212 protein-coding genes, 3 tRNA genes, 4 pseudogenes and 1 riboswitch (2 of these 220 only partly in view) are annotated in these 230,189 nt (G+C 53.5%); of the genes and pseudogenes, 109 read left to right on the forward strand and 110 right to left on the reverse strand.

From position 1 onward, the window contains the following. Positions 1-93, forward strand: the 3' portion of a protein-coding gene (gene cbiT / locus NBE99_RS03580; protein WP_250683130.1) for a precorrin-6Y C5,15-methyltransferase subunit CbiT. The gene continues 510 nt to the left of window position 1, outside the view; the window shows 93 of its 603 coding nt (coding positions 511-603); its start codon lies off the left edge, out of view; it ends in the stop codon at positions 91-93. Further along, positions 93-938, forward strand: coding sequence for a 16S rRNA (cytidine(1402)-2'-O)-methyltransferase (gene rsmI, locus NBE99_RS03585; protein WP_250683131.1), 846 nt, complete (start codon positions 93-95; stop codon positions 936-938). The genes cbiT and rsmI overlap by 1 nt, the downstream gene beginning before the upstream one ends. Here rsmI and cofG read toward each other — a convergent pair. From cofG to NBE99_RS03615, 6 genes are all read right to left on the reverse strand, one after another. Then, a complete protein-coding gene (gene cofG / locus NBE99_RS03590) occupies positions 919-1,866 on the reverse strand; it encodes a 7,8-didemethyl-8-hydroxy-5-deazariboflavin synthase subunit CofG (protein WP_250683132.1) in 948 nt (315 codons plus the stop codon). The two genes, rsmI and cofG, sit on opposite strands and share 20 nt — an antisense overlap. Positions 1,867-1,872: 6 nt before the next feature. Then, positions 1,873-2,451, reverse strand: coding sequence for a hypothetical protein (locus NBE99_RS03595; RefSeq protein WP_250683133.1), 579 nt, complete (start codon positions 2,449-2,451; stop codon positions 1,873-1,875). Positions 2,452-2,620: 169 nt separating this feature from the next. Continuing rightward, positions 2,621-2,860, reverse strand: a complete 240-nt coding sequence (locus tag NBE99_RS03600) for a hypothetical protein (RefSeq protein WP_250683134.1) — start codon at positions 2,858-2,860, stop codon at positions 2,621-2,623. A gap of 11 nt (positions 2,861-2,871) precedes the next feature. Then, the gene (locus NBE99_RS03605; protein ID WP_250683135.1) at positions 2,872-3,117 is read right to left on the reverse strand and encodes a ferredoxin-thioredoxin reductase variable chain; all 246 of its coding nucleotides are present in this window, start codon (positions 3,115-3,117) and stop codon (positions 2,872-2,874) included. Between the two features lie 423 nt (positions 3,118-3,540). Then, positions 3,541-4,533, reverse strand: coding sequence for a CHAD domain-containing protein (locus NBE99_RS03610; RefSeq protein WP_250683136.1), 993 nt, complete (start codon positions 4,531-4,533; stop codon positions 3,541-3,543). Positions 4,534-4,736: 203 nt separating this feature from the next. Next, positions 4,737-5,339 carry a superoxide dismutase gene (locus tag NBE99_RS03615; RefSeq protein WP_250683137.1) on the reverse strand — a complete coding sequence of 201 codons (603 nt, stop codon included), beginning with the start codon at positions 5,337-5,339 and terminating at the stop codon, positions 4,737-4,739. A gap of 195 nt (positions 5,340-5,534) precedes the next feature. Between NBE99_RS03615 and NBE99_RS03620 the strand changes: the two genes are divergently transcribed. Genes NBE99_RS03620 through folP form a run of 3 tightly spaced genes read left to right on the forward strand, consistent with a single transcriptional unit; the run spans position 5,535 to position 9,322 of the window. Further along, positions 5,535-7,013 carry a phosphoglucomutase/phosphomannomutase family protein gene (locus NBE99_RS03620; protein ID WP_250683138.1) on the forward strand — a complete coding sequence of 493 codons (1,479 nt, stop codon included), beginning with the start codon at positions 5,535-5,537 and terminating at the stop codon, positions 7,011-7,013. 36 nt (positions 7,014-7,049) lie between these two features. Then, complete coding sequence (locus NBE99_RS03625) at positions 7,050-8,483, forward strand: MFS transporter (RefSeq protein WP_250683139.1); 1,434 nt, start codon at positions 7,050-7,052, stop codon at positions 8,481-8,483. Next, positions 8,480-9,322, forward strand: a complete 843-nt coding sequence (gene folP / locus NBE99_RS03630) for a dihydropteroate synthase (protein WP_250683140.1) — start codon at positions 8,480-8,482, stop codon at positions 9,320-9,322. Before NBE99_RS03625 ends, folP begins: the two co-directional genes overlap by 4 nt. On the opposite strand, the gene NBE99_RS03635 is transcribed toward folP, so the two are convergent. Further along, complete coding sequence (locus NBE99_RS03635; RefSeq protein WP_250683141.1) at positions 9,319-9,918, reverse strand: hypothetical protein; 600 nt, start codon at positions 9,916-9,918, stop codon at positions 9,319-9,321. The genes folP and NBE99_RS03635 overlap by 4 nt on opposite strands. A gap of 232 nt (positions 9,919-10,150) precedes the next feature. Here NBE99_RS03635 and NBE99_RS13305 point away from each other — a divergent pair. Next, positions 10,151-11,047 (forward strand): annotated as a pseudogene (locus NBE99_RS13305) (ARPP-1 family domain-containing protein). Between the two features lie 8 nt (positions 11,048-11,055). Here NBE99_RS13305 and NBE99_RS03650 read toward each other — a convergent pair. The 3 genes from NBE99_RS03650 to NBE99_RS03660 are packed head-to-tail and all read right to left on the reverse strand — an operon-like array spanning position 11,056 to position 12,363. Next, positions 11,056-11,526 (reverse strand): hypothetical protein, encoded by a 471-nt coding sequence (locus NBE99_RS03650; RefSeq protein ID WP_250683144.1) that lies wholly within the window; start codon positions 11,524-11,526, stop codon positions 11,056-11,058. An 11-nt stretch (positions 11,527-11,537) separates the two neighbouring features. After that, on the reverse strand, positions 11,538-11,831 hold the full coding sequence (gene gatC, locus NBE99_RS03655) for an Asp-tRNA(Asn)/Glu-tRNA(Gln) amidotransferase subunit GatC (protein ID WP_250683145.1): 294 nt from the start codon (positions 11,829-11,831) through the stop codon (positions 11,538-11,540). A gap of 10 nt (positions 11,832-11,841) precedes the next feature. After that, complete coding sequence (locus NBE99_RS03660; protein WP_250683146.1) at positions 11,842-12,363, reverse strand: photosystem I assembly protein Ycf3; 522 nt, start codon at positions 12,361-12,363, stop codon at positions 11,842-11,844. Positions 12,364-12,642: 279 nt separating this feature from the next. On the opposite strand from NBE99_RS03660, the gene NBE99_RS03665 reads away from it, so the two are divergent. The 3 genes from NBE99_RS03665 to NBE99_RS03675 are packed head-to-tail and all read left to right on the forward strand — an operon-like array spanning position 12,643 to position 15,260. Continuing rightward, positions 12,643-13,497 (forward strand): universal stress protein, encoded by an 855-nt coding sequence (locus NBE99_RS03665; RefSeq protein WP_250683147.1) that lies wholly within the window; start codon positions 12,643-12,645, stop codon positions 13,495-13,497. Between the two features lie 15 nt (positions 13,498-13,512). Beyond that, positions 13,513-14,136, forward strand: a complete 624-nt coding sequence (locus NBE99_RS03670) for a DUF4129 domain-containing protein (RefSeq protein WP_250683148.1) — start codon at positions 13,513-13,515, stop codon at positions 14,134-14,136. Continuing rightward, a complete protein-coding gene (locus NBE99_RS03675) occupies positions 14,133-15,260 on the forward strand; it encodes a DUF4350 domain-containing protein (RefSeq protein WP_250683149.1) in 1,128 nt (375 codons plus the stop codon). Before NBE99_RS03670 ends, NBE99_RS03675 begins: the two co-directional genes overlap by 4 nt. Before the next feature lie 4 nt (positions 15,261-15,264). Here NBE99_RS03675 and NBE99_RS03680 read toward each other — a convergent pair whose 3' ends face one another. Continuing rightward, positions 15,265-15,591 carry a 2Fe-2S iron-sulfur cluster-binding protein gene (locus tag NBE99_RS03680; protein ID WP_250683150.1) on the reverse strand — a complete coding sequence of 109 codons (327 nt, stop codon included), beginning with the start codon at positions 15,589-15,591 and terminating at the stop codon, positions 15,265-15,267. A 189-nt stretch (positions 15,592-15,780) separates the two neighbouring features. On the opposite strand from NBE99_RS03680, the gene psbB reads away from it, so the two are divergent. The 4 genes from psbB (at position 15,781) to NBE99_RS03700 (ending at position 20,260) form a co-directional block, all read left to right on the forward strand. Then, on the forward strand, positions 15,781-17,313 hold the full coding sequence (psbB, locus tag NBE99_RS03685; RefSeq protein ID WP_250683151.1) for a photosystem II chlorophyll-binding protein CP47: 1,533 nt from the start codon (positions 15,781-15,783) through the stop codon (positions 17,311-17,313). 19 nt (positions 17,314-17,332) lie between these two features. After that, the gene (locus tag NBE99_RS03690; protein WP_011057371.1) at positions 17,333-17,431 is read left to right on the forward strand and encodes a photosystem II reaction center protein T; all 99 of its coding nucleotides are present in this window, start codon (positions 17,333-17,335) and stop codon (positions 17,429-17,431) included. 153 nt (positions 17,432-17,584) lie between these two features. Next, a complete protein-coding gene (locus NBE99_RS03695; protein ID WP_250683152.1) occupies positions 17,585-18,991 on the forward strand; it encodes a histidine phosphatase family protein in 1,407 nt (468 codons plus the stop codon). A 3-nt stretch (positions 18,992-18,994) separates the two neighbouring features. After that, positions 18,995-20,260 carry a dihydroorotase gene (locus NBE99_RS03700; protein WP_250683153.1) on the forward strand — a complete coding sequence of 422 codons (1,266 nt, stop codon included), beginning with the start codon at positions 18,995-18,997 and terminating at the stop codon, positions 20,258-20,260. Here NBE99_RS03700 and fumC read toward each other — a convergent pair. The 8 genes and pseudogenes from fumC to NBE99_RS03745 all read right to left on the reverse strand — a co-directional run bounded on the left by fumC (position 20,212) and on the right by NBE99_RS03745 (position 34,366). After that, the gene (fumC, locus tag NBE99_RS03705) at positions 20,212-21,615 is read right to left on the reverse strand and encodes a class II fumarate hydratase (protein WP_250683154.1); all 1,404 of its coding nucleotides are present in this window, start codon (positions 21,613-21,615) and stop codon (positions 20,212-20,214) included. The two genes, NBE99_RS03700 and fumC, sit on opposite strands and share 49 nt — an antisense overlap. 130 nt (positions 21,616-21,745) lie before the next feature. Then, a pseudogene (locus tag NBE99_RS03710) lies at positions 21,746-25,081 on the reverse strand (Swt1 family HEPN domain-containing protein). A gap of 150 nt (positions 25,082-25,231) precedes the next feature. Further along, positions 25,232-25,804, reverse strand: a complete 573-nt coding sequence (locus NBE99_RS03720) for a Uma2 family endonuclease (protein ID WP_250683157.1) — start codon at positions 25,802-25,804, stop codon at positions 25,232-25,234. A 200-nt stretch (positions 25,805-26,004) separates the two neighbouring features. Next, positions 26,005-29,604, reverse strand: coding sequence for a DUF1156 domain-containing protein (locus NBE99_RS03725; RefSeq protein ID WP_250683158.1), 3,600 nt, complete (start codon positions 29,602-29,604; stop codon positions 26,005-26,007). Positions 29,605-29,612: 8 nt separating this feature from the next. Beyond that, positions 29,613-29,963: a type II toxin-antitoxin system PemK/MazF family toxin gene (locus tag NBE99_RS03730; protein WP_250683159.1), complete on the reverse strand. Its 351-nt coding sequence runs from the start codon at positions 29,961-29,963 to the stop codon at positions 29,613-29,615. After that, positions 29,960-30,244: a hypothetical protein gene (locus tag NBE99_RS03735; RefSeq protein ID WP_250683160.1), complete on the reverse strand. Its 285-nt coding sequence runs from the start codon at positions 30,242-30,244 to the stop codon at positions 29,960-29,962. The genes NBE99_RS03730 and NBE99_RS03735 overlap by 4 nt, the downstream gene beginning before the upstream one ends. Then, complete coding sequence (locus tag NBE99_RS03740; RefSeq protein WP_250683161.1) at positions 30,231-30,497, reverse strand: nucleotidyltransferase domain-containing protein; 267 nt, start codon at positions 30,495-30,497, stop codon at positions 30,231-30,233. The genes NBE99_RS03735 and NBE99_RS03740 overlap by 14 nt, the downstream gene beginning before the upstream one ends. 158 nt (positions 30,498-30,655) lie before the next feature. Continuing rightward, positions 30,656-34,366, reverse strand: a complete 3,711-nt coding sequence (locus NBE99_RS03745; RefSeq protein ID WP_250683162.1) for a helicase-related protein — start codon at positions 34,364-34,366, stop codon at positions 30,656-30,658. A gap of 254 nt (positions 34,367-34,620) precedes the next feature. Here NBE99_RS03745 and NBE99_RS03750 point away from each other — a divergent pair, with 254 nt between their 5' ends. Continuing rightward, entirely contained in the window at positions 34,621-35,232 is a 612-nt protein-coding gene (locus NBE99_RS03750) for a cation diffusion facilitator family transporter (RefSeq protein ID WP_250683163.1), read from the forward strand. 65 nt (positions 35,233-35,297) lie between these two features. Next, positions 35,298-35,894: an imidazole glycerol phosphate synthase subunit HisH gene (gene hisH, locus NBE99_RS03755; RefSeq protein WP_399371037.1), complete on the forward strand. Its 597-nt coding sequence runs from the start codon at positions 35,298-35,300 to the stop codon at positions 35,892-35,894. 30 nt (positions 35,895-35,924) lie between these two features. Here hisH and NBE99_RS03760 read toward each other — a convergent pair whose 3' ends face one another. Further along, a complete protein-coding gene (locus NBE99_RS03760) occupies positions 35,925-37,214 on the reverse strand; it encodes a PrsW family glutamic-type intramembrane protease (protein WP_250683165.1) in 1,290 nt (429 codons plus the stop codon). A gap of 229 nt (positions 37,215-37,443) precedes the next feature. On the opposite strand from NBE99_RS03760, the gene NBE99_RS03765 reads away from it, so the two are divergent. Beyond that, positions 37,444-37,516, forward strand: a tRNA-Ala gene (locus NBE99_RS03765). A gap of 29 nt (positions 37,517-37,545) precedes the next feature. Here NBE99_RS03765 and NBE99_RS03770 read toward each other — a convergent pair. Together NBE99_RS03770 and chlG are read right to left on the reverse strand one after the other, a co-directional pair. Beyond that, positions 37,546-38,463 carry an RluA family pseudouridine synthase gene (locus tag NBE99_RS03770; protein WP_250683166.1) on the reverse strand — a complete coding sequence of 306 codons (918 nt, stop codon included), beginning with the start codon at positions 38,461-38,463 and terminating at the stop codon, positions 37,546-37,548. A 9-nt stretch (positions 38,464-38,472) separates the two neighbouring features. Further along, on the reverse strand, positions 38,473-39,468 hold the full coding sequence (gene chlG, locus NBE99_RS03775; protein ID WP_250683167.1) for a chlorophyll synthase ChlG: 996 nt from the start codon (positions 39,466-39,468) through the stop codon (positions 38,473-38,475). 233 nt (positions 39,469-39,701) lie between these two features. On the opposite strand from chlG, the gene NBE99_RS03780 reads away from it, so the two are divergent. The 5 genes from NBE99_RS03780 to NBE99_RS03800 all read left to right on the forward strand — a co-directional run bounded on the left by NBE99_RS03780 (position 39,702) and on the right by NBE99_RS03800 (position 43,651). Continuing rightward, positions 39,702-42,824 (forward strand): CHASE2 domain-containing protein, encoded by a 3,123-nt coding sequence (locus NBE99_RS03780; RefSeq protein WP_250683168.1) that lies wholly within the window; start codon positions 39,702-39,704, stop codon positions 42,822-42,824. A 136-nt stretch (positions 42,825-42,960) separates the two neighbouring features. Further along, a complete protein-coding gene (gene psbE, locus NBE99_RS03785) occupies positions 42,961-43,215 on the forward strand; it encodes a cytochrome b559 subunit alpha (RefSeq protein ID WP_149820457.1) in 255 nt (84 codons plus the stop codon). A 7-nt stretch (positions 43,216-43,222) separates the two neighbouring features. Continuing rightward, a complete protein-coding gene (psbF, locus tag NBE99_RS03790) occupies positions 43,223-43,360 on the forward strand; it encodes a cytochrome b559 subunit beta (RefSeq protein WP_099798824.1) in 138 nt (45 codons plus the stop codon). Positions 43,361-43,372: 12 nt separating this feature from the next. Further along, a complete protein-coding gene (locus NBE99_RS03795; protein ID WP_149820459.1) occupies positions 43,373-43,486 on the forward strand; it encodes a photosystem II reaction center protein L in 114 nt (37 codons plus the stop codon). Positions 43,487-43,531: 45 nt separating this feature from the next. Further along, complete coding sequence (locus NBE99_RS03800) at positions 43,532-43,651, forward strand: photosystem II reaction center protein J (RefSeq protein ID WP_099798822.1); 120 nt, start codon at positions 43,532-43,534, stop codon at positions 43,649-43,651. Here the strand turns inward: NBE99_RS03800 and NBE99_RS03805 are convergent. Next, the gene (locus NBE99_RS03805) at positions 43,648-44,544 is read right to left on the reverse strand and encodes a sugar ABC transporter permease (protein ID WP_315897309.1); all 897 of its coding nucleotides are present in this window, start codon (positions 44,542-44,544) and stop codon (positions 43,648-43,650) included. The genes NBE99_RS03800 and NBE99_RS03805 overlap by 4 nt on opposite strands. 73 nt (positions 44,545-44,617) lie before the next feature. Between NBE99_RS03805 and NBE99_RS03810 the strand changes: the two genes are divergently transcribed. The 4 genes from NBE99_RS03810 (at position 44,618) to NBE99_RS03825 (ending at position 49,567) form a co-directional block, all read left to right on the forward strand. Next, on the forward strand, positions 44,618-45,652 hold the full coding sequence (locus NBE99_RS03810) for a ribose-phosphate pyrophosphokinase (protein WP_315897287.1): 1,035 nt from the start codon (positions 44,618-44,620) through the stop codon (positions 45,650-45,652). A gap of 36 nt (positions 45,653-45,688) precedes the next feature. Beyond that, positions 45,689-47,245, forward strand: coding sequence for a bifunctional phosphoribosylaminoimidazolecarboxamide formyltransferase/IMP cyclohydrolase (purH, locus tag NBE99_RS03815; protein WP_250683171.1), 1,557 nt, complete (start codon positions 45,689-45,691; stop codon positions 47,243-47,245). A gap of 9 nt (positions 47,246-47,254) precedes the next feature. Continuing rightward, complete coding sequence (locus NBE99_RS03820) at positions 47,255-48,349, forward strand: metallophosphoesterase (RefSeq protein ID WP_250683172.1); 1,095 nt, start codon at positions 47,255-47,257, stop codon at positions 48,347-48,349. Between the two features lie 78 nt (positions 48,350-48,427). Next, positions 48,428-49,567: an AI-2E family transporter gene (locus NBE99_RS03825; RefSeq protein ID WP_250683173.1), complete on the forward strand. Its 1,140-nt coding sequence runs from the start codon at positions 48,428-48,430 to the stop codon at positions 49,565-49,567. Positions 49,568-50,819: 1,252 nt separating this feature from the next. Here the strand turns inward: NBE99_RS03825 and NBE99_RS03830 are convergent. After that, positions 50,820-51,305: an allophycocyanin subunit alpha-B gene (locus tag NBE99_RS03830; RefSeq protein WP_250683174.1), complete on the reverse strand. Its 486-nt coding sequence runs from the start codon at positions 51,303-51,305 to the stop codon at positions 50,820-50,822. 286 nt (positions 51,306-51,591) lie between these two features. Between NBE99_RS03830 and serS the strand changes: the two genes are divergently transcribed. From serS to NBE99_RS03845, 3 genes are all read left to right on the forward strand, one after another. Beyond that, positions 51,592-52,884 (forward strand): serine--tRNA ligase, encoded by a 1,293-nt coding sequence (gene serS, locus NBE99_RS03835; protein ID WP_250683175.1) that lies wholly within the window; start codon positions 51,592-51,594, stop codon positions 52,882-52,884. Further along, on the forward strand, positions 52,881-54,221 hold the full coding sequence (murF, locus tag NBE99_RS03840) for a UDP-N-acetylmuramoyl-tripeptide--D-alanyl-D-alanine ligase (protein ID WP_250683176.1): 1,341 nt from the start codon (positions 52,881-52,883) through the stop codon (positions 54,219-54,221). Before serS ends, murF begins: the two co-directional genes overlap by 4 nt. A gap of 58 nt (positions 54,222-54,279) precedes the next feature. Then, positions 54,280-54,351, forward strand: a tRNA-Asn gene (locus NBE99_RS03845). Position 54,352: 1 nt separating this feature from the next. On the opposite strand, the gene NBE99_RS03850 is transcribed toward NBE99_RS03845, so the two are convergent. The 3 genes from NBE99_RS03850 to NBE99_RS03860 all read right to left on the reverse strand — a co-directional run bounded on the left by NBE99_RS03850 (position 54,353) and on the right by NBE99_RS03860 (position 56,907). Then, complete coding sequence (locus tag NBE99_RS03850; protein WP_250683177.1) at positions 54,353-54,982, reverse strand: hypothetical protein; 630 nt, start codon at positions 54,980-54,982, stop codon at positions 54,353-54,355. A gap of 118 nt (positions 54,983-55,100) precedes the next feature. Then, on the reverse strand, positions 55,101-56,009 hold the full coding sequence (locus NBE99_RS03855; RefSeq protein WP_250683178.1) for a MoxR family ATPase: 909 nt from the start codon (positions 56,007-56,009) through the stop codon (positions 55,101-55,103). Beyond that, positions 56,002-56,907: a bifunctional riboflavin kinase/FAD synthetase gene (locus NBE99_RS03860; protein WP_250683179.1), complete on the reverse strand. Its 906-nt coding sequence runs from the start codon at positions 56,905-56,907 to the stop codon at positions 56,002-56,004. The genes NBE99_RS03855 and NBE99_RS03860 overlap by 8 nt, the downstream gene beginning before the upstream one ends. 155 nt (positions 56,908-57,062) lie before the next feature. Continuing rightward, a riboswitch (cyclic di-AMP (ydaO/yuaA leader) is annotated at positions 57,063-57,200 on the forward strand. A gap of 88 nt (positions 57,201-57,288) precedes the next feature. Here NBE99_RS03860 and NBE99_RS03865 point away from each other — a divergent pair. Then, entirely contained in the window at positions 57,289-58,638 is a 1,350-nt protein-coding gene (locus NBE99_RS03865; RefSeq protein ID WP_250683180.1) for an SLC13 family permease, read from the forward strand. A gap of 41 nt (positions 58,639-58,679) precedes the next feature. Here NBE99_RS03865 and NBE99_RS03870 read toward each other — a convergent pair whose 3' ends face one another. The 6 genes from NBE99_RS03870 to NBE99_RS03895 form a co-directional block, all read right to left on the reverse strand. Then, on the reverse strand, positions 58,680-58,925 hold the full coding sequence (locus tag NBE99_RS03870; protein ID WP_250683181.1) for a 2Fe-2S iron-sulfur cluster-binding protein: 246 nt from the start codon (positions 58,923-58,925) through the stop codon (positions 58,680-58,682). Continuing rightward, entirely contained in the window at positions 58,922-59,917 is a 996-nt protein-coding gene (locus NBE99_RS03875) for an aspartate carbamoyltransferase catalytic subunit (protein WP_250683182.1), read from the reverse strand. Before NBE99_RS03875 ends, NBE99_RS03870 begins: the two co-directional genes overlap by 4 nt. Continuing rightward, a complete protein-coding gene (locus NBE99_RS03880) occupies positions 59,914-60,432 on the reverse strand; it encodes a phosphoribosyltransferase (RefSeq protein ID WP_250683183.1) in 519 nt (172 codons plus the stop codon). Before NBE99_RS03880 ends, NBE99_RS03875 begins: the two co-directional genes overlap by 4 nt. 5 nt (positions 60,433-60,437) lie before the next feature. Beyond that, on the reverse strand, positions 60,438-61,373 hold the full coding sequence (locus NBE99_RS03885) for a phytoene synthase (RefSeq protein ID WP_250683184.1): 936 nt from the start codon (positions 61,371-61,373) through the stop codon (positions 60,438-60,440). Then, complete coding sequence (gene pds / locus NBE99_RS03890) at positions 61,357-62,790, reverse strand: 15-cis-phytoene desaturase (protein ID WP_250683185.1); 1,434 nt, start codon at positions 62,788-62,790, stop codon at positions 61,357-61,359. The genes NBE99_RS03885 and pds overlap by 17 nt, the downstream gene beginning before the upstream one ends. 124 nt (positions 62,791-62,914) lie before the next feature. Next, on the reverse strand, positions 62,915-63,523 hold the full coding sequence (locus NBE99_RS03895; RefSeq protein WP_250683186.1) for a chorismate lyase: 609 nt from the start codon (positions 63,521-63,523) through the stop codon (positions 62,915-62,917). A gap of 127 nt (positions 63,524-63,650) precedes the next feature. On the opposite strand from NBE99_RS03895, the gene NBE99_RS03900 reads away from it, so the two are divergent. The 3 genes from NBE99_RS03900 (at position 63,651) to NBE99_RS03910 (ending at position 67,009) form a co-directional block, all read left to right on the forward strand. Then, a complete protein-coding gene (locus tag NBE99_RS03900) occupies positions 63,651-64,307 on the forward strand; it encodes a Mo-dependent nitrogenase C-terminal domain-containing protein (RefSeq protein ID WP_250683187.1) in 657 nt (218 codons plus the stop codon). Between the two features lie 19 nt (positions 64,308-64,326). Further along, complete coding sequence (gene rimO / locus NBE99_RS03905; protein ID WP_250683188.1) at positions 64,327-65,649, forward strand: 30S ribosomal protein S12 methylthiotransferase RimO; 1,323 nt, start codon at positions 64,327-64,329, stop codon at positions 65,647-65,649. Between the two features lie 76 nt (positions 65,650-65,725). Then, entirely contained in the window at positions 65,726-67,009 is a 1,284-nt protein-coding gene (locus NBE99_RS03910) for a sensor histidine kinase KdpD (protein WP_250683189.1), read from the forward strand. Here the strand turns inward: NBE99_RS03910 and NBE99_RS03915 are convergent. Both NBE99_RS03915 and NBE99_RS03920 read right to left on the reverse strand, forming a co-directional pair. Continuing rightward, positions 66,979-67,833: a DNA-formamidopyrimidine glycosylase gene (locus tag NBE99_RS03915; protein WP_250683190.1), complete on the reverse strand. Its 855-nt coding sequence runs from the start codon at positions 67,831-67,833 to the stop codon at positions 66,979-66,981. The genes NBE99_RS03910 and NBE99_RS03915 overlap by 31 nt on opposite strands. 11 nt (positions 67,834-67,844) lie before the next feature. Beyond that, a complete protein-coding gene (locus NBE99_RS03920) occupies positions 67,845-68,075 on the reverse strand; it encodes a photosystem I reaction center subunit IV (RefSeq protein WP_011057407.1) in 231 nt (76 codons plus the stop codon). Positions 68,076-68,276: 201 nt separating this feature from the next. Between NBE99_RS03920 and NBE99_RS03925 the strand changes: the two genes are divergently transcribed. Further along, entirely contained in the window at positions 68,277-68,615 is a 339-nt protein-coding gene (locus NBE99_RS03925) for an STAS domain-containing protein (RefSeq protein WP_250683191.1), read from the forward strand. A 27-nt stretch (positions 68,616-68,642) separates the two neighbouring features. Here NBE99_RS03925 and NBE99_RS03930 read toward each other — a convergent pair whose 3' ends face one another. The 4 genes from NBE99_RS03930 to NBE99_RS03945 are packed head-to-tail and all read right to left on the reverse strand — an operon-like array spanning position 68,643 to position 72,073. After that, entirely contained in the window at positions 68,643-69,704 is a 1,062-nt protein-coding gene (locus tag NBE99_RS03930; protein ID WP_250683192.1) for a 3-deoxy-7-phosphoheptulonate synthase, read from the reverse strand. 35 nt (positions 69,705-69,739) lie between these two features. Continuing rightward, the gene (locus NBE99_RS03935; protein ID WP_250683193.1) at positions 69,740-70,876 is read right to left on the reverse strand and encodes an LptF/LptG family permease; all 1,137 of its coding nucleotides are present in this window, start codon (positions 70,874-70,876) and stop codon (positions 69,740-69,742) included. Between the two features lie 2 nt (positions 70,877-70,878). After that, on the reverse strand, positions 70,879-71,667 hold the full coding sequence (lptB, locus tag NBE99_RS03940) for an LPS export ABC transporter ATP-binding protein (protein WP_250683194.1): 789 nt from the start codon (positions 71,665-71,667) through the stop codon (positions 70,879-70,881). Then, positions 71,627-72,073 carry an LptA/OstA family protein gene (locus NBE99_RS03945; protein ID WP_250683195.1) on the reverse strand — a complete coding sequence of 149 codons (447 nt, stop codon included), beginning with the start codon at positions 72,071-72,073 and terminating at the stop codon, positions 71,627-71,629. The genes lptB and NBE99_RS03945 overlap by 41 nt, the downstream gene beginning before the upstream one ends. Before the next feature lie 60 nt (positions 72,074-72,133). Between NBE99_RS03945 and holA the strand changes: the two genes are divergently transcribed. Further along, on the forward strand, positions 72,134-73,141 hold the full coding sequence (gene holA, locus NBE99_RS03950) for a DNA polymerase III subunit delta (protein ID WP_250683196.1): 1,008 nt from the start codon (positions 72,134-72,136) through the stop codon (positions 73,139-73,141). On the opposite strand, the gene NBE99_RS03955 is transcribed toward holA, so the two are convergent. Then, positions 73,078-73,533, reverse strand: coding sequence for a hypothetical protein (locus NBE99_RS03955; protein ID WP_250683197.1), 456 nt, complete (start codon positions 73,531-73,533; stop codon positions 73,078-73,080). The two genes, holA and NBE99_RS03955, sit on opposite strands and share 64 nt — an antisense overlap. Before the next feature lie 213 nt (positions 73,534-73,746). Between NBE99_RS03955 and NBE99_RS03960 the strand changes: the two genes are divergently transcribed. The 4 genes from NBE99_RS03960 (at position 73,747) to NBE99_RS03975 (ending at position 75,744) form a co-directional block, all read left to right on the forward strand. After that, complete coding sequence (locus tag NBE99_RS03960) at positions 73,747-74,175, forward strand: Spy/CpxP family protein refolding chaperone (protein ID WP_250683198.1); 429 nt, start codon at positions 73,747-73,749, stop codon at positions 74,173-74,175. A 67-nt stretch (positions 74,176-74,242) separates the two neighbouring features. Next, positions 74,243-74,566: a metal-sensing transcriptional repressor gene (locus tag NBE99_RS03965; protein ID WP_250683199.1), complete on the forward strand. Its 324-nt coding sequence runs from the start codon at positions 74,243-74,245 to the stop codon at positions 74,564-74,566. Positions 74,567-74,593: 27 nt separating this feature from the next. Further along, a complete protein-coding gene (locus NBE99_RS03970; RefSeq protein WP_315897288.1) occupies positions 74,594-74,887 on the forward strand; it encodes a YggT family protein in 294 nt (97 codons plus the stop codon). 74 nt (positions 74,888-74,961) lie between these two features. After that, positions 74,962-75,744 carry a DNA adenine methylase gene (locus NBE99_RS03975; protein WP_250683201.1) on the forward strand — a complete coding sequence of 261 codons (783 nt, stop codon included), beginning with the start codon at positions 74,962-74,964 and terminating at the stop codon, positions 75,742-75,744. 21 nt (positions 75,745-75,765) lie between these two features. On the opposite strand, the gene NBE99_RS03980 is transcribed toward NBE99_RS03975, so the two are convergent. Further along, positions 75,766-76,170 carry a hypothetical protein gene (locus tag NBE99_RS03980; protein WP_250683202.1) on the reverse strand — a complete coding sequence of 135 codons (405 nt, stop codon included), beginning with the start codon at positions 76,168-76,170 and terminating at the stop codon, positions 75,766-75,768. A gap of 30 nt (positions 76,171-76,200) precedes the next feature. Continuing rightward, on the reverse strand, positions 76,201-76,449 hold the full coding sequence (locus NBE99_RS03985) for a hypothetical protein (RefSeq protein WP_250683203.1): 249 nt from the start codon (positions 76,447-76,449) through the stop codon (positions 76,201-76,203). 232 nt (positions 76,450-76,681) lie between these two features. Here NBE99_RS03985 and NBE99_RS03990 point away from each other — a divergent pair, with 232 nt between their 5' ends. From NBE99_RS03990 to NBE99_RS04000, 3 genes are read left to right on the forward strand one after another with little or no spacing between them, the layout of a single operon-like run. Further along, on the forward strand, positions 76,682-78,442 hold the full coding sequence (locus tag NBE99_RS03990) for a M48 family metalloprotease (RefSeq protein ID WP_250683204.1): 1,761 nt from the start codon (positions 76,682-76,684) through the stop codon (positions 78,440-78,442). Positions 78,443-78,453: 11 nt separating this feature from the next. Next, positions 78,454-79,881: a YdiU family protein gene (locus tag NBE99_RS03995; RefSeq protein ID WP_250683205.1), complete on the forward strand. Its 1,428-nt coding sequence runs from the start codon at positions 78,454-78,456 to the stop codon at positions 79,879-79,881. Next, positions 79,878-81,068: a lipid-A-disaccharide synthase-related protein gene (locus tag NBE99_RS04000; protein WP_250683206.1), complete on the forward strand. Its 1,191-nt coding sequence runs from the start codon at positions 79,878-79,880 to the stop codon at positions 81,066-81,068. The genes NBE99_RS03995 and NBE99_RS04000 overlap by 4 nt, the downstream gene beginning before the upstream one ends. A gap of 78 nt (positions 81,069-81,146) precedes the next feature. Here the strand turns inward: NBE99_RS04000 and psbC are convergent, their stop codons facing one another. Then, positions 81,147-82,532 (reverse strand): photosystem II reaction center protein CP43, encoded by a 1,386-nt coding sequence (psbC, locus tag NBE99_RS04005; protein ID WP_190278038.1) that lies wholly within the window; start codon positions 82,530-82,532, stop codon positions 81,147-81,149. Continuing rightward, positions 82,516-83,574: a photosystem II D2 protein (photosystem q(a) protein) gene (gene psbD / locus NBE99_RS04010; RefSeq protein ID WP_250681593.1), complete on the reverse strand. Its 1,059-nt coding sequence runs from the start codon at positions 83,572-83,574 to the stop codon at positions 82,516-82,518. Before psbD ends, psbC begins: the two co-directional genes overlap by 17 nt. 534 nt (positions 83,575-84,108) lie before the next feature. On the opposite strand from psbD, the gene rbfA reads away from it, so the two are divergent. Next, positions 84,109-84,495 (forward strand): 30S ribosome-binding factor RbfA, encoded by a 387-nt coding sequence (rbfA, locus tag NBE99_RS04015; RefSeq protein ID WP_250683207.1) that lies wholly within the window; start codon positions 84,109-84,111, stop codon positions 84,493-84,495. Here rbfA and NBE99_RS04020 read toward each other — a convergent pair. The 3 genes from NBE99_RS04020 to NBE99_RS04030 all read right to left on the reverse strand — a co-directional run bounded on the left by NBE99_RS04020 (position 84,492) and on the right by NBE99_RS04030 (position 86,792). Then, positions 84,492-85,379 carry a sulfite exporter TauE/SafE family protein gene (locus NBE99_RS04020; protein WP_250683208.1) on the reverse strand — a complete coding sequence of 296 codons (888 nt, stop codon included), beginning with the start codon at positions 85,377-85,379 and terminating at the stop codon, positions 84,492-84,494. The two genes, rbfA and NBE99_RS04020, sit on opposite strands and share 4 nt — an antisense overlap. A 104-nt stretch (positions 85,380-85,483) precedes the next feature. Further along, positions 85,484-86,026 (reverse strand): rhodanese-like domain-containing protein, encoded by a 543-nt coding sequence (locus NBE99_RS04025; protein WP_250683209.1) that lies wholly within the window; start codon positions 86,024-86,026, stop codon positions 85,484-85,486. Between the two features lie 67 nt (positions 86,027-86,093). Then, positions 86,094-86,792 carry an MBL fold metallo-hydrolase gene (locus NBE99_RS04030; protein WP_250683210.1) on the reverse strand — a complete coding sequence of 233 codons (699 nt, stop codon included), beginning with the start codon at positions 86,790-86,792 and terminating at the stop codon, positions 86,094-86,096. Between the two features lie 190 nt (positions 86,793-86,982). On the opposite strand from NBE99_RS04030, the gene NBE99_RS04035 reads away from it, so the two are divergent. The 6 genes from NBE99_RS04035 to NBE99_RS04060 all read left to right on the forward strand — a co-directional run bounded on the left by NBE99_RS04035 (position 86,983) and on the right by NBE99_RS04060 (position 95,499). Continuing rightward, positions 86,983-88,446 (forward strand): FAD-linked oxidase C-terminal domain-containing protein, encoded by a 1,464-nt coding sequence (locus NBE99_RS04035; protein ID WP_250683211.1) that lies wholly within the window; start codon positions 86,983-86,985, stop codon positions 88,444-88,446. Further along, a complete protein-coding gene (gene cobW / locus NBE99_RS04040) occupies positions 88,446-89,462 on the forward strand; it encodes a cobalamin biosynthesis protein CobW (protein ID WP_250683212.1) in 1,017 nt (338 codons plus the stop codon). The genes NBE99_RS04035 and cobW overlap by 1 nt, the downstream gene beginning before the upstream one ends. Before the next feature lie 6 nt (positions 89,463-89,468). After that, on the forward strand, positions 89,469-91,802 hold the full coding sequence (locus NBE99_RS04045) for an NAD-binding protein (protein ID WP_250683213.1): 2,334 nt from the start codon (positions 89,469-89,471) through the stop codon (positions 91,800-91,802). A gap of 395 nt (positions 91,803-92,197) precedes the next feature. Then, positions 92,198-93,814, forward strand: coding sequence for an iron uptake porin (locus NBE99_RS04050; protein WP_250683214.1), 1,617 nt, complete (start codon positions 92,198-92,200; stop codon positions 93,812-93,814). A 129-nt stretch (positions 93,815-93,943) separates the two neighbouring features. Then, a complete protein-coding gene (locus tag NBE99_RS04055; protein ID WP_250683215.1) occupies positions 93,944-94,597 on the forward strand; it encodes an FHA domain-containing protein in 654 nt (217 codons plus the stop codon). After that, entirely contained in the window at positions 94,597-95,499 is a 903-nt protein-coding gene (locus NBE99_RS04060; RefSeq protein ID WP_250683216.1) for a tRNA (5-methylaminomethyl-2-thiouridine)(34)-methyltransferase MnmD, read from the forward strand. Before NBE99_RS04055 ends, NBE99_RS04060 begins: the two co-directional genes overlap by 1 nt. Here NBE99_RS04060 and NBE99_RS04065 read toward each other — a convergent pair. Beyond that, on the reverse strand, positions 95,492-96,235 hold the full coding sequence (locus NBE99_RS04065; RefSeq protein WP_250683217.1) for a M50 family metallopeptidase: 744 nt from the start codon (positions 96,233-96,235) through the stop codon (positions 95,492-95,494). The genes NBE99_RS04060 and NBE99_RS04065 overlap by 8 nt on opposite strands. 24 nt (positions 96,236-96,259) lie before the next feature. Beyond that, positions 96,260-96,754, reverse strand: a complete 495-nt coding sequence (infC, locus tag NBE99_RS04070) for a translation initiation factor IF-3 (protein ID WP_250683218.1) — start codon at positions 96,752-96,754, stop codon at positions 96,260-96,262. Between the two features lie 274 nt (positions 96,755-97,028). On the opposite strand from infC, the gene NBE99_RS04075 reads away from it, so the two are divergent. The 3 genes from NBE99_RS04075 (at position 97,029) to NBE99_RS04085 (ending at position 103,870) form a co-directional block, all read left to right on the forward strand. Further along, entirely contained in the window at positions 97,029-98,237 is a 1,209-nt protein-coding gene (locus NBE99_RS04075) for an efflux RND transporter periplasmic adaptor subunit (protein WP_250683219.1), read from the forward strand. 5 nt (positions 98,238-98,242) lie between these two features. Beyond that, entirely contained in the window at positions 98,243-101,377 is a 3,135-nt protein-coding gene (locus NBE99_RS04080; RefSeq protein ID WP_250683220.1) for an efflux RND transporter permease subunit, read from the forward strand. Positions 101,378-101,440: 63 nt separating this feature from the next. Beyond that, positions 101,441-103,870 carry a DNA topoisomerase (ATP-hydrolyzing) subunit A gene (locus NBE99_RS04085; protein WP_250683221.1) on the forward strand — a complete coding sequence of 810 codons (2,430 nt, stop codon included), beginning with the start codon at positions 101,441-101,443 and terminating at the stop codon, positions 103,868-103,870. On the opposite strand, the gene tilS is transcribed toward NBE99_RS04085, so the two are convergent. Both tilS and ccsB read right to left on the reverse strand, forming a co-directional pair. Next, a complete protein-coding gene (gene tilS, locus NBE99_RS04090) occupies positions 103,791-104,825 on the reverse strand; it encodes a tRNA lysidine(34) synthetase TilS (RefSeq protein ID WP_250683222.1) in 1,035 nt (344 codons plus the stop codon). The genes NBE99_RS04085 and tilS overlap by 80 nt on opposite strands. A gap of 13 nt (positions 104,826-104,838) precedes the next feature. Further along, complete coding sequence (gene ccsB, locus NBE99_RS04095) at positions 104,839-105,798, reverse strand: c-type cytochrome biogenesis protein CcsB (RefSeq protein WP_250683223.1); 960 nt, start codon at positions 105,796-105,798, stop codon at positions 104,839-104,841. A 183-nt stretch (positions 105,799-105,981) separates the two neighbouring features. Here ccsB and NBE99_RS04100 point away from each other — a divergent pair, with 183 nt between their 5' ends. Continuing rightward, on the forward strand, positions 105,982-106,764 hold the full coding sequence (locus tag NBE99_RS04100) for a YaaW family protein (protein WP_250683224.1): 783 nt from the start codon (positions 105,982-105,984) through the stop codon (positions 106,762-106,764). On the opposite strand, the gene NBE99_RS04105 is transcribed toward NBE99_RS04100, so the two are convergent. From NBE99_RS04105 to NBE99_RS04120, 4 genes are all read right to left on the reverse strand, one after another. After that, entirely contained in the window at positions 106,761-109,760 is a 3,000-nt protein-coding gene (locus NBE99_RS04105) for a DEAD/DEAH box helicase (protein WP_250683225.1), read from the reverse strand. The genes NBE99_RS04100 and NBE99_RS04105 overlap by 4 nt on opposite strands. Positions 109,761-109,769: 9 nt before the next feature. Beyond that, positions 109,770-113,642, reverse strand: coding sequence for an EAL domain-containing protein (locus NBE99_RS04110; protein WP_250683226.1), 3,873 nt, complete (start codon positions 113,640-113,642; stop codon positions 109,770-109,772). Positions 113,643-113,722: 80 nt separating this feature from the next. Then, positions 113,723-114,454 carry a tRNA (guanosine(37)-N1)-methyltransferase TrmD gene (trmD, locus tag NBE99_RS04115; protein ID WP_250683686.1) on the reverse strand — a complete coding sequence of 244 codons (732 nt, stop codon included), beginning with the start codon at positions 114,452-114,454 and terminating at the stop codon, positions 113,723-113,725. Beyond that, positions 114,454-114,813 carry a hypothetical protein gene (locus NBE99_RS04120; RefSeq protein ID WP_250683227.1) on the reverse strand — a complete coding sequence of 120 codons (360 nt, stop codon included), beginning with the start codon at positions 114,811-114,813 and terminating at the stop codon, positions 114,454-114,456. The genes trmD and NBE99_RS04120 overlap by 1 nt, the downstream gene beginning before the upstream one ends. A gap of 151 nt (positions 114,814-114,964) precedes the next feature. On the opposite strand from NBE99_RS04120, the gene NBE99_RS04125 reads away from it, so the two are divergent. Then, positions 114,965-116,167 (forward strand): transposase, encoded by a 1,203-nt coding sequence (locus NBE99_RS04125; protein WP_250683228.1) that lies wholly within the window; start codon positions 114,965-114,967, stop codon positions 116,165-116,167. On the opposite strand, the gene NBE99_RS04130 is transcribed toward NBE99_RS04125, so the two are convergent. Continuing rightward, entirely contained in the window at positions 116,115-116,945 is an 831-nt protein-coding gene (locus tag NBE99_RS04130; RefSeq protein ID WP_250683229.1) for a S49 family peptidase, read from the reverse strand. The two genes, NBE99_RS04125 and NBE99_RS04130, sit on opposite strands and share 53 nt — an antisense overlap. 165 nt (positions 116,946-117,110) lie before the next feature. On the opposite strand from NBE99_RS04130, the gene pipX reads away from it, so the two are divergent. After that, the gene (pipX, locus tag NBE99_RS04135) at positions 117,111-117,392 is read left to right on the forward strand and encodes a transcriptional coactivator PipX (protein WP_250683230.1); all 282 of its coding nucleotides are present in this window, start codon (positions 117,111-117,113) and stop codon (positions 117,390-117,392) included. Between the two features lie 54 nt (positions 117,393-117,446). Continuing rightward, a complete protein-coding gene (gene gor / locus NBE99_RS04140) occupies positions 117,447-118,832 on the forward strand; it encodes a glutathione-disulfide reductase (protein ID WP_250683231.1) in 1,386 nt (461 codons plus the stop codon). Here gor and ctpA read toward each other — a convergent pair. The 3 genes from ctpA to NBE99_RS04155 form a co-directional block, all read right to left on the reverse strand. After that, positions 118,819-120,057, reverse strand: coding sequence for a carboxyl-terminal processing protease CtpA (ctpA, locus tag NBE99_RS04145; RefSeq protein ID WP_250683232.1), 1,239 nt, complete (start codon positions 120,055-120,057; stop codon positions 118,819-118,821). The two genes, gor and ctpA, sit on opposite strands and share 14 nt — an antisense overlap. 65 nt (positions 120,058-120,122) lie before the next feature. Then, a complete protein-coding gene (gene truB, locus NBE99_RS04150; RefSeq protein ID WP_250683233.1) occupies positions 120,123-120,986 on the reverse strand; it encodes a tRNA pseudouridine(55) synthase TruB in 864 nt (287 codons plus the stop codon). Next, positions 120,986-122,449: a TolC family protein gene (locus NBE99_RS04155; protein ID WP_250683234.1), complete on the reverse strand. Its 1,464-nt coding sequence runs from the start codon at positions 122,447-122,449 to the stop codon at positions 120,986-120,988. Before NBE99_RS04155 ends, truB begins: the two co-directional genes overlap by 1 nt. Positions 122,450-122,571: 122 nt before the next feature. Between NBE99_RS04155 and NBE99_RS04160 the strand changes: the two genes are divergently transcribed. The 5 genes from NBE99_RS04160 to NBE99_RS04180 all read left to right on the forward strand — a co-directional run bounded on the left by NBE99_RS04160 (position 122,572) and on the right by NBE99_RS04180 (position 129,716). Next, positions 122,572-123,210 (forward strand): class I SAM-dependent methyltransferase, encoded by a 639-nt coding sequence (locus NBE99_RS04160; RefSeq protein WP_250683235.1) that lies wholly within the window; start codon positions 122,572-122,574, stop codon positions 123,208-123,210. Between the two features lie 36 nt (positions 123,211-123,246). Next, on the forward strand, positions 123,247-126,117 hold the full coding sequence (gcvP, locus tag NBE99_RS04165; RefSeq protein WP_250683236.1) for an aminomethyl-transferring glycine dehydrogenase: 2,871 nt from the start codon (positions 123,247-123,249) through the stop codon (positions 126,115-126,117). Positions 126,118-126,219: 102 nt separating this feature from the next. Beyond that, entirely contained in the window at positions 126,220-127,665 is a 1,446-nt protein-coding gene (locus NBE99_RS04170) for a cytochrome ubiquinol oxidase subunit I (RefSeq protein ID WP_315897310.1), read from the forward strand. Positions 127,666-127,676: 11 nt separating this feature from the next. Next, positions 127,677-128,690, forward strand: coding sequence for a cytochrome d ubiquinol oxidase subunit II (gene cydB, locus NBE99_RS04175; RefSeq protein ID WP_250683238.1), 1,014 nt, complete (start codon positions 127,677-127,679; stop codon positions 128,688-128,690). 195 nt (positions 128,691-128,885) lie between these two features. Continuing rightward, positions 128,886-129,716 (forward strand): Tab2/Atab2 family RNA-binding protein, encoded by an 831-nt coding sequence (locus NBE99_RS04180; protein ID WP_250683239.1) that lies wholly within the window; start codon positions 128,886-128,888, stop codon positions 129,714-129,716. 1 nt (position 129,717) lies between these two features. Here the strand turns inward: NBE99_RS04180 and NBE99_RS04185 are convergent, their stop codons facing one another. From NBE99_RS04185 to NBE99_RS04200, 4 genes are all read right to left on the reverse strand, one after another. After that, positions 129,718-131,208 (reverse strand): hypothetical protein, encoded by a 1,491-nt coding sequence (locus NBE99_RS04185; RefSeq protein ID WP_250683240.1) that lies wholly within the window; start codon positions 131,206-131,208, stop codon positions 129,718-129,720. A 9-nt stretch (positions 131,209-131,217) separates the two neighbouring features. Further along, positions 131,218-132,276, reverse strand: a complete 1,059-nt coding sequence (locus tag NBE99_RS04190; RefSeq protein ID WP_315897311.1) for a PstS family phosphate ABC transporter substrate-binding protein — start codon at positions 132,274-132,276, stop codon at positions 131,218-131,220. An 89-nt stretch (positions 132,277-132,365) separates the two neighbouring features. Then, a complete protein-coding gene (locus NBE99_RS04195) occupies positions 132,366-133,736 on the reverse strand; it encodes a glycosyltransferase family 2 protein (RefSeq protein ID WP_250683242.1) in 1,371 nt (456 codons plus the stop codon). Continuing rightward, a complete protein-coding gene (locus tag NBE99_RS04200; RefSeq protein WP_250683243.1) occupies positions 133,657-134,664 on the reverse strand; it encodes a radical SAM protein in 1,008 nt (335 codons plus the stop codon). The genes NBE99_RS04195 and NBE99_RS04200 overlap by 80 nt, the downstream gene beginning before the upstream one ends. Positions 134,665-134,950: 286 nt before the next feature. Between NBE99_RS04200 and NBE99_RS04205 the strand changes: the two genes are divergently transcribed. From NBE99_RS04205 to NBE99_RS04215, 3 genes are all read left to right on the forward strand, one after another. Beyond that, complete coding sequence (locus NBE99_RS04205; protein ID WP_250683244.1) at positions 134,951-135,238, forward strand: Mo-dependent nitrogenase C-terminal domain-containing protein; 288 nt, start codon at positions 134,951-134,953, stop codon at positions 135,236-135,238. 66 nt (positions 135,239-135,304) lie between these two features. Further along, a complete protein-coding gene (secA, locus tag NBE99_RS04210; protein WP_250683245.1) occupies positions 135,305-138,094 on the forward strand; it encodes a preprotein translocase subunit SecA in 2,790 nt (929 codons plus the stop codon). 99 nt (positions 138,095-138,193) lie between these two features. After that, entirely contained in the window at positions 138,194-139,921 is a 1,728-nt protein-coding gene (locus NBE99_RS04215; RefSeq protein ID WP_250683246.1) for a phosphodiester glycosidase family protein, read from the forward strand. Here NBE99_RS04215 and NBE99_RS04220 read toward each other — a convergent pair. Together NBE99_RS04220 and NBE99_RS04225 are read right to left on the reverse strand one after the other, a co-directional pair. Then, positions 139,918-141,072, reverse strand: coding sequence for a M23 family metallopeptidase (locus tag NBE99_RS04220; protein WP_250683247.1), 1,155 nt, complete (start codon positions 141,070-141,072; stop codon positions 139,918-139,920). The genes NBE99_RS04215 and NBE99_RS04220 overlap by 4 nt on opposite strands. Before the next feature lie 47 nt (positions 141,073-141,119). Next, the gene (locus tag NBE99_RS04225; RefSeq protein WP_250683248.1) at positions 141,120-142,445 is read right to left on the reverse strand and encodes a cobyrinate a,c-diamide synthase; all 1,326 of its coding nucleotides are present in this window, start codon (positions 142,443-142,445) and stop codon (positions 141,120-141,122) included. Positions 142,446-142,602: 157 nt separating this feature from the next. On the opposite strand from NBE99_RS04225, the gene NBE99_RS04230 reads away from it, so the two are divergent. Both NBE99_RS04230 and NBE99_RS04235 read left to right on the forward strand, forming a co-directional pair. Beyond that, on the forward strand, positions 142,603-144,801 hold the full coding sequence (locus NBE99_RS04230; protein ID WP_250683249.1) for a phosphoketolase: 2,199 nt from the start codon (positions 142,603-142,605) through the stop codon (positions 144,799-144,801). Positions 144,802-144,807: 6 nt separating this feature from the next. Then, positions 144,808-145,998, forward strand: a complete 1,191-nt coding sequence (locus NBE99_RS04235; RefSeq protein WP_250683250.1) for a Coenzyme F420 hydrogenase/dehydrogenase, beta subunit C-terminal domain — start codon at positions 144,808-144,810, stop codon at positions 145,996-145,998. A gap of 57 nt (positions 145,999-146,055) precedes the next feature. Here NBE99_RS04235 and psbA read toward each other — a convergent pair whose 3' ends face one another. After that, on the reverse strand, positions 146,056-147,138 hold the full coding sequence (gene psbA / locus NBE99_RS04240) for a photosystem II q(b) protein (RefSeq protein ID WP_250683251.1): 1,083 nt from the start codon (positions 147,136-147,138) through the stop codon (positions 146,056-146,058). Between the two features lie 259 nt (positions 147,139-147,397). Between psbA and NBE99_RS04245 the strand changes: the two genes are divergently transcribed. Both NBE99_RS04245 and NBE99_RS04250 read left to right on the forward strand, forming a co-directional pair. After that, positions 147,398-148,585, forward strand: a complete 1,188-nt coding sequence (locus NBE99_RS04245) for a TRC40/GET3/ArsA family transport-energizing ATPase (RefSeq protein ID WP_250683252.1) — start codon at positions 147,398-147,400, stop codon at positions 148,583-148,585. Between the two features lie 10 nt (positions 148,586-148,595). Then, positions 148,596-149,297 (forward strand): ABC transporter ATP-binding protein, encoded by a 702-nt coding sequence (locus NBE99_RS04250; protein WP_315897291.1) that lies wholly within the window; start codon positions 148,596-148,598, stop codon positions 149,295-149,297. Here NBE99_RS04250 and NBE99_RS04255 read toward each other — a convergent pair. Beyond that, positions 149,294-149,587 (reverse strand): DUF3082 domain-containing protein, encoded by a 294-nt coding sequence (locus tag NBE99_RS04255; RefSeq protein ID WP_250683254.1) that lies wholly within the window; start codon positions 149,585-149,587, stop codon positions 149,294-149,296. The two genes, NBE99_RS04250 and NBE99_RS04255, sit on opposite strands and share 4 nt — an antisense overlap. Before the next feature lie 8 nt (positions 149,588-149,595). Beyond that, on the reverse strand, positions 149,596-150,888 hold the full coding sequence (gene purD / locus NBE99_RS04260; protein WP_250683255.1) for a phosphoribosylamine--glycine ligase: 1,293 nt from the start codon (positions 150,886-150,888) through the stop codon (positions 149,596-149,598). Positions 150,889-151,037: 149 nt separating this feature from the next. On the opposite strand from purD, the gene NBE99_RS04265 reads away from it, so the two are divergent. After that, positions 151,038-151,111 (forward strand) — tRNA-Asp (locus tag NBE99_RS04265). Between the two features lie 19 nt (positions 151,112-151,130). Here NBE99_RS04265 and NBE99_RS04270 read toward each other — a convergent pair. Beyond that, a complete protein-coding gene (locus tag NBE99_RS04270) occupies positions 151,131-151,709 on the reverse strand; it encodes a M23 family metallopeptidase (protein ID WP_250683256.1) in 579 nt (192 codons plus the stop codon). 106 nt (positions 151,710-151,815) lie between these two features. Between NBE99_RS04270 and NBE99_RS04275 the strand changes: the two genes are divergently transcribed. Continuing rightward, positions 151,816-152,079, forward strand: a complete 264-nt coding sequence (locus NBE99_RS04275; RefSeq protein WP_250683257.1) for a DUF3493 domain-containing protein — start codon at positions 151,816-151,818, stop codon at positions 152,077-152,079. Here NBE99_RS04275 and prmC read toward each other — a convergent pair. Then, positions 152,076-152,951 carry a peptide chain release factor N(5)-glutamine methyltransferase gene (gene prmC / locus NBE99_RS04280; RefSeq protein WP_250683258.1) on the reverse strand — a complete coding sequence of 292 codons (876 nt, stop codon included), beginning with the start codon at positions 152,949-152,951 and terminating at the stop codon, positions 152,076-152,078. The genes NBE99_RS04275 and prmC overlap by 4 nt on opposite strands. A gap of 78 nt (positions 152,952-153,029) precedes the next feature. Here prmC and NBE99_RS04285 point away from each other — a divergent pair, with 78 nt between their 5' ends. Continuing rightward, positions 153,030-153,383 (forward strand): hypothetical protein, encoded by a 354-nt coding sequence (locus NBE99_RS04285; protein ID WP_250683259.1) that lies wholly within the window; start codon positions 153,030-153,032, stop codon positions 153,381-153,383. Here the strand turns inward: NBE99_RS04285 and NBE99_RS04290 are convergent. Both NBE99_RS04290 and NBE99_RS04295 read right to left on the reverse strand, forming a co-directional pair. Further along, the gene (locus NBE99_RS04290; protein ID WP_250683260.1) at positions 153,380-154,294 is read right to left on the reverse strand and encodes a DMT family transporter; all 915 of its coding nucleotides are present in this window, start codon (positions 154,292-154,294) and stop codon (positions 153,380-153,382) included. The genes NBE99_RS04285 and NBE99_RS04290 overlap by 4 nt on opposite strands. Next, positions 154,281-156,080, reverse strand: coding sequence for an aspartate kinase (locus NBE99_RS04295; protein WP_250683261.1), 1,800 nt, complete (start codon positions 156,078-156,080; stop codon positions 154,281-154,283). Before NBE99_RS04295 ends, NBE99_RS04290 begins: the two co-directional genes overlap by 14 nt. A gap of 140 nt (positions 156,081-156,220) precedes the next feature. On the opposite strand from NBE99_RS04295, the gene ftsH reads away from it, so the two are divergent. Beyond that, positions 156,221-158,149: an ATP-dependent zinc metalloprotease FtsH gene (gene ftsH / locus NBE99_RS04300; RefSeq protein ID WP_250683262.1), complete on the forward strand. Its 1,929-nt coding sequence runs from the start codon at positions 156,221-156,223 to the stop codon at positions 158,147-158,149. Positions 158,150-158,163: 14 nt separating this feature from the next. Then, positions 158,164-159,696, forward strand: a pseudogene (locus NBE99_RS04305) (FHA domain-containing protein); the annotation flags it as partial. Between the two features lie 35 nt (positions 159,697-159,731). On the opposite strand, the gene NBE99_RS04310 reads toward NBE99_RS04305, so the two are convergent. Then, the gene (locus tag NBE99_RS04310) at positions 159,732-160,694 is read right to left on the reverse strand and encodes a transposase (RefSeq protein ID WP_399371026.1); all 963 of its coding nucleotides are present in this window, start codon (positions 160,692-160,694) and stop codon (positions 159,732-159,734) included. A gap of 101 nt (positions 160,695-160,795) precedes the next feature. Here NBE99_RS04310 and NBE99_RS04315 point away from each other — a divergent pair, with 101 nt between their 5' ends. Genes NBE99_RS04315 through purB form a run of 3 tightly spaced genes read left to right on the forward strand, consistent with a single transcriptional unit; the run spans position 160,796 to position 163,875 of the window. Further along, the gene (locus tag NBE99_RS04315; RefSeq protein WP_250683264.1) at positions 160,796-161,407 is read left to right on the forward strand and encodes a sensor histidine kinase KdpD; all 612 of its coding nucleotides are present in this window, start codon (positions 160,796-160,798) and stop codon (positions 161,405-161,407) included. A gap of 31 nt (positions 161,408-161,438) precedes the next feature. Beyond that, positions 161,439-162,527 carry an LOG family protein gene (locus NBE99_RS04320; RefSeq protein WP_250683265.1) on the forward strand — a complete coding sequence of 363 codons (1,089 nt, stop codon included), beginning with the start codon at positions 161,439-161,441 and terminating at the stop codon, positions 162,525-162,527. Positions 162,528-162,579: 52 nt separating this feature from the next. Beyond that, positions 162,580-163,875: an adenylosuccinate lyase gene (purB, locus tag NBE99_RS04325; RefSeq protein WP_250683266.1), complete on the forward strand. Its 1,296-nt coding sequence runs from the start codon at positions 162,580-162,582 to the stop codon at positions 163,873-163,875. Between the two features lie 91 nt (positions 163,876-163,966). On the opposite strand, the gene pyrE is transcribed toward purB, so the two are convergent. Beyond that, positions 163,967-164,536, reverse strand: coding sequence for an orotate phosphoribosyltransferase (pyrE, locus tag NBE99_RS04330; RefSeq protein ID WP_250683267.1), 570 nt, complete (start codon positions 164,534-164,536; stop codon positions 163,967-163,969). A 14-nt stretch (positions 164,537-164,550) separates the two neighbouring features. Next, the gene (gene cysS, locus NBE99_RS04335) at positions 164,551-166,017 is read right to left on the reverse strand and encodes a cysteine--tRNA ligase (protein WP_250683268.1); all 1,467 of its coding nucleotides are present in this window, start codon (positions 166,015-166,017) and stop codon (positions 164,551-164,553) included. A 98-nt stretch (positions 166,018-166,115) separates the two neighbouring features. Between cysS and rpsN the strand changes: the two genes are divergently transcribed. The 3 genes from rpsN (at position 166,116) to NBE99_RS04350 (ending at position 168,472) form a co-directional block, all read left to right on the forward strand. Further along, the gene (gene rpsN, locus NBE99_RS04340) at positions 166,116-166,418 is read left to right on the forward strand and encodes a 30S ribosomal protein S14 (RefSeq protein ID WP_250683269.1); all 303 of its coding nucleotides are present in this window, start codon (positions 166,116-166,118) and stop codon (positions 166,416-166,418) included. Positions 166,419-166,461: 43 nt separating this feature from the next. After that, entirely contained in the window at positions 166,462-166,749 is a 288-nt protein-coding gene (locus NBE99_RS04345) for a 4a-hydroxytetrahydrobiopterin dehydratase (protein ID WP_250683270.1), read from the forward strand. Positions 166,750-166,834: 85 nt separating this feature from the next. Continuing rightward, a complete protein-coding gene (locus NBE99_RS04350) occupies positions 166,835-168,472 on the forward strand; it encodes an acetolactate synthase large subunit (protein WP_250683271.1) in 1,638 nt (545 codons plus the stop codon). Here the strand turns inward: NBE99_RS04350 and NBE99_RS04355 are convergent. From NBE99_RS04355 to NBE99_RS04375, 5 genes are all read right to left on the reverse strand, one after another. Beyond that, on the reverse strand, positions 168,469-170,208 hold the full coding sequence (locus NBE99_RS04355; RefSeq protein ID WP_250683272.1) for an FAD-dependent oxidoreductase: 1,740 nt from the start codon (positions 170,206-170,208) through the stop codon (positions 168,469-168,471). The genes NBE99_RS04350 and NBE99_RS04355 overlap by 4 nt on opposite strands. Then, entirely contained in the window at positions 170,205-170,852 is a 648-nt protein-coding gene (gene lepB / locus NBE99_RS04360) for a signal peptidase I (protein WP_250683273.1), read from the reverse strand. Before lepB ends, NBE99_RS04355 begins: the two co-directional genes overlap by 4 nt. A gap of 145 nt (positions 170,853-170,997) precedes the next feature. Beyond that, the gene (locus NBE99_RS04365) at positions 170,998-171,855 is read right to left on the reverse strand and encodes a fructosamine kinase family protein (RefSeq protein ID WP_250683274.1); all 858 of its coding nucleotides are present in this window, start codon (positions 171,853-171,855) and stop codon (positions 170,998-171,000) included. An 11-nt stretch (positions 171,856-171,866) separates the two neighbouring features. Beyond that, positions 171,867-172,094 carry a Calvin cycle protein CP12 gene (locus tag NBE99_RS04370; protein ID WP_011057657.1) on the reverse strand — a complete coding sequence of 76 codons (228 nt, stop codon included), beginning with the start codon at positions 172,092-172,094 and terminating at the stop codon, positions 171,867-171,869. A 127-nt stretch (positions 172,095-172,221) separates the two neighbouring features. Further along, positions 172,222-173,823: an NAD(P)H-quinone oxidoreductase subunit 4 gene (locus NBE99_RS04375; protein WP_250683275.1), complete on the reverse strand. Its 1,602-nt coding sequence runs from the start codon at positions 173,821-173,823 to the stop codon at positions 172,222-172,224. A 339-nt stretch (positions 173,824-174,162) separates the two neighbouring features. On the opposite strand from NBE99_RS04375, the gene NBE99_RS04380 reads away from it, so the two are divergent. From NBE99_RS04380 to NBE99_RS04410, 7 genes are read left to right on the forward strand one after another with little or no spacing between them, the layout of a single operon-like run. After that, complete coding sequence (locus tag NBE99_RS04380) at positions 174,163-174,504, forward strand: NADH-quinone oxidoreductase subunit K (RefSeq protein ID WP_250683276.1); 342 nt, start codon at positions 174,163-174,165, stop codon at positions 174,502-174,504. 8 nt (positions 174,505-174,512) lie between these two features. After that, the gene (locus NBE99_RS04385; RefSeq protein WP_250683277.1) at positions 174,513-175,943 is read left to right on the forward strand and encodes a cation:proton antiporter; all 1,431 of its coding nucleotides are present in this window, start codon (positions 174,513-174,515) and stop codon (positions 175,941-175,943) included. Then, positions 175,940-176,335: a Na+/H+ antiporter subunit E gene (locus NBE99_RS04390; RefSeq protein WP_250683278.1), complete on the forward strand. Its 396-nt coding sequence runs from the start codon at positions 175,940-175,942 to the stop codon at positions 176,333-176,335. Before NBE99_RS04385 ends, NBE99_RS04390 begins: the two co-directional genes overlap by 4 nt. Beyond that, positions 176,332-176,592 carry a hypothetical protein gene (locus NBE99_RS04395; protein WP_181495024.1) on the forward strand — a complete coding sequence of 87 codons (261 nt, stop codon included), beginning with the start codon at positions 176,332-176,334 and terminating at the stop codon, positions 176,590-176,592. The genes NBE99_RS04390 and NBE99_RS04395 overlap by 4 nt, the downstream gene beginning before the upstream one ends. A gap of 14 nt (positions 176,593-176,606) precedes the next feature. Then, positions 176,607-176,885 (forward strand): monovalent cation/H(+) antiporter subunit G, encoded by a 279-nt coding sequence (locus NBE99_RS04400; protein WP_250683687.1) that lies wholly within the window; start codon positions 176,607-176,609, stop codon positions 176,883-176,885. Beyond that, positions 176,878-177,408, forward strand: coding sequence for a DUF4040 domain-containing protein (locus NBE99_RS04405; protein ID WP_250683279.1), 531 nt, complete (start codon positions 176,878-176,880; stop codon positions 177,406-177,408). The genes NBE99_RS04400 and NBE99_RS04405 overlap by 8 nt, the downstream gene beginning before the upstream one ends. Beyond that, positions 177,405-178,064, forward strand: a complete 660-nt coding sequence (locus tag NBE99_RS04410; protein WP_250683280.1) for a Na(+)/H(+) antiporter subunit B — start codon at positions 177,405-177,407, stop codon at positions 178,062-178,064. The genes NBE99_RS04405 and NBE99_RS04410 overlap by 4 nt, the downstream gene beginning before the upstream one ends. A 124-nt stretch (positions 178,065-178,188) precedes the next feature. Here the strand turns inward: NBE99_RS04410 and NBE99_RS04415 are convergent, their stop codons facing one another. The 7 genes from NBE99_RS04415 to accC form a co-directional block, all read right to left on the reverse strand. Further along, a complete protein-coding gene (locus NBE99_RS04415; RefSeq protein ID WP_250683281.1) occupies positions 178,189-178,647 on the reverse strand; it encodes a type VII toxin-antitoxin system MntA family adenylyltransferase antitoxin in 459 nt (152 codons plus the stop codon). 3 nt (positions 178,648-178,650) lie between these two features. After that, a complete protein-coding gene (locus NBE99_RS04420; protein ID WP_250683282.1) occupies positions 178,651-179,301 on the reverse strand; it encodes a Uma2 family endonuclease in 651 nt (216 codons plus the stop codon). Positions 179,302-179,329: 28 nt separating this feature from the next. Continuing rightward, on the reverse strand, positions 179,330-180,004 hold the full coding sequence (locus NBE99_RS04425; RefSeq protein ID WP_250683283.1) for a Uma2 family endonuclease: 675 nt from the start codon (positions 180,002-180,004) through the stop codon (positions 179,330-179,332). A gap of 65 nt (positions 180,005-180,069) precedes the next feature. Then, positions 180,070-181,095, reverse strand: a complete 1,026-nt coding sequence (gene purM / locus NBE99_RS04430) for a phosphoribosylformylglycinamidine cyclo-ligase (RefSeq protein WP_250683284.1) — start codon at positions 181,093-181,095, stop codon at positions 180,070-180,072. Next, positions 181,095-181,589 (reverse strand): low molecular weight protein-tyrosine-phosphatase, encoded by a 495-nt coding sequence (locus NBE99_RS04435; RefSeq protein WP_250683285.1) that lies wholly within the window; start codon positions 181,587-181,589, stop codon positions 181,095-181,097. The genes purM and NBE99_RS04435 overlap by 1 nt, the downstream gene beginning before the upstream one ends. A 10-nt stretch (positions 181,590-181,599) precedes the next feature. After that, positions 181,600-182,670, reverse strand: coding sequence for an undecaprenyldiphospho-muramoylpentapeptide beta-N-acetylglucosaminyltransferase (murG, locus tag NBE99_RS04440; protein ID WP_250683286.1), 1,071 nt, complete (start codon positions 182,668-182,670; stop codon positions 181,600-181,602). Then, entirely contained in the window at positions 182,670-184,031 is a 1,362-nt protein-coding gene (gene accC, locus NBE99_RS04445) for an acetyl-CoA carboxylase biotin carboxylase subunit (protein WP_250683287.1), read from the reverse strand. The genes murG and accC overlap by 1 nt, the downstream gene beginning before the upstream one ends. Before the next feature lie 157 nt (positions 184,032-184,188). Here accC and speA point away from each other — a divergent pair, with 157 nt between their 5' ends. From speA to NBE99_RS04480, 7 genes are all read left to right on the forward strand, one after another. Next, positions 184,189-186,102 carry a biosynthetic arginine decarboxylase gene (gene speA / locus NBE99_RS04450; protein ID WP_250683688.1) on the forward strand — a complete coding sequence of 638 codons (1,914 nt, stop codon included), beginning with the start codon at positions 184,189-184,191 and terminating at the stop codon, positions 186,100-186,102. 8 nt (positions 186,103-186,110) lie between these two features. After that, positions 186,111-186,497, forward strand: a complete 387-nt coding sequence (locus tag NBE99_RS04455) for a hypothetical protein (RefSeq protein WP_250683288.1) — start codon at positions 186,111-186,113, stop codon at positions 186,495-186,497. A 49-nt stretch (positions 186,498-186,546) separates the two neighbouring features. Next, entirely contained in the window at positions 186,547-187,677 is a 1,131-nt protein-coding gene (locus NBE99_RS04460; protein WP_250683289.1) for an S-layer homology domain-containing protein, read from the forward strand. A 59-nt stretch (positions 187,678-187,736) separates the two neighbouring features. Then, positions 187,737-188,561, forward strand: coding sequence for a signal peptide peptidase SppA (sppA, locus tag NBE99_RS04465; RefSeq protein ID WP_250683290.1), 825 nt, complete (start codon positions 187,737-187,739; stop codon positions 188,559-188,561). A 30-nt stretch (positions 188,562-188,591) separates the two neighbouring features. Further along, positions 188,592-189,023 carry a chorismate mutase gene (gene aroH, locus NBE99_RS04470; RefSeq protein WP_305879888.1) on the forward strand — a complete coding sequence of 144 codons (432 nt, stop codon included), beginning with the start codon at positions 188,592-188,594 and terminating at the stop codon, positions 189,021-189,023. Between the two features lie 2 nt (positions 189,024-189,025). After that, positions 189,026-189,496, forward strand: coding sequence for a CBS domain-containing protein (locus tag NBE99_RS04475; protein ID WP_250683292.1), 471 nt, complete (start codon positions 189,026-189,028; stop codon positions 189,494-189,496). A gap of 97 nt (positions 189,497-189,593) precedes the next feature. Beyond that, complete coding sequence (locus tag NBE99_RS04480) at positions 189,594-191,111, forward strand: CapA family protein (protein ID WP_250683293.1); 1,518 nt, start codon at positions 189,594-189,596, stop codon at positions 191,109-191,111. A gap of 132 nt (positions 191,112-191,243) precedes the next feature. On the opposite strand, the gene NBE99_RS04485 is transcribed toward NBE99_RS04480, so the two are convergent. Together NBE99_RS04485 and NBE99_RS04490 are read right to left on the reverse strand one after the other, a co-directional pair. After that, positions 191,244-192,206 carry a transposase gene (locus NBE99_RS04485; protein WP_399371026.1) on the reverse strand — a complete coding sequence of 321 codons (963 nt, stop codon included), beginning with the start codon at positions 192,204-192,206 and terminating at the stop codon, positions 191,244-191,246. A 1,286-nt stretch (positions 192,207-193,492) separates the two neighbouring features. Beyond that, a pseudogene (locus NBE99_RS04490) lies at positions 193,493-193,678 on the reverse strand (IS4 family transposase); the annotation flags it as partial. Positions 193,679-193,849: 171 nt separating this feature from the next. Here NBE99_RS04490 and NBE99_RS04495 point away from each other — a divergent pair. Continuing rightward, positions 193,850-194,254 (forward strand): NIL domain-containing protein, encoded by a 405-nt coding sequence (locus tag NBE99_RS04495; protein WP_011057637.1) that lies wholly within the window; start codon positions 193,850-193,852, stop codon positions 194,252-194,254. 13 nt (positions 194,255-194,267) lie between these two features. Here NBE99_RS04495 and NBE99_RS04500 read toward each other — a convergent pair whose 3' ends face one another. Then, positions 194,268-194,837, reverse strand: coding sequence for a Uma2 family endonuclease (locus NBE99_RS04500; protein ID WP_250683294.1), 570 nt, complete (start codon positions 194,835-194,837; stop codon positions 194,268-194,270). A 62-nt stretch (positions 194,838-194,899) separates the two neighbouring features. Between NBE99_RS04500 and NBE99_RS04505 the strand changes: the two genes are divergently transcribed. The 3 genes from NBE99_RS04505 (at position 194,900) to NBE99_RS04515 (ending at position 197,605) form a co-directional block, all read left to right on the forward strand. Further along, positions 194,900-195,553, forward strand: a complete 654-nt coding sequence (locus NBE99_RS04505) for a TIGR02281 family clan AA aspartic protease (protein ID WP_250683295.1) — start codon at positions 194,900-194,902, stop codon at positions 195,551-195,553. A gap of 3 nt (positions 195,554-195,556) precedes the next feature. Beyond that, positions 195,557-196,141, forward strand: a complete 585-nt coding sequence (gene rdgB, locus NBE99_RS04510) for an RdgB/HAM1 family non-canonical purine NTP pyrophosphatase (RefSeq protein ID WP_250683296.1) — start codon at positions 195,557-195,559, stop codon at positions 196,139-196,141. A gap of 210 nt (positions 196,142-196,351) precedes the next feature. Further along, on the forward strand, positions 196,352-197,605 hold the full coding sequence (locus tag NBE99_RS04515; protein ID WP_250683297.1) for a hypothetical protein: 1,254 nt from the start codon (positions 196,352-196,354) through the stop codon (positions 197,603-197,605). Here NBE99_RS04515 and NBE99_RS04520 read toward each other — a convergent pair. From NBE99_RS04520 to NBE99_RS04570, 12 genes are all read right to left on the reverse strand, one after another. Beyond that, complete coding sequence (locus NBE99_RS04520; RefSeq protein WP_250683298.1) at positions 197,602-199,821, reverse strand: glycosyltransferase family 2 protein; 2,220 nt, start codon at positions 199,819-199,821, stop codon at positions 197,602-197,604. The genes NBE99_RS04515 and NBE99_RS04520 overlap by 4 nt on opposite strands. A gap of 546 nt (positions 199,822-200,367) precedes the next feature. After that, positions 200,368-202,575: a glycosyltransferase family 2 protein gene (locus NBE99_RS04525; protein ID WP_250683299.1), complete on the reverse strand. Its 2,208-nt coding sequence runs from the start codon at positions 202,573-202,575 to the stop codon at positions 200,368-200,370. Between the two features lie 4 nt (positions 202,576-202,579). Then, positions 202,580-203,830 carry an HlyD family secretion protein gene (locus NBE99_RS04530; RefSeq protein ID WP_250683300.1) on the reverse strand — a complete coding sequence of 417 codons (1,251 nt, stop codon included), beginning with the start codon at positions 203,828-203,830 and terminating at the stop codon, positions 202,580-202,582. Then, positions 203,827-203,982: a gamma-glutamylcyclotransferase gene (locus NBE99_RS04535; RefSeq protein ID WP_250683301.1), complete on the reverse strand. Its 156-nt coding sequence runs from the start codon at positions 203,980-203,982 to the stop codon at positions 203,827-203,829. The genes NBE99_RS04530 and NBE99_RS04535 overlap by 4 nt, the downstream gene beginning before the upstream one ends. Continuing rightward, the gene (locus NBE99_RS13420) at positions 203,979-204,293 is read right to left on the reverse strand and encodes a gamma-glutamylcyclotransferase family protein (RefSeq protein WP_399370902.1); all 315 of its coding nucleotides are present in this window, start codon (positions 204,291-204,293) and stop codon (positions 203,979-203,981) included. The genes NBE99_RS04535 and NBE99_RS13420 overlap by 4 nt, the downstream gene beginning before the upstream one ends. 24 nt (positions 204,294-204,317) lie before the next feature. After that, positions 204,318-204,818 (reverse strand): tRNA (cytidine(34)-2'-O)-methyltransferase, encoded by a 501-nt coding sequence (locus tag NBE99_RS04540; RefSeq protein ID WP_250683689.1) that lies wholly within the window; start codon positions 204,816-204,818, stop codon positions 204,318-204,320. Between the two features lie 31 nt (positions 204,819-204,849). After that, positions 204,850-205,656, reverse strand: coding sequence for an acyl-ACP--UDP-N-acetylglucosamine O-acyltransferase (gene lpxA, locus NBE99_RS04545; RefSeq protein WP_315897313.1), 807 nt, complete (start codon positions 205,654-205,656; stop codon positions 204,850-204,852). A 12-nt stretch (positions 205,657-205,668) separates the two neighbouring features. Then, positions 205,669-206,130 (reverse strand): 3-hydroxyacyl-ACP dehydratase FabZ, encoded by a 462-nt coding sequence (gene fabZ, locus NBE99_RS04550; RefSeq protein ID WP_250683303.1) that lies wholly within the window; start codon positions 206,128-206,130, stop codon positions 205,669-205,671. Between the two features lie 63 nt (positions 206,131-206,193). After that, positions 206,194-207,051: a UDP-3-O-acyl-N-acetylglucosamine deacetylase gene (gene lpxC / locus NBE99_RS04555; protein WP_250683304.1), complete on the reverse strand. Its 858-nt coding sequence runs from the start codon at positions 207,049-207,051 to the stop codon at positions 206,194-206,196. 11 nt (positions 207,052-207,062) lie between these two features. Continuing rightward, positions 207,063-209,090, reverse strand: coding sequence for a BamA/TamA family outer membrane protein (locus tag NBE99_RS04560; RefSeq protein ID WP_250683305.1), 2,028 nt, complete (start codon positions 209,088-209,090; stop codon positions 207,063-207,065). 118 nt (positions 209,091-209,208) lie between these two features. Continuing rightward, the gene (locus NBE99_RS04565) at positions 209,209-209,790 is read right to left on the reverse strand and encodes a thioredoxin family protein (protein WP_250683306.1); all 582 of its coding nucleotides are present in this window, start codon (positions 209,788-209,790) and stop codon (positions 209,209-209,211) included. Positions 209,791-209,977: 187 nt separating this feature from the next. After that, on the reverse strand, positions 209,978-210,214 hold the full coding sequence (locus tag NBE99_RS04570) for a hypothetical protein (protein ID WP_250683307.1): 237 nt from the start codon (positions 210,212-210,214) through the stop codon (positions 209,978-209,980). Positions 210,215-210,394: 180 nt separating this feature from the next. Here NBE99_RS04570 and surE point away from each other — a divergent pair, with 180 nt between their 5' ends. Further along, positions 210,395-211,198 carry a 5'/3'-nucleotidase SurE gene (surE, locus tag NBE99_RS04575; RefSeq protein WP_250683308.1) on the forward strand — a complete coding sequence of 268 codons (804 nt, stop codon included), beginning with the start codon at positions 210,395-210,397 and terminating at the stop codon, positions 211,196-211,198. On the opposite strand, the gene xth is transcribed toward surE, so the two are convergent. Then, complete coding sequence (gene xth / locus NBE99_RS04580; protein WP_250683309.1) at positions 211,184-211,969, reverse strand: exodeoxyribonuclease III; 786 nt, start codon at positions 211,967-211,969, stop codon at positions 211,184-211,186. The two genes, surE and xth, sit on opposite strands and share 15 nt — an antisense overlap. A gap of 102 nt (positions 211,970-212,071) precedes the next feature. On the opposite strand from xth, the gene NBE99_RS04585 reads away from it, so the two are divergent. Beyond that, positions 212,072-213,511: a DUF3084 domain-containing protein gene (locus NBE99_RS04585; protein WP_250683310.1), complete on the forward strand. Its 1,440-nt coding sequence runs from the start codon at positions 212,072-212,074 to the stop codon at positions 213,509-213,511. A gap of 97 nt (positions 213,512-213,608) precedes the next feature. After that, entirely contained in the window at positions 213,609-214,676 is a 1,068-nt protein-coding gene (gene cax, locus NBE99_RS04590; protein ID WP_250683311.1) for a calcium/proton exchanger, read from the forward strand. On the opposite strand, the gene NBE99_RS04595 is transcribed toward cax, so the two are convergent. Next, positions 214,673-215,518 carry a transglutaminase family protein gene (locus tag NBE99_RS04595; protein WP_250683312.1) on the reverse strand — a complete coding sequence of 282 codons (846 nt, stop codon included), beginning with the start codon at positions 215,516-215,518 and terminating at the stop codon, positions 214,673-214,675. The two genes, cax and NBE99_RS04595, sit on opposite strands and share 4 nt — an antisense overlap. A gap of 105 nt (positions 215,519-215,623) precedes the next feature. Here NBE99_RS04595 and NBE99_RS04600 point away from each other — a divergent pair, with 105 nt between their 5' ends. From NBE99_RS04600 to NBE99_RS04610, 3 genes are all read left to right on the forward strand, one after another. Continuing rightward, positions 215,624-215,779 carry a hypothetical protein gene (locus tag NBE99_RS04600; RefSeq protein ID WP_250683313.1) on the forward strand — a complete coding sequence of 52 codons (156 nt, stop codon included), beginning with the start codon at positions 215,624-215,626 and terminating at the stop codon, positions 215,777-215,779. Between the two features lie 96 nt (positions 215,780-215,875). Beyond that, a complete protein-coding gene (locus NBE99_RS04605) occupies positions 215,876-216,661 on the forward strand; it encodes a hypothetical protein (protein WP_250683314.1) in 786 nt (261 codons plus the stop codon). Continuing rightward, entirely contained in the window at positions 216,589-217,041 is a 453-nt protein-coding gene (locus NBE99_RS04610) for a hypothetical protein (protein ID WP_250683315.1), read from the forward strand. Before NBE99_RS04605 ends, NBE99_RS04610 begins: the two co-directional genes overlap by 73 nt. Positions 217,042-217,281: 240 nt before the next feature. Here NBE99_RS04610 and NBE99_RS04615 read toward each other — a convergent pair whose 3' ends face one another. After that, positions 217,282-217,587 carry a DUF3155 domain-containing protein gene (locus NBE99_RS04615; RefSeq protein WP_149819587.1) on the reverse strand — a complete coding sequence of 102 codons (306 nt, stop codon included), beginning with the start codon at positions 217,585-217,587 and terminating at the stop codon, positions 217,282-217,284. A gap of 282 nt (positions 217,588-217,869) precedes the next feature. Here NBE99_RS04615 and NBE99_RS04620 point away from each other — a divergent pair, with 282 nt between their 5' ends. Next, positions 217,870-218,043 carry a hypothetical protein gene (locus NBE99_RS04620; protein ID WP_250683316.1) on the forward strand — a complete coding sequence of 58 codons (174 nt, stop codon included), beginning with the start codon at positions 217,870-217,872 and terminating at the stop codon, positions 218,041-218,043. Then, complete coding sequence (locus NBE99_RS04625) at positions 218,044-219,246, forward strand: anion transporter (RefSeq protein ID WP_250683317.1); 1,203 nt, start codon at positions 218,044-218,046, stop codon at positions 219,244-219,246. Here the strand turns inward: NBE99_RS04625 and NBE99_RS04630 are convergent. Both NBE99_RS04630 and NBE99_RS04635 read right to left on the reverse strand, forming a co-directional pair. Next, on the reverse strand, positions 219,243-219,521 hold the full coding sequence (locus NBE99_RS04630) for a hypothetical protein (RefSeq protein WP_250683318.1): 279 nt from the start codon (positions 219,519-219,521) through the stop codon (positions 219,243-219,245). The two genes, NBE99_RS04625 and NBE99_RS04630, sit on opposite strands and share 4 nt — an antisense overlap. Before the next feature lie 68 nt (positions 219,522-219,589). Next, a complete protein-coding gene (locus NBE99_RS04635; RefSeq protein ID WP_149819579.1) occupies positions 219,590-219,814 on the reverse strand; it encodes a replication restart DNA helicase PriA in 225 nt (74 codons plus the stop codon). A gap of 549 nt (positions 219,815-220,363) precedes the next feature. Here NBE99_RS04635 and NBE99_RS04640 point away from each other — a divergent pair. Next, positions 220,364-222,049: an N-acetylmuramoyl-L-alanine amidase gene (locus NBE99_RS04640; protein ID WP_250683319.1), complete on the forward strand. Its 1,686-nt coding sequence runs from the start codon at positions 220,364-220,366 to the stop codon at positions 222,047-222,049. Here NBE99_RS04640 and rfaE1 read toward each other — a convergent pair. Next, on the reverse strand, positions 222,046-223,068 hold the full coding sequence (rfaE1, locus tag NBE99_RS04645; RefSeq protein ID WP_250683320.1) for a D-glycero-beta-D-manno-heptose-7-phosphate kinase: 1,023 nt from the start codon (positions 223,066-223,068) through the stop codon (positions 222,046-222,048). The genes NBE99_RS04640 and rfaE1 overlap by 4 nt on opposite strands. A 183-nt stretch (positions 223,069-223,251) precedes the next feature. Here rfaE1 and glmM point away from each other — a divergent pair, with 183 nt between their 5' ends. Together glmM and NBE99_RS04655 are read left to right on the forward strand one after the other, a co-directional pair. Further along, on the forward strand, positions 223,252-224,622 hold the full coding sequence (gene glmM / locus NBE99_RS04650; protein ID WP_250683321.1) for a phosphoglucosamine mutase: 1,371 nt from the start codon (positions 223,252-223,254) through the stop codon (positions 224,620-224,622). 340 nt (positions 224,623-224,962) lie between these two features. Next, complete coding sequence (locus NBE99_RS04655) at positions 224,963-225,922, forward strand: methylenetetrahydrofolate reductase (RefSeq protein WP_305879889.1); 960 nt, start codon at positions 224,963-224,965, stop codon at positions 225,920-225,922. Here NBE99_RS04655 and NBE99_RS04660 read toward each other — a convergent pair. After that, on the reverse strand, positions 225,876-226,160 hold the full coding sequence (locus NBE99_RS04660; protein WP_250683322.1) for a DUF427 domain-containing protein: 285 nt from the start codon (positions 226,158-226,160) through the stop codon (positions 225,876-225,878). The two genes, NBE99_RS04655 and NBE99_RS04660, sit on opposite strands and share 47 nt — an antisense overlap. Positions 226,161-226,186: 26 nt before the next feature. Next, complete coding sequence (locus NBE99_RS04665) at positions 226,187-226,909, reverse strand: ABC transporter ATP-binding protein (protein WP_250683323.1); 723 nt, start codon at positions 226,907-226,909, stop codon at positions 226,187-226,189. A gap of 126 nt (positions 226,910-227,035) precedes the next feature. Between NBE99_RS04665 and NBE99_RS04670 the strand changes: the two genes are divergently transcribed. Continuing rightward, positions 227,036-228,142, forward strand: coding sequence for a polysaccharide biosynthesis/export family protein (locus tag NBE99_RS04670; RefSeq protein WP_250683324.1), 1,107 nt, complete (start codon positions 227,036-227,038; stop codon positions 228,140-228,142). Positions 228,143-228,166: 24 nt separating this feature from the next. Continuing rightward, on the forward strand, positions 228,167-230,189 hold the 5' portion of the coding sequence (locus tag NBE99_RS04675) for a polysaccharide biosynthesis tyrosine autokinase (RefSeq protein WP_250683325.1). It continues 203 nt past the right edge of the window; the window shows 2,023 of its 2,226 coding nt (coding positions 1-2,023); its start codon is at positions 228,167-228,169; the stop codon falls past the right edge of the window.

Here is a 230,189-nt window from a genome sequence, read left to right on the forward strand (position 1 = left end):
TCAGTGATCAATCGCCTAGAAACGCGGGGCGGCCACCAAATTTTTGCAGCAGTGGAACCAATCTTTATTCTCAGTGGCGAAAAAATTTCCTGATGGGCATCGGGCAACTGTGGGTGGTGGGTACCCCCATTGGCAATCTTGAGGACATGAGCGCTCGCGCCCTGCGCATTCTCAAGGCGGTGGATCTCATTGCTGCCGAGGATACACGCCACACCGGCCGCCTGTTACAGCACTTTGGCATTACCACTCCTCAAATTAGTCTCCATGAGCACAATACCCAACAGCGACTCCCCCAACTTTTGCAACGATTAGAGGCGGGTCAACAGATTGCCCTGGTTAGCGATGCAGGCTTACCGGGGGTGTCCGATCCCGGCTATGAATTGATCACGGCCTGTATTGCCGCCGCGATTCCCGTGACACCGATTCCGGGGGCAAATGCTGCCTTGACAGCGCTGATGGCTGCTGGCTTGCCCATGGATCGCTTTTGTTTTGAAGGGTTTTTGCCGACTAAGGGGCGCGATCGCCAGCAACGATTGCAGGCATTGCAGCAGGAAACTCGTACGATTATTCTTTATGAAGCCCCCCATCGGCTAGTGCAAACGGTAACAGAGTTATGTCAGATCTTGGGGAGCGATCGCTCCCTCGTACTCGCCCGCGAACTGACAAAGCGCCACGAAGAATTTTGGCGGGGAACTCTCGGTACTGCCTGCACTTATCTACAGGAGCATCCCCCCCGTGGCGAATACACACTGGTTTTAGCCGCTGCCCCTGAACACTCTGTGGCCGTGAATCCCAATCATCTTGCTGACGAATTAGCGACACTTCTCAGCCAAGGTCTCTCCCTTACCCAAGCGAGCCGTCAATTGGCAGATCTGACGGGTCTTTCGCGGCGCGACATCTACCAACTGGGACTCCAGCTTAAACAGGCATCCCCCTAACCTTCTCCCTCAAGGGTGGCGGTAGCCAATCCACAAACTGGGGATAGACGGGGAGTCGTGGCACTAATTCCCATCCCCAAGCCTGTAATTGTTCCCTTAGGGCTGCCACATCGGTATGGGGATAGTTTGGATTGACATGATCCAAGGGCACGATGCCCCCCAAGTCGCGAGCGCCCGCTTCTAGGCACGCCCGAAAAACCCCTGGATCTGTGACGAGATTTGCAGGAATTTGAATCGTGATGTCTTCAGGCAAGAGCGATCGCCCCCACCGTACCACGTTCGGTAATTGCCTCAGATCAAAGGGGGGCAACGCTGCTTCCTGCTGCTGGCCGGGACTGTGGGGCTGCAAAATCACTTCCTGAATATGTCCCCACCGCCCATGACACTTAGCAATGGCCGTGAGCGTTTCTACCCAATCCTGCAGCTCTTCACCAATCCCCAAGAGCAAGCCCGTGGTGAAGGGAATGCTCAGTTCCCCGGCCTGTTCCAGTTGGTGTAAACGTAGTTGCGGATCCTTGCTGGGGGCATGGCGATGGACAGTTTCCAACAACTTCGGTGTCAATTGCTCCAGCATCAGCCCCATCGAGACATTCACCGCCTTGAGAGCGGCCATTTCCGCTCGACTCAGAGGCCCAGCATTGGTGTGGGGCAAAAATCCCTGAGCCAAGGCTAAGACTGCCAGATCGTAGAGACGGGCTAACCAGTGGGAACGCTGGGGGCTGTTGGGGGCAACTTCGCCACTGAGAATGAGAATTTCTCGTACCTGTTGTGGATTCAGTGCTGCTAACTGCTTTGCCGCTGCTTCTAGACTCAGCCACCCGCTCGTACCGATGTCACGCCGGAAATTGCAGTAGGTACAGCGATTAAAGCACTCATACGTGGGCACTAGGGTAAAGGCGGGACTGTAGGTTACTATTCGATCTAGCATGTCAGGTTAACGAAATAGCGCCCTGATCTCAGCGCCACTGCGTTGGAGGCGATTATTTCCTAAGCGACAGTCATCATTATGGGGGTTGCCATCTATGCGAATATCTGGATCATAACCAATCTCCAATACATAGTTAGGCGGAAACTCTCCCTCTGCTGGGGATGAGATGTTCCAAGGGCGTTCAAACATGACGGTGACCTCTTGACCTACCCCTAGATTTTGGAATGGCTGCTGGGCAACCAATCGTGCTCTGCCACCAAGCATTTGTTCGTACAAATAGACCATTTGTTGATTGACACCTGATTGATAGGTGGATGTCCCACGATTGCGAACAATCCCTGTAATCCGCACTCGGCCTTCAAATGGGGTTGTGCGATTCATCAAGCTGAAATTCACTGCCTGCACCGCTGGGTCGGGGCAAAGAACTTGGGGAGGCCGTAAGTTAGGGATAATCGGGTGCCGGGGAGTTAACTCTATATTTCTGGGGGTAATCGTGGGTTGAGCCTCAAGGGGACGCACACTCATAACGAAGGGAGTTAACATTGCCCCAGTGAACAGAATGAGGGATAAACGTTGACGCATCATGTTCAGGACTCCAAATTCATAAGGTGGCGTGGGTTGATAGAGCAGTACGCTCTCTTAAATCCCTATCTTGTTGACAATCCTTAGGGGAGCCTGTACACCAAGCACGTTTTATCAGTGATCTTGATCACCAAACAACTGGTAGAGAAGCGTTGATAGGTTTTGAGAGTTTTTAGTCGGCATAACGGGCGATCGCGAAAACATAGAGGCCGTGGCCTGCCAACAGGGCTAACCACACAAGAGTCAACGTCGGCATAAAGGGCACCGCCATGGGTTGCAGCTGATGCCAAAACCAGCCACCAGAGTTAAAAGCAGCAAAGAGGGCAACATGAACCGCAAAATTCATGCGATCGTCCAAGCGGCGATAGCGCGGATCACGGCGATCGGGCTTACGAGGCCAACGGGGAGGCATATACAGCGTACCTAAATCACTTCCAGTTCGTCGGGGTGCAAATGGGCAATGAACTTGGGACTAAACCGCACCTGAATTGGGTAGTTGGGACTAATGGGACGGCCTTGCCAGTCGTTGAGAATAGCGCAGATTTCCCCTTCCATCCCTTGAATGTCAAAGGGTTCGTTACGGTGATCGGGATGGTGATAGATGATAGTAGGGGTCTTGACGCGCACCCGCAGACCGACACTTAGGGCTTGTTGCTCCATAACACTCATTCGCCTATGGTTCTCCTCGACTGGCAGGAATTTTATTTTTATCGTCGCATACGGATTGGCAAGGGCGATCGCTCTCGCAAAATTGAAAATGAATGGTTACCATTACCGCTCTATTTGCATGATGAATTGAGAGCGAAATGCTAGACAGGTTCTTGATTGTGGGAATGCAATGTGCTAAGGAAATCCACTAAAGAGGATATTAAGGTTTGCAACGTTGAGACAATTCAGACACTGTTGAAGAAATCGTGACCTCGCCTATACTGAGTGACCTACAGTTAGTCAAAAGCAGCAGTCAAGAAACGCCCCTGCCTTATGAGTGTTCAGCAGCATTCAGCAGAGACGTGAAGCGTTGATTCGAGAGAGATTGAGCAAGGCATTTGAAAAGCGCTGTGTTGCTAGAGGACAAAACAACTTCCCTGCCCCTTAGTTGGAAGCAGGAATCATCTTTTGACTGAAGGATTTCCCGTTGGCATTTGTCGTCATGGGGGGCATCAGGAGGAGGGAGCGCACTTGATGGCGTTTTTCGGGACTGAGATATTCCTGTTGTACGCAGCGCCAAGTTTGCCATTGTCGTGTTTGCTCTAGGGCAATCATTTCTGCGAGACAGGGAGAGGCTTGGCGCAGGTTCAGACCCAGTTGGGTACGGAAGAAGTCATGGAGAACAACACCGTCATGAAGGGTGCCGAGAAGTTCCTGTAACCGGGCAAAAGCACTCACCTGTTCGCTAAAGGCATCCCCATAGACACTGCTAAACAGTTCCATTTGGTAGCGTACCCGCTTGGTTTGCTTGCGTAGATCGTGGAGATCTTCACCCGCTGTTTGCAGCCACTGGGGCGGGTTACTGACCGCAAGGAAGAGGGGGCGATCGCCCTGCCACTCAATGGCCACTTGCCACCCCGGATGCAGCAACAGTTGACACACCAAGGGCAGTAAAATATCTGGCGCAATCAGTTCCGTCGGTAAGTTAGCAATCTCACGATATTGAGGGGCAGCTAGCCATTCTTCAAGCCCCTGTTGCAATTTGCGATAGCGATCGCTGCGCAGCAATTGAAGCGCTTTTTGCAGCAGTTCTGTCCGTTGCTTTTCGAGTTTCTTGATCAGTTTTGCCAGTTGTTGTTGCTCAGAACGGGGCAGGTGAGGGTAATACTGCTCCTTGAGCGCCAGCATCATCACATCCAAATCCCGTACGGGGCTGAGACTGCCGGCGATCGCCCGTACCCGCTGAATGGAGACTCCCTTGGGCAAACGAACCGTGTCACAAAATACCTCCAGAGCGGTTCGCAGGCGACGCAGACCCACCCGCATCTGGTGAATTGCCTCAACGTCGCGATCGCGAATCACCCCCGGCTCATGTTTGCTAATTTTGCGGTAGTACTTCTCAAAAGCGGCGTATGCGACATGCCCTAGGGTTTCCATCAGACCCCCTCCCTGCTCAACGGCCAAAGGAATACCACTATCAAATTAACGTTTATTAACCAAGCTTACTTTTATCTTAATTTTAACTTAACCACACTCTAACATTTGTCCTATGGCTGAATCACGGCTCGGCAACAAAAAGCCCCGCTCAACTAGAACGGGGATGACTAAAAATAGATTTTTACGAAATAAAATTAGGAATCTTAGGCAGCCGCTAGATTTTTAGCGACAAAGTCCCAGTTCACCAGTTGGTTGAGGAAGTTATCAATGAAATCCGGACGACGGTTTTGGTAGTCGAGATAATAGGCATGCTCCCAAACATCAATCGTCAGCAGGGGCACTTGACCATGAACCAAGGGGTTTTCGGCATTGGGGGTTTTGGTCACTTTCAGCGTACCGGCTTCGAGCACCAGCCATGCCCAACCACTGCCAAATTGGGTCGCCGCCGCATTTTTGAACTGGGACTTGAACTCGTCGTAGCTACCAAAGGCGCTGTTGATCCGGGCTGCCACATCCCCCGTGGGAGCACCACCGCCACCGGGTTTCAGGCTGTTCCAGAAAAAGGTGTGGTTCCAAACTTGAGCTGCATTGTTGAAAATGCCGACCTTGGCCGGATCGCCATAGGTGATCCGAATCACATCTTCAAGGGATTTGTCAGCGAGTTCCGTATCTTGGGTCAGTTTATTGAGATTGTCCACATAGGCTTTATGGTGCTTGCCATAGTGAAATTCAAAGGTTTTCGCAGACATCCCGTAGGGTTCAAGGGCACCCGGATCATAGGGAAGGGGTTCCTGTACAAATGCCATAGTGTTCGATCCCTCTCTAAAGGTGACGCAGGTTTAGGCGACCAGAGGTCAGTCATTCCAAAAGGGCACTCAGCAGCAGTGCCCATGGCCTAATTAACAATTCGCAATAATTATACCATTCTCGTCTCCCCTAAGGGATTTTTGACGCGTGTTCCCCCATGATATGTTCAAAGGGTTTCTGGGGGTTTGCGCGCTATGGTGGGTTCTGCCCTTCGTCTCGATCAAGTCTTACTGCCTGAGGATGCCCCCATTCGCTTTGGTACCGATGGTTGGCGTGGCATCATTGGGGCTGAGTTTACCTTTAACCGTTTGCTGCGGGCAGCCAAGGCAGCGGCGGCAGTGCTCTATCAAACCTATGGCCGTGGCGCAAGGCCGCGAATCATTGTCGGCTACGATCGCCGATTTTTAGCGGAACAGTTTGCCACAGCCGTTGCCGAATTACTGGCCAGCCAAGGCTATGAGGTATGGCTTTCTCATTGTGCGGCACCCACACCGGCTTTTAGTTGGGCCGTCAAAGCGGAGAAGGCGATCGGTGGACTGGTGATCACGGCAAGCCACAATCCCGGTATCTATGCAGGACTCAAGGTGAAGGGCGCCTTTGGCGGCTCCGTACCCACAACCGTCACCCAAGCCATTGAAGCGCAGTTAACTCAGGGAGACCCGCCACCTGTGGGTGAGGTCAAAACAGACTATCAAGCCTTTGATCCGTGGCCCAGCTATTGTGCTGCTTTACGGCATCATGTTGATCCAAAACCCATTCGTGAGGCGATCGCCAGCGGTAAACTGCAAGTCTGTGCCGATGTTATGCATGGGGTAGCCGCCGGGGGGCTAGAGCGATTATTAGAGATTCCCATATCGGAGTTTCGGCGCGATCGCGATCCCCTCTTTGGTGGGGGTGCCCCTGAACCCATTGGCTGTTATTTAGCCGCCACCCAAGAGCAACTGCGGCAACAACACAGTGCTACCCCGACAGTGTGCTTAGTCTTTGATGGCGATGCCGATCGCTTGGCGGTCATTGATGGCCAAGGGGTGCTGTACACGGCCCAAGAAATTATTCCCATCTTGATTGATCATCTGGCACAGCACAGCACTTACCGGGGAGCCGTGATCAAATCCATTAGCAGTTCTGATCTGGTGGCGCGCGTGGCCGCCCACCATGGTTTAGTGGTGATTGAAACGCCCATTGGCTTCAAATACATTGGCGATCGCATGCTGGCAGGGGAAGTTGTCCTCTTAGGTGGTGAAGAATCAGGGGGAATCGGCTATGGCCACCATCTTCCTGAGCGAGATGCCTTACTCTCAGCACTGTACCTACTACAAGCCCTAGTGACATCTGGCTTGAGCGTAGGGGAATACTATCAGCAGTTGCAGAGAACCACGAACTTTTACAGTGCCTACGATCGCGTTGATCTCACCCTCGCGTCCTTGACGCAGCGACAAAAACTGGAGGCAACGCTGGCCGAGCGCCCCTTCAAAGAGATTTTGAATCTCCCCGTCAGTCACTGCGAGACGATTGATGGCTACAAGTTTCATCTAGCCGACGGCGGTTGGTTATTAGTTCGCTTTAGTGGCACCGAACCCCTGCTCCGACTTTACTGCCAAGGGAAGACGCCTGAACAGGTGCAGCGCATTCTACAATGGGCAAGTCAATGGGCAGTTGCAGTTGCTGGCTAATCGTTAAAAAAAAACAATCGCAATGGACAAAGCATCATGCCACTAGACCCATCCAGCCCAAATTCCGCTGCCACCAGTGCCCGTCCACCCCTTTCCCTATTGACAAAACTTGCCTTTGGCGCCGGTGATCTCGGAACTGCTATCACTGCCAATTTGCAGGTGTTTTTCCTGATGGTGTTCTTGACCAATGTGGCTGGACTCAATGCTGGATTGGCAGGCAGTGTGCTGATGATTGGCAAAATCTGGGATGCCATCAATGACCCGATCATCGGTTACCTGAGCGATCGCACCCCTGTGGGCAAGTGGGGACGCCGCCACATCTGGATGATCTCAGCAGCCCTTCCCTTTGGTATCTCCTTCTTTTTGAACTGGTGGGTGCCGACTAGAGATCAATGGCTGCTTTTTGGTTACTACGTCTTCATTGGTATTCTGTTCAACACGTTTTATACTGCCGTCAACCTTCCCTACACTGCCTTAACACCAGAACTGACAGAGGATTACCATGAGCGCACTAGCCTTAACAGCTTTCGCTTTGCCTTTTCTATTGGCGGGAGTATCGGTTCTCTACTGCTTGCCCAAGTTCTCTTTCAACTGATCAAAGAGCCGCAGGCTCAGTATCTTCTTCTTGGGGGCATTGCCACTGTCCTCTCCGTCCTGCCCATCTATTGGTGTGTCTGGGGCACACGGCAACGGGTACGCGAGTTTGAACGGCATACCCCCAGCAGTGGCCAAAGCCCTTTACCCCTGAAAACGCAACTGCGCTTGGTCTTTAGCAATCGTCCTTTCCTGTTCGTGATGGGGATTTACCTCTGTTCTTGGCTGGCGGTGCAAATTACTGCCTCGCTGATTCCCTTTTTTATTGGCGATTGGTTGCAAATGTCCCCCGCTGAATATACGCAAGTGGCGCTGGCAGTGCAATCGACGGCGATGATCATGCTCTTTGTCTGGAGTACGGTGAGTCGGCGTATTGGCAAGAAGGCGGTTTATTACATGGGCATGGCACTGTGGATTATTGCCCAAGCTGGCTTGTTTTTATTGCAGCCGGGACAAACAACGTTGGTTTATGCCTGTGCGATTCTGGCGGGGTTTGGGGTTTCGACGGCCTACCTTGTCCCTTGGTCAATGATTCCCGATGTGATTGATCTGGATGAACTCAACAGTGGCCAGCGGCGGGAGGGGGTCTTCTATGCCTTTATGGTGCTACTGCAAAAAATCGGTCTTGCCTTGGGGCTGTTTCTCGTAGGTCAGGCCTTGCAGTGGGCGGGTTACATTTCCACAGTTGCTGGCGAACCGCCGCCTGTTCAACCCCCCTCGGCACTGTTGGCAATTCGCATTGCCATTGGACCTTTGCCGACGTTCTTTCTCATTGTCGGCATGATTTTGGCCTACCTCTATCCCATTACCCAACCCGTCCACCAAGAGATTCTCTTGAAGTTGCACGCCAAACGCCAAGGGGAGACTACGGCATGAAGGGCTGGTACGTGGGCGATCGCGCCCTTGTTTGGGGAGAGCGCACCTATACCATGGGGATCTTAAATATCACCCCCGACAGTTTTAGTGATGGCGGTGACTTTTTTAATCCCGCTAGTGCCGTTGCCCATGCCCTCGAAATGGTTGCCGCTGGGGTGGATGTCATTGATGTGGGGGGTGAGTCCACTCGTCCGGGAGCCAGTGAAGTGCCCATTAGTGCCGAGTTGGCGCGCGTGTTGCCCGTGATTGAGGGCATCCGTCAGCAGTCGCAGATTCCCATTTCCATTGATACCACCCATGCCGTGGTTGCCCGCGCTGCCGTGGAAGCTGGTGCCAATATTGTTAACGATGTCTCAGGGGGGCAGGCGGATCCTGAAATGTTTGCCACGGTAGCGGCATTGGGGGTGCCCTATATCCTCATGCATCGGCGAGGAACCCCCGCCACGATGCAGCAATTAACGGACTACGACGATTTGATTGGCGATTTGCTTCGCTATTTTCAAGAACAAACGCAGCGGGCGATCGCCAGTGGCATTCCCCCGGAACACCTAATGATTGATCCCGGTATCGGGTTTGCCAAGACCACGCCCCAGAACCTCACCCTTTTACGAGAGTTGCGGCAATTTCAAACCCTTGGATACCCGATCCTCCTTGGCCCTTCGCGCAAACGCTTTATTGGTGATGTCCTGAACCTGCCCCATCCCAAAGACCGAGTTTGGGGGACAGCGGCAGTTTGCTGCCACGCCATTGCTCAAGGGGTGGCAATGCTTCGTGTCCATGATGTGGCAGCCATGGTGCAGGTATGTCGGATGGCTGATGTGCTCTGGCGATCGCCCTAGGGGGACTCAAACCACTTGAGGACACCAACGGCTATGAGAAAAAGACTCGCCAAGCCCTCTAAATAAGGGCCAAAGCGCAAGGGGGTTTGTTCGCGGAGTTGCTGCCCCAACCAAAAGCCACTGCCAATGCAAATCCAACTGGTCACTGTACTCGCTATCACTGCATCAACAATTGGTAGGCGCGCCAAGCCCGCAGCCACCCCTGTGGCAAAGTTCGTCAGGGTCAATGCTAAACCCAACAGCAGCGACTGGTAGAGCGTGAAGTCGTAGGCATAGTCAAGAATTGGTAATAAGTTCGGCTTTGTTGTTTTAGAGGGATGATTCAAGTTGAGCAACACTCCCCCTAGTGCTGATGCCCCCATCGCCATGAGTAAGCCACTGCCAAACTGCTGTGCCCAAATCAATGGCACATACTGCTGCACCCACCCACCCAAACCCATGGCCAAAAAGGTACTACTACCAGAAAGAGCTGCAATCAAGGCATTGCCCAGCCAACCTATGCGATACCGGCGCAGACCATAGCTAACGGCCACGCTAAAGTTATCCATATTGGTGGCAAAGCCAAAGAGTAGGGAGGTAATCGAGACTGGGAGCATTATTTTAAGAAAGCCCTCAAGAATTCACCCTAAGCATAAGCTATTTCTAAGGGCAAAGATACGTCTCAACTCAGATATTCTTGGGGAGCGATCGCAAATTTTCTGGGCGGGTGCATATCCCTAACAACAGCAATGGATAACAAGATGTACACCCTTATGAGGTCGGAGTATGCATCTGCTCCAAGAACTCCTGCAAAATCTTGAACTGGGTACCCCCCAAACCTTTGGTGCCATGACACTCTTTCCCCTGCTGCACTCGATCGCAACCGAACCGGACTATTGGACACTGACAGAGGCAATGAGTCAAAACCTGCTGAAGATTACCGAGGTGTCCGCAGGGGGGCATGTGCCTGAACTCCTGTGTCGTAATTTGGGCGATCGCTCGGTGCTGCTTGTGGATGGGGAAGAACTCATCGGTGCCAAGCAAAACCGTATTCTCAACCTCACAGTACTAGTGCCTGCCCACACCGATCCGAAAATTCCGGTCTCCTGTGTTGAACGGGGTCGCTGGCACTACCGCTCCCATGAGTTCACTGCTGCCGATCGCGCCTACCATGCCACAGGGCGTGCCAAGAAACTCCGCTATGTTACAGAATCGTTGAAATTCAGGTGAAACCGCCTTGCGAACCAAGGGGAAATTTGGGCGGATGTGGATGACCATCTGCTCTTCTTTGCTTGCGAGTCCTTCACCGATGCCCTCGCTGATGTTTATGAAAAAGAAGCCCACTCCCTCGATGAGTACGTCCAAGGGTTTCGGGCGATCGCCCAGCAGATCGGCGCTCTGTTTGTGGTTCACAGTCAAATTTTGGGCTTGGAACTGTTTGACTTTCCTGCCACCTTTGCCAAACTGCTGCCGAAATTCAGCCGTAGCTACGGTCTTGAGGCCCTTAAACCCTCTCCTTCTCCTCGTTCAGCAGTTACGACTGCCGATGCTAAGGCTTTTTTGAATACAGTGGCGGCTGCCACAACTGAAACCTTTGATACCCTTGCCGAGGGCACCGATGTGCGGCTCACCCATCCTGAAGTCATTGGTAGTGCCCTTGTGGCCAAGGGGCGGGTAGTGCACTTGAGCGCTTTTCCCACCGAAATTGCTCAATCTAAGCCCTGCCAGTATGCTTGGAGGGACTAGATATAGTCTTAGGGGCAATTGCTGCGCCCCGGTGCCGGCACACACAAGTCCCATTCAGCATTGAAGGGTTCGTAGCCGAGAGCCACCCCCGCGCGTTCTGCTTGGTAGCGCACCTCCTCAAAGCAGTCAAAGCCATCGGGGCGCACCGCAATAATAATGTACTCGCGATCGCTCTGACGGCGGAGGTTGGCCAATAAAATCGCCAGTGGGGAGGTGGGTTTGGCCAGATCGGCTGCACGCACCAGCACCTTTCGGGGATGAATGATGACCCCCTCGCGACGGCACTCTAGATAGCGGGGGGTGCGCCCGTCATTTTGGGCATTTTCCCGTGCCAAAATTTGCACATTGGTGCGTTCGCGCCCAAGACTACTGGCACTGATGACCACCACTAGTAGGATCAGCGTGCCAATGGTGCAGGCCAAGATCGAGAGAAAGGGAAATAAGTCCAGTTGCAAATGGTGGGATTGACGCCGCCGCACAGCCTGATGCCTTACATAATTTTGGGCACACGGAAAAAGTCATCCTCGCGATCCGGGGCGATCGCCAGTAAGTCCTCAGGATTCGGCCAAGGTTCCAACACATCGGGACGGGTCACATTACTGACTTCAATCGCACGGGTTGTCGGCGGAATATCTGTGACATCCAGTTCACTCAGTTGATTCACATAGTCAAGGATGCTATCTAGTTGCTGGGTCAGGGCTTCAATCTCACTTTCATCAACGGCGAGGCGAGCCAAATGAGCGACCTTGCGCACATCCTCTGCGGTAATGACTTTTGTTGCCATTTGTGATCCTTTAGAAATAGACATCTATATTGGAGCGGCCAGTGGTTTTCAGCCAGTTTTGCGCCTCGATGTAGTTATTGGGTGCCAGTTGAATCGCCCGTTTCCAGTAGTCTGCGGCGCGATCGAAGAGTTGTTCAGCCTCCTCTGAGCGCTGCTGCTCTTCTGCCTGTGTCCCCAAGTAGTGGTAGATCACTGCGATATTATTAAGGGCTTGGGGCATGCGGGGATTGAGTTCAAGGGCTTGGTGATAATATTCCAGTGCCTTCTCATGATCGCCATTGCTGGCGTGGATCAGGCCAATGTTGTAGAGAATGTAGCTGCGATCGTTGGGGTCTTCCTCTAGTTCTAGGGCTGCTTGGTAGTTCTCCAGTGCCTCAGCATATTCCCCGTCCGCTTGGGCAGACATGCCATCGCGATAATAGGCAAAGGCGGTTTTTGACTGCGAACTGGTGGGCAAGACCTTGAGAATGAGGTCAGCCATGACCGTAAAGGTTTTGTCAATAAAATTGTCGTTCCGTTGCGATCGCGGCATAGGGCTTCCTTGAACGGTCTCTTGCTTAGTGTATCAAAAGCACCCCTAGCGATCGCACCCCTAGCCAATGCCTAAGATTTGTAGCGTTCCACCAAGAAGCCCCTAACCCAGACCTAAGATCGTCATACAGCCTTTTTCTAAGATGTGGCGTGTACGAATGAGGAAAGCATCCTATCCTCCAGCAGTTTCGACTGTTTTCAGCGCGTGCCATCCTTGGGAAAAGGGCTGTAGTGGCCATCCATGCCGTGATGCTCACCAGATGTTGGGAGTTTAAGATTTATGATTGAAAATATTCTATTGGCAGACTCAGGAACTGGACAATCCGAACAAATGCTCAAGTCGCTGATGGAGTTGCCAGCGATTCAACGGGCTGCCGTTACAGTATTGCACGTGATTCCCCCGAAAATTACTGCCGAGGAGATGGCCGAACAACGTCAAGCAGGTGCCAAACTCCTAGCGGAAGCCGTTGCCCGACTGCACCTTGACCCGGTGATTAGTGTCAATACCATGCTGCGGGAGGGGGATCCCAAAGATACAGTGTTGCATGTGGCCGATGAAATCAATGCTGACTTGATCATCATGGGATCGCGGGGACTCAAGCGACTGCAATCCATTCTCGAAAACTCCGTCAGCCAGTATGTGTTTCAACTGTCTTCCCGACCGATGTTGCTGGTACGCGATGACCTCTTTGTGAAGAAAATCAACCGCATCATGGTAGCGCTCAATAATTCTGCCGCAGCCAAAGCCTCCTTGGACTTAGCAGTGCGCCTGATGGAGGGGGTCAAGGGCGGTAAACTCATTCTTGCCCATGTCAACCCTGACCTCAAGGGACATGCTGATACCCCCAGCACGGCTGCTGAAAAGGATCCAATTCTTGCGGAAGCGGCAACGGTGGCCAAGCAGCGGGGTGTGGAATACCAGTGTGTCCTGACTACCGGCAAGCCCGGTGAAGAAATCTGCCGCATTGCTGCTGATACCAATGCCGATCTCCTCGTTCTGGGTTCCCCGGATCGGCGTCCGTCGATCGCCCGCAGTTTACCCGACTTGGATCGCCTCTTGGGCACTTCCCTTTCTGACTATGTGCGGGTCTATGCCGAGTGCCCCGTGCTCTTTGTGCGACAGTCGGAAGCGTAGTCTCGTCTAGCGGCGGTGAACTTTTTCGATGATCTGCGCTGGCAGGGCGATCGCCAGTGGCGACAATTGGGTGAAGCCCTTGAGTACACCTTTCTCCAACTCTTTCGCCAGCAAACGGAGCCGTTTTGGGAGGACTCCCCCTCCTTAGAGGCATGGCTACGCTGGTTCTTTCAAGGGGTCTTGCTCGTTGGCCTTGGGTTCGCCCTGTATTTCCTAGGGCGCAGCCTGTGGCGATGGTGGCAGCGGCGATCGCCTTCCTCCTCAGCGACACCCCTTTCTACCCTTGAGGAGCGCCCCAGACCCGTGGAGGAATGGTTGGAACTCGCCCAAAACCTACAATTGGCGGGAGACTACCGAGGAGCCTGCCGTGCCCTTTATATGGCTTTGCTCTATCGGTTGCAGGAGGCGGGCTGGCTGCGGCTTGAGACCCATTGGACGAATGGCGACTACCTGCGGGAATTGGAGCGGCTCTTTCAACTGGGGGAGCGATCGCCAGCCGTGCGGCGGTGTATTCAGCACCTCTTTCAAGTTCACAGTCGCAGTTACTATGGCGGCGAAGCCGTGGATGCCCAAACCCTAGCCACCTGTCAAGCGGCCTACTTTGAGGCAGAACCCTTTCTGCGGGAGACCCAACAATGATCTCAATTAACCGCCGGCAGGGGGTGTTCCTCGCCTTGGCTGTCCTTGTGTTGCTGGTGGTCGGTCTCCTGATGCTGGCGGTGGCTCCCAGTAGCCGCGCTGGCTCCTCCTTTGATACCTCCCCTTGGGGCACCCAGCAATTCTATGCCTACCTAGAGCAGCAGGGGTTTCGGGTGGAGCGCTGGCAGCGGAACTATAACAACCTCAGGGGCAAAGGGCACGTTCTCCTTCAAATCAGTAGTCGTCCCATCGGTTGGCCACCGTCCCTTGTGGACTGGTTGGCACAGGGCAATACGCTGGTGCGTTTTTACTGGCATGGCGAACCCACGGCAGCCCCCTTTGCGGCACGGCTCTCAATGCCCCAAGGCAATGTGTTAGTTGAAACGCGCCGCCGCGTTCCTTTCCAGCAGGGCGATCGCCCCCTCCTCAAGGATGATCAGGGTTTGATTGTCTATCTCAAATACGCCAACAATCTCCATAATCATGAACAGCGCGTTCTTGGGGTCTATCCTTGGTTGGTCGCCAATGCCTATGGCAGCGAAACGGGTCTTGCCAACTTTGCGGTTGTGGCTCAGCTTTTGCAGGAGGTGGCCGAACCGGGGGAAACGATATACTTTGATGAATGGCTGCACGGCTACCGCCAACGCACTCCAGAGGATGTGGTCAGTGAGACGGTGCCTGCAACCCTCTTCGACTACTTCAGTCGTACCCCTTGGTTGGCTGTGGGCTTGCAATTGGCCCTCTTGTTCCTCTTTTTACTATGGCAACAAAGTCAACGTTTTGGCCCGCCCCTATTGGAAAAAGAACCTATCGCCAGTAATAGTGCTGCCTACATTGAAGCCCTCGCAGGTGTTCTTGAGCGGGCACAGCAGCGGCAGTTTGTCTTAGAACAGCTTCAAGATCGCTTTCGATACGATTTAGCCAACCAACTCGGTCTTGCCGCCAATCCTCACCATCCGCCTGGGGATTCAGAACTCATTCAAGCATGGCAGACCGCAACGGGGCGATCGCCCAACTCCCTGCAAGACCTCCTCAGTATGTACCACAGCATTGATGATGCTCAGTTACTTAAATGGCTAGAGCAGGCCGGCAGTGCCCTACAGGCTCTGAAAAGGGCTGTCTAATGCTCTAGCCCTTCGGCTTTGTCCTCACACACACGGGTCCATTGACAAGGGTTTGGCAAGCCAAGCGATAATTCTCTGGCTTACGGCGGAGCCTGCGTTCTTCCACTGGTGTGCGGGGTGAGAGATTTTCCATGCCCTCGACGATCTCAACAATACAGGTGCCACACTGGCCATAGCCCCCACAATTCAAGAGCTTGCCCTTGAGGGTGTAGAGGTCAACCCCCGCTTCCATTGCTTTTAAGCGCAGATTCGCGCCATTGGCAGCAATAATTTCTTTGTTTTCGTTAACAAACTTAATATTTGTGGCCACAAATTCAGCCTTGCTTGCCATAGGAACCTACGCTAGTTACCATTCTTAATACATTCTCATTTTGGCAGAAAAACTGCCCAACCGTAGCTGAAGTTACGGGTAAATTGGCCGTTAAACTCTTAGTAGGGAAGCGGTTGTTACCGTGATCCGGCTGCTTAATAAAATTTGTTCATGCAAACGCTAAATTTTTGTATAGGAGGAGCGTAGTCAATGGGACTACCCTGGTACCGAGTCCACACTGTCCTGATCAATGATCCAGGGCGGTTGATTGCGGCCCACCTGATGCACACGGCATTGGTCGCCGGTTGGGCAGGGTCGATGGCTCTTTATGAGCTAGCTATTTTTGATCCCAGTGATCCCGTTCTCAACCCAATGTGGCGGCAGGGAATGTTTGTGTTGCCCTTCATGGCACGGTTGGGGGTCACGGGTTCTTGGAGCGGTTGGAGTATTACTGGCGAAACGGGGATTGACCCCGGTTTCTGGAGCTTTGAGGGGGTTGCCCTAGCTCACATCGTGCTCTCAGGTCTGTTGTTCTTGGCGGCCTGCTGGCACTGGGTCTATTGGGATCTCGAACTCTTCCGCGATCCTCGCACCGGTGAGCCGGCCCTCGACTTGCCGAAAATGTTTGGCATTCACCTGTTCCTTGCCGGTTTACTCTGCTTTAGCTTTGGTGCTTTTCACCTGACGGGTCTCTTTGGCCCTGGGATGTGGGTCTCTGACCCCTATGGCTTGACGGGCAGTGTTCAGCCTGTCGCACCCGAATGGGGACCCGATGGCTTTAACCCCTACAACCCCGGTGGTGTGGTTGCTCACCATATCGCCGCAGGCATTGTCGGTATTATTGCTGGTTTATTCCACCTGCTGGTGCGTCCACCCCAACGGCTTTACAAAGCTCTGCGCATGGGGAACATCGAAACGGTACTCTCCAGCAGTATTGCCGCTGTCTTCTTTGCTGCCTTTGTTGTTGCCGGCACGATGTGGTATGGTAGTGCCACCACGCCCATTGAACTCTTTGGTCCAACTCGCTATCAGTGGGACAGTGGCTACTTCCAACAGGAAATTAACCGCCGCGTGCAGGCCTCCCTCGCCAGTGGCGCCACCCTTGAAGAGGCTTGGTCGGCCATTCCAGAGAAACTAGCTTTCTATGATTACATTGGCAATAACCCCGCTAAAGGAGGTCTCTTCCGCACTGGCCCGATGAACAAAGGGGATGGGATTGCCCAAGCTTGGAAAGGCCATGCTGTCTTCCGCAACAAAGAGGGTGAAGAACTCTTTGTCCGTCGCATGCCCAACTTCTTTGAAAGCTTCCCCGTCATCCTCACCGATAAGAATGGCGTTGTCAAAGCCGACATTCCCTTCCGTCGTGCCGAGTCGAAGTATAGCTTTGAGCAACAAGGCGTTACCGTTAGCTTCTACGGTGGTGAATTGAATGGCCAAACCTTCACTGATCCACCCACCGTCAAGAGCTATGCCCGTAAAGCTATCTTCGGTGAGATCTTTGAATTCGATAAGGAAACCCTCAACTCCGACGGGATTTTCCGCACCAGTCCCCGTGGCTGGTTTACCTTCGGCCATGCAGTGTTTGCCTTGCTCTTCTTCTTTGGTCACATTTGGCATGGTGCCCGCACGCTGTTCCGCGATGTCTTCTCTGGGATTGATCCCGAACTGTCGCCGGAGCAAGTGGAATGGGGCTTCTACCAAAAAGTGGGCGATGTTACCACTCGCCGCAAAGAAGCTGTCTAGTCATTCCTAGGGGACTACTATGGAAACCATCACCTACGTTTTCATTTTTGCCTGCATTATCGCGCTGTTCTTCTTTGCCATCTTCTTCCGTGAGCCTCCTCGGATCACCAAGAAGTAGCCTCTGACCCATCAGCAAATAGGTCTTTAATACTTGACTTGCCGATCGCCCCTGCGGTCGGTTTTTTTGATTTTTATTTAATGTTCAGGAGGATGATGCCCGCCGCTTCCTGAATCTTTTGCTCCCGAAGTCACGGTTTCTGGTACAGTCTTTATGGCACGGTGGGATGGCCAAGCTTGTTGTCTGTCAATCGCTAAGGAGAAACCTCTGAGTACCCGAGTCATTATTGTCCGCCACGGTGAAAGCACGTTTAATGTCCAAGAACGGGTGCAAGGTCACAGTGATGCTTCTTCACTGACGGAGCGCGGTCACTGGATGGCAGCGCAAGTGGGTCTGGCTCTACGGGGCATTCCCATCCGCAAGATTTACACCAGTCCCCTAAAACGGGCACGGGAAACGGCAGAGGGCATCCATACCCAACTCCAAGATCCTGAACTCCAGCCACCCCATGCCCTTGAGCTGCTGAAAGAGATTGCCCTGCCAGCTTGGGAGGATCTGCCCTTTGCAGAGGTGAAGGCACGTTTTCCCGAAGACTATCGCCGTTGGCAGGAAGCGCCAGAGACCTTGATGATGAAAATCACGACAGAGAGTGGCGAAACGAAGGAGTTTTTCCCGCTCTTAGATCTCTACGATCGCGCGGGTCTGGTTCTGGAAGCACTGTTGGCAGCTCACGAGAATGAAGCAATTGTCATTGTTGGCCACAGTGGCATGAACCGTGCCCTCATTTGCACTGCGCTAGGGTTGGGGGTAAAAGGCTACTTGCGGCTGCAGCAGGCCAATGGCGGTATTAGCGTCTTAAATTTCAGCAATGGCTTGCGACAACCCGCGCAACTGGAAGCCCTTAACCTCACCAGTCATCTCAATGATCCCTTCCCACAGCCGCGTTTCAAGGAGCAAACGCTGCGCATCTTTCTAGTGCGCCACGGTGAAACGGACTGGAATCGCGAGGGACGCTTCCAAGGGCAAATTGATGTGCCTCTGAATGAAAATGGCCGTGCCCAAGCGGCGGCGGTGGCAGAATTTCTCAAGGAGGTGCCCTTTCACCATGCCCTCAGTAGTCCCCTGCTGCGTCCCAAGGATACCGCCTTAGCGATTTTGCAGCATCACCCCGATGTTGAACTAGAACTGGAGCCGGCGCTTGCGGAAATTAGCCACGGCGATTGGGAGGGCAAGTTTGAACCAGAGGTGGAGGCGGCCTATCCCGGTGAACTGGAACGCTGGCGCACTACCCCAGCCCTTGTGCAAATGCCCAATGGGGAAAACCTCCACCAAGTACGCGATCGCGTGGTTAAGGCCTGGGAACTATGGCTGAAGCGCTGGAAAGCCCATGCCCTCACCCCCCATAATGTCTTGGTCGTAGCCCACGATGCCACCAATAAGGTCTTGCTCTGCCACATTGTTGGTCTGGACATTGAAAACTTCTGGCTCTTTAAGCAGGGGAATGGTAGCGTCACGGTGATTGACTATCCTCTGAAGGGGGGACTGCCGCGATTGCAGGCGGTAAATATCACCACCCATTTGGGGGGCGTGCTGGATCGGACAGCGGCGGGAGCCTTGTAGGGCATGGTGTGGCGACTGTTGCAACAGGTGCGGCTGCTGGATCCGGTCAACCGCCAAGATGAGCGCGCCAATGTGCTGCTCGCAGAGGATCAACTGGTGGCGATCGCTCCCCAAGAGATCCCCACGGATACAGAAGTCATTGATGCCTCAGATTGGGTGCTGGCGCCCCCCTTGGTGGATCTCTACAGCCACAGTGGTCAACCGGGCTATGAGGCGCGAGAAACCCTTGAGACACTGTTGGCCGCTGCCGCTGCCGGGGGGGTGCAGCATTTAACCCTCTTACCGACGACAGAGCCTGTGATTGACACCCCTGCTGTGTGGCAAGCGCTGCAACAGGCGATACCGACCACTGCTTGGTCACAGGTGCGGGTTTGGGGGGCACTCACCCAAGGGGGCAAGGGGGCAGCTCTAACTGATTTAGCGGAACTAGCCGCCAGTGGGGTAGTTGGCTTTTGTGATGATCGGGGGTTGACCCATTGGCCGTTGGTACAGCGGGCGCTGACCTATGTCCAGCCCTTGGGAAAACCGGTGGCTCTTTGGCCCTTTGATCCGGCCTTGGCTGCCAATGGCGTGGCGCGGCAAAGTGGGGTGGCCATTCGCTTGGGGTTGGTGGAGCAACTCGTCTGCTGTGAAACGATTCCCCTATTGGCGATTTTGGAACTGGCGCGCAGCGTCTCAACGCCGATTCACTTGATGCGTCTATCCACAGCTCGCAGTGTGGAGATTCTGGCCAAGGAAAAGCCCGCACATGTCAGTGCCAGTGTGTCTTGGCTGCATCTCCTGTTTGAGGTTGAGGATTTGGCCAGCTACGATCCGAATCTCCGCCTTGACCCTCCCTTGGGCACAGCGAGCGATCGCCAGGCGCTCATTGAAGGACTGAAAACGGGCGTCATTGAGGCGATCGCCATTGACCACACCCCCTTGCTCTACGAAGAAAAAATGGTTTCTTTTGCCGAGGCACTCCCCGGCGCCATTGGTTTGGAATTAGCCCTACCCGCCCTCTGGCAGGAACTCGTTGCCAAGGAATACCTGAGTGCCTTGGTTCTTTGGCACGCCCTGAGTACAGCACCCGCGCGCATTTTGGACATTGAGCCACCCCGCCTCGAACTGAACAGTCGTAACTTTGTGCTCTTTGATCCGACCGTGACGTGGACAGTGACGCACCAAAGCCTGCGATCGCGCGCTAGGAATACGCCCTTTTGGCAGCAATCTCTGCGGGGTCAACTGGTGCCCTTTTCGCCAAGCATGAACTCTGGCCGCACCCACTGATCAAACTCCTCAGCCGTGAGGTAGCCCAATTCCACCGCCGCTTCCTTGAGGGTTTTACCCTCGCTATAGGCTTTTTTGGCGACGGCTGCGGCCTTGTCATAGCCAATGTGGGGGTTCAAGGCCGTCACTAACATGAGCGATCGCTCCAAGTGGCGCTGAATTTGCTCCCGATTGGGTTCAATGCCTACGAGGCAAAACTCTGTAAAGGCTTGACCAGCATCACTCAGCAGTTTGATCGATCGCAGGACATTGTGAATGATGAGGGGCTTATAAACATTCAGTTCAAAATTCCCTTGACTGCCGGCGATTCCCACTGCGGCATCATTCCCCATCACCTGAACACAGACCATCGTTAGGGCTTCACATTGGGTGGGATTCACCTTACCGGGCATAATAGATGACCCCGGCTCATTGGCGGGTAGAATCAACTCCCCTAGACCACAACGCGGCCCCGATCCCAGCCAGCGAATATCATTGGCCATTTTCATCATCGCCGCTGCTAAGGTTTTCAGGGCACCACTGAGCATCACCAAGGGGTCGTGAGCCGCTAAGGCAGCAAAGGGGTTCTCGACTTTGCAGAAGGGATAGCCGGTCATTTGGGCTAATTCCGCGGCCACGCGATCGCCAAAACCCGCCGGCGCATTCAAACCGGTTCCCACAGCCGTACCGCCAATGGCTAAGGGATACAGATGCTGCAAGGCGTACTCAATATGGGCTTGACAGGCGGCAATTTGACTGGCGTAACCCGAGAATTCTTGGCCAAGGGTTAGAGGTACTGCATCCATCAAGTGGGTGCGCCCAATTTTAATAATGTCGGCAAAGGCGATAACTTTTTCCTGCAATACCGTCAGTAGGTGCCGCAGCATTGGCAGCAGGTGTTCGTGCAGGGCAATGACCGTGGCAATATGCATCGCCGTGGGAAAGGTGTCATTGGAGGATTGGCTACAGTTCACATGATCATTGGGGTGAATTGGTGTTTTGCTCCCTTTAACCCCCCCCGCCAGTTCAATAGCACGGTTGGCAATCACCTCATTGACATTCATGTTGGTTTGGGTACCACTGCCCGTCTGCCAAATCGAGAGGGGAAATTGATCATCCCAGCGTCCTTCAATGACCTCATCGGCAGCTTGAATAATCCATGCTGCTTTGTCAGCGGCTAACACCCCTAAATCGCGGTTGGCGATCGCGGCTGCCTTCTTTAGCCGTGCCATGGCATGAATGACCTCTAGGGGCATCCGCTCATGACCCATCGGAAAATACTTCAGGGAGCGCGCCGTCTGGGCACCCCAGTAGCAGTCCGCTGGTACCTCAATGGCACCGAGGGAATCGTATTCTATCCGAGTTGCAGTTGTCATGATTCAGTCATACCGAGGGGAAGAACCCATCTCTCATCATTGCAGAAGGAGCAGCAGTTGCAGCCCTTAAACCCTACTTTGACTACAGCGGGGATGCTGGGGAAAACGAGTTTAGCCGATCGCTCCCCTGTTAGCTCTGCTCAAAGGATTGACTCTTAAACTTGAGTGTTTTGCAATTCTCCATGACAGTACGCACGACGTTTTCTGGAACCCCTCTAGGAACCTCAGCTTCGATTTCTAGGGTAACTTTAACGGTTGCCCCATCCAAGGCAATCAGGTGTTGAATGACTTCGCTAGCGATCGTGGCCACATCTCGGTTTACCCGCAGTGGATCAAGCGCCACGTTCCCATAAAATCTGCGGAGGATAGGGGGAGAGGATTGAGGAGTGAGCGGTGAGGAGTGAGCAGTGGGGGAAACTGAGCTACTCTCTGCATTCTCTTTTCTCTCTTCTCGATTCTCTCTCCTCTCTTTATTGAGCTGTTCTTGAGCAACCTCTGGCTTTACCAGCAGGCTTTGGGGGCTAATGCTAGGGTTAATGCCCGTTCCCACTTGCAGATGGAGATATTTTCCTGTCTTCTCATCAAAGCCTTCGGCATAGGCAAAGTGATCTGCCCACACCGTTGAAGCCACGCCACTGCGCACTGCCTCTAGAAGAACAGATTGATTTTTCAACCGCGGTAGATAGAGATACTGCGTCAAACATTCCCACATGCGTTTGAGATCAATGTGGGGGGTGTCACGCCAGAGATATTTATCCAGTGCTTCAAGTCGCAGATTAGTGGCGGAGTAATTTGGTAATAAATCCCCTTCATGCACAGCTTTGTGGCTGGCTTGCCCAATGGGGGAGTCCTGCCCTTGTAATCGGGTTTCTTTCCACTCAATTTCTCCTTGGGCATCAGGTTGTTGGGGAACTAGAAGCCACTGATAGGTATCAACGAGAATAGAATCCACATCGCGATCGAACTGGCTCAACTTGGTCTCTGCTTGTTTGGTCTGGAAGGTATCCAAGTTAAGAATGTCTTTTTCAGCAACGATCGCTCTCCAAGCTAGGTATTGAGCGGTATTGCGTTCTAGGTTTTCCAGCTTGGCTTTATCGGCTGCTAGAAAAAGCAGGGTATTTCTGTAATAGCGGGGGCTGCTACCCCTGTAGTTGAGGGGATCTTCGAGCCATTGGCGGGCAGGGCTGTCAGGATGACCTCTGCTGTGAGCCTGTTGGGGATGCAGAACCACCAGCCGAACCCCTTGAGTACAGTCGTCGGGAATATCCGCCGTGGATTCGGGAGCAACATGGACAGCACCGAATTCGCCCCGATTTTTATCAGCTTTGAGTCGTCTGATGATCTCTGCCCAAACAAGCTCGCGATCGCTGAGGATTTGCTCTGCTCGTTCTTGGGCAGTGCGGTTAACGTTGGGTTGTGTGGAAATCCAGTAGCGTTTGCTTTCGTCCACATAGAGGTAAGTCGCGCGATCCGTCAAATAGCGCAGGGCATCGCCAAAGGTGGCAGGGGCTTCACCGGGTTGTACACAGCCCAGCTTGATGCGGCGATCGTCGATGCCTCGGTTGGCAGCACGCAGCGTGGGGGCAGATCCCATGTAAATGGTGCGAGCAACACGGCGGCAGGCAGAGTAGCGCCCTAGGTTGGGGTTTTGGCGATCGAGGGTCAGAGGTAGGGAATTGGCGCCATCCACATCCTTGTCGATGACAGGCAACCAATGATCTTCCAGGTAGCGGGTCAGTTCCGACTGTACCTGCTGGTCATCCATCGGCACATGGGCAGGCATAATCATCAAACTGCGGTCTTCCCGCTCCCACAGGCAATGAATTACTTTAGCCATCAGACGCAGCACGCCGCGGGTGCGTTGAAATTTGTCAAGAGTGGACCAATCAGAATACAAGCGATCGAACAGTTCCGGATGAATGGGATAGGCCGCTTCTAGGCGACGTTTGTAGTCGGCTTCTTTACACTCGCCGGGAAACTCTTGGCTTTGGTTGCGGTACATCTCCATAAAAGCTTTGACAACCGCATCTCGCTGCACAAACAAATTGGGGTCGGTAATGGGCTGAAACAGACGGCGGCGGACAATTTCAAAGCTTTCTTCCGCACTCGCCGGACGCCAAGGGGATTCCACCCGACCGATGGCATTTTTGAGTCGATCCAAGGCTTCTTTACCCCGATCGCCCCCAATCTCAATATCGGAAGAGGGGATACTTACCACCAGTAGGGTATCTTTAGCATTTTTAGCCGATTCACTCAAAGTTTGGGCAAAGGTGAACTGGGTATCAAAGCTACCCCCGGCCAGATCGCTGTGCTCATGCAGTTGCCGCGCATAGGATACCCATTCATCAATCAGAATCAAACAAGGGGAAAAGCGATTGAACAGCACCTTGAGGGCATCACCGGGGTTGGTGGAGGTCTCATCCGCTTGCCGCACCAGTTCATAGCCCTCGGCTCCACCCAATTGCCAGGCCAGCTCCCCCCAAAGGGTTTTAATCAAAGGGCGATTTTGGCGCTAGTGTTCCGGTCTGTAGAGAGGGATGCCGCTGGGCTGGAGTTTGTTGCCTACTAAAACTGCGATATTGACATTCTCAGGGGGCTGACGGATGCCAGTCGCCTGAAAAATAGACTCTGTTCCCGGCAACAGACCCTCACCCCCAGAGGGAGAGAGGGGGGAAGAGAAAAGATGGTACAGGGAAAGCATGGCATGGGTTTTGCCGCCACCAAAGTTGGTTTGCAGCTCAATGACAGGATCACCGCCCTGACCGCTGAGCCGTCGCAGGGCATTGGCAAGCAGTTGTTTTAGTCCTTCGGTGAGGTAGGTACGGCGATAGAATTCGGCGGGGTTGCGGTACTCGTCAGAGCCTTCGTCTAGATAGACCTGCCAGAGATCGGCGGCAAATTCGGCTTGTTGAAAGCGACCGGAGGCCACATCAGGGTGGAGGGTGGCAATTTCCCGCCAAGGCTTGAGTCCAGCCATAGGCTGCCCTTCCGTGGGTGTGGTCGTGGTGCGGCGGGTAATATTGCGCGCTTGCTCTTCAAACCGAATGCGCAATAATTCTTGCTTTTGTTTATCAACTTCGGCAGCTTGGGGGGCAGAAATGGCGCTGAGCAGGCGAGTGATACTGTCGAGGGCGCGGTAAGCATCATCGGTAGAAAACGTATTGGTATGTGCCCATGCGTTTCGGGTTTCTCGTAACTCACTAACGAGTGCCCGTTCTGCTCTTCCTAATGTTTTCTTAAAAACATCGTGCCATTTTTCCCAAATCACAATTAAAACAGCGGATACATCCCTTTGAAGCACTTCTTCAGAGCTTTTGTTTTGGTTATATTCAGGCAGGCATTGAGCAACCTCTTGCAACCAGCGATCGCCATAGCTTGCTTTCATTTCCCGTTCAACAAAGAGATAAAGCCCTTCAAGGAGTAAATTCAGGGCGCGTCCGACTCGTTCATAGTTACTAATGCTCATGGGTGGGTTTGGAGAGTAAAGCCTGATAAAGCTATGATAACCTCGGTTCAGGATAAGAGAAATGCTAAATTTTACCTTCACCCCAGCTTTCTCCCATTCAGGGAGAGGGAGCTAGACTTTAGGTTTTGTTAAACTCACAGGTTATGATAACTAATCCCAAATCAGGGTTAAATCCATCACGAAGTTGGGTAATACGGGTTCTCCAGGAAGGCAAGATGGATGTTCTAAAAGTTGAACGGCTTGTCCGGGTTGATAGCAATAAACTGTTTGGGTTTCGGGAGCAATTAACCAACCCAACTGAGCACCATTACTTATATACTCCTGCATTTTGGCTTGGAGAAAAGCAAGGTCGTCGGTGGGGGATTGGAGTTCTAGGACAAAATCGGGACAAATGGGAGCAAATTTGCGACGTTGTTCTGGGGTTAGCTGTTCCCAGCGGCTTTTTGCAATCCAAGCGGCATCGGGAGAGCGAATGGCTCCATTGGGTAAGGCAAAGCCAGTAGAAGAATCGAAAACTACACCCAGGCGCATCTGACGATTCCACTGCCAGAGTTGCCCCAGCAAGTCAGCATTTTGGTATCCGGTTTCACTGCCGGCAGGTGCCATAGCGATCAATTCTCCTTGAGCGGTGCGTTCCAACCGTAGGTCGGGATTGCTACGACACAGTTGCTCGAAGACTTCATCGGTGAGTTGAAGGGTGGGGCGTAGGTTCAGGGCAATCATGGGTTTACTCTGATTATCTTTGGTTTGCAGTTTTTTTAGCCCTAGAATATGCCTACAATTGTAGGCTAATCTGCGCAGATGTTTGCATACTTGCGGCTAGGCGGGTAATTTCTGCCCAAGAACTCACAAGAGTGTTGTAAGCTAGAGCCTCTTGGCTCCACCCTTTGCGATCGCACAAACTATACAGCCGATAAGCCAAGTCACGGGCAATCATGGCCCGATCGCCCAATTGAGCAAAAAGTTCGGCGGCGCCGGTTTCCCCTTGTTTGTCCAAAAGTATGGATGAGCAGTTGGGTGATCAGCCAGTTGTTTCCCTCACCCCCGACCCCTCTCCCACGTGGGGAGAGGGAAGAAGATATGCCCTGCTCCTCCCTCGCCCTTGGGGAGAGGGCTTCCCGTTTGATCAACCGCACTTTGCCGCCCTTGGCTTCCACGATGCCGGCTTCGACCATGCCCTGAACAGTGGTGTTTTTGGCTTTGCTGAGGGTTTCGGCATCGCCATAGGCGCCTGCGTTGAATTGGTGTTGCTCAAACCAGGTGAGTGCCCAGCGGGTGTCGCTGTCGAATTCGCCTTCTTGTTCGGTGAGGTATTCGTCGAGGGTTTGGTTGATCAGTTGCAGGGCGGTGCGGACACGCAGGGGGGTGCCATTGTTTTCCAGGACGGCGGCATAGCGAGAATAGACTGCCATCCCCGGCCCAATGCTGGCTTGGGCAAGGTCAACGGGGGCAATGTTGCCCTGCTGGAGGGTACGCAGCGCTTTGGGCAGTTCGCGTTTGAGTTCGGTGAGGAATTGGCGACGGGTGATTTTGGGGGCATCCGCAGGGCGGGGACGGCAGACAAGGACAATGGAGGAGGAGAGGGCGTTGGTGCCAGATGCGACCATGCGATTACTCATTTCACTGCGCATGGGCCAGGTGCCGTCAATGGTAAAGCCAGATTGGATCAACCCTTCCAGCATCGTTTCCCAACCGGTGGAGGCTCTGCCCTCACCCCTAGCCCCTCTCCCAGAGCGGGAGAGAGGAACTAGAGGGTCGTCTATGTCTGCTTCTCCTCCTTGCTGATCGGGGGATGAGGAGTCTTCTTCTGTTTGTTTGAAAGCGTAGTAGATGGTGGTGGGGTAGTCGGCACGAGTAATTTGGTTGATGCGTTGAAACGCTTTGCCCAGACCCGTTTCAAAAAATTCCCTCGCTTTTTCTCTGCTGCCACCAAAACGATAGGGCGTGGCGACCAATTCTTGAGCTTTGGGAACGAGCAAAGTGCTGAAGAGATCGGGATAAATAGAACTGAGAGAACGCCGCAGCCAGACATAGAAAAAATCTGCTAAGTCTGCGTAACCGATGTTGTCGTAATAGGGCGGGTCGGTGGAGATGAGTTTGGGGGTGGTGTCGTGGGGATGGGGGGCGGTTGCGTCATGTTGGGTAGCTTTTGCATAATTGTTTGGATATGCTCTATCCAAAACTTTAATAATCCATTCAATGGCACTATTAAAGTTACCAGTCGAATCACTGAATGGATTTGCTTCTGCAAAATCCCATACCATCGGTATTGCTTGACGACCAAAAACATGTTCAACTGCTTCTCTGGTGCTATCCCAAACAACAAGAGCCGCCCATTTATCAGCACTTCGATCGACAGCAAACGCCAGATAAGTCGCGATCGCCTCTCCATAGGCTCTTGCCCCGGTGCCGCCCTCATGCAGAGGCACATTGTCATCGGGTAGGCCAGCGGCAATGGCATCCTGAGTCGCCTTTTCCCGTGCTTCCCCCACCAAATCGCTGAAGGTGGTAAGGGCAACCAATTGACGCGGGGTGAAGAGATCGGCGTGTTTGGTCATGCCGTAAAGTGGTGCATTGATAACCCCAGATTTACAAATAAGCTCTGTATCCGGTTTCCAAGTGGGTTGTGCTGAATTAGCAATGGCTTCTTGTTCCTCTGTGGGTGCCAGATACACCCGGCCATTTTGACCCTCGGCGACAATGGCCATCAATTGCTGTCCCATGCGTCCGGCGCGGCCTTCTTGGCGTATATATTCCAACGGCACAGGTGTTTCGCAGGCGATGCAGCGTGCCCCTTTGCGACCTGCCGTTCCTTCAGGGGCTTTGCCTTGGCCTGATTTGACGACGAATCGAACCTTTACCCCCTCACCCCCAGCCCCTCTCCCACCAGGGGAGAGGGGAGTCAGGGTTTCTTCTTGTCCCTCTTCTCTGTTGATGGGATGGGGGTGGCGATCGATAACTGGCTCGACCCAAGCTTCTTTCCCCTTCTTCGTCGAAAGCTGAAAACTCCGTACCAAGGGCATCTGGCAGCCACAGGCGGGGTTGGGGCATTTGACCGTTCTTGCCCATAGCCAAGCGATGACGGTGAGGGATTCGGCCCCCTCACCCCCGGCCCCTCTGCCACGAGGGGAGAGGGGAGTTGAACTGGAAGTAAGGAAATGGGATTTAATGAGGTGGAGGCAAGCCGCAAGATCGGTTTCCACTGCCTCAGCCCTCAGACGCACGAAACGCAAACCCAGAGACTCTAATAAGCGCTGACGCTGCCGATCGAGGGCTTGCTGTTCCTCGGAGTCATGAATGGAGCCATCTACCTCAACAATCAAGCGTTCTGCGGCACAGAAAAAATCCACAACAAACGCCCCAATGGGCTGTTGCCGTCTAAACTTGCGTCCCTCCAGTTGTCCATTACGAAGAGCTTGCCAGAGAATCTCCTCACTGCGAGTTTGCCGTTTACGCAGTTGGCGAGCGATCGCTGTCATTTGTTTACGCAACGCCTCAGAAATCTCCCAACGCTCTTGCTCCCCTTCTCCCCTAGTGGGAGAAGGGGTTGGGGGATGAGGGGGAGTATGCGGGAACGGCAATTCCCCGCCAGTGGGAGCAGGGGTTGGCGGATGAGGGGGAGTATGCAGCAATTCCCCGCCAGTGGGAGAAGGAACCAGGGGATGAAGCGAACCATCGGCCGATCGGATCACCCTCACCTGCGGGTACAGATGCCCAATCCCCTTAAATGCCTCATCGCGCATCCACTGCCCGTAGTAGCGCACATCCGCCGCCAGTCCCTGTGCCCCATACCAGCGATTCAAGCTAGTCTCAACTCCCCCTCGCCCCTTGTGGGCGAGGGGGCTGGGGGGTGAGGGATTCTCTCGACCTTGGGGAGAGGGGTTTAGGGAGTGAGGGCGATCTTCCGGATTCACCGGAGCCTGATCCTTAAACCTTGGCGGAATCTCAATCAATGCCTTATTAATTAACACCGCCACCGGATTCAAATCACTGGCATGGGCTTCTAGCCCCAAGCGCTGCGCCTCCAACGGGATCGACCCACCCCCCGCAAACGGGTCATACACTGGCGGGGCATACTGGGCAATGTAGTCCCGCACGGCATCTGGCTTTGTGGGTGGTTCCTCGCCCCGTTCCCACGCTAGACACCGCGCAATCTCCCGTTGGGCTGCCTCTAACACGCCCGATTTCGGATCATTGATGTCATCCCACGACACCAGCCCTCGGACGACCTGCTTCTGATTCCCTTTCTTATCCGTTTCCGTCTCAATCCGTCCCAAAATATCAAATAGCCGCTGCCGTTCCCGCGTTTGGTCTGCCTCGGTGGGGAACTTATCGGGCCAGCTACTCGGATCATCGACGAGCGAAGCCCATAGGACGGCACGACAGGCGGCTAGGGGGCGGCGTGCCCACCAGAGATGGAGGGTGCTGGGGTGCCCATGGCGGATGGATTTTTCGCGGGCAGATTCCATGTTGATGGCTTCTAGGGGCAGGGCGACTTCAATGAGCTTTTTGCGGTAGGGCATAGGAGGAACTATAGAGACAATTTGAATAGCTGCTGCAAGACCGTTTTCACAGCGGTGGCATCGCGATCGCTTAGCTGGCCAATGCTTTTGAGAATCATCGAATGATCTAACGTAAATAGCTTCATTCTAATTATTGAGGGTACTTGTAACCCAGTCGAACTCAGATCTTGAATGAGCACATCCAAAGGCCAGGGGGAATGGGTAGCTGTGGTAATCATCGCCATAACACTGTGGCCGATGGGCGTATTGAAGCCCTTCTGATCTGACAAAACCAAGGCTGGTCTACGCTTCGTTGCCGTTCTATCTGTAAAGGGAAACGGTACCACGACCACATCAAACTGTTCTAACTGGTTACTCATAGATGGCTGTAGGCTAAGTCATCCGCTTCCGAATTCCACTCGATCAAGGTTGCTGCTACCGCATCGAGATAGTCGTTACCTGCGGCTGTTTCCAAGGGTTCGTTGTAGCGCAGCACAGTTCCTTGTGGGGGGGGGCTGACTTGCTCTGGCCGAGTTAATGGGTTCTCCTTCGGCTGCTCCAGAATAATGACTTCTACGGTATCACCAGTGTGAAAGGGTAATCCTTTCAGCACCAAGGTGCCATCCTCGATTAGAGTTGCTGTTAGCTTATGGGCATGCATAGGGTTCTCCAGGTGTCATAACAACAATATCCTTAGCCACGGGCAGATCTGCCAATACCCTATGAATAGCTATCGTTATCTCCCGCTTACTGGATAATTCTGGAAATACCACCAGCAGGTCAATATCACTGTCAGCTGTGGCTTCACCCCTAGCGTAGGAACCAAATAAGATGATTTTGAGTGGATGAAACTGCTCAATAATGCGATCGCACATCACATTTATCCAAGGGTTGAGATTTGCAATCAAAGCCATTGAGCCATATCCTTACGAGTGAACGGTTAATCTAAGGCAACATGCGATCGCCTCATAAATAGATTATCTCGACTGTATCTCCAGCGCGGAATGGGAGGCCTTCTAGTAGAAGGGTGCCATCTTGCTTTAGAGTTACCGCTAGTTTGTGAGCATTCATGCTAACCCTCCTTGAGATTATTTTTGTATTCTTGATGTGGGTCATAGCCATTGTCCCAAAGGTCTTGCCAGTTATAGTTGATGCTACTGGCGGCAAAATCTGGCTCCCGTTGAAAGGGCTGACGAATATAGCGCACCACACAGCCCTTGCCCTGCACCTGATAATCTCCACTCGCCTCACGCACGGCAAAGGCATCTCGTTCGGGGAAATTCTCATCCACAGGCACCTGTACCAGGGCCAAAATATAGCAATCGGGTTTATTCAGGGCGGTCAAAATCTCGTTTTTAGTGACGGTAACTGTTTCTGCCCCTTCGACCCGACCTTTCACCTCAATAAATCGGAGCCCCTCACCCCCAGCCCCTCTCCCACTAGGAGAGAGGGGAGCAGAGGATTCAATGTCATAGCCGCACTTCTGATCACTCACATCCCGCGGTTCATATCCCAGCGATCGCTCCATCGCCATAACGGCTGCGATTGCCGCTCGTTCTACCCGCGTAGTTTCCTTGGCAAAGATAGGGGGGGGTGATTCTCGTTTTCCCTGTAGCCGCTGCAATAGCCCCATCGGCACCACTAGCACCGCACCCACAACCACGGGTGGCAAGGGGGATAATCGGCGTTCCTGTTCCAATTCTGCTAGACACTTTTGCAGACGTGCAGCCAACTCGTCAGCTCGTTGTTGGGCTTTGGCAGAATTGAGCTTGGCATTGGCTTTGCCGGCTTGCTCTTGTAAACGCAACTCCGCCGCCCGATGATCCCAGTAGTTAATCTCTTTGGTCAGCCGATCTTTGACGGCTCTGATCGTCTTGTCAATGAGTTCTTCCTTTTGTTGGTGGATCTCTTGAAGATGCTCAGGCACAAGACGGCAAGCCGCATAACTCATCGCGGTCTTCTCAATCTCATCTCCAGAGGGCAATTGATCCAGCAGCGGCGCCAATAGAGGTTTTTCAGTTTCCGCCAAGGGGCGATAGTCAAGGTAAGGTGCATAACCGGCGTTTCGAGGCGAGAGAAAAGAGGCAAGAGAAGAGGAAGATAAATGGAGGCTTTGTTGCTCACTTCTCTCTTCTCTGTCCTCACTTCTTCTTACCCGCATCTCCACATACTGCATCCGCCGCGAGACGACTCGCCGTTGCCCATCTCGCTCAACGCGGCCATCTTGGATAGCATGTTCCAAATAGACTAAAACTCTTATCTCTTCGCTGGGATCATTTTCGTCCACCAAAATTGCCCCTCGGCGCAAAACTTCCCGATACCGTTGCAGAATCAAGTCAATGGTAACACTCAGCAAAGGGTGACCGGGGCAAATAAATTCTGCCAAGGGCTTACCAGCAACACTCATCAAGCTTTTTTCAAAGCAAACCCTCTCATACCGTTTTGGAATTGCGGCACCCATGCCAATGAGACGGTCGCGATCGCGAATTTGCGTTGGGACATGGGTAATCTCATAGCGATTTGGTTCGCGGTGGCGAATGCTACCCCCTAGACGCTGAAATGCCTCTAGGAAAAAAGCAGCAATATAGTGAGGTTGCAGTTTGCGAGCTTCAGCCCGTTCCATTTCTTGGCGAATCTGTTGGACTTGACTGATGTCCATGGAATCACGAGCTAGTGCGCGTTCCTCTAGCAGTCTTCGTAGCCGGTTGATATCCAAGCGATTATCAATAATGGTTTCTAATTTTGCCCGCACCCGTGGCTTCTCACCATAGCGAATGGCCTCGATCATTAACTCCCGCAACTCCTTGCCAGCGATCGCCTTCCCCAAAACATCAAAAACTTTGCCCCCTAGGGCTTGGTGCTGAATTTCTAGCTTTTTCAGTAGGGCTAAATACACATCCCCTTCACGAGTTTCCTCAGCAACCAAATTCCACAAATGACACACTTCTGTTTGACCAATGCGATGGATTCGCCCGAACCGTTGCTCCAAGCGATTAGGGTTCCAAGGCAAGTCATAGTTGATCATCAAATGTGCCCGCTGTAGGTTAATTCCTTCTCCGGCAGCATCGGTCGCAACCAAAATCTGCACTGCTACATCTTGCTTAAAAGCTTCCTCAGCTTTTTTACGTTCTTCTCGCCCCATTCCGCCGTGAATGGCAACGACGGCTTCCTTAGAACCCAACAAATTGGTGATTTTATCAACTAGGTAGTTCAATGTGTCGCGATGCTCAGTAAAAATGACTAACTTACGCCGATGACCACCCGCATCAAACATTTCCTTCTGGTTTTGTAGGAGTTTGGATAATTCCTCCCACTTGCGATCTTGACCACTGCGCCACACCTTTTTTGCCAGTGCTTCTAGTTGACGCAGTTGCTGAATTTCCGCTTCCAGTTCAGCAATTGTTTGAGCAGCGGTTGCTTGATCAACGAGTTCTTCTTCCCATTGTTCCTGTTCTTGAGCAGATAAATCCTCCAGTGCCTCATCTGAATCATTTGAGCACATCAGAGAAGCAGGAAAAAAGAGCTGAGAAGCGTCCCTTGTTCTGTCTGCTCGCCGCGCAATTTTTTCTTCCCGCAGTCGTTTTTCTAGCCGTTCCCGCCGGCGGCGCAGGGATTCGTAAATTGCTTGGGTGGAGGAGGCAAGGCGGCGTTGCAAAATCGTCAAGGCAAAGCCCACAGTGCCTTTGCGACGATCACTCTCTAAGGCTTCTGCACGATTAAATTCTTCCCTGACGTAATCAGTCACTCGCTTGTAAAGAGCTGCTTCCAAATCCGACAGAAGATACTTTACGGTGTGTGCTAAGCGTTCTGGAAATAAAGGTCTGCCATCAAATTTGACTAAATCTTCTTTGACGACTCGCCGCATTAAATCCGAAGCATCGCAAGTGTGTACACCGTCTCGAAAGCATCCTTCAAAGCGATCGCCATCTAAAAGTGCCAGAAATAACTGAAAATCTTCTTCTCTGCCATTGTGGGGTGTTGCCGTCATCAGCAAAAAATGACGAGCGAGGGTAGATAGTAACTTACCTAACTTATAACGCTTGGTTTCTTTAATCTCGCCGCCAAAGAATGAGGCAGAAAGTTTGTGGGCTTCATCAACAACAATTAAGTCCCAATCGGTTTGTTTGAGCTTGGCTTGCAGGTCTTCATCGCGGCTGAGCTTGTCCAAGCGAGCAATCAGCAGGGGGATTTCTGTAAAGACATTGCCGCTACGAGCTGCTTCGATTCGGTCATTCGTGAGTATCTCAAAGGGCAGGTGAAACTTTTGCGATAACTCCTCCTGCCACTGCATTGTCAAACTACCCGGGCAAACAATCAGACATCGCTGTAAATCCCCCCGCATCAGCAATTCTCGAATCAGCAACCCCGCCATAATCGTTTTGCCTGCCCCCGGATCATCTGCCAAGAGAAACCGCAACGGTTGACGCGGTAGCATCTGGCCATACACCGCTGTAATTTGATGGGGTAAAGGCTCCACCAATGAGGTATGCACTGCTAGCAACGGATCAAATAGGTGCGCCAGTCGAATGCGGTGAGCTTCAGACACCAACCGCAATAATGCCCCGTCTCCGTCAAAACTCCAGCGGTGAGCTGCACTAACAATCTCCAAGGCGGGTTCACGATCGCGAAACAGCAGTTCTGTGTGAGGCTGTCCATTGACATCCTTATAGGTCAACTCAACAACGTCACTTCCATACCACGTTGCGTCAATCACCGTGACAGGTTGATTTGGGAGAATGCCTTTGACCGTTGTACCGCGGGTCAGGTCTTCAAGCTTTGCCATGGGTGCTGCGGTGGACTAAGAGGTTCCAGAGATAGCATCCCTTGCTTCCCACCCTGCTATGGGAAAAGGGAGGTCTTCAGAGACAGTCTAGAAAAGTTGGGGAAGAGTGGAGTCCTCACACCGTGGTTATGGTCATAGTAACTATATTATTGGCTAACTTACAACATTAATTAACTAAACAATGCGGTTAAGGGGGGCATGGCTACCTTATGGCTATTTTAGGCATGATATTTAGATACGTTTGAGACTAGCCCATGTCAGACTGTGATTGCCACATCGAAGCAAGAAACGCGGCGGAGCGCAAAACGCTGCGAACTGTGCTGCTCATCAACTTGGTGATGTTTTTTGTAGAGGTGACCACGGGCGTTCTTGCCCAGTCCACTGCCTTGATTGCTGATTCTCTCGATATGCTGGCTGACGCTCTCGTCTATGGCCTCTCCCTTTCTGCGGTGGGGCGATCGCTCAAACAGAAAACCCGTGCCGCAAGTCTGAGTGGCCTGTTTCAAATAACGTTAGCCGCCTTGATTTTGCTGGATGTTCTTCGTCGGTTTGTCAGCGGTAGTGCCCCAGAGGCGGATTGGATGATGGCGATCGCCCTCCTTGGGCTAGTAGCCAATACTTGCTGTCTGTATCTGATTGCCAAACATCGGCAGGGGGAGGTGCATATGCGGGCGAGCTGGATTTTTACCCAAAACGATGTCATTGCCAATATCAGCGTGATTGTTGCTGGGGGTCTGGTCGCCCTCTTTCAGTCTCCTTACCCCGATTTGATTGTTGGCTTTGGCATTGCTAGCCTCGTGCTTTGGGGCGGGATTCGCATTGTGCGGGATGCAAGGCAGGCAGTGATGAACACCCCTGTAGAATAGGTAGGGTTACCCTTTGGGAGAGGCTTTCTGTGAGCGCACCCGCGATCGCCATTATTGACTACGATATGGGCAACCTACATTCCGTTAGTAAAGCCCTTGATGTGGTGGGGGCAAGACCCTTAGTGAGCGATCGCCCCAGTGACATTTGTGCTGCGGATGCTGTGGTACTCCCCGGTGTGGGTGCCTTTGACCCCGCTATGACCCATCTCCATGAGCGGGAACTGGTGCCGGTCATTCAGCAGGTGATTCAGCAAGGCATGCCCTTCTTGGGAATTTGCCTTGGCCTCCAAGTCCTCTTTGAATGTAGTGAAGAGGGAACAGAACCCGGCCTTGGCATTTTTGCAGGTAAAGTCAAACGCTTTCAATCTGAACCCGGCCTGACAATCCCCCACATGGGCTGGAACCAACTGACCCTAACGCAATCAACCTGTCCCCTTTGGCAACATTTGCCGCCAACCCCTTGGGTGTATTTCGTTCACTCCTACTTTGTCGCCCCTGATGAGCCAGAGTTAGTGGCCGCAACGGTGCGCCATGGCCAGCAAACAGTCACGGCAGCGATCGCTCGCAACCATGTCTTTGCCTGTCAATTTCATCCCGAAAAGTCCGGCAAGATCGGCCTGCAACTACTCCGCAACTTTGTCACTTTGGTCAAACATCAGTAAGCATCCCGTTAGCAGCAGTAAAGATTCGCGCTAGCGATAACCATAAAAACGGGTGGCAAAGTTTTGCGATCGCGTCGGAGACAATTGACGCGCTTTCAAAATCGCGGCGGTGAGAAACACATAGGCCAAAATCCCCACCATTGCCAAGCCCATGGGACCAAAGCGGGCGGCAGCCGTATTCCAGAGGGCATGGAGAAAGGCCGCAAGACCGAGGCCAACCATTAAAATCAAGGGTGCTCGACGGGGTCGCAACACACTCAGTCCCACACAATAGCCTAAATATCCCGTGTAGGCCATGTGCCCTGTCAATGACCCCAATACCCGTGGGATCAGCACTTGCAGACCCGCTAAGTTACCAAATTGACCCGCGATATTAGGAACATATTGCCCAAGGGTTTCTGTCCACGTAAAACCGAGGCCAGCGGCTGCTCCCAAAAGAATGCCATCGAGGGGTTCCCACACACCTACCTGATGTTTCCACCGACTAGGAAGCCACCGCCCCAACCCATAGGCAACGATCATTGGCAAGGCCTTGAGTAGCTCTTCCATTAATCCGGCGCCAATGAAGTTGCGGCTGAATAACACCCAAAATGAAGGATGGGGCGGGTGCAGTTGGCCGGGTAAAACTGTGCGAAAGAGATAGATCATGGCTGGCAAAATCGGGCTTTGCAGAATCAAAATTTCCAGCGTCAGAGTGCCCAGCAGAACCCACAGAGGTTTGCGTTTGCCACAGAGTTGATAGATAAAGTAATAGGCAGCACTCCCCAAATACAGCGCCAAGATGACTTTGAAGGCATCGGGGGAGCCAGCCGTGGCAAACAGTAGGATGACGGCAACAACCGTAACAATCCCCGGTACCAGATAGGCTTTGCGCACCCAGTCGGGATGAATGGCAAAAATAGGCAGCAGTTGGGTGAGGGTAAGAGGTTGATCGGGCTGGGTGCTCACGACTTCGGTGAGGGGAAGATATTCCAAGACAAATTCAGGCCCTTGGCGCCCCAATTGAATGCGATCGCCCGCATTGAGCACAGTTAATGTTTCCACTCGCTGTTGGTTGACATAGGTGCCATTAACACTCCCGAGGTCTGCGATCGCCCACACGGGAATACTCCCCCGTTTTTGACAGGTGAGTTGGGCATGGTGGCGGGAAACAGAAGTATAAATGTGGGCGTCAAGGACAATATGGCAGGTATCTGGGTCGCGGCCAATAATCGTCACCTCCTCTTGGGAGAGCCAAAACTGCGCCACTTCCGGGGAGACTTGCCGCAGCACACCCGCATACTTCAGGGTTGGATTCAGGGGGGAGCGATCGCGATTCATTCGTACCCATATCAACTGCAAGGGGGACAATAAGAATCTCAAAGTCCTACCTGCTCAGCACTCACACCCACTATACACTGGGTACTTGATACTTCCTTTGATCGAGAGGGCGATCGCGCCAGCACCAAGCACGAGAACACTTGGGTAGCGCTCCTGAGTAGAGGTTTGCTTTGTAACGGGGAGTTGACAAAGGGTAGTCCTTTGGGCGAAGATAGGATTCTGCTGATTCGGGGCTATAGCTCAGTTGGTAGAGCACTTCAATGGCATTGAAGGGGTCAGCGGTTCGAATCCGCTTAGCTCCATCGAAACGAGGATAATCTCAATTAAGAACTTACTGGCGCAATAGTCGCAATAGTTTCTCTACATGTTCTGGTAGAGGAGCGATCGCCACGATCTCTTCACCAGTACGAGGATGTTGTAAGCGCAAGCGATAGGCATGGAGAGCTTGGCCGGGAAGCTTCACTTTTAGTGGCGTGCCTCGGCCATAGAGGGGATCCCCCAACAGCGGCCAACCCAAGTGGGCGGCATGAACGCGGATTTGATGGGTGCGACCCGTTTCAAGGTGAAACTCCACAAGGGCACAGTGGCGAAAGCGCTCCTTTACAAACCAATGGGTAATTGCTGTGCGGCCTTTTGCAGGGGGCACCACCGCCATCTTTTTACGATCTACCGGGTGACGACCAATGGGCGCAATTACAGTTCCAGTGTCTTCGGCGGGTTGACCATAGACGACACCAAGGTAGTGGCGCTGCATTTGCCGTGCTTTCAATTGTTGTTGCAGATGGTGTAGGGCAAACTCCGTTTTAGCGACAACCATGACCCCAGAGGTGTCTTTGTCTAGGCGATGCACAATCCCCGGCCGCTGCACACCGCCAATACCCGCCAATTCAGGACAGTGGGCTAACAGACCATGAACTAGCGTACCTTGGCAATGACCGGGGGCAGGGTGCACCACTAAATCCACCGGTTTATTGAGAATCAGTAACTCATCATCCTCATAAAGAATACTCAGGGGCAGGGGTTCAGGCACTAAATCCAACGGCTCCGGCTCAGGCAGCACCACCTCCAGCACTTCACCACCACCAAGGGGATAATTCTTGCGATCGCACACTTGGCCATTGAGGCGTACGTGCCCCTGTTGGATCAATTGCTGCCAGCGCGATCGCGAGAGGTCAGGATACTGCTGCGCCAAGAAACTATCGAGGCGATCGCCCCCCTTTTCTACCTTGAAGATCAGCGATGTTGTCATTCCCCCCAACTACACCAGCGTATGCCCAAGGGCTAAACCCACCACTAGCATCCCCAGAACCAGAAAGGGTTGAGCACTGGCTTGGTACTTCACATCGTTTTTCAAGGGATCCCGCAGGAAGTACATGTCCTGGAACATAATCTGGGGAATAATCAGCAAAATCAACAGCACTGCATAAAGATTGGCATGAATCGCCATCAGGTAGCCGGCAATTCCCAACTGGAAAATATCAATCATCAGGACGCAAATCCATGCGGCGGTCGTGATGCCAAACATCACCGGTAGGGAGGCTAAGCCCAGCTGGCGATCGCCCTCAACGCTTTTGAAGTCATTGACAATGGCAATGCCCAAGCCCGCCAGACTGTAAATCAGTGTCAGAATCACAATTGTTGGCGTCAACTCCCCAAAGAGCGCATGACCGGCCCACCATGGTAAAGCAATGTAGCTCGCCCCTAGAGCATAATTTCCCAGCCAACCATTCTTTTTCAGTTTCAGGGGCGGTGCAGAGTAGATATAGGCCAAAAAGCCCCCCAGTAGGGCAATTTTTGTGATTGGTAACGTGGGATGGTTTGCCCAGAGATCCAACAGGACTGCCAGCGCCAAACCCGCCACCACGAGGAAGATAATTTGTGCTCGCACTTGATTGAGGGAAATCGCCCCCGACGGAATGGGACGATAGGGTTCATTAATCGCATCAATCTCGCGATCGTAGTAATCGTTGAGCGTTTGCGTATAGCCGGCCATCAAAGGTCCCGACAGCAGCATACAGGTCGCTGCCTTGAGAACATCCTCCAGACTCCACGTGAAGCCTCCCGACGATGCGGCACCACAGATCACACCCCAGATCAGGGGAATCCACGTAATCGGCTTCATTAATTGCAGGCGAATCTTCCAGATATTGGTCTCGCCACTTTTAGCACCCTTCATGCCCAGCAGTTGACGTGCTGCCGCTGTGGTGGTTTCTGTGGAGGTTGAAGTCGTGGTTGAATCGGGGGTTTCCGTCATAGCGCTTGTTGTGCTCAGCAATCACCTCACTGATTATAGTCGTTTCCCATGCTTGCACCTAGAGGGGAGAGAGCGGCCAAGACTGAGCTTGAGGGGGCTGTGTTATTGGGGATAGAGAGAATGTTAAAACTTGTCCCTCTAAATTTGCCGATCGCTAGGGCCGTAGGTCAGTATAGAAGCGAGGCAGCTTTGAGAACGTTTGAGCTTCAGCGCAACAGTTTGCGAATTCAGCCATGACACCCTTGTCCATCTCTGACCGTCTTAAACGCTCTTTACGGGCTGTGATTGCGACAGCGATCGCCACAGTGGGTGTTTTTGCCCTGCGGCTGGGGGGACTATTGGAACCCTTGGAATTGAGGGTCTATGACCAATGGCTGCGCTGGCGATCGACACTGGCCACGTCTCAGCGACTGCTGATTGTTGAAATTACCGAGGCTGATATTCAAACCCTCAAGCAGTACCCGATTCCTGACGAGGTGCTGATTCAAGCCGTCAATGAATTGCAGGAGCACCAGCCCAAGGTCATTGGCATTGACATTTTTCGCGATTTTCCCGTACCGGATCGTTTCCAGCCGCCGACCGATGTGCTCCCCTCCCTCGGACGGGTGATGATGACCCAGCCCAACACCGTCATTGTCTGTAAAGTAGGCAGCGAAACGGATCCCGGAATTGCCCCACCCGCTGGACTGCTGAATGAACAGGTGGGATTTGCGGACATTCCCATTGATGATGATGGCGTTGTGCGCCGTGCTATTTTGGCAACTCAACCAGAAGCTAGTGATCGCTGCGCTACTCCTCAATCCTTTGCCCTTGCTTTGGCGCGTGTTTTTCTGGGGATTAATCCCCAAGCTGTGACTCAGAACCGCCTTGAATTGGGAACGGCTCGCTTTCAGGCCTTGACCAGCAACTGGGGGGGCTACAACAACCTAGATGCCGCGGGGTTTCAAATCCTGATCAACTATGCCCACCCAACCCAGCCCTATGAAACCGTGACCCTGAGCGAAGTCTTGAGTGGTAAAGTACTACCCTCTAAAGTGCGCGATCGCGCCGTCCTCATTGGCCTTACGGGCAGCAGCAGTAATGACAAGTTTTTGATTCCGATTACACTGCCGGGACAAACCAACCGCCTTACCCCCGGTGTTGTGGTTCAAGCCGTCATTCTTGAGGATCTACTGGCGGCGGCACTCGATAACCGTTCTCCCATGGGCACATGGTCGCAGGAGGCGATCGCCCTTTGGATGCTTGCTTGGTCTGCACTGGGTGCTCTGATTATTGCCAAGGGACACCGCTGGGTGATTGTGCCGCTGTTGGTTGCGGGGGGGCTGGGTCTCAGTGGCCTCACTTTTCTTCTCTTTTTACAGGGAAGTTGGATTCCACTCGTGGCTCCTCTGGTTGGCTTTGGCAGTGCTGCGGTGGTGATGCTGGGCTATCGAGCCTTGAGTCCTACAGAATCTACCCCTACCCCCTCTGCACCGACGGCTGTTCCCAGTGGCCTCTCAGCGACTCCCTTAGAGTTGGTTAGTGAGGGGATCAGTCAATCGACCGCACCTGAATTCAACCCGCTTCTAGAGACGCCAGAAACCGCTTCACCAACGGAAGTATCTGCCTTAGAAACTGATGCCAATCCCACGGTATTGCAACCGGAAAGCGCCATTTCCTTTACCCCCATTGAGCCAACGGTATTACCGCCAACCCCCGGCAAGCCCAACACAGCACCAACACTGCTGACATCTGTGGTGGATCAAATTCCGCCGACAGAAATCCGCGAGACACCAGCCGCCTCGATCGCAGAGAGGGAAACCTTTTTAGTGGCTCAACCGGATGAAGCGGCAACTCCCGTCACAGAATTGCCCCCCTCCACTGCTGCTGAATCCACGACTGTCGATCTGCCTGAAACCCAGATGGCGGTTCCTGAACCCCAAACCTCTCCCCCACCAACCGCTGCTGCAGACATGCCCACGCAGATGCCGCCAGAGCTATCGGAAACGCAACTGACGGTTCCTGAACCCTTAACCATCGTTCCGGAGACGCCGAGCATCCCCAGTGCTACTTTGCCTGAAACCCAATTGACGGTTCCTGAACCCCTGACCACGCCAGAACTCAGCTCAACACCCGCGACCCAGTTCATCACCAGTGTGGACTTGCCCGAAACGCAACTCTCTATCCCTGCAAGCTCGCCAGAATTCACCTCAACACCTGTGACGGGGAGAGAAATTCCTGAAACGCAACCATCCATTCCAGAGACCTCACCGAACCTCACCTCAACCCCGCCCACCCAATTTGTGACCAGTGTAGACCTACCAGCAACCCAATTGTCACTCTCAGAACCCGCTGCCACCAGTGATGACTTGCCTGCAACCCAGCCAGCCAATCCTGACCCTGTGATGCCGCCACTCCCAGAGACTGTGCCCACGCAGCTTTCAGAGGTGACCCCTGCCACAACAGTTCCTTCGCCGGCACCCCCCACCACCCAAACACCCAGCAGTAGCCAACCGCAGACTACTGTCATTTCCGAGATCACTACAGAACCCGCTGAACCGCTGCCCCAAACAGTCGGCGGACGGTACCGCGTCCTCAGTCAACTGGGGGAAGGGGGATTTGGCCGCACTTTCTTGGCTGCGGATTTACACCTGCCGGATCATCCCATTTGCGTGGTCAAGCAGTTGGTCCCCTCCCGTAAGGATGAACGTTTTTTGGCCATTGCCCGTCGCCTCTTTCAGCGGGAAGCGGAAACCTTAGCCCAATTGGGGCAACATGAGCGGATCCCGCGATTACTGGCTTACTTTGAGGAGGGGGGATATTTCTATCTCACCCAAGAGTATGTGGATGGGGAATCCCTCAAGGAGGAGTTTGAAAAGAAAATTACCCTCTCCCAAGCTGAAGCCCTCGCCATTCTCAAGAGTATTCTAGAAATTTTGCAGTATGTACATCAGTTTGGGGTGGTGCATCGGGATATTAAACCTGCCAATATCATGCGCCGCCGCAGTGATCAGCAACTGTTTTTGATTGACTTTGGAGCGGTACGCCATGTCCAGCCCGAGGATTTGCTCCAACACGGCAAATATACGATCTCAATTGGTACCCGTGGCTATGCCCCTAGCGAGCAAATGGCAGGACGACCCGTGATTGCCAGTGATATTTACTCTCTGGGCATGGTTATTGTTGAAGGTCTGACGGGACTCGCCCCGATGGATTTGCCCTCTGACCCCCACACGGGGGATATTGTCTGGCAGCCGGGACGGCATCTTTCACCGCAGTTTGTTGCCATTATCAATAAAATGATTAAGTACAACTTTCGCGATCGCTACCAGAGTGCTGAAGACGTGCTCACTGACTTGGTCAAATCTGGACTTTAAGCTCTAGAGACCTAACACCGCTGTAGAGGGAGCTTGCAGTTCTTGTTTATGCGGCTAAATCGTTGTGAAAAAAGGCTGTATGATGGATAGTACCGTTTCCTTTTTTTAACATTAGACACTTTGGAGGCATCGCAACGTGGCTGGAACGACAGGAGAACGACCATTTTCCGACATTATTACCAGTGTCCGTTATTGGGTGATTCATAGTATCACCATTCCGGCGTTGTTCATTGCTGGCTGGCTCTTTGTCAGCACCGGTTTGGCCTATGATGTGTTTGGCACACCACGCCCCGATAGCTACTATGCTCAGGAACAGCGGTCGATTCCTCTTGTGACCGATCGCTTTCAAGCTAAACAACAAGTCGAAACCTTCTTAGAACAGGTGAAGTAGGATTGCCATGACCAGTAACACACCCAATCAAGAACCCGTCTCTTACCCAATTTTTACGGTCCGCTGGTTGGCCGTTCATACGCTTGCTGTGCCCACGATTTTCTTCCTCGGGGCGATCGCGGCCATGCAGTTTATCCAACGTTAGGAAGGTGCAGCCATGGAACCGAATCCCAATCGTCAGCCGGTCGAACTGAATCGCACGTCCCTGTACCTAGGGTTGCTGCTGATCTTCGTTCTTGCGTTGCTCTTTTCAAGCTACTTCTTTAACTAAATCCCTTCATCTATAACTGAATCTGCTTAGGAGGAATTGATCATGTTGTCTGAAGGCGGACGTATTCCCCTTTGGGTTGTGGCCACTGTGGCCGGCATGGGGGTAATTGTCATTGTTGGGCTGTTCTTCTACGGTGCTTACGCTGGTCTTGGCTCCTCTCTCTAGAGATTGGGGTCTTGGCGCGTACGCAATTGTAGCCAGATGAGTCCAAGGGTGACTCCCAAAAGAACCGTTGCTGCCGCAGCGGCATAGCCAAAGTCAAATAACGCGAACGCCTGTTGGTAAATATAAAATACCAGCAGGTTTGTTGTATCTAGGGGGCCACCACCAGTCACCACATAGACTTGCTCAAAACTGCGCAATGTGAAAATCGTTGTTGTGACAAACACTAGAATTAAGGTGGGTTGCAGCCCCGGTAGCGTAATGTAGCAAAACTGTTGCCAAGCATTGGCACCATCGAGGAGTGCCGCTTCATAGCGATCGCGGGGAATCGTTTGCAACCCTGCCAAAAAAACAACTAAATTAAACCCCAACTGCTTCCAGCTACTGAGCAAAATGAGCACTGGCATTGCCCAAGTGGGATCACTCAGCCAAGCAATGGGTTCTCCCCCTAAGGTTTGTACCAGTTGATTCACCGGGCCATCGGTTTGAAACAGCCAACGGAACCCTAAACCCGCCGCCACAATGGAAGTAATACTGGGTAGAAAGTAAGCTGTCCGCAGCAAATCGCGGCCTATCAATGCTTGATTCAGAGCCACTGCCAAGAGTAAGGGCAGCACAATCGTGGGTAGCACCGTTGCCACTGTGAAATAGAGCGTATTGCCAACCACCTGCCAAAAGTCTGGACTCAGGAGCAATTGCTGATAATTTTGCAGGCCAACCCAACGCACCCCTTCTTGACTAAAACTACCCGTCGTAAAACTGAGATACACAAGGTACAAAATCGGCAAAAAAACAAAAATTGTCAGAAACAAAAGTGCAGGTAAAAGGAATAACCAAGCTACTCCTATCGGTGACAAAAAAACATCCCCCAACCGTAGGAATTGCGATCGCACCATTGGCAAAGATGATGACCTCAAAATTCGTCTTTCTATAAATTCAATCCTAGGGTAGTGGCTCCCGAAATTGGAAATGATAAGATCAAAATCAAAATGCACGCCATCTTGGGGAGATGCTGTGATTCACACTGCGCCATTGCCCACGACTACCCCCTCTCACATTTCTGATCATAGTCGTCTAAAGCTGTTTTCGGGTTCTGCCAACACTGTCCTTGCTCAGGAAATTGCCCGCTACCTCGGTATTGATCTCGGCCCAATGGTGCGTAAGCGATTTGCCGATGGCGAGCTGTATGTGCAGATTCAAGAATCCATTCGCGGTTGTGATGTTTACCTGATTCAGCCCTGTTGCCGCCCCGTCAATGATCACTTAATGGAATTGCTGATCATGGTCGATGCCTGCCGCCGTGCTTCAGCTCGCCAGGTGACTGCGGTGATTCCCTACTATGGCTACGCCCGTGCTGATCGCAAGACGGCAGGCCGCGAGTCCATTACCGCCAAACTGGTGGCCAACCTGATTACCCAAGCGGGAGCAAGTCGGGTTCTGGCGATGGATCTGCACTCAGCACAAATTCAGGGCTACTTTGACATTCCCGTGGATCATGTCTATGGTTCGCCGGTACTCCTAGATTACCTGCGCAGTAAAAATCTCGAAGATATTGTTGTCGTCTCCCCAGATGTGGGTGGCGTTGCCCGTGCCCGGGCTTTTGCCAACAAGCTCAATGATGCTCCCCTTGCCATTATTGATAAACGCCGCCAAGCCCACAATGTGGCTGAAGTGATGAATGTTATTGGCGATGTCAAGGGGAAAACGGCGGTGCTGGTGGATGACATGATTGATACCGCCGGCACCATTTTAGAAGGGGCGCGACTCCTACGGCGGGAAGGTGCTAAGGAAGTCTATGCCTGTGCCACCCATGCAGTCTTTTCACCGCCGGCAATCGAGCGACTCCAAGGGGGCGATTTTGAAGAGGTCATTGTCACAAACACGATTCCAGTACCAGAAACCCACCGCTTTCCCCAACTCACGGTGCTGTCAGTGGCCAGTATTCTCGGCGAAACCATTTGGCGCATCCATGAGGATAGCTCTGTGAGCAGCATGTTCCGCTAGTATAGTTTTTTTGGGTTTCTTGGGAGGATTACAGGCATGGGGCGGATTGCCTTACTCAGCACCAGTAATAAGCAGGGACTGGTGGAGTTGGCTACGGCCTTAGTGCAGGAGTTTGGCTTTACGCTCCTGAGTAGCGGGGGAACCGCAAAAACATTGCAGGCGGCAGGGATTCCTGTCACGCCAGTTTCCGAGTACACAGGGGCATCGGAAATCCTAGGTGGCCGGGTCAAGACACTCCACCCGAAAATCCATGGCGGCATTTTGGCACGGCGCGATCGCCCCGAAGATAGAGCCGATCTGCAAGCTCAAGGGATTGATCCGATTGATCTGGTTGTTGTCAATCTCTACCCCTTTGCCGAAACCATTGCCCAGCCCAATGTCACCCTTGCCCAGGCGATCGAGCAAATTGATATTGGCGGGCCGACGCTGATTCGCGCTGCGGCAAAAAACCATGCCCATGTGACGGTCTTGGTGGATCCGGGTCAATATGAGACCTATCTTCAGGAACTGCGCCTGCATGGGGAACCCCAACCGGACTTTCGCCTAGCCTGTGCCCAGCGTGCTTTTGCCCTCACTGCCAGTTACGATCAGGCGATCGCCCAATACCTCCAGCAAATCAGTACCCCTACCACTGAAACAGAGATTTTGCCGCCAGTGTTTCACCTCAGCGGCCAGCAAAAACAGGTGCTACGCTATGGCGAAAATCCCCATCAGAAAGCTGCTTGGTATATGACGGGTGCCCATCCGAGTGGTTGGGCTGCGGCTAATTTGCTTCAGGGCAAAGAACTCAGTTACAACAACCTGCTGGATCTGGAAGCGGCACGGGCGGTGATCAGTGAATTTTTAGGGGAGGGTGCCCCTGCTGCCGTCATTATTAAACACACCAATCCCTGTGGCGTGGCTGAGGGCAAGACCCTTGTGGAGGCCTACGAGCGCGCCTTTGCAGCCGATAGTGTCTCCGCCTTTGGCGGTATTGTTGCTCTCAATCGCCCCTTGGATGTGGCCACTGCTGAAGCCTTGACCCGTACCTTTTTAGAGTGTGTGGTCGCTCCCGCCTGTGAGGAAGCGGTACTGCCGATCCTGAAAACCAAGCCCAAGATGCGGGTTCTCACCTTGCCGGAGTTGCACACTGCTCCCACCACGGCGATTCAAACTATTGCCGGCGGCTTTCTGGTTCAGGACATTCACCCCGTCCCCATTGATCCAGAGGCGTGGCAGGTGGTTACAGCCACTGAACCGAGTCCAGAGTTGATGGCGGAACTGATCTTTGCTTGGAAAGTAGTGAAGCACGTTAAGTCCAATGCCATTGTTGTCAGTCGCGATCGCCAAACCCAAGGGATTGGGGCAGGTCAAATGAATCGTGTCGGTGCGGTGCAAATTGCCCTCAGTGATGCTGGTGAGGCGGCGCGGGGGGGTGTGCTGGCCAGTGATGGCTTTTTCCCCTTTGCCGATTCTGTGCAAGCCGCTGCCTTGGCCGGTATTGCCGCCATTATTCAACCGGGGGGCAGTCTGCGGGATAATGAATCTATCCAAGCAGCCAATCAAGCGGGAATTGCCATGGTCTTTACCAATCGGCGACACTTCCGCCACTAGGAAATAGCGATGGCGGTGCGGCTCGGCATTATCAGTGATCCCCATATTGCTCTGCCGGAGACGATTCCGACGGATCATCCCCCTATTTTTCTCTACGAAGTTAGTATCCCTGCCTTTGAAGCGGCCGTTGCTCATCTCCTCGACTTGGGGATTGACGCCCTGTTGATTCCCGGTGACCTGACACGGGATGGCGAAGTCGTTAACCATTGCTGGCTCAGTCGCTATCTGCAAACCCTGCCCATTCCCTGTTATGTGATTCCGGGCAACCATGATGTCCCTTTGCCCCTCGCAGATGAGAGCCGCATTGGCTGGGCTGACTTTCCCCAGTGGTATGCCCATGCGGGCTATGGCAATGGTGCAAAGCATTACTATCAAACCTTGCTCGCACACAACCTGCAACTGATTGCGCTAAATTCCAATCAATTTAGTCCAACGGGTCAACAGCTAGGAGTTGTCGATTCGGGACAGCTGGCATGGTTGGCATCCTTATTGGCACAACCCTTTGCCGGGCTGCGCCTTGTAATGATTCACCACAATGTCCTTGAGCATTGGCCGCAACAAAGTCACAGCCCCATGGGGCAGCGCTACCTCTTGGAGAATCGAGTGGAGTTATTGAAACTCCTGCGATCGGCGGGGGTTGCTTTGGTTTTGACAGGACATCTCCATGTCCAAGATATTGCCTATGAGCAGGGGCTGTTTGATCTAACGACCGGTTCCCTCGTGAGCTATCCCCATCCCTATCGTCGCCTGATTTTGCAGGAACACCCCTGCGGCGGCTGGCAAGTGGATGTGGAATCTTACCGCATTGAATCCTTAGCGGCTTACCCGAAATTGAGTGACCTTTCACGGCAATGGATGCTGCAGCGGGGTGCGGGATTTATGGTACGCTTTCTTACCTTACCTCCCTTCAATTTGCCAGAGGCTGAGGCCCAGCCCCTCGCCCACGCCCTATCTGCTCTCTGGCCAGAGATCGCCCAAGGGGATACCCAAGTGACCCTACCAACCCTACCCGAACCCTTGGCAAGTTACTTTGCCCAGTTTAACCACACCCCACCAGCGGAGTATCCCCAGTTGCGAGATAACAATACGGTCTTTGTCATTTAGCTCCTGGTAGGCCGCTGAGGCGATCGAGTGCCAAACCTGCTCTAATAGGGAGTTGAGGCGCGGAGTGGATGCGAAGCCGTGACGTTTGGGCAGTGGATTGGGTTGCTAGTACTGGGGGTGTGTCTCTACATCCTCTGGGAAATTCGCCAAGTGTTACTCTTGGTGTTTTTGGCCGTAGTTTTGGCAACGGCGCTCAACTGGTTACAACTGCGCCTACAAAGCTGGGGACTGCAACGGGGGCGGGCGATCGCCATCAGTCTCAGCTTGAGCTTTCTCATTGTCTTTGGCTTCTTTTGGATGATCATTCCCCCTTTTTTGCAGGAGGCGCAGCAGCTGGGTGTCTTGATTCCCAAGGGTCTAGGGCGGGTGGAAGCATGGCTTGATGAGATTGCTTACCTTTTGCCAAGTAGCGGCTTTGATGACACCCCAGTAATTAATCGGCTGATTACCCAACTAGAGCCATTCCTTGAGCAAATCTTTAATAACTTCTTTGCCCTCTTTTCCAATACACTGGCGGTCCTACTGAATACGCTGTTGGTGCTGGTGCTGACGGTGATGCTAGTGATTGACCCTCAGCCCTACCGCCAAGGGTTTATCCGCCTGTTTCCAGCTTTTTATCGGTCTCGCATTGACACGATTCTCACCGAAAGTGAACAGGCACTCTTGGCATGGCTGGCAGGAACAGGGCTGAATATGCTGGTGATTGGCGTTGTTAGTGGTCTAGTGCTGGCAGTCTTGGGAGTGCGGTTGGTCTTAGCCAATGCCTTCCTCGCAGGCCTTTTAGAGGCCATTCCCAATATCGGCCCAGCACTGAGTGTCATTCCGCCGATGATTATTGCCTTTATTGATGATCCGTGGCGGGCGGTGGCTGTGCTCATTGCCTACATCATTATTCAACAGTTGGAGCAATACCTCCTAGTACCCGTTGTCATGGCCAAACAGGTGGATCTCTTGCCCGCTGTGACGCTTGTGTCCCAAATTGTCTTCGCAATTTTCTTTGGCTTTTTGGGCTTACTGCTGGCTCTGCCTCTGGTGATTGTGGGTCAGATTTGGTTTACAGAAATTGTGCTCAAGGACATTTTGGATTGTTGGCAGCCCAGCCCGCCACCTCAAGCGTCAACTGCACCAGTTTTGCCGCTGCCCCCACCGGCCCCACCTGCTCCCGTAAGGCCTGCCGCATCTGACTCAATTCCTGAGGATGAGTCAAAAGGTGAGTAATGTGATCGGCAACCACCCTAGGCTCAATGGGACCGACCAGCTCTGGCACAATTTCTCTATCGGCCCAGATATTGGGCCATGCCTTGTAACCGAGACCCTGTTTGACTAAGTCCCAATCCATCTCTGGCGATCGCCACAACTGCCAAAACCGTCGCCACCCCAATCCCTTGGCCACGAGTGCCCAAAATACCAATGCGGTCCAGTGGCGCCCGATCGCCGGCAAGCCCACCAGCAACCCGGCCAACCCATCCCAAGGATGTGCTCGCTGTACCCGCAGTTGTTGAGCCGGCAAGAGAACAATCATCGGCACATTCAAAGCAGCTAGTTCAGCGGTATTCGCGCCAACGGTTGTCACACAGAGGGCAACCTGCCGCAACAGGGGATAGTTGGGTAACTGCTGCCAGAGATAGACCTTCGTACCCCTCGGCGTCTCTAGATAGGGTAGCCCTTCACCGGGTGGGATAAGTGTGGCGGTCGTGCCCTCAACATGCTTGAGTTCAGGATTAAAGTGGGGATCGGCATAGCGGCTGAGGCTGCTGAGGGTGAGGGTGGGTGCTACTGGAATCACACAGTGAATTGGTGGATCGGCCGCTGCTAAATGGTCGGCGATCGCCAGCGAAAGGGGCACTCCTAGCTTGAGTTTATTGGGCTTGGAACCCACCATCAGCCCCACAAGAGGAGCATCTGAGGCAACGCCTAACTGCTGGCGCACATCAGGGAGAGCATCGAGGGCAAGGCTTTGGACATCGGTCATCAGATCGCCGACCACCGCCACCTTGGCTCTTGTTTTGCCCACGGGTAGAGAACGCCGTAGCCCAATGCCATCCACCCACCCTTGCCAGCGGGCTTGCCACTCACAGTAGAGCACACAGCGATAGCCTAACCGCTTGGCCAGCAGTACCGCAAAGAGTTGATCCCCTCCCAAGAAGACCACGACCCCTTGGGGAAACCAATCCCAATGACTACGGGTAGTTTTTGTGCGCACGAGGTGCCAAAACTCTGTGGCCGGCAGCACCCGATCCACCCCCGGATAGCGGCGAGCAATCTCCGCTTCCAGACCACTGGCATGGGGACAGGGGACAATGACCACTGAAAGCCGCAGCCCCTCTTTGACCTGTTGCCGCAGTGTTGTTACAAAGGGATAAACCCAAGTGGCCAGTTCACCGGGGCCATTGCTGACAACGAGGATCTCAAGGGGAGCTGTCATGGGTTGTGTTCCCCTTGAATGCAGAATTGACTGCCGTCAGTCTCCCTAGGACATTTCCTGAATGATGTAGTCAAAGTAGGGAGCCGCCACTTCAGCATCTTCAGTGCTCAGCAGTGCCAAGGAAGCCTCCTTGAGGCAACGAATCGCTTCTGCCATCCCCGCCATCGGCACACCAAGGGAGTTGTACATTTCGCGGACACCAATAATGCCTGTGCGCTCAATCGGGTCTTTGTCACCGGCAAGGATGCCATAGGTAATTAGGCGCATATACCAGCCATAGTCCCGCAGACACAGGGCGCGCTGTTTCTGGCCGTAGGCGTTGCCCCCTGGAGAGATAAAGTCAGGCCGCTTCTGCCACAGTTGCTTGCTGGCTTGATCCACAATGCGTTTCTCATTTTCAGCCAGTGTCGTGGCAATGCGGAGGCGTTGCTCACCCGTTTGGAAAAAGTCACTAATCGTCTGGAGTTCGCCCGTGGTGGGGTAGCGCAATTCATCGTCCGCTTTAAGAAGAACCTGACTAATGACACTCATATTGCTAACACCGCTTAATACATCCCTCATTTTAGAGGACGGCGACCCCTTGTTGACGCTAAGGATATGAAAATCTCGATAGATAGCAGAGGATCCCCGATGGGATGTTCTACAGTGGAGCGCAAGGCCGCCTATTGGAACTGTTGAGATGCTCCTCTGACCGCAAGGGTTGGGCTTTAGACGCAGTTTTTTGGTCATGCTGCCCCCTAGAGTCAATCTCCCCCCTTGGTGTAGGATCAATGCGGTTTGCACTGGTTTCCGTCCATCTGATAATTGATCGAAAACTGTGATTGATCTGAAGCAACTGCGAGAAAATCCCCAAGCCTTTGGCGATCGCCTGCGACGGCGCGGTGGTGACTTTGACCTTGAGCGCATTTTAGAGTTAGATGCGCAGCAGCGTCAGTTGGAACAACAGCGATCGCACCTCCAAGCCCGCAGTAACGAAATTGGTGCCCTCGTTGGCAAAAAGATCAAGTCCGGCGTTGCCCCGACGGATCCAGAAATTCAAGCCCTCAAGGCCGAGGCCAACGATCTCAAGCAAAAACTGAGTGATCTCGAACCCCAAGAACGGCAGATCAAAGAGGAACTGGAACGCCTGCTGCTAACGATTCCCAACCCTCCTAGTGAGACCACCCCGATTGGCCGCGATGAAACGGAAAACGTTGAGGTACGCCGCTGGGGCGACGAGTATAAGCCAACCCACCCTTGTCAGCCCCACTGGGAAATTGCCAGCCAATTGGGACTCTGGGATGTGGAGCGTTCAGTCAAGGTGGCTCAGAGTCGGTTTGTCACGCTACTGGGAATGGGGGCTGCCCTTGAGCGTGCCTTAATCCAATTCATGCTCGATACCCACCGTGAGCGGGGATATGTCGAAGTCTTGCCGCCCTTGCTGGTCAATAGTGCCTCGCTAACCGGCACGGGTCAGTTACCCAAATTTGCTGAGGAAAGTTTTCGCTGTGCCGATGATGATCTTTGGCTGATTCCGACAGCAGAAGTACCCGTCACCAATCTCTATCGCGATGAAATTTTAGCCGCCGATCAACTGCCCATTTACCACTGTGCCTACACCCCCTGTTTTCGCCGTGAAGCGGGGAGTTATGGCAAAGATACACGCGGCCTGATTCGCCTGCATCAATTCAACAAGGTGGAGTTAGTGAAATTTGTTCACCCGGACACCTCTGCCGCTGAGCATGAAGCCCTTGTGGCCGATGCCGAGTTCATTCTCCAAGCCCTGAAGCTGCCCTATCGCGTGATTGAACTGTGTACGGGGGATTTGGGGTTTGGTGCCATGAAGTGCTACGACCTAGAGGTGTGGCTTCCCGCTGCGGGTTGTTACCGCGAAATTTCCAGTTGCTCGAACTTTGGCGATTTTCAAGCGCGGCGTGCCAAGATTCGCTTCAAAGGAGCTAAGCAAAAGGGAACCCAGTTTGTCCACACCCTCAATGGCTCTGGCCTAGCCGTTGGACGAACCATGGCGGCTATTCTCGAAAACTACCAACAACCCGATGGCACGGTGCGGGTACCAGAGGTGTTGCAACCCTACCTCAAGTGTAGCCATATTGGCGGAGCTAGATCGTGAACACCACCCTAGGGGCGATCGCCCGTGCCTTGGGGGTAGAAGTCTCGGCGTCTCATCTGCCAGTGACGGGCATTTGCACTGACTCTCGCCAAATTACCCCCGGCAATGTCTTTCTGGCGCTGCGAGGAGAAACGTTTGATGGTCATCAATTTGTGGATCAAGCGGCAGCAGCGGGGGCGATCGCCCTCATTGTCGAGGCACCTGTCCCTTCCCCCCTTCCCCAACTTCAGGTGCCCAATACGCTAACTGCCTATCAACGCTTGGGGCAGTGGTGGCGGCAGCAATGTCCAGCCAACGTCATTGCCGTTACTGGCTCGGTGGGCAAAACCACCACCAAGGAAATGATTGCCGCTGTCCTTAGTCACTATGGCGCCGTCCTCAAAACCGAGGCCAACTTTAACAACGAGATTGGTGTGCCCAAAACGCTGCTGCAACTGGAACCGCACCACCAATTTGCCGTGATTGAAATGGGAATGCGTGCTCGCGGTGAAATTGCTCTTTTGAGCCAGATCGCTCAACCGGATGTTGCTGTGATTACCAATGTTGGTACCGCCCATATTGGTCGCCTTGGTTCGCGCGAAGCCATTGCCCAAGCCAAGTGTGAACTTCTTGCTGAAATGCCCTCAGGGGGAGCCGCAGTGCTCAATGCCGATAGCCCCCTCCTCTTGTCCACCGCAGCGCAGGTCTGGTCAGGGCACACGATCACCTATGGCCTTGAGGGGGGCACCCTACGGGGAATCTATCAACCGCCCCAAACCCTCCACGTGGATGAACGCACCTACACCGTTCCCCTTGCGGGGGCACACCATGCCCTCAACTTTTTGGCAGCCCTTGGGGTGCTGCAAGCCCTTGGCCTAGAGAGCGATCGCCTGCCCTCCCAGTTGACGCTAGAACTGCCCAGTGGTCGTGGTGGTCGCTATCGCCTCGAGCCGGATATTCTGCTGCTGGATGAAACGTACAATGCGGGATTGGAATCGATGGTGGCCGCCTTGCACCTGTTGCGATCGCTCCCCGGTCGGCGGCATTTAGCGGTTCTAGGTCCGATGCGGGAACTGGGAGACTTTTCGATTGCTTTCCATGAGCAGGTGGGGGCAACGGTTGCTCAGTTGGAGCTTGATGCTCTATTGATTCTTGATCGGGGGGTGGAAGGGGCAGCCCTTGCGCGGGGAGCGGGGCGCGTTCCCACTCAGCAATTTGCCTCCCATGAAGAATTGGTGGACTATTTGTTGAGGGAGTTAAAAGCGGGCGATCGCCTCCTCTTTAAGGCCTCCCATGCCGTCGCCCTTGATCGGGTCGTGACTGACCTGCGGCAGCGCTGGGAAAAAATTTGCCCTTAGAGGCTGGCAAGGCTTGTCAAGGATAGTCAACTACGCTACGATGAAAAATCGTCAATGTTCCTCAGTAGCTCAGTGGTAGAGCGGTCGGCTGTTAACCGATTGGTCGCTGGTTCGAATCCGGCCTGAGGAGTTCAATAACTGGAGCCACGATAGCGACGACGACGCTGTCCTTCCTCATCCCCTTTGGGCGCTGGCGCAGTGTCGGCAACGGTGCTAATCCCACGGTATTGGGTAGGGGGTGCAGGTGTAGATGGTGGAGCAGATGGAGGGGCTGGGGGGGGTGTTGGTGTGGCTGCGGCTGGTGTGGGTGCTGTTAAGCGACTGAGGCTCTCCATCAGGGCATCCTGCTGAATTGGTAGGGCATCGAGAATCTCCAGCACCCGAGTCAAATGGGAAACGGCGGTAGCAATCAAACTCGACTCTTGAATCCCCGGTAAGAGATCTACAGCCCCCATCCGCAAAGCCCAACGCCGTTCCGCTGCACTAATTTGGCGATCCTGACCAGCAGTAATCACCACAGGTATCCCCGGAAAGCGGGACTGAGCCACCTGACAAAAGCGGTAGGGATTGGTTACCGTCATGCCCATATCCAACAGGAGCAATTGGGGCAAGGCTAAACCAGCCGTTTCCATGCCCTCTAGCACAGCAAGAATGTCAGCATCAAGGTTTTCCCAAATCACAGTGATGTTTTGACTGCTGAGGATGTGATGCCAAATTTCCCCCTGCCGTTGGAGGGCTTGTGTCATGAGTATCGTTGTCATAAATGCCTAAATCCTTCGACGGTTGCGAGGGCGATCGCGATGTTAAAAAGACTTAACACTACAATGACAGGTTGGCGATCGCAGAGATGTTCACAGAGAACAGTCGCGCCAACTCCCCCTAGGGAACTGCTACCATTTCCAATAATTCTGCCACACAGGCACGCCCTGAACGGCCAGCCGTTGTAATCAACCGATGAGCCAACACGTGGGGAGCTAACTGCTTGACATCATCGGGCAGAACATAGTCACGCCCTTGGAGAAAGGCTAGAGCCTGAGCCGTGCGCTGGAGCATGACGGTACCGCGAGGACTCACTCCCAAGGTAATGCGATCGCTCTCACGGCTGGCGCGCACCAAAGCAAGCATATATTTTTGCAGGACTGAATCTACCCGCACCTGTAGCACCTGTTGCCGCAACTGTTGGATCTCCGCCAAGCTCAGGCAGGGTTCCAGTTGATTGACATCTAGCCCCCCCTGTACCCGTTGCAGCATTTGCAGCTCTTCTTCCTCCGTGGGGTAGCCCAAACTAAAACAGAGGGCAAAGCGATCCAACTGGGCTTCTGGCAGCGGAAACGTGCCTTGGTATTCTACGGGGTTCTGGGTGGCAATGACAAAAAAGGGCTGAGGGAGAGGATACGTGACACCATCAATCGTGACTTGGTACTCCTCCATTACTTCTAGCAGTGCTGATTGGGTACGCGGTGTGGCGCGGTTAATCTCATCCGCCAGCAGGATATTGCAGAAGACAGGACCGGGGCGAAACTCAAATTCTGCCGTTTTGGGATTCCAGATATTGGTGCCCGATAAATCCGTTGGCAGTAGATCGGGTGTGGCTTGGATACGCTGAAAGGTGCCCGCCAGCGATCGCGCCAAGGCCTTGGCCAAGAGCGTTTTCCCCACCCCCGGCACATCCTCTAGCAAGACGTGTCCCCCGGCTAACAAGCCCACCAACATCAACTCAATGGCGGCGTCTTTGCCCACCATCACCTGTCCTAGGTTATCAACCAGTCGCTGTAGGGGTTCACGCATAGGAGACCACTCGTTTTAGAAGATCAGCCGCTACTTGACAATCAGCGCCAATTTGCGCTTGGAGGGCAGCCAAGCTGGGAAACCGTACCTCTGGGCGAATAAAGGCCTCTAAATGAAGCGTGATCTCTTGATTGTAGAGGTTCCCCTGCCAGTTCAACAGATGCACTTCTGTCCTGACCTGCCGACCCGTCACTGTCGGTCGCACGCCGATATTCACTACCCCCAACTGCTCGCTGGTGAAGGCTGCCCCCGTAACGCGGCAGGCATAGACGCCGTAGCGAGGCAATAATTTGTCCGGAGGGAGAGCTAAATTGGCGGTGGGAAATCCCAACTGACGCCCCAACCGTTCCCCTTGAGTGACAGTGCCTGTCAAGCTATAGGAGCGTCCCAACAGCTCCCGTGCCAAGGCGACATCTCCCTCGGCGAGGGCTGCACGTATTGCTGAGCTACTCACGCGATCGCTCCCCCGACAATAGGGGGGCACAATATGCACCGGAATGCCAAAGGCCGCACAAAGGGTGCGCAAGTCCTCCGCTGTCCCCGATCGCCCCCGACCAAAACCAAAATTAAAGCCAACACTCAATACCTTGGCCTGCAACTGCTGTACCAAAATCTGCTCCACAAACTCTAAAGGCGAGAGTTGGGCAAAGGCATGGGTAAAGGGCAGCACAATCACCTGCTCTATCCCATACTGGTTCAAAAGGACACGTTTTTCAGCCTCTGGGGTGAGGAGGAGGCGCTCTTCGCCCGTAAAAAATGCCTGCGGATGCGGCGAAAACGTAATCACTGAACGGTAACAGTCGGGAGGGGCTGCCGCAACGAGGGTACGGATAACCTCTTGATGCCCTCGATGGACACCGTCAAAATTGCCAAGGGCGATCGCCGTAGGAGTTTGCAAGGGTAGGCCGCTGTTAAATTGACACAGGAAACATTTTGACACATCTCACCCAAGCACAACACTCCGGAAAACATTGTATTGATATTTTCTATCAGACCCATAGAAGAAATTCTCTTGAATCCCCTCAGAAGCCTGTGCTACGTTGAGTAGCAATTTATCTGTTTTTGCCTAATCTGAGCGTTTGCAGCTTAGAGCGGAGGAACCAACGAAGAGGGGCGCGTTCTCAACCGAGAAGGGATACCACTGAATCCTAGCCCGGCAGCTAACTTCGTCGGCATTCAGTTGGAGACTGACTGTTTTTTACAACTGCTCAGTGTTCCAGTTGTTCGGTGTTGTAGGGTTGACCGAATCTCATCCTCTTAGCCATTTTTAGGAAGCTCAATGCTGATTGAACACTGGCACGCATTTGCTGCTGGCACCATTTTCCTAGGCGTGATCCTGCTGATCATGACCGAGTGGATCAACATCACGATTGCGGCCTTTTTGGGCGCGATTCTCCTTGTTTTTCTCAACATCATGACCCTTGGGGAGGCCATTAGCTACATCGGCCGCAGTCATGGCACCCTCGCGCTCTTTTTCGGTGTCATGGTCTTGGTGCGTGCCTTTGAACCGACAAAGATATTCGAGTATCTAGCGACCCAAATGGTGATCCTCGCCCGCGGTCAGGGAAAACGCTTACTGTTGGGGATCGTTGCACTGACAACCCCTATCTGTGCCGTTCTCCCCAATGCCACGACCGTGATGCTCCTTGCACCTCTCTTACCGCCTATGGCAGCGGAAGTCGGCGTGGATTTTGTGCCCCTAATTATCTTGATGGTGATTGTCTCCAATAGCGCCGGGTTACTCACCCTCGTGGGCGATCCGGCAACCTACATTGTCGGGGATGCTATCAATATCAGTTTTACGGATTATCTGCTGCGTTTAAGTTTAGCGGGGGTGCTGGCGATCGCCGTCATTGTCTTTTGTCTGCCGGTTCTTTTTCGTCGCATTTGGCGCAAAGAACTCAACTCCCTCGATCACTTACCTCACCCGCAAATCAATCATCCCCGCACCCTAGCGGTGGGCTGTGTGATCATCGTTTTTGTTTTAACGTTTTTTGTGATTGGCGATGGCATGGTCGTCAAAGTGGCCCCCCCTGCTGTTGCTCTCATGGGCGCTGCCCTTGCACTCCTTTTGTCCCATCAGAGCAAAATTGATACGGTCACCCATATTCTGCGGGATGTGGACTGGGCCACCCTGATCTTTTTTATGAGCATTTTTGTGCTTATTGGCGGGCTTGAGAAAACCGGCATCATTGGTGAACTCTCTCACCTCCTCGCCATTCTCATTGGCCAAAATATCTTCTTTGGCTCACTCCTGCTCCTGTTTACGATTGGGATTCTCTCTAGCGTCATTCCCAATATCCCCCTCGTGGTGGCAATGGTACCCTTGCTGAAGAAATACCTCGTAGATGTGGGACTAGCGGGTTCAGAAATTCTGCACATTGGCTATGGGGGTGACTTACCAGCACAGGTGCTGCCTCTGTTCTATGCCATGATGCTAGGAGCAACATTGGGGGGCAATGCCACGCTCGTCGGTGCCTCTGCCAACATTGTCGGTGCGGGAATTGCCGAGCTCCATGGCCGCCGTATTAGCTTCAAAACCTTCCTGCGTTATGGGGTGCCCATTACGGCGTTGCAGTTGGGGGTTTCAGCACTGTTTTTGACTGTGCGCTTTCTCATTTGGCGCTAACCGCCGGCTTTTAGGGCTTTGAGCGTGTTTGATCTCTGCGACTACCAAGTGGGGTCACGAAACACATAGGCAGTAATGTCGGTTCCATCCTCGCGATCGCTCCCAATCGCAGAGATACAGGCGCGAATTTCCGCGCCATCTTCCAATTCCACAGTACAGGCGCCACAACTGCCCATGCGACATCCGGTGGGAATTTCAACCCCGGCACGCTCAGCGACGCTCAACCAACTTTCACCCTCTTCGGCCTCGACGCAGATCTGATCCGGTAGAAACGTCACCCTAATCATGCCTTGACCTCATGGTACGTTCCCATTAGATACAGTAACGCCATCCGCACGGCCACACCACTGGTTACCTGCTGATTCACTAAACTGAACTGGGGATCATCCAGCAAGGCTGAACTCAATTCCACACCGCGATTCACAGGTCCCGGATGCAACACCCGCACACTCGGTCGGCAGAGGTGCAGCCGCTCATGGGTAATCCCAAACTGTTGATGGTATTCCCGCAGACTGGGAATGAGGTGCTGATCCATGCGTTCCCGTTGCAGGCGCAGGGTCATGACAATATCGGCATCGGCAAGCGCCGGTTCCAACGTCCAGTGGAGGGTTGCCCCATACTCCGCAAATTCTAGTGGCAAGAGGGTGGGAGGACCGGCTAAATGGACATCAGCACCAGCTGTTTTCAAGCTATAGAGATTCGATCGCGCCACGCGAGAATGACGAATATCGCCGACAATGGCGATTTTTTTCCCCTGCAACAGGGCACAGCGGGGCTGACGCGGATCGTAGATCTGGCAGAGGGTAAAGAGATCCAAGAGGGCTTGGGAGGGATGCTCGTGCAAGCCATCACCGGCATTGAGAACGGCCACCTGACCGCCAAGGCGATCCATTTCCGCTGCAATCGTATGGGGCACGCCGGACTGCTGATGGCGAATGACCATGAATTCTGCCCCCATCGCCCAGAGGGTTTTGGCCGTATCGAGGATCGTTTCTCCTTTACTCAGTGCCGAGGTACCGGGGGAAAAGTTGAGAATATCCGCAGAAAGACGTTTGGCCGCCAGTTCAAAGCTATTGCGGGTACGAGTGGAGCTTTCAAAGAAAAGATTGGCGACAACCCGCGCTTGCAGGGTGGGGACTTTTTTGGTGCGACGATTCAGGACTTCCTGAAAGCTCAGCGCTGTTTGCAGGACAATATCTAGCTCTGCCTCTGTAAAGTCCTGGAGAGAGAGAACGTGGCGACGCTGCCATTGGCGCGGTGGAGTGAGCGGAGGGGTCATGGACAGGGCGTTAGGGTGCGAGCAAGATCAGCGGCGGTAAGTTGTTCGTAGCGTTCAAAGGGTTGATGGATCCATGGATTTTCGGGCAAGTAGTGGACGTAGTAGTCCGGACGAATACAGGAGGCGGCTTTGTACCAGAGGACAGCCGTGCGCACTTCCTCCACGGCAAAACCATATTTGACCTCCAACCAGCGCAGGGTTTTCTGCAATGACAGGCCAGAGTCCACTAAATCATCTACCAAAAGGACATGGCTACCGAGGGTGGCAGTGGTCATGGTTAAGTCCCGCGCAAAGGTGATCTGCCCCCGCTGTTGGTTATTCACCCCGCCATAGGAGGACACCGCCAGAATCGCTAGGGGTTGATTAAACAGGCGGCTCAGAATATCACCCACTCGCAGGCCGCCCTTGGCCAAGCAGAGGATTTGATTGAACTGCCATCCTGATTCATAGATAGCGATCGCCAACTGTTCAATGGTGCGATGGTACTCGTCCCAATCCACGTAGAGATCTGCCATGGTGCCTAGAAGCTGGCCTTGAACCAAGAAATGGGAATAAACAGCAGCTTGCGCCAGTCAGAGACAAAGGCGCGCCGATTAAAGACATCGTAATCGTTGGCTTCGATGACATCAAGAATCTGGCGATAGAGCATCAGCGCCGACCACACCGGCCACCGCGCATCCCGCTCGAGGTAGGCAACCCCCACTTCCGCCTCACGGTAAAATTGCCGTGCCCGCTGAATTTGAAAGCGCATCAGTGCCCGCCAGCGATCGTCAATGACCCCGCGTTGTAAGTCTTCTTCGGTGTAGTCAAAGGCAGCTAAGTCCTCTAAGGGCAGGTAAATCCGTCCCCGCCGCATATCTTCCCCCACATCCCGCAGGATATTGGTGAGTTGATTGGCAATGCCAAGGGCGATCGCTTGATCCTTGAGGGTGCCTTTGGCCTGATAGGGATCCACCCAAGGGGAACACAGGCGATCGCTATAGGGGTTTCCCCCCATCACCTCAAGGGACATTAAGCCAACGGTACCCGCAACGCGGTAGCAATAGAGTTCCAATTCAGCAAAGGTCTCGTAGCGACTGCGGTGCAAATCCATGCGCTGGCCGGCAATCATGTCCCGAAAGGGCTGGATGTCGAGGGGGTACTGTTCCAGCGTTGCCGTTAGAGCCAAATCCATACCATCGTGGGGACGCCCAGCAAAAATATCCTCAAGGCGTGCTTCCCACTCATCAAGGGTGGCCATGGTTGTCGTTGCTGCTTGGGGGCCATCCACCAGTTCATCCGTGCGCCGACACCAGACGTAAATGGCCCAAATGGCGCGGCGCTTGGCGGGGGGCATCAACAGCGTGCCGAGGTAAAACGTTTTGGCATAGGCGGCAGTGACCTGACGACACAACTCGTAGGCCTCGTCGAGGGAAATCAAGGGAGGGACGTACTCGGCTCTAGGCAGTTGCAGCATTGGCGACGGTCTGAGTAGAGGGTTTAGGGGGCTGCGGGGCGTTGCTCTCTGCGAGCCGCTTCGCGATCGCCTGCGCTGTCAGCTTACCAGAAAGTACCGCACCTTCCATACTCCCTAGGTAGGGCTGCATCGTATAGCTCCCCGAAAGGAAGAAGTTGGGAATAGGCGTGGTTTGATCTGGACGAAAGGCTTGGCGACCGGGGGTGGCTTTATAGACTGAGCGGGGGGTTTTCACCACCGCTGTTTTCAGCACTTTAGCAGGTTGCGGCAAATGATTGGGGAAGAGCTTGGCCAGTTCCGCAAGGGTCGCCTCGATAATCTCCTCATCGCTGTGGCCAATCCACTCAGCAGCAGGCGCCAATACCAGCTCTAGCATTGACTTGTCGGGATCGGCATAGCCCTTGCAGGTTTCGCTCATATCGGCATAAACACTCAGCAGGGGCGATCGCGAGAAGAGGAGATGATCCACCGTTGGCAACTTGCGATCAAACCAGATTTGGACGTTGATCACAGGGACGCCTTCGAGGCCATTGAGTTTCTGGAAAAAGGGCAAGTCTTGCCATGGCTTCGGCACCAGTAGTTTAATCGCATCCACCGACATCGCTGAGACATAGGCATCCGCTGTGACTTCAAAGCGCTCTTGTCCCTCGCGATCGGCCATGACAAAGGACTGCACCGAGAGGTCTTCATTGAGGACAATTTCCCGCAGAGCCACATTGGTGTGCACTTCACCGCCCCGCGCCGTCACATAATCCACAATCGGCTGACACAACCGTTCCGGCGGTGCCCCATCCAAGAAGGCAATTTTTGAGCCATAGCGTTCCCGCAGAAAGCGGTTCATTGCCGTCAGGGGAATCGTGGCCGAGACTTCATCGGGGTTTAGGAAGGTGAGTGCCTTCGAGGCCGCAATAAAAATATCGGAGTTGACTCGCTCATCAATGCCTTGGCGTCGCAGCCATTCGAGGAGGGTATACTTGTCCATCGCTTCAACGTATTTTTGCCCCCGCACGATCGCCGGCCACAGCCCCAAGGCAAAACGGAATTTCTGCTCCCACGTCAGCATATCGTTGTTGCGCAAAATCGAGAGCAGCACATTAAAGGGAGAGGGAATATCCGGCACGTCAAACCACGAGAGCACCCCCGGCTTTTCCGGTTGGTTAAAAATCAAGGCATGGCGTTTCCATTGCAGGCGATCGCTAATTCCCAATTCCTCTAGGAGTTGCAGCATATTGGGGTAGGCACCAAAGAAGGCGTGCAAGCCCGTTTCCACCCAATCCCCATCGGCATCCTGCCATGCCGCCACCAAGCCCCCAAGGACATTGGCACGCTCAAACACAATGGGGGTATGTCCTGCATCCACTAGATACTTGGCACAGGCTAAGCCCGCTAAGCCACCACCGGCAATTGCAACTCGCATGAATGACGCTACCCTAACTGACGAAGATGAACCTGCTCCCCTCAGGGAACAAAAAGCTGTTCATATTATATTTACAAAACGTTACGGAGGCACCCGCTCTAGGCAAACGTGGGGGCTGAATTCGTCAAATGGACTTACGGCTCATGGGCCCAAGGTAACGACAGAGATAGGGGGAAAAGACTTCATAGATCAGCGTAATTGGCCGGCGATCGTGCCAAAAGAGGTAATGGCGTCCCCAAAAAGGCCCCGCTTCACCAAAGGCCGCTGCCAAGGTTTCAGAGTGCCCTAGGTACACCGCCTGAATGTCACGATAGAGTTCCACTTTGCGCTGCGCCAGGTTCGTCCAAATGGGCATAGCGCGATTTTGCAAATACTCATCCACATGGGCGGCTTCCCACCAAGAGGTGGCATAGGCCAAACGTTGACCCGAAGCTGTTCGTAGCCACACTTGACGCCGCAGCCGTGGGCTAGGAATCAGTTGCAGTTGCGCTGGGGCGCGATCGCTAGCGTGACCAATCGCTGACATATCAATCACATCCACTTCCGTGGTTTCGCCGGTGAGCAGTTGCAAGTGGCGGGTGGGGGAGCCATCCCCGAGAATCAGGATTTGCCACGCAGGCGCTAAAAGATCATGGGGCAATCCTTGGGCGATCGCCGCCGCATCCCCCTGCCAAATCGGATCAAGGGCGTGCCAAGGGGTCGAGCAAGTGGAGGGCAGCAGCGAAACAGTCAAGGATGTGACACAGCGCTTAACAAAACTTCGTCAATTGTAGCAAGGATTTTACCTGTGGTTCAGGATGGCACGAAAGGCCAAGACCTAGAGTACAGTCGTAGTGAGCAACAACCTTGGGACGACCGGTATGGCAACGACAGCGGCATCTACCCTTGAACTGACACCGGAACAAACAGCGATTTGGATCAAAGGCCTCTTAAGTGTCGCCTGTGCCGATGGCCACTTTGATCCCGAAGAGCAGCAATTGATTGCCAGCCTGATTCGCGAAGAAATTGCCCCAGAAATTGATCTTGAGCATTTTTCCCCCGCCAGCGATGCAGAACTCGTGGCTACCTTTGGGGGCGATCGCGCCCTTGCCGAGAATTTCCTGCGCACAGCCGTGATGGTGGCGCTTGCTAATGGCATTTACTCCCAATCGGAGGATGCTGAACTGCAACGCTTCTGCAACGCCTTGGGACTGGAAATTGATGCCCTAGAGTCCCTGAAGCACACCCTTGATGGTCAGCACGAGAGCAATGAACAAACGCTGCACCTCTTGGGTCCCGTGCGCCACTGGCTGGATGGTTTAGAGGTCAAAGATGCCAAGGTGGCTCGCTTTCTCTGCCGCCTGATTCCCCCCCAATGCCCCTTTGAGCGCGACATTACCCTCTTTGGTCGCAAGATTGTCCATATTCCCCCCCTCTGTAAACTCAATCCCCTTTATGATCAATTAGTGGGGTTGCGCTTCCGCTCGCTCACCTATTTGGCTGACGAGTGTGGTGAAGATATTACCCCCTACTGTTAGATGCTGCTGACCCCTTTAGATGCCAAACCCAACAAAACCCAAAATTGCCTTTGCCCACCTTGGCTGTGATAAGAACCGCGTGGATACGGAGCACATGATTGGTCTCCTTGCGGCAGCAGGCTATGGGGTGGGTACGGATGAAACCGAAGCCGACTACGTCATTGTTAATACCTGTAGCTTTATCCAAGCCGCCCGCGAAGAGTCGGTGCGCACACTGGTGGAACTGGCAGAAGCCAATAAGAAGATTGTGATTACAGGCTGTTTGGCGCAGCACTTTCAAGGAGAACTCTTGGCGGAGCTTCCCGAAGCGGTAGCCGTCGTTGGCAGCGGTGATTACCAGCACATTGTGGAGGTGATTGAGCGGGTCGAAAGTGGTGAGCGAGTGCAGCAAATTAGTGCCGTGCCTACCTATATTGCCGATGAAACTGTGCCGCGCTACCGTACCACGCCAGAACCCGTTGCCTATCTGCGCATTGCGGAAGGCTGTGACTATCGCTGTGCCTTTTGTATCATTCCCCATCTGCGGGGCAACCAGCGATCGCGCTCCATTGAATCCATTGTTAAGGAAGCCCATCAACTGGCCAGCGAGGGCGTCCAAGAAATCATTATTGTTTCGCAAATTACCACCAACTATGGAATTGATCTCTATGGTCAGCCCCAACTCGCTGCTCTGATCCGTGCCCTTGGCGAAGTGGACGTGCCGTGGATTCGACTACATTATGCCTATCCCACTGGGTTGACGGCGGATGTGATGGCAGCGATGCGAGAAACCCCCAATATCTTGCCCTATCTTGATTTGCCGTTGCAACATTCCCATCCAGAGGTCCTGCGCGCCATGAATCGGCCTTGGCAAGCGGGGGTGAATGATCGCCTGATCGAACGGCTGCGGCAGGAATTACCCGAAGCAGTGATGCGCACGACGTTTATTGTTGGCTTCCCCGGTGAGACTGAGCGCCACTTTGAGCATCTCTGCCAGTTTGTGCAGCGGCATGAGTTTGACCACGTAGGGGTCTTTACCTACTCGGCTGAGGAAGGGACGGCTGCCTACGACCTACCCCATCAGATTCCAGAGGCGATCAAGACGGCGCGGCGCGATCGCCTGATGCAACTGCAACAGCCTATTGCCCAACGTAAAAATGCTGCTGAAGTGGGTAAAACTGTACCCGTGTTGATTGAGCAGGAAAACCCACAAACAGGGGAGTTTATTGGGCGATCGCCCCGATTTGCCCCCGATGTCGATGGCGTGGTCTATGTGAAGGGAAGAGCCACCTTAGGCACCATCGTCCCTGTGGAGATTACTGCTGCCGATATTTACGACCTGTACGGCATCATCCCTGCCTAAGTACGGTTTTACCCCTAGGCAGATCGGAAGCATTGGGGCTATGGTCGAGGCAGTTGGGGACGTTGCATCGGCTGCTATGGGAGGCTCGCACTTAGCCATTGATCATATTCATACTGATCATATTGATCATATTCATACTGATCATTATGACATCCGTGCCAGCGATCGCTTTTGGCAGTGGCAGGCAGGGGTGGCTGCCCTTGAGAAATTGCTGGCAGTCATCAATCCAATTGAGGGCTTTTTGGTTTCCTTTCCAAGTTTAATGGTTCACAATTGCCACCTCAAAACCTATGTATTGCTTCCCCAAGGGCGATCGCGCTCCTATTTACCGGCGGCAGCTGCCAATCCTGCCCTACCCCCTCTGAAAACCCTGCCCCTTGGCAGCGAGAGTACCAGTCCCTTCTGTTTGCTCCTCAGCCCTGAAGTCAACCTGCTACTGAACTATCAAGGGGAGCGGGGGCTGCACTTTTCCTTTGCTCCAGAGGACATTCACAGCTTTTGGCAGCAGTTGCGGCAGCAACTTCCCCTTGCCGATCTCCACCCCATCGATCAGTGGCTGGCTACCGTGGAGATGGTTCCACCTAGCTATCGTCTTGTGAATCAGTTTGGCCAGTGGCTATTGGAGCTCAGTCAACCTCAACCGTTACCGACTGCTGCACCGAAACTCCCCACTGCCATGGCTGCTGATATTAGTATTCTGCAAGCCCTCTCCCACGAAGTGCGCACCCCCCTAACAACCATCAATACCTTTATTCAATTACTGCAACGGCAGGAGAACTTGCCCCAGCGCACCTACCAATACTTGCAAAAAATCGGCCAAGAAATTCAGGATCAAATCACGCGCTTCAATCTCTGGGATCAAGCAGCAGAAATCTTGAGCCATCCTAGCCCGAAACCCCCTTTAGCCTGTGGTCAGACCTCTCTCGATGAACTGTTTACGGCCAACCTCTGCCGCTGGCAAAAACAGGCTTCCCGCCGCCAAGTGAAGCTGGTGTTGGACTATCCAACTCATCTGCCCGTGGTTCTCATAGATGCGGCTTCCTTGGATCAGGTTCTCACTGGGTTAGTTGAGTACTACAGCCAAACCCTCGCCCCCGATAGTGAACTGCAACTGGTGGTGCAACAGGCAGGACAGCACCTGAAACTAGAATTGCGATCGCCTCAGTACAAACATCGCAGTGATCTGGCCGCCTTGGGGCACCTCCTCCTGTGGCATCCCGCGACTGGGCAACTGAGTCTCAACTTTCAGGCGGCAAAACTGCTCATTGAGGCGGTTGGTGCCAAGGTGATTCAACGGCGCGATCGCCAAGCAGGTGAAATTCTCACCCTTTATTTGCCCATTGCCGAAGAAAGGGGCTGACACTGAGGGCAATAGTGACTGGAGCGTCCTGCCAAGCGCAGCCGTTCAATCGTTGTGCCACAGACGCGGCAGGCTTCGCCCTTGCGACCATAGACCCATGCCTGTCCCCCATAGTGACCATTCACTCCTTCTGGACTCACAAAGGTTCGGATTGTGGTGCCCCCCGCCGCAATGCCCTCCCTCAGCACTTGGCGAATCACCTCATGAAGGCGAGTGATCTGATCGAGCGTTAGGGTATGGGCGGGGAGGGTGGGGTGGAGGCCGCTCAAGAAGAGACTTTCATCGGCATAGATATTGCCCATGCCAGCAACAATTGTTTGATCGAGGAGAGCGGTTTTTAGGGGGCGACGACACTGAGCCAGCCGATTCGCCAAGAATCTCACTGTAAAGGCCTCACTCAGCGGTTCCGGCGCCAATGTTGCCAGTGTCGGAATTGCCGCTTCCACAACGCAATTCGCAGGAATCCACCAACAGCGGCCAAAGGTACGTTGATCCACAAAGCGTAGTTCGGCTCCCGTTTGGAAAAACCAGCGCACGCGCGTATGGGAACAAGGGGGTGAGGGATCAGTGAGCCACAGTAACTGACCACTCATGCGCAGATGAATGACAAGGTGGTTGCCGTCATCTAGGGTTGCTAAAAGATATTTACCGCGGCGTTGCCATTGTTGCAGGGTGCGATCGCGCAGCTGATCAATAAACGCTTGAGGCTCTTCAGGAAGCGCAATAGAACGGGCTAGAAGCACCTCGACCCCAACAATGGGTTGCCCAAGGGTGACGACCTCTAGCCCACGGCGTACGGTTTCAACTTCGGGTAATTCTGGCACCGTCCCAGAGACTATTTGCCTTTTTTGGGCGGAGCGACTTCTTGTACTTCGTGAAGCGCAAAGTTGTTGGTATTCACACCGCTGGCACTGCCGCTGTAGCCGGTGTAATTGACTTTGTCGAAGCGCACAATTACAGGATATTTGACGCCGGGGGTTTGATCCACAGAGGCGACGGTGCCCACTTCGTTGTACCAGTAGGATTCAGGGCGGAGAATCTTGACTTTAGAACCACGTTGCACCATGAGTTATCGTCCTAAAAATTTCTCAACGGCTAGAGTTAAGCCTACTATGACTACTACGGCTTGTTACACTCGCTCCACAAAATTTCACAGAGCACCCCATCCCTAGAACTCAGCAAAGGGCGGTTATGGGTTTATCCCATGACGAATCTCAGTGAAAAAAAGGCTGTATACTAGCGGGGAAATCCTTTCCATCATCCTGTTATGGCCAACACTGTCGAAGTCATTAAGCTGTCTGGGGTCTTTGGTGGCCCCCAAGCTCAGGAATTTCGTCAAACCATTAGTGAGTTGGTTCAAGGGGGGACTCAAGCCCTATTGCTGGATTGTGGTGATGTCACCTTCATTGACAGTTCTGGATTGGGTGCTCTTGTTGTTGCTCTGAAAACAGTCCGTGCAGGTGGAGGACAGCTTTACCTCTGCAACATCCCCAAGCAGATGATGATGCTTTTTGAACTCACAAGCATGGATAAAGTGTTTCAAATCCTCAAAGATGAGGAAGAGTTTTTTTCATTAAATCTCCCTCCCCAAAAGGCAAGGGACTAGCTTCTCCTGCTGCAATCGGCGAGCCACTTATCTGGCGACCAGTTGTGACCCGACAGCACTAGCCAATTGTTCGAGCATCGTTACTGTTGTCACAAAGTCCACGCAGGGATCGGTAATGCTCTGGCCATAGACCAATTGGGAAAGATCCTTGGGAATCGGTTGATTGCCGGCTTTGAGATGGCTCTCGATCATGACACCCGCTAGATAACGGGAGCCTTGCTGTACCTGCTGGGCAAGATTTTCACACACTAGCACTTGGCGTTGGGCATCTTTGGCAGCGTTGGCATGGCTACAATCCACCATCAGCCGCGGGGTGAGTCCCTTACGCTCTAGGAGTGCAGCGGCCATTTCGATGTGGGCAGCAGAATAGTTGGGGCCCTCTTTGCCGCCGCGCAGTACAAGATGGGTATCGGGATTTCCAGTGGTGGCAACAATACTGGCACGGCCTTCAGCATTAATTCCCAGAAAATGGTGCGATTGCTGTGCCGCGATCATGGCATTAATCGCCGAATCTAAGTGACCGTCGGTACCATTTTTGAAGCCTACGGGCATCGAGAGACCCGACGCCATTTGACGGTGGGTTTGGCTTTCCGTCGTACGAGCACCAATGGCGGTCCAACTCACAACATCAGCAATGTACTGGGGAATGATCGGATCGAGCAATTCTGTAGCGGCGGGCATCCCCAAGTTGGCCAAATCCAGCAGCAGCTTGCGTGCGAGGCGTAGCCCGGTGTTGATATCATAGCTGCCATCGAGGTGCGGATCGTTGATCAGTCCTTTCCAGCCTACAGAGGTTCGTGGTTTTTCAAAATAAACCCGCATGACGATCTCAAGACTATCCCGCAGGCGATCGCGCACCCGCGCCAACTTTTCCCCATATTCCAAGGCCGCCTTGACATCGTGAATTGAACAAGGCCCCACAATGACCAGCAGTCGGCGATCGCACCCCTTGAAAATGTCACGAATGCGATCGCGGGTTGTGGCCACAAGGGTGGCTTGGGATTCGGTCAGCGGTAAATCCGCCAGCAGGGTAGCAGGCGTCAACAAGGGTCGCGTCTCAACAACGTGAAGATCAAACGTTTGCGGCATGGATCAGCAATCAGCACTTCTTTCATCATAACTCTCTAGCTGCGATCCGCGCGCCACAGTAGGGCGATCGCCACCACCAAGCCAATGCCGTGGGGCAACCACGCCGCCGCAAGGGGGGAGAGTGTGCCAATCGTCCCCAGCGCACCAAGAAAAAACGTGAGCACGTACTGACCAAACACCACCGCCACACTAATGCCAAATCCCTGTCGCCCTCGCCGTTGGGAGGCACTGAGGCCAAACCCCACCCCTAAAAGGGCAAAGACCACGGCCAAAAAGGGCTGAGCATGGGACTGAGCCAAGTGAACCTTTAGGGCACGCACCAGTTCTGGCTCTTGATCGGGATCGAGACGTTGCAGCGCCCGGCGTGCTTGAGTGATCGAGAGTTCATCCACATCTGTTGGCCGCAGTTGTTGAGATTGGGCAGGTCGAGGCAAGCGGATCTCCTGTTGGTCAAATTGCAAGAGATTGCGGCTGACCCCCGTGTGGCTAATCAAATAGGCTACCCCCCGAGAGAGTAACCAGCGACTCTCCCGCACATTCCACTCAGCGGATTCAGCACTAATGACCTGCGTCACCTGCGGTTGCGAAAAATCCAAAACTGTGATCCCTTGAATGCGGCTGCCGTCAAAGCGATGCCCATAGTAGAGTCGCCGTACCTCACCGTGGCGATCGTACTCAGGGTAAAAAATATCGGTACCTGAGCCGAGGGTGCGCTCCTGTTGCAGCAACTCCCGCATTAGTTTTTGCGATTCAAACTTGGCGATCGGTACGGCGATTTCATTGAGGGCTAGGGTCATCCCACTCACTAACAGGGCAAAGGCAACCACCGGCACGAGCAGACGCCGCAGACAAATGCCAACACTGCGCAGCGCAATCCACTCCCCCTCCTCCGAGAGCCGACTCATCGCCCCCACAACCGCTAGTAGCACGGCCATCGGAAAGACCAAGACCAACACGCCGGGCAGTTGATAACCAATCAATTGCAGCAAAATCGTCAGGGGCAGTTGCGCATCGGCAATTTGCCGCACTAGATCAAAAATTGTCCCCACAGTTAGCGCCAAGGTGGTAAAGATCGTGACGCCAAAGAGGAAGCCCGGCAGCAGCAGCGCCAGAAGATACTGATCCAACTTGGGGAGGAAAGGAAACCGACCCCTTCGAAGTGCCCTGATCATGCCTAAAAACGAAAGTCCTCACCGAGGTAGTATTGCCGCACCTTGGCATCCTGTGCCAGTTCCCAACTATTTCCTGCGGCCAAAATTTGCCCTTCGCGGAGAATGTAGGCACGGTCAATAATTTCCAGCGTTTCCCGCACGTTGTGATCGGTAATGAGAATGCCCATTTGGCGATCGCGCAGCTTGGCAATCATGTCCTGTAGGTCATGAACAGCAATGGGATCCACGCCCGCAAAGGGTTCATCGAGCAGTAAAAAACTGGGGCCTTGGGTTCCGGCTGCCAAGGCACGGGCTAATTCGGTGCGCCGCCGTTCTCCCCCTGAGACTCGCCGACCGAGGGTGTGGGCAATGTGGGTCAAGCGAAATTCCGTCAGCAGTTGATCCAAGCGATCGCGCCACTGCCGCCGAGGCACGCCCGTCTCCTCCAAAACCAAGAGAATATTTTCAGCAACCGTCAACTGGCGAAAGATACTCGGTTCTTGGGGCAGATAGCCAATGCCCCGTCGTGCCCGCTGATGCAAGGGAGCTTGGGTAATATCCTCATCATCCAGCCATACTCGGCCATAATCCGGTCGTTCAATCCCCGTGGCCATGTAAAAGGTTGTCGTTTTCCCTGCACCATTGGGTCCCAGCAAACCCACCACTTCTCCCCGTGCCACCGAGAGACTGACGTGATCCACCACCCAACGACTGCCATACCGTTTACATACCCCCTCTAGGCGAAGCGTGGTCGGTAGTGCAAACCGCCCGTTAGGGTTGCACAGGTGTAAGAATTTGTTGGTTAGGGTCATCGGGGATCATTAAAATAGATTCGACTTGGCGGCTAGGGGCGGGCAGAGCGACAAATTTGGCTTCCTCAATAAGATACGTGATGGTGTCAGCCCGGAGACTGTTCCCCTGTTGCAAAACATACACATTCCCACTGAGGACAATGCGCCCCTCACGGCTAAAGTATTGTGCCTGTGCCGCTGTGGCCTGAATTTGGCGGGCAGGATAACGCAGTTGCACATTGCCCCGTGCCGTGATCACTCCTGTGACGGCATTCGCCTGCTGCACATCAGCCAAGATGGTGAGGGCTTGGGAAGGCGTTTCTTGGGAGTCTGCGGGCTGCCAGAAGAGGGGAGCGATTGCTAACCCTACCCCCAGTGTACCCAGCGCCAAAAGGCGGGATGGCCATCGGGAACAAGATTGCAACATTTCCTTAAATTCTCCGCCACAATGTCTTTATCCTAGTGGATAAGGGAAAATTTCCGCATCATGCCCGTTTACTTCTACTGGGGGGAGGATCAATTCCGACTCGAGCAGGCCGTGAAAGACCTACGGCAACAGGTCGTCGATCCCCTGTGGGAAAGTTTTAACTTCGAAAAATTTGCTGGGGAGGCTGCTGAGGCCGTTCAAGCTGCGTTAGCACAGGTGATGACGCCGCCCTTGGGAGGGGGCGATCGCTTGGTGTGGCTGGTGAATACGACACTGGGTCAACGCTGTAGTCCGGAACTACTCGCAGATTTAGAACTCACCCTGCCGCAAATTCCCCCGAACTGTCATTTACTCCTTACCAGTGGCCAAAAGCCCGACAGCCGCAGTAAAGCCGTCAAGCTGCTGCAACAGCATGGCAACATTCAGGAATTTAGTCCGATTGCCGCTTGGAAAACCGCTGAGATTGAACAGCAGATCCGTAAGGCGGCTCAACGCTATCAAGTCCGCCTGCCCCCAGAAGGAATACAACTTCTTGCCGAAGCCGTGGGCAATGACAGCCGCCAACTCCACAATGAATTAGAAAAATTGGCCTTGTTTGCGGGCGATCGCCCCCTTACCGCTGAAGACATCACAACCCTTGTTCATGCCACCCAACAAAGTAGCCTCACCCTTGCCAGTACCCTGCTGCGGGGAGACACAGCCACTGCCCTGAGCCAACTGGAGGACTTGCTACTACAAAATGAACCCCCCTTGCGCCTTTTGGCGACCCTGACGAAACAATTTCGCACCTGGTTGTGGGTCAAGTTGCTCAACCATGAGCCCGACAATCAATGCATTGCCAAGCTAGCCGAAGTGGGAAATCCGAAACGGGTCTATTTCCTGCAAAAAGAAGTGAACGCTGTTGCTCTGCCTGCCCTTCAGGCCTGTTTGCAGATTCTCTTAGCCACAGAGTATCAACTCAAGCTAGGGGCTGAGCCAGTGGCGACCCTACGCCAAGGGGTGATTCAGCTTTCCTTGGCCTGCTCACGGCGCTCTTGGGGCGATCGCTCTGGCGGCGGTGACAATTGACTCGGGGGCAACCGCGAGGGTTTGCGACTGGGACGATTCCACGTTTGCCATGCGGCTTTTACCCCGGCAAAGACACTACGGGTGGTCACTTTCGCCTCTTGAACTTGGCGTTTTGCCGCTGTAATCCCTTGATCCACCTGCTTGACCACATTGCCCGCACTCTCTACCCCTTGGCTAATGTCATCGGTGAGATCGCTAATCTCTAGACCCGTCAAGCGAATTGCTTCTAGGGTGGGTGGCAGTTCACGCCCCAAGGTATCAAAGAGCTTTTCGGCACTGCGAGCCGCCCGTGCCAACTCCATAAATGCCGGAATGGCAGCAACCAGAACGGCTGCCAAGCATACGGCCACTAATACCAGTGACACCGCCAACCAAAAAATTGGTTCTGTCACGTCGGTTCGTCCACTGAGTCCTGCGGGGGATGTGTCCCGATACTATCACGACTTCCCTAGGGGCAACAGTTACGGGAGTGACGCCCAAGGCAAACGCCCACTTAAGAACTGAGAAACGAGCGGTAACATTCATGGCCAAAACTAAGCGCAGCTAGCAAGTTTGCTACAATTGCTGTGCAACCCTTGGTTGCCGTTCCGTGCGAGGAATCATCAATGTCTTTACGCCAGCCATTGCTCTGGGGATGTGCCACAATCATTATCTCTTTGATCAGTCTAGGGGCGAATGCTGCTCCTCTGACTCAATGGATGGAGCGCCTCAGCCTAACACCCCAGCAAGCTCAGCAAGTGCAGGCGATCGACAGACAGTATAAGCAAAAAGTGCAGGAACAACAGGCAGCTTTGAATACGGCTGAAGAACAACTAGAGAAACTGCTGGTGGCGGGTGCCCCCACGGCTCAACTCCAACAACAATTTGACTTGGTGATGAGCTTACGGGAGATGCTGCAACGAACACGTTTTGCGGCTGCTTTAGAAGTCCAACAAGTTCTCAGCCCTGCTCAGCGCCAACAACTGGCGGCCATGAATCGCCAACGCTTAGTGAATTTAAGAAATTATTTTCAACAGGGAGCAACAAAACCCTAGTTCCTAATCTGTTGAATATTCTGTTCAATAGGTTGATTGTTGTACTGATTGTTTAGGACTGTTTGCCGTGGGCACTGAATCCCATTCCCATTCTTCCCCTTCCCTGCATTCCCATCCCCATCATCACACTGAAGAATCCCTGCGGGCGATCGTCAATCGACTCTCGCGCATTGAAGGGCATGTGCGTGGTATCAAAACGATGGTGCAGGATAGTCGGCCTTGCCCAGAGGTGCTGATTCAAATTGCCGCAGTGCGGGGGGCGTTGGATCGAGTGGCAAGGCTGATTCTCGATGAGCATTTGAATGAATGTGTGACTCGTGCTGCTCAAGAGGGACGCATTGATCAGGAACTCGCAGAACTTAAAGCTGCCCTTGATCATTTTTTGGGATAATAATTTGGGGTAGTATAAGGAATGCCAATGCCTGCCGTTGTTGTCATCAATTGGGTACTGGGAATCATCCTCGCCATTTTTACCCTGATCTTTCTGGTGCGGATTGTCCTTACATGGTACCCCCAGATTAACCTCACCCAAGGGCCATTGAAAGTGATTTACTGGCTCTCAGAGCCTGTGCTGGCACCAACTCGCCGCGTCGTGCCGCCCCTTGGGGGAGTGGATATTAGCCCCATTATTTGGGTGGGCATTGTCACGCTCCTACGGGAATTGCTCGTGGGGCAGCAGGGGCTGTTGTTCATCTTGTTTCCACCGGCCTAGTGGCTGCAGGGATTACTGTTCAACCAAAACCCTTTTTGAAGTGGGCGGGGGGCAAGTCCCAGTTGTTGAGCCAAATGGCCCCCTACTTACCCCCTCAGTGCCGTTGCTATGCTGAGCCGTTTTGTGGCAGTGCAGCTCTCTATTGGTATCTGTTTGCTCAAGCTCAGCGGGGCGAATTTCAGTTTCAGCAGGCGCGGTTGAGCGATCGCAATCCCGAACTCATCAACTGCTACCAAATTGTGCGCGATCGCGTTGAGGACTTAATTGAGCAACTGACGCAGTATCGTCAACAGCACAGTGAAACCTTTTACTATCACATTCGCAGTTTAGATCAGCAGCAACTTGATCCTCTGACGCGCGCCGCTCGCTTTATCTATCTGAACAAAACCTGTTTTAACGGTCTGTATCGTGTTAATCGTGCAGGACAGTTCAACGTTCCCATGGGGCGCTACCGCAATCCCCAGATTTTTGACCCAGAGACCCTGCGCCAAGCCAGTAGTGCCCTACGCGATGTGACGTTAAGTGTGGCAAATTTTCAAGAGGTCTTGAGTTGGGCCATAGCGGGTGATTTTATCTACTTTGATCCGCCTTACCACCCCCTTTCCAAAACAGCTAACTTCACCAGTTACACCGATCAGCCCTTTGGCGAGGTAGAACAGATTACCTTAGCTAAGGTTGTCGGTGAGTTGGCTCAACGGGGATGCTACGTCATGCTCAGCAATGCTTGGGTGGAACCCATGCTGCAACTGTATCGATCTTGGCGCTGCATTGAACTCAAGGCCAGCCGTGTCATCAACTCCAATCGCCATAAACGCGGTAAGATTAGTGAGCTGCTGGTTGTCACCTATTATTGTTAAATGTAGCAATTCTCAGAAGACTCATTCGGGGAAGTATTTACCCCGTGTCGTGACCATGACGGCACCCCGTTCGCGAATCAAGTCCTTGGCTGCCCGTTCTAAACGATAGCCAAAAAAGAGGGGACGAATCTCCTCCTTGGCCTCTACTTGAGCCACAAGATTCAAAAATCGCTCCACCTCTGATTCAGTGATATTACTTTTCACTTCCCTTAGCACCAATAGGGGGCGTCCTTCTATGGGACCGCGAATCACTAAGTCAAACTCGTATTCCCCATTGCGCAGGGGCAGAATGTCGCGATCGCAAAATTCAATTTCCATCCCCCAGCGATGCTCTAGAATTTCTGGTACCACCTCCAGCGCTAAGTCTTCTAGGGAACCACCGAGGGCTTCGCTAAGGCCTCCCACTTGTCGCGCGAGTTGTTTCACCGCCCTTTCTGTGCGCTCTTGGGCAGCAGCTCATTTATCTACCGCAGCAGCTAGCTGATCCACCCGCTCTTCCGTGCGTTTTTGCGCCTGAGCCAGTTCCTCTACTCGCTCTTCGGTGCGTTTTTGGGCTTGGCCAAGATCGGCAACAATTGACTTCAGCTCATTGAAGTCCTTGGCCCTCACGACATCGTCATAGGCTTCACGGATCACTTCCGCTAGTAAATGCGCTTGTTCTGGCGTAAAAGCAGCCCGTAGTTTTTCTTCCAGAGTAGAGGTCATTGCAGGTGGGATTTATCAGTAATTTACATTTTAATTTTTAATGATTAGCCAGTTGTATTTAATAATTACTTAGTTGTACAGCCCTTGTCTAAAATATGGGGTATATCAAGGGGATATGAGCTTCTCCTATAGCGGCTTTCACAGTTTTGAGTGTGTTCAACCCAGTTGGAAAAGGCTGCACCTGTTGCCAGTTAATAGACTATAAACAATCACGTGGCTTGAGGACAGTGTCATGGTGAAGTACGGGTTCTGCTGTTGGTCGCTGGGCATTGCTTTTCTTTTAAGTGTGGGTTTTGAGCCAGCAAAGGCAGCAGAGATATCACCCTCCCCAAGGGGTCTGACAGATGATGAGCTGATTGCTCTGATCAAAGAAGATGCTTTTGCTCAAGCTCGCCTACCGCAATCTGAAGGCTCTGCTGTCGATCTATTGCCAGTACCCCCGCCGCCTCAACCCCCCACAGAAGTGTCCCCTCCTGGACAATCCTCGCTGCCCCTACCAACTGGCACTGAGATCAAGGGCGATGCCACAGCCACGTCTGAGGAACCTTCACTGACAACGGCTGAACATTCTCCTAGCGCACCTTTGCCAACTCCAACAGCCCCCGAAGTCACCGCAGAGCAGGCAGCTCAAGAGGCGCGTTTAGCACTTCTACGGGAGGGCGATCGCCACTGGCAATTAGGAGACACCGTCACAGCCCAAACCTATTACCAAAAGGCCAAGGCTGACCTAGATTTGCCACCCCCCCGTGTCACACCCCCCGCTGTCCTGGAAATTAGTCAATTGCCCCCCGCTGCCCAAGTCTATTGGCGAGAAGTTCAAGGGGGTTCCCAACTCTACAGTGCCCAAGCAGTGCCGCTGCGGCTTTTGGTGGAGCAATTCCCAGAGTTTATCCCCGGCCAAGTGCGCTTCGCTGAGTTTCTAGCGCAGCAGGGTTCTCTCAAAGAGGCCTATGCCCATCTAGAGAAAACCGCCAGTCTCTACCCTGACCAGCCGGACATTCAACGCAGCCTGATCACCCTCTACGATCGCCAGCAACAGTGGCTAGAAGCAGCCCTTGCCGCCCAACGTTTTGCCCTCCTCAATCCCGACCATCCCGCCACACCCGAATTTCAGCAACTGGCCGCAGAGCGCATGCAACGGTTCCGGCGTCGCCTTCAAGGGCAACTGCGCGAAGGCATGATTGTCGGCGCCCTCACTGGATTAGTAGGTGTGGCACTCACGGGCAATCCCTTACTGTCTTTGGACTCGATTCAAATGATGGCCTTGATGATGCAGGGGGAGTCTGCCCTAGGCCGTTCAGCAGCGCGGCAGATTAGTCGTCAAGTCAAGCTCCTTGAGGATGCGGAAGTACAAGCGTATGTCAATGAGGTGGGGCAACGCTTAGCCAAAGTGGCCGGTCGCAATGAGTTTGAGTATGAGTTTTTCGTGATCAAAGACAATGATCTCAATGCCTTTGCCCTGCCGGGCGGCAAGATTTTTATCAACGCCGGCGCCATTCTCAAAGCCAATACTGAAGCAGAACTGGCAGGCTTGCTTGCCCACGAAATTGCCCACGCAGTGCTCTCCCATGGTTTTCGGCTGATGACACAGGGGACTGCTACTGCCAACTTGACGCGGTTATTACCTGCCGGCGGCTACGTAACAGGTCTTCTCGTAACCAGCTACAGTCGGGAAATGGAACGGGAGGCAGATATTTTGGGCACACGGATTCTCGCAAGAGCGGGTTATGCCGCTGATGGTTTGCTTAACTTGATGCACACTCTCAAGCAGGAATACCGTAATCAGGAGCCACCGCTGCCGTGGTTTGCCACCCACCCGCCGACCAATGAGCGCATTCGCTATATTCGTGGCCTCCTCCGCGATCGCGGGTACAATCCCTTTGCCTTTGAGGGGGTCGAACGGCATCAGCAAATCCAAGCCCATTTACGCACGCTGATAGATCCCCCAAATCCCAAAAAATCGAAACGAGAAACTGCCAGAACACAGCAATAGCTGAGCACTAGATGTCTCAACATTGTTTTCAAACCCTTGAGTACGAACCTGCCTTTCTCTCCCTGGGGGAAGACTACTGGGATGAGGTACAAGCCCCAACATTTCCGCAGCACATTCTTCGCTTTCGCAATGATACTCTTTTACCCTTAATGGGACTGGATCCTGCCAACGTAACCGATGCCGATTTTATTGCCGCGTTTGGTCAGTTTCAGGGACGGGAACCCTTTTTGGCAATGCGCTACCATGGCTACCAATTTGGCGAATACAACCCCCACTTGGGGGATGGTCGGGGGTTTCTCTATGGCCAGTTTCGCGGTGTCGATGGTCAGCTTTATGACTTGGGCACGAAAGGCTCCGGAACCACTCCCTACTCACGGGGAGGAGACGGTCGCCTCACGCTCAAAGGGGGGGTTCGTGAGGTCTTGGCCAGTGAACTACTTCATCGCTTGGGAGTATGCACATTTCGCAGTCTCAGTTTAGTGGAAACCGGGGAGTCCCTCTGGCGGGGGGATGAACCATCGCCGACGCGATCCAGTGTCTTGGTGCGCCTTGGCCGTTCCCTTATTCGCTTTGGTACCTTTGAGCGGCTCCACTATCTACGGCGACCGGATTTGATTCGCCGCTTGCTGGATTACGTCATTTACTACTACTATCCCCATTTGCTACAGATTCCAGACACCAAGGAACGGGATTGTGCCTTTTATCGCGAATTAGTGGCACGCACAGCGGATCTGGCGGCGCAGTGGTTGGTGGCAGGGTTTTGTCATGGGGTTTTGAACACCGATAATATGGCCATTACAGGCGAGAGCTTTGACTATGGTCCCTATGTCTTTTTGGAACGGTATGATTTAGGGTTTACCGCCGCCTATTTTGACTACTACGGTCGCTACGCCTATGGCAATCAACCGGCAATTTGTGCTTGGAATCTGGAGAAACTCCAAATTCCCCTGTCTTCGGTAATGCCCCTTGAGGAGATGCAAGCTGCCCTAAAAACTTTTGGCGATCGCTGTCAAACCACCTACTTGAAACTGATGCTCAAACGCCTTGGTTGGGCAGGCCTTCCCCTAGAGATTGGCCGTTCCTTGGTGGCAGAGACCCAAGCCTTTCTCAGCCGCAGTGCGATCAGTTATCCGCAATTCTTTGTCAGTCTGCGACAGGAATTCGCCCCTGAGTGGGCTGCAGATCCAAGTCATATCTTTTGTGACAGCTCAACCCTCACGCCAACGGATCAGAAATTGCTAGAGACTTGGAAAAGAACCTATTTCGAGCTACTTCAGCGAGCCAACCCACCCCAGCGGGCGGCAATTCCCCAAACCCTACAGGCAGCCAATCCCCTTGTCATCCTCACTCGTCCCCAGATCGAATACATTTGGCAGGCCATTACTCAGGAAGATGATTGGTCACGATTTACCGCAACGCTTGAGTTAATGCAGGCATGAAGCGACTTCTTTGCTTGAGTAATGGCCATGGTGAGGACGCGATCGCCAGCGTGATTTCGCAAGCCCTGAGGCACCGTTGTCCAGATTTAGACCTAATGGCGCTGCCCCTAGTGGGCTTAGGATCTGCCTATACTCGCCTCGGCATTCCCCTATTGCAACCGGGAAAAGCACTGCCCTCCGGTGGGTTTATCTATATGGAGTTGCGGCATTTATGGCGAGATCTCAAGGCGGGTTTGTTGGGACTCCTAGGATCACAGATTCGCGCCATCCACGCTTGGCAGCAATTGGGAGGACATCTGTTGGCGGTGGGAGATATTGTGCCCTTATTGCTAGCCTATAGTAGCGGCGGCACCTACAGTTTTGTGGGGACTGCCAAGTCTGACTATTACCTCTACGATAGGACGGGGCGTCCCTATGGCTGGGGGATGGGCTGGTCAGGTAGTGACTATCTCCCTTGGGAGCGATGGTTGTGGCGATCGCCCCGCTGCCGAGGCATTTTTGTCCGCGATGAGTTAACCGCCAAAGGGTTGCGGCAATTGGGCTACACGGTTCACTACTGTGGCAATCCCATGATGGACTTAGTAATGCCACCCCCAGCGCCTTCTCCGTTTGCGAATAAAACCATTGTGCTGTTGCCGGGGTCTCGTGCTCCTGAGGCCTACCGCAATTGGCAACAGATTCTACGGGCACTGACGCCTTATCACGATCAGCCGCTGATCTTTCTTGCAGCTGTCAGTCCGAGCCTTGATTTACAGATTCTTGAGCAAAGCCTTGAGGGCTGGCAACCCATCACCAGTCCATTACCCCAGAGCACGGCATGGCAGTTGGGTCAGCAACAACTGATTTTAAGTTCACACCACTTTCGTGAATTTTTGCATTGGGCAGAAGGAGGCATCGCCCTTGCGGGAACAGCTACAGAGCAGTGTGTTGGTTTGGGGAAGCCAGTCATTACATTTGCCGGTGAAGGGCCTCAATTTACCCGTGACTTTGCCCGTCGTCAAAAACGCCTCCTTGGAAACTCGATTTTCCTACTGGATGATCCTCAAGAGGCCATCCCTACCGTTTGGCAGATTTGGGCGGATACTACTTTACTTGCACGAATTGCTGCCAATGGTAAGGAACGTATGGGGGAGTCCGGAGCCAGCGATCGCATTGCTGAGCAACTGTTAAAAATACTCGGAGATTGAGTCTTGCTAAAAAAAAAGACCCCCATCCGTAGATGGGAGCCAAGGAGTATTGAGTTTAGTTAGATTGAGTCAGTGACCCTAATCAAGGCTGGGCATCGAGAGTACGGGTTCAGACTCGCGGTCAATCCCCTTCTCAAAGCCAGCAGCAGCAGCACGGGCACGACCCGCATGCCATAGGTGACCCACTAGGAAGAAGAAGGCCAAGACAAAGTGGGACGTTGCCAGCCAAGAACGCGGTGACACGAAGTTCACTGAGTTGATTTCAGTGGCCACACCACCCACGGAGTTCAGAGAACCCAGAGGAGCATGGGTCATGTACTCAGCAGCACGACGTTCTTGCCAAGGCTGAATATCGTTTTTGATCTTGTTCAGATCAAGACCATTGGGACCCCGCAGCGGCTCCAACCAAGGGCCACGGAAATCCCAGAAGCGCATGGTTTCACCACCGAAGATGATTTCCCCTGTGGGAGAGCGCATCAGGTATTTACCTAGACCCGTGGGGCCTTGAGCCGAACCGACATTGGCACCCAATTTTTGGTCACGGATCAAGAAGGTCATCGCTTGAGCCTGAGAGGCCTCTGGGCCGGTGGGGCCATAGAATTCACTGGGATAGACGGTGTTGTTGAACCAGACAAAGCAGGTGGCAATAAAGCCCATCATGGACAGGGCGCCCAAGCTGTAGGAGAGATAGGCTTCCCCAGACCAGATGAAGGCACGGCGTGCCCAACCGAAGGGGGTCGTCAGAATGTGCCAGATACCACCGGCAATGCAGATCAAACCGATCCAAATGTGACCCCCAACCACATCCTCAAGGTTGTTGACACTGACAATCCAGCCCTCACCACCAAAGGGAGACTTCAGCAGGTAGCCAAAGATCACCGTTGGGTCAAGGGTGGGGTTGGTAATGACGCGGACATCACCACCACCCGGTGCCCAAGTGTCATAGAGGCCACCAAAGAACATGGCTTTGGCCACCAGCAGTAGAGCGCCAATACCGAGGACGATCAGGTGGAAACCGAGGATCGTCGTCATTTTGTTTTTATCTTTCCAGTCGTAGCCAAAGAAGGAGGAGTATTCCTCAAGGGTTTCAGGGCCACGAATGGCATGGTAAACGCCACCAAAGCCGAGAACGGCAGAGGAAATCAGGTGCACCACCCCTACGACAAAGAAGGGGAAGGTGTCCACGACTTCACCACCTGGGCCAACACCCCAGCCAAGGGTGGCAATGTGGGGAATGAGAATCAGCCCTTGCTCGTACATTGGCTTCTCTGGAATAAAGTGAGCCAACTCGAACAGGGTCATAGCACCGGCCCAGAAGACGATCAGACCAGCGTGGGCGACGTGAGCACCCAAAAGTTTGCCGGAGAGATTAATCAGACGAGCGTTACCGGCCCACCACGCGAAACCGGAGGATTCTTGGTCGCGGTTGGTGGCAAAAATCGAGTTACTAGAGAGCGTTACCACGGGGGAGTACCTCTTCTGGGAAGACAAAGTTTTCATGGGGTTGGTCTTGGGGCGCCATCCAAGCGCGAATGCCCTCGTTCAAGAGCAGGTTCTTCGTGTAGAACGTCTCAAACTCAGGGTCTTCCGCTGCTCGAATCTCCTGCGAAATAAAGTCATAGGACCGCAGGTTCAACGCCAGACCCACGATGCCAATCGCACTCATCCACAGCCCCGTCACGGGCACAAACAACATGAAAAAGTGCAACCAGCGCTTGTTCGAGAAGGCAATCCCAAAAATTTGGCTCCAAAACCGGTTCGCCGTCACCATCGAGTAGGTCTCTTCCGATTGGGTGGGACTAAAGGCACGGAAGGTGCTCGCCGATTCCCCATCTTGGAAGAGGGTGTTTTCCACGGTGGCACCATGGATGGCACACAACAGGGCACCACCGAGCACACCGGCCACCCCCATCATGTGAAAGGGATTCAAGGTCCAGTTGTGGAACCCTTGGAAGAACAGGAGGAAGCGGAAGATGGCGGCCACGCCAAAGCTGGGGGCAAAGAACCAACTGGATTGCCCCAAGGGGTAAATCAAGAAGACGCTGACAAAGACAGCAATGGGGGCACTGAAGGCAATGGCGTTGTAGGGACGGATGCCCACCAAGCGAGCAATTTCAAACTGCCGCAGCATGAAGCCAATGAGGCCAAAGGCGCCGTGGAGGGCGATAAAGGTCCACAGACCCCCCAGTTGGCACCAGCGGGTGAAGTCCCCTTGGGCTTCGGGCCCCCAGAGGAGAAGGAGGGAGTGCCCCATGCTGTTGGCCGGGGTGGAAACGGCAACGGTGAGGAAGTTGCAGCCTTCGAGGTAGCTGGAAGCAAGGCCGTGGGTGTACCAAGAGGTAACAAAGGTGGTACCGGTCAGCCAGCCACCGAGGGCAAGGTAGGCGCAGGGGAAAAGCAGGATGCCTGACCAGCCGACAAAGACAAATCTGTCACGTTTGAGCCAGTCGTCAAGGATGTCAAACCATCCCCGTTCTGCTGGCGCTCGTCCAATCGCGATTGTCATGGATTAAATCCTCTTGCAGATATAGATGCCAGATTTAGAACCTTACAGTTGCTGGTAGGGTGTGATCAGCTCTCTAAAACTTAGGAGCGATCGCTCCAGCCTCCTGTTAATTTGGCTTCATAAATTAATAAACCCATCCCCTGTTTCCGCTTGAGCTAATAGGTGGTTTTACCTAATTGCTGTTGGCGTTTATCAAGGGTAGGCTCAGCTTCCCATCAGCATTTGCTGCGGGAGAACTATATTAACGTGATAGCGGAATTCTTACGAAATATCAAGGTGATTGTTGCCTCGCTTCTCAGGTTTCTCATTTTTGAGCGGTGCCCGCAACTGAGCAATCGATTAGGAAATTGCGGACTGAATCCAAATAGACTCCTAGTGAGAAATGTTAAGTATTGTAACAGTCCTGCCAGCTATTGCTGCTACAGGAGTTTTTAGAGGCGAATGGTTCTCTGGCGATCGCTACGAACAAGGCGAGGGTCGTTGGTAAGATAGGAGAGGTGAAAGACAGTCTTTGCCTAGAAAAGGAGGCCCGCCATGGCAACCGAACGACGGGTGGCACGGGTAGCAGAATTAATTAAACGGGAAGTGAGCCAGTTGTTAATGTATGAAATCCGCGATGAGCGCGTAGGGGCGGGCATGGTCAGTGTCACCGATGTGGAAGTGTCGGGTGATTTGCAGCACGCCAAGATTTTCGTCAGCATCTACAGCACGGATGAGGTACGGCGCTCAACCATGGCCGGATTGAAGGCGGCTTCAGGCTTTGTGCGACGGGAATTGGGGCAGCGCATTCGCCTACGGCGGACACCGGAGGTCGTATTTGTTGAAGATCGATCGCTGGAACGGGGCAGTCGCGTTCTTTCGCTGCTTAATCAAATTGGGCAACAGCAGAGTGCTTCAGAGGTTCTTGAAACGGAGCCTTAAGTGCGGCTTTGTCTTGCCGGAACGGATGCAGGCAGGTCGTGCGTCGGTGGTACAGACGAGCTTTTGCTGCGCTGGGGGGGAGCCAGTAGGGTTTTCAGGATCACAAAGGCCGCAATGCCAATTAAGAAGTAACCAAAGCCCTGCTGAAGCCGCTTTGCAGAAATACGGTGACTGAGGTAGCTACCCACCACAGAGCCACTAGCGGCGGCTAAGGTTAGCGTCAGGGTTAAGCGTGGATCCAAACTAACCGTGCCCAGATAGCCCCAAACCGCAGCCACGGAATTAGCCATGATAATCAGCAGTGAGGTACCGATCGCCTGCCGCATCGGAATTTTGCCCAAGAGAACAAGGGCAGGCACAATGGCAAAGCCCCCGCCAACTCCCACCAACCCCGTTAGAATACCCACACCAATGCCTTCTGTGGGCAGCCACAGCCAACAGTATTTACATACCGGTGGAGCATAAAGCTGGCTTTCAAGGGAACTTTCTGGCGGGGTGAGTTCAGGGGTAGGGGGATGCTGTTGCCGCCGAATCATTAAAATAGCCGCCACCATCATGGCAACGGCAAAGAGTAAGAGTTGCACAGTATCGGTAATCCAGGGCAAGGCTGCTAGTCGCGCCCCGAGATAGGCACCAATCATGGTTGCAGAGCCAAAAATCAGTGCTAGACGCAAATTGACATAGCCGCGCCGCCACTGGGGAATCACTGCCAGTAAACTGACGCTGCCGACAATCACCAGTGTCATCGGGATCGCGACCTTGGTTTCAATGCCCATGACATAGACCAGTACTGGCAGGGCAAGGACAGAACCACCACCCCCCAATAGACCCAGACTCAAGCCGATGGCGATCGCCAGACCATGCCCTATCCAGTAGCTCAGCATGGGTTACAGCCCTTTTCACTAAGATTGAACACGCTCAACACTTTGAAAGCTAGGGTAGGAGAAGATCTCATCTTTTTGTATCTTCATGTTTCAGAAAAGGGCTGTTATTTCACCTGGGGGCGATTGAAGGGCAGCAGTGCCAACACCCGTGCTAGGGCACAGGTACCGGTAACACCGGCAAAGACCAAACCAGCACCAACAAGGCCCGACAGGAAGAAGAATCCCGGATTGATAGTAAAGCCCAAGATCACTCCCGTGAGAATCAGGCTACCCGCCACAATTTGCACCTGCCGCATCAGGCTAATGGGCGCACTAACTGCACCCGTGATCGGATAGCCCCCCTGTTTCCAGCGTTGAATGCCACCTTCAAGGTTTTTCAGGTTTTTGAAGCCCCGACTGGCAAGGGTTTCGTAGGCCATGCGCGATCGCCGGCCCGATTCACAGTAGAGCACCACCGGCGTATCAGAACTACAGAGGGGGTCTAGTTCACCCACATTGGCCAAGGGGCAGAGCAATGCGCCAGGAATATGGGCACTGTTATATTCATTGGGTTCACGCACATCAATGAGCAGCACCGGTTGCCGTTGCAGGGCATCGTGCAGTTCAGCCGCAGAAATGAGGGGAGACTCAGTCGTTGTTGTGGTCATAGTCGTTGGTTCTCAAGTGGTTACTCAGGGTTGACTCAGGAGACAGGGGTGATTAGGAATCAGAGGACTAGACGGCAGCGGCAACCATTCCACACTGCTGATTCGCGGGTACCGCTTCCATGATTTTCTTGGGATCAGGTAGCTTGAGATTGGCCATAAACTCAATGAACTGCTGGCGATCGCGACCCACAAAGCGAGGATTAAAGCGTTTTTCCTCACCAATGGTGGAAACGGTGTGACCGCGATAGTCATGGCCGGGATAGACCAATGTGGTGTCTGGAAGCGTAAAGAGCCGCTGCGTTACCGCATCGTACATGGCACCCGCATCGCCACTTTGGAAGTCAGTGCGCCCACAGCCACGGATAAAGAGGGAATCGCCCGTCAATAGGTGAGTACCATTCACCAAGAAAGCCATGTGGCTATCGGTGTGACCCAAGGTGGCGATCGCCTGAATCGGAATGCTGCCGACGTGAATGACTTCACCGTCTTTAATATAGCCATCGGCACAATCCACATGGGCATTTTCAGGGACTAGGGTTTTGCAGCCGGTGCGTTCGCGGACTTTGCCTGCCCCGGTAATGTGGTCAGCGTGGACATGGGTTTCTAAGCAGTAGCGCAATTTCAACCCCAATTGCTCAATTAACTGCACATCGCGATCCACCTGTTCCAGCACACTATCCACCAAGGCGGCCTCACCCGTAGCTTCATCGGCAATCAGGTAGGAATAGGTCCAAGTGTCGTAGTCAAAGAGTTGGCGAAACAGCATAGTGGACTCCTTATTATCGGGTATAGTGTGAGGGGACTCGTTCAGACTTAGAACGGTGACGACTTTAGCCTAGTCAATCTAAATATAATTTTATAACTATCTAGTAAATAAATGTCAAATGCCCCCTAACCCCATTCCTGAGGCAACAGACCCATTTACGATAGGAGAAGGCGGGTTCAGAGCACGGGGGATGTCCACACTACAGCAACTGACCCCTTGGCAGCGGGTAACGGAGGAGCTAACAGCCATTGTCGGCAAGGGTAGCGTCATCAGTGATGCAGCGGAAGCCCTTGTGTATGAGTGCGATGGCCTATCTATGTATCGGCAGCGGCCAAAGCTGGTTGTGCTCCCCCAAACCACTGCACAGGTCTCAGCGATTCTCAAGCTGTGCGATCGCTACAGGATTCCCTTTGTTGCCCGTGGCTCTGGCACTGGCTTATCGGGAGGGGCATTACCCCACCGCGAGGGCATCCTCATCGTCACGTCCCGTATGAACCAAATTCTAGAGATTGATCTGGCCAACCAGCAGGTGGTGGTGCAGCCGGGGGTGATCAATGCTTGGGTGACTCAAGCGGTTGCTGATCAAGGCTTTTACTATGCCCCTGATCCATCGAGTCAAATCATTTGCTCTATTGGCGGCAACGTCGCTGAAAATTCCGGGGGCGTTCACTGCCTGAAGTATGGGGTGACCACGAACCATGTGCTGGGACTCACGGTGGTCTTGCCCAATGGCGAGATTGTTGAACTGGGCGGTGCTGCTCCAGAAATGCCCGGCTACGATCTCATGGGGGTCTTTGTTGGCTCCGAAGGGACACTGGGGATTGCTACAGAAATTCGGCTGCGCATTCTCAAACAGGCGGAGGCGATCGCCGTTCTCTTGGCCGACTTCACCACAATTGAAGCAGCAGGGGAAACCGTTTCCGCCATTATTCGGGCAGGGATCATTCCCGCTGGCATGGAAATTATGGACAACCTGAGTATCAATGCCGTCGAGGATGTGGTGGCCACCAATTGCTACCCCCGCGATGCCGGTGCGGTCTTGCTTGTGGAAGTGGATGGCCTTGAGGCAGAAGTGCCCATTTTGCAGGAGCGGGTCACGCGCATTTGCTATGAACAGGGGTCACGCCACGTAACGGTTGCCACAGAGGCTGAAGATCGCCTCCGCCTTTGGAAGGGTCGCAAAGCTGCCTTTGCTGCTGCCGGTCGCCTCAGTCCTAATTATTTTGTCCAAGATGGGGTGATTCCCCGCAGTCAACTGGCCACCGTCCTAAAAGAAATCGAACAACTGAGCCAACGTAGTGGCTATCGCATTGCCAATGTCTTCCACGCTGGCGATGGCAATCTGCATCCCTTGATTCTCTACGATCAGGCTGTACCGGGTGCTCTTGCAGAGGTGGAAGCCTTGGGCGGTGAAATTCTCAAGCTCTGTGTGCGCTTGGGGGGAAGCATTTCTGGGGAACATGGCATTGGCAGCGATAAGGCTTGTTTCATGAGTGAGATGTTTAGCCCAGCCGATTTAGAGACAATGCAGCAAGTGCGCTCAGCCTTTGATCCCAAACGCCTTGCCAACCCCGAAAAGGTGTTTCCCACACCCCGCACCTGTGGCGAAGCCGCCCATCAACTCAAAGACTTTCCCAACATTGAGGCATTTTAATGAGTGCAAAAATTCCAGTCACGATTATCACGGGTTTTCTAGGGAGCGGTAAAACGACCCTGATTCGGCAGTTGCTCCAGAATGCAGCGGGCAGGCGCATTGCCGTGATTGTGAATGAATTTGGCGATGTGGGCATTGATGGCGAACTCTTGCAGGCCTGTTGCGATCGCACAGCGGGCATCTGGGAACTCACCAATGGTTGCCTCTGTTGTACTGTGCAGGATGAATTTTTGCCAACGATGCAAACCCTCTTGGCACGACGCCAGGAGATTGATCACATCGTCATTGAAACGTCAGGACTGGCCTTGCCCAAGCCGCTTGTGATGGCCTTTCGTTGGCCGCAGGTGCGCCATGCTGCCACCGTGGATGGCGTGGTGACAGTGGTGGACGGTGTTGCCTTAGCAGCGGGTCAAGTGAGTGCTGATCTCGAGGCGCTCTTTGCCCAAAAGGCCGCCGATCCTAGCTTGGAGCATGAGGACACGCCCCTTGAGGAACTCTTTAACGATCAATTGGCCTGTGCCGATTTGGTCATCCTCAGCAAGGCGGATCAACTGGCGCCTGAGCGCGTCGAGCAACTCCTCAGGGAACTCCGCTGCCAACTGCCCTCGCGGATTAAGCTGCTTGCGGCGCATCATGGACAGGTTGCGGCAGATCTGCTGCTGGGGTTTAATGCGGCGGTGGAGGAGGACTTGGGACAGCGGCCGAGTCACCATGATTTTGAAGAGGATCACGATCACGATGCCGAGATTCAAGCAGTTTGTTTAGAGCTGGGGGCTTGGGATCTGCAACGCCTACGTCAATCCCTCGAGCGCTTGCTGCAAGTACCTGACATTTACCGCATTAAGGGATTTGCGGCGATTGAGGGCAAACCCATGCGTTTGGTGGTGCAAGGGGTCGGTCAACGGTTAGACTCGTTTTACGATCGCCCGTGGCAAGCGACAGAGTCACGTCGCACCCGTCTAGTGGTGATTGGTCGTCAGTTGGATCAACAGGAACTGCTGTCCCATTTTGGCTAGGAGGGTATGGCCAGCCTTCAGAACATCATTGACCGCCAACTGCATCAACTATTGGGCAGCAGGGCAAAGTGGTTCATTGATGTTGGCGATCGCCACCTTGGCATCTGGATTGAAGCGACAAGCATTGATCTGAATCAGTTAGCCACATGGGGTAAGACCTTTTGGCAGCAGTGGCAGCGGGGCACCCTGCTCCTGTTTGCAGCAGAACCCCATCAACCGTTTCCCTATTGGTGGAAATCCTGGTCTGTTGCCTCAGCCATGTCAGAAGCGGCTCAGATGGGAGAAGGAGAGACAACGGCGGGCGATCGCTTTATTATCTGTGGACTAGGCAGTTTGGGGCAGTTTTGCATTCAAAGTCTGCGGCGCTTTGCCGGTGAGCACCTGACCTTAGAGATTTGTGCCATTGAGCGGCGTGCCAACATTGAGTGGGAAATTCCCCACTTGACAGAGTTACTCACTGAACCAGTGATTGTGGGTGATTGTCGTCAGGAAGCCGTTCTTAGAGCTGCTGGAATTGATCGCTGCCGCACCCTACTCGCAGTCACCAGTGATGAGGCCACCAATATTGCCACAGCCATCGTTGCTCGCCGCTTAAATCCTGAGGTTCACCTTGTGGTGCGCTCCAGTCGCGATAATCTCAATGCGCTTCTAGAGAAAAAATTGGGGAGCTTCGTCGCTCTAAATCCTACGGAACTGCCAGCACCTGCCTTTGCCCTTGCGGCCCTTGAGGAAAATATTCTTGCTGCGTTTACGATTGAGGGGCAGCAGTTTCGAGTGCTGCAACAAACGATTACCACCGATAGTCCCCTAGTGGGTACGCCTGTCCACCGCTGGCAGCGCCGTCACCAACGCCTGATTAGTGTGCGCGCCTGCCATTCCCAATCCTCAATCTTCCAGCCCACTCGCCCCCACCGCCTCTTTAACCATTGGCCACCAGATTTGCTGTTTGAGGTGGGCGATCGCCCCATTTGGATTGAACGGGTGGAAGTGGTGAAATCCCTGCCCATCCCTGACCCCAATCCCATCCAGCGCCTTATTCAGCAGATGCGCCAACTACCTGAGCAGGCAGAACAATTCTGGCAGTGGATCCATCGCGATCGCTCCCGTGAGTTAATTTTCAACGGCCTCTGGATTGGCAGTGGTCTGTGGCTGCTGACGGCTCTCCTGTTGCGCTACAACGTCCCCGACCTCACGTGGCAAAAGGCCTTTGCTGCTGGGTTTATTCTCCTATTGGGGGGCTTTGGCGATGTCTTTGGTGGGCTAGAAAATGATCCCGTGCCCCCTTGGCTGCTCGTGGTCTGTATTCTGGTGGCGATCGTCAGCCTCCTCTTTATTGTCGGTGTCTTGGGACTGTTGGCCGAAAAACTCCTGCAAGCGCGGTTTGACTTCCTCAGGAAACGGCCGCCCTTGCCTACGGCGGATCATGTGATTGTTGTGGGCTTAGATCGCATCGGTCAGCAGGTGGTGCAGATCCTGCGCTCTTTTCGTCAGCCCTTGGTGATCCTAGTGGACGACCCAGAGCAAACCCAGCTGTTTGAAGATCTGCCAATGCTCTTTGGCAACATTCCGGAAAAGCTTCTTCAAGCCCATTTAGACACTGCCAAAAGTGTGGTTCTCACCACTGCTGATGAAATGTTGAACTTAGAGGTAGCGCTAATTGCTCGCCAAGCCACAGAGCAGCGGGAGTCCCCCATTGGTCTAGTCATCGGCATCTATGATCCCACCCTCACGAACGACCTGCGAGAGCTGCTCCCCCGTGCTCGTCCCCTCTGTGCCTATGCCCTTGCAGCGGAAGCCTTTGCCGGTGCGGCATTTGGTGAGACGATGCTCGGCCTCTTTCAGATTGATCAACAGACGGTGCTCATTGCCGACTACACCGTTACCGCAGGCGACACTCTTGAGGGCAAGTTGATTGGCGAAGTGGCCTATGGTTACGCCGTCATCCCTATTTTCTACAATCGCCATGAGCAGTTTCTCGGCGGTGAGACCAGTCATCAGTTCTTGCCCAGTGAGACATTGCAATTAACCGTGGGCGATCGCCTGATTGTTTTAGCGACAATTGATGGCCTACGGCGCATTGAACAGGGCAAAATGGCGCCCCGCCGTCTCTGGCGGCTTTGGGTTGGTCATCCTCGCAATGCGGAAGCCGCCCTAGAAATTGGCAATCTGATCACCAAGATCACGGGTCTGCCCCTGCCGCGATCGCGCACCTTTATCCAGCACCTGCCTGCGACACTGACCCTCGCACTTTACGAACCCCAAGCCTTTCGCCTCGGTCAACAACTGCAAGCCCTAGCCCCTGTGCGCCTCTTTCCCTTGGTGGCTCAGGAAACCCCGTAGGTGTCAATCGGCTTCACCTATAGCTCTGCATTATCAAAGAGATCGAATAAATTGATTTTGGGAATATAACACAGAGTGCTAGTCTGATTATTTAGAGCCATAAATGTTCTACCTAAATCAGGGTAAAAACATTTACAAAAATCTATCGATTTTTTGCCCCAACTGATGCCATGGGGTAGGGCTAATGCGTCTGTGTTGTTTGTGAGGACACTATGCACCGTCGTTGCCGTTCTTTTTTTCTGAGGCTGGGTACCTGTGTATCTTTTGTGCTACCGCTGATGTCAACCGCTGTTCCAGCACGCGCTGAGACTCTTCTGCCTCAAGGATCTACCGCTTCTTCACCGTCCGCTCAGCAAACCTCTATCAATGACTTGCTTCTAGGTGCCGACGCTGGCATGGAACAGGTCACTTCTGTCAATCAACTCTCGGATGTGCGACCAACCGACTGGGCCTACCAAGCACTGGCATCCCTTGTCGAAAAATATGGCTGTATTGCTGGGTATCCCGATGGGACGTTTCGGGGGAATCGTGCCCTAACGCGCTTTGAAATGGCTGCCGCCCTCAATGCCTGCCTCGATGTCATTAGCGATCGCTTTGCCAGCAAGGAAGATTTAGAAACCGTCCGCAAATTGATGCAGGACTATGCCGCTGAGCTAGCAACCCTGCGGGGACGGGTGGATAACCTCGAAAGCCGTACCGCTGCCCTAGAAGCAACCCAATTCTCCACCACCACCAAACTCACGGGGCAAGCTATCTTCTCCTTTGAGGCGGCAGGGGGTGGTGCACCTGTAGGAACTGATCCCAATCCTGTGGTCAACTATCGAGTGCGCCTCAACCTCAACACCAGCTTCACTGGCAAAGATATGCTGATTACGGGGTTGCAGGCAGCTAACTTTGGCGGCGCTCTGCTGGGGGGTAATAGCGTTCAAAATACTCTCTTTCCCGGCAGCTTGCTGGATTCGGGCAGTACCAACCTGAGTTTTGCGCCGCAATTTGCCTTTGATCCTTCAAACTTGAATTCGAGTGCCTATAGTCCCAACACGCTCAATCTCTATAAACTGCTCTATATCTTTCCAGTAACGAGCAAATTTACGGCATTTGTCTTTCCCAAGGCAGAGACCACTGATGCTTTTCCACAAATTATTCCTTGGGCGGACGATGGGCAGGGAGCAATTTCTCGGTTTGCGACAGTCAACCCGATCGCCCGTCTTTCAGGAGGGACATCTGGTATTGGCCTAGCGTCAGGGGCAGGGTTTATTTGGAATCCCTCAAAAACCGTGAACTTAACCGCGCTCTATGGCAGTGTGACAGCAGGCATTCCAACCTTGCAGCCATTCGTGAATCCCCTCGGCTCGGGTTTCTTCCCCAATGATGAGAATTCCTTTACAGGAGCTTTGCAGGCCACGTTTACCCCCAATAAAAAACTAGCCGCCGCCTTCAACTTTGCCTATTCACAACATGCGGTCAATATCTTGGGCACGGGCTTATCGTCGAATGGCCTTCTAGGCACTGGGGGTGATGTGTTTGCGATTCCGGGTAGCCCCAACGGCTTAGCCCAACGGGTGCAACTGGTGGGTTTGGGGGGAACCTTCACCTACAACTTCACGGATAAAATTGCCTTTTCTGCCTACGGTGCCGGCATTATTGTGGATGCCATTGGCGGTACAAATACGCTTGCAGGTGGTGCCTTAGTCCCCTTTAACGGCAAATCCTACTACACGAGTTTTATGGGGGGGATTTACTTTAAGGATGCTTTCTTCCAAGGCAATGCTGCGGGCTTTATCTTTGGTCAGCCCCTCTATCTTGAAGGGACAACCATTGGCACAGCGGCCTTGAATGCCATACCGGGGTTCACAAAGGCACGTCCTTTCCAACTGGAGACCTTTTATCGTTTTCAAGTGAACGACAATTTGAGTGTGACACCGGGGGTCTTTGTCATCTTCAATCCTGAGTTTAACAGTGATAACCAAACGACCGTGGTCGGGGTTTTGCGCTCCACGTTTACATTCTAGTTTCTGACCCTCTTACTTGATAGGGGTTTCGGCTAGGGGATGATTGTTGCCCCTAGCTTTTGTAGTATCTTTGGGAATTCTGACCCTCAGGCTAAGATATTGATTAGCAATCGTCAATAGGCTGTTCCCATGAGTGGTCACCGTGAGCACCATCTACTCAACATTGAGGATGAAACAGGTAAGCGCACGATCCCTTTGGATGCGGCAACCTACTCCATTGGCCGCGATGTCACCAATGCGATCGTCATTCATGGTCACGGTGTCTCACGGCAACACGCCCTGCTGCTGCGGATTCCCTCACCAAATGGCTATCGCTATCGTGTCGTAGATGGTAATGCCGATGGTAAGCCCAGTGCCAACGGTATCCTAGTGAATGGCCAGCGGGTGCAAAGCCATGAGCTAAAAGATGGAGATGAAATTAACTTTGGCGGATCCGTGAAGGCGCACTATGCCACTGTGTCCATGGGCGAGGCGGAGTTTATTAAGTATTTGAAGAGCGTCAACTATCACAGCATTAAGGTCGTGCCCATGACCTCAACGATTACCCAAGCTGAAGAAGGCGCAGACGATAAAAAATCAGAAGAAGAAACGCAATTTAATGCCACTCCCCCACCGCTGCCATCCAATGCTACCCCAGAGTCCCTTCCAGCCCCGAAATCCTCACCCCCTTGGTTGCTGATTGTTGGCGGGATCGTCATTGTTCTTTTGATCGTGGGAATTGGCGTTGTGATCATGAACCGAACACCTGTCCCCCCACTGGAGACCCCCACGCAAACGCAGTGATGGCCTATTCCCAAGACTTAGCTCCTACCTTGAACTCAATCTGGCAGCCCCAACCGACGGCGGATGGTTCTTTTACGTTTTTTTCGCCAGAATTTGGCGAAACGTTCCATAGCCTTGGGGGAGCACGTCAAGAAGCCTTTGATAAGTTCGCGATCGCCACCGATCTCCCCCGCAAAGCCCAAGCATCGCAGCTCAAGCTTTTAGACATCTGCTATGGTTTAGGCTACAACACTGCCGCTGCCTTAGAAGTCATTTGGCAACACAATCCCACCTGCTATGTCACCGTCGTCGGCTTAGAACTGGATCCTCGCGTTCCCCAAGCCGCGTTGGCTGTCATGCCCCCCTGGTCTGCCTCGGTTCAGGAGATTCTCCAGAGATTAGCTGACCAGCAGCAGGCGACCACCCCACAGTGTCAGGCGCAACTTTTAATTGGGGATGCCCGCCAAACGATTCAAGACCTTGTTCGCCAAGGATTTCAAGCAGATGCGATTTTTCTTGATCCCTTTTCACCCCAGCGCTGTCCGCAACTGTGGACGGTGGAATTTCTGCGTCTAGTGGCTCAGTGTTTAGCACTTGAAGGGCATTTGGCCACCTATTGTCGTGCTGCTGCCGTTCGTTCCGCTTTGCAGGCGGCGGGTTTACACCTTGGGACGCTGCCGATTGCTGCCCCCCAGCACAGTCATGAGTGGGCACAGGGAACCGTGGCACGCTGGCAAGCCGATCAGCTCATTCCCCTTTCGCCCATGGAGCAGGAACATTTGCAGACGCGCGCGGGTATTCCCTATCGCGATCCCCAACTGCGGGACAGTCCTGAGGTCATTCGATCGCGCCGCCAAGCAGAGCAGCAAACCTCTCATCAGGAATCCACTAGCCACTGGCGACGCCGCTGGGGCATTACCTAGAGTGGGTGTAGGCCACCTTGAGACTCCACAGCAGCAACCCCAAGCTCATCACCGCAATGAGTGCTCCCCACAACCAATAGGGGAGCCACAGATATTGCTGCAAAAGACCTGTATCAGAAAGCTGTCCCCCCAGAATAGCGTAGGTAAACAGGTAGTTCACCTGCTGAAAAGTGCTAATACAGGCCTGCACACCAAGGAACTGAATCGCAATCCCCTTCAGCCAGCGGTTTCCCTGATAGGCCACAAGCAGGATGGCCACACCTATGGAGGCAATGAAGACAATGCCAAAGAGCGATCGCACCCACAGCAGTACCGAGGCTAGCATCATGATTCCCAGCGCTTTTAGACAAAAGTCTGTGGCACCGTGAGAACGACTAGAGAAAATAAAAAGACTGCCAGCGATCGCGGGTCCCAATGGCCCGCCAATGGCGACTAAGCCATGTCCTAAATTTCCCAGCAGCACCTCACCTCCATAGCGGGCGAACCCTGAACCACTGGGATAGATGACTAGTTCTCGAAAGTAGCCCCCCAACAAAACGGCAGTAAGGCCATGCCCCATCTCGTGGAACCACGTGGCCAAAATCGTAAAGGGGTACAGCAGATAGTTCCCCAAGGGAATCTGCCAGAGAATGATGGCTATCAGTGCCGCGATCGCCAGCAGTAGCGCCGAACGAGGTTGTTTATTGACTGAAAGGTTCAAAGGGGCAGACTTGGGGTCTGGGCGCAAGCCAAACATATTCTCCGCAACGTTGGATGAAAACTAACGCTTCGGCGCCAAAAGCATAATCATATTGCGCCCCTCTTGCTTGGGTGCCTGCTGTACTTCGGCAACCGCTTGCAGGTCATTGGCCATGCGGTTGAGGAGTTCTTCGGCTAGGTGGGAGTGCTGAATTTCCCGCCCTCGGAACGTCACAGTGGCCTTTACCTTGTCTCCGGCCTTGAGAAAACGCTCCGCCCGATTGATGCAGACATTATAGTCGTGCTCTTCAATTTTGTAGCGCATCTTCACCTCTTTGACATCGGAGGTGTGTTGCTTTTTACGGGCTTCACGCGCCTTCTTTTCCTGTTCAAAGCGAAACTTGCCGTAGTCAATAATTTTACAAACGGGTGGATCCGCCTTATCGCTCACAAGAACAAGATCAAGCTCCTTTTCGCGGGCGATCGCCATCGCCTCTTGGGACGACATAATCCCCAACTGGGAACCATCACTATCCACCACTCGCACCCGAGGAAAGCGGATGCGTTCATTAATCATCGGTTGTTCTTGTTGTGTTTTTTTGGTAAGAGCCACTGGTACCTGTACTGTCGTTGATAAACGTTGGCACAAGGACTATCCTAGCTTTCAGGCGAGCTAGAAATGACCCCCTGCCCCTTGCTCTACATCTTAGCCGAGGATTGCCAATAGAGACTATTATCTCTGCCCCTCAGCAAATAAAAACGGATCATTAAGGCAAGTGCCGCTCCCTACGCTCCTAGGCTAGACTGAGGATACTTGTTGCCCACCCTAGGTGAAATTGAAGGTCTGAGGTATGGTGCAGCGGCAACTGCTTACATCGACTCTGTTGGGAAGTCTCTGTTTCCTTACTACCGCCTGTGGGCAACCAAGAGCAACGCCCCCCCCACCAGTGGCACGGGTAAAACTGGCTGCTGTCCAAACACAACCCCTCTCCCAAACCGTTGTTTACAACGCCTCTTTACAATCTCGTGAGTCCATCACCCTGCAACCCCAAGTCTCGGGTCGGATTGTCCAAATCAACGTCCAAAGCGGCCAAGTGGTGAGCCAAGGTCAGCCCCTCATTCTCATTGATCCGTCTGAACAACAAGCGGTTGTCGCTAGCAATTTGGCGGCAATTCAATCCGCTCAAGCCAATGTTGAGAATGCTCGCTCGATCCTGCGCGCCCTTGAAGCCCAGCGCCGTGCCAACCTCGCCACCCTTGAGTTCAACCGAATGCAAGCGGAACGCTACACCCTTCTTTTTGAAGAGGGCGCTGTTTCCAAAGAGCAAGCCCAATCTTTCATTACCAGCTTTCGCACCGCCCAAGCTGACCTGCAACAAACTGAAGCGGATATTCGTGCCCAACAGGCCACTATTGCCCAGTTAGAAAAAGCCCTCCTCGCTGCCCAAGCTAATGCCCAGCAGCAGGCTGTGGTCTTGAACTGGTTTCAGGTGCGTGCTCCCTTTAGCGGTGTGATCGGCAATATTCCCCCGAAGGTGGGCGATTTTGTTACCCCCCAAACCAACCTCCTCACCCTGACCTCCAATCAACCCCTAGAGGTCTATATCCAAGTCCCGATTGAGCAAGTTCCTCGCATCCGTCGCGGCACGCCTGTGGAATTACTTGACCCCAATGGCAATGTCGTCGGGACAAGCTCGGTCTTTTTCATTGCCCCTAACACCACCAACAATACCCAGACCATTTTGGTTAAAGCCCTCTACGACAATACGCGGAATAATCTCCGTGCCGATCAACAAATTCAAGCCCGCATTATTCTCGATCAGCAACCGGGGATCTTAGTGCCGACCACAGCTGTCTCTAATCTTGCCGGCCAAAACTTTGTCTTTGTTGCCGAAAAAGACGCCGAGGGCAAAATGATTGCCAAACAAAAGCCCATTCATGTGGGGGCAATCCAAGGAAACAGCTACCAAGTTTTCAAAGGTCTCCAACCGGGAGAGCAAATTGTTATCTCGGGAATTCAGCGCCTGCGCGATGGCGTGCCCATTACCCCTGAATCATAACAACCATGATTAGCAATTTTTTTATTAAGCGACCCGTTTTTGCAACCGTGTGTTCTCTGTTGATTATTCTGGTGGGGACGATCGCGCTGCCAGCGCTGCCGATTGAGTATTACCCTGACGTCACACCTCCCACCATTCAAGTCTCTGCCAACTATGCAGGTGCCAGCGCCGAAACCGTTGAAACCAACGTCACTACGATTTTAGAAAGTCAAATTAATGGCGTGGAGGGGATGGACTACATTGACTCCACCAGTGACAGCTTTGGCAACAGTAATATCACGATTACCTTCACTGAAGGCTACAACAAAAATATTGCCGCTGTTGATGTCAATAATTTGGTAGCCTCTGTCACCTCGCAACTCCCACCGGAGGTGATTAACACGGGGGTTAATGTCAGTAAATCAACTAGGCAAATTGTCTTGGCGATCGCGCTGTACCCAGAGGAAGGGTATGATTACGACTCTACGTTTATCAGTAACTACGCGACCCTCTACGTCGTGCAACCCCTACAACGGCTGCAAGGGGTAGGCCAAGTCCAAGTCTTTGGTCAGCGCACCTATGCCATGCGGATTTGGCTCGATCCCAATCGCTTAGCCAGTCGCGGTCTCACAGCTCAAGATGTGGTGCGTGCTCTATCGGATCAAAACGTCCAAGTGGGGGCTGGGATTATTGGGGCACCACCAGCCCCAGCAGGGCAGGAGTTTCAAATCTCTATCCAAGCCCAAAGTCGCTTGGCATCGGAAGCGGAGTTTGCCGACATTATTATTCAGCGCGGCGAGGATGGTTCCGTAATCCGCATTCGCGATGTCGGTCGCACCGAACTGGGGGCACAAAGTTACAGGACGAACTTTCAGTTTGATGGCCGCAATGCGGTTGGTATTGGCATCTACCAACTCAGTGGCGCCAATGCCCTCGATATTGCCCGCGCCGTTGAAGCCGAGATGGCTGTTTTGGCCGAGAAATTTCCCCCCGGTCTGAAGTGGAGTGTGGGCTTTAGCACCACCGACGCGGTACAGGAATCGATTAAAGAGGTGGTCATTACACTCATTGTGGCCATCATCCTTGTGATTGCCGTGATCTTTTTGTTCTTGCAGGATTGGCGTGCCACGATCATTCCCTCGGTGACGATTCCCGTTTCCTTGGTGGGCACCTTTGCCTTTATGAAGGCCTTTGGCTTTTCGATCAACAGTTTGACCATGTTTGGCTTGGTGCTAGCCACGGGGCTGGTGGTGGATGATGCCATCGTGGTCGTAGAAAATGTCACTCGCCTTATGGAAGAAGAGGGCATGACCCCCCAAGAAGCCGCCAGTCGCTCCATGGAAGAGGTGACAGGGGCACTGATTGCCACCTCGTTGGTGATGATGGCAGTCTTTATCCCTGTGGCCTTTTTTCCGGGGGTTACGGGTCGGCTGTATCAGCAGTTTGCGTTGACAATTGTCTTTTCGATCGCCCTTTCCACCTTTAATGCCCTAACCCTCTCTCCCCCTTTGTGTGCGCTGCTCCTACGGCGAGAACGGCCACCGATGGCAAACTTTATCTTGTTTCGCTGGATCAACCGCTTCATTGACACAATGCGGCGGGGGTATGAACGCAACCTCAATAGGATTGTGCGATTCAAATACTGGGTGCTGGCGGGATTCGTAGCGCTCCTTGGGTTTACCTACTGGCTATTTCAGATAGTTCCTGGTGGCTTTGTCCCCCAAGAGGATCAAGGTTATTTTGTTACCCTTGTGCAATCGCCTCAGGGGGTATCCCTCGAATATACGAGCAATATTGTCTTCAAGGTCGCGGCAGCGATCGCCCAAAATCCAGCGGTCGAACATACCTTTGCCATTGGCGGCTTTAGCTTCTTCGGCACAGGTTCAGACAAGGGAATTATCTTTACGAGTCTCAAGCCCTGGTCACAGCGGCCAACGATTGATCAGTTGCTGCCCCAGTTTCAAAAGGCAGTGGGCGGTGAACTGGGTGCGACGGTGTTTTCCGCCAATGTACCAACGATCAACCTTGGTGGGAGTGGCCTTGGTGGGTTTGATATGCAGGTGATGGATCAGCAGGATCTCGGCCTTGAGACCTTGGCGAATTCGGTCAACGAACTGCTCCTCAAAGCCAATACCATCCCTGGCCTTGTTGGAGTGAATACCCCCTTTGCCATTAACGCCCCCCAGTTGAGGGTGACGGTGGATCGCACCCGTGCCCTTGCCTTGGGGATTCCCCTCAAGGACATTTTTAATGCCATGCAGATTTACTTGGGGTCGGTGTACGTCAACCAATTCACCCTTTTTGCCCGCAGTTACCAAGTGATTGTGCAGGCAGATCAGCAGTTTCGCTCGAATCCCGACGACATCAACCGCATCTACGTGCGCTCAGAACAAAATGCCTTGATTCCCCTCAGTAACCTCGTCACCATAGAGCAGGTCTCGGCACCGCCCATTATTCATCACCACAACCTGTTCCGTTCCGCAGAAGTCACTGGCCAAAGTGTGCCCCCCCTGAGTGAGAGTCAAGCCATGCTGACGATGGCCTCCTTGGCCGAAGAGACCCTTCCCAATGGCATTGGCTATAGCTGGACAGGGTTATCCCTCGAGTCCACCCGCTCCGCAGGGCAGGCACCGTTGATTTTTGGCCTTGGTCTGGTGTTTGTGTTCCTCGTGCTTTCAGCGCAGTACGAAAGCTATATTGACCCCTTGATCATTATCCTTTCGGTGCCTTTGGCGATCATGGGCGCTTTGCTGGCACAGTGGTTGCGGGGGCTGAATAATGATGTGTTCTGTCAAATTGGCTTGGTAATGCTGATTGGTCTGTCGAGTAAAAATGCCATTCTGATTGTGGAGTTTGCCAACCAAATTCGCGAAAGCAAGGGCACTTCTATTGTCAAGTCAGTGATTAATGCCGCTGAGGAACGACTGCGCCCCATTTTGATGACGGCCATCTCCTTTATTCTGGGCATCTTCCCGCTGGTTATTGCTACGGGTGCCGGGGCAAAATCCCGTCACTCCTTGGGAACGAGTGTCACCGGCGGCATGCTTGCGGCCACATTTCTCAGTTTCTTTGTGGTGCCGATCATTTACATCCTCATTAAGGAACTAGTGGCGCGGCTGACCAAGGAGAAGCTCGAGGAAGCAACCCCAACGGAGTCTTAACTTACTTTACAATTTGCAAAACTCTTGTATCGTGGGGAATGATCCTTTGGCTCGTTCGTGATCATGCCCAAACAACTGGATTTGCTGACCTCTGGACAGGTGATCCCAACACCCCTGCACAGTGAAATGCAACGCTCCTATCTGGAGTACGCCATGAGTGTAATTGTGGGGCGGGCACTACCCGATGTGCGGGATGGGCTAAAACCAGTGCATCGGCGGATTCTCTATGCCATGTACGAGTTGGGGCTGACGCCCGATCGCCCCTTTCGCAAGTGTGCACGGGTGGTGGGGGATGTGCTGGGGAAATATCATCCCCATGGGGATCAGGCGGTCTATGAGGCACTGGTGCGCTTGGTGCAGCCCTTTAGCAGTCGCTATCCTCTCTTGGCTGGGCATGGCAATTTTGGCTCCATTGATGATGATCCCCCGGCGGCGATGCGCTATACGGAGACCCGCTTGGCAGCGATCGCCCACCGCCCACTGTTAGAGAATATCAGCGACGCCATTGTGGATTTTGTCCCCAACTTTGACAGTTCCCAAGAGGAGCCATTGGTGCTGCCGGCACAACTGCCCATGTTGCTATTGAATGGCTCAACGGGAATTGCCGTGGGCATGGCCACAAATATCCCACCCCATAATCTAGGGGAAGTGGTGGATGCCCTGATTGCGCTCATTGATCGCCCCCATCTCTCCCTAGAGGAACTGCTCACCTACCTGCCGGGACCCGACTTTCCCACGGGGGGCGTGATTGTGGATGGGGCAGAGTTGCTGCGCGCCTATGCGACAGGTCGAGGGACGATTACGCTGCGGGGGGTGGCTACTCTTGAGGATATTCAGCCCGGACGCGGCCGCCACCGCCGCCAAGCAATTGTGGTGACGGAGCTGCCCTATCAGGTGAATAAGGCGGCATGGATTGAGAAGGTGGCGGATTTGGTCAACCAAGGGCGCTTGGAGGGCATTGCCGATCTGCGGGATGAGAGCGATCGCGAGGGCCTGCGGGTGGTCATTGAATTGAAGCGGGATGCCTCAGCGGCGCAACTCTTGGAGCAACTCTACCGCCTGACGGCACTACAAGTAACCTATGGTATCAACTTGATGGCACTGGTGGGCAATCAACCCCGCCAACTCTCCCTCAAGGAGATTCTCAGTGAGTTTCTTCAGTTCCGCGAACAGACCCTGCTACGGCAGTATCGCCATGAACTAGAAACGGCTCAAGCCCGCCAGCATGTGGTGATGGGACTCTTCATCGGCCTCAATGCGGTGGATCAGGTGATTGAGATCTTGCGATCGGCAGCCGATGGCAGTACAGCACAACAGGAATTAATGAGTCGCTTGGGATTGAGCGATCGCCAAGCCAGTGCTTTGATTGCCATGCCCCTACGTCGCCTCACCCAACAGGAGCGCCAAGAACTAGAACGGGAACAGGCAGATCTGCAAGTGCGGATTGCACAATTGGAAACCCTGATTCACCAGCGACCTGAACGCCTCAAGGCACTGAAACAAGAATTGCGACAGTTGAAAAAAGAATTTGGCGACCCCCGCCGTACGCAGATTTTGCAGGACGCTCCTCCTCCCCCTGAGGAAACGAATGATCGTGGCAGTGATCCCCTCTGGATAGAAATCAGTCATCGCGGCTATGGTCGCTGTCTGCCCCAGCGCAGTCGGAGTAGTCTCCCGTTGCAAACGTGGCTACCATGGTCGGAGCCATTGCCCTTGGGCTTCACGGCACAGTCTAGCGATCGCCTGTGGCTGTTTACCGAAAGCGGCAAGGTCTATCCATTGCCCGTAGAGCGATTACCCGTTACCAGCCGCCGTGAGAGCGATCGCGGGCAACCGCTGCTGACTCTCTTGCCGGAATCAGCGCAAGGGGAAACCCTGCTGACGGTACTTCCCCCACAACAAACGGCACAAATGCTGATCTTGCTGACGCGCCAAGGTCGCATTAAGGTCATCCCCATTGCAGATCTCCAAGACCTGAGCGGGCGCGGTCTCCAACTCACGAAACTCAAGGCGGGGGATGCCCTCGGTTGGGTACTGCCTGCGGATACGGATCATTTGGTGTTGGCCACCTCGCGGGGACGGATTTTTCACTTTTTCATCTCTGACATTCCAGCTTTGGGACGGCTGAATCAAGGCCAAACGGCCGTGCGCCTCAGTGTGCAGGAGACCTTAGTGGGGGCGATCGCCCTTGCGGAACTCGAGAATGTCATCCTTGTTACCGCTTCAGGCCTTGGTAAACAAGTGCCCCTCCCCCTAATTGAAATTGTGCCCCTTGGTCATTTAGGCCAGTTGGCGATGCCCCTGCGGCAAAAATCGGATCGCTTGGCGGGCATTGGCCGTGGCGGTAGCCCCTTGGCACTAGTGACGAGCCAAGAACGGGCATGGATTACCAACGGTGAAGAGATTCCCATCCTCAATAAAGAAGCGATGGGGGTGGCGATCGCTCCCCTTGATGCGGGGGAACAGGTTCAGGCGGTAGTGCCGTTGACCTAATCAGTTCGATCCACTGGCCACAGACCCGCAGGTGGTAACCCCCCGGCAACGTTGAGGTTTGGCTGCCATTGCCTGCCGCGATCAGGAGACGCGCCGCTTCAATAACGCTGAACTCAATGCCCCGTTTTAGGTGCTGGCGGAGGAATCGCTGGATTAAACGGCGTTGCAGTGCAAGGGGCAATTCCTTTAGGCGCAGCCGATCCAAGGCGGGGGGATGCTCGCGGATCACAGTGGGGGCAAGACGCTCCACCTCAGCCTCGAAATAGGCGCGATCGCCAGCGAGCAGTTCAGCGGTTTGGGCAAGTACCTCTTCCACATTCGGATTGAAGTGCTGTTGCAGATAAGGGATTAACTCCAACCGCAGCCGATTGCGGCGATAGTTCAGATTTTGGTTTGTTTCATCCGGCCAGACGGGTAATCCGTAGGCTTGGCAAAAGGCAGCGGTTTCAGCTCGTGTCATTCCTAGGAGCGGGCGCACTAACTGAATGCTTCCCAAGGAACGGGTGGGTAAGAGGGTGGCTAGGCCATCGGGACTAGTGCCGCGCAACAGGTGCAGTAATAGACTTTCGGCGCGATCGCTCTGGGTATGGGCTGTCACCACATGGGTACAATTCAAGGCCTTGGCCACCGTCTCAAACACTTGATAGCGCCAAGTGCGGGCTGCCGCCTCCGTTTTGGGCATCTCAGGGGCACTCACCACTTCACAGGCGAGACCCCACGCTTGGGCTAACTCTTGCACAAAGCTCGCATTGGCATCACTGTCCTCGCGCCAGCGGTGATTACAATGAACCACCGCCAAATCCCACTGCCACTGGGGTTGCAAATCCACCAAAAGCCGAGTCAAGCAAACAGAATCCTGCCCCCCCGATAGAGCAATGAGAATTCGTGAGCCTTGGGGGAGCCATTGATGAGTTTTTAAGTCCGTATGCAGGCGGGCGTGGTGGATGCCCCACACTTGCTCAACCCAGCTAGAAGAACCAGCCGTAGGAGTGAAGTCCCTTGCCCAGCAAGTTCACCCCTAAGTAGCAAACCCAGACCACCCCAAAGCCCACGGTGGCGAGAATGGCCGGCTTACGCCCCTGCCAATCGCGGGTAATACGGGCATGGAGGTAGGCCGCATACACTAGCCAAACAATCAGTGCCCAAGTCTCCTTAGGATCCCAACTCCAAGGTGCCCCCCAAGCTTCATTTGCCCAAACGGCTCCAGAGATGATGCCAATTGTCAACAGCGGAAAGCCAAGACCAATCATGCGGTAGCTCAAGTTATCGAGGGTCTCGGCTAAGGTCAGGCGTTGCAAACTCAATTGCAAGGTGGGTTGGGTGAGCACCGTTGTTCCACCACCCCCGGTCGAAGATTCTAAAGAAGGTTCTGGCGTACGACTGCGGAAGCTGCCTGTGCCCACGGAGCTGCCCTTGAGGCTGACGGGTTTGCCCCATGTGACCACCAAGAAGGCGATCGCCAGCAGTGACCCCACCATCAATGTGGCATAGCTCAGCATCATCACACTGACGTGCATCATCAACCAGTTGGACTTCAGGGCAGGCACTAGAGGCGCTGACTGTTGCATTTCCGGGGGGAGTGAAAGGGCTGCAAAGGCCGTAATTCCCATGGCGACGGGTGCGGTAACAACCCCCACAAGGCGCTGGCCACTGATGGACTCCGCCACAAAGTGCATAGCTGTTAGCCCCCAGCACAGGAAAAAGAGGGATTCGTAGAGATTACTGATGGGAAAGTAGCCGCCCTCAATCCAACGTGCTGCCAGCAGGCCAGTAATACAGAGATTGGCGATCGCCATCCCCGTGCGACCCGCAGTGGTCAGAACAGGCCATTGGGGAAACGCTGCCCCACACCAGTAGAGCAACATCGTGATCAAAAGCACCGCAAAGGCAGTATTATCGAGCCAACCTTCTAGGGTTAATAAATCCATAGGTTTTTGTTTTGCCAGCCTGCTACTCTTTTGTATTGTACTGTCCGAACCGCGCTTTTCTGGGATAGTTGAGCGTGTTCCATGCCTATGCAAAGGGCTGTACCACAATTTCAGCCTGAATCCTTATAATCAGGGGTGAAGAATCATCGTGTTCAATTGTGCTGCTGCTGGAGCGAGAACCCCATGAACGAGCTACGGGCTGCGCTGGAATTGGCGACGGAGGAGGAGCTGCAAGACCTAACCGAAATTCTGTTTCGTCGTCGGCTCAACCCCTTGGACTATCTAACGACGCCCGATCCCATTGCTGTCCAAGCTCAGGATCGCCAAGCATGGCTCGATGACATTGAAGAGCGGTTTCGCTTTTTGGCGGCAGATGGTCTGACGGTGCTCAAGGGCAAAGCCCAGCAAATCAGCTATCGGCAAACGTTGATGCGGGTCTGTCGCTATCTGAAAATTAAGTTTTCCCCCAGTTGGACCGTGCCACAACTGGAAATGGAAATCTTCCTGAATGTGTTGCAGCGGATGTGGAAAAAGCTGGGGGATGAGGATCGCAAGGTCTTGGCCGCCCAAATTCAAGATAGCTTGCCCGAACTGCGCAACGGCCACCCCATTTCTATGGAAACCGTACGCCTGATCCTAGAGGGGGGAGCGGCGATCGCCATTAGTTCTGTTGTGCGCTCAATGGTGGTGCAGCAGGTGGCACGGCAGTTTGCGATTCATTTTGCGGGCTACAAGCTCTCAATTACCCCCTTGGTGTCACGGGGAGCAGCGATGGGAGCCGCTCGGTTTGCGGTGGGGCGCAGTGTCTTGGCCTTTGCCAGTACCGCCCTGTGGGTGTGGTTTATTGCCGACTTGGGTTGGCGCGCCATTTCCACAAACTATGCACGCATTATTCCCACTATTTTCGCGATCGCCCAAATTCGCCTCCTGCGGGGTGAGCAGGCATCCCAGTGGGCAATGGCCTAGAGCGTGATTACTCGCTCCTTGTCGAGGGTGAGCAGTTGCCGCAGTTGATCGAGGTTGAGTTCGGTTAGCCAGTGTTCACCACTGCCCACAATCATTTCCGCGAGGGCTTTTTTCTGTTCGATTTGCTCGTGGATCTTCTCTTCAAGGGTGCCCGTGCAGACAAATTTGTGGATTTGGACATTGCGGGCTTGCCCAATGCGGAAGGCGCGATCGCTGGCTTGATTTTCAACGGCAGGGTTCCACCAGCGATCGTAGTGAAAGACATGATTGGCACGGGTGAGGTTGAGGCCGACACCACCCGCCTTTAGGGAAAGAATAAAGACACTAGGTGCCTCTGGATCGTGCTGAAACCGTTCCACCATTAATTCGCGCTGGGCTTTAGGCGTGCTGCCTGACAGGAAAAAGACCTCCTGCTGTAGCACCTGCTCCAGATAGGTTTTTAGGTGTTTGCCAAACTCAGCAAATTGAGTGAAAACAAGGGCGCGATCGCCCACTTCCTGAAGCTCTTGCAGCATTTCTATCAGGCGTTGCAATTTACCCGAGCGATCGGGGGCATAGTCTTCCTGCTTGAGATACTGGGCGGGATGGTTACAGATTTGCTTCAGCTTGGTTAGGGTGGCCAAGATATTGCCCCGCCGCTGGATGCCTTCACTATTTTCAATGGCAGCAAGGGAGTCTTCCACCACCGCACTGTAAAGGTGCATTTGCTCTAGGGTGAGACCGCAATAGACCAGCATCTCCTGTTTTTCGGGCAGGTCTTGGATAATGCTGCGGTCAGTTTTTAGACGACGCAGAATGAAGGGCTGAACATAGGTGCGCAGGGCGCTGAGGGAAGTGGTGTCGCCATAGCGTTCAATGGGACGGACATAGCGATGCTGAAAGTAGGTGCGATTGCCGAGGTACCCCGGATGCAGAAAGTCCATAATCGACCAGAGTTCCAGCAGGCGATTCTCTAGAGGGGTTCCCGTCAAGGCAATGCGAAACTGGGCGGAGAGTTCCCGCGCTGCTTGGGACTGCTGCGTGTTAGCATTCTTGATGTTTTGGGCTTCATCAAGGACTAGATGCTGCCATGACACCTGTTGCAAGGTGGCGCGATCGCGCTGGAGAAGGGCATAACTGGTGAGAATCAGATCGTGAGTTTCGACGTTTTTCAACAATGCCTTGCCCTTGGGGCGATCGCTCCCGTGGTGCACATAGGGGCGCAAGGTCGGTGCAAACTTTTGGCACTCCCGCAGCCAGTTCCCCAGGACAGAGGTGGGACAGATCAAGAGCGTCGGTCGGTAGGCCCGTCCTGCTTCCTTGAGGTGGAGCAAAAAGGCCAATAGTTGAATCGTTTTCCCCAACCCCATGTCATCGGCTAAGCAGGCTCCCAGCCGCCAGCGTTCCAAGAAACTTAGCCACGCCACCCCCCGTGCTTGGTAGGGGCGCAGTTCACCGCAAAACTCCTGTGGTGTCGGCACTGGCTCAAGGGTTTGTTTACCCGTGAGGCCATCGAGGAGTGCCTGAAGCGCATCATTGGCGTCTAAACCAAGAATGGGTAACTTGGCCACCGTCACTGTCTCCCCCGTAGCAATGCGTAGCGTATCCGCAAGGGAGAGTTGGGTCTTTTGGGGGGACTGGAGAAACTCTTGAGCTGCCTTGATCTCTTGGGGACGCAGCAGCACCCACTCACCATTGAGATAAACAAGGGGACTCTCTTGGCGGCGCAGTTGCTCAAAATCTGCTTCCGAGAGGGGATGCTGCCCCAACTGTAATTGCCACTGAAACTGCATCAAGCTCTCAATACTCAAGCCGCTGGTGGCCGTGGGCGGCAATGTGGCAATCATCTTCAGACCCAAGCGATGTTGGGCGCTGTTGCGGCGCAAACTCGGTGGCAAAATAATCGCAACCCCCTGCTGCTCAAGGGGTGGAATGGCACCTTGCAAGAAGGCATAAACTTCCGTGGTTTGCAGCGTTAGACCAACAGGGGAGGGTTCTTGGAGACTGCGATCAAGGGGGCGGTATATGCGTGAGGCCAAGCCCAGTCCTCGCAGCAGCGTCTCTTGGGGCTGCCAGAGCACTTGCCCTTGATAGAGGAGAGACTCTTGAGTGCATTGCCAAATCTCTGCGGCAGCGAGCATCGTTTCCGCTTCGCCCTCAGCTTGCAAGCCAAAGGCCAAGTGCCAGTCGCCATCGGCTGTGTCCGGAGGCACTAGCTGCAGAGCTAAGCGCCATTGCGGGCGCAGATCCAACTGTTCCCGATAGGGTTCTTGCCAACGCTGGAGCCGTTCAATGAGGGGGGGCGGGAGTTCTGTGGCTTGACCTGTTTTTAGGAAGGTTAACCAGTGGCTATGCTCTTTTGCCACCCCCACTTTGGGTAAGTCTAGGGCGGCGAGGGCAGTGTGGAGATAGCCCTGCAAGGTGTGCTGGAGAAAATCTGCCAATAGATCAGTGGCATGGGGCGGAAACCGCAGAGCCGCGGCATCCCCTTGATAACAGCGACACAGATGCGGCATCAGTTGGCTAAATTGGCGAAAGCGATCGCGATCGCCCCCATGGGTGAGCAGAATCCGCCATCCCTCAGCCGTCGGTAGGTATTGGCCGCGCACAATTAAATCCAGCAGCCAGCGACTAACGTGCAGCCAATAGCGCAGATCATCGCCAATACCAAGGCTTTCTCGCTTCTGAAGGCTCAGTTGATGCAGCTGCTCTAAAACCCCTGAGGCAGGAATGACCCAGCCCGGCACCTGCCATAGAAACAGTGGTTCACCATTGACTTCCGCTAGGGGAGGCGGTAACAGGTGATGCTCCTGAATCTGTGCGGGCAAAGCAGCATAGGCAACACTCGGACTGGCCTTAGCAAGCGGGGGTGTCTTCAGTTGGCTGGCATAGGGATAAATAGGCACAGCCGTCGAGACCCAAGGCGTAATTGCCTGAGTGAGCGATCGCCATTCTTCTGCCCATACAAAAAAGTGCGGCGTCGGCGTTGCCAGCCACGTCCCATGGAAAACAGCCATGCCAATATTTTAGTGGGCTTTTAAGAGGGATTCGAGCGCTTCAGGAGGCATGGGTCGCGCAAAGAGATACCCTTGGCCATAGTCACAGCCCAATTGCCGTAACGTTTGCAGTTGCTCATGGGTTTCAATGCCCTCAGCAATGGCACGATAGCCCAACTGATGGGTAAGAACCAAAATCATCTGGGTAATTTGAAAGTTACGCTCATTTTGTTCCAATTGACTGACAAAGGAACGATCCACTTTCAGGTGTTGAATCGGCAGGCTATGGAGATAACTGAGGCAGGAATACCCCGTGCCAAAGTCATCAATACTGATGTCAATATCGCGATCGCCCAAGGCTTGCAGCAGACTCAGCATGTCACTTCCCAATTCAATCGCCATGCTTTCTGTGAGTTCGAGCACCAACTGTCCTTTAGGGAAGGGATACTTCTGCCGAACAACATCAACATGGTTGAGGAAACTGGGATGCTTGAGCGTCTTGGCAGAAACATTGACGCTGAGAACTAAATCAGTGGCTGTTTCATACTGCTGTTTCCAAGTCCAGAACTGCTGACAGGCGTGCTCTAGTACCCACTGATCCAGTGCCACAATCAACCCCGTATCCTCAGCAATCGGAATAAACTGTGCCGGTGACACTAAGCCCCGCTCAGGATGCTGCCAGCGCACCAGCGCCTCCATTCCTGCCAGTTGTTGAGTCTGCAAATTAAAGAAGGGTTGATACAGCACCCGTAGCTGGTGGCGATTTAAGGCATGGCGCAGATCATGCTCAAGGTGGAGGCGCTCTAAAACCTGTTCGTACATCTCGCAGTTAAAGAGGGCATAACCCCCTTTTTGGTGCGTCTTGGCCTGATACATGGCAATGTCGGCATTGCGCAGGACTTCAAGACCATGCTGATACTCATTTTGAGCAAAGACCACACCAATACTGCTGCTGATAAAGATCTGCCGATCATCCACAATGAGGGGGATTTGCAGGCGATGAATAATGCGTTCACACAGGGCGATCGCCCCTTGAATTTCCGATAGGCCAGTTGCTAAGATCACAAATTCATCACCACCAAAGCGCGCCACTGTGTAGTTTTGGTCAATCAGATTGCGCAACAGAGCAGCAAAGGCCACGAGGATGCGATCGCCCACGGCATGACCCAAGCTATCGTTAATAACCTTAAAGCGATCCATATCTAAAAACAGCACCCCATAGTGAAAATTGGGATTCATCCGAGCTTGGGTAATCGCCGTTTCCAACTGCTCCATGAAGTAGAGACGGTTGGGCAACCCTGTCAATGAATCGTGGTAGGCCTCGTGGTGAAGCTGCATCTGCACCCGTACTCGGCTGGTGACATCGCGGGAAGTGGTCTGCAATTGCTGCAACTGGCCTTGACTGTCGTAGCGGGGTTTAACTAGGGTTTCCAGCCAGAGGATCTCCCCTTGCGCAGTACAGGCTTGATAAGTAATTGGCCAAAACTTTTGCTGCTGGATCATCTGTTGGAGATCTTGGATCACGCGCGATCGCTCCCGATCACAGCAAAGCTGGGCAAAATGTTGGCCAACAATCCGTTCAGCAGGGATGCCCAACAGGGTTTCGCAAGAGGGACTCACATAAAGACACTGCCACTGGAGGTCGTATAAAGCAACAATGTCGTTGATGTTCTCGGCCAAGAGCCGATAGCGTTCTTCACTCTCCCGCAGCGCCAGTTCAGTGGCTTTGCGGTCTGTAATGTCAATATGTGTCCCCACCACTTTACAGGGCTGGCCGTGCTCATCATGAATCAACACTGCATCACTGTGAAACCAACGGTACGAGCCATCCCGATGGCGCAAGCGAAAATCAATGTCGTACTCTGCCTCGCCTCGTAAGAACTTGCGGTAAGCCTCAATGGCGCGATCGCGATCCTGCGGGTGCAGTCGTTCTTCCCAATCCTTGGGACTGGCTTCTTCGGCAGTGGGAGGATAGCCCAACTGGGTTTTGTACGTTGGGGACACATAGGAGGTACCTGTACGCAGATCGCAAAAATAAAAGCCAATATTCGAAGCACGTGCCGCCAAGTCTAACTGCGCCTGTTGTTCCTTGAGGCGAGTCTCCGCCAAATACCGCTCGGTTACATCGAGAATGAGGGTGTACCACATTACTGCTCCATCGGGCAATTGTTCTGGCTGACCCGCACCTTCAACCCAGCGGATGTCACCATTGGCATAGCAAATTCGCCATTGCCAAAACCAAGGTTGCAGGGTACGTGCAGACTCAAGCACCGACTCCCACATGGCCGGCCGATCCTCAGGATGCACCATATTCCAGAGGACAGAACTATCTTCAGCGACAACCTCAGCAGGCACCCCCCAAAGCTGCTCACACATGGGGTTGAGATAAAAGACCTGATTGCGGCCATCGGGATAGTGGATGTAGCGGAAAATGGCTCCGGGGACATTGGTGGCGGTGAGGCGAAAGCGTTCTTCACTTTCCCGTAGGACAGCTTCAATACGACGGCGTTCAGCCAGTTCCTGCTGTGCCCGCTGATAGAGCGTGGCTTGGTAGATGGCCACCTCCAGTTGCGTGGAGATAGCACGAGCAAGGGAAATTTCTGCCGCTGACCACTCATGGCGTTGTTGGGGGGCAAAGAGAGTTAAGCTGCCCCAGATGCGATCCTCCACTATCAAAGGAATCAGTAACCATGCTCCTGGAAAAACAGCCGCAATTTCTTGATTGATGGGATCGGTAATTTCGCTGGTATCGGCAATGCTGACAATGTTGCCTGCTTTGAGGTCTGCGGCAAAGGGGTTATCGCGATCGGGAATTTCAAAACCAATGCGGTTAGGAAAGTTAGGATCGTGGTGATACTCTGCCACATACCGCCACACCTGCTGCTGTGCTAAATACTCCACGACAAAGGCATCAAACCCCAACCCCAGTTGTGCCACTTCCCGCACCGCTGTCTCAAAGATCGTGTCGAGATCAAGGGAATTGCGAATGGATTGAATAACGCGGTTGAGAGCCTGCTCCCGCAGCAACTGTTCCTTGAGGGCGGTAACATCGCGGCCAACAGACTGGATTTCTTGGAGGTTGCCCTCAGCATCAAAAATTCCTAAATTAATCCACTGTGTCCAACGAAATCCCTGCTGCGGATGATGCACTCGATTTTCATTAGCAAAGGAAGGGGCACTGGGACTCAGTTGAGCGACTTTCTCAAGCAGGGGAGGTAAATCTTCAGGCAGGACAAACTCAGACCAAGGGTAACCAATGACTTCAGTAGCGGGGCGGTTGAAGAGGCGACAAAAGGCATCATTGGCAAACGTAATGATGGTGTCGGCACGGGAGCGCAAGATAAAGTCTGTCTGAGTTTGCACTATGTCATAGTAACGGTTGGCTTGCTCTTGCCAATAATTTTTGAGTACTTGTTGTTCGATTTCACTACGCTTGCGCGTACTAATATCCCAAAACGTACTGATACTAAATTGAACCTGACCTTGGGGATCGAAGATCGGACTAGCTTGCACTTCCACCGTCAGCCGGCGATCGCCATACTCTACCTCCACCTCGAGCGGGGGCAATATCCGGCCTTGGAGAGCTTGAACACCGGGCAGTGCCTCCTTGGGATAGGGGCGATCGCTACCGCAGTAGAAAATCCGTAGCTCAGCACAAATTTGGCTAGCCGTTACTTCAGGATCCCGAACCCCCAACAGTACTCGGCCAGCGGGATTCATGTAAACAATCTGCCCAGTCACGTCATAGAGGGCAACGCCAACCGGCAAAGCCGACAGAACCGCTGCGAGGTAGTGCTTGACATCAGTGCCAATCCTTGTGCGAACCAAGTGAAGCAGCCTCTGGGTACAGACCGCCAAACTCGATGAACCAAAAGCAGAGGACGGCAGCGAGGAACTATCCATGCAACAGAGAGGAGGGGCGCACTGAAGATGACTTAGGGGTGAGAATGTCCGTGACAGCTAGCACAGTTTTAACTCATTCCTCAGTGTAATGGTTCTGAACCATTCTCGGAGGGTTTCTGTGCTTGTCGAGCTACCCATCGAGCATACAGATCGGGGCGGCGTTGGCGAGTGCGTTCAATTTGCTGTGCCCGCCGCCATGCGGCAATTTCCCCATGGTGACCAGAGAGCAAGACGGATGGTACGGTCCAACCCTGAAATTCTGCAGGTCGAGTGTAATGGGGATAATCCAGCAAGTCGTCTTCAAAGCTCTCTTGGTGGAGGGAGGCCGCTTTGCCCACGGTGCCCGGCAACAGTCGCAGCACACCATTGAGAATCACAAGGGCAGGAATTTCACCACAAGTCAGGACAAAATCGCCAATGGAGATTTCTTGGGTCACCAAATGTTCCACCACTCGTTCATCCACTCCCTCATAGTGGCCACAAAGAATCACCAGTTGATCCCGTTCCCGCGACCAGTGCCAGAGGTGCTGCTGGGTGAGGGGTTGCCCTTGGGGGGTGACATAGATAACTTCCCGCCGCGGTAAGCAGGGCAACGATTCTACCGCAGCAAAGAGGGGTTCGGGTTTCATCACCATCCCCACGCCACCGCCATAGGGTTCATCATCCACGCGCTGGTGCTTATCAGTACTAAACTGCCGCGGATTCGTCAGCACGACCTCAGCAATGCCCCGTGCCAAGGCTTTGGCCATTAACCCGCTGCTGAGGGGTGAGGTAAAGAACTCGGGAAAGAGGGTAATAATGTCAAAACGCATCACTGGGGACGACACGACAGGGAACCATAATAGGCAAGGGCGCGCAGTTGGCCAAGAGCACACAGTTGCTCCTGTTTCCATGCCTGCTGAGCCTCTGGCGCAGGGGGGGAGGGTTGAACGCCAAAAAGTTGGTTGATGAGGGGGGAGCGATCGCGCCGAAAACGCACAACGGCATACTCTCCCTCCTTAAGCCTGGCAGCAGTGGCAAGGGCGCTGAGGGTGTCTAGACGGCTGCGGGTACCATCAATCAGGCGGTAGCTTTGAGCCTGATCATTGCTAAAGATCATGGCTCCCATTTGGTTGCGGATGACACTGGGATCAATGCTGCGTGCCTGTGCCACATGATTGACCAAAAACATTGGGATACAAGCCCCGTCCTGCTACGCACGACCTAACGGTCTACAGGACGGCTTTTCTTGATTCCTAATGTACTCGATTAGAACCCATTAACTTTAGCAGATACTCGGCAAATGAGCTTTTAATAGAAACAGGCCACTTCTATTAGACACCGTGAAAGTCCGATACCAGTACAGAATCTACCCAACTCCGGGGCAACAGTCCAAACTTGCTCGGCTGTTCGGTTGTTGTCGTGTCGTCTGGAATGATGCATTAGCATTAATCAAATCAATCCCAAAGGGCGAGAAGTGGCCTAGCAATACTGAATTGCAGAAGCTCTGTATCACTCATGCCAAGCAAACCAAGGAACGACACTGGCTGGCAGAGGTCAGCAACATCCCCTTGCAGCAGTCCATCCGAGACCTAGCAGCCGCCTTGAAGAACTTCTTTGAGTCTCGGAAAGGGAAACAGGTTGGATTCCCTCGCTTCAAGAAGAAAACCAACGAGCAGTCCGCGCGGTTCACGAGAGGCGGTTTTGCAATCAAGGGGAAGAAGGTTTACCTCGCCAAGATTGGTGAAGTCAAAACCAAGTGGTCTAGACCATTACCGTCTGAACCCAGTTCAGTCACGGTCATCAAAGACTGCGCTGGACGATATTTTCTCAGCTTTGTGGTTGAGATTGAACCTGTTCACATCGAACCTAAGAACCAAGGGGTCGGCGTGGATTTGGGATTGGAAACGCTCGCCACATTGAGCACGGGTGAAAAGGTGAAAGCGCCCGACACCAGTGCGTTAGACCGCAAAATCCGTAAAGGGAAGCGCAAACTTGCCAGAGCAGTAAAAGGCTCAAAGCGGCGTGAACGGTTACGGATGGCGATTGCTCGTATGGAGTCCAAACAGCGTCATATACGCAAGGACTTCAACCAAAAGCTGGCAACTCGTTTAGTTCGAGACAACAGCGTGGTCGTGCTGGAAGACTTAAATGTCTCTGGCATGATGAAGAATCGGCAGCTGGCAAGAGCGATTCGTCGAGCGGGCTGGCGACAAATCAGAACGATGTGTGAGGCCAAGGGCAAGATGATTGCAGATCGGGAAGTCAGGGTTATCAACCGATGGGAGCCAACTTCTCAGGTCTGCTCTTGTTGTGGGTATCGATGGGGTAAGTTAGACCTCTCGATTCGGTCTGTCGTTTGCCTGAACTGCGGGGCTGAACACGATAGAGATGAGAATGCCAGCAAGAATATTGAGGCGGCAGGACGATGCCGACCTGAATGGGCAAACGCTAAGCAGTGTAAGACCTCCATGGAGGCGGTTGCTTGTTTGCCTACCCATCAGGAGCCAGCCGAGTGCTGGCAGACTGGGAATCCCCGTCCTTGAGGACGGTGGAGGATGTCAAAAACTTGGTGTACTCCTGCTCTAAACCCGCTTGAAAGACCTGAATTTCCTGTGGGGTGAGACGACGGAAGGGATTGCCCACGTCTTTGCCCCGACCGGCACTAAGGGTGCGCTCTTCTATACTATTGGCCGTGACACCCCCTAGAAAGAGACCATTGTCAAGACTCGTGGGGCGATCGTAGTAGAAGATGCTAGGCCCCAGAATGCCAATACTGCCAATCATACTGCCGTGGTCAGCATAGATCTTATCTGCGGCCACCATCGCCCAAACACCCCCAGAGGCAGAAATACCCTCAACAAAGGCATAGACAGGGTTCTGGGTGGCTTCACGGTAGGCTTTGGTCCCCTCGGCGATCGCCTGTGAGCCAAAGATCGTGCCCCCCGGTGTGCTGATGTTTAAAAAAACAGCCTTAATGGTTTTGTCCTTGGCAGCCTCCGCCAACTGCTGCTGTACTTCATAGCCGTAGGTAACCCCCACAAGGGGAGCAAAGAACGTATCCTCCTCGTTTTGAGGACTTCCCAGAATCAGTCCTGTGATGTCAATTCTAAGAATGCGATCGCGACTCGTTTCTTTGCCGCTGACGTGTTCATAAGGGCTAGTTTCACTTGCAGGTGCCAGGAGAACTCCTAAAAGGGCAAAGAAGACGGTGGCACTGAAGCCCACCACCCCTAGCGTGAAAAAAAAGGTCAGCGTGCCAAAGAAAATCAGACCACAGCGGTGAAACACACTTGGCCAAAAGGGGGGAAGTGAGCGCGTCATGGATGAGCAGAAGAAACGGTTTGGGTATAATCTGAACAGCTTTTCAGTCAAATGTTTTACTTATTGTAGCCAGAGTAGGCGGTTTTCTCTTGTTTTTGCTCCTCACGACCCCCCTTGCCGTGTTGGCTCGTCATCATCCTTTTGCGAGGTAGGTTTTCTTCCCTAATGAAGTCCTCTATTACCGCTGAGCAGTATCTCAATCACCCAACCTTTGGCTTGCTCTATGGGGTATGTCCCCTTGATGAGCATCGGCAGCTCTTTACAACGCTGTATGCCCAACGGCTGTTCTTTGTTGTCAGTCAGCGGCCGGCGGGTATGGAGTTTGAGTCTATTAGTCGAACAGATGCGCGGATGCTCATTGAACAGCGGTTGCGATCGCTACGCCGTCTGGGTAAAACAGCTGAATACGAAGCCCTACAGGCCATTTATCGGCAAGCTTTCATGTAATTTTTATCCAGATTAGGAATTCGCTAGACTGAGGCTAGATTTTGGGGAGCGAGGATGAGCTACGACTATGACCTGTTTGTGATTGGTGCCGGTTCCGGTGGCTTGGCAGCGTCTAAACGGGCGGCCTCCTATGGTGCAAAGGTGGCCATTGCCGAAGGGGACAAAGTCGGCGGTACCTGTGTCATTCGTGGTTGTGTGCCCAAAAAACTCCTCGTGTATGGATCAAAGTTTAGCCATCTCTTTGAAGACGCTGTAGGCTATGGCTGGCGCCCGGTTGAGGCCAAGTTGAACTGGGAGCGACTGATTCAAGCAGTCAACCAAGAGGTGAATCGCCTCAGTCAACTACACATTAGCTACCTTGAAAAGGCGGGAGTAGAGCTGTTGCCCTTTTTTGCCCGATTTGTGGATCCCCATACCCTAGAGCTTGTGGATCGCCAAGGACAAGTACAGGGGCAGGTGACAGCAGCGAAAATTTTGATTGCCGTGGGGGGGGAAGCAATTAAACCTAATGTGCCGGGCATTGAACACAGTATTACGTCGCGGGAAATGTTTCTGCTGCCCAAGCAGCCAAAGCGCATGGTCATTCTCGGTGGCGGCTACATCAGTGTTGAGTTTGCCGGCATCATGCAGGGGTTAGGAACTGAAGTCATCCACTTTTTGCGGGGCGATCGCCCCCTGCGCGGCTTTGATCAGGACATTCAAGATGGCGTTTACGAGGGCATGATTCGCCACGGCATTGATGTCCGTCCCCGGTGCCACATTACCAGCCTAAAGCTGACGAAGAAGGGGAATATCCGCATTCGCTACGAACAGCAGGGGCAAACCTATGAAACCAAGGTGGATACAGTGCTGTGTGCTGTGGGGCGCGCGCCCAATTTGCAGGGGCTAGGTTTAGATCGGGCCGGGGTGCACTTGAGTACCAATAGCCAAGGAATCGTCGCTGTTGCTGTGGATGAATACTACCGCACCAACCAAGAACATATCTTTGCCGTCGGCGATTGCACCAATCGCGTGAACCTCACCCCCGTAGCCATTGCCGAAGGCCGGGCTTTTGCGGATACCCAGTTTGGCAATCTGCCGCGCACCTTGAGCTATGAGAATATTCCCTCAGCGGTGTTTTCACAGCCGGAGGCAGCCTCGGTTGGGCTTTCGGAAGCGCAGGCCAAGGCGAAATTGGGAGAAGACAATGTGAAAATCTACCGTGCCGCCTTTCGCCCGATGTACCACAGCCTCACGGGTCGCAACGAAAAGGTGATTGTCAAATTGGTGGTCGAGAAAAATACGGAGTGGGTGCTCGGTGCCCACATGGTGGGGGACAATGCCGCTGAGATTATCCAAGGGATCGCGATCGCCCTGAAAATGGGCGCCACCAAGAAGGACTTTGATGCCACAATGGCCATTCACCCCTCGACGGCGGAGGAGTTTGTCACGCTGCGTTAGTGGCCACTTGCACAGGACTGTGGAGCAGCTCTAGCGCTGCCAGATATTGGGGATCTGCTGCTGTACCCATGGCCATCAGACTCTCTGGTGCATCCAGAACTCGCCGATCTGGCTCAATCCCCACTTTGTTGATATTGTGATGGTTGGGGGTTTCGTAGTGGGCAATGGTAACCGCAAGGCCAGAGCCATCACTGAGGTTAAAGAGAGACTGAATTGAGCCTTTACCAAAGGTGCGATCGCCCACGAGTCGGGCACGGCCATGATCTTGAAGGGCACCGGCCAAAATCTCACTGGCACTGGCCGTTCCACCATTCACGAGCACGACTAGCGGATCGTGGGTGAGGGCAGAGCCACTGGCGTTGAGGCTATCCACAATCCCTTGGCGATCGACGGTATAGACAATCACGCCGGAGTCTAACCACAGTTGGGCAATTTCCACGCCCGCCTGCAACAGTCCCCCTGGATTATTGCGCAGATCGAGGATGTACTCCTCCGCCCCCTGCTCTTCTAGCCTCTGAATGGCTTTGCGCATTTCCGTGGGCGCCATGGCACTAAACTGGCCGAGGCGAATATAGCCAATGGTGTGTCCCTGCACGTGGCGAACTTCAGCAACCACGGGGTTAATCTCAATGTGCCCCCGTTGCAGGATCAATTCTTGAGGCGCTTCATTACCCCGTTGCAGCAAAAGATGAACCGCGGAACCCGCCGCCCCCCGCATTCTTTCGGCTGCTTCATCAAGACTCAGCTTAGCCGTAGAAACGCCATCAATGGCAAGAATGCGATCCCTCGGTTGAATACCTGCTTGGGCAGCGGGCGAGCCATCAATGGGAGCAATCACTTCGAGGACACCGGTTTCAGGGTCAGTGCTAATTTGCAAGCCGACACCCGTTAATTCCCCAGCCGTGGTCGTTTGCAGGCTACGAAATTGGGCGGGTCGCAGCAGCCGTGTAAAGGGATCCTCAAGGCTTGCCAGCATGGTTTGAATGGCCTCGTAGGTAGCCTCGCGATTGGGCAGGGGACGCTTTAGCGCCTTTTCGCGCACCAGCCACCAGTTTTGGCCATTGAAGGAGGGATCCACATAGGCTTGGTTGACAATCCGCCATGCCTCATTAAAGAGTTTCTGTTCCTCCGTCAGGGCGATCGCCGAGTCGGTGGGGAAAATGCCCCAAACCCCCACGAAGATAACCAAAAAACAAATGAGACGGTACAGCCAACGAACCCCCATGATCTCTACCTGCTGATGCTTCTTTTTCCTAAGCTAGCACTAGAAAAATCTCTAGGAAGGCACGGCTACTCCTTGAGCACCACCTTGGGATGCAGGCGATCGCCCCCACTGATGCCAACGCCCACACAAGTATCGCCAAAGGTAACGCCAACCAGAGTCTCCGCCGCAGGCAAGCCCTCAAAAAGAACGGCACGGCCATGGTACCAGTCCTTCAGTTGTGCCTCATTTAGCTCTAGCCACCGTAGATGACGCAGAACTGCTTGGGGAGAGAGCAGGGGCAAATGCTCTGGCGAAATGCTTTCTAGGGAATGGCTCTCCGCAATCCTCAGGCCGCCACTTTCAATCCGTTGCAGGGCTGCCAGCGTTCCCCCAACCCCTAGGGCTGCTCCTAAATCACGGGCAAGGGCGCGAATATAGGTGCCACCACCACAGGTAATGCGCAGGGTCAATTCTGGGTAGCGCCCCGCTTGCCAATTCAAGACATCAATACTGTACACCTCCACGATCCGCGGCGGAACGCTCACTACTTCACCCGCACGGGCAAGGGTATAGAGCCGCTGGCCATCCACTTGAATAGCACTATAGGCTGGGGGATATTGCTCAATCTTGCCAATAAATTTCCGAAGCTGTTCCTCAATGGCCTCGAGGGTGAGGTGACTTGCAGCTTGTTCTTGGCAAATGTTACCCGTAATATCATCCGTAGTCGTGGTGATCCCGAAGCGCACAGTGCCAATGTAGGCCTTGCGATCGCTCAAATAGGGCAGAAGTCGCGTCGCTGCACCAAGGGCGATCGGCAGTACCCCTGTAGCCATCGGATCCAATGTGCCACCGTGACCTATGCGTTTGAGCCGCAGCCGCCGCCGCAGTTCGTTAATGCAGTCATGGGAGGTGCAGCCGGGGGGTTTATTGAGATTCAAAAAACCAAACATCAAGGCGTTGCCGTCAAGGGTAAGCCACTGACAAAGCGTTGCAGGGCAGCGATCGCCCGGTTGTAGTCAATGGTTGAACTCAGTAGATTGCTCTGGGCTTGAATCAATGCTGTTTCTGCATTACTCACCTCCGCTTGGGTGCCAATCCCTGCTTGGAAGCGCAGACGGGCAAGGCGGAGTCCCTCTGTGGCTTGGCGCACCGCCACTTCATTGGTGCGGATATTTTCCTGACTGGATTTGAGCGTGTAGTAGGCCTGCTCCACTTGGAAGCGAATCAAGTTGCGAAAGGCCGCATACTGGGCTTCAGCGATTGCTGCCGCACTTTCCTGCTGCGCGGCACTGGCACGGGAGACCCCCCCATCAAAGAGGGTTAGGTTCATTTGGCCACCCACGGTATAACCCCAACGGGGGCCTGCCGAATCTGTAAGGCTATCCAAGGTGTTAAAACTGCCGCCGGCGACCAATTGCGGGCCAAGGTTTCCCAAGGCAACCCGTCGTTGCTGGAGTGCTGCATTCCGTTGTGTCAGTTGCTGTTCCAGTTCCACGCGGTTACGAAAGGCAAGGGCAATGCTCTCCTCAAGGGAGAGTTTCCATTCCCCAACCACTCGAATGGGGTCAGCCGCCCGCACATTGGCCTTGTCATTGAGACTAAGCACCTGTGCCAGTTGGCGTTGAGCCGTTTGCAGTTGGCTTTGGGCTTGCACCAGTTGTTGTTGGTTGTTGGCCAGTTGCACCTGTGCTGTGAGGACATCAAATTGCGTGCCTAAGCCAGCGCGTTCGCGGGCGATCGCATCCCGCAAGCTGATTTGGGAGTTTTGTACCGCTGCTTCGCCAATGCGCACCAGAGCCTCTGCCTGTTGAATGTTGTAGTAGGCATTGGTGACATCCTGACGCAGTTGTTCAAATTCCCGCTGTAGATCCAGTTCGGCATTGCGCACCTGTTCCTGTGCGGCTTTGATGCTGCCATCCCGTTGGCCAGAGGTGAAAATGTTGTAGCCTAGTTGCACTGTGCTGGTCCACGTGTTGCTGGTGGGATTGACACGCAAAGGGGGGGGAAGTTGGGCATTTTGCAGACGAATCGCGGCTGAATCCGTGCGACTAATCCCCATTTGCAAGGAGATGCTGGGATACAGAGCCGCTTCCGCTTGGCGCAGCACCGCACGACTTTGTTGCAGTTGTGCCTCGAGGATTTGCAGTTGGCGGTTATTGCGGCGAGCCAGTTCAATCGCTTCGTTGAGGGTAATGGGGCGATCCAAATCAATTTTTACTTGATCGGGACGACTTGGGAGATAGAGGGGATCGGGGTTGGGATTGAGGGGCAGCAGATCCGTAGCGGTAGCAGTGGGTTGAGCGATCGCCCCCCCCGCCATTGTGATCAAGACACCCGCAAGACTCCCTAGCAGCAGACTGCTTCCTTGGCAGATGGATTGTTGACCCATGCTCACTCCCGACACCGTTACCATGACGGACTCTCTATACCACTAAGACTATAACAGCCCTTTCCTGCTGAATCCTTCTGCAAAAGACGGTACACTGACACTCAATCAGTTCAAATTCTCTAAAATTCAAGGCTTGATCAAGCACTGTGGCAACGATTTTACGCACTTGGAGCTATCAATATCCATGGCTTTACGACACGATTAGTGCGCTCGCGGCAATTCCTGTAGGGGGGAGCGATCGCCTGCATCGCCTAGCTTGGCAAGATTTGGACTTACCCCGCAGTGCCGTGGTTTTGGATCTCTGCTGTGCCCATGGCGTTGTGACTCAAGCCTTAACTGCGGCCTTTGATCACGTCACTGGTTTAGATGCTTCACCGTGGGCGATCGCCCGTGCGCGGCAGCGGGTACCCCAAGCCACCTATGTGGAAGCCTTTGCCGAGAAGATGCCCTTTGCCGATGCCACCTTTGACCTGGTGCATACCAGCATGGCGCTCCACGAAATGACTGCGGCGCAACTGCGTGCCATCTTGGCGGAAGTGTGGCGGGTTCTGAAGCCCGGTGGTTGGTTTGCCCTGATTGATTTTCATCGTCCCCAAGTGCCCCTTTTGTGGCCGGGGATTGCCCTCTTTTTCTGGCTCTTTGAAACGGAAACCGCTTGGCAACTGCTGCAAACGGACTTAGCTGAGCAACTACAGCTACAGGGCTTCACTGTCGAGCGGCAGACCTACCACCTAGGACACAGTTTACAGGTTCTCCATGCCCGCAAACCCTGCCCAAACGATTAAGATATATGAACAATTTGCAACACGAGTGCGATAGCGATGGTAAGTTCACTGCCCCAACTGGAGATCAACTTAGAAACTGATGCGGAGTTTGTCGCGCGGCACATTGGCATTACGCCGTCTGATCTACCCTCAATGTTGACCCTGTTGGGGTATGGCAGCCTCAAGGAGCTGATCAATGCGGTTATTCCCCCAGAAATTCGCTTGCAGCGTCCCCTCGCCCTTGGTGAGGGTCTCAGTGAAACGGCAGCCCTAAAAAAATTACGCACCCTTGCCCAGCAAAACCAAGTTTGGCGCAGCTACATTGGCATGGGCTATTACAACTGCATCACACCTGCGGTGATTCAGCGCAACATCCTTGAAAACCCCGGTTGGTACACCCAGTACACCCCCTACCAAGCAGAAATTGCCCAAGGGCGCCTCGAAGCCCTGCTCAACTTTCAAACCCTTGTGAGTGACCTGACGGGGCTGCCGATTGCCAATGCCTCCCTCCTCGATGAGGCGACCGCTGCTGCTGAAGCCATGACATTGAGCTTCAATGCCTGCCGCCAAAAAGGAGCGAATCGGTTCTTGGTGGCCCAAGATTGTCATCCCCAAACCCTTGCGGTGCTGCGCACCCGTGCCCTACCCCTTGGCATTGAGATTGTGCCCATTGACCCGATCGCCAGCGAATTACCTTGGGAAAAGGCCTTTGGCCTGCTCTTGCAATATCCCGCTACCGATGGCGCGGTGCGATCGCCCGCAGCCCTGATTGCTGCTGCCCATGAACGGGGACTCTTGGTGACGGTGGCCACGGATCTGCTGGCGCTGACGCTGTTGACGCCGCCGGGGGAATTGGGCGCGGATATTGCCGTCGGTAGTTCCCAACGCTTTGGGGTGCCCCTAGGGTATGGTGGCCCCCATGCCGCCTTCTTTGCCACCCGTGAAGACTTTAAGCGACAGTTGCCAGGGCGACTGGTGGGGGTTTCCCACGATGCTCTGGGTCAAAAAGCCTTGCGCCTTGCCCTGCAAACCCGTGAGCAGCACATCCGTCGCGAAAAGGCCACCAGTAACATCTGCACTGCCCAAGTCCTGCTGGCGGTTGTGGCCAGTATGTACGCGGTCTATCATGGCCCCACTGGCTTGCGGCAAATGGCTGAGCGTATTCATCGGCGGACAGTGACACTGGCAAAGGGACTAGAAGCAGCGGGCTACCGACTCTACCATCGGAAATTTTTTGACACCCTGCGCATTGCCTTGGGGAATCTACCCATCAACGTGCTCAAAGAGCGAGCAACAGCAGCCCAAATCAACCTGCGCTACTTTGACGATGGCAGTGTCGGCATTAGCCTTGATGAGACCACCACTGAGCAAGATGTGGCGGATTTACTGGCGCTTTTTGGCGCAAGTCCTGCGGAAGTTGACGCGGGCGATCGCCTGCCGCCAACCCTGAAACGCCAATCTGCTTACCTGCAACACCCGGTCTTTCAGGAGTACCACAGCGAACATGCTCTGCTGCGCTACATTCACCGCCTTCAGGCCAAGGATCTCTCCCTCACCACCTCGATGATTCCCCTTGGCTCCTGCACGATGAAGCTGAATGCCACAGCTGAAATGCTGTCCATCAGTTGGCCAGAATTTAATCAACTGCATCCCTTTGCGCCCGCTGAGCAAGCCCAAGGCTATCGGCAACTGTTTGCAGACCTGTCAGCGATGTTGGCAGAAATTACCGGCTTCGATGCGATTTCCCTACAACCCAATGCCGGTTCCCAAGGGGAATATGCGGGACTCCTAGTGATTCGCCAGTACCACCATAGCCGTGGCGAAAGTCAGCGCAATGTCTGTTTGATCCCCACCTCCGCCCATGGCACTAATCCCGCCAGTGCCGTGATGGCCGGGATGCAAGTGGTGGCCATCAATTGCGATGCCCAAGGCAACATTGATGGGGCGGATCTGGCGGCCAAGGCGGCAACCTATGGCGATCGCCTAGCGGCGTTGATGATCACCTATCCCTCGACCCATGGGGTTTTTGAAACGGGAATTCGCCACATCTGTGAGATCATCCATCGTTACGGCGGTCAAGTCTATATGGATGGTGCCAATATGAATGCCCAAGTGGGGCTATGCCGTCCGGGGGACTTTGGTGCCGATGTTTGCCATCTCAACCTCCACAAAACCTTTTGTATTCCCCATGGTGGGGGTGGGCCGGGGGTAGGGCCCATCGGGGTCAAGGCGCATTTAGCCCCCTTCTTGCCAACAACGCAAGTGACTCCCCAAGGATTAGAAATTGGCCCTGTGACCGCCGCCCCTTGGGGCAGTGCCAGTATTTTGCCGATTTCGTGGATGTACATCACCCTCATGGGGGGAGTGGGCTTGACGCGCGCCACCGCGATCGCTATCCTCAATGCCAACTACATTGCCAAACGCCTTGAACCCTACTATCCCGTCCTGTACAAAGGTGCCCATGGTTTGGTGGCCCACGAGTGCATTCTCGATCTCCGTCCCCTGAAAAAATCCGCGGGGATCGAAGTGGAAGATGTTGCCAAACGGCTGATGGACTATGGCTTCCATGCCCCCACCGTCTCTTGGCCGGTGCCGGGAACACTGATGATTGAACCCACCGAAAGTGAAACCAAGGCGGAATTGGATCGCTTCTGTGAGGCGATGATTGCCATTCGTGCCGAAATTGCTGAGATCGAGGCCGGCGTGAGCGATCGCCAGCAAAACCCCCTGAAAAATGCCCCCCATCCAGCACTGATGCTCGCCACCGACCCTTGGCCGTACCCCTATTCGCGGGAAGTCGCTGCCTACCCCGCCCCTTGGCTGCGGGAGTACAAATTCTGGCCAGCGGTAGCCCGCATTGACAACGCCTATGGCGATCGCCACCTCGTGTGTAGCTGCTCAATGCCCATGACAACGCCAGACTCTTAAGCAAAGCTGAAATTTTTGCAGCGGTTAGCCATTCTCCTTGTCGAAGCTCAAAAGGGGTTGCTAAAAGTAAGGCAGATCAGCCCCTAGGGTGGTGTTATGACACTGGATAGCCTCGATACCGTTGTTCTCTCCCGTTGGCAATTTGCGCTCACGGCCATTTTTCATATGCTTTGGCCCGTTTTAACCACGGGGATGAGTATCTATCTAGTTGTTATTGAGGGACTGTGGCTAAAAACCAAAAACCTAGCGTACTATCACCATGCGCGTTTTTGGTCAAAGCTGTACATCCTTAACTTCGGAATTGGTGTGGCTTCGGGGTTACCGATGGCCTTTCAATTTGGCATGAACTGGGCACCCTTTTCAGAATCTGTGGGTGACTTCTTCGGCACCGTCTTGGGGTTTGAGGGCACAATGGCCTTCATGCTGGAAGCCAGCTTCTTGGGCATTATGATTTTTGGCTGGCAACGGGTACCGCCAGTGATGCACTGGATTTCCACCATTTGTGTGGCCTTTGGCGCGAATCTCTCCACATTTTGGATTCTCTCGGCTAACTCATGGCTCCAAACCCCTGCGGGGGGTGTCTTCGTTGAGGGCAAGTTCCGCATCCAAGACTACTTCCAAGCCATTGCCAATCCCTTCATGGTCAAGAGCTTTTTCCACATGTTCTTTGCTACTCTAGAAACCTCGCTGTTTGTCATTGGCGGCATTAGCGCGTGGTATTTGCTGCAAAACCGCCTGCCCAATTTCTTTACCAAATCCCTGAAGGTGGCGTTGGTGATGGCTTTGGTGATTGCTCCCCTACAGGTTTTTGCTGGCCACCTGAGTGCTGAGCAGGTCTATCACTACCAACCCGCCAAATTAGCTGCTATGGAAGCTCTCTGGGAAACGGTGCCAGCGGGTACTCCTGCGGACTGGAGTGTGATCGCCCTACCCAATGAGGTCGCCCAAGCAAATACCTTGGAAGTGAAAATTCCCGGCCTGCTGAGCTACCTACTGGAGTTGAAACCGCAGTTAGACACACCCATCTTGGGCTTGAAGGAATGGGCACCCAGCGATCGCCCCCATTTGATTGGCTTGATTTACTATTCCTTTCGCCTGATGGTGGCCATTGGTCTCTACCTCGCTGCTCTAGCGATCGTCACCGTGTTTGTCTGGTGGCGCACGGGTCTCGAGGGTGATCGCCTGCGCAACTACCAGTGGCTCTGGTGGGGCTGGATCTTTGCGGGGCCTTTGGGGTACCTTGCGGTCGAAGCGGGCTGGATTGTCCGCTGTGTCGGGCGTCAACCGTGGATTGTCTATGGCCAGTTGCGGACGGCTGAGGCGGCTTCCAATCTCCCCCCCCAAGTGGTGCTTTTTTCCCTCAGTGGCCTGGTTGCCCTGTACACGATTTTCTTCTTTGCCGCCCTCTTCTTTGGCAGTCGCATCATCCAAAAAGGCCCCAACGTTACTTTGCCGGTGCCGGGGCTGCACAACGCCGAAGAACTGGAGATCCGCATCAAACTGGCAGAACACCAACCCGATCGCCGCCCCCTAGAGACTCAGCAATAAAGGAGTACACCATGGAACCGAATCCCCTTGCGCCCTTGGAGCACTTTTTGCCTCAGGTATGGTTTTTTATCCTTGGTTTGTTCCTATTTCTCTACATTCTCTTGGATGGCTTTGACCTTGGCATTGGCATTCTCTCCCTCACCAGCAGTGATGAACGTCGCCGCAATATCCTCATGACTAGCCTTGGTAATGTTTGGGATGCCAATGAAACATGGCTGGTGCTGATGGGCGGATCGCTGTTTGGTGCCTTTCCCTTGGCCTATGCCACGATCCTCAATGCCCTTTATCTACCCGCCGTCATTATGGTGGTTGGACTCATTCTGCGAGCCGTCTCCTTTGAGTTTCGTGAGAATGCCAACAATAAACGGGTATGGAACCTTGCCTTTGGCATTGGCAGTTTCTTGGCGGCTCTCGGTCAGGGGTTTGCTGTGGGCACTGTCTTTGAGGGGATCAAAGTAGATGCAGCAGGTCACTTTGCTGGAGGAATGTGGGATTGGTTGACATGGCACTCGGTGTTAGTGGCGCTAACGCTGATTCAGGGGTATGTGCTGATTGGCTCAACGTACCTGATTTACAAAACCACCGGTGAGTTACAGCAAACCCACTATCGCACCGCGACCATTGCAGCTTGGACGACGTTTATTGGTGCCGTTTTAATCACGATTACCGCACCGATCTTCCATGAGCACTTGCGTGCCCAACTGTTTCAGCCACCGCTGTTCTACATTTTTGCGGCGATTCCCCTGATCGGGGTGTTACTTGTTTTCCTGTTGCTGCGTAGTTTACAAAAGCGCGAAGAAGCCATGCCCTTAGTCTGGACGTTTTTACTGTTTCTTATGTCCTTCATTGGCTTGGGCTTTGTGATTTTTCCCAACATCATTCCCCCTAGCGTCACCATTTACGAAGCCTCTGCCTCTCCCAGTGCCCAAGTCTTTATGCTGATTTTTGTTGCCTTTTTAATTCCAATTATGCTGGCTTATAACCTCTATAATTACCTTGTCTTTCGTGGCAAAGTTGTGGCCTAGGTATGGTCAAGAAATGCAGATGAAAACAGGCTAACGAATCAGAAAAAAAAGAGGCACAATAGCAAAATACAGCCTTGGTTCAGATTGATGCCTCAGCCCAGCGATTCGTTTTAGTATTTATTTGGCCAAACTGGGCGATCGCGCGTGGTGCTTCTGAAAAGGGCTGTCACCTCTTTTTGCTCATCCATTCCGTCCATGTCCTGTTGGCAAGTTGACCTTTACCGACGACCATTGCGTACCCCCACTGGTCTTGATCTTTGGGAACTGGTGATTTGTTCCCCAGAAGAGAATTTTTACTACACGGCTTTTTGTCCGGAACCTCTAGTGAGCAGTACATGGGTTGCGACAGAACTCAAAAGTTGCGGTCAACCCTTGCCGGAGCGAGTGCAGGTTTTTCGCCCCCAGAGTTTAGGCATTGTCGAAGCGGCCTGCCAAGAACTCAGCATCCCTCTAGAGGCTACCCGCCGCACCCCCGCCTTAAAGCACTACCTGCGTCAACGCGCTCAGGAATATGAAAGCCTGAAAACCTACACCGGTGAAGCCTACGATCCATTGGCCATTGAGCAGCCACCCCCCCTGCCCCTGCCCGATGATATTTGGGGCGACTCTTGGCAGTTTGCAGCGATTACGCCCTCGGATTTACAGCAACTGATGCAGTACCCTTTGCGAATTCTTGCCTTTGAAATGTCGATGCTGCCGGAGTCCCTAGGCTTGACCGCAGAGACCCTGATTCCGGGCATTATTGTCCATGGAGGCCGCAAGTCATTAAAGCTCGCCCGTTGGTTCCAAGAGCAAGTGCCCTATCGCCTAGAGTTTCTACCAGGGCAGCCCTGTGGCGTGGTGTTGCACAGTGGCTTGCGCGATCGCTGGGTCTTTTTGACGTTTGAGAATGCCGAGGTTGCCAAAGCCGGAGAAATGTTTCGCGATCGCCTGCAAGAAACTCAAGGCTTGCACTTTCTGCTTATCCAACCTACTCCTAGTGACACCACCTACACGGCTCTGTGGCTGCTCCAGCCCTTGGAATAGTCTAAGGTTTCGGCATGCTCTGCTCCAGACGTTCCTGAAGCGCACGGGTTTCATCGAGAACGGTTTCAATACCTTCGATGTGGGTCTGGCGCACAAAGTTAATTTTCAGTTCCTCTAACCACACCACCAGTAGGTCTTGAATGGCCTTGCCCACCTCTTCCTCTTGGAGTTCAGCGGTCAGGGTTTGACCAAATTTTTGCGCCAGTTGACTGACGAGTAATGCCCCTTCGCGGGATGAATTGCCTTGGTTTTTGCTCGCTTGCTCCAACAGCAGAAAGAGGCGATCGCTAATCTCCTTTGCAAGGGACTGACGCCAGTGGAGGGGTAAGGCCTCAAGGGATGGAATCTCCAATAACCGCCGATAAGGGGGCGCTTGCCGTAGGACTTGATCCACGCTGTAGGCCACTAAGCTTTCCACTTCTGGTCGCAGTTGGGGGATCACGCGGTAAATGACTACCTGCACAACCAAAGCTGCCAGTTCCCCCAGTTCATCAATGTCATTGAGAGTCTTACTTCCTTGGACGCTAGAGACACTTGGTAGCCAGCGACTAAATTGGCCGCGACGGATGGCTTTTTGCAGTTGTGTCAGCACTTGTAGGACAACCACTTCCGAAATATCGGTGGCGATCGCCGCCACCAAGCCCTGAGAGGCCTGCCGTTCAAGGCTATCGAGGCAGATAATCCCCGCTTGATCGAGGCGAATCGCGACCGGGATAATCCGCAGCCATGCCCACGTCGGTGCCAACCACCAAAAAGGAAAAAACAAGAGCACATCGTACCAGCGCCAGAACATGGCATCCCGCCAGCGGGCACCGCGATATTGCCGACTCAGCCAAAACGTCCGCCCCAAGAATTCCACAAAGAAGAGGAGATTAAAGGGAATATCAATGGCATCAAAGTGGTCAATAAAGTTGCTGTCCTCACCGTAGCCGCGCCAGTAGTTCGTGGCCATCAAGGGGATAATTTGCTCCTCAAACCAAGCAAGGTTGGTCTGCCAGTCCCGCTCATTGATGTACTCGGCACTCCAAAAGCGCTCAAAGGATTGTTTCGACGACGCATCCCGACTGCCAAAGACCCGCAACCGCATCAGGTTCTTGATCCGCTCAAGGGTGCCAGTTTTATTGGCAAGGGCAAAGGGGTTAGTGTCCACCATGGTTTTACTCTGCTCGCGCAACTGAGCTAGGAGTGCTTGCGTCGCTGGGGCATCCACCCCTTCAGTGGTAATGGTTTGGCGGAGTTGGTTGACCGTGTTGATGTACTGTTGAGTTGCGCGGTGGGGCTCGATGCCTTTGATGGGGTCATAAAGAGGGGTAATCGGCAAAGGCTGGGGCAGATAAATCACCCGCTGAATCAGGGGAATGCGGACTTTTCCCAAAAGCCAGAAATCCCGTAGGGGAATATAGGTGAGATCAAAGAGCACCAACAGGAAATTGACGCTGGCGATCGCCACCATGATCCGCTCATAGGTTCGATTCAATGGTTTATCAAACATCACACCCCCCTAGCGCAAGCGGACATACCCGGCTTTTTCAATCGCGGCTTGACCCTGATCCGTCAACAAAAGAGCGGCGTAGGCACGACCGGCTTGGGCATCAGGGCTATTGTCGTCCTTGGCAATCACAAACAGACGACGGGTAATGGGGTAACTGCCATCCTGAAAGGCACGATAGTTCAGCGTATTCCGCCGCTGTGGACATTGAGCCGGATCCACATAGGGTTCCTGATAGGGAGGCACGTACTGATTGGGCTGCCGCCCCAAGGGCAAGGGTCGCACACTGCACTGACCAACAATTTCCGGTGCCGAGGCATAGTAAATCCCGCCGGGGGTCGTCCCCACCCGCCGCAGCGCATCCGTGGTATCCCGTACCATCACCACCTTGGGACTGAATGGCTGGTTCCCCAAGACATCTTGGACGAAAAACTCTACCGTTCCACCATCTTCCAGCCGCCGTGAAAAGGGGGTAATGGCCAGATTCGGACCGCCCACTTGGCTCCAGTTGCTCACTTTGCCTGTGTAAATATCAACCACTTGTTGCACAGTGAGACCGGGAATCTGGAGGTTGGGATTGACAGCGATCGCGATGCCATCGATCGCCACCGGCAATTCGACAAGTTTTACCCCTTGACTCTGCGCTTGCTGCCGCTCTTGTGCATTCAGGGGGCGCGAAGACTGGGAAAACGCCAGTTGATTGTTCAGTAACATGCGAATACCACTGCCCGATCCGGGAGTGCCCGTGGGTGGATCCGTGTAGCGCAGCCGAAAATTTGGCCAAGCCGCTTGAATCAGGGGATCGACATCGCGGCGAATTGGCGCCCAGGTCGTACTGCCACCGTACTGAAACATCCCACTGGGAACATTACTGACATCACTGAAATTGGCACCTGACATCTCTGGGGTACTCTGCCCCGGCGACGTGGGAGCACCTAACTCTCCAGTCACTTGCTCAAGGGGATTTTGATTGCCCAGTAAGCGAATGACCAGCACCGCTCCCACCCCAAGGAGGCCACAGGTGAGGACAAGAGACACCAGCAAGGGCAGCAGGTTACTATTGCGAGACATGGCAGAAGCAGTCAACACTCTGCCCCTAGACTATCTCAAGGTTGTCTCCACTGGAATCTTTTTGCCGCCGGTCTTTAGTTGAAGTAAGTTTAAGTACCAGTACCATGATGCACTGTTTTCACCCACCGCAGACGCTTCGCTCGTACAGCCATGCGCAAGGTGGTGGTACTCACCACTGGTAACCAATGGAGCATGTATAGAGTGCCCCGCAAACTCTGCCAAAACAGCTGCCAAATGCCCAGCGATTGAGTTTGAGGAATCCCTCGCAGCATCCCCACCATTGAAATCGTAAAGCTCAGCGTTGTTAAGGGCACCAACAGGGGACTGCGGTGGCGCAGCACCGCCATCAGCAAGTCTGGAATCGTTGCCGTGGGAATCACATACTTAATCAAAAACCAGCAGAGGACATCCCAACTTTTTTGCCAGCCAAGACGATTGCGCAGCAAGGGCTGCCAGTAGTCCAGGTAGCTTTGATAGCCCCCCTCTCCCCAGCGATTGCGTTGGTGCCAGAGAGCCACCAAAGTGGTCACCCCCTCCTCCTGTACCGCTGGATTCATTAGCACGTCAATCTCCCAGCCATGGAGGTGCAGTTTCAGACTGAGATCGAGATCGTCAGTAATGGTTTCTTCATTCCAGCCACCACAGCGCTCTAGGGCTTGCCGCCGCACAAATTGGCCATTGCCACGGAGTTCCCCCATACCCCCACAGGCCACTCGCTGCTGTTGATAGTAGGCATCGAGGATCATCTCTGCGGCTTGGCCTTGGGTCAGCACATTGATGTCAGCATTACTGATCGCTTTGCGCACTTGCACCGCGCCGACATTAGCCACCTGAAAGCGGTTGACCACCTGTTGCAGTAAATCTTGGGGTACCGTGGCATCGGCATCAAAAACACCAATAATCTCCCCCCGCGTCAGCGGCAGGACTTGATTGAGGGCACCGGATTTACCCCCGCCCGCCCCTGGCAGTCGCCGTAGCACCTTCAGGTGGGGATACTGCTTTTGTAGTTCGTTCAAAATATCGGGGGTGCGATCGCTACTGTTGTCATCAATAATCCACACCTCGTAGTGGGGATAATCCAAGCGACAGAGGTTTTTCACTAGGCGACCAATCACCGCTTCCTCATTTTTCGCCGCCACCACCAAGGACACCATGGGCTGCACACTTGCTGTAGCTTCTGATGTAGGTAGTGTTTGCGGTTTGGCGCGCCAATAGCGCAGTGTTTGCAAACTCATCAAGAGCGTTAAGGCGTAGATCAACCAAATGCCACCCAGAATGAGGTGAATGGCGATCGTCCCCCCCCAGATGAGAGAGAGGACTAAGAAAGCCTTACGACGGCGACCCTCAGAACGCGGTTGTAATGGAGGACTCTCTGGGGCGTCAACCCACTCCGACAGGAGTTCGTCGAGGGGATCGGCTTCGTTGTAGAAACTGTTTTCGGGCCAGGAATTCTCCGGCATAGGTCACCTGATTGAGAAACCAGTACTTATCCACTCCCTTAAAGAAGCTGGGAATGAGATAACACCACACAGTGCAGCCTTCGCAGACAGAGAGTCGGCCTTGGGAGCGACGATACTCCTCTACCACCTCAGAGGACTTGTACAGCTCGTACAGGCGACCATTGATGGGGACTCCCTTCTGCGCAAAGTGGTAGCACGGTAGCAGCAACTCATCATTCGGGGAAATGGCAATCACTGCATCCACCGCCTTGCAACGGGGATGTTGAGTATTGTTGCCTCCCGCACGAATGAGCGCTAATGCTGCCTTATTGTAACCAACATTGTTATACTTCTTCGCTGTTTGTTCAATGCGATCAGCAATTTCGGGAGTAGGGTTCTTTTTGTCGTTGTAGTATTCATGGGCAGTAAACGCAGGGTTTAACCAAACCCGTACCCCTAGGCTCTGGGCAAATTCGGCCACTTCGCCAATGCGTTCATAGTTCTGGGCTGTAACCGTGTGGTTCAGCACGGGATATTCCCCAAGCTCAAGGGCGATTTTGACGGATTCCACCAGTGTGTCAAAAATTTTCACCCCCCGTGACTGATCGTGGGTGGCGGCATCAGGGCCATCGAGGGAAAAATTCAAAAAATCTACCAAGCCCTGAATTTCCTTGGCGCGACGGGGATAGAGAATGGTATTTGTGGTCATGCTGGTCATAAAGCCGAGACGCTTGGCTTCACGGTAGATAGCTGGAGCATCGGCACGCAGCAGCGGTTCTCCCCCCGTAAAATCGATATACTTTACGCCCAAGCGTTTCAAATCCCGTAGATTGGTTTGAATGGTACTAAAATCTGCTTCTTTGCCCGGCTCCAGTGCCCAAATATCGCAAAAGTGGCAGCGAGCATTACAGCGATAGGTCAGGTAGTAGTTAGCAACCAGTGGACGCATTGAGTATCTTCCTTAACGAATTCAAGCAAGGCCAAGATGAATGGGCAAAAGCAGTAAATGAGTTTATGCAAGCAATTGAAAAATTTCTAGAGAAAACTTCATTAGAGTTTGAGTTGCTGAACAGTTTAGCACTCTGCTGAGCTGAAGGACGGCGATTCCTCACCTGAAGCGGCTGCAAGTTTAGCAATGCTTATTATTGATAAAGATTTTTTATATTAAAAACATGTTGCTATTTGCCTAGATTATCTTTTACCGTGAGGGTATGCGCAATTGTGAGGATAGCCCCATGAATCAACTCCTTGCCCAACCACCCCGTACCTCTCTCATGGCGAAAATTCGGCAGTGGTTGCTGACTTATCCAATTACAACGCCAGCGATCGCCCACCGCATTTGCCGCTGGATTCCTGCCCAATGTCCCTTTGCCCGTACCCTCTCCCTCTTTGGTCATCCAGTCATCACCATTCCTCCCCTGTGTAAACTCAATCCTTTCTATGAAGAGGTGGTGATGCTGCGGTTCCGTGCCCTCACCTACCTCAGCGATGTCTGCCAAGAGGACATTAGCCAATACGTCTAGGCAGCGAGGCACTGGCAGTTGCTATACGATTAAAATGTATAGCTTTGTATCCATGGTGCCCGTCGCATGCTGAAAGCCCTATTTGGCGATCCCAATCAGCGCAAGGTTAAAAAGTATCAGCCCCTTGTGGTCGAGATTAACCTGCTGGAGGAACAAGTTCAGGCCCTCAGCGATAGTGAGCTACAGGCCAAAACCGCTGAGTTTCGGCAGCGACTCGACAATGGCGAGACCCTCGATGATCTGCTGCCAGAAGCCTTTGCCGTGGTGCGTGAAGCCTCGCGTCGGGTGCTGGGGATGCGCCACTTTGATGTCCAGCTCATTGGGGGCATGATCCTTCACGATGGCCAAATCGCCGAAATGAAAACGGGGGAAGGGAAAACCCTCGTGGCCACGCTGCCGGCCTACCTCAATGCCCTCACGGGTAAAGGGGTACACATTGTTACCGTCAACGACTACCTGGCACGGCGGGATGCGGAATGGATGGGGCAAGTGCATCGCTTCTTGGGCTTAACCGTGGGACTCATTCAGCAGCAGATGGCACCCCAAGAGCGGCAAAAAAGCTATGCCTGTGACATTACCTACGCCACCAACAGCGAGATTGGCTTTGATTACTTGCGGGACAACATGGCCACCTCCATGGCCGAAGTGGTGCAGCGTCCCTTCAATTACTGCATCATTGACGAGGTGGATTCGGTACTGATTGACGAAGCCCGCACGCCCCTGATTATCTCTGGTCAGGTGGAGCGTCCCACCGAGAAGTATCTCAAGGCGGCTGAAGTCGCCCGCCTCCTGAAAAAGGATGAGCACTACGAGGTGGATGAAAAAGCTCGCAATGTCCTCATGACCGATGAGGGGTTTATCGAAGCTGAAAAACTATTGGGGGTGAGCGATCTCTATGACCCCCAAGACCCTTGGGCACACTATATCTTTAATGCCATCAAGGCCAAGGAACTCTTCCAGCGGGATGTCAACTACATTGTCCGCAATGGTGAAGTGGTAATTGTGGACGAGTTTACCGGCCGGGTGATGGTGGGTCGCCGCTGGAGTGATGGCTTACATCAAGCGATCGAAGCCAAGGAAGGCCTAGAAATTCAAAATGAGTCCCAAACCCTCGCCACAATTACGTACCAAAATCTCTTTTTGCTCTATCCCAAGTTGGCTGGTATGACCGGTACAGCCAAGACCGAAGAGGCCGAATTCGAGAAAATCTACAAGCTGGAAGTGACGGTGGTGCCGACCAATCGCCCCAGCCAGCGGCGGGACTATCCCGATGTGGTCTATAAGACAGAGCGGGCTAAATGGTTGGCGGTAGCCTCTGAATGTGCGGAGGTTCATGCCACCGGGCGGCCAGTGCTGGTGGGAACGACCAGCGTGGAAAAGTCTGAGCTACTGTCGCAACTGCTGCGGGAGTTAGAAATCCCCCACAACCTCCTCAATGCTAAGCCAGAAAATGTGGAGCGGGAGGCGGAGATCATTGCCCAAGCGGGGCGCAAGGGGGCAGTGACCATTGCCACCAACATGGCAGGGCGAGGCACCGACATTATCTTGGGGGGAAATGCCGACTATATGGCGCGCCTCAAGGTTCGGGAATACCTGATGCCCCGCATTGTCATGCCCCCCAGTGATGATCCGATGATGCTGCTGGGGTTGAAGACGGATCGCGGGGGTGGCCAAGGGTTTAGTCAAGCGGCTCAGAGAAACTGGAAGGCCTCGCCGGGACTCTTTCCCTGCGAAATCAGTAAGGAGGCGGAAAAACTGCTACGCCATGCTGTAGATGTGGCGGTCAAGACCTATGGGGAGCGCAGTCTGCCAGAGTTACAGGCGGAGGATATGCTGGCGATCGCCTCTGAAAAAGCGCCCACTCAAGACCCTGTGATTCAAGCCCTGCGGGATGCCTTTAACCGTATTCGCGAAGAATATGAAGTCTTCACCAAGAAAGAACACGAAGAGGTGGTGGCTCTCGGTGGCTTGCACGTGATTGGCACAGAACGCCATGAATCGCGGCGGATTGACAACCAGTTGCGGGGACGGGCAGGACGCCAAGGCGACCCCGGATCAACGCGGTTTTTCCTAAGCTTAGAGGATAATCTACTGCGCATCTTCGGGGGCGATCGCGTGGCCAGCATTATGAATGCCCTGCGCGTGGACGAGGATATGCCCATTGAATCGGGACTGCTGACCCGCAGTTTGGAGAATGCCCAGCGTAAGGTGGAAACCTACTACTACGACATCCGCAAACAGGTCTTTGAGTACGACGAGGTGATGAATAACCAGCGGCGTGCCATCTATGCCGAGCGGCGGCGGGTGCTCGAAGGGGAAGACCTCAAGGATCGGGTGCTAGAGTATGCTGAAAAAACCATGGACGACATTATTGCCGCCTATGTCAACCCCGATCTGCCCCCAGAGGAATGGGATTTGGAGGGCTTGGTGGCCAAGGTGCAGGAATTTGTCTATTTGCTTTCGGATCTGCGCCCTGAACATCTCGCCCACCTGAGCGTACCGGAGATGCAAGCCTTTTTGCATGAGCAAGTGCGCACTGCCTACGAGCAAAAAGAGGCGGAAATTGAGCGCATCCAGCCGGGATTGATGCGGCAGGCGGAACGGTTCTTTATCCTGCAGCAGATTGATCTGCTGTGGCGGGAGCACCTGCAACAGATGGATGCCCTGCGGGAGTCGGTTGGCCTACGGGGCTATGGCCAAGAGGATCCCTTGGTGGAGTACAAACGCGAGGGCTATGAACTGTTTCTGGACATGATGGTAATGATTCGCCGCAACGTGGTCTATTCTCTGTTCCAGTTCCAACCCCAAGTGGCACCGCCCCCAGAGGAGGTATCCTCATCCTCGGATCAGGCCTAGCCTCGTTTTCCAAGCTCATGTCTCTGCCTTGGAGCAATTGTTAATGCTTTGCAGTCAACTATACTGGCAGAGTTTCAGTATGGATGTGCAGGGTTGAGGGTGTTTTCAAGGTCAGTTTACTGGGTTCTGGGGAGTGCAATTGCTGTCGCGATCGCTCCTTCAACTATTCCCTTAGCCCAAGGGAGTCAGGGCGATCGCCTGAACTTAAATGGCCGCGACTACCCCGTGGCTTGGCAACAGTGGCGCGATAACCAAAATCAACTGCGCACCGGCATTAGTGATGGTGGTCTTGCCCATCGCTTGGGGGTGCTTCTTGGGGATACCACGGATCCCTTGCAGCAACCCGTGGCTTGGTTTCAGCCCCAATTTAGTCCCTTGGCGGTGCGCTTTAGCCCTAATGGTATGTATCGCTACTTGGACATTACACCGTGGATTGAGCAATATCAATGGCAGGTGCAACCCCAAGGGAATACGCTTCAGATCAGAACACCACCGGCACGGATCCTCAGTTGGCGGCAGGGACGACAACCGTGGGGCGATCGCTGGGTCTTTGAATTAGACCGCCCCACCCCTTGGCAGATCAATCGGCTCACCTTTAGTCGCACAGCTCTCACCCCCCGCGATCTTAGCCTGACGATTGAAGCGACGGGACAGTTGGCCACGATTCCCAACGTCAAAATTACCGCTACCCCCAATCGCACGGTGCTGGAAACAAAAATTCCCGGCACAGCTCGCCCAGTGGCCTCAATGCTGCTGAACCCACCCCGTCTGGTGATTGATTTTCGCAGTGATGCGCCACCGCCACGTACGATTCAATGGGCACCCGGACTGCGCTGGCAACAGCAAACCGTGACCCTCGGCAATCGCCAGTTTCCAGTGGATTTGCTGGTCATCAATCCGCAACAGCCGGGTTTGCGTCTGCGTCCCCTCGGAATGACCCCTACAACTTTAGTGGGGTTAGCAACGCTGCCTGAACTGGCTCAACGCTGGCAAGTAGCCGCAGCCATTAATGCAGGATTCTTTAATCGCGATCGCCAAGCGCCCTTGGGGGCCATTCGCAGTGACGGCAACTGGCTCTCAGGCCCGATTCTCAATCGCGGTGCCATTGGCTGGGATGATCGCGGTCAAGTTGTGGTTGGTCGTCTCAGTTTACAGCAGCGGGTGAAGACACCCAGCGGCACGCTGCCCATTGCAACCTTCAATTCCGGCTATGTCCAAGCGGGTCTAGCGCTCTATACCCCCAATTGGGGCACCAGTTACCGCGGTAAAACGGGCAGCGAAGTGGTGATTACCGTGCGCAATCAGCAGGTGGTGGGGCAGCAACCCATCAACAACAATCAAACACTGCCCATTCCTGGGGATGGCTTTCTTCTAGTGGCGCGCAACTTTAATTCCGCTTTGGCCAACTTCCCACCGGGCGCCTCAGTCCAAGTGGAAACCACTGCCGTGCCCGCTGCCTTCAATGCCATGCCCAATATTGTTGGTGCAGGCCCGCTGTTGGTGGAACAGGGGCAAGTGGTTTTGAATGCGGCGCTAGAGCAATTTGGTGCGGGTTTGGATGCCCAAGCGGCGCCCCGCAGTGCCATGGGCAATCGCAGGGATGGCAGTATTGTCTGGGTGACGACTCACAACCGTGTTGGTGGGATGGGACCGACTCTCGCTGAGTGGGCACAAATTGTGCGGCAGTTGGGCTTGATCAACGCAGTGAATCTGGATGGGGGTAGTTCAACCGCCCTGTATATGGGTGGGGTCTTGGTGGATCGCCATTCGGTGACAACAACACGGGTGAACAACGCCATTGGTGTGTTTTGGCAACCAAGCCCCTAGAGATAGGCCAGAGGATCGCTGGGTTCACCGTTTAGGCGCACTTCAAAGTGAAGGTGGGGGCCGGTTGAGAGTCCTGTGGAGCCAACCTCAGCAATGGGCTGCCCCTGTTGCACAAATTCACCTTCCCGTACGAGCAATCGCTGGGCATGGGCATAGAGGGTGGTCATGCCGCCGCCATGATCTAGAATCACGGTTTGACCATAGCCCCCTGACCAACCGGCAAAAATGACGGTACCTGCTTCGGCAGCAAAGATCAAGGTGCCAAAATCCGCTCCAAAGTCCACCCCGGCATGGAACCGCCGCGTGCCTAAAATCGGGTGAATGCGCCAGCCAAAGGGACTGGTCATTGGCGCTTGAATGGGGTAAGCAAGACGACCACTGCGCGGCAAGGGGGACATACCCCTAGGGACATAACCGAGGCGCTGACTAATGAGTTGCTGAATCGCGGCACTGTCACGGGCGAGTTGGGCTTCAATGGAGGTTAAGGCCTGGCGATCGCTCCGCAGGCGAGCAATGAGTTGGCGTTGACTTTCGACTTCGCGTTCATAAATGGCCTGCTGCTGTTGGAGTTGGCGGCGCAGGGCTTGAATAAATTTCTGTTGCACTTGAATGTGGCGCTCCTGCTGTTGTAGCCGCTGGCGATCGCGAACCAAAGCGGCCAAGTGCTGGCGATCGCGCTCATACACCTGACGCAGGCGACCCTGCTGCTCAAACCAGTCATTCAGCGTTTCCGCTTCAAAGATCATTGCCCACTGGGGAATCTCGCGATAGCGTTGCAGCCGCCGTAGGCGATCGCTAATCACGGCCACACTGGCGTTGTAGCGCTGGCTGAGGGTTTGTTGCTGCTCCTGGAGGTCTTTGAGCAGTTTTTCTGCTGCTTGCAGGCGATCGCTGGCCGCCATTAACTGTTGTGTGGTTGTATCCACATTGGTTTCCAAGCTCTCAAGGCGATCGCTCGCCGCTGCCTCAAGGCGTTCTAGTTGTTGACGCTGCTGACCTACCGCCTGCTGGTGCTGCTGATGTTGTTGGATCACCCGCTGCCAATACTCCAAGTTTTGGGAGGGCGCCGTTGCCCAAGCCGCCAAAGTCACGCCTAGCACCACTAGCAGCCCAAGGCAAAGGTATAGCCCGTAGCGGTATTGCTTTGGCATTGACTGCCCTCAACCCACCTTCAACAACTACGTCACCTTGACTGGCATTATCCAACCTGCGCCGCCTGCTGGAGAAAGCGGACGGCCCACTGCGGATGCCCACCCCAATGGAGATGCAGATAACTGGCATGGAGGCGAGGATTGCCCCAGCCTTCCGGTGCACCATTCAATTGCCACAGGGGCGTTGGCGGTGGTGCACTCAAATGAGAATAGTGAAATTCATGACCCTGAACCACCTCTCCCGCCTGCAGACACACCGTTGTTTGCAAAGCCGTGGCTTGGCGATAGCCGAGGGTGAGTTTTTTACCCATATGGGCAACCGCTGACAAATGTCCCACCAAAGGGTAGTAGTGCCCCTCGGAGGTTTGGATGCCTTGGGAAAGATACATTAAGCCACCACACTCGGCATAGATAGCTAAGCCCCCTTGAATGGCCTGCCGCAGTGATTCAAGAAACGAGTGATTTGCCGCTAGCTCTGGCGCAAACACCTCTGGAAAGCCACCCCCCAAGATCAAACCGTTAAGACCTGTGGGCAAGTGGGTATCCCGCAAGGGTGAGACCGGAATTAACGTTGCTCCCAAGGCTTGAAGCAGATCAAGGGTGTCAGCATAGTAAAAGTGGAAGGCGCTATCTTGAGCAATACCAATGGCGACTTGAGTAACGGGGGAAACGCTAACAGGGGAGGCTGAGGGAGTGGGCGCAGGGGCAAGGAGCGGTGTGAGTCGCTCCCAGTCAAAACAGGTGTTGCCCAAATGGGCTAGGCGATCGCCAAGGGCTTGAAACTCGCGGCATTCGTGGGGCGGCACTAAGCCCAGATGGCGACTGGGGAGTGCCAAAGCTTGATCTCGATAAATCACTCCTAAAATAGGCACCCCAAGGGGAGCAAGAGCAGCTTCCAAGATTTGCCGATGGCGATCGCTGGCCACTCGATTTAAGACCACGCCGGCAATCTGGAGAGAGGGATCATAGTGGCAAAAGCCATAGACCAAGGCCGCCACGGAAGCCGCCTGTTTTTGCACATCCAAAACCAGTAGGATAGGGGCCTTCAAAAGGTGTGCCACGTGGGCGGTACTGCCCTCAGGGGTGCCCCCCCGGCCATCAAATAGCCCCATCACCCCTTCAATAAGCACTGCATCCATGCCCTGACTGTAATAGCCCACACAGGCTCGCACATACTCAGCACTGGTCAAGACCACGTCAAGGTTACGGCAGGGGCGACCACTAATCGTGCTGTGAAACAGGGGATCAATGTAGTCAGGCCCCACCTTAAACGTTTGTAGCCGCTGCCCCCGTGCCTTTAAGGCAGCATTCAACGCCAATGCCACCGTGGTTTTCCCGACCCCGCTGCGATCGCCCGCAATCACCAACACCATTGTTAATCCCGTTCCCCAAGAAAAATCAATCTATGGCCAGAATCCATCGCAATGCCTGCATTTCAGGGAGATTCCCTGCCCCAGCCACCGTAAGAGCGACCCCCCACCCCTGTAAGATAGGAGACTAAGCGTGCAGTCAACAGTTGGGTCAGGGTCTATGACAGCGGTAACTTCGGTGCCCAGTTTCTGTGAAGGAATTCAGTATTTTGGCAGTGATTGGCCAGACTGGGATCGCTATGGTCAAAGACCGCTCCTCAATGCCCAACAGAGTGCCCTTACGGACTTAGACGCCACCGAGGCCGCCTATCAAACGCTGCTCTATGCCGATGCCCTCCGTTATCTGATCTTACAAATGACTGGCAGTAAGGCCTCCGGTCACCCCGGTGGGTTTGCCAGCCAAGCGGAAGCCTATGCCGCCCTAGTGATGTTGGGGCACAAAAATATCATCACGGAAGTGGGACACCATGCCCCCGGCTTCTATGCCGCCATGTTCTTGGATCGCTCCCTAGAAAAGATGGGCATTTATACGGTTCAAGACCTGCGCGATCGCTTCCGTGAAAAACATGGCCTTCTTGGCCACCTTTCTGGTTATATTCCCGGCATTCTCGCTCCGGCAGGTCCCCTTGGACAGGGACAGCACTTTGCCATGGCCGCTGCTTGGTTGCACCGCCACATCCTCTTTCCCTTCACCTTGGGGGATGGTGGCTTAGGGGAACCCTACGTCATGAGCAGTATGGCGCACTGCCACACCGCTTTTCCAGAGGTGACCAACTTCCTACCCGTCCTCGTGTGGAATGGCTTTAGCCAAGAGCACCACAGCATGGTCTCCCTGAAAAGCAATCCGGAAATGATGGCCTACTGGCACGGCAACGGCTTCCAAGAGGTGGTCCTAGTGGATGCCAAGGACTTTGACGACAGCGGCCAAGAGGGAGATTACGTTGATAGCACCCAGTTTTCCTTTGATCAGCGCTTGGCCTTTATGCAGGCTGTCCTCAAGGGGGTTCAAGAGGCGGCGCGATCAGCTCTTTCGGGCAAACTGACGGTTTTTATCCTCAAGCAACTGAAAGGAGCCGGCGTGCACGCCAAGGGGGCAAAATCCCATAACCTCTATGCCCAGCACACCCTCGACAATCCCGATATTGTCAATGCCCTAAAAGCCCGCGCCCTGTCTCCCGCTGCTTGGGAACTGGTGCGTCAAAACTGTGTTGCCGCGGCTGGCGGACCGGCGGCAGAGGTAGTGGTCACCGAGCAGGTTTTGGAGTTACCTTCCCTTGGCGAGATTGCCCTTGAGGCCTATGCATTGGGTGAAAACAAGGTGGCGACCACAGCCATGGGACGCATGGTGGCCGAAGTGGGACAGCGTGATCGCCGCTATCTGGTCACCAATGCCGATGGCAACGAAGCCTCTGGAATTGGCAACATCAACCAAGCCCTGAAGATCATTCACCCGACGACGGATCCCCTTTACAACCAGGTGCCCAATGGCCAAGTCTATGAACCCCTCAGCGAAGATGCCTGCGCAGGTCTGGCAGCAGGGTTGTGCTTGATGGGCAGCCGCAGCCTTTGGTGCTCCTATGAGTCCTTTGCCATTAATGGCCTCCCCATTTGGCAAACCGTCACCCAAGCCATGGCAGAGTTGCGCCGTCCGACGCCCGCCACAGTAACCCTCTATACCGCCGGTGCCCTTGAGCAGGGGCGCAATGGTTGGACGCACCAACGCCCGGAAATTGAAGCCTACTACGCTGCCCTACTGCGCAATGGCAATGTCTTTGCTCTCTTTCCACCGGATGCCAACAGTATTCAAGTGTGCTACCGCTGGGCACTGACGGCACAAAACAAGGGGATTGCCATCTTTGCCAGTAAAACCCCCCTACCAGTGCGCACCACATTTGCCCAAACCGAACAGGCTCTTGATGAGGGTGCGGTGACCCTCTATGAGTCTGCCAGTGGTGGTGCCACATTGGTGCTAGCGGTGCTAGGGGACATGATTTTGCAGCCCGTGTATGGTGCCCTCCCCCAGTTGGAACAGCTCGGCTATCGGGTGCGGATTGTCTCGGTCATCAACCCCCGCCGTCTGTATCGTCCCACGGATGTTGCTTGGCAAACCTGTGCTGAACCGGATGGCGGCTTTGCCGATGAGGCCACCTTTGAGCGTCTTTTTGGCGGTGATGCCCTCTTAGGAGTGACGGGGGGTGCAGCCGCTCTCTTGGAACCGATTCTCTTGCGCGCTACCTGTCCCCGCGATGTCTTGGCTTGGCAGCGGGGAGAAACGACCGCCAGCCCTGCAGAACTCATGGCCTACAATGGCCTGACCCCAGAGGGGATTTGCGATCGCGCCCGTTCACTTCTAAAGTAAGTGCCCATGACTGCTGCCCATCAAAAAGCCCGTGCCCTCAAGCGCGGTAGCCCCCGCCCCGCCAAGGCGCTGTGCAGTGAGTGTGGCCTCTGCGACACCTACTACATCCACTACGTCAAGGAGGCATGTGCCTTCCTCAATCAGCAGTTTGAGAGCCTCGAGCAGCAAAGTCATGGCCGTGCCCGCAACCTCGACAATTGGGACGAGTGCTACTTTGGCGTTCACCAGCAGATGATGGCGGCTCGCAAAACCGAACCCATTGCGGGGGCGCAGTGGACGGGTATCGTCAGCAGTATTGCCATTGCCATGTTGGAGTCGGGACGGGTCGAGGGCGTTGTCTGCGTTCAAAATAGCGAGAGCGATCGCTTTACCCCCAAGCCCGTGATTGCCCGCACCCGTGAGGAGATTCTGGCCGCTCGCGTCAATAAACCCACCTTATCTCCCAATCTTTCAGTGCTGGAGCAGGTGGAGCAATCCGGCCTCAAACGGCTGTTGGTGATTGGGGTTGGCTGTCAAATTCAGGCGCTACGAGCCGTACAGGACAAACTGGGTCTTGAAAAGCTCTATGTGCTAGGCACCCCCTGCGTGGATAACGTCACCCGTGCCGGTCTGCAAAAATTTCTGGAAACTACGAGCCGATCGCCCGAAACCGTCATTTACTACGAGTTCATGCAGGACTTTCGCGTACATTTCAAGCACAGCGACGGCTCCACAGAAACGGTGCCCTTCTTTGGCCTCAAAACGAATCAACTCAAGGATGTCTTTGCCCCCTCCTGCATGAGTTGCTTTGACTACGTCAATGGTCTTGCCGATCTGGTCGTGGGCTACATGGGTGCTCCCTTTGGTTGGCAGTGGCTGGTGGTGCGCAATGACCTTGGCCAAGAAATGCTCGACCTCGTGCGCGATCAATTGGAAACGCAGCCCGTCACAAGTGCCGGCGATCGCCACGCTGCGGTGCAACAAAGTATTCCCGCCTACGATAAAGGCGTCACGCTCCCCCTGTGGGCGGCAAAACTAGTCGGCCTAGTGATTGAGCGGATTGGCCCTAAAGGGCTTGAATATGCCCGCTTTTCCATTGACTCCCACTTCACCCGCAACTATCTCTATGTGCGGCGCAACTATCCCCACAAACTCGCCGCTCACGTGCCCGCCTTTGCCAAAAAAATTGTTGATCAGTACCAACTGCCCCCCCAATAAAAAAACCGCCCCTCGTTGCAGGAGCGGCTTCGTACAAGTTCAGCAGATGAGTGTTACTTAGCTGTTGATGCTCGGAGCAATCATGGCCACAGGAGCAGACTCAGCGCTAGCCAAGTCGAGGGGGAAGTTGTGAGCATTGCGCTCGTGCATCACTTCCATACCCAAGTTGGCACGGTTGATGATGTCCGCCCAGGTGTTGATCACGTTGCCCTTGGCATCAATGACGGAGTGGTTGAAGTTGAAACCGTTGAGGTTGAAGGCCATCGTGCTGATACCCAGAGCGGTGAACCAGACCCCCACCACCGGCCAAGCAGCGAGGAAGAAGTGCAGGGCACGGCTGTTGTTGAAGCTGGCGTATTGGAAGATCAAGCGACCAAAGTAACCGTGGGCCGCCACGATGTTGTAGGTCTCTTCCTCTTGACCGAATTTGTAACCGTAGTTGGTGGATTCGGTTTCGGTGGTTTCACGAATCAAGCTGGAGGTCACCAGAGAACCGTGCATGGCCGAGAACAGAGCACCACCAAAGACACCGGCTACACCCAGTTGGTGGAAGGGGTGCATGAGGATGTTGTGCTCCGCTTGGAACACAATCATGAAGTTGAAGGTACCAGAGATACCGAGGGGCATCCCGTCAGAGAAGCTGCCTTGACCAATGGGGTAGATCAAGAACACCGCAAAGGCAGAGGCCAAGGGCGCAGAGTAGGCCACGCAGATCCAAGGCCGCATACCGAGGCGGTAGCTGAGTTCCCACTGGCGACCCATGTAGCAGGAGGCACCCAACAGGAAGTGGAAGATGATCAGCTGGTAAGGGCCACCGTTGTAGAGCCACTCATCGAGGGAAGCAGCTTCCCAAATGGGGTAGAAGTGCAAGCCAATGGCGTTGCTGGAGGGGACAACCGCACCAGTGATGATGTTGTTGCCATAGATCAAGGAGCCAGAAACAGGCTCACGGATGCCATCGATGTCCACAGGGGGAGCAGCGATGAAAGCAATCACAAAGCAGATGGTAGCGGCGAGCAGGGTGGGGATCATAATCACACCAAACCAGCCCACATAGAGGCGGTTATCGGTGCTGGTCACCCAGTTACAAAACCGCTCCCACAAATTTGCGCTTTCGCGACGTTGGAGAGTTGTGGTCATAGTCGTGATAAGTCCAATTTCCATTTACAAACCCTTGAAAACAGTTATAAACTGCAAGGGCTTAAGCATTAACTTAATAGTTGCCCCAAGGGATCGGGGAGAGGCCTAAATTATTGTTAGTAAAGCTAAATGATTAGTTGTATTTATTTATTTTTCTTAATGATTTTATTTCCATTGATTGCGAGCGATCGCCCCGCCCTGAGGACAAGCTCAAGGGTTAAGATGTTTGAAGCAATCGTGTTTAGGGCAGAGCCTTCCCATGCGCGTAATTTTGATGACCGGCAAAGGTGGCGTTGGTAAAACTTCAGTGGCAGCAGCGACAGGGTTACGCTGTGCCGAGCTGGGATACAAAACCTTGGTGTTGAGCACCGATCCCGCCCATTCCCTTGCCGATAGCTTTGACCTCGAACTGGGGCATGTACCAGTGCCCGTTGCCGAAAATCTCTGGGGTGCCGAACTGGATGCCCTCATGGAACTAGAGGACAACTGGGGTGCCGTCAAACGCTACATTACCCAAGTCTTGCAGGCGCGGGGGCTAGAAGGGGTGCAGGCCGAAGAATTGGCCATCTTGCCGGGGATGGATGAAATTTTTGCCTTGGTGCGCATGAAACGCCACTATGACGAAGGCCAATATGATGTCCTCATTATTGACTCTGCCCCCACCGGTACGGCACTGCGGCTATTGAGCCTACCCGAGGTAAGCGGCTGGTATATGCGCCGCTTCTATAAACCGCTACAACGAATGTCCGTAGCGCTACGACCGATTGTGGAGCCAATTTTTAAGCCCTTGGTGGGGTTCTCGTTGCCCGATCAAGAGGTCATGGATGCTCCCTACGAATTCTACGAGCAAATTGAAGCCCTTGAAAAAGTCCTCACCGACAATACGCAAACGTCGGTGCGCTTGGTCACCAATCCAGAAAAGATGGTGATTAAGGAGTCGCTCCGCGCCCATGCCTATCTTAGCCTCTATAACGTGGCCACCGACTTAGTCATCGCAAACCGCATTCTACCGGACACGGTTCATGATCCCTTCTTTGCCCGCTGGAAAGAAACGCAACAGCAATACCGCCAAGAGATTCACGACAATTTTCGCCCCCTGCCCATCAAGGAAGTGCCTCTGTTTGCTGAGGAACTCTGTGGTTTAGCGGCACTGCACCGCCTGAAGGAGACTCTCTATGCTGATGAAGATCCAGCTCAGGTCTATTACCAAGAGCAAACGATTCGGGTGGTGCCCAGTGATGGCCAGTACAGCCTTGAACTCTATCTACCGGGGATACCCAAGGAAAAAATTGAACTGAACAAGACGGCGGATGAGTTGAATATTCGCATTGGCAACCATCGTCGTAATATGGTGCTCCCCCAAGGATTAGCGGCGCTGCAACCGGTGGGCGCGAAAATGGAGGCGGACTACCTGAAAATCCGCTTTGCTAGTGCCACCAGTGGCTAATCAATGACTGATGAGACTTGCCACTGTGACAACGACTGGGCTGGCGATCGCCACCACTGATCTGACTAAAGTTTATCGTTCTGGCCATCACGAGACGCCTGTTCTTCAGGGAATTAACCTGCAAATCCAGCACGGTCATATTCATCTGCTAATGGGACCTGCGGGGTCGGGGAAAACCACCCTGCTCTCGATTTTGGCCGGCATTCTTGCCCCCACCAGTGGCCAAGTGGTTGTCTTAGGCCAAGAGATTACGCAACTGTCCAAGGCCGCCTTGGCAAAATTTCGCCTGCAAAACATTGGCTTTGTCTTTCAGAGTTTTAATCTTTTCCCCGCTTTGACCACACTGGAAAATGTTGAAATTGCCCTCAATCTTAAGGGCATTAAAGGTAAAAAAGCGAAGGAACAGGCAGCAGCGCTTCTTGAGGCAGTTGGCTTGGGCGATCGCCTTGACTTTGTGCCCGCAAATCTTTCTGGGGGTCAAAAACAACGGGTTGCCATTGCCCGTGCCCTAGCGGGTGAGCCAAAGATCATTTTTGCCGATGAACCGACGGCTTCCCTTGATTCCCAAAATGGCCAACAGGTGATCAAAATTCTCTACAAGCTGGCAAAGCAAAAAGGCTGCACGGTGTTGATTGTTACCCATGATCCACGGATTACAGCCATTGCCGATCGCATCACCAAAATTGAAGATGGCAAGCTCAAGGAGAGCTAAACCTGTTGCCCCTGTACCCAGCGTTCCCAAAGGAGTTGCAGCGTCAGAGCCACAAGACCCACGGCAATAATGCTGAAGACCCCCGTTGCAAGGGTACACAAGCCCACCACAAGGGTGCGCACGGCCACGGCCAAGCTATAAACCAGTTGATTGTGGTAACTGACAGCATGGGTGGCAAAGACGTAGGCGATCGCTCCCGTCAGTCGATAGAGCAGAATCCCTAGCGTGCCAGCAATCAGCGCACCCGTCAAACAGCGGAGGGGGTTCGTTTTTGGAGGAAGAGCCGTCATAAACAGGATTACCCTTTGTGAGCGGATGATTCCAGAATACGGTAGCCAATGTCACGACGATAGTAGCAGTCAGCAAATTGAATAGCGCTGACACCAGCATAGGCCTTGGCTTGAGCCGTGGCAAAATCAGGAGCCAAAGCGGTAATGTTCAATACCCGACCACCATTGGTATACCACTGCCCCTCCTGCCAACGTGTGCCTGCATGGAAGACAAGAACGCCCTGTGCCATAGCTTCGGGAATGCCCTGAATCACATCCCCTTTGCGGTAGCTCCCCGGATAGCCCCCCGCCGCCATCACAACCGAGAGAGCCACCTTATTGCGCCATTGCAGTGCTCCCAAACTGGCTAGACGTCCCTCAACGCAGGCCACAAGCAGGTCAATCAGCGGTGTTTCCAATAGGGGCAACACCACTTGGGTTTCAGGATCACCAAAGCGACAGTTAAACTCCACCACATAGGGATCCCCTGCGGGTGACACCATCAAACCGGCATAGAGCACCCCACAGTAATGGATGCCCCGATCCTGTAAGGCACTGAGGGCAGGTTCGAGAATCGTTGTTTGAATCCGTTGCATTAATTTCGGGGTGACCCAAGGCACAGGCGCATAAACTCCCATTCCTCCCGTATTTGGCCCTGTATCCCCTTCGCCAACCCGCTTGTGGTCTTGGGCAGGCAGCAGCGGGACAATGGTTTGGCCATCGGTAAGAGCGAGTACGGAGACCTCTTGCCCCTCAAGAACCGATTCAATGACCACCCGTTGGCCAGCCGCCCCAAATTCACCCCCAAAAATCCGCTCTAGGGCAGCGATCGCCTCCGCTTCTGTGGTCGCTACCGTCACCCCTTTGCCCGCTGCGAGGCCATCCGCCTTAATCACAATGGGTGCCCCTTGGGCTTGGACATAGCGAGCGGCTGCCTCATAACTGTCAAACACCGTTGCCTTGGCCGTAGGAATCTGAGCCGCCTCCATGAGCGCCTTTGCCCAAGCTTTACTGGCTTCAATTTGTGCCCCTGCTTGGCTAGGACCAAAGACAGGAATCTTTAGTGCTTGTAGGCGATCGCTTAAGCCAGCGGCAAGGGGAACCTCTGGCCCGACAACCACTAAATCAACGTTATTCTCTTTGGCAAATGTACCAATGCCCGCGAGGTCGGTGGCTTCAATGGCCACATTCTCACACCGCTCTAGGCAGGCTGTGCCTCCATTACCGGGGAGACAATAGACCTGTGTCACGCGAGGAGAATCGAGTAATTTCCAAGCGATCGCGTGCTCCCGACCACCACTGCCAACGACAACGACCTTCACAGATGCACTCCAAAAAGATAGGCCATGAAATCAATCTTCAGGGGATTATCAAGTTTATCAGTCAATTGGCAATGATCGCCCTGCAAGGCAAATTTCACCAGTTGACAAGGCCATGATTTTCCTGATAGTCTAAAAATCGCTCAAAAATTGGGACTGTAGTTCAATCGGTTAGAGCACCGCCCTGTCACGGCGGAAGTTGCGGGTTCGAGCCCCGTCAGTCCCGTTAGCTTTTAATCAGAGAGTTATCGCTGGGCTTGGCTACCATACATGGCCTGTAGAACCACGGCAGGGTTGACCAATTGCCCTCGATGGCGGAGCGTCCAGTGAAGGTGAGGTCCGGTGGTGCGCCCTGTCATGCCCACTCGACCAATACGTGCCCCCGTAGGTACCCGCTGCCCCTCTAGGATGAAAATACCACCGGCGCGATCGACCATGGCTCGTCCTTGGGGGGTCTGCTCAACCCGCCCCATCATGTGGCAGTAAACGTGTTCCCAAGCCCCCGATTGAATCCGTACCAGCGTGCCACAGGCGGTGTGATCGGAAACCTCAATCACCTGCCCGACCCACCAATTGCGAATATAGCTCCCTTGGGGAGCAGCAAAATCAAGGCCATTGTGAAATTCAGTCGTGGGTTCCCCCGTGGGCGATCGGCGGTAGCCGAAGGGAGAAGTATAGCCTTGGAAATTTTCCACAGGAAAGGAAGCATCGCTCCAGCGGAGTGTCCCTGCACCAGTACTTTGAGAGGGTTGACTGAGTTGGGGAATTGCAACCATGCTACCCAAGGCGATCGCCAGTGCCAGACTGATTCGCTGCCAATGCATATCAAACTCCTCACATCTCTTTTGGCCTACGGCCTTAGACCGTCATTGATGCACACCGTTCCCTATTGTAGGGACGTAGGATATTTTCAGGTGACGGGAAAATCAAATGACTGCTAACAAACCCCAGCAACCGGCTGAAGTGACTCGATCAACCCTGCGCGATCGCCTGCGAGCCGAGGCAGCAGCTCCCTATCGGGGACTACGGCGCGTTTTCTATGCTGTTTTTGCCGCTTCCGGCCTCATGGGTGCCTTGATCCTTGGCCTCAAGGGATTGGCGGGCACAGCAGGTGACGATTTGGTGTGGAATCTGGCTGTGCAGATCGGCGTCGTTGCCCTAATGATCGCCCTCTGGCGGTGGGATCGCGGCTAAACCCTTTGAGCAACTAAAAAGCGATCGTGGCCACTGAGATCCCTGCGAATTTCCACCCGTTCATAGGCTTGGGTGGCCATTGTGAGCGCCGCCACTGCTTCCCCTTGGGTTGCCATCAATTCGATAAAGAGCCAGCCTTGGGGCTGAAGATAATCGGGAGCTGTCGCAACAATCTGGCGAATCGCCTGCAAGCCATCCGCACCACCATCGAGGGCAAGGGGGGGTTCATGGTACTGCACCTCAGGTTGAAGAGTGGCCACTAGGCTGGTGGGAATATAGGGGGGATTACTGACAATGCCCTGCACCTGCCCTTGGAGATGGGTAAGGGGGTCAAACCAACTCCCAACGTAGCAGCGCACGCGATCGCCCAAAGCGTATTTTTGAATATTCATTTGCGCGACCTCGAAAGCCTCAGGGCTACAATCCACGGCATGAACTAGCACCGCCGCAAATAACCGCGCCAACCCAATGGCGATCGCCCCGCTACCCGTACCCAAATCCAGCCAATGCCCCTGTTGCTGCCAAGGGGGTACCGTTGCTGCCACCACTTCTAGGAGTTCCTCTGTTTCTGGCCGGGGAATCAAAACACTGGGGGTGACGAATAATGCCAGATCGTGCCAATGAGCCACACCAATGAGATACTGCAGCGGAACCCGCTCCTGCCAGCGGCGTTGCCAGCGCTCTTGGAGTTCTGCAAGGGGCAGTTTCAGATGAATTTGGGGTGGAAATCGGCGCAGTGTGATGTCAAGGGGACTCAACTGTGTGAAGGCACTGAGAAATTGTTTTAACTCTCGTAGGCCACTCTCACGTTCAGGGGCTGGAATGATCGCCTGTGCCCAGTGCCACCATGCTTGGAGCGCCTCGCTACTCACGAATATATCTTGACCCTTGTTTTCTGAGGATACTCGTATCAAAATAGCCCTAGAATTCCTAACTGTGCCTTATCCACTGTGGCAGATTTTCAGGAAGAGCTTCAACGTCTGCAAGAGCAACTGCAACGGGCGCAGGCGCGAGCCAATGAACTGCCGCCACTGGTTCCTGAACCACCCCCACCGCCTGTGGATCCCGAAGCCCCGGAATGGGCGGATGAACGGGCACGGATTGAAGCCCGCGTGCGCAGTGAAACCTCTGTTGCCGCACTTCAGGCACAACTAATTGAAGCCCTTTTGGAAAATGAACGGCTGCGGCGCGCCCTAGAGGCGGAGCGGCAAAATCATGCCCGTACCCGTGAGGGGCTAATTACGGCCTTGGGGGATGCTTTGGATACCCTCAAACAGCGGCGGCGATCGCCGAAACCCCCCTAGGGACTGGGCCACAGTGCTACGCTTAAACCCACGAGCACCAGACTGCCCCCCGTAATCACTGCCGTTGTCGGCACCTCACCAAAGAGCAGCAGGGCAAAGAGACTGGCAGCAATCGGTTCTGCCAACACCAGAAGGGTTACCCATGTGGGGGAGAGCCAACGCACGCCCCAATTGAGACTGGTGTGCCCCACCAACTGCGGAATCAGCGCTAGCAGGAGAATAGCGCCATAGAGCTTTAGCGGCCAACCCGTGTAGGCCAAGTCAAGGAGGGGCGGCAGAGGGAGGAGCACCACAGCAGCAGTAGCATAGGCAACAAGGGCGTAGTGGTGAACTGCAAGACCCGCCTTTTGAGCCGCTTGACCACAAATAAAGTAGGCACTGACCGCCCATGCAGCCGCGATCGCCAGCGCGTTTCCCAGTAGAGGGTTCCTTGCCACAGCACTCGTCGGTTCTCCCGTTCCAATCAGGGCGCTGCCGCCAAGGGCGATCGCCATCCCCACCCAAGCAAGGGGTTTAAGGGTTTGTCGCTGCCAGAAGTAACCAATGAGCGCTGACCAGATGGGTGTCGTGGTCACTAAGGTGGTTGAAGCTGCCACCGAGGTGTAGTTCAGTGAGGTGAACCAGAGACTAAAGTGCGCCGCAAGGGCAACCCCAGCAGCCAGTGCCCAACGCAGATTTTGGCGAGTCAGGTCTAGCCACGGCCAAGTGTAGAGCTGGGGGGTCAAAAAGAGGGCAGCGAGACTAAGGCGACCAGCAGCGAGGAACATACTCAAGCCCACCGTCGTGCCCAAGGAATTAGTTGGCAAACCGGCAACGCCCCAGCGCACCAGCACCGCAGCCGTGGAAACCGCCAACACGCCGACACTGAGAACAAGGCCAATTTGCCAGAGGGGCGGCCTACTTACCGACATCGGGAATGACGACGGGAGCTTCACCGCCTAGACCAAAGGCCGTATGCACCGCCCGCAGCGCCCGCACCCCCTCCGATTCTGCCACCACACAACTCACACGAATTTCCGAAGTCGCGATCATTTGAATGTTGATGTTTTCACGAGCCAGCGCGGCAAACATTTGCGCAGCAATCCCTGGCCGGTGGATCATCCCCACACCAACAATACTGACTTTGGCGATCGCCGTATCTACGAGGATGTCACCGTAGCCCAATTGGGTCTGAACCCCTTTGAGCAGTTCCGTGGCTCGCTCGGCATCAGCAGAGACCACCGTAAAGGCAATATCGCGGGTCATCACACCCCCTAGGGAGCGCGATCGCTGGGATTGGATAATCATATCCACGCTAATGGCTGCATCCGCAAGGGTCTGGAAAATCGCTGCCGCCATGCCGGGGCGATCGGGCACATCGCGAATTGCAATCCGCGCCTGCTTGGGATCAAGGGCAACGCCCCGCACCGGTGGGGCATCGGGGGTCTCTTGCGAGACAGTGGTGGCAGCTTCCACATCAAAGGCTTGGGAAAGGACGGCGATCGCCCGACCCGCCTCCGCAGCTGCGACCGTACAACTGACATTGACCTCAGAGGTAGAGATCATTTGCAGGTTAATACCCGCTGCTGCTAAGGCCGAGAACATCTGAGCTGCCACCCCCGGTCGGCCAATCATACCAGCACCCGTGATACTCACCTTGGCAATGTCGGCATCCACGAGCACATCCGTCTCTTCGACCCGTGGATTCAAGCGGGGATAAAAGGCCACGGCCACTGCCTCTGCCTGTTTGAGCACACTCTTTTGCACCGTAAAGGCAATATCGTTCGTTTGCCCTTCGTGAATGGATTGGATAATCAAATCCACATCCAAGTTTTGCCGTGCCAGTTCGCCAAAAAGCTGTGCTGCAACGCCGGGGCGATCGGCCACCCGCAGCAGCGCCACCTTCGCTTGATCTGTATCGAGTGCCACCCCATCCACGGGTTTACCCAATTCCAAGTTTTCCACGGGACGCGGCGGACGTCTTGGTGCCACCACCCGTGTGCCGGGATCATCTGTCCAACTGGAGCGCACTACCAAATCCACGCCGTAGTTGCGGGCAATTTCCACCGCGCGGGGGTGCAAGACCTTTGCCCCTAGGCTGGCCAACTCCAGCATTTCATCGCAGGTGATCTCCGTCATGAGTTGGGCATTGGGCACTAGTCGCGGATCCGTGGTCAAGATGCCGGGGACATCGGTGTAAATTTCACAACAATCTGCCCGCAGCGCCGCCGCCAAGGCAACGGCAGAGGTATCCGAGCCACCGCGCCCAAGGGTGGTGACTTCAAAATCCGCATCGGCGGTAATCCCTTGAAAACCGGCAACTACCACCACTTTACCCTCTTTGAGGTGCCGCTCTAGGCGCTGGGTCTCAATGTGGAGAATGCGCGCACGGGTGTGAGCTGGTTCGGTGACAATCCCCACTTGGGCGCCGGTAAGGGAGATGGCGGGTTCCCCCAAGGCCTGGAGAGCCATCGTCAACAGGGCGATCGAGACCTGTTCCCCCGTCGAAAGCAGCATATCCATTTCCCGCTGACTGGGGCGATCGCTAATGGCATAGGCTAGCTGCACCAAGCTATCCGTCGTTTTGCCCATGGCCGAGACCACCACCACCACCTGATGTCCCGCCGCGACGGTCGCCTTGACCCTGCGGGCTACCGCTTGAATGCGCTCAACACTGCCGACGGACGTGCCGCCATACTTTTGTACAATCAGTCCCATGGGCATGCTAACTAAAGAGAATGCTGTCCTATTTTATATTTAGGGCGGTGATTCTTGGCTGTGGCTGATCCGTGGCGCTAGGGAACTAAAAAATCGCTGTTAAACTGGAAATTAGAACTGAATTTCGGAAACGGGTGCCGATGAAATACGCTCAACGTCTTTCCCACCGGCTGAGTCAACTGGCTTTGGTCGTGGGTCTCTCGTTAGCTCCCACTAACATTGGTCTAGGGCAATCGAGCAATAACAACACCGTTTCCTACAGTCAATTTCTCACTGCCCTTAAGGCTGGTGAAGTCAGCTCCGTTGAACTCTATCAGGAACAAGGGCTAGCCAAGTTTCGCCGCAAAGATCAACCCGAACAATCTCCCCCCCAGGAGGTACGGCTCTTTGATCGTAATCCTGAACTCGTAGAACTGCTGCGCCAAGTGAGTACCCGCTATGACACGACGGTGCGGGTGGTGCCCTCTAGCAGTGATGGAGCGGTGGTCGGCATCATTTCTAACTTGATGCTGGGCTTCTTTCTGCTGATTTTATTCCTGATGATTTTGCGGCGGGCGAGTAATGCCCCCGGCGGCCCTGGGCAGATTCTCAACTTTGGTAAATCCCGCGCCCGCTTTCAAATGGAGGCACAAACGGGGGTGACCTTTGGCGATGTGGCTGGGATTGAAGAGGCCAAAGAAGAGCTTCAGGAAGTTGTGACCTTTCTCAAGAATTCAGAGAAATTTACCTCCATTGGTGCTCGTATTCCCAAGGGGGTGCTACTGATTGGGCCACCGGGAACCGGAAAAACGCTCCTTGCCAAGGCGATCGCAGGTGAAGCTGGGGTTCCCTTCTTTTCCATTTCTGGTTCTGAATTTGTGGAAATGTTTGTGGGCGTCGGTGCCTCCCGTGTGCGGGATCTCTTCAGAAAGGCCAAAGAAAACGCCCCTTGTCTGGTGTTTATTGATGAAATTGATGCCGTCGGTCGCCAACGGGGTGCCGGCATTGGCGGTGGCAATGATGAGCGCGAGCAAACTCTCAACCAACTCCTGACGGAAATGGATGGCTTTGAGGGTAATACCGGCATTATTGTAATTGCGGCAACGAACCGCCCCGATGTTTTGGATGCTGCCCTACTGCGTCCGGGCCGCTTTGACCGCCAAATTACCGTTGATTTGCCCAGCTACAAGGGACGCCTGCAAATTCTTCAAGTCCATGCCCGCGGTAAAAAAATTGCGCCAGAGGTGTCCCTTGAGGCGATCGCCCGCCGTACCCCCGGCTTTTCGGGTGCCGAACTTGCCAACCTCCTCAATGAAGCCGCGATTCTCACTGCTCGGCGTCGCAAACCTGCCATTACCAATGCCGAAATTGACGATGCCATTGATCGCGTGACGATTGGCATGACGCTCACTCCCCTCCTCGACAGTAAGAAAAAGTGGCTGATTGCCTACCACGAAGTGGGTCATGCCCTACTGATGACGCTCCTGAAACATGCGGATCCCCTCAACAAAGTGACGATTATCCCCCGTTCTGGGGGCGTTGGCGGCTTTGCCCAGCAAATCTTTGATGAGGAACGGGTAGACAGTGGCCTCTATACCCGCGCATGGCTCCTCGATGAGATCACGATTCTGTTGGGGGGGCGCGCTGCCGAAGTGGAAATCTTTGGCGATGCTGAAGTCACCGTGGGTGCCAGTAGCGACTTGCGAGCGGTAGCCAATCTGGCGCGGGAAATGGTGACCCGTTACGGCATGTCGGATTTGGGACACTTAGCCCTTGAAACTCTAGGCAACGAGGTCTTTTTGGGTCGAGATCTCATGCCCCGCGCTGAATATTCGGAAGCCGTGGCTGTGCAAATTGACCACCAAGTGCGTGAGATTGTTATGCACTGCTACGAGATTGCCCGCAAACTCATCCGCGAGCATCGGGTAGCCATTGATAAGCTGGTGGAGCTGCTCCTTGAGAAGGAAACCATTGACGGTGATGAGTTCCGTGCCTTGGTGCGCCAATATACTACCCTACCTGTCAAAGAACCTACTTGGAAGGCGACAGCGACGCCGGTGTCCTTGCGTCAGGGTGCCCAGCCGTCCTAGGCAAGGAGGCAACGGTGAGCCATGAGCGGCAGGCAGTCCGCCACCTTTTGGTCATCGAAGATAGTGAGGGACGGCGCCCCATTTTGCTAGAGGCAGCAACCTATTCCATCGGTCGCGATCCGACGAATTCAATTGTGCTCCACTCCAAGATGGTCTCACGGCAGCACGCGATTTTGTTACGGGTGACCAGTCCTGAGACCAATAGCTATCTTTTTCGCCTCATTGATGGTGATTTGCAGGGCAAGCGCAGTACGAATGGGACTTTGGTCAATGGCCAGCGGATTATTGCCCATGATTTGCGTAGCGGCGACATGATTGTATTTGGCGGCGATGTGCGTGCCCGCTACTTGACGTTGACTAACATGACGGATACGGAGTTTCAGGATTTTTGCCGCAGTACCGATGTCTTAGGATTTCTCTCCAAAAGCACCAATCCCTTTGCAACGCTTGTCCCCCTCAGTGAAGGTAATATCGAGAATTTTAGTGAAGCAGCCTTAGTGCGCTTGGCCTCCTATCCGGAGCTGACGCCCAACCCAATTTTGGAAGTGGATTTAGAAGGGAGGGTGACGTATCTCAATCCAGCGGCAGTCATGCAGTTTCGCGATTTGCAACAACAAAAATCAGATCATCCGTTGCTGTTGGGACTGCCGGAACTGGCGCGCTACATGAAGCAAACCCAAGAAAAAGTTCATGTGCGGGAGGTGGAGTACCGAGGGCGTATCTACGAGCAATCCATTCACTACATCTACGAAAGTGAACTGATCCGCAGCTATGTGATGGATGTCACCGATCGCAAGCGCGCCGAGGAACAACTGCGTAACCAAGCGCGCCGTGAGGCGATCATTAACCGCATTATTCAAGCAATGCGGACAACCATGGTGGCAGCAGAAGTCTTGCAAATTACCGCTGATTTACTGCTTGAGGCGTTGGGGTCAACACTTTGCCTGATTACCCAAACCGCAACGCCCGATACCCCCACCTATGCCATGCGCCCCCAACTGTCCCATCCACCGACGCCGCTAATTACCCTCAACCAGCGGGCGATCGCCCTCTTTGAACCTGCCCTCAGCAGCGGTGAACAGGTGGTCTTGGCTGCCAGTTGTACAGATTTGCCAGAGCCGCTGCAAACGGATCTCAGCACCTTCAACGTGAATGCCTTGGTGATCACCCCCTTGATTTACCTCGGCCAACTTCTCGGGCAAATTACGCTCCTAGATTGTGAGTGGGAACCCAGTGAGGCAACGTCAGTCCTAGCGAGCGATCGCCAGCTTTGGCAACAAACCCTGCCCAAGTCTTGGACGCCAGAAGATTTAAGCCTCGTCAAAACCATTGCCGATCAGTGTGCCCTCGCCATTCACCAAGCACAGCTTTACCAACAGGTGCAAGAACTCAATGCCGATTTGGAGCGACAAGTGCACGCCCGTACTGCCGAACTGGAACAGAAAATGCAGGAGCTAGAGCGGCTCAATGCCATTAAGGATGATTTCTTGAGTACCGTTTCCCATGAGTTGCGCACGCCCATGGCCAATATGAAAATGGCCATCTATCAGAAGTGTTGAATTCTGCAACAAAACTTAACATCCTAAGTGACAAGTAGCTCTGGCTGCCAATCAAAGCTCCAATGCACTATCGAGCAGCGGCGACTCAGTTCCAGTTGCAAATATCGCAATTTGTCTAATAGCTTCCTGCCAAAGTATTCAGGTATCTCCATTAGCTCTAAAATTAAGTACCCAATCAAAACCATATAAATCTGATTTATCACCCCATTCAAACTCTTCGTAATCAGCTTGTCTAATGATAAATGCATCTTTAGAAACTTCCATAAGTTCTCAATCCCCCACCGATGCCGATACAGCTCACTCACTTCCTCATCACTTAGATGCATTAGATTCGTCGCAATACGAAACTCTGTTCCATGCTCATCAAAAAATTGAACCACTCGGTATCTCTCATGATTGAGCTTCATTCTCATGTTATTCTTGATACGCACAACAAATAAACACTTCCTCTCACTCAGCCGCTCTAAAAATCTCCAACTCGCAAACCCTCTATCCATGATGGCAACGGCATTCTCAGGGATCATTTCTAAAATCTCGTCTTGAAAGCTTAGGTCATGTCTCTCCCCAAAAGAGACTACTGCCTTACCCAGGATGTTCTCTGTTAAATCAAATCCTGTAATTAACTTCACTTGATGGTATTTGTAGAACCAAAAGAGCTTACTCGTCAGGGTAATGACGGTTGAATCAATAGGAAACAGCATCAGACTTGAACAACGATGTCTCTTGCGAGCTTGAGACATGAGATGAGTGTAAATCCTCTCAAATAAGGTGGTTGTTCGAGTTTTGTTCGCCTTGGAAAACGTGGACATATCCACTGTAATCCCCGAATGATTCAAGCGATAAAATAAGGCTCTCATGCTGGTTAATCCTTGGTCGAGAATGTAGGTCAACCAGATTTTGAAGAACAATTGAGAGTTGAGGACGGGGTAGTCGCAAGGGCTGAGCTGCTTGAGAATAGACTTGACAAGAACTGAAAAAGATGCCATAGTAAGCTGATTAATTTTTCTTCTTTTGAGGGAAGAATACGACATTTCTTCCCTTTTTTCTAGCCTCTTAAACTATCTTTCAACACTTCTGGGCCATCTATATGCTGAAGCAATTTGCTACCGACGATCGCCAGAAGCGCTACCTCGACATTCTCGCCAATGAGTGCAACCGCGAAACGGAACTGATCAATGATTTGCTGGATCTGCAACGCCTAGAGGCCGGGCGTAGCCAAATTCAACAGGAGGTGGTTGATCTCGACAGTTGGCTCCCCTCGGTGCTCGACCCCTTTCGCAATCGCATGCAACAACGCCAGCAGTCCCTTGAGATTGTGCGCCCTCCCACTTTGCCACCCCTCCTCTCCAATCGTCATGCCTTGGCGCGCGTTCTCGCTGAGTTACTGAACAATGCCTGCAAGTACAGCCCGGCGGGAGCACAAATTATTGTCCGCTTTGATCCCATCGGTGGCGATCGCTTGCAAATCCAAGTGAGCAATCCCTCAGAGATTCCCAGTGAGGAGCTGCCACGTATCTTTGAAAAGTTTTATCGCATTCCCAATGCGGATCCGTGGCAACAGGGGGGAACGGGTTTAGGCCTTGCCCTCACCCAAAAACTCGTGGAGCAATTGCAGGGCGAAATTCACGTCCACAGCGCAGCCGGCATGACCACCTTTACCCTGAGCTTACCCACTGCGTCAGGTGATCCCACTCCCTGATAAAATAGGGTGCTAACGTTTTTAGGGTGCCATGACCCTCTCGCGAGTCGCTTTAAGTAGCCTACAGCAAGACCTTGATCAGTTAATTAGTCGCTTGGATACTCTGCCCCATGGCGATCTCATTTACCAAGCCCTACAACTGTTTACCGAGATTGCTGAGGAGGAACTGGAACGACTAGACTGGAAAATCCTGCGTTCTTGCCTGCGGGATATGCACCAAGCCCTGCGGGTGTTTGCCCCCTATCGCCATACCCGCAAAATCTCTATCTTTGGCTCGGCACGCACCCCCTCTACGGCCCCTGTCTATGAAATGGCGGTGCGCTTTGCCCAAGCCGCTAGTGCAGCGGGTTTTATGATTATCACCGGGGCGGGGGGCGGCATCATGGAGGCTGGTAACAAAGGCGCAGGCCCCAACAAGTCCTTTGGCCTCAACATTGAACTCCCCTTTGAGCAGGGAGCTAATCCCTACATTGAAGGCGATCCGCGGCTGATTCACTTCAAGTATTTTTTTACGCGCAAGCTTTTTTTGCTCAAGGAAACCGACGCCATTACCGTATTTCCGGGGGGCTTTGGCACCCAAGATGAAGCCTTTGAATGCTTGACCCTCTGTCAAACGGGCAAAGCTCCTCCTAAGCCCTTGGTCTTGATGGATATTGCCGGCGGTACCTACTGGCAGCATTGGGATCAGTTTATTCGCCAAGAACTGGTTGCTAAGGGACTGATTAACAGTGAAGATCAGGAACTCTACCGCATCTGCACCAGTGTCGAGGAGGGGTTGGCGTACCTCAGTGACTTTTACCGCGTTTATCACTCTAGCCGCTACGTGGGCGATCGCTTGGTGCTGCGGTTGAACCAAGACATTAGTGATGCCGCCCTAGCGGAACTCAATCGCGATTTTCAGGACATTCTCGTGTCGGGTCAGATCGAGCGCGCTGAACCCCTGCCTCGGGAAGTAGAAGATGAGCAGCCCATCAACCAACCGTCTCTGACTCACACCCTGCACCTTCCCCGACTGATTTTGCACTTTAACCAGCGCGACTACAGCCGCCTCTATCAACTCATTTACCGCCTGAATGGCTTTGCCACGGCGGAGACTGTGTACCATCCCGAACGCAAATAGGCGATCGCCCCCCGATGACCGTTTTTAATCACCTTTAGAGATACGTACGCCCATGATCGAACGCTATACCCTTGCCCCGATGGGGAATCTCTGGACGGATGCCTACAAATTCAAGACTTGGCTCGATGTTGAAATTGCGGTTTGTGAAGCCCAAGCCGAACTGGGGCATATTCCCGCCGAAGCGGTAGCTGAAATCAAAGCTAAGGCCAAGTTTGATCCTCAACGGGTGCTGGAAATTGAAGCGGAGGTGAAGCACGATGTCATTGCTTTCCTCACCAATGTCAACGAGAATGTTGGCGATGCCGGACGGTATATTCACCTTGGGCTAACCAGTTCCGATGTCCTGGATACCGGTTTGGCCCTGCAATTGGTGGCGAGTCTAAGGCTGATCCAAGAGCAGTTGGAGCATCTCATTCAGGCGGTGCGCCATCGCGCCCAAGAACATCGCTATACGGTGATGGTGGGACGCAGTCATGGGATTCACGCCGAACCCATTACATTTGGTTTCAAGCTCGCTGGCTGGTTGGCGGAATTGCTACGCCATCGCGATCGCCTGTGTCAGTTACAGCGCACCGTAGCCGTGGGCAAAATCTCTGGGGCAGTGGGCACCTATGCCAATGTGGATCCGCGCGTGGAGGCGATCGCTTGCCAAAAACTAGGCCTACAACCCGATACTGCTTCAACGCAGGTGATTTCCCGCGATCGCCACGCCGACTATGCCCAAACCCTTGCCCTCTTGGGAGCGAGCCTCGAGCGCTTTGCCGTTGAGATTCGCAATCTTCAGCGCACCGATGTCCTTGAAGTGGAAGAATTCTTCTCGAAGGGCCAAAAAGGCTCCTCCGCCATGCCCCACAAACGCAATCCTATTCGTTCCGAACGCCTGACGGGTTTAGCGCGGGTACTCCGCGGCAATGCCTTAGCAGCTCTGGAAAATGTTGCTCTTTGGCATGAGCGGGATATTTCCCACAGTGCCGTGGAGCGAGTCATCTTGCCCGACAGTTCAATTCTCACTCACTTTATGCTGGTGGAGATGACGGACTTGGTGCAAACGCTACAGGTCTATCCAGAGAATATGCGCCGCAACATGAACTGCTATGGCGGTGTCATCTTCAGTCAGCGGGTGCTCCTCGCCCTAGTGGAAAAAGGCCTCAGCCGCGAAGCCGCCTATGCCCTCGTACAAAAACACGCCCATGCCGCTTGGAATCAACCCAACGGTGACTTTGCCGCCAACCTCAAAGGAGATCCTGAAATCCAGCGCTATTTAAGTCCTGAGGAGTTGGAAGCCTGCTTTAATCCTGAGCATCACCTGAAGCACCTAGAGGAAATTTACCAGCGATTGGGGATTTAGAACGGGTCTTAAGGTTGGATCGGGGAGCTATCAGTCCCCCACTGTATCTAGAAGATTTAGAAGGTCAGCGTCGGGCGGATGTCACTCCCCTTTAGGACTGATTGAGATAGGTTTCGAGGTCGCTAATCCGAAAGAGCGATCGCAGGGGCACCCCCTGAGCAGCAAAAGCCGCTTCCCCACCCGCTTGACGATCCACGATCGCGAGGACTTCATTGACCACATAGCCCGCCTCTTGGAGGCGCAGAACTGCCTTGAGGGCCGATCCTCCTGTGGTGATCACATCCTCAAGCACCGTGACCACTGCCCCTTGGGGCAAAGGGGGACCTTCAATAAAGCTCATTGTGCCGTGGCCCTTAGCTTCCTTACGCACAATCAGGGCTGCTCGATCCTGCCCCTGTAAATTGGAGAGGACACTCACTGCCACGACCAAGGGATCTGCACCAAGGGTGAGACCCGCCACCGCCACTACTTCGGGTGCCAACTGCTCCAAGAAGAGCCGTCCCACAAGGTAAGCGCCCCGTGCCGACAGGGTCACGGGTTTGCAGTTGATGTAGTAATGGCTTTTTTGGCCAGAGGAAAGGATAAACTCGCCGGCACGGTAGGCATCGCGGCAAAGCAGCGCCAAAAGTTCCTGACGCAGGTCAACAAGGGAATCATGCATAGTGTTCTCCAAAGTTAGGGGGCGGAGCCAGCGGCTACGCGAAACCAATGGGTGGTGCCGTCCTTGTGATCCACGAGTTTGACGCCTTGTGCCAAAAGGAGATCCCGCAGGCGATCGCTCTCAGCGTAGTTCTTGGCTTGGCGGGCAGCGGTGCGAGCGGCAATCAGCGCTTGAATCTCCTCATCGGTTAGGCCAGCGGTTTGGGCAGCTTGTGCCTCCGCTTTTACTTCTAGACCTAAGACCTGAGCAAGGGTCACCAAGGTGTGCCAGTCGCGGCTGAGTTCAGCGGGCGATCGCCCCCAGTCCCCCCCATGGAGATAACGATGCTGCTCACGATTCAGGGTTTTCGCCAGTTCAAAGACCACGGCTAGGGCGGCAGCGGTGTTCAAGTCCTCATCCATAGCTTGCCAAAAGGCTTGAGTACTGGGGTGGCTTTTCACCTCTTCTGGAGCCGTGGGGGGCAGGGGAATCTGCTGATGCAAGCGCAGGGCTTCCGCTAGGGTTTGCCAGCCCTTGGCAGCGGCGCTCAGTGCCTCTGACGTAAAGTCCAAAGGTTTGCGGTACTGAGCCTGCAAGACCAACAGGCGCAAGGCCATGGGATCCACCCCCTGAGTCAGCAGGTCACGAATTGTTGTGAAGTTGCCCAAGGACTTAGACATTTTCTCAGTGTTGACGGTCACAAAGCCGTTGTGGAGCCAAAATCGCGCCAAGGGCTGCTGGGTCACCGCCTCCGATTGGGCAATTTCATTCTCGTGGTGGGGAAAGATTAAATCCATGCCGCCGCAGTGGATATCCACCGTTGCCCCAAAGGCCCGCCGCACCATTGCCGAGCATTCAATGTGCCAGCCGGGGCGCCCTTTCCCCCACGGGGCTTCCCACGGATCATAGACACTCATTTCCTCGGGCTTCGCCGCTTTCCAGAGGGCAAAATCTAGGGGATGGTGTTTGCGCTGCTCCTCCACTTCCTCAATGCGGCCACTGGCACCGGCCATGAGTTGCTCAAGCTGGCGCCCAGAGAGCTTGCCATAGCTGGGAAATTGCGCCACGGCATAGTAAACATCGCCGCCAGCCACGTAGGCATAGCCGCGATCCAGTAGCCCTTGGATCAGATCAATAATTTCCGGAATCACCTCCGTCGCACGGGGATAGGCATTGGCAGGCAAGATATTCAACGCCGCCATGTCTTCGTGGTACGCAGCTATGTAGCGATCGCTCACCGTCGCCATGGTTTCACCGTTTTCATGGGCACGGCGAAGAATTTTGTCATCAATGTCGGTAAAATTCTGCACATAGTGGACGTGGTAGCCCAAGAACGTGAGATAGCGGCGGAGCACATCCCAAGCCACATAGGAACGGGCGTGCCCCAAGTGGCAGTAGTCATACACCGTGACCCCACAGGCATAGATCGTCACCCGCTCTGGGTGTAGGGGCGAGAAGGGTTCAAGGCGGCGAGACAGTGTGTTGTACAGATGTAAGGGCACAGAAACACCCCGTAAGGATCAACAGTTGCAGCAGCAAATCGCTCTTTGATAGGATATAGGATACCAAATTCATCATTACCGAGGACAAACACACCCCCATGGCCAAAAAAAGCATGATCGAACGGGAAAAAAAGCGGCAACGGCTCGTTGCGAAATACGCCAGCAAACGCCAAGAACTCAAGGCTCAACTGGCCAGCGCTGAAACCCAAGAAGAGATCATGAGCATCCATCGTCAACTGCAACAGTTGCCCCGCAATAGTGCTCCTTCGCGGCTGCGGAATCGCTGCTGGTTGACGGGTCGTCCTCGTGGTTACTATCGCGATTTTGGCCTCTGCCGCAACGCCCTGCGGGAAATGGCACACCAAGGGTTACTGCCGGGGGTCGTCAAATCGAGTTGGTAAATTGCCTCTGCTACCCTAGAGCTAATAGGGTTGAGGCAAAACTATGGCAGAGCGATTATCCCCAGCGGATATTGAGGCACAGCTAGCTAGCCTACCCGGCTGGAAACTGGTGGGCGATCGCCTTGAGCGAACCTTTACCTTCAAAGACTTCTTAGGCTCCATTGCCTTTGTCAATCGTCTGGTAGATCCCGCTGAGCAGGCTGGGCATCACCCTGATTTATCCATTTCTTGGAATCGGGTCACGGTCTGCCTCACCACCCATGATGCCGGCGGGATTACCCAAAAAGACATTGATCTGGCCAAGGTGATTTCCGATCTGGCTGCGGCATAAATTTCGTCAGCATTTGCCAACATTTAAGGATTGGGCAAAGAAAGCAGAACTACGATAGAAGGTAGTGCCCGCGATCGCCCATCCTATGAATACCGCTGAATTATTGGTGAAATGCCTTGAAAATGAAGGCGTAGAATACATTTTTGGTCTGCCGGGGGAAGAGAATCTGGATGTTCTCCATGCCCTCCGCCGCTCGCGCATTCAATTTATCACGACGCGCCACGAACAGGGGGCTGCCTTCATGGCGGATGTCTATGGCCGCCTCACTGGCAAAGCGGGGGTGTGTCTGTCTACTCTTGGTCCTGGTGCCACCAACTTAATGACTGGCGTTGCCGACGCCAACCTCGATGGCGCTCCTCTTGTGGCCATTACAGGGCAAGTGGGAACCGATCGCATGCACATTGAGTCCCACCAATACCTAGACTTGGTGGCCATGTTTAGCCCTGTCACCAAATGGAATGCTCAGATTGTCCGCCCCAGTATTACACCCGAAATTGTCCGTAAGGCCTTTAAGATTGCCCAGAATGAAAAACCGGGTGCTGTTCACATTGACGTGCCCGAAAACATTGCTGCTATGGAAGCCGAGGGCTATCCCCTCAAACCTAGCCAGCCCGAAAAAACCTATGCCTCATTCCAGAGCATTCTCAAGGCCGCTGAACTGATCAATGCGGCCGAAAATCCCCTGATCTTGGTGGGGAATGGCGCGATTCGCGCCCATGCTGCCGCTGCCCTCACCCATTTTGCCGAAAAGCTCAACATTCCCGTTGCTAACACCTTTATGGGCAAAGGGGTCATTCCCTATCAACACTCCCTTGCCCTGTGGACAGTGGGTCTCCAACAGCGAGACTACATTAGCTGTGGCTTTGATCATGCCGATTTGATTATTGCCGTTGGCTATGACTTGATTGAGTATTCCCCAAAAAGCTGGAACCCTGATGGCCGCCTCCCCATTATTCACATTGCTGCGACCCATGCGGAAATTGACAGCAGCTACATTCCTGTGGTTGAGGTGGTGGGGGATATTTCTGATTCCCTCTATGAAATTCTCAAGCGAGCCGATCGCCAAGACAAGCGCACTCCCTATGCCGTCCAACTGCGTCAGGACATTGTTGCTGACTACTGCCAATATGCCCAAGATGAGAGTTTTCCCGTCAAGCCGCAAAAGCTTATCTATGACCTGCGCCAAGTGATGGGACCAGAGGACATTGTTATTTCTGATGTCGGTGCCCACAAGATGTGGATTGCCCGCCACTACCACTGCGATCGCCCCAATACCTGCTTGATTTCCAATGGCTTTGCGGCAATGGGGATTGCCGTACCGGGGGCAATAGCGGCGAAATTAGTGTATCCACAGCGGCATGTGGTGGCGGTGACTGGCGATGGCGGCTTCATGATGAACTGCCAAGAACTGGAAACCGCACTGCGCATAGGCACGAACTTCACAACCATCATCTTTAATGACGGCGGCTATGGTCTGATTGAGTGGAAGCAGCAGCGCTACTTTGGCGAATCCGCCTATGTCCACTTTGGTAACCCCGACTTTGTCAAGTTGGCCGAAAGCATGGGACTCAAGGGGTATCGCATTGAAGCCACGGCTGATTTTATCCCAACGCTAAAAACGGCGCTTGCGCAGTCAGTTCCCAGCATTATTGATGTTCCGGTGGACTACACTGAGAACCTGCGTTTTAATCAACGCCTTGGGGAGCTAAGCTGCGAAGCCTAGGCCACATGCGCCACTCGAATCCATCGGGCATAGGGGTTGATAAAGCCCGTCACTGTCATCGGTTGCCCATTTCTATAGGCTTGTAGGCGATCGTTCACGGTGGGGTGCAGTGTCACCAAAGGCCAAGACTGTTGATCGGTGCGCAGTTGATAGGCCTGCTCTCCCAGTTTGACAAATTCGCCCGTGACAGTTTGCATTCCTGCGCTCACGGTCATTGGTGTGGGCTGGGCGATCGCCACCGTTGGTGGTAGGGGGATTGTGGGATCAATGGTGTTTAATGTCTGGAGTTGCCAAGCTTCCCATTCGGGATGTTGCGGCGGCAGGTTAAAGAAGGGAAAAATTGCCTGCCGGCACTCCTGAATCAGGGGCTTCAGATCAAGGGTGCCTACCAGTTGGTGCAAAAATTTCCCTTGGCGAATGGCTGTGGCGGCTAACCACCCTGCCCCCTGCCCAATGCCCATCACTAGGGGTTGCAAGCGGGTGGCACCATTGGCAATATGGCTCACCGAGATATTTTTCTCTGCCACTAAAAAGCCCTCTACCCTCTGGGGGATCAACGACGTATAGGGAATCACAAAGGGGGTCCCCGTCCAACGACCGCCCCAACGGATGGACTTCGGCATCAGGGGAAGTTCCATCCCCGGATAATGGTGATCGTTGGCGTAGTTGCCGATGGCAATGCCCGTGTAGTGACCTTGGGCATCAACGGGCGGTGGAGCACTGGGGAGAATATCCTGCTCGTGAATTGTAGTGACACCAATCAGGCGACGACTTTCGCGGTAATAGGGATGGAGGGCATAGGCTTCACCCCCCAGCTGCCTAGGGAATTTAGGAAAGGTATCCTCGGCTAAACCATAGCGGCGACCCAACTGTTGCTGCACATAGCGGGCAAAATCTTGGGCGTGCCAGCGCGCCTCTTGACAAAAGTCCTGTCGGGCTTGAGGAGAGCCAACCAGCCGTTCCAGACCCACTCCATAGTCATTCCCCTGCTGCGGCCAGTTAAGCATAAAGCGGTTCCGCGGCAGGCGGCCATAGTTGAGAAAGTGCTGCGGGTCATAGCCTGACCAAGCACCGCTAAACTTGCGCTCATCCCAAAGGGGGGAGGGAGGAATTTCCGGGGCGATCGCGCCCTCACCATAGTCCTGCAAAACCACTACCCATGTAGGTGCCTGGACAGGATAGGTTTGGGTGAGGGGCGTGGGGGCTGAGGGGGCTGAGGGTTCCTGTGTTTGTGCCTGCCACTCCCACCCCCAGCGATGGGGAATCTCACCGAGGGCAAGCAGGTCGCCCAGTTCTGTTGCATCAATGGTGACTGGGGCATGGATGGTAAGAGTCGTGAATTCCACCCCAACGACGCGATCACCCTGTCGCAAGACCGCTTGGGGAACTTCACTCACAATCCACGTCAGGTTGGGGGTTGCCTTGACCCACTCGGCAAAAAGAGCAGCAGCGACTTTTGGCTCAAAGGTAAAGAAACTCACCCACGCATGATCTAGCCCTTCTGGCTGGCGTTGGGCGATCGCCCGCAGAAACTTCCCCCAGAGTCCAGTTTGCCATGCCATGAGTTCATTGCCATCGGGCGCAGCTACCCCAGCACTTGTGAGCATTCCCCCTAGCCACGGCGTTTCACTCACCAGCACCGTTTGCGCACCCATTCGAGCCGCCGTTAAGGCAGCAGCTACCCCCCCTGTGCCACCCCCAACCACTAAGACTTCGGTGTGCAGCGTTTGCCTCACCGTTGGGGTTCCCTCGGAGCCGTAATCAGCCCCCAGCGATCAGGAGGCCAAAAGCGAATGGCGGCACGGCCAATAATGTAATTGCGCGGCACCACTCCCCAGCAGCGGCCATCAAAGCTGTTATTGCGGTTGTCCCCCAAAACGAGGTAACTATTGGCAGGAATGACCTGTGGTTGGGCGAGATAGGGCTGCATGCCAGCACAGGTATCTACGGATGTAAAGGTTGAGGGCGCAAGATAGGGTTCAGGCAGGGGTTGATTGTTGATATAGACGCGCCCTTGGCGGAGTTCCACGCGATCGCCGGGCAAGCCCACCACCCGTTTGATAAAGGCATCCCGAAAGCCTGCCTGCTGAAGCGTGGGCGTTGGATTAAACACAATAATGTCGCCCCGATGGGGGGCATGGAAATAGTAGCTAATCTTCTCAATAATCAGGCGATCGTTAATCAGCAGCGTCTCCTCCATCGAGCCAGTGGGGATATAACGCGCTTCTGCCACAAATGTACGAATACCGAAGGCAAGCACAGCCGCTAGTCCTAGGGTTTTGGCCATCTCCAGCCACCAAGGTTCTGTGGCCTTTTGCGTCTTGGCTGTCACTGATTCAGGGGTAGAAGCATTTGTGGGTGGCAGTTTGCCATCGGACATAGGAAGGAATCTCGCAAACACTCAATAATTCAAGCTATGCACTCAACGATACTACAGCGATGGGAGGCTAGCGGCCACTGTTTGATTTTTAGAGTGCTTTGGGAAACGTTCTGTTCCACGGGGCTGCTTGCAAAGCTCAGAGCGATCAAAGAATCTGCTCCATCATGGACTGGGCTTGGGTGGCATAGCTACCGTCAAACAGGTTGAAGTGATTGAGGATGTGGTACAGGTTGTAAATGATTTTGCGTTGCTGATAACCCGCAGGTAGCGGATACGTGGCTTCATAGCCTTCATAAAAGGCAGCAGGAAACCCGCCAAAGAGTTCACTCATGGCCAAATCCACTTCGCGATCGCCATAGTAACTAGCCGGATCAAAAATCACCGGCTCGCCCGTACGGCAAAAAGCGGCATTCCCCGACCAGAAATCCCCGTGAACCAAAGTGGGAGTTGGCTCGTGGTTCAACAGCTCTGGAACGGCAGCCAAGAGCGTCTCGGCTTTCGGAAAGTGTCCACCCCGACGGCGAGCGAGATCAAACTGATACCGCAGGCGAGCATCGCGGAAAAACTCCCCCCAGTTGTCTGACCAAGGGTTGAGTTGGGGGGTGGCGCCAATGGTGTTGTTTTCTGGCCAACCGTAGCGATCGCCGGTGCCCTTGAGGTGTAACTGGGCTAGTTCTACCCCCATCCGCCACCAATCACCTGAACCGGTAAGGGGCAAGTATTCCAACACTAAAAAACTTGCGTCCGCCACTACCCCCCACAGAAGAGGCAAGGGAACACGAATGGTCTGGACATGGGCGATCGCCCTCAGGGCTGTGGCCTCCGCAGCAAACATGGCCTGCCGTTCAGGGCGATTGAATTTAACAAAGAGCGTTTGCTCAGGATGTTGCCACACATAGGTGGTGTTTATGCTGCCGCCCCCCACAGGCAGGGCTTTACCCTCATGGAGCCGCTGACCGGTAGCTGCGGCAAATTGATCCCACAACTGTTGCCAGCGACCCACGCCCTCAACCCTTAGTCGTCGTAAATGCGACACTCAGCAGCATCCGGGTTGTCATCACAGTACTGCTGAAAGGAGGTTTTGTGATCTTGCTGCTCAGCACGTTGGTGGGCAGCTTCCGCTTGTAGTTCCTCAAGGGCATCCCAAGCGGCGGCACACTGTCCAGAGGTTGCCCCTTCGGTGTCACAGATTTTGTGGGCCTCCTCGCGGGCTTGTTCAATTTGTTTCTCAAGATTACTCATAGAGCCTTTATTGAATCACCGTATTCAGTTTATGCAATCTGCCCAAGGGCAGGAATGCCGTTACTCCACTCTAGCAATGAATGCTCTGAACTGCCAGTTGGCGAAGGTGCATCCCCACCCCTAACCCCTAGAGGGTACTGTCGGCAACGGTGGCTTCACTGACCAAGCTGGGGGCGGATTGAGTCAGTTGGGCATAGAGGGGCAGATGGTGCTGCGCTACAGCGGGCAGGGCAGCATGGACATGGCTGGCGATCGCCGTCGTGGTCACATCGTAGGTTTGGGTAGCCAACTTGGGATACATTCCCACCGCAATAATGGGTACCAGCAAGGACAGAGCAATGAAGGTCTCACGGGGATTAATGTCCAGCAGTAGTTTGTCAAACATCTCACCCGCTTGCTTGCCCGTAAAGACACGGCGCACCATCGAGAGCAGATAGACGGGCGTGATAATCACTCCCACGGCAGCGAGGAAAATCACTCCCACTTTGAAGGTGGTGGAGTAGGCATCACTGTTGGTCAAGCCCAAAAAGACGGTCAATTCACTGATAAAGCCACTCATACCCGGCAGCGCCAGCGAGGCCATGGAGCCAGCAGTAAAGAGGGCAAAGGTCTTCGGCATGGATTGGGCAATCCCGCTCATCTTTTCCATCGCCAAGGTGTGGGTGCGATCGTAGGTCACCCCGGCCAAGAAGAAGAGAGCAGCCGCAATCAAACCGTGGGAGAGCATTTGCAGCATCGCCCCATTGAGACCAGTGCCATTGAGGGCACCAATACCGAGGAGTACAAAGCCCATGTGGGAAATGGAGGAGTAGGCCAGCCGCCGCTTCAGGTTCTCTTGGCCAAAGGCGGTCAAGGCACCATAGATGATATTCACCACCCCAAGGGCAATCAGCACCGGTGCAAAGTAGATGTGGGCATCGGGGAGCATTTGCAGGTTGAAGCGAATCAGGCCATAGCCCCCCATTTTCAAGAGCACGCCCGCCAACACCATTGACACGGGCGCCGAGGCTTCACCATGGGCATCGGGCAACCAAGTGTGCAGGGGAAAAATGGGCAGCTTGACACCAAAGGCAATCAGAAAACCACCATAGGCAAGAAGCTCGAGTGCCAAGGGATAGTCCTTGAGACCCAAGGCCGCCATGTTGAGCGTAAAGTCACCGCCATAGAAGGCCATGGCCAAGCCTGCAATCAGGATAAAGAGAGAGCCAAGGGCAGTGTAAAGGATGAACTTGGTTGCAGCGTATTGGCGTTTGGCACCCCCCCAGATGGAGATCAGCAGATAGACGGGCACCAATTCCAACTCCCAAATCAGGAAGAAGAGGATGAGGTCTTGGGCGGCAAAGACGCCAATTTGGGCACTGTAGAGCGCCAGCATCAGGAAATAAAATAAACGCGGCTTTTGCTTTACTTGCCAAGCCGCAAAGATTGCCACTGTATTTACCAGACCCGTCAGCAAAATCAGGGGGACGGCAAGGCCATCAACCGCTAGGGACCAGTTCAGGCCGATTTGCGGGAGCCAAGGCACGGTTTCCAGCATTTGCATCTGGGCGGATTGGGCATCGTAGTGCTGCCAGAAAACCATTGCCGAAAGGACAAATTCGAGGAGTGCGATCGCTAGGGCATACCAGCGGACTGTCTTCCCCTCACGGTCGGGCAACACGGGAATGAAAAAGGCTGCCACTAAGGGCAGCAGTGTCAGTACAGTCAGCCAAGGAAATTGGACATTCATCAGACAACCCCCCAAGGGACGAGTCCAGTAATCTGTTCAAGTATCTGAATAAGAATATATACCTATTTGCCAAATGTTGCAAATTGTTAAGCATTTTTCTAAATTATAAAGTTTGTAGTAATAATATTGACAAAAATCTATTTGATAGAGAAATGTCATTGATCTAAGTAAAGTTAAGATAGGCACTAACTAAGATAGGCACTAACGTGCTTAAGGTTCCCAAAGAGCGCCCCACAGTTGGCTGCTGTGGTTCAGTGCTATGGCAGAAAGCGAAGCATAAAGGGAAAGCAGAATGTTAGAGTCTGTTCTAAATACCAAAGTGTCTACGGGCTGGGGATCATGATTTTCTTGGAAGCCAGTGTTTTTGTCACTATCCTCGTTGGGTTTCTAGCAACGATCGTCAAGAAAAACCTGCTAATGAAGATTGTGACAATGGATGTTATGAGTACGGGGGTAGTCGCTCTGTTTGTGGTCATTGCCACCCACAGTGGTCTAGTCACGCCCATTGCCCGTGGGGGAGCCTTTGATGCTGCCTATGCCGACCCCGTGGCTCAAGCCGTGATTTTAACCGCGATCGTGATTGGCCTTTCGATTCAAACGCTGATGCTGGTGGCGGCAATGAAGCTAGCGCGGGATAACCCGACTTTAGAAACCGCAGAAATTGATCAAAAGTATCTGTAGGAAGTGGCATGACGGAGCTGGCGATCGCTTGGATTTTGTTGCCCTTTGTGGCCGGCCTAACCCTTTATCTGCTGCCCCCCTTGGCGCGGGGTTTGACGCTGGCGATCGCCCTCATGTCCCTCTGTGTGGGTTTAGGTATCACTATCAACCAAGTCAGCACTTCATTTGTCCTTCTCGACAGCTTTGGCATTTCCCTGAGCATTGACCCCCTCAGTGGCTACTTTATTGTCACCAATGCCCTCGTGATTTTGGCGGCACTCTTGCACACATGGCAGGGGGGTTACAAAGCATTCTTTTATGTTCTGCTGTGCCTGCTCCACGGCTGTGCCAACACGGTCTTTATTTCAGCGGATTTCCTCAGTCTCTACGTCAATATTGAGGTGCTGGGGATTGTGGTCTTTCTTTTGATTGCCTATCCTCGCAGCGATCGCCCCCTCTGGATTGGCCTGCGCTACCTGATGGTCAGCAATGTGGCCATGCTCTTCTATCTAATGGGGGTGGCCTTAGTCTATCAGGCCAGTCATACATTTGCCTTTAGTGCCTTGATGCAAGCACCACCAGAGGCTATGGCTCTGATTTTGATGGCATTGTTGGCCAAGGGCGCCATTTTTATTAGTGGGCTTTGGTTGCCCCAAACTAACGTCGTTGCTGCTCCTATTGTTGCTGCTCTCCTGGCCGGCATTGTCGAAAATGCGGGGGTGTTTAGCCTAGCTCGCCTCAGTCTGCTCTATGGGGACATTGCCGATATTGTTCGCCTTTTTGCTCTTGCCTCCATCTTTTTTGGCCCAATATTTGCCTTGGTGGCCGATGATGTACGACGGCTGCTCAGCTTTAGTACCCTTGGCCAATTAGGATGGGTAGTCATAGCTCCCCCGGCGGCGGGTTTGTATGCCCTCATGCACGGCTTGGCAAAGGCTAGTCTTTTTTTGAGTGTGGGGGAACTGCGCCACTATCGCCTCAGTGAATTGCGCCAAGAAGGTTTGCCGCGTCCAGTGGCGATCGCCCTCATCATTGCTGGCTACGGGATTGTCGGCGTGCCCTTCCTTGCAGGATTTCCAGCCAAAGCCTTAACGCTGAGTTATCTTGACCCTTGGCAGCAGGGACTCCTTTACGGTGCGGGCTTTTTGACCGCGACAATTTACAGCAAATTCCTCTTTTTACCCCGCTATCCTAGCAAGACCCTCATGCCCGTGGGCTATAGTGCCGCCACAATGGTGCTCTTGGGCGGGCTAGTTTTGGCTAATGCGGGCTACATCGAAGCCTACAGTAGTGGCACAAGTCTGTTACGTGCCTGTCTGCCGCCCTTGCTGGGTTGTGGCTTGGTGGCCTTGGGGGTCTCGCGCTGGGAATCCGCTTGGCGAGGCGCTTGGGAGCGTCTAGAGCATCTCCTAGGGGTGATGCTGTTACTGTTACTTGGCTTGGTGGGGTTAGCCCTATGACACTCAACTACTTAAACTTTGCCCTCCGCTTGACAATTTGGCTGCTCCTGACTGCGGACTTTGGTCTTGTCAATTTTGGGATTGGCATTCTCGTTTCGCTGCTATTGCCCCAAGGGCGAGGGGGTGTAGCCACACTACGGCAGTGGCTGAGTACCTTAGGGAAAGTCGCTATGGCTGTCCCTCGTGCCTACACTGAAGCCATTGAAATGATGGTGCGTCCCCATCGCCATGAAGAGATCGTCCGTGAACCCGTCGATCCCACCCGCGACCCCGGTCTGATTTTCCTAGATATTTTCACGATCACATTTACACCAAAAACAATTGTTCTGCATTATGACGAGGAGGGCTGGTTTGAAGTGCATCAATTGGTAGAGCGGAGACCCGACAAATGACCGCCTTTTTAGTCATCATGCTACTGATTTTGGGCATTCCCCTTTATGCCGCTTGGAAAGGGGAGCATATCTGGTCGAAGATGTTGGCCTTTGCCAGTATTGCCACGAAAGCGGCAATCATGATTTTGCTGGTGTCGGTACAGCGCGATGATTGGATGATTGGCATTGTGGGGGTGATCATCCTTAGTGTGGGCAATGGTGCTCTGATGCTGCTGGCTCAGATTTTGCGGCGACTGCGAGATGTAGCCAATCTTTAGGGAGGGGGCAAGTGATTTTACAATGGCTTAGTTATGCCTGTATTAGTTTTGGTTTATTTCTTTGGTTGTGGGGAACTTGGCCGCTAGTAAGCCGGAGATCGCCCCTCTATAAACTTCATTTTTTGTCAGTTTCCGATACTCTAGGCTCGATGGCGATCATGATCGGGGTGTTACTACGCATTCCCCGCGAATGGCCCCTTCTAGTCTTAGCATTGATCTCCCTTGCCCTCTGGAATACCATTCTGGGCTACGTTTTGGCCTACTGCTCCCAAGGGGAGGACACTGATGGATAACTGGCTCATTGCTGTCACTGCACTCCTACCCCTAACAGCTCTGATGCTGGTGTTTCAGGAGAATCCCTACCACGCCCTTGTCATTCGCGGCATTATTGGTGCCGTGGCGGCTCTCCTCTATGCCATTCTCGGAGCTGCCGATGTGGCGCTAACCGAAGCCCTAGTGGGCACAATGCTCTCAATTATGCTCTACGCGGTTGCAGTACGCTCTTCCTTGGTGCTGCGATTGGGCATCTTAGCTTCGGCACTCTCCACCGATAGCTTGGATCATTTACTAGAAGCCATTCGTGAAGCCGTTGCCCCCTATCATTTGCGCGTTGAATTAATCATTTATCCCACATTTGAGCAACTCAAAATAGCACTTCAGGATCGTGAAATTCATGCTCTATGTGCTGAGGAACAGACGCAGATGTTAACAATGACCCGTGTACCACGTCTCTACACCATCCTCAAGCCCCACCTCACCAGTCTCACAGAACTCGTGTATTACCCCTTGCCTAGTGAAGAGGAGTCAGCGGCATGATGTGGCTCTATGGGATTGCGGCAGTGCTGCTGCTCGTGAAAATGCTGATGATCCCCACCCTACCTGCGGTACCAACGATTCCCATTGTCGAAACCCTTGTTAGCCAGAGTGCGATTCCCAATGCCGTTACCGCTGTGATTTTGCGCAATCGCTTGTACGACACCATCTTTGAAGTGGTGGTATTTACCCTTGCCATCATGGGGGCGCAGTATTTGCTCAGCAATGAAAAACCCCTTGGCCACGTTAGCCGCTTTAATGATCAGCCTTCGATTGTTTTGGCAAGATTTGGCGCCACCATTTGCTCCCTTGTGTGTATTGAGTTGGCCTTGCGGGGGCACCTGAGTCCGGGGGGCGGATTTGCGGCTGGCGTTGCTGGCGGGACGGCGATCGGTCTTGTGGCTATTACCTCAGCCCCAGAGTGGTTAGAGAGCATTTATCGTCGCTTCCATGCAGCGACATGGGAAAAAATCTCCGTCATTGTTTTCATTCTCTGTGGTGCCAGCCTGCTGATGGGAGTAGCATTGCCTAGGGGTCAATTCGGCACGCTCCTCAGTGGTGGCTGGATTCCTTGGCTGAATATTCTCATTGCCCTGAAAGTGGCCTTGGGGTCGTGGGCGGCAGTGCTGACGTTTATTCGCTATCGCGGCCTGCTTTAATCTAATAGTCTTGTACAAGTTCACCAAGCTGAGTCGCGACGAGGTACTGCAATGCCAAAGTTTACCACCGAGAAACTAAAGGAGATATGATTGTTACCTGTCTACAAGATTTGCTAGGCATTGACTACAGTTGCTCCGTCATCATCAAGGATTGTGCTTGATACAAAATCTGCCCTTCGTTACGGATATTTTCCTGTAGCGCTTGATCAGAAATGTACTCGAGCTTCAGTAAGTCCACCATATAGGGAATGTTTAGTTCGGCCAGTTCACGCCGTAGCCGTAGATATTCGTCAAAGTCCATATCAGGGGCAGCGATCGCCAGATCAATATCGGAACCGCTGTGGGCATCCCCCCTTGCCCGTGAGCCAAAGAGCACGACCCTTTTGACCGTTGGATGGCGACGAATCACCGCCAGAATTGTTTCAAGGGTTGATTCCTGCATCCTCAGATTCGAGCCTCTCAAAAAAATGACCGCTTGCTTTTCTATGTTGCTCAAAGGTCGAGTCCGAGACAATTCCACCCCTTCCTGAAGTCTCTGAAATGCCTTTTGATAGCTCTTGAGTCGCCACTGCCAGCGTTCCATCTTCTATTCCTTGGGAAGTGGTTGATCCAGCCCCTGTTGTAATGTGCGCATCACCTGTTGCATATCCCCTTGTAAAAGGGCAGGCAAATTTAGCCAGAGACCAGCAAATTCCTGACTGCGTAAAATCCCCTCTGGATCGGGCTGTTGCTGAACGTAGCTCCCCTGCTCTCGGTGATACCAGTAGAAGACCTGTTCCGAGACCACCCACACCAGATATTCCTTGACGCCACAGCGACAATAGAGGTCTTTTTTATCATGCAGATCGTAGGCAGCACTACTGGAGGCAATTTCAATCACTAACTCAGGTGCTCCTTCAATGTAGTCATCGGCACTAATGCGCGACTGGCCACCCGCCGATTCTTCGAGACGCAACAGCACATCAGGTTGCACTTCATTCTGGTCATCCAGCCGTACAGTGGCATTGTCACAAATCATCAAACTGGGCATCAGTGTCGCATAGGTACCCAGCCACACAATCATGTGTCCGTGAGGTTGAGCGTGCTTTCTCACTCTGATTGGGGAGGCCACAAACACGACTCCATTGATGAGTTCCGCTTTTTTGATGTGGGGAGAGTGCTCATAGCGGTATTCAAATTCCTCGCGGGTCAGGCGATCGCCACTTTCAAGAGGGATGACATGGACCAATTGAGTCATTCCGGAGCCTCCGGGGGCAACGCTAAATTTATTGTGATTGCCGCTTCAAGGCTTCAGCAAACCGTTGGCATTCAGGGGAAGCTAGCCCCTGTAGTAATGTGAACATTACGCCTTTCATATCCCCTTGTAAAAGGGGAGGCAAATTTAGCCAGAGGCCGGCAAATTCCTGACTGCGCAGGATGCCCTCGCGATCGGGCTGTTGTTGAATGTAGTTCCCCTGCTCTCGGTGATACCAGTAGAAGGCCTGTTCTGCGACCACCCACACCAGATATTCCTTGACGCCATAGCGACAATAGAGGTCTTTCTTGTCGTGGAGATCGTAGGCGGCACTGCTAGAGGCAATTTCAATCACGAACTCTGGTGCACCCTCGATGTAGTCATCGGCACTAATGCGTGATTGCCCCCCCGCTGATTCTTCGAGGCGCAACAGCACATCAGGTTGGACTTCATTTTGGTTATCGAGCCGTACTGTGGCGTTATCGCAAACCATGAAGCCGCTAAATTCAATGCTGTAGTGAAAGAGCCAGCCCAAAATGTTGCTATGGGGCTGAGCGTGGTTTCTAACCCGAATGGGTGAGGCCACAAACACCACTCCGTTAATCAGTTCAGCCTTCTTGATGTGGGGAGAGCGGCCATAGCGGTATTCAAATTCCTCGCGGGTCAGGCGATCGCCACTTTCAAGGGTGAGGAGAGAAGCCGTCATTTTTCGCAACAGTCCGTGATAGCAGCCAGCACCTTTATTCTAGGCGTGGGCAAAAGGGGAATAGATTAGGCAGCAGGCAGTCCCAACACTTCACCCTTACCAGCAACGACCGTGCCAATTGGCCAGCTCTCAATCCCCCATTCGGCAAAACAGCGCTGCGCCGCGGCAACCGCTGACGGCGGCAAAACCACGGTGTACCCAATGCCCATATTGAAGGTGTTAAAGAGTTCGCCCAAACTGACGTCTCCCATCTCCCCTAGCCAGTGGAATAATGGCGGGATCGGCCAAGCCTGCGGATCCAGTTGTGCGGATTGCCCTTGACCCAAACAGCGGGGCAAATTTTCTGGCAGGCCACCGCCGGTGATGTGAGCCATACCATGAATGGGAACCCCCTGCGCCAAAGCAGCACGAATGGGTTGGACATAAAGGCGGGTTGGTTCTAGGCACAGCTCGCCAAGGGGGGTAGAGCCAAGGGGGGTATCCTGCCAACTGAGCTGGCGATCGCTGACAATTTTGCGCACTAAACTAAAGCCATTGCTGTGCAAGCCAGAACTGGCTAAGCCCAACACCACATCGCCCACCTGTACCTGAGTGCCATCAAGTACCTGATCCTGCTCAACCACACCGACACAGAAGCCCGCGAGGTCATAGACCCCTTCGGCATAAAACCCCGGCATTTCCGCCGTCTCCCCCCCCAAGAGGGCACACCCCGCCGCCTCACATCCTTGGGCAATCCCCGCCACGACAGCGGTCATGATCTCTGGCGCAAGACAACCACAGGCAATGTAGTCCAAGAGGAAGAGTGGCTCAGCACCACAGGTGAGGACATCGTTGACACACATGGCCACCAGATCAATGCCGACCGTATCGTGGCGATCAAGGGCTTGAGCCAGTTTTAGCTTGGTGCCCACCCCATCCGTTCCTGAGACCAACAGCGGCTGACGATAGCCCTTAGGAATTTGACATAAACCTGCAAATCCCCCCAGTCGTCCCACCACTTCGGGGCGTTGGGTGCGCTGCACCAAGGGGCGAATTTGCTCGACAAAGGCACGGCCAGCGGCCACATCCACACCAGCACTGCGATAGTCCATCAATGCTGCTCCTGTAATTGGGGATGGGTGGCCTTGAGATGCTCCAGTAGCCCCTCACAGGCATCGGTGAGCAGATCTAACACCTTCTCAAAACCTTGACGACCACCGTAATAGGGGTCTGGCACTTCCTTGGCGTTGTGGTGACGGCAAAAATCGCACATTAGCCGCACTTTATCGCGGTATTTCCCCTCAGGGTCAAGGCGCAGAATATCGGCGTAGTTTTCCCGATCCATCGCCAAGATCAGATCAAATTCCTCAAAGTCGGCGGCATGGAATTGGCGTGCCCGATGACTGAGGTGCAGTCCCCGTTGCCGTGCGGTCATCACCATGCGGGCATCCGGTGGATCGCCAACGTGGAAGTTGCTGGTGCCGGCAGAGTCACACTGAATCTCATGCTCTAGGCCGGCCTTTTTGACCAAGTCTTTCATAATCCCTTCGGCGGCAGGGGAACGGCAGATATTACCAAGACAAACAAAAAGGAGACGGATGGGCATAAGACATTTCCTAGGGGGTGGGAATCAGCGTACGAATGAGATCAGCAACCTGCTGACTACTGTTGGGCATGGCTAATTGGTGGGCATTCTCGGCCATGGCTTGTAATTTTTGCGGCTGCCCTAGCCATTCTAAAATGATCTGTCCGAGGCGATCGCTCGTCAATGCCGATTGGCGAATCATCTCAGCCGCCCCAGCCGTAACCAAGACTTCGGCATTTACCGTTTGGTGATCTTCAGCAGCATAGGGGTAGGGAATCAACAACGCCGGGGTTCCTGTGAGTGTCAGTTCCGCCAAGGCACTAGCGCCGGCTCGGCTAATGACAATATCCGCCCGGTGCAGCAGCGGCCCCATGGGTTCAAAAAAGGGAAAGACGAGGTAGTGGGGATGCTGGACGCTCTGAGCATCGGGATCATTGTTGCCCGTGAGGTGCACCACCCAAGCCCCGGCCTCGAGCCAGCGGTGAACGGTTTCCCGCACAAGGCGATTGATAGCTACGGCGCCTTGACTCCCCCCCATCACCAAAATCAGGGGCACCTCCTTGGGAATCGGTAAATCCAACTGCGGCGGGTTGAGAATATCGGGGCGAACTGGTGTGCCGGTAACCCGCAGGTTCAGCTTCTTGGACTTGAGGTAAGCCAAGCTAGCGGGGGTACCCAGCGCCACTAATGTACACCACGGGGCCAGCCAGCGGGTGACTTTGCCGGGTAGGGCGTTGGATTCATGGAGGATGGCCACTCGTCCCAGACTGCGAGCCGCTAAAATGGCGGGGGCAGCAATGTATCCCCCTGTGGTAAATACCCCCTGAAAGTGTCCCTGTTTCAAAAGCTGACGGGTTTGCCAAAAGGCACCCCAAAATTGCCAGAGGGGGCGCAGCCTTGCCCAAGGCGTTTTACCCTGCACGCCACTAAAGTTCACCGTATGCAGAGGGTAATGGGGCGGAATTAATTTCTGTTCAAGGCGATCGCGCACGCCCAACCAATGAATCTCATACTCTGGTAGTTCAGCGGCCACAGCAAGGGCTGGAAACAGATGTCCTCCCGTACCACTGGCAGCAATCAAGAGTTTCCCCTGCTTCGCCATCAGACATTCCAGCCCAAGGTGGTCATGAGCTTGTCCACAAAGTTGGTATAGACAATGCCACTGCGGAACTCCGGCGTATCTAACACCTGCTGATGAAAGGGAATGGTGGTCGGCACCCCCATAATCGCACATTCGCGCAGCGCACGTTTCATGCGGGCAATGGCAGCGGCGCGATCGCTCCCCCACACGACCAACTTACCGATGAGCGAATCATAGTAGGGAGGGATTTCATAGTCGGTATACACATGGGAGTCCATCCGCACTCCAGGGCCACCGGGGGGCAAGTAACCACTAATGCGACCGGGATGGGGACGGAAATTGCGCTCTGGGTCTTCCGCGTTGATGCGGCATTCAATGGCGTGTCCCCGCAACTGCACCTGCTCTTGGGTCAAGCTAAGGGGTTCCCCTTGGGCAATGCGAATTTGCTCCGCAATTAGATCTAGCCCCGTAATCATTTCCGTGACAGTGTGCTCCACCTGAATACGGGTATTCATCTCCATAAAGTAGAAGTTGTTTTGACTGTCGAGGAGGAACTCAATGGTGCCAGCGCCCACATAGTTAATCGCCTTGGCGGCTGCCACTGCTGCTGCTCCCATCTTGGCACGCAGTTCTGGGGTGAGGGCGGGGCTGGGGGCTTCTTCGAGAAGCTTTTGGTGGCGGCGCTGCACTGAGCAGTCTCGTTCCCCTAAATGAATGACATTGCCATAGCTATCCGCCAAAATTTGGAACTCAATGTGGCGGGGATTTTCAATAAATCGCTCTAGATAAACGCCAGGATTGCCAAAGGCCGCTTCCGCTTCCCCTTGGGCGGCACTCAGAGCACGCCCTAACTCCTCGGCAGAGCGCACCAAGCGCATGCCGCGACCACCCCCCCCAGCCGTGGCTTTAATCATCAGGGGATAGCCAATTTTGCAGGCGATCGCCCGCGCGGTTTCTTCATCCTGAACCAGTCCATCACTGCCGGGAATCGTCGGCATCCCCACCTGTTGCATCGTCGCTTTGGCGGTGGATTTATCCCCCATGGCACGCATGGCAGCAGGACTCGGCCCAATAAAGGTAATTTTGTGGTCGGCGCAGATCTCGGCAAAGCGAGCGTTCTCTGCCAAAAAGCCATAGCCGGGGTGAATCGCCGAGACATGGCGGGTGAGGGCAGCGGCAATAATGTTGGGAATGTTGAGATAACTACGGCTACTGGGGGCTTCCCCAATGCACACCGCTTCGTCGGCCAATTGCACATGCAGGGCATGGCGATCCACCGTGGAATAAACAGCAACCGTCGCAATACCCAGTTCTTCGCAGGTGCGCAGAATCCGCAGGGCAATTTCGCCACGATTGGCAATCAAAATTTTCGTAAAGGCCATGGCGGTCAACGGTAGGGGAAGCGATCCCTAATGCTACCATGCCAGCCGAACGCTTCTGAAAAGCTGAGCGGGGATTGCATTGGTACCACCGCCAAAAACAAGTTAGGATCAGCAGGGTTTTGTTTGGGAGAGCACTATGGCTGCTGTGTCACCCACGATGGCATTAACCGTTACGAAAACCAGCAATTGGACAATTGAGGACAGCGAGCAGCTCTACCGCATTCAGGGTTGGGGCGAACCCTACTTTGGCATCAATGCCGCCGGCCATGTCACCGTCTCTCCCAAGGGCGATCGCGGCGGATCATTGGATCTCTATGAACTGGTGCAGGCACTCCAGCAGCGCAACATTGGTTTACCCCTCCTTGTGCGATTCTCCGATATTTTGGAAGACCGGATTGAGCGACTCAATGCCTGCTTTGCCCGTGCCATTGCCCGCTATGGCTATCAGGGCACCTACAAGGGGGTCTTTCCCGTCAAGTGCAACCAACAACGCCACATCATTGAAGCCTTAGTACGCTTTGGTCAGTCCCATCAGTTTGGCCTAGAGGCCGGATCAAAACCGGAACTGCTGATTGCCTTAGCCATGCTGACCACACCGGGGGCACTGCTGATTTGCAACGGTTACAAAGATCGCAGCTACATTGAAACAGCCATTCTCGCCCGTCGCCTAGGTCACACGCCCATTATTGTTCTCGAACAGCCAGAGGAAGTGGCCGAAGTCATTGCCGTTAGTCAGGCATTGGGGATTGAACCGATGGTGGGGGTACGGGCAAAACTGAGCACCCAAGGGGTAGGACGTTGGGGTACCTCCGCGGGCGATCGCGCCAAGTTTGGTTTGACAGTGCCAGAAATCTTAGCTGCGGTTGAACAACTGCGAGAAGCGGGAATGCTCCACTCCCTGCAACTGTTGCACTTTCACATTGGCTCGCAAATTTCTGCCATTAGTGTCATCAAGGATGCCATTCGCGAGGCGGGACAAATCTACGGTGAACTGGTGCGCCTCGGTGCCAATATGCACTACCTGGATGTCGGTGGCGGCTTGGGCGTGGACTACGACGGCTCCAAAACCAACTTCCATGCCTCGAAAAACTACAGCATGCAAAACTATGCTAGTGATGTCGTGGCTGGCATTAAGGACGCTTGTCAGCAGCGGGGCATTCCCGATCCGATTCTCATTAGTGAAAGTGGCCGCGCTATTGCCTCCCATCAATCCGTGTTGATTTTTAATGTCCTAGGGGTCAGCGAAGTCCCTAAGGTGATCCCTGAACCTGCGAAAGAGGATGAGCACCTGATTATTCGCAACCTCTACGACACGTACCAAACCATTGATGAGAGCAACTATCAAGAAGCCTACAATGATGCCCTGCAATTTAAGGGGGAAGCCATCAGTCTCTTTAACTTTGGCTACTTGAGTTTGCCAGAACGGGCACGGGCAGAGAGCCTCTTTTGGGCCTGTTGTGCCAAGATTTTAGAGATTGCTCGCCAGCAGGAATATGTGCCCGACGATCTTGAAGACCTTGAGAAAATCATGGCTTCGATCTACTACATCAATCTATCGGTGTTTCAGTCGGTGCCCGATAACTGGGCGATCGATCAACTGTTTCCAATCATGCCGATCCACCGCCTCGATGAAGAACCGACAGAACGGGGCATCCTTGCAGATCTTACCTGCGATAGCGACGGCAAAATTGACCAGTTTATTGACCTGCGGGATGTGAAATCCGTTCTCGAACTCCATCCTTTTCGGCCGGAGGAACCCTACTACCTTGGTCTCTTTCTCAATGGAGCCTATCAGGAAATCATGGGCAATCTCCACAATCTTTTTGGGGATACCAATGCTGTCCATATCCGTCTAACCCCTAAAGGCTATGAAATTGAGCATTTGGTGCGGGGCGATACAATGCAAGAAGTCTTGGGTTATGTGCAGTACCAAGGGGATGCCCTGTTAGAAAAAATTCGCCGTCGCACTGAGGCAGCCCTTGCAGAACAACAAATTACGTTGGCAGAAGCGCAGCACCTGCTCGAAAACTATGAGCGGAGTTTGCGCAGCTACACTTACCTATCTTCCTAGGGAAAGCCATGCTGGGAACATTTCAGTCAAGCCATTTGCGCATTGAGGTGCCGGCAACGGCAGAACAACTGAGGGAGTATTTGACCCAGCCTGCTCAGTTACGGCAGTGGTTGTGGCCGCTACAGATCCAGACCACGGGCGATCGCCTGCAAGTCGGCGATACATTTACCAGTGAATTCCTTTGGTTAAAGCTGGAACATCGCGTCGAACTATTGACGGCAGAGCGATTGGTACTGGTGCTGCGACAGGCCATTGAGGGCTGGCAGGAGTGGTCTTGGGGAGATGGCTGGGTACAGTCCTGTATTGAGGGGGTGACACCGCTGCCCTTGGAGTTGGGACAGACATTTCTACTATGGCGATTAAAATCCGTACTCAGCAAAGAGGTATCAAGTTGAGGGCTGACAACCATTGAAGCGATCGCGGGAATTGGGATTGATCTTATTCTTGAGTGCTCTGCTGCTGAGCAGTTGTGAGGGCAGTGGTTTACAAAATTGGTTTGCTGCCGATCCCAATGCTGATCAATGGGCGGGTCATCCCCCCACAGCGGCACCCACTCCGGAACCGACGATCACCCTGCCAGAGAATTTACGGTTTCCCAATGCCACCCTTGTGACCACGCAGCCGCAACCGGGAGCACCCCAGACAATCGAAACCCGTTGGCAAGCAGCGGCGCCAGCAATCGCCATCCAGCAATTCTATACCCAGCAATTTCAACAGTCGGGCTGGCAACTGGTGGAGCAGCAGGTGGCTGATAATACGATCACCCTCAAGGGGCGCAGTCCAGAACTGGAAGTGAGCGTCACCATCAACACGGTGCCCGAAAATAACCTCACCCCGTTCACCGTCGCCTATACCCCTAGGAACAACCCAACCGCCACGGCAACACCCCAACCCACCCCCTCCTCCCCCCAAACGTTTGTTGATCTAGAGGAGGCTCCTACCCCCCTACAGCCGGCCATTCGCGATTTGGCCGACCTGGGAGTACTCAGCACCACGGGCGATCGCCTGCAACCCAACACCCCCATTCGCCGCGGTCAGTTTGTGCGTTGGCTGGTGACCACCTACAACCGCTTTTATGCCGATCGCCCGGCTCGGCAAATCCGCTTGGGCAGCCGCAACGATACCCCCATCTTTCAAGATGTTCCCCGCGATCATCCTGAATTTCCCTATATTCAGGGACTAGCGATGGCGGGATTTTTGCCCAGCCCCCTAACAGGAGAAACCAGCGCTCTCTTTCGCCCCGATGCTCCCCTCACCCGTGAAACCCTGTTGCAGTGGAAAGTGCCCCTCGATCAACAGGGACGGCTAAGTCCAAGTACAATTGACCGCATCCAGCACACATGGGGCTTCAAAGACAGTCAACGGATTGCCCCCCCCGCCATCAGTGCCGTGGCTGCTGACTATCTCGCGGGGGATCTCTCGAACATTCGCCGTGTGTGGGGAGAAACCCTCTTGCTCCAACCCCAAAAACCCGTCACCCACGCCGAAGCCGCAGCAGCCCTTTGGTATATCGGCAATGGCACCGAGGGACTCTCAGCAGCGATGGTGAAGCAGACACCGCCCTCCGCTTCCTAGAACCTTGCTAGATTAGAAATTCGAGTGGATTTTTACGGTTTCATTACCTCTTGTTGCCTATGCCTTGGCCCTTATCCCGTGGTTACCGTCGTCAAATTGCCCGCCTCGAAATTACGGGGGCGATCGCTGGGGGTACTCGCCGTCGTGTCCTCAAAGCCCTCAAAACCATTGAAGAACGGGGCTACCCGGCACTACTGGTGCGCATTGATAGTCCCGGCGGTACCGTCGGGGATTCCCAAGAAATCTATGCAGCCCTCAAGCGTTTGCAGTCGAAAATGAAAATCGTTGCCAGTTTTGGCAATATCTCGGCCTCCGGGGGCGTCTATATTGGCATGGGGGCACAGTACATCATGGCCAATCCCGGCACCATTACCGGCAGTATTGGCGTCATCCTGCGCGGCAACAACCTGCAACGGCTCCTCGACAAAGTGGGGGTCTCATTCAAGGTGATCAAGTCTGGCCCCTACAAGGACATTCTTGCTTTTGATCGCGACCTCACCGAGGAAGAAATCCGCATTCTCCAAGACCTCATTGACACTAGCTATCACCAATTTGTCCAAACCGTGGCCGAAGGCCGTCACCTTGACGTGGAAACAGTGCGCAGTTTTGCCGATGGCCGTGTCTTTACCGGCGAGCAGGCCCTTGCTCTTGGACTCGTGGATCGCTTGGGAACCGAGGAGGATGCCCGCCGCTGGCTCGCCGAACTAGCAGGTCTAGACCCAGAAAAAACCAAGGTGCAAACGATTGAAGAACCCAAGTCTCCCTTGGCTCGTCTTTTGCCGCGTCAACAGGAACGACTCCCCTTGCCATGGCAAGCGGGTTTGGATTGGTTGGAATTTGAAATAGCGACCAATGGACTTCCCCTATGGCTCTATCGCCCCTAAGCTGGATACAGTACCCTTGTGGCTTGATTGATGGAGGAGCACACTGTGGGCTGGCGCGTCCGAGCAATTCGTGGAGCAACTACCGCCACTGAAAATTCAATCCCCGCAATCCGCGAGGCGGTTTTAGAACTCCTTGGCGAGATTGAGCGGCGCAATGCCCTTGATTTCTCGGAAGTGATTAGTGTCACCTTTTCTGTCACCCGTGACCTCGATCAGATCTTTCCGGCGGCGATCGCCCGTGAATGCCCCCATTGGCGCAATGTTCCCCTACTGGATGTCCAACAAATGCATGTGGAGGGGGGGCTACCCCGCTGTATCCGCTGCTTAATTTATTTCAACACCCCCAACCCCGATCAACCGATTTACCATGCCTACCTGCGCCATGCCCAGAGCCTGCGCCCCGATCTGGCGGTGAATAGCGACTGGCATCCCCTTGAACTGTCCTCTCATTCTCTAGGCTAACTATGACCGCTCTCGTCCGTGATTACATGACCCCCAACCCCTTTACCATTCGTGCCGATGCCGCGATTTCTGAAGCTGTTCGCCTCATGGAGGAAAAGCAGGTGCGCGGCCTACCCGTCGTGGATCAGCAAGGGAAATTGGTGGGACTGGTCTCTGAAGCCGACCTGATTGTGCGGGAAGCCCCCCTAGAACCGCCGTTGTACATCACGTTCCTCGGCAGCATCATTTACTTTGAGTCGCCAGAATCCTTTCATCAGCATCTCAAGAAAACCCTTGGCCAACAGGTGCAAGATGTCATGACCCCCAACCCCCACACGATTAACGTGGATGCACCCATTTCCGAAGCGGCTCGTCTCATGGTCAACCACCACATTAGTCGCCTACCTGTTTTGAACGATCAAGGAGAATTGGTAGGCATTATTAGCCGCCATGATCTCTTGCAAGCCTTGCATACCCAAGAAGCCTCTGCGTGACGTTTGTCAAATTGGCCTGACACTCACTTTCAAGATTAGTGGCTTCCCGTAGAATAACCACAGGTTCGCTCGCGATCGCCTGAGGACAGGTTAAGTCATGACAGCATCCCTTGATTTGATTTGGCAGCAGGCACGGCAGGGTCAAGCAGAAGCCATTGCCCATTTGATGAACCGTACACTTCAGGTCAAGGGGGTGCGTGCCCTTGTACGGCGGCGGGGGGACTGTTTGCAAATTATGTTTGAAGCCGCGCGATCGCTCCCGCCTCAGGCTTGTGTTCAGTTTGTCCGTCGAGGATTGAAGCAGTTGGCGCCCCAAGGGATTTTGCGGGTACGGCTCCATGGTCGCCTTGTCGGTGAAGAATGGCCGGAATGGACACAGACCGTTGACTTACAGGAGACCTTACCGGCGGCTCCACCTGTTCAAGCAAGCTCAAATTCAGTCCCACCTGCCACCACCCCATCCCATCAGGCGGTCAGTGCTTTTGCCCTCAGTTTGCTGGCGATCGCGGGCACGGGGGCCGTTGCCCTCACTCTACAAAATCAACTCAGTGTCGATGCCCCGCCGAATGCAGAACCCAGTCCAGCCATTACGACCCCTGAACCGGAGATTCCCCTTGTGCCCCCCCCACTCGCCCCGAGCGATCGCCGTTTGCGGATTAAGGCCGTTGGCGATATTGTCCTTGGCACCAATTTTCCGAGTAACCGCTTGCCTGCGGATCCGCAAAAGCTCTTTGCCCAAGTGAAACCCTATCTTCAAGGGGCAGATCTCCTCTTTGGCAATTATGAAAGTACCCTCACTGATCATCCCCATCCCTTCAAAAACACCAGTAGTGGTCGCAGTTTTGCCTTTCGCTCACCACCCAGTTATGCCCAAGTATTGCGCCAAGCTGGTTTCAATGTCCTCAACATCGCCAACAACCACAGCTACGACTTTAATGAGCAGGGATTTCGCGATACGATTCGCCACATCAATGCCGCTGGCATGACCGCCATTGGTGATCTCAATCAAATTACCTACCTTGAAGCCAAGGGCCTGAAAACCGCATTTATCGGCTTTGCCACCTACTACGGCCAAAATCGCATTCAAGACCTCAAGGCCGGTGCCGCTCTTGTCCAAGAAGCCAAGAAAAACGCAGATATTGTGGTTGTCAGTTTCCACGGGGGCGCCGAAGGCAGCGATCAAATTCACACTCGCGATCGCACCGAGTACTTTTACGGCGAAGACCGGGGCAATGTCGTTCAGTTTGCCCGCACCATGATTGATAACGGTGCCGATTTAATCTTGGGTCATGGCCCCCATGTCCCCCGTGCCCTTGAATTGTACAAAGGCCGCCTCATTGCCTATTCCTTGGGGAACTTTGTCGGCTATCAGACCCTGAGTAGCCACGGCACCCTTGGCAAGTCGCTGATCCTCGATGTCGAACTCGACGGTTCTGGCCGCTTCATTCAAGGAAAAGTCATTCCTGTGCGCCTCGATGCCAAGGGAATTCCCCACATTGACCAAAACTTTGCCAGTGTGCAACTGATCCGCCGTTTAATTCAGTCTGACTTTCCCACCACCCCCCTACAGATTGAGCGCTTTGGCGAGATTGTTAGCACCGATTCCCAATCCTGAGCACTCTCTAGAGAAGATTCCTCATCCGCGGATCAGTTGATCTCCTTCACGTCTCAAGTTTGCCTTTCGGGCAAGCTCTTCCATTCATCCTTTTTTCCAGAAGTGTTGAATTCTGCAACAAAACTTAACATCCTAAGTGACAAGTAGCTCTGGCTGCCAATCAAAGCTCCAATGCACTATCGAGCAGCGGCGACTCAGTTCCAGTTGCAAATATCGCAATTTGTCTAATAGCTTCCTGCCAAAGTATTCAGGTATCTCCATTAGCTCTAAAATTAAGTACCCAATCAAAACCATATAAATCTGATTTATCACCCCATTCAAACTCTTCGTAATCAGCTTGTCTAATGATAAATGCATCTTTAGAAACTTCCATAAGTTCTCAATCCCCCACCGATGCCGATACAGCTCACTCACTTCCTCATCACTTAGATGCATTAGATTCGTCGCAATACGAAACTCTGTTCCATGCTCATCAAAAAATTGAACCACTCGGTATCTCTCATGATTGAGCTTCATTCTCATGTTATTCTTGATACGCACAACAAATAAACACTTCCTCTCACTCAGCCGCTCTAAAAATCTCCAACTCGCAAACCCTCTATCCATGATGGCAACGGCATTCTCAGGGATCATTTCTAAAATCTCGTCTTGAAAGCTTAGGTCATGTCTCTCCCCAAAAGAGACTACTGCCTTACCCAGGATGTTCTCTGTTAAATCAAATCCTGTAATTAACTTCACTTGATGGTATTTGTAGAACCAAAAGAGCTTACTCGTCAGGGTAATGACGGTTGAATCAATAGGAAACAGCATCAGACTTGAACAACGATGTCTCTTGCGAGCTTGAGACATGAGATGAGTGTAAATCCTCTCAAATAAGGTGGTTGTTCGAGTTTTGTTCGCCTTGGAAAACGTGGACATATCCACTGTAATCCCCGAATGATTCAAGCGATAAAATAAGGCTCTCATGCTGGTTAATCCTTGGTCGAGAATGTAGGTCAACCAGATTTTGAAGAACAATTGAGAGTTGAGGACGGGGTAGTCGCAAGGGCTGAGCTGCTTGAGAATAGACTTGACAAGAACTGAAAAAGATGCCATAGTAAGCTGATTAATTTTTCTTCTTTTGAGGGAAGAATACGACATTTCTTCCCTTTTTTCTAGCCTCTTAAACTATCTTTCAACACTTCTGCCTTTTTTCCTCACATAAGACTTCCCAAGTGGTTCAACACGCTGAGCCTTACTTACTTAGTAAACATCTTCTAGGATGGTGATGACTCTACCGTTTAGGTTAGGATTACTAGCCCCATTAAGAGCGCATAGCTCGTGGCATCGCTGTTTAGCATATTCCCACGCCGAGAAACTTTCCCCCGCTGGCGGCGAGACAATGTACGGCTCTTTTCCATACAACGTGTATAACTTGAACAGCTTCTCTGCTGACATCCCCACTTGAAAGTACTCGGCCAAGTTCATGTCCACAAGTTGGCGAGCGGCTGCAACTGCTTCCGCCCAAGTCGAATGCTCGGAGTGGGTGTACGTCTCCTCTTCATCCATGTAATGGGAGTTATCAGCTACCCGTACAGTGAACATCAGCTACACCCTCCCTCCAAAGCGTTATTCCTCTGTGAGATATTGATGGAGCGCCGCTAAAGCATCTACTTTGATGCTATTAATGCCACAGAAATAGATGAGATTCTAGCATCTGTAATAAAACACCACATTCTGGGGATGGGGAACCCAACTTTCTGAATTTAGGGGCAATAAAATAATGTTCAAACAGGTGGCTTTTTTTCAAGGGACATCCAGCGTAGTTGTCCACACTGTTTGCACCACACTAGCCTGCGCTGACTCACTGAACTCGCCTTGTAACGGATACCACCCAATTCCCACAGGGAGCGACTGGTCTGGCAACTAGGGCAAGAAAGTTGCCATGCTTCTGACTCTGCCCGAATGGCTTCTGCCCATGACTTTGGCAGCAATGTGACTACTAATTGTTGAATAAGACTCATTGCTACATCAGAAATTTTAAGCTCTGTAACAAAACCCAAGATTCTAGACTAGAAGCAGCTCTAGATGCCAATCAAAACTCTAAAATTTACTCCACCATAACCATAGTAACCGTGCTATCTCAAAAGTTTTGAATTCCCAAACAAAACTTAACATCTCAGGCAACCAGTAGCCCTAGCTACCACTAAAATCTCCAAATAAACAGAATCAATAAACACTTCCTTTCACGGGATTTGTCTAAAAATTTCCAACTCGCAAACAACAGGATTCTCAGGGATCATTCCTAAAATCTCTTCCTAAAAGCTCAGGTCAGGTCTCTCCCCAAAAGAAATCACTGCCTCACCCGTAATGTTCTCTGTGTTTTGTTGGGTTTAGAATAATGTCGATATATCCACCTTAATCCCAACATGATTCAAGCGATAAAATAAAGCTCTCATGCTGGTTAACCCTTGGTCGAGAATGTAGGTCAACCAGATTTTGAAGAACAATTGAGAGTTGAGGACGGGGTAGTCACAAGGGCTGAGCTGCTTGAGAATGGACTTGACAAGAGTTGGAAAAGATGCCATAGTAAAATGACTGTTTTTTGTTCTTTTGAGGGAAGAATACGACATTTCTTCCCTTTTTTCTAGCCTCTCAAACTATCTTTCAACACTTCTGGGCTGTGCACTAACTTTCACAGTGTTACGAGTGTGCGATACTTGTGAAAAGGGCTGTGCTGCGATTCAAATCTTCAACCAGTGAAAAAGCGGGTCACATTGACATTCCCCCGACGGACGATCCAAATGCCCGTCACCTATCGCTTGGCCAAGGACTTTAATATTGCCGCCAATATCATCCGCGCCCAAGTGGCTCCCAACCAAGTGGGCAAACTAGTTCTGGAGCTGGCAGGAGACATTGACCAAATGGAGGCGGCCCTAGAATGGTTGCGGCAGCAGAATATTGAAGTTTCCCTTGCTAGCCGTGAAATTGTGATTGATGAGCAGGCCTGTGTCCACTGTGGCCTCTGTACAGGGGTATGCCCCACTCAGGCGCTGACGCTCCATCCAGAGACGTTTCAACTCCAATTTACCCGCTCCCGTTGCATTGTCTGTGAGCAATGTGTTGCCGCGTGCCCGATGGAGGCCATTCACACAAACTTTTGATGCAAGTCCTCAACTAATCCTCAAGAATCACGTCCTCATAGATGTCAGACAAGTGGCCTTGCCAGCCGATGCTCTTGAGTTCAACTGGGCTGTCTGGCGAGGTATAGGCCTGCCAAACCCATAACCCTGCGGTGCTGCGATGAAAGGTCTCTAGCCGCTGCTGACGAGTATTGACAAGCACGTATTCTTTTAAAGTCTCAAGGCTTTGATAGTCAAGGAACTTATCGCCGCGATCAAAGGCCTCTGTTGAGGGAGAGAGCACCTCAATCACTAAGCAAGGGAAGGATTTATACAGTGGCGCTTGCTGATCCCGTGGGTCACAGGTCACCAATAAATCGGGATAGTAAAAGCAATTTCGCTGCTCAAGCCGTACTTTCATATCTGAAATGTAGAGACGACAGCCCCTTTGCCGCAAAGTGGGGCGTAGGAGGGTGGCCAAATTCAAGGCTAGGGTGACGTGGGCATCACTAGCTCCTGCCATTGCATATACTTGGCCGTTGATGTATTCGTGCTTAACTCCACTTTGGGCTTCCCATTGCAAATAGTCTTGAGGACTCAGTTGCGGTGAAGGTTGCGTGCTCATTGGCAGTCTGGAAGAGCCAGTGGTTATCTCGCTACTATTGATCCTAGGGTACGAAGAAAATCATGACCCAACAACACGGATATTCGGCACTGGCAACGTTGGCGGGGATAGTGTTCCTGATTGCCCCGGCCAAGGGAGTGCCTTCGGCTGTATTGCCAGAACGTTTTTATCGGGCGATCGCCAACCAAGACTGGGCAACAGCGGTGCAAATTCTTGATCAAGTCATTCGTACCCATCCCCAGCAGGCGCCAGCCCTTGCCAGCTATCGTCAAGAATTGCTACGGCTGCAACAACTGCCCCGAACTGCTGCTCCACCAATGGCAACAGTGATCACCCAGCCCAGTGGCATTGTGCCCATCCTGCGGCGGCAAGGGGGGATTCCCGTTATCCAAGTTATGTTTAATCAACGGCTGCGGTTTGAGATGCTGGTGGATTCAGGCGCCAGTATGACAGTGATTACCCGATCAATGGCACGCGCTTTAGGCATTACCCCTGCGCAAGTTGTGGAAAATCGCATTTTTCATACCGCCAATGGTCAAGTGGTCTTACCAGTCGTGTATGTCCAATCAATCAGCGTCGGCGGCTTCCATCGTAAACAAGTGCCCGTTGCTGTGGCTGGGTCTGAAATGACTATTGGCCTCTTGGGGCAAGATTTTCTCCAGCACTTTGATGTCAGTCTGCGGCAAGATCATATTCAGTTGCAACGTCGTCCTTAAGAAATGCCCATCCTCGCCAAAGCCATCTTAGCTAGTCACAATGACGGTAAGGTCAAAGAGTTCCAAGGCTGGTTACAGCCGTGGATTGGTGAATTGCTACCCTTGCCCTCCACCATTGAGATCGCTGAAACCGCTGATTCCTTCTTGGGCAATGCCTGCTTGAAGGCCACCACAGCTGCCAAAGAGATGGGTGAGTGGGCGATCGCCGACGATTCGGGGCTAGCCGTTCATGCCCTTAAGGGGGCACCGGGGATTTATTCGGCTCGCTACGGTGCCACGGATGCTGAGCGCATTGAGCGTCTATTGCGGGAAATGGCCGGTGTGCGCGATCGCAGAGCTGAATTCATTTGTGTCATTGCCCTCGCGCGCCCCGATGGCACGATTGCCATTACAACGGAAGGACGTTGCACAGGCGAAATTTTAAGCGCGCCCCGTGGCAGTGGCGGTTTTGGCTATGATCCCATTTTTTGGGTACCCAGCCAGCAGCGCACATTTGCGGAAATGAGTCCAATGGAAAAGCAACAAATCAGTCATCGCGGCCAAGCGCTGCAACAGCTTCAGGAGTATTTTCAAGCCTTGAGTCCGTAAATTTACGGTTGTTGGCAGTCGGCTGTTAGCTTAGCCTAGCTAAAGATGGGGTTTCTCTAGGGAAACCTCGCTACAATGCAAGAGCTGGCTTAAGGTAACCCTACATTAGCAAATGCTCCTCATAGAAAAAACTAATCGGGAATATAATGAAGATAGGTGAGGGTGTGCCCGAGGCTCGGTGGCTGGTTGCCGTGATTCAAAGCAAAGAGTATGGGCGATCGCGAATTAATTGAACAATTTATCAAAGACTTAATCCAGAAAAATTCGCGAATGCTCTCGAATCGGCACCTGCGCGTCGAAACCACCTTTGATGAAGTGCAGTTAATTTCCTATCGGGATGGCATTGTTGCTCGTGTCAAAACCGATGCCCCCACCCTTGCTATTGAAGTACGGGACACCTCTCCCTATCGGCCTCTCATTCAAGAGGTCATGGTGGACTATGAGATTTTTCAGGTGAGTGTTTCCGCAACACCGGGATTTTTACGTTACGAACATCGCACCGTTCCTGAAGGCTACGTCATCCAATACACCGAAGCAGGCGTACTCTGGAAAGACCGCTGGGCACGGGGTAAGCGCCGCGGTGCTCTTACGGGCGGCAACTCCCTCGGCATGGATGCGATGATTCTCTATCGCGGAACTTGGTATCCGATTCAAAGCGTCAATGCTGCCAATGGCTTTGTAGCCATCCGTACCTTGGGGGGGGAAGCGACTTACAGTGCCTCCGACTTTCTTGTATGGCTGAAAAAAGAGGAAAAAGAGACCGCTGAGAGTCCCAGTCAGATCAGTGCCTACAAACGGGGAGAACGCATGGGAGACATTGACAGCGCCCCCACCCAAATCCTCGAGGCCACGGAAATTATGGCTGCCAAGGCCAGTGGCACCCCATCAACACCAATTGCCTCCCCTGCTGGCGAACTAGAGGAGGAGGAAGACCACGCTGTCATTTTGCCTGTAACTCCACCAGTCCCTGTGGTTGCAACAACCACCTCAACGTCCCCTGAACCTGCACAACCTGCTGAAGCCACTCAAGGGTATCCAGCGGCGAACTATGAACACTCGGTAGGCTATCCTCACCCCAGCTACAACTACTCCCAAGGGTATCCAGCGGCCAACTACGAGCACTCCGTCGGCTATCCCCACCCCCACTACGACTACTCCCAAGGGTATCCAGCGGCCAACTACGAGCACTCCGTCGGCTATTCCCATCCCCACTACGACTACTCCCAAGGATATCCAGCGGCGAACTACGAGCATTCCGTTGGCTATGCTCATTCTAGCTATGGTCAGCCGTACCCGCCCCAAGCCTACCAGCACATTGATCCGAATATTCAGATGGCGCTAACCTATCTCCAATCTAGTTTGGCGTATCTGCTGCAAGTCGAGCCGAAAAATGCCAATATTCATGCAGCCATTCGCGCCACCAGTATGGCGATTCAAAATCTCCTCACCCTTCTCAATGCTTAACGGCTCTCGGCGAGGGGATGCAGGCGAAAGACACTCTGAATCATCGCCCAAGCCGTTTTAATTTCGGGAACGCGCACCTCATCCCATTGACCCGGTTGACAGTAGAGATAACGAATGAGACGGCGGCGCTTTGGCAATGAGAAGGGAAGGAACTGGACACCGATTTCAACGGCTTGGCTAGAACGCGAGCGTGCCCAGCGAATTTGAATCGGCAACGTCAGGTGAACTAGAGGGCTAGGCTCTGTAAATCGCAGTTCAGCTAATCCTTCGGCAAAAGGGATAGGGGGGGTAGCCGCAAGACGGATGCCTGCCCCCTCCTCTGATAAATTGAGTGTCTGCCCTTGATAGCGATCGCCCCCAAGTATCAATTCACAAGGTTCCGAACGACAAAATCGCGGGTGCCGCCGCTGAGGGACATCAATGGCCACGAGAACGCACACCAGTAAAACTGCCAAGTTATAGGCAGACCAAATCATATTAATCAGAAGGCTATCGGGGTTGACAATCGTATCCTGCAAGAAAGAACTGCGCCAGATCAGGCCAACAATCGAGAGTATGGCAATGAGGACGAGGGGGCGAATCAATGGCCAGTTGATATTGATGTGGTGAGGATCAACGATACCTTTGGGCGTTACTTTGAAGGGCTTACCCTTGGGACTAATAAATGTCCGTATCACTGTGATTGCCATCGGCAGGGCAATAATCGTTTCGTAAACATCTGACCAAAAGGCAGAGCGGCGGCCTTCGGTAAGCCACGAAAAGGCCATCACATTGCCAAGGTAGTAGGGTAGGTAAAAGTAGAGGATCTCGTTAATGGTTGCCCGCAGCGGCGCAAGACCAAAGAGCAAAAAGGCCAAGGGAGCCAAGAGAAAAATGACGCGGGGAATGGAGAGCAGCCAATAGAGCACACCCAAGCTATGGTAAAAACGCTGCAACAAGTTCAGGTTGGGAATCGTCAAGAAATTGGACTTCAAAAAGAGCATCTGCAACGTCCCCTGCCCCCAGCGCAGCCGTTGGTTGATGTAGGCACCGATTGTTTCTGGAGACATGCCAGCAGAGAGGGCTTCGTTGAGGTACTTCACTCGATAGCCGCGCCCTTGGAGGTACATGGAGGTCAAGTAATCTTCGGTAATGCTGTCGGTGGGAATGCCGCCAATTTCATCGAGGGCACTACGGCGAATGACAAAGCACGTCCCACAGCAGATAACGGCATCAAAAAAGTCGCGACTAGGTTGAATAAACCGAAAAAAGAGCGTTTGCTCATTGTTGAGGATGCCTTCAAGACCGAGATTCACCGTTATTGGATCCTCGTTGAAAAAGTGTTGCGGTGTCTGCACCATCGCCGTGTTCGGGTCTTGGAAAAAGCCGACGGTACGGGTAAGGAAGTTGCGGCTGGGCACAAAATCCGCATCAAAGACTGCAATTAACTCGCCCCTGAGCGTAGGTAAAGCATGGTTAATGTTGCCGGCTTTGGCATGGCGGTTGTCGGGGCGATCGCGATATTCACAGCCGAGTTCTGCGGCAAGGGCACGCACCGCCGGACGACGGGTATCATCGAGCAGGTAAATACGCTTGTGGGGATAGTCCATGGCTTGGCAGGCAATGACTGAGCGGCGCAGAATCTCGACATCTTCGTTGTAGGTGGGCAAGATCACATCCACCCAAGGCAAATACTCACCGCGAATTACAGCTTGACTCAGGCGATCGGCCTCAGGGCTACGGTTTTTGGAAAAGATACACAGGGCAAAGAAGCAAATGGTGTTCGTCAGGGTCAGCAGTTCAGCAATGAATAAAAGAATCGAAATCGTGCCATTGAGGGGATCATCCAAGTTGAGGCTGTTAAAAAAACGCCAGAGAATGTACCGCAACGCCAACAGGGTCAACCCCAAACTGACAATGAGGCGTGACCAGAAATTGGGCTTGGGGGAAATCTCTTTCAGAAAAAACGTAATAGCAATCCAGACCAGTGTGGGCAATAGGAGTGCTTGTAGCGTTGTTCCCTCAGCCCGCAGCAGTGCCTTGCCAGCATACCAACAGCCCACCAAGTTGGGGAAAAGATTGCGCCAGTCCAGTTGAGCCACCACTACGGCAAGGAACGTAGCATACCCCAACAGCAAGAACCAAGCATCGGTGGCGGTTCGTTTGAAGGTAAGGAGGGCAACAGGGAGATGTTTTCGGGCAAGGGGCGAGATTTTTTTTGTAATCACACTCGTCATTTTTGATACGCAGGGAAACACACTAAAGCTCAAATATCGCTTGAGGAATACTCAAAACAGGAATTTAGGCAACAAAAACCAAGGCAGAAATCTTTGAAGAGTTTCTAATTTTTTGAAGGGCTTTTTAAGGATTTTTAGGAATTGGATCAAATCTAGAACTTCTCTACTGGAATCAACCAACAGAGGAGTATTTTTGAGCTTAAGAAAAAACTAATTTCGGGTCTTAGCCCCTCGAAAAACTTGCCTTTTAGTCTCCAAGGATAGTAGGCAGATCAGCAAAGAAAAAGAGCCTTGCTGTTTTACTTGCAGACAATTGTTTTTTGCCATAGGATATCTCTATTGAGCAAGAAACCTATTCTTTAGTTTAGCTGAAAGCCCGGAAAGAATAAAAGTGATACGTGATACGTAGAGCTGACGTTTGTCCCAAAGACTAAGGACAGAAAGAATTCTTGCCCATTAAGTCAGGAGGATAGCCAGAAATGCTGCCCAGCCCAACAGCAAGAGCCAAATACCAACAACACCCGGACTTTTTTGAGTCGCAAGGGCCTACCGGCTTTCGGCAAGGGGATGCAGGCGAAAGACACTTTGAATCATTGCCCAAGCGGTCTTAATTTCAGGAACACGAATTTCATCCCATTGCCCCGGTTGGCAGTAGAGGTAGGGGATCAAGCGACGTTGTTCTGCCAAGGATAAGTCCACAAAGCGAATCCGCATTTCAACGGGTTGACTACTCCCCCCCTGCTGAAGCTGCATCAAGCGTTCTTGATCGTGCCAGCGTAGCTCCGCTGAAATCCATAGATCTGCGAGTTCACTGGGGGGCAAGAGGCGAAATTGGGCACTGTAGGTTCGCAATCCCTGCGGCGAAGGATGGTTTTCCCGACAGGTATCACAGCGGCGGATTTGCAAGCGGGCACCCTCTTCAGAAATATCCACAGTTTGCCCGATATAGCGATCGCCCCCAACGATGAGTTCACAGGGTTCAGCCCGCAGAAAGCGAGTAAAACGGCGCTGGGGGACATCAATGGCCACCAGCATACAGACCAATAGCAGCGACAAGTTATAGATTGACCAGACGACATTCACCGCCAAGCTATCGGGGTTGACAATTGTATCTTGGAGAGGGGAACTACGCCAGATCAGGCCGACAATCGTCAAAATGGCAATAATCATCAGGGGGCGAATCAGGGGCCAGTTGATATTGATGCGATGGGGATCCACGATACCTTTGGGGGTGACTTTGAAGGTTTTGCCCTTAGGACGAATGAGCGTGCGGATGACGGTAATGGCCATCGGAAAGGCGATGATGGTTTCATAGACATCGGACCAAAAAGCAGAGCGGCGACCCTCTGTCAGCCATGAGAACGCCATGATATTCCCCAAGTAGTAAGGAAAGTAAAAGTAAAGAATCTCGTTGACTGTGGCGCGCAAAGGGGCAATACCAAAGAGCAAGAAGGCCAAGGGAGCCAAAAGAAAGATCACCCGTGGAATGGAAAGCAGCCAGTAGATGATACTCAGGGAATGGGAGAGGCGCTGCGTCAGCCACAGATTGGGCGCTGTGAAGAAATTCCCCCCCAGAAAGAGCATTTGCAGTGTGCCCTGCCCCCAGCGCAGCCGTTGGTTAATGTAGGCACTAATGGTCTCCGGCGACATGCCAGCGGCCAAGGCTTCATTGAGGTATTTGACGCGATAGCCAAGGCTTTGCAGCTTAATGGTTGTCATGTAGTCTTCGGTGATACTGTCTGTGGGAATGCCACCAATTTCATCGAGGGCACTACGACGAATCACAAAACAGGTGCCACAGCAGACAACGGAGTCCCAGTAGTCACGGCAGGGTTGAATAAAGCGAAAGAAAAGCGTTTGCTCATTGTTGAGGATGCCCTCTAGTCCTAGATTGACGGCGATGGGGTCTTCATTGAAAAAATGCTGCGGCGTCTGCACCATTGCCGTCTTGGGATCTTGGAAAAAGCCAACGGTGCGGGTGAGGAAGTTGCGCGTGGGCACGAAGTCGGCATCAAAGACGGTAATCAACTCCCCGGTGAGGGTGGGAAGCGCGTGGTTAATATTGCCCGCTTTAGCATGGCGGTTGTCGGGGCGATCGCGATACTCACAGCCGAGTTCTGCTGCCAAGGCACGCACTGCTGGCCGACGGGTATCATCGAGCAGGTAAACCCGCTTGTGGGGGTAGTCCATGGCTTGGCAGGCAATCACCGAACGCCGCAAAATATCTACCCCTTCGTTGTAGGTCGGTAAGATCACATCCACCCAAGGCAGATACTCACTGCGAATCACTGCTTGACTGAGGCGATCGGCTTCGGGTGTGCGGTCAATGGAGAAAATACAGTGAAAGAAAAAGGCCACGCTATTGAGAACCGTCAGCAGTTCCGCCAAAAAGAGGACGATGGAGATCGTGCCATTAAGGGGATCATCGAGATTCAAGCTGCCAAAAAAGCGCCACAGTTCATAGCGAATCCCTAGGAGGGCAATGCCGACACTAACGATGAGCCGTGACCAAAAAGTGGGTTTGGGGGAGAGTTCCTTGAGTAAAAACGTGATCGCTAGCCAAACAAAGGCGGGCAGTAGCAGTGCTTCAAGGGTTGTCCCTTGGGGGCGCATGATGGCTTGTCCCCCATGCCAAAAACCCACCAAATTGGGCAATAGATCCCGCCAGTCCACTTGCCAAAGCAACACCCCTAGGAGGGCGAGAATACCTAGGAGGACAAGCCAACCATCGGTTTGCAACAACTTGCGACCCATGATTTTAGGTTCCAAAAACCACTTCGACGCTTTGGCCGACGCCACAGAAACGCTCGGCGCTTAAGTCCTCGGGTAGGTTGTTCAGTTGAACGTCAACCGCCAGTTCGTTGCGAACAAGATCGGGAGGGGGCACGGCCACGTTTTCCCCCACTTCGACTTTACCTGGCCCACCACGAATGGCGCGGACAATGCCCTTTAGCCGGCGATCGCTCCCATCCAGTAAACGCACGGTAGCCTCCTGTCCGATCCGCAGGCGCGGATTATCTCGCTCCGCCACCAATGCCGTTGCCCAGACATCATTACAATCTAGAACCTTAACGATTGGATCGCCGGCAGTGAGCGGAATGCCTAAATCCCCCGTTTTGTGGATCACAGACCAAACGACTGCAGTCGTCGGTGCTTTCACTGGGGCAACTCGTTGCAGGGAGAGTTGCTGTTTGATATTGGCAATTTCACGGCGTAGCTCCCCAATGGTGGTGGCCACTGCCAAAAGTTCAACATCAATGTCAACGAGTTCAAGTTGTAAATCAATCAGGCGGATTTGGGGAAAGCTAAATGTGCGCGAAGCATCCAGTTGTAGTCCTTGGCGAGCCGCTTGTAGGGCAGTTCGTTGACGGCGTAGTTCGGCTTGTTTACTCTCAACAAATTTCGCCGCTTGCTTGGCACGGGAAACCGCTTCATCGGCTAATTGGCGCGCCACAGCTCCTGTTTCCACTAAGCTGGTGTAGCGATCGGCCTCAATGCGGGCAATGGCAAGGGCTTCCTGGGCTTGGCGGAGTTCCCCTAGGGTGCGCTGCACTGCTTCTTGGGCAAAGCGAATTTCGAGAGCTTGCTGACTCTGTTGATAGCGATCGAGCTGGTTGATGAGAGCCATGCGGCTATTGCGTTTCTGTTGGAGTCCCTGCTGCTGCGAAAGGGCAACATTGAGTCGAGTTTCCAGATTTTGGCGATCGGTTTCCAGTTGGGGATTGCGATCGTTGCGGATGGTACCAATTTCCGTGCCTGCACTCAGGAGTTCGCCGGGGCGCAGTGGTTCTAGGGTTAAGGTACCGGGAATCGTCGCATAGAGGGTAATGACTGTGCCATTGAGATAGCCTACCCGACTGACCACATTCCGCTGTCGCCACCAGAGGAGATAGACAGCTAAGCCAATGAGCGTCACCCCTAGGCCAATCCGAACCACCCGAAAAATGCGGCGCCGTGTCTCAGTTTGTGGGGGTTTGTTCGCAACTGCACTCGAAGATGAGGTATTCATATTTTTTGTCTCCACTCCCCCGCCTCAGCAATGTACGCCGCGGGAAGTCCGTGTTCCTCTGCCCCCTTGAGGATTGTCTCGAGATAATCGCCTGCCGGCAACAGGGTCTGATCAATGAAATCCTCCCCTGCCCCATAGGCCAAGGCTGTCATGGTCTGCCCTGTGGACGCGATGACTTTGACAAATGCATGGCGGTAGTGTCCGCCCCTTCATCATAATAATCTAGTCGTTCAATCTCTGCTGCCGTACAGGAGTAAATGCCCCCCCAGACGGAATGGTTAGGATGGGGGACGAGATTAGCTTTGCCAGTGCCATCCTCACTGCGTTTGTTAAAGACAAGACGATAGCTGCATAGTTGAGCAATTGCCGCCTCCGGCACCCTACCTAAGCGACGTTTTTTTGGGGCAGTACAGAGGTTGCTGCCGTAGGCAAAGTACCTAAGAAAGTGCCTAATCGTACTCACCCTATTCTGCTTGCTTATTGAGACTTATTGAGAGGTCAAGTGTATTTTACTTTGAGCCAGAGAAGGGTTAGTGGAGTAGTGCAGTTGCCGATAGGCTTCCATCAGGGCGATCGCCACCGAGGCCGAAAGGTTCAAACTGCGCACCGCCGGCTGCCACATGGGAATTTTTAAGAAGGCATCACAGGTGGCCAAGACATCGGCGGGGATGCCATCGGGTTCACTGCCAAAGACCAGCCAATCGCTCTCAGCAAAGCTAAAGTCCCAGTAAATCTGCTGTGCCGAAGGTTCAAAGGCAACAAGGCGTCCGCCGCTATGGGTGGTTTTTAGAAATGTCGGCCAGTCAGGGTGGCAGTACAGAGTGACATACGGCCAATAATCCAGACCTGCCCGCTTGAGGTAGCGATCGCTCAGCTCAAACCCCAAGGGTTCAATCAGATGCAGGGGGGTCTGGGTGGCAGCACAGGTACGGGCAATATTACCTGTATTGGGGGGAATCTGGGGATGGACAAGTACCACAGCAGGCATCGTCTTGGTTTTGGAGGCATCAACAGGAGACTTAATCAGTGGTCGATCGAGCACTAGGGGTTAAGCCCCGCCGTCCCTCTTCGCGGGCATAGGTCAAAAAGCGCTGGAGATGTTCCAAGTGCTCTGAAGGAGGCAGTGTTGCCAATTGGGCGATCGCCTGAGCCAAGGGCAAGTCACGGCGATAGAGAATCCGAAAGGCTTCCTTGAGGTCTCGCATTTCTGCCTCTGTCACCCCTGCCCGCCGCAGTCCCACCTGATTCAGTGCCCGAACCCGTGCCGGGTGACCTTCCACCAGCATATAGGGAGGTACATCGCGATCCACCCGTGCCATTGCCCCCACCATCGCCAAGCGACCAATGTGCACAAACTGGTGAATGCCCACCATACCGCCAATGCGGGCTTTCGACTCAATGCAAACATGACCAGCGATCGAAGCGGCATTCGTAATGACCACCTGATCCTCAATCACACAATCATGAGCCACATGGACATAGGCCAGCAGTAGATTATGGTTACCAATGATCGTCGCATCCCCTTCACCATTGGCGCGGTTAATTGTCACAAACTCGCGAATCGTGTTGTAATCACCAATGCGTAGGGCACTGTTGGCACCCGTATATTTTTGATCCTGAGAGGCCGTACCGATAATTGCTCCCGAAAAGATGCGATTGCCGACCCCCACTTCCGTTGGCCCTTCAATAATCACATGGGCGCCAATTTCCGTATGGGCACCGACGCGCACGTGTTCGCCAATCACGGCATAGGGGCCGACCCGAACTGTGGGATGCAGTTCAGCACTGGGGTGAATGACAGCAGTGGGATGGATGAGCGTTTGCATCATCGCTTGTCACTAGTCCACCAGCGAGAACATCATCTCGCCCTCACAGACCAATTGGCCATTCACCTCAGCCCGTCCTTGCATTTTGCCAATACGCTGCTGTTTAACGACGAGAAGTTCCGCCCGCAGGATCAACTGATCCCCCGGCACCACGGGACGGCGAAAGCGTACTTTATCAATGCCCGCAAAGACAGAGAGCTTATCCTTTGCCCAATTCATTTGCATTAGGACAACGCCTCCCACTTGGGCAAGGGCTTCAACAATGAGCACCCCCGGCATAATCGGACGGCCGGGAAAATGCCCCTGAAAAAAGGGTTCGTTGATGGTCACGTTTTTTAGCCCCACGGCATACTTTTCTGGCACGTAGTCAATGATGCGATCCACCAGCAGAAAGGGATAGCGATGGGGAAGCAATTGTTGGAGATCAGTCACCGTCAGCACAGAAGTGGGTGGGCAGTCAGTCAACGTTGGCATAGGAGTCGGGGTCAGCTTCACATCAAAGATATACACAAAATCATAGGGGAGAATGGTTGCTGACTAAACCATCTGTCGCGCGATCGCCCGTGCCAATTGGGTATGCAGATGATGGCTCGCCCGGTAGGCCACATAATGTGCGATGGGCGGTGTCCCGAGGAGGGCTAAATCTCCCCAAAAATCCAGTAACTTGTGGCGAACAGGTTCATCGGCAAAGCGTAACGGCGGGTTGACCCAACCACTGGCACTGCACACAAGGGCATTCTCTAAACTTCCCCCCTGAATCAGGCCTTGGCTGCGCAAATACTCCACTTGTTCGGCAAAACCAAAGGTGCGAGCAGGGGCAACGGCTAGCGCCAGTTCTGAAGGGGTAAAGCTACACCACTGACGCCCAATGGCCGCGTAAGGGAAGTCAATGCCATAGCTCAAGCGCAACTCAGGAGCAGGAATGGCACTGACAAAGGCTTCCCCTTGATAAACAGTAACGGGTTCCGCCAAAGAGACGACGGAGCGGGGAGCCTCCTGAGCCACCACCCCCACTGCTTGAATGCCCTCTAACCAAGGTTGCGCCGAGCCATCGAGCACTGGTACCTCAGCCCCTCTCATCTCAATCGTGACATTATCTATGCCGGCGATCGCCAGTGCCGCCAAGAGATGTTCAACCGTGCGCACACTGGCACCATTGGCCACCAACTCCGTAGCCAACTGAGTGGATTTCACAGCCTCAATCTGAGCAGGAATCACGGGGTGTCCCTCAAGGTCAAGGCGCACAAACTGTCGCCCCGTGTTGGCGGGTGCTGGCCGTAGAGTCACCTCAACCCATTGCCCGGAATGCAAGCCCAGCCCCGACCACTGGGAAGCTCCGCCAAGGGTCTGTTGCATCGTTGCCACTAAGGCTGTTGGTGCGGAGGCTGTTGTCATCCGTCTTTCTCCTAAAAGCGCTCGCCAATGCCAAAGCTAAAGGCACTGCCCCCTTCATTGTTCCAGCCAAAGTCAATGCGGATATTGCCTAAGGGGGTATTGACCCGCAGGCCGCCGCCATAGCCTAGCCCCTCGCCGGGTTTACCGCGCACAATCCCTGGCTGGCCGGGCACACTGCGTTGGGTACCGAGCAAACTGGCCCCATCGACAAAGAGTGCGCCACCAACAATGTTGAAAATTGGGAAGCGGTACTCTATTGTCCCTTGCACAAAGGCACGTCCGGAGCCGATCGCCCCCTCTTCCCAACCGCGCACCGAGTTAGCACCCCCAATCGTAAAGGATTCATAGGGGGGCAAATCGCCAAAAATGTTGCCCGCTTGGATATTAAAGGCAAAGGTTTGCGGCCCCTCAATGCGCAGAAACTTCACTGGGATATAGAAGCTATAACTGCCCCGCACCCGGTTCATTAAGATATTCCCGGCACCAATAGGAATGGATTGATCCACACCTAGGCGAATCACTTGGCCACTCGTCGGCCGCAGGGGATCATTGCGCAAGTCCCGCAGGATTGCTGCTTGCACGGTAAAGAGGTCATTGTAGCCCCGACAGACCCCATTGTCTGGGAAGGTTAAACAATTGCCCAGAAAATCGGTTGCTACGCGGTCAAAGGAGGCATCCGTGGAGGTGACCCGCTGATATTGCAGACCAAGGGAACCGGTCCAAGCGGTGCGAATCAAATCCCGATCTTTGGTAAAGGGGCGCGTAAAGAAGACGGCACCCCCCAAGCGGTTAATACGGGGTAAATCGCCATTGGCTAGGGGCACATTGATGGGGCCATTGCTGAATGTAAACGGCACAGTTAAGCGGTTAAAGGCACTCACGGTGTAGGAGGTGCGATAGGGATCCCCCTTAATCCAAGGGTCGGTAAAGTTAATGTCAAAGAGAAATTCCCCTTCAGTCCCCCCTTGGGCTTCCACACCAAATTTCCAGTTGCGACCAAAAAGGTTATTTTGCTGGAAGGCAACGGTGCCAAATAGACCTGAGGCAGAACTATACCCCGCCCCAGCAGAAATACTGCCCGTATTGCGCTCTTTGATATTCAGAATCAGGTTAACTTTACGGGGATCTTGACCGGGTTCAAGGGCAACTTGCACATCCTCAAACAACCCCAGTTCAAAGAGGCGTCGCAAATCCGCTTGCACTGTCTTTTGGTTAAGAACCACGCCGGGTTGGGTGTCCATTTCACGGCTAATGACAAAGTCGCGGGTACGCTGTTTCGTTGGTTCTCCTTCTTTGTTGAGGAAGCGATAGGTGACCTGTTCAACCACTCCCTCAGCCACCTGCAATGTGACAACGCCGTCGGGATCGATTTGAGGTGTGCCGACCACTTGCCCCAAAATGTAGCCATTGTCCTTGTAGAACGTGTTGATTTTCTCAATGCCGGACTGTAGCTCCCTCAGGTTTAGAATGCGGCCAATTTGCGGGGCAAAAATCTCATTGACTTTTTCTTGGGTAAGCACTTGGTTACCAGCGACTTGCACGGCTCGCAGCACAGGGTAGGGGCGCACGACAAAGGTAATCCGCACCCCGAGGGGGGTATCGCTGGGCACAGCATTGACATCAGCAAAAAAGCCCGTGGCAAAGATGGCATTGGTATCCTGTTGTAGTTGGGTGCGGGTAGTGGTACTGCCGGGTCGAGTGCTAATGACCTGATAAACCAATTGCTCCAGTTCAGGAGTGGCGCCTTCAACCACCACTTCGGCAATCAACACTTGGGGTTCATCAGCAGGGGGCTGACTCACCGGCGGGGGGGTGGGGGGTGCCGCTGGGGGGCTTTCAGGCACAGGCTTTGCCGATGGTGGTGTTGGGGATGCTGGAGTTTCGGCTGGTTGGTTTTCAGGAGGCGTGGGGGCTTCTTGGCTACGGCTGGGACTCAAAGGACCGAGGGCGATCGCTACGGTTGCCATTGCCACTGCTACCGTTTTCAAGGCAGCCCCCATTGGCTGCATTCGCACTGGCGAAAAAAGTTGGTTATTCACTGCTCACACCTAAAAAACAAATCGCGTCAATACAGCCAAACCCATTGGCATTGATATAACAGTAGGTTAACGACTCAAAAGCGGCAATAAAAGTGCCCCTCTCTGTGCCTTTCCAACATTAGCCGTAATAGGCGGGTTCATTCCCCGGTTTCCATTTGATATTACAGCCGAGACTTGGTTTTTGATCTTCGCTGGGGGTTTGACCGGCTAAGACGGCATCAATGGCAGCCCGCAAGTCTTTCCCAGTCACCGGTAAGCCATTCTGGGGACGGCTGTCATCGAGTTGTCCGCGATAGACAAGCTTGCGATCGCCATCAAAGAGGAAGAAGTCCGGTGTACAGGCTGCCGTGTAGGCCTTGGCCGTTTCTTGGCTCTCGTCGTAACAAAGCGGAAATGTAAACCCTAGTTCGATGGCCATCGCCTTCAGGGACTCTGGGGCATCATCGGGATAGTTGGCGGCGTCATTGGCACTCATGGCAACAATCCCTAAGCCTGTGTCTTTGTAGTCGCGCCCTAGCTTCGCCAGTTCCTCTTGGACGTGTTTCACATAGGGACAGTGGCGACAAATAAACATCACCAGTAGGGCTTTCTTGTCGGCAAAGCTACTGAGGGAAATCGTTTGCCCACTCACCACATCGGGCAGTTGAAAATCGGGAGCAACAGTACCAAGAGCAAGCATCGTGGACTCTGTCCGCGCCATAAAACCTCCTGAGAACGCTGGCAAGAGTGTTACAAATAGTAATATCGTCCCTAGTGTACTCTGTTGCGATCGTTCCTCAAAGTGGTGAGATGAGATGATGTGCTGTGCTAACGAATGCAAAAAGCAGCAAGATCACTGCTGCTTAGGGATTATAAGCTTTGATTTTTGAGCACAGAGGAAAATGGCTTTAGCCAATATAACTTTGACGGGAGACGTGCTTCTCGAAGTTGGCTTGGGTTTGATGGAGAAGTTGCTCGCGGCTGTCGCCCGTGTGTTTCAGCGCAGGCACCAAATTGCGCGCCTGAAGTGCCATGTGCAGTTGCAAATGGGCAACGTATTCGCTAAGGTCTTCACGGAGTAACGGATGACTTTGATGCACAGACACAGTGTTCTCCTTCAACTGATGGTTCAGTAGGCGTTGCATAGATCCTGTTAATTCCCAAAAATGGTCATGTCAGGAATGGTGCATTCAAACTGTTCGGCAGGGTGGGTCATGCAGTGCGCCACTTGACCCTTTTAGAGGTTAACATTTCTCAGGGAGTGTGCTGCGATTTGCAATCAACTGTAATGTTTTGCCAATACTTGACGATTCAGGGGGCAGGAAATGCGGTTACTCATTGCCAATGATGATGGGGTCTTTGCCCCCGGTATTCGGGCGTTGGCAGACACGCTGGCGATCGCTGGTCATGAAGTCGTGGTCGTGTGTCCGGATCGCGAACGCTCCGCTACAGGGCATAGCCTCACTGTTTTTGATCCGATTCGCGCCGAAGTCGTTGGCGATCGCTTTCACCCCAGTATTAAGGCGTGGGCTTGCTCCGGTACCCCCTCCGACTGTGTCAAACTCGCCCTTGGTGCCCTCCTAGAGGAACCTCCCGATTTTGTTGTTTCTGGGATTAACCAAGGCTCCAACCTCGGCACAGATATTCTCTACTCCGGCACGGTGTCTGCTGCGATGGAGGGGGTGATTGAGGGAATTCCTAGTATTGCCATTAGCCTCACCAGTTTCACAGTTCATGACTTTCAGCCGGCCGCTGACTTTGCCAGTCGTCTCCTCAAAGCGCTGGAAACCGCCCCCCTTCCCCCAAAGATGCTCCTCAATGTGAATGTACCTGCCCTGCCTGCCAGTGAAATTGCTGGCGTTGTCATTACACGCCAGGGGATTCGGCGCTACCATGACCTGTTCCAGAAGCGCATTGACCCTCGCGGCAAAACTTACTACTGGCTCGCCGGTGAAGTGGTTGAAGAATATCCCCAAGACCCCAATCAAGCACCCACGGATGTGGAAGCGATCGCCCAAAATCTGATTAGTATTACGCCGCTGACCTTTGATCTCACCTACGGCCAAGGGGTTCAGAGTTTAACTGAGTGGCTGCGCCAACCCACTGTACAGCCCCTATTCAATCTCTAGGATCACGGGTGCATGGTCACTGGGCTTGGGTAAGCGCCGCGGGGCAATATCAATGTGACAGTTGCAGGCCCGGGCTTTGACAGCGGGAGTAATGTAGAGGTGATCAATACGCCAGCCATGATTGCGACGAAAGGCACCCGCCCGATAATCCCACCAAGAGTAGTGCCCCGGCGCCTCAGTAAAATGGCGAAAGGCATCGTGGAAGCCAAGGTCACGAATGGCCGCTAAAAGGTTGCGTTCGGCATCGGTGGCTCCCACTTTTGTGGCGCGATCGCTGGCATCAAACAGGTCTTTATCCTCAGGGGCAATATTAAAATCACCACAGAGAATCACTTCCCCTTGGGCAGTGAGCTGATCGAGATAGACATGGAGGATTTTTAACCAGTGCAGCTTGTAGTGGTATTTCTCACTGTCGTACGCTCCGCCATTGGGAATATAGACATTCACCAAGATCACATCAGGGGCTAATTGGGCGCGAATCAGCCGTTTTTGCGTATCCAAGTCACTGTGGGCAGGCAACTGCGGTGCAAAGCCAGCTTCTACCCCCACAAGGGGCTGACGGCTGAGAATGGCTACCCCGTTATAGGCCTTTTGACCACTACAATAAACATGATACCCACGAACCAGAAAGGGCTGACGCGGGAACTCAGCATCAGTAACTTTGGTCTCCTGAAGACAGAGATAGTCCACCCCAGTGCTATCCAACCATTGGCACACATGGTCAAGGCGGGTGCGAATTGAGTTGACGTTCCAAGTAGCAATTTTTGGCATCGGTTGATTTCAGTCAAAGTGATTTGCCCAAACCGTTATCGGGGGCAGCATCGGCACATACTGTAGAAAGTATAGTTGGGGAGTGGCAGCAGTACCCGAAATATGGCTGGGTATGTTTTGGTCTTGGCCGTGATTATTCTTGGGGGCGCGATCGCGACAGTGGGCGATCGCCTTGGCTCAAAAGTGGGCAAAGCCCGATTGAGTTGGTTTAATTTGCGGCCTCGACAGACAGCTGTCCTGATTACTATTCTCACAGGCAGCTTAATTTCTGCCTCAACCCTCGCCATCCTCTTTGCCCTCAGTCGGGAGTTGCGCGATGGCGTGCTGCGCATTGGTGCGATCCGTCGTCAACAAGCGGCTGCTGAACAAGAACTCGCGGAAACCCGTGCCCAAAAGGATGAAATTGAAGCGGAACTCGCACAGTCCCAAATTGAACTGGCCAACATTCGCCAACGCCTCAGTCAAACCAACCAAGTCCTAGAGCAGGCCGTCAATCGTCAAACCCTCACGGAAGCAGAACTCAAGCAACTCCAAGACCGCTACACCCAAGCCCAAAAAGACCTCGAAAACTTTGAAGCCCAAGGGGCACGCCTGCGGCAAGAAATTCAGCGTTTGCAACGGGAGCGACAAGCCATCCAAGGCCGCCTCGAGGATGTGGCTGGCCAAAAAGCAGCCCTAGAAACCGCCATTCGCACGGCTCAACAGCGCCTTGCCGAAGTTGAAGGTCAAAAGGATCGTCTCCAAGCAGAGATTGATCGCATTCAGGATCAACTGGCCGTTGCCAATCGGCAGCAGCAGGTGTTACGCAATCAACAGCGCAGTCTTCAGCAGGAAATTGCTGCCCTTGAGGCCAGTCGCCAACGCCTTGAGGAAAATGTGAGCATCCTGTTGTTGGGACTACGGCGGGGGACGATCGCCATTCGCACGGGGCAAGTCTTGGCATCTGCTGTGATTCAAAATGTCAAGGAGCCGGCTCAGGCCACCCAAGTTATTGAAGAACTCCTGCGGGAAGCACGTCGCAATGCCATTGTTCTCAACAATCCTCAAAATCTAAAACCGACGGATCAGGTGATTCAAATTACCACCGAAGACGTGAATCGCCTGCGCAGCCAAATTAGTGATGGCCAACCCTATGTGGTGCGGATTTTAGCGGCAGCTAATTATCTACAGGGGGAAAGCAACATTCTTGTGGTGCCCCAAGTGGCGCGCAATCAAGAAGTTTTCCGCGAGGGTGAGAATCTGGCCACCATCTCCTTGGATCCCAGCCAGATGACCGATGAGCAAATTTTGCAACGCTTGGATCAGTTGTTTACGATCAGTAATCAGCGGGCGATCGCCTCCGGTGTCCTCCCTGATCCTGTGACTGGCAGTGTTGGCTCCTTTCGCCAAATTGAACTAGTGAAATTTGTCTTAGATCTTAAAGATCACCAAGGAACAATTGATATTAGTGCCGTCACACCCACTCCCGTTTATACGGCTGGTCCTTTGACCCTTTCCCTCGTCGCCCGCCAAAATCAGCGAGTGATCCTCCGCAGTGGCTAGGCACTACCCCTATTTCTCCCTGCTTGGGATGGAAAACTCAAACCGCAGGCTAGGATAGAGGAGATTTTTCTCCTTTCACCATGTAAGGGGTATCCCCATGAAGCGACTGGTTTCGATTGGTTTTTTGGTGTTTATTCCTCTCTCCATCGCTGCTGAGAAATTGGAATGGGGGGCACTTGCGGTCTTTATCTTGGCTGCTCTCGCCATTGTGCCTTTAGCGATTTGGTTGAGCACAGCAACAGAGGAGGTAGCCCTTGCCACTGGACCCACCATTGGGGGTCTCTTGAATGCCCTTTTTGGCAATGCAACAGAACTCATTATTGCCATTGTGGCGCTGCAAGCGGGTTTAGTGGATATTGTCAAAGCCAGTATTACGGGAACCCTGATGGCAAACCTTTTGCTAGTGATGGGGTTATCCATGCTGTTAGGGGGCATTCGCTACAAGGAGCAATCCTTTGCCCCAGTGGTGGCGCGGGTGAATGCTTCCTCGATGACAGTGGCGATCGCTGCCATTCTTTTACCGGCGATGGTGATTTACACTTCCAATAGTGTGCCGCAAGCAGCTATTTCCAAAATGTCAGTCGTGGCCGCGATCATTTTGATTCTGGTCTATGGGCTAACGTTACTCTTTTCTTTGAAAACCCACAGCTATCTTTACGACGTCAGTCAGGTGGAGCTAGCGGACGAAGAGGGACACCACGAAAAGCCCAACTTGCCCCTGTGGATCACGGTGCTGATGATAGCCACACTTGGGGTGGCCTTTGAATCAGAAATTTTTGTCGGTGCCGTTGAGGCAGCAACGGAGGGGCTGGGTCTGACACCCCTTTTTACTGGAGTCATCCTCTTGCCATTGGTGGGGGGAGCAGCAGAGTATGTGACCGCTGTGGGGGTTGCCCTGAAAAACAACATGGATTTGTCGGTGTCTATTGCCCTTGGTTCCTCGCTCTTGGTGGCGCTCTTGGTGGCACCGGTGCTGGTGCTTATTGGCCAGTTGATTGGTCAACCCATGGATCTAAACTTTAGTCTATTTGAGGTGGTGACCGTCATTATTGCTGTGGTCATTGCCAATGTGATTAGTCTCGATGGCCGCTCGAACTGGCTAGAGGGGGCACTGCTGTTGGCGACCTACGGGATTTTGGGCACGGCCTTTTTCTTCCACACTTAGGCGAGTCGCTGAATTTGCAGTTGGTAGGTCATCGTTGAGGTGACTCCTTGACCCCGCAGTGTCCCTTGAATTGGGGCTGTATCTGCTGCCTCTGCTGCGGCCACAAGGGCAATGTGGCGATCGCTCACTGCTAAGCCATGGGTCGGGTCATAACCCCGCCAGCCAGCTCCCGGTAAATACACTTCAACCCACGCATGGAGATGTCGTTCAGGATTATCCAAGTCTCCTTCCTGATAGCCACTGACAAACCGTGCTGCTAAACCCACAGCCCGACAGGCATGGATAAACAACACCGCCGTATCCCGACAGGAACCCATTTGGTTAGCCCAAGTCACACAGGGAGGCCAAGGGGCACCAGTTTCGCGAATCTGGTGCTGACAGGTTCGGTAAATTTTGTTATTGAGATCACTGAGAAATGTGAGGACACTGCCATCGCCCTTGGCTAACGTTGTCCACGCCAGTTCATAGGCCACAGGATCCACTGGCGCCGAGAGATAGGGATGCAAACTGGTCGCTAGCCGCTGCGGATAGTTAAAAGGGAGTGTGGTTGCCCACGAGTCAAGCAAATAGTTAAAGGGATTGTCACAATAGGTTTCTACTTCAGACGTGACTTGAATCATCAGGGAGGTGGTGGGCTGTGGTGACCACCAGTAGCGCTGAATGTGATTGCCATAGACATCGAGAACCGTACTTTGGCCTTGGGGTGTCGGTAAAATCTGTATGGAGAGCGATCGCAGGCGTTGGTGGCCATCACTGCGCGGGATCAACCGCAGATCGTGGGAAGCAAGGGCAACCGGGTCACTGTAGGTGTAAGTGGTTTGGTGGCAGATGCGGTATTCCATTCTAATGGGTTAAAAAATCAGTATTTCTACGGGTTGACTTTATCATTTCTTGGCAGTAGCTTCATGCTATTCCTCACACTCTTCGCATAGAATTTGGTAACAATTATGATTCCATTCTTGTTTCTTGGAGCAGCGATTGCTGGTTTAGTCGGTATAGAGGCTGCTGCCGACGGCTTGCGCAAACAGAAAGAAGCGAAAGAAAAACGTGAAACCGCTAAAAAACGCTACGAATCTGCTAAAGAATGCTATGAATCTGCCTAAAGTCGCTATCACTCTAAGAAAGCACATGTCAAGTATGCCGAAGATCAAACTGAAACGCTATACAAAGATTTGCGAAAATACATCTTGGAACGTATCTTGGAACGTACAGAAGGTACAGTGAGCGGTTTTTTGAGGCTTACTGAGGAATTGAAACAAAAGTATTCACTCTCTGATCTAGAGCTTGGTGAAGTAATGTTACGTGCTCTGGAGCTTCGGGAGGTAGGATTTGAGGGGCTGAATAAGTACCCGCAAACGGTGGACGCAGATATTAATCCAGAGACAGTTCTCGGAGGCATTTTACTAGGTGGTAGTGCAGGAGGTATAGCCGGTGAATTAGCTGGTGGTTTGCTACTAGGAGGTGTTGTTGGAGGTGCTGTTATTGGTTCTATCCTTGTAGGACTTAGTCTATCAGCAGAAGGAGAAAAAGCTCTCACTGAAGCAGAAAAGAAACTCACCAGAGCAAAAGAATATGTTGCAGAAATAGATGAAAAAATCACCACGATGGCTGCTTACATCAGATACCTAAAAGACGGTGTTCAACGACGGATTCAAGAGCTAGAGTCAGTTCTCAAGAATCTTGATCAGCGTTGTCAGAGAGCGCTCAACGAGTTAGAAGTGGCTATTAAACAAGGGTTCGATATCCAGCGGGAAGAGGATGTTCAGAAGTTTCAGAAAGCATTGCTTTTAGTCAAAGCACTACGAGAGATTATCCGCACACCGCTCCTTGATCGCGACGGCAACTTGAATCCTGAACACACACGATTGCTAGCAGCCTATCGGCAGAGCGCAAGTCTCTCTAGGAGGAGAAAGTGTTTTACAATCAACTTTCGGAAAAAGCTCTCCTCAGTGGAGCAACAGGAGCAACAATCGTTCTCAATTTAGTCCATTCTCTTGTTGAAAGCTACCAGCAGGAAATCACGAACCAAGTTCGAGAGCAGGAAATTACGAAGCAGGTCCAAGAACAAGAGATTACGAAGGGCCAGCAAATCGAGGCACGGAAGCAAGAAAGGCTTGCAGAGATCAACGCGACACAAGAGCTTCTCATCGGCCACCTCAATCCTTCCTTTGAGGAGCGGGCGCAGGCTTTTCAAAAATTCTTTGAGCAGATCGATGGAGCAATTACCCGTGGAGACAATACTCAACTGGCGCTGCTTCTGGATGCTGTGGTCAAATACGCTCAGACAAGTCCCTTTAGCCAGTTAGCTGACTTGGCACAGGTACAGGCCAATTTGAGCAATCCTAACCACGTTTGGGAGTTGTAGCCCTCCACCCAATAAGGAAGCCGCCCGAACGATTGACTGTCCAGGCGGGGTGTGGTGTGAGGAGTGAACGGAAACGTGCGTCTCCGCTATTTCTATTGTAGGGGACAGTTTCCAAATTGCCATAAGTAAATGGCGCAAAAAGATCAAATCCTTTGCACCCCAGCGTCTATTGCCCTCAACAGCAAAAAGAGCCAGAAGCAACTCCTGACTCCTCTAAAATCGGTGTTTGTCAAAAACAGCCTAGCGGGTAGTGGCTGCCATTTTCTCTTCTGCAAGTTCCCTTAGGCTAGGGAATAAAAAGTGATTTTCTTCAACGTACTGCGCACCAAATAAGCCTTTTTCTGCCCAGAAGTAGCGATCGGTGGTGTGCTCATTCCGCTTAACAAGGAGTAAAGCGGGCGGGGTGATCCCCTTGGCCTGAATGAATTTTCGTGCCGCTGTCACAGGTTTATCTTCGCCACTTTCGATGCTATATTGAGGTACGCACTCAAGAATTTTGCGTCCTTCGAGACGCCGCCGGCTCTTCCGCTTCCGTCTTCTGGCCAAGTTGCCTTACCTCCTTTGCCTTAAAAGAACTGTTATTGAGTTTACAAAAGTCGCCCTTTAGTATATCTGGTGTGTCGTAGAATTTCAACTTTCGTTAATTTATCGAAACACGATTTATTGACTGGACAACGATCTCCCCCTTAGGATCAAGGCTTTATTGATCCCAATGCCCCCACTATAGCAAATTGTGCCACTTGAGAAAGTGGTTCTGTGGATTAGCGCCTAAGGCAATGGGCTACCCTAGAGAACAGTGATTCAAGTTGCCAAAAGCCCAGAAAGCCTATGATGATTCAACGCTTGGTTCAGCGGGTTCTTGAAACCCAAGTTTTAACGTCGGCGATTGAGAACCAAATTTCCCAGTTGCTGTGGAAACGGGAATACGACGGTGAAGACATTGCTGCCCTTGGGGAACTGCTCGACGCCTTGGAGGCCAAGAAAATTCAAACCCAACAGTAAGTGCTGCGGTTTATTCTCCAACTCCTGATCCTCGCCCTCAGCTATGGTGCCTTAGCCCTAGGGAGTGTACCGGGGCTGCGCATGAATCGTGCCACGATCGCCCTTGTGAGTGCGGCTCTTTTGATTGCCCTAGGCGTAATTGATCTACCAGCCGCATGGCAAGCCATTGATCCTCAAACCATCGTGTTTCTGCTGAGCATGATGATTGTCAATGCCTATCTAGGCTACAGTGGCTTTTTTCAGCTGGCCATGGTAGGGGTGGTGCGCTTTAGTGGCAGTCCTTTGGGGTTGCTGGTGTTTCTCACTGTGGCTACGGGAATGTTGTCGGCGGTCTTTCTCAACGATACCCTTGCTCTTGTCACGACGCCTTTAACACTGCGCATTACCCATGTCTTGGGTTTGAATCCAGTGCCCTACCTGCTGGCGATCGCTGGTGCAACCAATATTGGCTCAGTGGCCACCCTCAGCGGCAACCCCCAAAATATTCTCGTGGGATCATTTTCAGGGTTAGGTTATCTCCAGTTTGCCCAAGTGATGGTCCCTGTAGCGGTACTAGGTTTAGCTCTTCAAGTGGCTTGGTTGTGGTGGCTCTACCCAGAGGTGCGATCGCGCCAACCCTGCACTCTAGCGACTCTGCAACCGACTCGGATCCAAAAAGGGCTACTTCACAAAACCCTCATTGTCTCCGGGTTAATGTTCTTGGCATTTCTGCTGGGCTTTCCTTTGGCAGAATCTTCCCTATTGGCGGCAGCGGCTTTACTAGTCACCCGTCGTCTCAAGCCAGAGCGGGTTCTTGCTCAGGTGGATTGGTCACTACTGGTTCTTTTTGCAGGTCTGTTTATTCTCACCCGCTGTATTCAAAACTTTGATTTATTAGCTGCTTTACGCCCTTGGGTGAATCAGCCGTTACCTTTGGTGCTGATCACGGCACTGCTGTCGAACTTCATCTCTAATGTGCCCACCGTCTTGCTGTTAGCCCAGTTTATCCCCCAAGAAGCCGATCAACTCTGGTACCTGCTGGCAGCCACGAGTACTCTTGCCGGTAATCTCACGCTCTTTGGCGCTGTAGCCAACTTAATTACCGTTGAGGCCGCTGCTAGCTCCGGACAGCGGTTTTCGTTTTGGCAGCACTTGCGCTTTGGTGCACCGCTCACAGTGTTGACGCTGGCGATCGCCTACGCTTGGATCGTGAGTCAGACCTAGGGGCTAAAGGTTGGAGTTGTTGCTCCAGAGGGACTCTCAAAGTAAGCCACGTCAGACATGATGACAGGCGCATCAGACTCAGGAAGGGACTGCCCTTGACTGAGATAGCCGACACAGCCATTCATCAGGCTATAGACAAAAATCACACCTCCCGCTGAGATGGCCACGAGGCCGCTGGCCAGCAGTAAGGAAAAATCCCGAAGGCGATAGGCACCGTGGAGGAGTCGCACCGACCACAGCACCAATGCCAGTACCAGTAGAAGTAAGATAGCCATATGTAAACTATCTTAACAACTCTCAGGATTTTCCTCATCAATCTTTAGATTCTTCTAATGAATTCTTGCTAGCACAGTGCCCGTGTTCGCTCTATGGTGCAAGTGAGGTTGGCACCATACTGACCCACATGGGTAATTTCAGGCGTGTAGGCCTCTAGTACCCGTCCTGTGCGATCGCACATCGTTAGGACATAGTCACAGTGGGGACACTGGGTGTGACTGACGGAGCCATAGCGTTGGCGAAGGGCTAATTTACCACAGTGAGGACAGTGAATCGTTTGCATTGTAACCATAGTTAAATAATCCTTAAATTCTTTTTGATGTGTACGAACTTGTGATAGAAGGAGTTGCGCAAACTTGCGTTTCAAAATAACAAGACCAAAGAAATAGTATTGCGCAACATTAAGGAAATTTATGAGAGAGGACACTTTTCATTATGGGTGGATTTTCTAGAGATGGCAATGATCCCAATGTTAAAAAATATGCTACTTCAGCGGGGATCAACGAATTCTATAAATGCCCTTAGCGAAACTCTCTTTACTTTCCTGAGTGGTGATTGACCTTTATAACCCTTTCACAAAGATGAAATAGGCTCAAACTAGACAAAACGACTCTAGGAAAGATTACATCCCCTTTACGTCCTCCTTGTTTCAGAAAAGAAAGAGCTATGTCTTACTTGTGCTTTTGTTCAGAGCTGTGAACTCAACGTAATGGTTTGTAAACTCTCATCATTGACAACTGAAGAGTAATAATCTGAAGAAAATATTAAGAAGTTGAGTGTATGGGGGTAGCAAGTGAAGGGGTTCAGCCTTGGTCTTTTAGGTGGATTCTTCCTTGGCCCAATGACATCAGCAGTAGCCCAAGGTTCTCTACAAGTGGTTTATCCGCCGCGAGAGCACACGACTAGTGCACCCCAGATTTTCTTTATTGGTACCGCACCGCCGCAAGTTGTCGTTACCCTCAATGGGCGGGTGGTTGGCGATCGCTCCCCCGCGGGACACTTTGCCCCCAGTATTCCCCTGCAACCCGGATTGAATCGCCTCACCCTCCAAGCAGGGGATCAGCGCCTTGACTTTGCCATTACCCGCACTGTGCCCCAAGTACCGACCACACTACAACCCCTAGAGCCAACGGCCGATTTAGTGCGCCTGCCCAATGAAATTGTTTGCTTTACCGCTGCCGCCCCCCGCGATCGCGCCGTTCAAGTCCAAGTCGGTCAGCGTATTCTGCCCCTAAAACCCCTACCGCTCCAAGTGCAACTGCCCTCTAATCTGGCTGCGCTGATTCAGCAAGCGGATGTGACGACTCCTCAGCCGCCTCTCTACCGCAACTGCCTCCAACTGACCCAAGTGGGCGACTATGGTTCGATTCAGTGGCAATTGGAAACTCAACGCCAAGTAGGTGCGCGCATTCGTGTGGCTGAGCCGACGCAATTACCCGTTGTTGAGGTCACCCGCTCCCTTGGGGGGGTGGCACGCACGGGCCCTAGCACCGATTATTCGCGGCTGACACCACTGCCAGTGGGAACGCGAGCACGGGTACGCGGACAGACGGGGGATTGGCTGCATTTAGACTATGGGGGTTGGATCCGCGCCAATGAAGTGCGCTTCCTCTCCAGTGCTCTGCCGACAACGGCCACCATCCGCAGTATTACCAGCCGCCAGCTTGCCGGTTGGACAGAAATTCGCTTTCCTTTGGATGTGCCGGTGCCCATTTCGATTCAGCAGGGCGATCGCCAGTTCACGCTGACGCTCCATAACACCATTCCCCAAACGGATATTATTCGTCTCGACGCCGATCCAGTCATCCAACGCCTTGATTGGTATCCCCTTGATCAAGAACGGGTGGAGTATCGTTTTACGCTTCATCATCGCCAACAGTGGGGCTACCGCGTCGCCTATGAGGGCAATCGGCTAGTGCTGCAACTGCGTCATCCACCGCAACTCCAACGGGGGTCACGCCCCTTAGCAGGTATCAAAATTCTCCTTGATCCCGGTCATGGCGGACCTGAGGACTTGGGGGCACGCGGCCCAGATGGCACACCAGAAAAGGTCGTCACCTTGGCACTGGCGAAAAGGCTGGCACCCGAGCTAGAACGCCTTGGGGCAGCGGTCATTTTGACGCGCACAGAGGATATTGATCTGGACTTGCCCGATCGCATTCTTGCCATTGAATCAGCACAGCCTACTCTTGCCCTGAGCTTGCACTACAATGCCCTTCCCGATGGAGGTGATGCCCGCAACACGCAAGGGATCGGCACGTTTTGGTATCACCCCCAAAGCCATGATCTGGCTCTTTTCCTTGAGGGTTATTTGAGTCGGCAACTGCGGCGGCAGCGGTACGGTGTGTTTTGGAATAATCTTGCCCTGACTCGTCCGACAATTGCCCCTGCGGTCCTGCTGGAACTGGGCTTCATGATTCACCCCGAAGAGTTTGAGTGGATTGTCAACCCCCAAGCCCAAGCCGAGCTTGCCCGTACCTTGGCTCAAGGCATTCTGGAATGGTTGCAGCAGGCCACGTCGGACTAATCTTCTAGCAAATGATGCAGGGCTGCCGCCATCTCTGCCGTGGAGGTTGTCGCGGTACCAAAGCGGCGCACCACAATACTGGCAGCCAAGTTTCCTAAAACAGCTGCCTCCCAAAGACTCGCACCCGCCACAAGGGCAAGGGTTAAAGCAGCCACAACCGTATCGCCTGCCCCAGTCACATCAAAGACATCCGTGCGGTTAAAGGCGGGTAAATGGTAGGGCGCAGCTTCACGGCTAAACAGACTCATCCCCGCATCCCCTCGCGTAATCAGGATGTATTTTGCTGCTGTCAACTCCAGCAAATCTTCCCCAGCTCGCAGTACCTCGGCCTCCGTGCGAATCGGATAGCCCACCGCTGCCTCTGCTTCTGGCAGGTTGGGAGTAAACAAGAAGGCACCGCGATAACGGGCTAAATCCCGTTGGGTATCCACAATTGTCCGCTCATGCTCTAGGGCAGCCGCAATCACAGGGGGGGTAAAGACGCCATCCCCATAGTCCGAACAAACCACGGCATCGGCAGTCCCCACCTGCTGACGAATAAAGGTCGCTAACGCCTCTTGGAGCGCCGGGGCAGGCAGATCATCGGACTTGCGATCCACCCGCACAATTTGCTGCGTCACCGACTGGCGGGCATGGCCAGAAATACGGGTTTTCGTCACGGTGGGGCGATCGCGATCCCTGAAAATTCCTTGAGTATCAATTCCAGCCGCTTGAAAAATCTCACACAGAGCTTGACCTTGAGGATCCTCACCCACCAGACCAACCGCCTGCACTTGAGCACCCAACTTGGCCAAATTGTAGATGGCATTGGCACCGCCCCCCGGAACTTGGCGGGTAAATTCATGGCGCAAAATGAGAACAGGGGCTTCGCGCGAGAGGCGCTCCACCTGACCCGTGAGAAACTCATCAAGGGTGAGATCTCCCACCACCAGTACCCGTGCTGAAGGAAAGGACTCTAGAAGATGCAGGAGTCGCCCTTGGGATAATTGCAATTGCTGTCGCAGGTCGGGTGGTAACATCTTGCTTTGCCTCAATTCCCGCTGATCCAGCATACGTCTGCGGGGGGGCACTGATGCGCGGGGCAAGGTTCGCAGAGGTGATATAGTCCAAAAAGGGTGAATAAATGTAAAGAATCGTCTCCTGCATAGCCAAGGAGATCGACTAGAAAATAGTGAGTGTTGGTGTGGCGTGAGGAATCAATCATGACTGGGCAGCAGCCGATTCGGTTTGGTACCGATGGCATTCGCGGACGTGCGGGAGAGTTACTAACCCCCAACTTGGCTTTGAGCTTGGGATATTGGGTGGGAGAAGTCCTACGGCAAACGACGGATACCCCCCACCGTCCCTTTATTATTGGCCAAGATTCTCGCAACTCCAGTGATATGTTGGCCACAGCCTTGGCCGCAGGGCTAACCGCCGCTGGTTTTGAGGTGTGGAATGTGGGCTTGTGTCCGACGCCCTGTATTGCCTACTTGACCGCCACCACAGAGGCGATTGGCGGTGCCATGATTTCCGCGAGTCACAATCCCCCCGCCGATAACGGCATTAAAATTTTTGGCAGTGATGGCAGCAAGCTCAGCTCTGATCTGCAAAAACAAATTGAAGCCCACCTAAATGCTGGACTCTCCCTCCCCTCTACCCAACAGTGGGGACATTTGCGCCATCGTCCGGAACTGCTCCAGCGTTATCGCCATGCGGTGCAAGCCCCCCTTCAGGATCGTCAACCGCTGCGGGGACTGCGGGTGGTGTTGGATTTGGCTTGGGGGTCTGCGGTAGCGGTGGCACCGACGGTGTTCCATGCCCTAGGGGCTGAGGTGATTGCCCTTCACGATCGCGCCGATGGCGATCGCATCAATGTGAACTGTGGCTCCACCCATCTGGACCCCCTGCAGCAGGCGGTGCGTGAAACTCGGGCAGCCATGGGGTTTGCTTTTGATGGCGATGCCGATCGCGTGCTAGCGGTAGATAGTCAAGGGCGGGTCGTGGATGGTGACCACATCCTCTATTTCTGGGGGCAAAAGCTCCAGTCGCAGGCACAACTGCCCAAGGACATGATTGTGGCCACTGTGATGTCTAATCTTGGTTTTGAGCGGGCGTGGCAAGCGCGGGGAGGACAACTGGTGCGGGCTGCTGTGGGCGATCAATACGTCCATGCGGAAATGCTGCGCCACGGCGCCATGCTGGGGGGAGAACAGTCCGGACACATCCTCTGCCGTCACTATGGTGTGGGTGGTGATGGCCTGCTCACAGCCGTTCACTTAGCGACCCTAGTTCAGGATTCCCGTCTATCCCTAGCACAATTGCGAGACCAAAGTTTTACCGCCTATCCGCAAATTCTCCGCAATGTCCGTGTTGAAGATCGAAAGCGACGACTCCACTGGCAAGAATGTGAGCCTCTGCAACAGATGATTACCAAAGCCCAGCTGGATATGGGCGATCGCGGGCGAGTCTTGGTGCGTGCCTCTGGGACAGAACCCGTTATCCGCGTCATGGTGGAAGCCGAGCAGCAAAATGTTGCCGATTATTGGACAGAAACCCTCGTGCAAATGGTGACCGTTCATTTAGCGGCCTAGCAGAGATCCTGCTCAGATATTTCGGCAATTAATTGTTACTCGCAAATTTTTGTGACTGAGGGAACCAACAACCACAGCCTTTTTCGCAAGACTTCCATCCCCTGAGCAGAACAGCAAAATGACTGTGCACCCCTATAATACTGGCAGTGCTGCAGCCCAAATCCCCGCCAAGTTGGTCACCCTTGGTTCTATGTTGGAACTAAAAACTGTTAAAGGTACCTAATATTTCTGCTTTTGGGGAGTTTGATCGCTAGACGGCATTGGTTTGCCAAAAAGGCTTGCTGCCTTGCCCGCTGCATTCAATTGTGCCGGAATCATTGGGCAAAAGGCGATATGATAATTGCCTAGTCGCGCTCTAGCCATTTCCTTGTCAGTCTCGCGTTTTCAAGCTGCCTGTGAGCAGGGTGAGTTTCTCATCACCGCAGAGGTGTGCCCCCCTAAGGGTAGAGATGCCAGTACAATGTTGCGCCAAGCAGCCCATCTCAAGGGGCGAGTTCATGCTGTCAATGTCACCGATGGCAGTCGCGCCGTGTTGCGCATGAGTTCTTGGGCAGCCGCTTATTTGTTGCAACAGCAGGGGTTTGAACCCATTTGTCAAATGGCCTGTCGCGATCGCAACCGCATTGCCCTACAGGCGGATCTCATGGGCATTGCCGCTCTAGGTTTACACAACATTTTGGCACTCACGGGAGACCCCGTCAAATCCGGTGATCATCCCCAAGCCAAGCCTGTCTTTGATTTGGAGTCCGTACGGCTACTGCGCATGATTGGCCAGCTGAATCAAGGGGTGGATAGCGAGGATCGTCCCTTACCCGATGGAGCCACTCAATTTTTTGCCGGCGCTGCCGTTGATCCCCAGTCTGCCAGTTGGTCAGGCCTGCAACAACGCTTTGAACGCAAATTGGCTGCGGGTGCCCAGTTTTTCCAAACGCAGTTGATTACAGATTTCGATCGGCTAGCCAAGTTTATGGATCAGATTGCGGCGGGCTGTGGTCGGCCGATTCTGGCGGGAATTTTTCTTCTCAAGTCTGCTAAAAATGCCATGTTTATCAACCGCGCCGTGCCGGGGGCACTCATTCCCCAGCACCTTATTGATCGCCTTGCAGCGGCGACTGATCCCTTGGATGAAGGGATTACGATTGCGGCTGAGCAGGTACAACAGGCGCGGGAACTCTGTCAGGGGGTGCACTTAATGGCGGTGCGCCGTGAAGATTTGATTCCTGAAATTCTTGACCGAGCGGGGATTGCCCCCCTTAGCGCGTCACCTGTACCCCTCGCCAAAACGCCACATAGCCCTTGATATTTGCCGCCGCAGGCTTGGGATCAGGGTAGTACCATGCAGCATCACGATTCACTTCACCATTGACAACAACGTGGTAGTAGCTAGCTGTGCCTTTCCAACCACAAACTGTGTGGGTATCGCTGGGCTGAAAATACGCCGAATTGAGTGCCTCGGGCGGAAAATAAACATTGCCTTCGACCACTTCGTAGCGATCGCTCTCGGCCAAGGTCGCGCCTTTCCAAACTGCTTTTGCCATTACTTTTTTCTCAGGTGTTCCCCTTCTTAAGATAAAACAGGTGCCGTCAGCGGGCTAGGCACATTGGGGCGATCGGCACGAATTTGACCATCGCGAAACTGAATAATGCGGTGGGTGACAGCCGCCACATCGGCTTCATGGGTCACCATAATTACCGTCATTCCAGCCTCATTGAGTTGCCCAAAAATAGCCAGAATTTCCGCAGTGGTATGGCTATCGAGGGCACCCGTGGGTTCATCGGCGAGGAGCAGTAGGGGCTGATTGACAATGGCGCGGGCGATCGCCACCCGTTGTTGCTGTCCTCCCGACAGTTGAGTGGGACGATTGTCAAGGCGGTGACCCAAGCCCACCTGTTCCAATGCTGCCACAGCGCGATCGCGCCGTTCCTTGGGGGGCACTTGGGCATAGACCATGGGCAGCATCACATTTTCCAGTGCCGTTAGTTGCCCTAGCAGGTAGAACTGTTGAAAGACAAAGCCAATCTTGGCATTGCGAATATGGGCAAGTTCATCATCGCTGAGACACGCCACATCCTGCCCATCGAGAAAGTAGCGGCCAGAGGTTGGACGATCCAAACAGCCAATAATATTCATCATTGTGGACTTTCCTGACCCCGAAGCCCCCATAATTGCACAGTACTCCCCTCGCTGAATTTGTAGATTCACATCCTTGAGGGCGTGAACTTCGGTTTCCCCCTGGCCGTAAACCTTAGAAATGTGTTGTAGGCAAATGAGTGGCTGATCGAGCATTACAATTAGGTGACAAGGTCATTTGCACTCATTCTAAAGCCTTTTTTCATGACCTTGGTTGCGACTAGATCGCATATGGTAGAACAAACAAGTGAGTGAGGAGAATGAACTATGGGGTGCAGAGCATTGCCAAAGCTACACAACACCGTCATCACGCTGGCGATCGCTAGTGGATTGACCCTTGGGGCAACACTGATGGCACCCCGCTCGGCCACTGCTCAGCCGATGCCCGTCAGCGCAAGCTCCTATAGTTTTACCAGCATTAACCCCCTTCAGGACTATCTTTTGGGTGCAGGGGATGTACTTTTCATTGAGGTTGTCAACCTTCCCTCAACAGTCACTAATCAACGACAATTTAGTGTTAATCTTGATGGCTCATTAACTTTACCTTTGGCAGGGCGCGTCATGGTGGGCGGCTTAACCCTACCCCAAGCAGAGCAGGTCATTCTCAAGGCCTATAGTAAGGTCATGCGCTTTCCAGCAGTGACTGTTACATTACAAACCCCGCGCCCCATGAAGATTCTGGTGGCGGGTGAAGTCACCCGTCCAGGGTCTTACATTGTCCCTTTTACTTCTGTGTCAACTTCTGCCCCTGGTATTGGCCTCTCAGGTGGATTAACATGGCCTCGTCTTAGCCAAGTACTGGCTCAAAGCGGTGGAATTACCCAAGAGGCCGATATTCGCAACATTGAGGTACGCCGTCAACTGGGAAATGGCCAAACAGCCGTAACCAGAATTAATCTTTGGGAGATGATTCAATCGGGGGAGGCGAACCAAGATATTACACTGCGCAGTGATGATGTGATTGTGGTGCCCAAGGCGAAGGAAATCAATGCGGCTGAAGCAGTACGGGTTGCCTCTGCAACGTTTTCGCCGCAGGTGATCCGAGTGCAGGTTGTCGGGGAAGTGGCGCGACCGGGTTTTGTCGAAGTGCCAGCCAATGCCACGCTTACTCAAGGAATTGGGGCGGCTGGCGGATTTAATGTGCAACGTGCCAATATGTCTAGGGTAACGCTGGTGCGACTCAATCGGGATGGCACGGTCAGTCGGCGACGGATTCCCTTTAGCTTGGCGGCTCAACCCAATGCAAATAATAATCCTGTGTTGCAACAGGGGGATGTGATTGTTGTCGAACGGTCAGGGCTGACGCAGGTGGGAGACACGATTGGCAATGCGTTACGGCCTTTGGGGGCATTGGGAACCCTAGGATTCTTTATCAATCTATTCGACTAGCTATTGATTAGGTATGTGCTACTAATGTCCCTCCCACAAAAGGTACCCAATTTACGGGTCGTTGATCGCCAGCGAAATCCACTGCGGTTCAGCACCACCAAGAGTTCTCAAAAGGGTGGGCTGCAAGCTTTTAGCGATCGCTGTCGGCGACGGTGGCGACTGCTCTCTGGCACAGCCTTACTGTCATTTTTGGTCATGGGGGGGTATGTCCTCTGGCAACCCCAAATGTATGAGGCTTATTTTCGCCTCTTGATGGAGCCGGTGAGTGAAGCACAGCCTCCGCCAACGCCGAACCCGCGTGGTGGTATTGCAGGTACGCTCCCTCCGGAGTCTCTGCCGGCTCCACCGCCAACCCCACTGCCTCAAGTGGATGTGGGGTCACAGATTCTGGTTCTGGAAAGTGACAAAATCCTAGCCCCTATTGCCCAGAAACTGCAACGGCAGTATCCCCATTTGACCACACGGGTCTTGGCCGAGCATCTGGAAATTCGGCCAGTGGTTAGTTCCGCCACAGAGCAACTGCTGACACAAACAAAAGTGCTAGAAGTGGCCTATCGCGATCGCCAGCCAGAAATCGTGACCGCAGTATTAAGGGCCGTGGCAGAGGCATTTGTTGACTACAGTCAGCGCGATCGCCAAGAACAACTCAATCGCACCCTAGAGCAACTGGACAAAGACATCAATCAGCACCTTACAGAATTAGAGCAACTCCAGCAGCAACTCCAAGCGAGCCAACCCGCAGGCACCAGCCTACAACCCTCAGAACAACTGCGCTTTTTGACAGAACAGTATCGTAAAATCCACAGTCTTCGCCAAGCGGCTCGCCTCAAGGCCGTGGAGGCCTATGGTCGTTTTCAAGGCCTGCAGGAACAACTGAAGATGACGCCAGCCGAGGCTCTAGCGGCAGCCAATTTGAGTACCTCTCCCGCTTATCAGCAACAACTGGCACGCATTCAAGAACTGGATCAAGAAATTGCCAAGAATCTAGCCATTTTTCGGGAAGGGACACCCGTCATCCAAGCCCTAGAGGAACAGCGGCGCGTCTTGGTGGAGCAATTGCAGGCGATCGCCAGCCAAGTGATTGGTGAGCAGTATCAAGTGGACAACCCCACGGCTCTAGGCTTTCAAGGAACAGTGTCACAAACGCTGATTACCAACTACATTACGGCGTGGATTGAATACGAAAACCAGCGGCGCTATGATGCTGAGCTTGCTGCCCCCCAAGCGGCGGTTGCCCAACAATTACAACAACTGAGTAGCCAACTTCCCGCCATCGATCGCCTTGAAAATCGGATTCGGACAGCCAATCTCTCCCTCGAGATGCTCAATCAAGCGCGGCAAGCCGTGCAACTGCAACTAGCGCAGAACAATTTTGCTTGGCAAGTATTGACGGATCTAGAGAATCCCGCTGTCCAACCCACCTTTCCCCGCTTACTGCTGTTGGTAGTGGGGGCGATCGCCAGCCTTTTGTTGGGGGTTCTGGCTATTTATTTAGCAGATGCTGCCGCCAATACGTTTGTCAGTCCAGCCCAAGTGGAAGATACCCTCGGTTTGCCCCTCCTCGGCACAATTCCCAAGGCAACTCCCCAAACCAATCTCCGCTTAGAGCGCGTGGTGAAGGGCAATTCAGGGCTGTGGCAGGTGACCCAAGTCCTACCCTCTGTCGGGGAATGGGTGAAGTTTCAGGAAACCTTTCACCATCTGGTGGCCAACCTCCAGGCAGTGGGTCTAGGTCATTCATTGGCAGTCATTTCAGCCCTACCCGCCGATGGACGGACAACAATTGCCCTCAATCTTGCCCTTGCCGCTGCCGGCACGGGTCAGCGCGTTCTGCTCATTGATGGGGATTTGCGGCGACCTCAGATTCACCGCTATCTCGGACTCACAAATGAACAGGGCTTGGCGGATTGGTTAGTTCAGCGGCGGTACTGGTACAGCGTTGCGCAAGCGAGGCAAGGCCTTGCGATTTTAACCGCCGGCGAGTTGCGGCAGCAGCCAATGCGATTCCTCAGCCAAGACACCCTCAAACAGTTCATGGCGCACCTCA

The organism is Thermosynechococcus sp. HN-54 (assembly GCF_023650955.1).
Taxonomy (GTDB): Bacteria; Cyanobacteriota; Cyanobacteriia; order Thermosynechococcales; family Thermosynechococcaceae; genus Thermosynechococcus.

Excerpts from the sequence above, each read along its gene's own strand:
- rsmI (WP_250683131.1), top strand. The coding sequence starts at position 93 with ATGGGCATCGGGCAACTGTGGGTGGTGGGTACCCCCATTGGCAATCTT.
- cofG (WP_250683132.1), bottom strand. The coding sequence starts at position 1,866 with ATGCTAGATCGAATAGTAACCTACAGTCCCGCCTTTACCCTAGTGCCC.
- NBE99_RS03595 (WP_250683133.1), bottom strand. The coding sequence starts at position 2,451 with ATGATGCGTCAACGTTTATCCCTCATTCTGTTCACTGGGGCAATGTTA.
- NBE99_RS03600 (WP_250683134.1), bottom strand. The coding sequence starts at position 2,860 with ATGCCTCCCCGTTGGCCTCGTAAGCCCGATCGCCGTGATCCGCGCTAT.
- NBE99_RS03605 (WP_250683135.1), bottom strand. The coding sequence starts at position 3,117 with ATGAGTGTTATGGAGCAACAAGCCCTAAGTGTCGGTCTGCGGGTGCGC.
- NBE99_RS03610 (WP_250683136.1), bottom strand. The coding sequence starts at position 4,533 with ATGGAAACCCTAGGGCATGTCGCATACGCCGCTTTTGAGAAGTACTAC.
- NBE99_RS03615 (WP_250683137.1), bottom strand. The coding sequence starts at position 5,339 with ATGGCATTTGTACAGGAACCCCTTCCCTATGATCCGGGTGCCCTTGAA.
- NBE99_RS03620 (WP_250683138.1), top strand. The coding sequence starts at position 5,535 with ATGGTGGGTTCTGCCCTTCGTCTCGATCAAGTCTTACTGCCTGAGGAT.
- NBE99_RS03625 (WP_250683139.1), top strand. The coding sequence starts at position 7,050 with ATGCCACTAGACCCATCCAGCCCAAATTCCGCTGCCACCAGTGCCCGT.
- folP (WP_250683140.1), top strand. The coding sequence starts at position 8,480 with ATGAAGGGCTGGTACGTGGGCGATCGCGCCCTTGTTTGGGGAGAGCGC.
- NBE99_RS03635 (WP_250683141.1), bottom strand. The coding sequence starts at position 9,918 with ATGCTCCCAGTCTCGATTACCTCCCTACTCTTTGGCTTTGCCACCAAT.
- gatC (WP_250683145.1), bottom strand. The coding sequence starts at position 11,831 with ATGGCAACAAAAGTCATTACCGCAGAGGATGTGCGCAAGGTCGCTCAT.
- NBE99_RS03660 (WP_250683146.1), bottom strand. The coding sequence starts at position 12,363 with ATGCCGCGATCGCAACGGAACGACAATTTTATTGACAAAACCTTTACG.
- NBE99_RS03665 (WP_250683147.1), top strand. The coding sequence starts at position 12,643 with ATGATTGAAAATATTCTATTGGCAGACTCAGGAACTGGACAATCCGAA.
- NBE99_RS03675 (WP_250683149.1), top strand. The coding sequence starts at position 14,133 with ATGATCTCAATTAACCGCCGGCAGGGGGTGTTCCTCGCCTTGGCTGTC.
- NBE99_RS03680 (WP_250683150.1), bottom strand. The coding sequence starts at position 15,591 with ATGGCAAGCAAGGCTGAATTTGTGGCCACAAATATTAAGTTTGTTAAC.
- psbB (WP_250683151.1), top strand. The coding sequence starts at position 15,781 with ATGGGACTACCCTGGTACCGAGTCCACACTGTCCTGATCAATGATCCA.
- NBE99_RS03690 (WP_011057371.1), top strand. The coding sequence starts at position 17,333 with ATGGAAACCATCACCTACGTTTTCATTTTTGCCTGCATTATCGCGCTG.
- NBE99_RS03695 (WP_250683152.1), top strand. The coding sequence starts at position 17,585 with ATGGCACGGTGGGATGGCCAAGCTTGTTGTCTGTCAATCGCTAAGGAG.
- NBE99_RS03700 (WP_250683153.1), top strand. The coding sequence starts at position 18,995 with ATGGTGTGGCGACTGTTGCAACAGGTGCGGCTGCTGGATCCGGTCAAC.
- fumC (WP_250683154.1), bottom strand. The coding sequence starts at position 21,615 with ATGACAACTGCAACTCGGATAGAATACGATTCCCTCGGTGCCATTGAG.
- NBE99_RS03720 (WP_250683157.1), bottom strand. The coding sequence starts at position 25,804 with ATGATTGCCCTGAACCTACGCCCCACCCTTCAACTCACCGATGAAGTC.
- NBE99_RS03725 (WP_250683158.1), bottom strand. The coding sequence starts at position 29,604 with ATGCCCTACCGCAAAAAGCTCATTGAAGTCGCCCTGCCCCTAGAAGCC.
- NBE99_RS03730 (WP_250683159.1), bottom strand. The coding sequence starts at position 29,963 with ATGAGTAACCAGTTAGAACAGTTTGATGTGGTCGTGGTACCGTTTCCC.
- NBE99_RS03735 (WP_250683160.1), bottom strand. The coding sequence starts at position 30,244 with ATGCATGCCCATAAGCTAACAGCAACTCTAATCGAGGATGGCACCTTG.
- NBE99_RS03740 (WP_250683161.1), bottom strand. The coding sequence starts at position 30,497 with ATGGCTTTGATTGCAAATCTCAACCCTTGGATAAATGTGATGTGCGAT.
- NBE99_RS03745 (WP_250683162.1), bottom strand. The coding sequence starts at position 34,366 with ATGGCAAAGCTTGAAGACCTGACCCGCGGTACAACGGTCAAAGGCATT.
- NBE99_RS03750 (WP_250683163.1), top strand. The coding sequence starts at position 34,621 with ATGTCAGACTGTGATTGCCACATCGAAGCAAGAAACGCGGCGGAGCGC.
- hisH (WP_399371037.1), top strand. The coding sequence starts at position 35,298 with ATGGGCAACCTACATTCCGTTAGTAAAGCCCTTGATGTGGTGGGGGCA.
- NBE99_RS03760 (WP_250683165.1), bottom strand. The coding sequence starts at position 37,214 with ATGAATCGCGATCGCTCCCCCCTGAATCCAACCCTGAAGTATGCGGGT.
- NBE99_RS03770 (WP_250683166.1), bottom strand. The coding sequence starts at position 38,463 with ATGACAACATCGCTGATCTTCAAGGTAGAAAAGGGGGGCGATCGCCTC.
- chlG (WP_250683167.1), bottom strand. The coding sequence starts at position 39,468 with ATGACGGAAACCCCCGATTCAACCACGACTTCAACCTCCACAGAAACC.
- NBE99_RS03780 (WP_250683168.1), top strand. The coding sequence starts at position 39,702 with ATGACACCCTTGTCCATCTCTGACCGTCTTAAACGCTCTTTACGGGCT.
- psbF (WP_099798824.1), top strand. The coding sequence starts at position 43,223 with ATGACCAGTAACACACCCAATCAAGAACCCGTCTCTTACCCAATTTTT.
- NBE99_RS03795 (WP_149820459.1), top strand. The coding sequence starts at position 43,373 with ATGGAACCGAATCCCAATCGTCAGCCGGTCGAACTGAATCGCACGTCC.
- NBE99_RS03805 (WP_315897309.1), bottom strand. The coding sequence starts at position 44,544 with ATGGTGCGATCGCAATTCCTACGGTTGGGGGATGTTTTTTTGTCACCG.
- NBE99_RS03810 (WP_315897287.1), top strand. The coding sequence starts at position 44,618 with ATGATAAGATCAAAATCAAAATGCACGCCATCTTGGGGAGATGCTGTG.
- purH (WP_250683171.1), top strand. The coding sequence starts at position 45,689 with ATGGGGCGGATTGCCTTACTCAGCACCAGTAATAAGCAGGGACTGGTG.
- NBE99_RS03820 (WP_250683172.1), top strand. The coding sequence starts at position 47,255 with ATGGCGGTGCGGCTCGGCATTATCAGTGATCCCCATATTGCTCTGCCG.
- NBE99_RS03830 (WP_250683174.1), bottom strand. The coding sequence starts at position 51,305 with ATGAGTGTCATTAGTCAGGTTCTTCTTAAAGCGGACGATGAATTGCGC.
- NBE99_RS03850 (WP_250683177.1), bottom strand. The coding sequence starts at position 54,982 with ATGACAACGATACTCATGACACAAGCCCTCCAACGGCAGGGGGAAATT.
- NBE99_RS03855 (WP_250683178.1), bottom strand. The coding sequence starts at position 56,009 with ATGCGTGAACCCCTACAGCGACTGGTTGATAACCTAGGACAGGTGATG.
- NBE99_RS03865 (WP_250683180.1), top strand. The coding sequence starts at position 57,289 with ATGCTGATTGAACACTGGCACGCATTTGCTGCTGGCACCATTTTCCTA.
- NBE99_RS03870 (WP_250683181.1), bottom strand. The coding sequence starts at position 58,925 with ATGATTAGGGTGACGTTTCTACCGGATCAGATCTGCGTCGAGGCCGAA.
- NBE99_RS03875 (WP_250683182.1), bottom strand. The coding sequence starts at position 59,917 with ATGACCCCTCCGCTCACTCCACCGCGCCAATGGCAGCGTCGCCACGTT.
- NBE99_RS03880 (WP_250683183.1), bottom strand. The coding sequence starts at position 60,432 with ATGGCAGATCTCTACGTGGATTGGGACGAGTACCATCGCACCATTGAA.
- NBE99_RS03885 (WP_250683184.1), bottom strand. The coding sequence starts at position 61,373 with ATGCTGCAACTGCCTAGAGCCGAGTACGTCCCTCCCTTGATTTCCCTC.
- pds (WP_250683185.1), bottom strand. The coding sequence starts at position 62,790 with ATGCGAGTTGCAATTGCCGGTGGTGGCTTAGCGGGCTTAGCCTGTGCC.
- NBE99_RS03900 (WP_250683187.1), top strand. The coding sequence starts at position 63,651 with ATGGCAACGACAGCGGCATCTACCCTTGAACTGACACCGGAACAAACA.
- rimO (WP_250683188.1), top strand. The coding sequence starts at position 64,327 with ATGCCAAACCCAACAAAACCCAAAATTGCCTTTGCCCACCTTGGCTGT.
- NBE99_RS03910 (WP_250683189.1), top strand. The coding sequence starts at position 65,726 with ATGGGAGGCTCGCACTTAGCCATTGATCATATTCATACTGATCATATT.
- NBE99_RS03920 (WP_011057407.1), bottom strand. The coding sequence starts at position 68,075 with ATGGTGCAACGTGGTTCTAAAGTCAAGATTCTCCGCCCTGAATCCTAC.
- NBE99_RS03925 (WP_250683191.1), top strand. The coding sequence starts at position 68,277 with ATGGCCAACACTGTCGAAGTCATTAAGCTGTCTGGGGTCTTTGGTGGC.
- NBE99_RS03930 (WP_250683192.1), bottom strand. The coding sequence starts at position 69,704 with ATGCCGCAAACGTTTGATCTTCACGTTGTTGAGACGCGACCCTTGTTG.
- NBE99_RS03935 (WP_250683193.1), bottom strand. The coding sequence starts at position 70,876 with ATGATCAGGGCACTTCGAAGGGGTCGGTTTCCTTTCCTCCCCAAGTTG.
- lptB (WP_250683194.1), bottom strand. The coding sequence starts at position 71,667 with ATGACCCTAACCAACAAATTCTTACACCTGTGCAACCCTAACGGGCGG.
- NBE99_RS03945 (WP_250683195.1), bottom strand. The coding sequence starts at position 72,073 with ATGTTGCAATCTTGTTCCCGATGGCCATCCCGCCTTTTGGCGCTGGGT.
- holA (WP_250683196.1), top strand. The coding sequence starts at position 72,134 with ATGCCCGTTTACTTCTACTGGGGGGAGGATCAATTCCGACTCGAGCAG.
- NBE99_RS03960 (WP_250683198.1), top strand. The coding sequence starts at position 73,747 with ATGTCTTTACGCCAGCCATTGCTCTGGGGATGTGCCACAATCATTATC.
- NBE99_RS03970 (WP_315897288.1), top strand. The coding sequence starts at position 74,594 with ATGCCTGCCGTTGTTGTCATCAATTGGGTACTGGGAATCATCCTCGCC.
- NBE99_RS03975 (WP_250683201.1), top strand. The coding sequence starts at position 74,962 with ATGGCCCCCTACTTACCCCCTCAGTGCCGTTGCTATGCTGAGCCGTTT.
- NBE99_RS03985 (WP_250683203.1), bottom strand. The coding sequence starts at position 76,449 with ATGACCTCTACTCTGGAAGAAAAACTACGGGCTGCTTTTACGCCAGAA.
- NBE99_RS03990 (WP_250683204.1), top strand. The coding sequence starts at position 76,682 with ATGGTGAAGTACGGGTTCTGCTGTTGGTCGCTGGGCATTGCTTTTCTT.
- NBE99_RS03995 (WP_250683205.1), top strand. The coding sequence starts at position 78,454 with ATGTCTCAACATTGTTTTCAAACCCTTGAGTACGAACCTGCCTTTCTC.
- NBE99_RS04000 (WP_250683206.1), top strand. The coding sequence starts at position 79,878 with ATGAAGCGACTTCTTTGCTTGAGTAATGGCCATGGTGAGGACGCGATC.
- psbD (WP_250681593.1), bottom strand. The coding sequence starts at position 83,574 with ATGACAATCGCGATTGGACGAGCGCCAGCAGAACGGGGATGGTTTGAC.
- rbfA (WP_250683207.1), top strand. The coding sequence starts at position 84,109 with ATGGCAACCGAACGACGGGTGGCACGGGTAGCAGAATTAATTAAACGG.
- NBE99_RS04020 (WP_250683208.1), bottom strand. The coding sequence starts at position 85,379 with ATGCTGAGCTACTGGATAGGGCATGGTCTGGCGATCGCCATCGGCTTG.
- NBE99_RS04025 (WP_250683209.1), bottom strand. The coding sequence starts at position 86,026 with ATGACCACAACAACGACTGAGTCTCCCCTCATTTCTGCGGCTGAACTG.
- NBE99_RS04030 (WP_250683210.1), bottom strand. The coding sequence starts at position 86,792 with ATGCTGTTTCGCCAACTCTTTGACTACGACACTTGGACCTATTCCTAC.
- NBE99_RS04035 (WP_250683211.1), top strand. The coding sequence starts at position 86,983 with ATGTCCACACTACAGCAACTGACCCCTTGGCAGCGGGTAACGGAGGAG.
- cobW (WP_250683212.1), top strand. The coding sequence starts at position 88,446 with ATGAGTGCAAAAATTCCAGTCACGATTATCACGGGTTTTCTAGGGAGC.
- NBE99_RS04045 (WP_250683213.1), top strand. The coding sequence starts at position 89,469 with ATGGCCAGCCTTCAGAACATCATTGACCGCCAACTGCATCAACTATTG.
- NBE99_RS04050 (WP_250683214.1), top strand. The coding sequence starts at position 92,198 with ATGGAACAGGTCACTTCTGTCAATCAACTCTCGGATGTGCGACCAACC.
- NBE99_RS04055 (WP_250683215.1), top strand. The coding sequence starts at position 93,944 with ATGAGTGGTCACCGTGAGCACCATCTACTCAACATTGAGGATGAAACA.
- NBE99_RS04060 (WP_250683216.1), top strand. The coding sequence starts at position 94,597 with ATGGCCTATTCCCAAGACTTAGCTCCTACCTTGAACTCAATCTGGCAG.
- NBE99_RS04065 (WP_250683217.1), bottom strand. The coding sequence starts at position 96,235 with ATGTTTGGCTTGCGCCCAGACCCCAAGTCTGCCCCTTTGAACCTTTCA.
- infC (WP_250683218.1), bottom strand. The coding sequence starts at position 96,754 with ATGATTAATGAACGCATCCGCTTTCCTCGGGTGCGAGTGGTGGATAGT.
- NBE99_RS04075 (WP_250683219.1), top strand. The coding sequence starts at position 97,029 with ATGGTGCAGCGGCAACTGCTTACATCGACTCTGTTGGGAAGTCTCTGT.
- NBE99_RS04080 (WP_250683220.1), top strand. The coding sequence starts at position 98,243 with ATGATTAGCAATTTTTTTATTAAGCGACCCGTTTTTGCAACCGTGTGT.
- NBE99_RS04085 (WP_250683221.1), top strand. The coding sequence starts at position 101,441 with ATGCCCAAACAACTGGATTTGCTGACCTCTGGACAGGTGATCCCAACA.
- ccsB (WP_250683223.1), bottom strand. The coding sequence starts at position 105,798 with ATGGATTTATTAACCCTAGAAGGTTGGCTCGATAATACTGCCTTTGCG.
- NBE99_RS04100 (WP_250683224.1), top strand. The coding sequence starts at position 105,982 with ATGAACGAGCTACGGGCTGCGCTGGAATTGGCGACGGAGGAGGAGCTG.
- NBE99_RS04105 (WP_250683225.1), bottom strand. The coding sequence starts at position 109,760 with ATGGCTGTTTTCCATGGGACGTGGCTGGCAACGCCGACGCCGCACTTT.
- NBE99_RS04110 (WP_250683226.1), bottom strand. The coding sequence starts at position 113,642 with ATGGATAGTTCCTCGCTGCCGTCCTCTGCTTTTGGTTCATCGAGTTTG.
- trmD (WP_250683686.1), bottom strand. The coding sequence starts at position 114,454 with ATGCGTTTTGACATTATTACCCTCTTTCCCGAGTTCTTTACCTCACCC.
- NBE99_RS04120 (WP_250683227.1), bottom strand. The coding sequence starts at position 114,813 with ATGTTTTTGGTCAATCATGTGGCACAGGCACGCAGCATTGATCCCAGT.
- NBE99_RS04130 (WP_250683229.1), bottom strand. The coding sequence starts at position 116,945 with ATGACGCGCTCACTTCCCCCCTTTTGGCCAAGTGTGTTTCACCGCTGT.
- pipX (WP_250683230.1), top strand. The coding sequence starts at position 117,111 with ATGAAGTCCTCTATTACCGCTGAGCAGTATCTCAATCACCCAACCTTT.
- gor (WP_250683231.1), top strand. The coding sequence starts at position 117,447 with ATGAGCTACGACTATGACCTGTTTGTGATTGGTGCCGGTTCCGGTGGC.
- ctpA (WP_250683232.1), bottom strand. The coding sequence starts at position 120,057 with ATGGGGGTTCGTTGGCTGTACCGTCTCATTTGTTTTTTGGTTATCTTC.
- truB (WP_250683233.1), bottom strand. The coding sequence starts at position 120,986 with ATGTTTGGTTTTTTGAATCTCAATAAACCCCCCGGCTGCACCTCCCAT.
- NBE99_RS04155 (WP_250683234.1), bottom strand. The coding sequence starts at position 122,449 with ATGGTAACGGTGTCGGGAGTGAGCATGGGTCAACAATCCATCTGCCAA.
- gcvP (WP_250683236.1), top strand. The coding sequence starts at position 123,247 with ATGGTAAGTTCACTGCCCCAACTGGAGATCAACTTAGAAACTGATGCG.
- cydB (WP_250683238.1), top strand. The coding sequence starts at position 127,677 with ATGGAACCGAATCCCCTTGCGCCCTTGGAGCACTTTTTGCCTCAGGTA.
- NBE99_RS04180 (WP_250683239.1), top strand. The coding sequence starts at position 128,886 with ATGTCCTGTTGGCAAGTTGACCTTTACCGACGACCATTGCGTACCCCC.
- NBE99_RS04185 (WP_250683240.1), bottom strand. The coding sequence starts at position 131,208 with ATGTTTGATAAACCATTGAATCGAACCTATGAGCGGATCATGGTGGCG.
- NBE99_RS04190 (WP_315897311.1), bottom strand. The coding sequence starts at position 132,276 with ATGTCTCGCAATAGTAACCTGCTGCCCTTGCTGGTGTCTCTTGTCCTC.
- NBE99_RS04195 (WP_250683242.1), bottom strand. The coding sequence starts at position 133,736 with ATGCCGGAGAATTCCTGGCCCGAAAACAGTTTCTACAACGAAGCCGAT.
- NBE99_RS04200 (WP_250683243.1), bottom strand. The coding sequence starts at position 134,664 with ATGCGTCCACTGGTTGCTAACTACTACCTGACCTATCGCTGTAATGCT.
- NBE99_RS04205 (WP_250683244.1), top strand. The coding sequence starts at position 134,951 with ATGAATCAACTCCTTGCCCAACCACCCCGTACCTCTCTCATGGCGAAA.
- secA (WP_250683245.1), top strand. The coding sequence starts at position 135,305 with ATGCTGAAAGCCCTATTTGGCGATCCCAATCAGCGCAAGGTTAAAAAG.
- NBE99_RS04220 (WP_250683247.1), bottom strand. The coding sequence starts at position 141,072 with ATGCCAAAGCAATACCGCTACGGGCTATACCTTTGCCTTGGGCTGCTA.
- NBE99_RS04225 (WP_250683248.1), bottom strand. The coding sequence starts at position 142,445 with ATGGTGTTGGTGATTGCGGGCGATCGCAGCGGGGTCGGGAAAACCACG.
- NBE99_RS04230 (WP_250683249.1), top strand. The coding sequence starts at position 142,603 with ATGACAGCGGTAACTTCGGTGCCCAGTTTCTGTGAAGGAATTCAGTAT.
- NBE99_RS04235 (WP_250683250.1), top strand. The coding sequence starts at position 144,808 with ATGACTGCTGCCCATCAAAAAGCCCGTGCCCTCAAGCGCGGTAGCCCC.
- psbA (WP_250683251.1), bottom strand. The coding sequence starts at position 147,138 with ATGACCACAACTCTCCAACGTCGCGAAAGCGCAAATTTGTGGGAGCGG.
- NBE99_RS04245 (WP_250683252.1), top strand. The coding sequence starts at position 147,398 with ATGCGCGTAATTTTGATGACCGGCAAAGGTGGCGTTGGTAAAACTTCA.
- NBE99_RS04250 (WP_315897291.1), top strand. The coding sequence starts at position 148,596 with ATGAGACTTGCCACTGTGACAACGACTGGGCTGGCGATCGCCACCACT.
- NBE99_RS04255 (WP_250683254.1), bottom strand. The coding sequence starts at position 149,587 with ATGACGGCTCTTCCTCCAAAAACGAACCCCCTCCGCTGTTTGACGGGT.
- NBE99_RS04270 (WP_250683256.1), bottom strand. The coding sequence starts at position 151,709 with ATGCATTGGCAGCGAATCAGTCTGGCACTGGCGATCGCCTTGGGTAGC.
- NBE99_RS04275 (WP_250683257.1), top strand. The coding sequence starts at position 151,816 with ATGACTGCTAACAAACCCCAGCAACCGGCTGAAGTGACTCGATCAACC.
- NBE99_RS04290 (WP_250683260.1), bottom strand. The coding sequence starts at position 154,294 with ATGTCGGTAAGTAGGCCGCCCCTCTGGCAAATTGGCCTTGTTCTCAGT.
- NBE99_RS04295 (WP_250683261.1), bottom strand. The coding sequence starts at position 156,080 with ATGGGACTGATTGTACAAAAGTATGGCGGCACGTCCGTCGGCAGTGTT.
- ftsH (WP_250683262.1), top strand. The coding sequence starts at position 156,221 with ATGAAATACGCTCAACGTCTTTCCCACCGGCTGAGTCAACTGGCTTTG.
- NBE99_RS04310 (WP_399371026.1), bottom strand. The coding sequence starts at position 160,694 with ATGGCATCTTTTTCAGTTCTTGTCAAGTCTATTCTCAAGCAGCTCAGC.
- NBE99_RS04315 (WP_250683264.1), top strand. The coding sequence starts at position 160,796 with ATGCTGAAGCAATTTGCTACCGACGATCGCCAGAAGCGCTACCTCGAC.
- NBE99_RS04320 (WP_250683265.1), top strand. The coding sequence starts at position 161,439 with ATGACCCTCTCGCGAGTCGCTTTAAGTAGCCTACAGCAAGACCTTGAT.
- purB (WP_250683266.1), top strand. The coding sequence starts at position 162,580 with ATGATCGAACGCTATACCCTTGCCCCGATGGGGAATCTCTGGACGGAT.
- pyrE (WP_250683267.1), bottom strand. The coding sequence starts at position 164,536 with ATGCATGATTCCCTTGTTGACCTGCGTCAGGAACTTTTGGCGCTGCTT.
- rpsN (WP_250683269.1), top strand. The coding sequence starts at position 166,116 with ATGGCCAAAAAAAGCATGATCGAACGGGAAAAAAAGCGGCAACGGCTC.
- NBE99_RS04345 (WP_250683270.1), top strand. The coding sequence starts at position 166,462 with ATGGCAGAGCGATTATCCCCAGCGGATATTGAGGCACAGCTAGCTAGC.
- NBE99_RS04350 (WP_250683271.1), top strand. The coding sequence starts at position 166,835 with ATGAATACCGCTGAATTATTGGTGAAATGCCTTGAAAATGAAGGCGTA.
- lepB (WP_250683273.1), bottom strand. The coding sequence starts at position 170,852 with ATGTCCGATGGCAAACTGCCACCCACAAATGCTTCTACCCCTGAATCA.
- NBE99_RS04370 (WP_011057657.1), bottom strand. The coding sequence starts at position 172,094 with ATGAGTAATCTTGAGAAACAAATTGAACAAGCCCGCGAGGAGGCCCAC.
- NBE99_RS04375 (WP_250683275.1), bottom strand. The coding sequence starts at position 173,823 with ATGAATGTCCAATTTCCTTGGCTGACTGTACTGACACTGCTGCCCTTA.
- NBE99_RS04380 (WP_250683276.1), top strand. The coding sequence starts at position 174,163 with ATGATTTTCTTGGAAGCCAGTGTTTTTGTCACTATCCTCGTTGGGTTT.
- NBE99_RS04385 (WP_250683277.1), top strand. The coding sequence starts at position 174,513 with ATGACGGAGCTGGCGATCGCTTGGATTTTGTTGCCCTTTGTGGCCGGC.
- NBE99_RS04390 (WP_250683278.1), top strand. The coding sequence starts at position 175,940 with ATGACACTCAACTACTTAAACTTTGCCCTCCGCTTGACAATTTGGCTG.
- NBE99_RS04395 (WP_181495024.1), top strand. The coding sequence starts at position 176,332 with ATGACCGCCTTTTTAGTCATCATGCTACTGATTTTGGGCATTCCCCTT.
- NBE99_RS04405 (WP_250683279.1), top strand. The coding sequence starts at position 176,878 with ATGGATAACTGGCTCATTGCTGTCACTGCACTCCTACCCCTAACAGCT.
- NBE99_RS04410 (WP_250683280.1), top strand. The coding sequence starts at position 177,405 with ATGATGTGGCTCTATGGGATTGCGGCAGTGCTGCTGCTCGTGAAAATG.
- NBE99_RS04415 (WP_250683281.1), bottom strand. The coding sequence starts at position 178,647 with ATGGAACGCTGGCAGTGGCGACTCAAGAGCTATCAAAAGGCATTTCAG.
- NBE99_RS04420 (WP_250683282.1), bottom strand. The coding sequence starts at position 179,301 with ATGACTCAATTGGTCCATGTCATCCCTCTTGAAAGTGGCGATCGCCTG.
- NBE99_RS04425 (WP_250683283.1), bottom strand. The coding sequence starts at position 180,004 with ATGACGGCTTCTCTCCTCACCCTTGAAAGTGGCGATCGCCTGACCCGC.
- purM (WP_250683284.1), bottom strand. The coding sequence starts at position 181,095 with ATGGACTATCGCAGTGCTGGTGTGGATGTGGCCGCTGGCCGTGCCTTT.
- NBE99_RS04435 (WP_250683285.1), bottom strand. The coding sequence starts at position 181,589 with ATGCCCATCCGTCTCCTTTTTGTTTGTCTTGGTAATATCTGCCGTTCC.
- murG (WP_250683286.1), bottom strand. The coding sequence starts at position 182,670 with ATGGCGAAGCAGGGGAAACTCTTGATTGCTGCCAGTGGTACGGGAGGA.
- accC (WP_250683287.1), bottom strand. The coding sequence starts at position 184,031 with ATGGCCTTTACGAAAATTTTGATTGCCAATCGTGGCGAAATTGCCCTG.
- speA (WP_250683688.1), top strand. The coding sequence starts at position 184,189 with ATGGCATTAACCGTTACGAAAACCAGCAATTGGACAATTGAGGACAGC.
- NBE99_RS04455 (WP_250683288.1), top strand. The coding sequence starts at position 186,111 with ATGCTGGGAACATTTCAGTCAAGCCATTTGCGCATTGAGGTGCCGGCA.
- sppA (WP_250683290.1), top strand. The coding sequence starts at position 187,737 with ATGCCTTGGCCCTTATCCCGTGGTTACCGTCGTCAAATTGCCCGCCTC.
- aroH (WP_305879888.1), top strand. The coding sequence starts at position 188,592 with ATGGAGGAGCACACTGTGGGCTGGCGCGTCCGAGCAATTCGTGGAGCA.
- NBE99_RS04475 (WP_250683292.1), top strand. The coding sequence starts at position 189,026 with ATGACCGCTCTCGTCCGTGATTACATGACCCCCAACCCCTTTACCATT.
- NBE99_RS04480 (WP_250683293.1), top strand. The coding sequence starts at position 189,594 with ATGACAGCATCCCTTGATTTGATTTGGCAGCAGGCACGGCAGGGTCAA.
- NBE99_RS04485 (WP_399371026.1), bottom strand. The coding sequence starts at position 192,206 with ATGGCATCTTTTTCAGTTCTTGTCAAGTCTATTCTCAAGCAGCTCAGC.
- NBE99_RS04500 (WP_250683294.1), bottom strand. The coding sequence starts at position 194,837 with ATGAGCACGCAACCTTCACCGCAACTGAGTCCTCAAGACTATTTGCAA.
- NBE99_RS04505 (WP_250683295.1), top strand. The coding sequence starts at position 194,900 with ATGACCCAACAACACGGATATTCGGCACTGGCAACGTTGGCGGGGATA.
- rdgB (WP_250683296.1), top strand. The coding sequence starts at position 195,557 with ATGCCCATCCTCGCCAAAGCCATCTTAGCTAGTCACAATGACGGTAAG.
- NBE99_RS04515 (WP_250683297.1), top strand. The coding sequence starts at position 196,352 with ATGGGCGATCGCGAATTAATTGAACAATTTATCAAAGACTTAATCCAG.
- NBE99_RS04520 (WP_250683298.1), bottom strand. The coding sequence starts at position 199,821 with ATGACGAGTGTGATTACAAAAAAAATCTCGCCCCTTGCCCGAAAACAT.
- NBE99_RS04525 (WP_250683299.1), bottom strand. The coding sequence starts at position 202,575 with ATGGGTCGCAAGTTGTTGCAAACCGATGGTTGGCTTGTCCTCCTAGGT.
- NBE99_RS04530 (WP_250683300.1), bottom strand. The coding sequence starts at position 203,830 with ATGAATACCTCATCTTCGAGTGCAGTTGCGAACAAACCCCCACAAACT.
- NBE99_RS04535 (WP_250683301.1), bottom strand. The coding sequence starts at position 203,982 with ATGACAGCCTTGGCCTATGGGGCAGGGGAGGATTTCATTGATCAGACC.
- NBE99_RS04540 (WP_250683689.1), bottom strand. The coding sequence starts at position 204,818 with ATGCCTGCTGTGGTACTTGTCCATCCCCAGATTCCCCCCAATACAGGT.
- lpxA (WP_315897313.1), bottom strand. The coding sequence starts at position 205,656 with ATGCAAACGCTCATCCATCCCACTGCTGTCATTCACCCCAGTGCTGAA.
- fabZ (WP_250683303.1), bottom strand. The coding sequence starts at position 206,130 with ATGCCAACGTTGACTGACTGCCCACCCACTTCTGTGCTGACGGTGACT.
- lpxC (WP_250683304.1), bottom strand. The coding sequence starts at position 207,051 with ATGACAACAGCCTCCGCACCAACAGCCTTAGTGGCAACGATGCAACAG.
- NBE99_RS04565 (WP_250683306.1), bottom strand. The coding sequence starts at position 209,790 with ATGGCGCGGACAGAGTCCACGATGCTTGCTCTTGGTACTGTTGCTCCC.
- NBE99_RS04570 (WP_250683307.1), bottom strand. The coding sequence starts at position 210,214 with ATGCAACGCCTACTGAACCATCAGTTGAAGGAGAACACTGTGTCTGTG.
- surE (WP_250683308.1), top strand. The coding sequence starts at position 210,395 with ATGCGGTTACTCATTGCCAATGATGATGGGGTCTTTGCCCCCGGTATT.
- xth (WP_250683309.1), bottom strand. The coding sequence starts at position 211,969 with ATGCCAAAAATTGCTACTTGGAACGTCAACTCAATTCGCACCCGCCTT.
- NBE99_RS04585 (WP_250683310.1), top strand. The coding sequence starts at position 212,072 with ATGGCTGGGTATGTTTTGGTCTTGGCCGTGATTATTCTTGGGGGCGCG.
- cax (WP_250683311.1), top strand. The coding sequence starts at position 213,609 with ATGAAGCGACTGGTTTCGATTGGTTTTTTGGTGTTTATTCCTCTCTCC.
- NBE99_RS04595 (WP_250683312.1), bottom strand. The coding sequence starts at position 215,518 with ATGGAATACCGCATCTGCCACCAAACCACTTACACCTACAGTGACCCG.
- NBE99_RS04600 (WP_250683313.1), top strand. The coding sequence starts at position 215,624 with ATGATTCCATTCTTGTTTCTTGGAGCAGCGATTGCTGGTTTAGTCGGT.
- NBE99_RS04620 (WP_250683316.1), top strand. The coding sequence starts at position 217,870 with ATGATGATTCAACGCTTGGTTCAGCGGGTTCTTGAAACCCAAGTTTTA.
- NBE99_RS04630 (WP_250683318.1), bottom strand. The coding sequence starts at position 219,521 with ATGGCTATCTTACTTCTACTGGTACTGGCATTGGTGCTGTGGTCGGTG.
- NBE99_RS04635 (WP_149819579.1), bottom strand. The coding sequence starts at position 219,814 with ATGGTTACAATGCAAACGATTCACTGTCCTCACTGTGGTAAATTAGCC.
- NBE99_RS04640 (WP_250683319.1), top strand. The coding sequence starts at position 220,364 with ATGACATCAGCAGTAGCCCAAGGTTCTCTACAAGTGGTTTATCCGCCG.
- rfaE1 (WP_250683320.1), bottom strand. The coding sequence starts at position 223,068 with ATGTTACCACCCGACCTGCGACAGCAATTGCAATTATCCCAAGGGCGA.
- glmM (WP_250683321.1), top strand. The coding sequence starts at position 223,252 with ATGACTGGGCAGCAGCCGATTCGGTTTGGTACCGATGGCATTCGCGGA.
- NBE99_RS04660 (WP_250683322.1), bottom strand. The coding sequence starts at position 226,160 with ATGGCAAAAGCAGTTTGGAAAGGCGCGACCTTGGCCGAGAGCGATCGC.
- NBE99_RS04665 (WP_250683323.1), bottom strand. The coding sequence starts at position 226,909 with ATGCTCGATCAGCCACTCATTTGCCTACAACACATTTCTAAGGTTTAC.